Below are 222,899 nucleotides of genomic sequence, written 5' to 3' on the forward strand. Positions count from 1 at the left end.
CGCGACCCGCCGGAAGTCGAGGTCGTACAGCTCTCCTGTCGGTTCGAAGTCCAGCCCGTGGGGCGTCTTGAACTGCTCGGTGAAGGGCGGGTCGAACTCCTCGATTGGGAGCAGGTGGAAGATGCCGCCACCGTCGTTGTTGATGCAGACGATGGTGGCGTCCACGTCACAGCGCGAGAGCGCCAGCAGGCCGTTCATGTCGTGGTAGTACGCGAGGTCGCCCAAAACGACGACCAGCTCGTCGTCGGTGGCCGAGCCAGCGCCGAGGCCGGTCGAGAGGATGCCGTCGATGCCGCTCGCGCCGCGGTTCGCGAGGACCGTCAGGTCGGCCTCGCGGGGGCGGCCGAAGCGGTCGGCGTCCCGGATGGGCATGGAGTTGGAGACGAAGACGGTGGCCGGGTCGGGGGCGGCCGCGAAGACGGTTCCGAGGACCGAACCCTCCAGAGAGCCGTGGTCACGCTCGTCGGCCAGGAGCGACCAGTAGCTGGATTCCACGTCCAGTAGCCGGTCGCGGAACGCAGGAGCGCCGGGAGATTCGACCGCATCCGCGAGCGCTCGGGCCGTCTCGCCCGGGTCCGCGACCACGAGATCGGAGCAGACGAACTCCGCGTCTCGCCACTCCCCTGCAGGGTCGACCAGGACCTGTCTGGCTCCGGACTGCGCGAGGGCCTTCCGGACCGGTTTCGAGGTCATCGACGCGCCGAATCGAAGCACGAGGTCGGGGTCGAGGTCGAGCGCCGAGAGGTAGCCGTCGTACCCGCCGAGGACCGGGGTGTCCGCGACGTGCGGGCCGAACCGCAGGCCGGAGAGCGGGTCCGCCAGGACGGGGAAGTCGGTCTCGCGGGCGAGGGTTGCGATGGCTTCGGGTCTCGCGTCGTCGGCAGCGGCCGAGTCTGCCGGTCCGGCGAGGATGAGCCCGGTTTCGGCCGCGTCGACTGCGGATGCGAGGGTCGCGAGGTCAGAGTCGGCGAGGGTGGGACGGCCCTGCAACCGGTCGACGTAGGGTCCGTCCGGGCGGCCCGCCGACGCCCGAGTGTCGCCTTCGTCCCAGTCATCGGGCACGTCACCGGCCACCTCGACCGGTTCCAGCGGCTTCCGGAAGGGACAGTTGAGGTGGACCGGCCCCATGGGCGTTCCCGCTGCCTCCGCGATGGCCCGGGCCGCGTCGGTCCGGAGCCGCCGGAGCTTCCGGGGCGTCGCCTCGGGCTCGGGCAGGTCGCGGTACCACCGGACAGCGTTCCCATAGAGCTTCTCCTGGTCGATGGTCTGGTTCGCGCCGGAATCACGGAGTTCCGGCGGGCGGTCGGCCGTCAGAACGAGGAGCGGAACCCGGGCCTGGCTGGCCTCGATGACCGCCGGATGGAAGTTCGCGGCGGCGGTGCCGGAGGTACAGACGAGCGCGGTCGGTTCGCCGGTTCGCCGCCCGCGGCCGAGCGCGAAGAAGGCCGCCGACCGCTCGTCGAGGTGGGAGAACACCTGCACGTCATCGTGGGTCGCGAAGGCGACCGTCAGTGGGGTCGACCGACTCCCGGGCGCGATGCAGACCGCAGAAAGGCCCCCGGCGACGAGTTCATCGACGAGCGTCTCGGCCCAGAGCGTGTTGCGGTTCGGGTACTCGGACGGGTCTTCGCGGGTCATTCGAGTTCGTCGAGCAGCGGACGGTACTTCAGCTGGATCTCGTCCCACTCCTCCTGTGGGTCCGAGTCGGCGACGATGCCGTTACCAGCGAACAGGGTCGCGTTCCGCCCACCGGCGACGCCCGAGCGGATGCCGACGAGGAACTCGCCGTCGCCGTCGCCGTCGAACCAGCCGATGGGGGCGGCGTACCAGCCGCGGTCGAACGTCTCGACGTCGCGGATGGTCTCGGCGGCGGTTTCGGGCGGGAGGCCGCCGACCGCCGGGGTCGGGTGCAGCGCCTCGACGATGTCGAGCACGTGTCCGTCGGTGTCGAGGTCGGCCGTGATGGGTGTCTGAAGGTGCTGGATGTTGTTCAGCTTGCGGACGGTCTGTTCGCCCTCGGTCACGTCACCCAGGGGTGCGAGTTGCTCGCAAATCGTGTCCACGACGAGGCGCTGCTCGTGCTGGATCTTCTCGGAATCGACGAGCGACTGGGCGAGGGTCTCGTCGGCCTCGGGGGTGCCGCCCCGGCCGACCGACCCGGCGAGTGCTTCCGTCAGGACCCGCCGTCCCGATTTCTTCACGAGGCGTTCCGGGGGTGCACCGAGGAACCCGGCCTCGTCCGTCGGTTGAACGAGGAACCGGTAGCAGTTCGGGTAGGTGCGCCGAAGGCGTTCGAGCACGTCCGGAAGGTCCACCTCGCCCGCGAGGCCGACCTCCAGCGCGCAGCCGAGGACGACCTTCCGGAGGTCGCCTGCTCGGATACGGCCGACGGCGTCCTCGACTTGTTCGGTCCAGACCTCCTTCGGTGTGGTCCGACGGGTCGACAGCACACCCGGACTTCCGCCCCGCGGGCGCATCGCGGGCAGGTCCGCGACGGCGTCGGCAGCCCGGTCGAGCTGGGCCTCGACGCTCGTCGTGTCGACGTGGTTCCCGTACCGGTTGACCGTGAGCCACGTCCCATCCTCGGTGCGGGTGAGCTGGACCTCGGGGAGGAGGAACTCGGCCGCGCCGAACCCGGCCCAGGTGTCTGTCGGCTCGTGGTCGTCGCTGAAGGCGAATCCGCCGACCAGCCTGGGCCGCGGCGCGTCCGTGTTCGTGCAGTCCGCGTCGTCGAAGAGCGTCTCGGCGCTCGCGCGGATGCTCGCGAAGCGGTCCGGCCCGCTCGCGGTCAGGCGGGCGGCAGCGCCCGCACCGGCGAGTTCGAGGCCCTCGAAGTTGGCCCAGTGGAGCCGTGGCGGTTTGCGTGACGCGAGGAACGCCCGGTAAGAGACGTCGTCGATGGGGCGACTCCGGCTGACGAGAACACCGTCGGTTCCCACCGGCGGTGCCGTCACCGTGCCCTCGCTACGCGCTCGTTCCATTGGCGTAGACTCAGGAACACGTCTGCTAAAAGGTGTCCATCCGATTCAGCAACTGAACTTAACTGTAGCGCTCCTCGTTCCAGGGGTTCGCGCTGTCGGAGTAGCCGCGAAGCTCCCAGTAGCCGCGCTCGGGCTCGGTGAGGAACTCGACGCCGTCGACCCACTTCGCGCCCTTGTAGGCGTAGCGATGCGGCGTGACGACCCGGAGCGGCCCACCGTGGTCGCGGGGCAGGGGCTCGCCGTCGAAGTCCCACGCGAACAGTACCTCCTCGCGCATGCACTGGTCGAGGGGCAGGTCGGTCGTGTAGTCGTCGAGTCCGGAGAACATGACGTGACAGGCGTCGTCGTCCACGCCCGCCAGCTCGGCGAGGGTGGTGAACGTGACGCCCGTGAACTCGCAGTCGAACTTCGACCAACCGGTGACGCAGTGGAAGTCCTGTTTCTGGGTGACGCTCGGGAGGTCCTGGAACTCCTCCCAGGTGAACGAGAGTGGCTCGTCGACCGCGCCGGTCACGGTGAACTCCCACGTCTCGGGGTCGAACGGGGGGGTCCCGCTCTTCGAGAGCACCGGGAACTTCGAGGTCTCGCGCTGGCCCGGGGGGAGCCGGTCCGACCCGAACTCCTCGTAGAGGTCGGTCACGTCCTGCGTTGTCATGGTCGTTCATGCGGTCTCCGGGATTGTAGGCGTGACGGAACGGGTCGGTCGGACGCAGTCGGGCGGATACGGCTCCATCTTGACGACTGTGCACCTCCCCGTCAGGCTTAAATACCACATCACCGAAGCCCCAATCAGCATGCCGAAAGTCGAGATCAACATCCCGGAACACCTCGAGATGCAGATCACCCAGATGGTCGAGCGTGGCGAGTTCGTGAACCGTGAGGAAGCTATCGAGGACCTGCTGTCGACCGGCCTGAAGGCGTACAAGACGAGTGGCCCCATCGAGGACGACGAACCCGGCGGGTTCGAGGACGACGGAATGATGGGTCACGAAGACGAGTACGTCTTCTGAACGCGGGTTCCGGGCCCTCCTCTCGCACTCTCCGCCGCCGAGTTACGGCGCTCTGGTCCCCGAGTGCGGTGGCGGGAGCAACACGTCGGTCTCCGGCTGTTCCCGTCGCCAGGTCCCCCAGTCCGTTATCGTCGACGGCACGATGTCGAGCCGTCGCCCTTCTAGCGGGCCACAGATGGCCTGCCCGAGCAACTGACTCCAGTAGCTGCCGGTGGCGTCGTCGGCCATGACGAGGTTCCCCGAGACGCGAATCCGCTGGTCGGGCGAACTGTCGTTCACCGCGGCGGCCCACGCCCGTCCTGCGTCCTCGGCCGCCCCGGCCTGCACCCCGGGTGGTCGCCAGAGCAACCCGGTGGCCTGGAAGTTGGTCGCCCCGTCCTGCCCGTTGATGCGCCGGTCCGCGACGAGGCCGGACTTGCAGATGGGGCAGTACGTGACCAGGACGGGCAGGTCGCCGAGCCAGTCGTCGACGACCTCGTGGTACCAGAGGATCGAGAGGGGGTAGGCACGCGCCTGCCCGTCGTGTTCGAGCCCGACGACCGTCCGCGACTCGCCGATTCGGCCGTCGGGGCCGTACCGGTCGCGCACCTCGTGATTCGACCAGTCCGGCGCGTATGCGGGGTCGTCTATCTCGGCGAGGGCGGCCGGGACCACGTCTTCGGAGCAGACGGTTTTCGGGAAGCCCTGCTCGGCGAGCGAGAGCTCGGTGTAGGGACCCGGCCCGGTCGTTCCGTGGTTCGTCGTCGTGCCGGTTGTCGACCCGTCGCTGCCACCGAACCCGGCACAGCCTGCGAGACTTCCGCCGATGCCGGTCGCGACGGCTGTGAGTAGTCGGCGGCGCGACGTTCGCTCTCCAGTTTCGAACCCGCGCGTCATCCGTACACCCCCGTCTCGGGCGCGAACGACGCCCACGCGAACCAGAACATCGGTGGGTACGGGGTCGACGGTTCGAGGGTCTGGCCCTCGTAGGGACCGTCGACGGCACGACCGGACGCGACCCGCCAGTTGGACCCGCCGGCCTGGAGGTCGCCGGTCGGGCCAGGTCTGAACCGGAGGGTCTCGCCGCCGACCCGGCGGTCGTAGGCGACGAGCGTCCCGTCTTCCGTCGCCGCGACGACGACCGGGAGCCCGCCCACCGTGTCCTGGACCAGCCCCTGTCGCTTCACCCGGGAGAACGGGTATGCCCTGGTCACATCCCCAGCGACGACGCCGATGACGAGCGCCTTGGGATGCAACCGGTCGTCGTCGAAATCGGTGTTCTCCAGGCCGATGACGGCCGAGTACTCGTAGCCGGCGTACGGGTCGCGGTTCACGTCCCGCGTGACCTCCCCCTTCACCGTGAGTGATTCCGGCGCGGGCAGGAGCACCTCGGTGTCGGGGTGTTCGGTTCGCCACTGCTCCCAGGTGGTCCGGGTCGCCGGTCGCAGAGCGAGCTCGTCGCCAGTTCGCGGCCCCCGGATGGCGGTCGCGATGACCTGACTCCAGAGGCTCTCGGTCACGTCGTCGTACATCACGAGGTCGGAGTGCCAGAGCCAGCCTGAAACCCCGAAGGTCGCGGTCTCTCCCGCGACCTCGCGCTCGGCGACCACGCTCGACCCACAGAGCGGGCAGAAGGTGACGGCGAGTGGGTCGCCCGCGACCACGTCGTTGACTATCTCGTGCCAGCGCATGACCCGGAGGGGGTACGCCCGAACGACGCCGTCGATGGCCAGCCCGATGACCTCGTCCTTCGGATGCAGCCGCGGTTCGATGGGCAGAATCTCGCCGAACTCGGTTCGCGCCTCGAACCGGATTCCCGCCCAGTCCGCGCCGAAAGCTGGCTCCGTGATGGCCGGGATGGCGTCCTGTAGCGCGCCGCGGACCAGCTCGGACTCGGGGACCGGCAGGTCGGTCGCAGTCGGTCGTCCAGGACCCGTCGGTGAGCGTCCAGTCGAGCCGCCTGCCTCCTGCGCGCCCAGCTGAATGCATCCCGCGAGGCCGACGCTCCCCGACAGCCCCGCGCCAGCCAGGCCGGTCGCTGCCAGCCGTTCGAGGTAGCGTCGTCGCTCCATGCGGGGAGTCACGGGAGCAGGGGCAAAGACCTCTCGCGGTCGTGCGTCACGGACTCACACGACCAGAGAGACGATGATGGGGTCCAGCGTATCAGTGGGTATGCGACCCTCCAGACGCCGACTACTCGCCGCGAGTGCGAGCAGCATCGCCGGACTGGCGGGCTGTCTCGGGCGCATCGGCGGCGGTCCCGCCGCGCCCGGCCCAGGGGAACTCCACGCCCTCGACGTCGGCGGCTCTCCCGGCGGTATCGTCCCCGTCCACCCCGCCGACTCGGTCGTCGTGCTGGACTTCTTCGCGACGTGGTGTGCGCCGTGCAAGCCCCAGATGGCGGAGCTCCGGACCGTCCGCGAGGAGTTCGGCGACGAGGTCTCCATCGTCTCCATCACGGGCGAGACCGACCGAGGGACGGTCGCGGACTTCTGGACCGAGTATCAGGGTACCTGGCCGGTTGCCATCGATTCGAGTGGTGAAACCGCCCGTGAACACGACGTTCGCGGCCTACCCACGATGCTCGTGTTCCCACCCGGTGGAGGGGCCGGCGACGAGGTCTGGCGACACACCGGCCTCGCCGCGGCCGGAGACGTGATTTCGGCTATCGAAGACGCCTCTGCGAACTGAACTCGGCGGCTTTTAGTGCTCACGCCCGGGACTCCGTGGCGATGACCGAGGACCACCCGCTCGCGACCGTCGAGACGCTCGCCCTCGTCGCGCTGGGTGGCTTCGCCGGGGCGAACGCCCGGTTCGTCGTGGACCAGGGGCTGTCTGGCCTCCCGACCGGACTTGCTGGGACTCTCGCCGCCAACATCTGTGGCTGCGTCTTGCTCGGGTTCGTCCTCTACGAGGAGGTCCACGTCGGCGTGTTCTCCCGGCAACTCCGAGTCGCGCTGGGCACCGGCTTCCTGTCGTCCTTCACGACGTACAGCACATTCGCCGTCGAGACCGCGACGAGCGCGCCGATGCTCGCGCTCGCAAACGTCGGCGCGAACTACGCCCTCGGATTTGCCGGGGTGCTGCTCGGCCGCTGGCTCGCACTTTCCTTTGCTGCGGAGGTGGATGCCTGATGGCGATTGCGCCGGCGTATCTGGTGGGCCTGGGCGGGGCGCTCGGGGCTGTGTTACGGCACTGGGTGTACGCCCACCTGAAGCGCGAGGGCGACCCGGTCCCCAGGGCGACCCTGACGGTGAACGTGCTGGGGAGCATCGTGCTGGGGTTCGTGACGTTCTCCGGAGCTGGTGGTGACGTGGCGCTGTTCGTCGGAACCGGGGCATGTGGGGCCTTTACGACCTTCTCGAGCTTCGGCTTCGAGACCGTTGATAGGTGGTCCTCGGGCGAGAAGCGGGCGGCGGTGCTGAACGCGGGTGGGAATCTGGTGTTGTCGCTTGGTGGGGTTGCGGTCGGGTGGCTGGTGGCTGGCTTCGTGGTCTGAGACCTGCAATTCTGGGTTACTGGAACCGCTTCGTTTTCGAGATATCTCTGAGAGTGTCTGGTGGACGTGTTCTTCGACTACAATCACTGGTGTCCATGACCGCCCCGCACCACACCCTCCCCAGCCGATTTCGAGGCTCGTTCCGCTCCGCTCCACTGCGCTTCTCATCCCTCGCGCGAGTCGATGGGCAGCCTCACTCACGCTCGGCCTGCCCGCCAGCACGCGCCACCCGGAAACCTCGAAGAATACCATCTGACCCGGTCCCCCACAATCGACCAGTATCGACTGTAACGGTAGAACTTTCATGGACGCTTGCTACGCCACAGATATGACCTCGCTCGGACTGGTGGTCGCGGAGTTCAACGCGCCCGTCACGGAGCAGATGGAGGAGGCCGCCCGCGAGGCGGCCGAGTCGGCCGGTGCTGACATCGTCGAGACGGTCCAGGTGCCCGGCGCGTACGATTCGCCCCTCGCGGCGGACCGCCTTGCGCGTCGCGACGACGTGGACGCGGTCGCGGTCCTCGGGTCCATCATCACCGGGGACACCGACCACGACCAGGTCATCGGGCACGCGACCGCCCAGAAGCTGACCGACGTGAGCCTCGAACGGGACAAACCCGTCACGCTCGGCGTCACCGGTCCGGGGATGAGCGCGGCCGAAGCCTACGAACGCGTCGAGAACGCGGCGTCGGCCGTCGAGGGTGCTGTCAAACTGGTAGAACGACTATGAGTATGGAATTCGCAGACCGCGTAACGAGAGTCGAACCGTCCGCAACCCTGGCAATCTCGAACAAGGCGTCGGCCCTGGAGGCCGACGGCGTGGACGTGGTTGACCTGAGCGTCGGCGCGCCGGACTTCCCGACGCCGGAGAACATCGTGCAGGCCGCCGAGGACGCCATGGAAGCCGGCCACACCGGCTACACGTCCTCGAACGGCATCCCGCAGCTGAAAGACGCCATCGTGGAGAAGCTCCGCGGTGACGGCCTCGAGCAGTACGAGGCGGAGAACATCATCGTGACCCCGGGCGCGAAGCAGGCGCTGTACGAGGTCATCCAGGCCCTCATCGACGACGGCGACGAGGTCGTCCTCCTCGACCCGGCGTGGGTGTCCTACGAGGCGATGGTGAAGATGGCCGGCGGGTCGCTGAACCGCGTCGACCTCTCCGAGTCGGACTTCCAGCTCGAACCCGCACTCGACGACCTCGCCGCTGCCGTCAGCGACGAAACCGAGTTGCTCGTCGTGAACTCGCCGTCGAACCCGACCGGCGCGGTGTACTCCGACGCCGCACTCGAGGGTGTTCGCGACCTCGCCGTCGAGCACGACTTCGCGGTCATCTCCGACGAGATCTACAAGGAGATCACCTACGGCGTCGAGATGACGAGTCTGGGCACGCTCGAGGGCATGGAGGACCGCACCATCACGGTCAACGGCTTCTCGAAGGCCTACTCGATGACCGGCTGGCGGCTGGGCTACTTCGCCGCGCCGGAGGAACTCGTCAGCGAGGCGGGCAAGCTCCACAGCCACTCGGTCTCGTGTGCGACGAACTTCGTCCAGCACGCGGGCGTCGAGGCACTCCAGAACACCGACGAGGCTGTCGCCGAGATGGCCGACGCCTTCGAGGACCGCCGCGACCTGCTCGTCGACCTGTTCGCCGAGCACGGCGTCGACGTGGCCGTCCCGGACGGCGCGTTCTACATGATGCTTCCCGTCGACGATGACGATACGGCATGGTGTGAGGGCGCTATCGAGGACGCCCACGTCGCGACGGTTCCCGGCAGCGCCTTCGGCACGCCGGGCTACGCGCGGCTCTCATATGCGGCCAGCGAGGAACGCCTGCGCGAGGGCGTCGAGCGCCTCGCGGACGCCGGCTACCTGTAGCGTCGCTTCCAGGCACTGATACCGCGAGGAGACACGCCTTTTCTGGTGTCTCTCAGCTTCTTGCTGTTCTCGATTCCACCAGTGGCCACGCCACGGGTGTCCTGTCTGCCCGATGTTGTTTTATCGTCTGGGTCGGTCTGTCGACGAGATGGGTGACTCAGTCTGGGGCGCAGTGGAGGTGAACGTCGAACCGGACGGGACCGCGGACCCGTGGTTCCTCGCCGCGTCGCTCCGCCCCTTCGTCGGTTCGTGGTGGTACGCCTGGCAGTGCCTGTTCGGGTGGGAGGACGACGATGTCTTCGACCCAGTCTCGCCGGACGGTCGCGGGCTCCCGGACGACCTGTCGTCGGACGTGGAGCGCCACTACCACGAGGTCGACAGCTGGGGCGAGAACCACGTGACGCTGGCCGAGCTCCGGGCGGTCGACTGGCAGGAGGTCTCCCCACACGAGACCATACTGTGGCAGCGCCGTGAGGCGGAGGGCCTGGAGTGTCCCCTCTCGGGTCGTGACGAGGACGCCCTCTCGACGGACCAACTCGAAACGCTCGACGCCGGCGGGCAGGTCACGACGACGACCGACGTCGGCCACACCGTGACGGTGACGCGGGAACGACTCACCCGGGAGTTCGTCTGCCGAGCGGCCGGCTGGTGGTGGGTGATCCACGAGCTGATGGAGCACCTGACCGATCGAATCTACCGGGCCGAGGGGGTCCGGCTGGTCGTCTGGCGGTGGTGACAGGCGCGACGAGCAGGCCTCCGCTGTGCCGAGGTCCCGTTGCCCACGGGGGCTAGGCGAACGTCACACCACTGATTTCGAAACACGCTCCGCCCATCGATTCGGGCGGGTCGACCACGGCTATCTGCCAGCCGTGGGCTTCCGCGATGTCCTCGACGATGGCGAGGCCGAAGCCGGTCCCGGACTCCGCGGTGGTGTAGCCGTGCTCGAACACCTGTTCGCGGTCGTCCGGGGGGATACCGGGCCCGTCGTCGATGACGCGAAAACCGGACTCGGTCGTCTCGACCCGGACGGTCACCCCGTCCCCGGTAGGGTCGGGCTCCGCCCGGCTGTTCGTGGAAGCATGTTCCACGCTATTCCGGTACAGGTTCTCGAAGAGCTGGCGGAGCCGGCCGTCGTCCGCGAGGATGGGCGTGTCGGCGGTCTCGACCTCGAGGGTCGCGTCCGGGGCGTCGACCGTCACCCACGCCTGTTTCGCCACCGTCTCGGGGTCCACTGGCCTGGGGTCCTCGACGTCCTGGCCGTTCCGGGCGAGCGTGAGCAGGTCGTCGACGAGTTCCGCCATCCGGTCGAGCGACGCCTCGATGCCGTCCAGTCGATCCAGGTCGTCCGTCAGCCGGACGAGGTCGAGGTTGCCCCGGGCGACGTTGAGCGGATTCCGGAGGTCGTGGCTGACCACCTGGGCGAACTGCTCCAGGCGCTCGTTCTGGCGCTCCAGTTCGGTCTCGTACGCCTTGCGTTCGGTAACCTCGCGGGCGACGAAGACGACGTACTCCTCGTCTACCCCTTCGAGTGGGCGGGTTCGCGCCTCGAACCAGAACGTCTCGTCCTGGAACGTCACGTCGTATTCCATCTCCTGCTCCTCGCCGGTCCCCAGCGTCTCGTCGATGATGTCCTGTATCTCCGCGGCGGCCTCCGGGGGCAGCACTTCGTCGACGGACATCCCGATGACGTCCTCGGGAACGTCGAAGTCGAGCACCTGCTGGTTCGTCTTTATCTCGACGTAGCGACCGTCGGCGTCGTAGACGATGATGAGGTCTGGGACGGCCTCCGTGATGGCGAGCAGCCCGGCCCGGTTCGTCTGGAGGGTCTTCCCGGAGTCCGGCCCGAGCACCTCGTCGACCTGTCTTTTCGCGGCCCGCCAGCGACGGCGGACCGTCCGCTCGACGGTCTGGACGAGCGCGATGTCGAAGTCCTGCCCGGTCGCACAGGTAAGCGTCGCACCGGCGGCGAGCGCGTCTCCCCGCTCCGCCGCCGGGACGGCCGCGACGATGGGTGTCCCCGGTTGCAGGTCGTACACGTCGGAGACTCCATCGAACGCGGCGACGGTGGTCGCGACGACGCAGTCGACCGTGGTGTCGACGTATCCCGGCCGGCCACGGACGACCTCGAACCGCTCCTCGACGAGACTCGGGACTCTGCTGTCGTCGCTGTCGAGTGCGAGTACGCGAATCTCTGTCGGGTCGTCTCCCATCCTCACGCTGGTCTGAGACAGAGTTACACAAGCAGTGTCATGATTCTAACGGGCACGCGACACACGGGCGACAGGGAGCCGATTCCCGCCTGGGTGACCAGCAGGTCCCTCAGGCGCGCTGGTCGAGGATGCGGTCGATGATACGGCCGGTCGACAGGAGCTCGCCCTCGTACCGCGGGTCGCGGGCCGAGGCTCGCCGCACCTCGCAGTCGATGCCCCGGTTCGCGAGGGCGTCGGCGATGGCGGCCTCGTCGTGGTGCTGGTCGTGGCCCAGCACGATGTAATCGGGGTCGATGCGCTCGATGGGGACGAAGATGTCCTCGGTGTCGCCGAGGTGAGCCTCGGTGACCATCTCGAACGCATCGACCATGTCGCGGCGCTGCCGGTCGGGGAGGATGGGTTTCTCCTTGTGCGTGACGTTCTCACGGCGGGCGATGATGACGTAGAGTTCGTCACCCATCGCCGCCGCCTCGGAGAGGTAGTGGACGTGGCCGGGGTGCAGGATGTCGAAGGTACCCTGTGCGATGACGGTCGTGGATTTCCCTGTCATATCAATCTCGCAGTTCCGCATCGATGTCCGCTTGCGTGAAGTCGAAGAACGATTCCGGGTCGGGCAGGTCCACGTCCAGCACCGGGAGGTCGCGCGGCTCTCCCTGCTGGTCGAACGCCCGCCAGTCGCCCGAGCGGTAGGGCGCACCCATGATGATGTGGGCGGTCCCCTGCCCGAACGTCGCGATGTCGGCGTCGCTCGGTCTGAGGACGCCGTTGGGATGCGAGTGGATGCTGCCGAGTGCCCGCATGTCGTTCGGAATCATGTTCGAGTCCAGGGTCGCACTCACCGGGTTCGACGTGGTCCCCGGGATGACGAGCACGTCGGTGACGACGTACCCGTCCCTGTCGAGGCCGAGCGAGGTTGCGTCGGTCCCCCGGAGCATCCCCATGTACTCGTTCGGGTGTGTGTCCTCCGCGGCCTCCAGCGCGAACTCGATGGTGTCGCGAGCGATGCCCACGACTGCCTTGCGCTTGAAGAACCGGTCGAACAGTCCCATGCCCGACCCTCGCGCCTCGTCGGTGCTAAACGTTCCGAAAGCCTCGTTCGTCTTGACAAGCGTTATACCCGGTCGTTCCAAACGAACCCGTAACGATGACATCCGACTCTGTCGGCGACGCCGCCGACGACGACGGGGGCGACACCGTCGTGTACGACCTCGCTCCCGATTGTACCGTCGATGACGTCGAGGAGGACACGCCCTACCTCGCGACCGTCAACGGTATCGTCGAATACGGCGTCTTCGTCGATCTCTCCGATTCAGTCTCCGGACTCGTCCACGAGTCCAAACTCAGCGGCACCTTCGCGGTCGGCGACGAGCTCGTCGTCGAACTCGAGAACGTACGAGAGGACGGTGACATGTCCTTCGAGACCGTGGATGTTGGCGAGTACACCATCCAGCAGGTCGCTCACGAGTACCGTCCGACCGCGACGACCGCGCTCGACGCGAGCCTCGGCGAACAGGTACACGTCGAAGGCGTCGTCACACAGATCAAACAGACCGGCGGCCCGACCATCTTCCAGGTCCGCGACGAACACGGCGTCGTGCCCGCCGCGGCCTTCGAATCGGCAGGCGTCCGCGCCTACCCCGATGTCGAGGTCGACGACGTGGTCCGCGTCACCGGTATCGCGGAGACCCGCGAGGATGCGACCCAGCTCGAGGTCGGCGACCTGACCCGCCTCGACGGCGACGCGGCCGACCGCGTCCAGTCCCGGCTCGACGACGCACTCGAGACGTGGGCCGAACCCCACGAGGTCGAGCCGCTCGTCGAGTGGGACGCCTTCGAGAAGCTCCGCGACGACCTCCGCGACGTGGCCCGCCTGCTCCGCAAGACCGTCATCGAGGGACGCCCCATCCGCGTGCGCCACCACGCCGACGGCGACGGGATGTGCGCCTCCGTGCCGGTCCAGAAGGCCATCGAACAGTTCATCGGCGAGGTCCACGAGGACCCCGAGGCTCCGCGCCACCTGTTCAAGCGCCTCCCCTCGAAGGCGCCCTTCTACGAGATGGAGGACGCCACCCGCGACCTGAACTACGCGCTCGAAGACCGCGCGAAGCACGGCCAGAAGCTCCCACTCGTCCTCATGCTCGACAACGGCTCGACCGAGGAGGACGTGCCGGCGTACCAGACGCTCGCGCACTACGACATCCCCATCGTCGCGGTCGACCACCACCACCCCGACCCGGAGGCGGTCGAACCGCTCCTCGCCGAGCACGTCAACCCGTACACCTACGGCGAGGACTACCGCATCACGACCGGTATGATGTGCGTGGAGCTCGCGCGGATGATCTACCCCGACATGACCGACGAACTCCGTCACGTGCCCGCCGTCGCGGGCCTCGCGGACCGCTCGAAGGCCGAGGTCATGGACGACTACCTCACCCTCGCCGCCGAAGAGGGCTACGAGGAGGACGACCTGCGCGACATCAGCGAGGCGCTCGACTACGTCGCCCACTGGCTGCGCTACGACTCCGGTCGCCACCTCATCAACGACGTGCTCAACGTCGGCTGTGACGACCGCGAGCGACACGAGGAACTCGTCGACTTCCTCGCCGACCGCGCCCGTGGCGAGGTCGACGCCCAGCTCGACGCCGCGATGTCCCACCTCGAACACGAGGACCTCGAGAACGGGGCCCACCTCTACCGCATCGACGTGGAGAACTACGCCCACCGGTTCACCTACCCCGCGCCGGGGAAGACCACGGGCGAGATCCACGACCGGAAGGTGAAGGAGACGGGCGACCCCGTCATCACCATCGGGTACGGCCCGGACTTCGCGGTCCTGCGCTCGGACGGCGTCCGCCTGGACATCCCGCGGATGGTCACCGAACTCGACGAGGAGATCGTCGGCGGTGGCGTCTCCGGCGGTGGCCACCTCGTCGTCGGCTCCATCAAGTTCGTGAAGGGCCGCCGCGAGGAGGTCATCGACGCGCTGGTCGAGAAGATGGCCGAGGCCGACATCGACGAGGACATCTCCTCCATGTCGGCGCTCTCAGACGACTGAGTCGGCAGCTCCTTCGTTTTTCGTTCTTCCTGACCCCGTCGTCGAGAGTGGCACGCAGGGCTGGCTACTCGACGATGTCCTGGTCGGGGTCGTCGTCGGCCGCCTCGACGACAGCTTCGTCCGAGAGAGGGGCGTTCGGGCGAGGCCCGTCACCGAGCTGGTCCGCCCCCGAGTCATCCAGCCCGGCCATCGAATGCTCGTCGGCGACCTGGGCCGCGGCCCGACCGCGCGCTTCCCGTTCTGCTCGCTCTATCCGTGCGACCAGTCCCAACAGCTTCGCGACCGCGCCGACGAGGTGGATGGAGGTTCGGTTCCGTTCGCGCCCGTCACGCCGGAAGAAGACGAGGATCGCGACGGTGTTCTCGCCGTCGGTTACCGGCGCGGCGATACCGGCACGCAGCCCGGCGTCCCGTGCTACGGCGGCCCGGCGGAAGTAGCCCGGTTCCGATTTCGAGGCGTCCCGGACCCATTCGATGTCGCCGGTCTCCCAGGCGCGGCCGACCAGTCCGACGCCGCGGGGGAACGAGAAGTGTCTCGAGACGGCACGGAACGTCCGGAGGTCCCCGGTCGTCCCGTACCAGACCGGTCCGGGTTCGGCGACCAGGTCGCCATCGTCGGTCTCGACCGGAACCCACGTCTCGGCGTACTGCCAGACCGTCCGGTCACAGACGAGTGTGATCGCGGCGCTGACCGCATCCTCGAACGAGTCGGCACGTTCCACCGCGTCGGCGACGTCGTACAGGAGGGAATACCGTGATGGTCTCTGGGTTCCGTCGCTCATGGACAGAGAGAGGACGCCCGCAGATTTCACTTGCTCGTCTGTCAGCACGTCCCCCGGCGGGTCGGGTTACCTGACCCGGACTTCGAACCGGATGCCGCCGATGGTGCTGTCGGTGCCGCGTATCTCCCAGTCGTGGGCGTTGACGATCTCGCGGACGATGGCGAGGCCGAACCCGGTGCCGGAGTCGCCCGTCGTGTAGCCCATCTCGAACACCTGCTCGCGCTCGTTCGTCGGAATCCCCGGACCGTCGTCCTCGACGAAGAACCCGCCGTCCATGCGACCGGTCCGGACCGTCACGGTCGGCCCACCGTGTTCGATACTGTTCCGGAACATGTTCTCCAGCAGTCGCTGGAGCCGTTCCTGGTCGGCCTGTATCGTCATGTCGCCGACGACCTCCAGCGTGGCGTCCGGGGGGCTGATGGACTCCCAGGCCTGTCCCGCGACCGACGCCAACGACACGGAATCGGTCGCGATGACCTTCCTGCCCTCGCGTGCGAGCTGGAGGACGTCGTCGATGATGGTCTCCATGCGTAACAGGGCGGACTCCACCCTGTCGAAGTTCTCCTTCGAGGGGTCCTCCCGTGCGAGCGCGAGCGCGGCCCCGGCGGTCGAGAGTGGTGTCCGGAGGTCGTGCGAGACCGCGTTCGCGAACTGCGAGAGCCGTTCGTTCTGGCGGGCGATCTCCTGTTCCCAGCTGTATCGACTGGTCATGTCCTCGACGACGACGACGACCTCCTGGACGGTCCCCGAGTCGTCGCTGACCGGGGCGGCGTTCAACAGCACCCAGCGCTCTCCCTTCGGGGTGCTGACGCCGAGTTGAACCCCCCGAACGGGTGACCCGCTCTCGAAGACGCGGGCGACCGGCAGGTCCTCGGTCGGGATGCGCTCACCGTCGATGTCGAAGAACTCGAACGTCTGCTCGTCGTGGCGTTCGGACAGCAGGTCGTCGACGTCCGAACCCAGGATATCTGCACCCTGTGGGTTCACGTCCACGATCTGGCCGGAGGCGTCGTACACGAGCACGCCGATCGGACTCGCTTCGATGCGCTCTTCGAGATCCTCTCGCTCCGCTTCGAGTTCGACGACGTGTTCCTTGCGGGCGTACAGTCCGCCGAGGATGCCGATGGTCGAGACGAGGCTGACCCAGCGCTCGTCGGTCGGCTTCGGCTCACCCATGAAGAACGCGAGCACCGCGATGACCTCGTTCATGTCGATGATGGGGACGCCGACGGCGGTTCTGAGGCCGGCGGCCTTCGCCGGTGCGCTCCGGACGAAGTACGACGGCGGCCCGGCGCTGACGTCGTGAAGCCACTCGACCTCACCGGTGTCCCACACGCGACCGGGAAGCCCGACCTTGCGCGGGAACGAGGTCTTCTCGGTCACCCGTCGGAAGGTCTCTAACGCCTCTCCGGACCCGTACCACGAGTCGCTCGGAACGAGTTCGGTTCCGTTCGGGGCGACCGTCCACACCTCGCCGTACACCCACTCCGTCGACCGGCACACCAGTTCGATGGTCTCGCTCAGTGCGGCCTCGAACGAGTCGGCATTCGCGACCGCCTGTGCCACTTCGTGAAGGAGTTCGTAGTCGCGTACCTTCTTTGCGCCGGTGCTCATACCTCAGTAGAGGACCTCGATGGCTTTGGCGTGTTCGGCGATTGATGAATCCTCAACACGTCAGGGATTCCGGGCTGAACAGCGCGAATCGGCCCATTCTCGGGCGATCACACGGTGGACCAATCGGGAAGAGACTGCAACCGGAGACGGCCTCAGTTGACGTCGAACTCGAATCGTGCCCCACCCATGTCCCCATCGACGACGGAGACGGTCCAGTCGTGGGCACGGGCGATCTCCTGGACGATCGCGAGCCCGAAGCCAGTCCCGGTCGTCCCCGTCGTGTACCCGGCTTCGAACACGTCCTCGCGCTCGGCCTCGGGGATGCCGGGGCCGTCGTCCTCGATGAAGAAGCCGTGGTCGGTCGCGCCGACGCGGACGCTCACCGTCTTTCCACCGTGTTCGACCGCGTTGCGGAACATGTTCTCCATGAGTCGCTGGAGCCGTTGCTCGTCGGCCAGCAGCGACCTGTCGGTCTCGACGGTCAGCGACGCGTCGGTGGCGTTCACGGCGGACTCCCAGGCGGCTTCCGCGACCGATTCGAGGGAGACAGACGAGGGATCGACGACGGTCTTCCCGCCGCGCGCGAGCGAGAGGACGTCCTCGATGATGGCCTCCATGCGGTCGAGTGCGCCGTCGATTCGGTCCAGATGTTCGCTCTCACACTCCTGTTTCGCGAGGATGAGCGAGGTGCTCGCGGTCGAGAGTGGCGTCCGGAGGTCGTGTGAGACCGCGCTCGCGAACCGCGAGAGCCGCTCGTTCTGGCGGGCGATCTCTTGTTCCCAGACGTGCTGGCTCGTGAGGTCCTCGACGGCGACGACGACCTGCTCGACCGCGCCGGACTCGTCGTGAACGGGGGCCGCGTTGGCGATGACCCATCGTTCCCCGGCCGGCGTGGTGATGCCGCACTCCAACCCGTGGATGCGACTGTTCTGCTTGATGGCCTCTCGGACCGGGAGTGCCGACCGCTCGATCGGGTTCCCCTCCTCGTCGACCGGGTCGAGGTCGAGCGCCTTGCAGTTGGTTCCCACCAGTGACTCCTTCGACCGCCCGAGGATCGAGGCCGCCTGCTCGTTCAGGTCGACGAGCGTCCCGTCGGTGTCGAAGATGACGATACCGATGGGGCTCGCATGGAAGCACCGGGCGATCGTCTGGCGGTGTCGCGCTTCCCTCTCGAACCGGTCCTTCTGGGCGTACATCCCACCGAGGATGGCGACCGTCCCGACGAGGGCGACCATCCGGTCGATCCTGGCGCGGGCCTCGTCGAGCATGAACACGAGGACTGCGACGACCGAGTCGTGGTCGACGATGGGGACACCGACCGTGGCGTGGAACCCTGCCTTCATGGCGGCGTCCTTGCGCAGGAACTCCTCGGTCGACACCTCGGTCACGTCTTTGAGCCACTCGCACTCCTGGGCCTCCCAGACGCGACCGGGGAGTCCACTCCCACGCTTGTACGTGAAGCCTCTAGAGGCCTCGTGAAACCGCTCTATCTGCGGATCGTGCTTGTACCAGACTGGCCCGAGTTCGAGGTGGTCTCCCGTCGGTCGCCACACCTCGGCGTACCGCCAGTCGGTGTGGCGGCAGACGATATCTATCGTCGCCTCGAGGGCTGAATCCAACGAATCGGCGGCCGAGACAGCCTGTGCGACCTCGTGAACGACGGCGTAATCTCGGGCGGCCGTGGTGCTCATACTGTCTCAGAGGGTATCAACCGGCTTTACGCACTCGTCACCTGTAGTGAATCTGACCTTCCGGGAGAGGAGCACAGCGACGCCCCCGGCCGCGACGGGTGCGGCAATCAACAGTATGAGGGGAATCTCTCGGGTTCCGTCCCAGTCCGAATCGAAGGCGTCGGCGTAGTAGCGCCCGATCTCGTCGCCGGTGAGGACGACCGCGACCTCCCGGTTCTCCCGGAGCGAGTGGCGGTTCCAGTTGACGCTCCCGACGACGACGTGTCGGCGGTCGACGACGACGCCCTTCGCGTGGATCTTCTCGAACCGGCCGTCGGGGTCGACGAGTTTGGCGTCGAGGTCGAGTCCCTCGCGGGCAGCGAGTCGGTCAAGCTGGGCGGCGACCCGGGCGTTCTCCTCCTCGGCGTACCAGGCACTGCTCAGGAGGATTCGAACCCGCGTCCCGTTCCGGGCAGCCGCGATGGCGGCCCGGACCAGGGGCGTCTCGACGCTCGAGACCGCCATCTGCTCGACCCTGACGGAGTGATTCGCCTGCCGGACGAGGCGAGTGAGGCGTGCCTCCGCGTTGTCGGGTGCGACGAGGACCGTGACCCGGTCGACGGCGAAGGTCTCGGCGTCGATCCGAGCGGGGTACTCGCCCGTTGCCGGGTCGGCCAGGACCGGCTCCACCCCATCGCGGAACGACTCCCAGGGAACCGTGTCGTGGGCCGTCCAGTCGGCTGTGAACACCGCGGCGAGCGAGGCGCTCGATGGCCCCCGGAGCTCGACGCCCCATCCGCGGTTTGCCCGGCCACCACTGCCCGACGGTTTCCAGTTCTCGGTGAGCACGAGCGCCCGGTCGTCCGCGACGGCGTACTTCGCGTGGTGGAAGTCGTATCTGGCGGCGGGTCCACCGAGGACCCGGACCGAGACGCCGGCACGGACGAGTCGGTCCAGGCGAGCGACCTGGCGCTCGCTGGTCCCGCCGACCGGGCCACCGTCGACGAGGACGCGGACGGTCACGCCACGCTCTGCGGCCGCGACCAGTGCGTCGGTCACCCGCGCCGAGGTGAACGTGTATCCGGCGAGGAGCACGCGCTCGTCGGCGGCTCGAATCGTGTCGAGTGGCACCCTGGTGTCCGGGGTGAGGAACGCGCGGACGGAGGTCGAGCCGGTCGTCCGCGGTGCGAAGTCGGTCGCACCGTACGGGACCCAGCGGTCGCCGGTCCAGGTCTCGGCGGACGGCGCACGTCCGTAGGAGAACCGGTGGACGACACGCCCACCCTCGGCGAGGACGACGGTCTCGCCGCTGTTGGCGAGCGCGGGGAAGTCCGAGACCGAGAGCACCCGGTCTGCGACACCCTCGCGGAGCGAATCCGGGTCGGCGGTGAACGCGACCCGGCCCGAGACGGTCCGGTCCGGAAGCGATGCGGTTCCCTCGTCGTCGCCCAGCGTCCAGTTCCCGAGGGCCGTCGGGCGCGGGAACGCCACGACGACGTACTCTCCCCGGTCGCCCGAGGCCTCGGGATTGGGGGCGACCGCGACGATTCGAGGCGCGGTCTCGTTCTCGGGGTCACCTGCCAGTGTGGGCTGCGCCAGTGTGGGCCGCGCCACATCGCCTGGCGTACCCTGCGGACTTGCGTCGGTGTCGGCCGCGACCAGCGCTGTCGCTCCCAGCGACAGACAGACGAGGACGGCCAGTGCAAGGGTCCGAGACACGGCGATGCTGGCCGCTCGATGGTACTTAAAAAGTCGTGGAGAAACGGCGACGGCTTACGCCGCGGTTTCGGGTTCGTCCTCGACGACGGCGGCCTTCTCGGCCTCGTCCTGCACGAGGAAGGACCGGTCGTCGCCGTAGGCGGCGACGGCGTCGAGCGCGCGCTCGGTTCCGATCTGGTTCAGCGCCCAGGCGGCGCTGGCGCGGACCGTGTCGTCCTCGTCGTCTTCGAGGACGTCCGCGAGCGGTTCGACGGCGCGGGTGTCGCCGATGAGACCCAGGGCGCGGGCGGCCCGCGACCGGATGATCTCGTTCTCGACGGCGAGCTTGTTCGCGAGCGGCTGGACCGCCTCTTCGGAGCCGATCTCGCCGAGCGCCTTGAACGTCACCTTCTGGAGCGCCGGGTCGGAGTCGGCGTCGACGTAGTCCAGCAGCATCTCGACGGGCTCCTCGGAGCCGATCTTGCCGAGGACGGAGATGGCCTGCTTGTCGCGGCGCTGGGCGAGGTTCATCATCGGCTCGATAGCCTCCTCCGGCCCGAGGCGTTCGAGCGATTCCATGCAGTGCTCCTGCATGAAGTCCGACTCGAACATGTCCAGGCCGATGAGGATCTTGTCGGCCTGCATCTCGCGCTCGAACACCTTGATGGCGTGCCACTCCGGCGGGTAGTCCTTGCGGTGGTCGAGCACGTCGTAGAAGCCGTGGAAGTCGAGCTGCTCGCGCACGGAGAGGTCGTCCCACTCCTCGGCCTCGTCGAGGGCCGAGAGTAGCGTCTTGCTGGCCTCCAGCAGGGCTTCGATGGTCGCTGCGTCCTCGTCGGGGTCGAGCGCGAGTGCCTCGACCGCGTCGATGGCGTCGTCCAGTGCGTCGCCCGCATCGTCGATGTCGGCGACCGTCGCGTCCACGTCGAGTTCGTCGGTCGCGAGGAACGCCTCGACCGCGTCGACGACCTCGGGCTCGCCGGTCTCGGTCCAGCGCGTGTCGGCGACCGTCGACTTCGCCTCCTCGATGTTCTCGACGACCTCATCGGCGTACGGGCCGCGCGCGTCTTCGAGGTCGTCGCGCAGGTCCGAGACGCGGGACTCGAGTTCCGCGGCCGGGTCCTCCTCGTCGTCGTCCTCCGGTTCGGGGAGGTCGGCGTCTTCGAGGTCGGAAGCGACCGCGTCGAGGTCACTCTCGACATCGTCGAGGTCGGCTTCTGTCTCGGCGGTTTCGAGGTCCTCGGCGATCGCGTCCAGGCGCTCGGAGAGCGACTCGACACTCACGTCCTCGGACTCGGACTGGGCGTCGGCATCGGCATCGGACTCGTTCTCACTCATGATTGGCCCCCGTTGCCGTCACGTTCATGCGGGCAACTCGGGCCAGCGTGTTCCTAAGCGTTTCCATACCATTTCGCCAGCACCCGCCCCCCGCGCCAGTAGAACCAGGGCCCCGCCAGCAGGTACGCGAGCGCCAGCGAGAGGATGGCCCAGGGGAAGGTTCGACCGTAGAAGTACGGGAAGAGGACGGCGAGCCCGTGCACGACGCCCATCAGGAGGGCGTCACGCGCGAGCAGGTCCGGGTAGCGGATGGTCGAGACCATCAGGTAGACGAACATGGCCGTGCCCGCGAGCAAAAGCGCGGCGTCGGTGATGCCACAGAGCACCGCTGCCGCCAGGATGGTCGCCGCGAGCGTGGTCGGCACGCCCTCGGTGTACTTGTCGGCCGTGTCGTAGGCGGTGTACATCCCGAGGCGGATGACGCCCATCGCGACGAACAGCGCCGGCAGGACGAGCGCCGCGACCGCCCGCGCGGTGAGGTCGCCGACTGCGACGGGCCACGTCATCGTGGCTGTCGCGTACACCAGCACCGCGGGCGCGACCGAGAACGAGGCCACGTCCGCGAGCGAGTCGAGGTACGGGCCGACCTTCGACCCGCCCGAGTACCGGGCGACGACGCCGTCGAGCCCGTCGGCGATGCCCGCGAGCAGGACGAGTCTCGCCGCCAACTCCACGTCCTGGAACGCGACGACGACCGCCACGAATCCCAGCGAGGCGTTCGCGGTCGTCACCAGATCCGCGAGACTCAGTCGGCCGACGAACCGGGGCAACATATCACCCCGGTTGGCTTCCCCCGTTTTACGCTCTTTCGGTCTCCGGCCGCTCCGGTTGGACCGGTTCTCGGTCCGTCACCGACGCTTCTCACCTGCCGGGCATCGACCGCGGTGCATATATTAGAGAGTTCCCAACGCCCGCGTATGAAGCGCCGCACGTTCCTCGCCGCGGTGAGCGGCTCGACACTCGCCGGGCTGACCGGCTGTCTCGCCGTCGGGTCGACCTCGCGCCTCAACTGCGCCGACGGCTGCGACATCGGCATGGCCGCGAGCGCGTTCCGCCCCGCCGAGTACACCGTCAGCGTCGGTGACACCGTCGTCTGGAAGAACACCTCCAGCAAGGCTCACACCGTCACCGCCTACGAGAACGCCATCCCCGAGGAGGCCGACTTCTTCGCCTCCGGCGACTACGACTCCGAACAGGCCGCCCGCGACGGCTGGTTCGGCCAGCGCGGCGGGGCAATCCCCTCCGGCGAGTCGTTCTCGCACACGTTCGAGGTGCCCGGCACGTACAACTACGTCTGCATCCCGCACGAACGCGGCGGTATGACTGGGCAGGTTATCGTCGAAAAATAAGCTGTCCACGGCTGCGACTCGCTGTCGCGAGTTACTCTTCGTCGTCTTCGTCGGCGTCGGCTTCCGCCTCGGCCTCCTCGTCGACGTCGACCGCGACGTCCTCCTCGTCGACGTCCACGGCGGTCTCCTCCTCGGCGGCGACCTCTTCCGGGCTCGCCTCGAGGGTGGTCTTCTGGATCTCCACGCGGCGGAGCGGGTAGATGGTCTTGGCCTCGCCGTAGATGGCGGAGCTGAGACGCCCCTCGACGATGGAGTCGATGAGGTCCTCGAAGGTGTGCTCGCGTGCGTTCTCACGGACGAGCTTGATCATCTGCTTGCGGATGGCGCGCTCCTGGCTGTGGTCGGCCTTCTTCGTGGTGAACGCGACGGGCTGGATCTGGACGCGGTAGTCGTCCTTCGTCAGCACGGTGATGTGGGCGTCGATCTTGGACGCGCCACGGCGGACGAGACTACGGAGGTAGTCACGCGTCAGCTCGTGCTGGACGAACTCGGTGTACGCGGCGTCGCTGCCGACGTCGGTCACCTTGAACTTGAGCTTCGTGTTGTTCTCGCTCGCGTTGTTGGTGAGGTCACCGAGGGTGGTTTCGATGGTGCGGTCGAGCACCTTTTCCGGTTCATCTGCGGGTGTGGTACCGAGCTCCTCCCGGTCGAACTGCTCCGGGGCGTGCAGCGTGTACCACCGCTTCTCTTGTTTCTTTCGGGAAACGGATCGTTCGCTCATGATTTGTGTGTAGTCTGTTGCTCTGCGTGCTGTACCACTCGTGACGCGACGTCGACGTTCACGACGTAATCGTCCACGGTCGAGTGCAGACCGCCGGTCGTCTCCCGCTCGATGTGGGTGACGACCGCGCCGTCTTCGACCTTCGTCTGCATCTCGTCGGTGTTGTCCGGGCGAATCGCGGCCGCCACCAACTCGGGGCGGTCGTGCTCGGTCCGGATGGTCGCGCGTCGTGTCATAGTGCCTCCCTGAACGCCGTGATGAACTGTTTCGTCTCGCACTCGAAGGTCGCGTATGCGGTGCGTGGCGTGCCGTCGGCCGAGCCACCGGTCTGGGTCACCGTGCGCGCCGCGACGCCCGCGAGGTCGCGGTCGTCCACGGCTGCGGCGGCAGCTTCGTCGTCACCGACCACCAGCGCCACGGGCTCGGGCGACCGGAAGTCACGGACCAGTCGGGCCGCGACCTGTACCGGTGCCTCGTCCACACGAGCGACGAACACACCGTCGTACCGGTGCGTCGTCGCCTCGCGGACCGCCTCGTGGGCTTCGTGGGCCGTCTCGCGCCACGCGTCCAGTGCGCCCTCGCGAACGTCGTGCCCGAGCGCCAGCGCCACGCCCGTGCCGGGCGCGCCCACTGCCGCACAGTCGAGCACGTCTGCGAGGCCGCCGACCGTGGCGAACCGACCGTCAGGCGTGGTGTAAGGCCGGAGCGCCCGTTCGAGGACGTCCCCGGCACGCGTCGTGGCATCGTCCGCACCGACCGTCTCGACCGCGACCAGCGACGCCAGCGTGCGCCGCGCATCGTCGTCTAACTGCGTCTCGGCATCTCCCTGCGTCTCATCCGGGGTGTCGAGGTCGAGGTCGGCTACAAGCTCGTCTGCGACTGCACGCTCGCCCGAGAAGGGCGCGTGCACTAACGTCGAGGCTGCAAGTCCGTCTGCCACGTCTTCGGTCGGAATCGCCAGGCCGGGACGGCGGACCAGTCGTCCGCTCGTCTCGGCCGCATCCACGAGTCGCTCGGTCGCGCCCGCGCCGGGCGTCACGCCCGCCGCGACGGCACCGGCCAGCGCCAGCACCGAATCCGGCGCGCCACCGAGCTCGCCTGCAAGCCGCCACGCGGCCACGCTGGCCGGCTCGTCGTCCGGGTCGAGGTGATACGCCTCGCTCTCGGACGACCCGACGACCAGCGCGGTCGTCTCGGGGTCTCGCTCGTTCCGCACCACCCGCTCCGTGCGGGCATCGACCGTCCGGCCGACGCTCACCTGGAACGGCGTCCCCACGTCACCCAGCGCTCTCGCGACTAACCCTGCGGCAGCGACTGCGTCTCCGTCTGCGCGGGCGACGACGTGGACGAACGAGGCCCGCTCCAGCGCTCCAGCGATATCACTGGCGGCGTCGGCGGGCCCGTCGGCGGTGCGACTCGAGTGCGACATTCAGTTCAGTTACTTTGTTCGAGGATCTCTTCGGCGTCTTCGTAGGAGTACTCGAAGTCGGCCGGCAGCTCGTCACCGCGATAGTACGAGACGAGACGGCGGACCTTCGACTCCGTGTTCTGGAGTGCGCGCTTGTTCTGGAAGTCCTGCTGGTTCTCCTCCATGTGTGCGCGGAGGCGAACAGCACGCTCCATCAGGTTGCGCAGGTCTTCGGGCAGGTCAGGGGTGGCGTCGTTCTCTTCGAGGATCTCGGTGACCTTCTTGCCCGTCGCCAGCTTGACGTTGGGGACGGGTGTGCCGGTCACGCCCTCGTCGCGCAGCTTCATACCGATCTGCGACGGGTCGTAGCCCTGCTCTGCCAGTTCGACGACGCGCTCTTCGATTTTGTCGGCGTCGACGTCACTCCACTCCGGGGGTTCCTCCGTCACGGGTCGGTCCGAACCGGACTTGCCGCGACGGCGAGTGTGCATTCTGGCCATTGGTAGATGATAGGAACAACAGACCGCGAAAGACGTGTGAATCCGACAGAGACAGCTGTCCCTGCCGGGAGCACCTCCGTAATCCCAAGCCAGCGGAAGCCCGCTGGCGAGTCAGATTTACGGCCGTGCTGTTCCCGTGAGAGGCTTTCTCCGTGCGCCTCTAAAGGGTTTCTACTCGCCCGCGAGAGACACCGCCGTTTCGTGTGAAGATGCGACACGGGAGGCGGTGCCGTCGCCGACTCGATTCGAGGGGTTTATCAATACCCCCCGACCAACTATTGAATGCGTTCGAGGGCTCGTAGATCAGAGGTAGATCACTCCCTTGGCATGGGAGAGGCCCCGGGTTCAAATCCCGGCGAGTCCACTTCCTTCCCTCGTTTCACTCGGTCAGTCAGTGGACTCGCCTGAGTCCCTTTCACTCACTTCGTTCGCTCAAGGGACTCCCGGCGAGTCCTGTTTTGTGTTTGGTTCAACTCGCGACGAGCTGGTGGACATCCTCTGGGGCCGCGCCGAGGTCGGCTTCCAGGTGGGCGCGGTGAACAGAATCTCCAGCGCTCACTCAAACACCAACAACAGCCCTCTCAGCAGGCGCTAACCGCACTTCCTCGGCAATCCCCTTCTCGAAGTCGAGCACCATCGCGAGCTCGTTCCCTTCGCGCTTGGCCGTCTCGAACCCGAGCCGGCGGTACACCGTCACGGCGGCCTCGTTGTCGTCGCGGACGTGCAGCGACAGTCCCTCGTAGCCAGAGTCAGCAGCAAACGCGATGGCGTGCTTGGTCAGTTCCGTCCCGATGCCGCGACCGTGGGCGTCCTGGTGGACGTAGACGAGGAACTCCGGCGGGCCGTCGTCGCCGGCGACGAAGCCGGCGTGGCCGATGACGCGGTCGCCGTCGAGGGCGACGACGTTCTGGCCCTTCGCGTGGAGTCGGTCGATCCACCGGCGTATCTCGCTGTCGCCGATGGGTGGCAGTCCCATCGAGCGGTGTTCCGAGGCGTAGTCGCGGTACATCTCGACCAGCGGGTCGACGAACTCGTCGGTCAGGGGGACGACGAGCAGCGAGTGGCCGTGTTTGTCCACGAACCGCGGGCAGCGCGGCGGACAGAACGGGGTTCCCTCGCACTCGCCGTGGTTCCAGGCACAGGCGGTGGTGGTGTCAGGCTCCATGCGGGCTCTCATCCTGTACCTTTGCATGGAGTGGGTGTATCGATATTGCAGTCTATGTACGGGATTCATATACTCGACGGAGCAACCGGCCACCTCGGCGCTCGCGAGAGCCAGCAAACGGGACCGACCGCCAACAGTTATCACACCGCGGCCCACACTGAAAACCATGGACGACGAGACATACGACGAGCTCGTACAGTCGGTGACTCCCCGGGAGACCGTCGCCGGTGTCAAGACCTACCAGAACACGGTGGCGATGGCGTGTCCAGCCTGCGAGGAGCCGTTCGACGACCTGGTCGTCTGCGAGAACGAGTACAACAGCCTCGAGCTGAGCAAGATGCTGGACCTCTGCGTGACGACACACGAGGGCGACGTACTGCTGTTCACGCACAAGCCCTGACGACCACCTCCGACCCTTCTGCTGCGACCGCTGCGCTGAAGACAGTGACACACACAGGGGACAGTATGCCAGGCGAGAGCCACGACCCGACGGACATCCGGTCCATCGCAGTCCACGCGGACGACGTGGTCACCGCGCTCGAGGCCAGCCAGCAGGGTCGCGACGCCGTCCTCCGTATCACGGCCCCCTTCGCGGGGCGGGTCCGGGCACGTATCCACCTCGTCCAGCCCGCGGAACCGGCCGATGACGGCGGTGGCGGGCCGGGACCGATTCGCATCCCACCGGGGAAACTGGTCGCGGAGGACGCGCCCGCGTACCCCCACGCACACGAGACGGAACCCGAGCAAGAGGAGTACGACGTGGAGGCACACCACGAGCGACACGCCGAGGAACTGGCTGCGTGGCGCGCGGCCGTCCGCGAGCACTTCGTCGACAGCATCGTGCTCGACCTGCCCACGGGGGCGCACCAGGTGGACGTGAAGGTACTCGGCTGAGAACCCACCGCGAGACTGCGACACCGCGACACCGCGATACCACCTCGACACCCGGAACCGGGACCGTTTTTATCGCTCCCCGTGCAGGGGAGGTACATGGAACCCGATTTCGCCGCCCTCGACGAGTTCCTCGACGACGAGGGGCTCGACGGGTACGCGTTCCTCGACGACGAGTCGAACTCCAACCTCTACTACACGACCGGCTTCGGAGCCCCCGACCCGTTCTTCGCGGTCTACACGCCCGACAGTATCGGGGTGCTCGTCTCCTCGCTGGAGTACGGCCGCGCGAAGAAGGAGAGCCGGGCCGACGTGGTGAAGCGCCATGGCGACTACGACATCCAGGCCAAGCGGGAGGAACACGGCGACGACGCCTTCCTCAAGGTTGTCGGCGAGTTCCTCGAAGACCTCGGGGTCTCCTCACTGGCGGTCGAAAGCGGCTTCGGCGTGGCCGCAGCCGACAAGCTCCGCGAGGACGGGTTCACCGTCACGCCCGACGAGGACGGTGTCGTCGGCGACATCCGCGCCGTGAAGACCGACGAGGAGGTCGACCACGTCCGCGAGGCCCAGCACGCCAACGAGGCGGCGATGGCCCGCGCCGAGGAGCTCATCCGCGAGGCCAGTGTCGAAGACGGCGTCCTCTACCACCCGGAGGCCGACGAGCCGCTCACCAGCGAGTTCGTCAAGCAGGAGATCGAGATAACCCTGCTCCGGCACGACTGCTCGCTTGACGAGACCATCGTCGCCTGCGGGCAGGACGCCGCCGACCCGCACGACCGCGGCTCCGGCCCCCTCGAGGCCGAGGAGTTCGTCATCGTGGACATCTTCCCGCGCAACAAGGCCTCGCGCTACCACTCGGACATGACCCGCACCTTCCTCAAGGGCGAGCCCACCGAGACCCAGCGCGAGTGGTACGAGGTGACCGACGAGGCCCGGAAGGCCGCCCTCGATGCCGTCGAACCCGGCGCGACCGGCGAAGAGGTCAACCAGGCCGTCGTCGACGTGTACCAGGAGGCGGGCTACCCGACCATCTTCACCGACCCGCAGACCGAGACTGGCTTCATCCACTCGACCGGCCACGGCGTCGGGCTGGACGTCCACGAGGGGCCGTCCATCAGCATCCGCGGCGAGGAGCTGAAACCGGGACACGTCATCACCATCGAGCCCGGCCTGTACGACCCCGAGGTCGGTGGCGTCCGCATCGAGGACATCGTCGTCGTCACCGAGGACGGCTACGAGAACCTCACCGACTACCCCATCGAGCTCGTCGTCGACTGACTGGCTCCCCACGATTCTCCACCGGGACCAGACGACGGGGGTACCGGAGACCCCGGTATTTTTGTAGGAACCCGAAGAGTGCCAGCTATGGGCAGGGATGGCACACCCGAGCTGACCGGTGGACCCACGGACGAGACAGCTGACGACCGCGAGCCGGCCCGACACCCGGCGAGCGAGACAGGCAGGCTGACCCGCCGCAGGGTACTGGCCGGGACGACCGGTGCGGGAATCACGCTGCTGGCGGGCTGTGGCGGCGGTGCCGACGGCCCGGCGGGAAGCGCGACCGGCCCGGGAGCCGGCGACGCAGGAGACCCAGCCGGGTACGGCGAAGGGGGCTACGGGAACGGGGGATTCGGAGTCTGAACCATGACGAAGGAGACACCCAACCACGCGTACGAACAGCCCGAGAAGGGCGACGAGAACTGGCACGAACCGCTGAACAACAACTTCGACAGGCTCGACGCCGACGTCATCCTCAAGGGGGCACACGGCGACCGGCCCGGGAGTCCCCCCGAAGGGACCTGGTTCCTCGCGACCGACCGGAACCAGCTCTCGTACTACGACGGGAGCTCGTGGAAGGTCATCGGCGGCGTCGGGACCCCGGACGAACCGGTTCCCCAGGCCCACTACGGCGAACTCTCGGCCGAGGTGGCGAGCGTTCGCGGGTCGCGCGTCCAGACCTGGCTTTCGCAAGACAGCGTCGACATCGAGGGCGAGGGGACCGAGGAGGTGACCGTCAGTTTCTCGCTCAACGACCTGTTCACCACGTACCTCCGCAAGTCCAAGAAACGGGCCTGGCTCGACGTTCGCATCAGTGCCATCGGTGGCGACGGGCAGCCGCTGTACGCCCGCTGGCGGCTGTTCGTCATGCGGACCGACGCACGGCAGCATTACGTCGACACGTTCGAGCGCACCGAACAGGGCCCGCGCCCGTTCGACTTCACCGTCAACAACGACGGCACCGTCGTCGTGACTCTGCGAGCGAAAGGCCCCATCGAGGAGATCGACGTCGAGGTCCCGCGCGGGTACAACCCCCGAGAGTTCTCGACGTAGCGGCGGTCCTCGCCGTTTCAGGTAGGGCCCACTTATCGAACACCGTCCTCACGGCCATTATCAAGGCTTAAAACCTCCCTCACGGAAGACGTAGGTAACGATGGACCTTCGTGTATTCACCCCTGGCGGCGCGTTCAACTGGCTGATCATCGTCATCATGGCTCTCGCCCTGATGACGACGATTCTGTTCATGTACGCTGGCTGGATCTGAGCCCGACCGAACTCCTTTTCAGAACCCGTGAGCTACCCGAATTCGATGACGACACTCGTCGTCGGCGCGGGCGCGATGGGTCGCTGGGTCGCGGAGACGGTCCCTGGCGAGGTCGCGTTCACCGACACCGACCCGGCAGCCGCCGAGGCAGCAGCCACGGCCGTCGACGGCCGGGCGGTCGCGCTCGACAGCGAGGAGACGTTCGAGGCGGTCTGTCTGGCCGTGCCGATGACGGTCGCCGCCGATGCCATCGCCGCCCACGCCGCGAAGGCAGAGACGGCGATCTACGACGTGACCGGCGAGATGGCGACCCCGGTCGAGGCGATGCGTGCACACGCACCCGCTCTGGAACGGACGAGCTTTCACCCCCTGTTCGCACCGGAGAACGCGCCCGGGAACGTCGCCGTGGTCGCTGATGCCGCCGGGCCCGTGACCGACGGCGTCCGCGACGCCATGGCCGCGGCAGGAAACGACGTGTTCGAGACGACGGTCACCGAACACGACGAGGCGATGCGGTCGGTGCAGGCCAAGGCGCATGCCGCGGTGCTGGCCTACGGCCTCGCCGCCGAGGACGTCGACGACCGGTTCCACACCCCGGTCTCGTCCGCACTGGACGACCTCGTCGCGCAGGTGACCGGCGGTGAGGACCACGTCTACGCGAGCATCCAGCGCGTGTTCGACGGGGCGACCGACGTGGCCGACGCCGCGAGAAGACTCGCGGACGCGGCGGGGGAGGACGCAGCCGAGGACGCCTTCGCCGACCTCTACCGGGAGGCCGGCCGGCACCACCACGAGCAGCGAGCGCAGCGAGACGACACGGACACCGACAACGAGGACCCACAGGAATGACACAGCGAGACGACATCGTCGCGAACGCGAAGTACCTCCGGAACGTCAGACCCATCGACCCCGAGGAGGTGTGCGAGTACGTCGAGGGACACCCCCACCCCGCCATCGTGCGCCAGACCCTCCGCGAGGAGGCGCTGTCCCTGGAACTCGTCGAACGACCCGACGGGACGTTCGCTCCCGTGCCGGACGACCCGGTCACGACGACGGTCGACACCGTCGAGGCGCTCCCGAACGTGTACGACGAGGTGATTCGAGACATGCTCGTCGAGCGCTTCGGCCTCGACTGGGCGGAGGGCGAGTCGGGCGAGACGCTTCGGACGACCATCCGCCGGCTCAAGGACGACTACTACCGCCGCCGGGACGTCGAGTACGACGAGGTCGCGTCGCTCGGCTACGCCATCTACCACCTGCCGGACTTCTACGCGGCCATCCAGTACGTACTCGACGACCTCGTCGCGAAGCGGCTCTTGCCCCGGAAGCTCCGCGTGCTCGACATCGGCGCCGGCGTCGGTGGGCCCGCCCTGGGCCTCCACGACTTCCTGCCGGAGGAGACGCTGGTCGACTACCACGCCGTCGAACCGTCGGCCGCCACCGGGGTCCTCGACCGGGTGCTCGAATGCACCGCGCCGAGTTTCCACACCCGCATCACGCAGACCACCGCCGAGGCGTTCGAACCCGAGGGCGAGTACGACCTCGTCCTGTTCGGGAACGTGCTCAACGAGCTCGACGACCCCGAAGCCGTGGTCCGGAAGTACCTCCCGCACCTCGCCGAAGACGGGTCGGTGCTCGCGCTCGCCCCCGCCGACAAGAACACCAGCATCGGCCTCCGGCAGGTCGAGCGCGCCGTCACCGACGAGGCGACCGTCTACTCCCCCACGGTTCGGCTCTGGCCCGGCCACGAGCCCAGCGACCGCGGCTGGTCGTTCGACGTTCGCCCCGACCTTGCGACGCCCGAGAGCCAGCGGCGACTCGACGAGGCCACCCCTGAGAGCGACGAGGCGCACGAACCGGGCGAGTTCGTCAACGTCGACGTGCAGTTCTCCTACAGCATCCTCCGCACAGACGGCGCGCGCATCCTGGACGTGACCCCGAGCGCGGACCGGTACGCCAAGATGGCCGCCATGGACGACCACGTCTCGAACCGTATCGACCTGCTCGCCGTCAAGCTGTCGCACAACCTCGCCGACGACGAGTCGAACCCGCTGTTCAAGATTGGAGACGGCTCCCAGGCCGACGACCACTACGCCGTCGCGGTGCAGCAGACGAGCCTGAACCACGACCTCCACGACGCGGCCTACGGCGACCTACTCGCGTTCGAGTCGGTCCTCGCGCTGTGGAACGACGACGAGGAGGCGTTCAACCTCGTTGTCGACGAGGAGACCATCGTCGAGCGGATTCCGAAACCGGTCTGAGCGGGCGACTCCCGAACATACTCACCCGCGTTCTCACCCGATGAAAATCTGCGAGCGTGCCTTTTGTATCGATTGCCAAGCGCCAGGTATGCCAGCCGAGGAGCGACAACGCATCAGCGACGCACCGCGAGCCACGGACGGTTCCGAATGGGAAGTCTTCGTGCGTGAGACGACCACCGGCCCGCTCCAGCACGTCGGCAGTGTCACCGCGGAGACGTGGGACATCGCGTACGAGCAGGCCTCCTCGCTGTTCTCGTTCACCGCGACCGACCTGTGGCTCTGCCCCGCCGACGCGGTGCACCGTTTCACCCCGTCCACGCTCGACGAGGCGGCCACGCCCGCGGACGACTGACAGAGCCATGATATCCGTCTCGAAGCTACTGTGTGGGCTCGACGCCGAAGGCGACGGCCTCCGGTACGACGCCGCCGACGAATCCGAGAAAGAACAGATCTCCGAGGAGAAACAGCGGAAACCAGTCGTCGTCTGGAACACGACCCGCGGGTGCAACCTCTACTGCGACCACTGCTACGCGAGTGCCTGCGACAGTGGTGCCGATGGCGAGTTCTCCACGACCGAGGGGAAGCGACTGCTCGACGACCTCGCGGACTACGGCGTCCCCGTCGTCCTGTTCTCGGGCGGCGAACCGCTCGTCAGGCCCGACCTGGTCGAACTCGTCGACTACGCGGCCGACGTTGGCCTCCGTCCAGTGCTCTCGACGAATGGCACGCTCATCACCGAGGAGCGCGCCCAGCAGCTCGCCGACGCGGGACTCGCCTACGCCGGCATCTCGGTCGACGGGATGGCCGAGACGAACGACCACTTCCGGGGACAGGACGGCGCGTTCGACGCCGCCATCCGGGGCATCGAACACTGCCTCGACGCCGGCCTCAAGACCGGGCTCCGGTACACCATCACCCAGCACAACCGCGACGACCTCCGGGACATCGTCGACCTGCTCGCCGACACCGGCCTCGACCGCTTCTGCTTCTACCACCTCGCCTACGGTGGCCGCGGGGCGGACATCTCGGACACCGACCTCTCGACCGAGGCTCGCCGCGAGGCCGTCCGCGAGGTGTGCGACCTCACCCGCGCCTACCACGACGAGGGCCACGAGATAGAGACGCTGCTCGTCGGCAACTACGCCGACGCCGGTTTCATCACGGAGTACGCCCGTCGCGAGATGGGCGAGGACCGTGCCCGGACCGTCCGCCGGTATCTGGAGACCAACGGCGGAGACCCCGCGGGGGAACGCGTCGCCGACATCGACTACCAGGGGAACGTCCACCTCAACCAGTTCTGGCAGTCCTACAGCCTCGGCAACGTCCGCGACCGCTCCTTCGGTGCCATCTGGGACGACGATTCGAACCCGCTCGTGAACGCGCTCCGGACCCGCGACGAGCGACTGCAGGGCCGCTGCACCGACTGCCAGTACGCCGACATCTGCAAGGGCGGCTCGCCGCTCCGGTCGCTCGCGGTCCACGACGACCCGTTCGCACCCGACCCGCAGTGCTACCTCACCCCGGAGGAGCGAGCGCCCGACACGGGCGGGGTCCAGCCGACGAGCGCCGACTGACCGGCCGACCAGCCCGCGGAAAGAACCACTGCCCCGAACGGTGGCCTTTTGCCGACCCCCTCCGTCGATTGCCGCATGAGCGGTTCGCTCGAGATCCTCCTGACCAACGACGACGGTATCGACAGTCCCGGCTTCCACGCGCTCTACGAAGCCCTCGCGGACGTCGGGAACGTCACCGCCGTCGCCCCGGCCGACGACCAGAGCGCTGTCGGACGCTCGATGTCCAGCCACGTCGACGTCGACGAACACGAACTCGGCTACGCGGTCCACGGAACACCCGCCGACTGCGTCGTCGCCGGCCTCCAGTCGCTCGGCCCCGACCCCGACATCGTCGTCTCCGGCGCGAACAAGGGTGCCAACCTCGGCCACTACGTCCTCGGCCGTTCCGGTACCGTCAGCGCCGCCGTCGAGGCCGCCTTCTTCGACATCCCAGCCATCGCCGTCTCCCTGTACGTCCCCATCGACCCCGACGAAGACCGCGCCTGGTCCGAGGTCGAGGTCCCGAAAGGAGACTACGCCGAAGCGACCCGCGCCGCAACCTACCTCACCAGACACGCCCTCGGTGCCGGCGTCTTCGAGCAGGTCGACTACCTCAACGTCAACGCCCCCCTCCCCGGCGACGAACCCGCCCCGCTGGAGGTCACCAACCCCTCCCACATGTACGAGATGGACGCCTCTATCTCCGATGGCACCGTCTCCCTCCACGACCGCGTCTGGGAGCGCATGGCCTCCGGCGACATCCCTGACCCCGAAGGAACGGACCGCCGCGCCGTCGTCGACGGCCGCATCAGCGTCTCCCCGCTCACCGCCCCCCACACCACCGAACACCACGAATCCCTCGACGCGCTCGCCCAGACCTACCTCTCGGACTGACGTACGACTGCAGGCACCCAAGTGACTATGACCCTAGCGCTACCACGGGCAGATATGACGCTAGTCGAGATAGAGTACTGCGTTCCCTGTGGCTTCCTGAACCGCGCCGAAGACCTCCAGCACGTCCTCCTCCAGACGTTCGGCGAACAACTCGAGGCCGTCACCCTCCGCACCGGCGACCACGGCATCTTCGAGGTCCGCGTCGACGGCGAGACCGTGTTCGACAAATCCGAGGACGAGTTCGACGTCGACGAGATAACGAGAAGCGTCAAAGAGAAGCTCTGACCTAGGACCGCACCCGCGACAGGACCGAGACGAGCACCACGAACCCTGCCAACATCGCGGCGGCGACACCCGCGATCGGGGTCAGGCGCTCGCGCCAGATCGCATCGTTCTGCTGTTTCACCGTCTCGTTCTCGTACTGGTAGACCTCGCTCTCGTCCACGTTCGCGTAGTAGGTCATCACCGGCTCGTACTCCCGGTCCCAGACATCGGTCTCGCCGTCGACCGTGCCCACGAACTCGACCTGGTCCTCGATGTCAGAGTGGTTGTGGATCCAGCCCGTGTAGAGCCGAACCTCACCAGCGACCTTCATCTCCGGGTCCTCGTTCAGCGGGATGACGACCGTTCGTCGACTCCCTTCCATCGGCACCCGTGCCTCGCGACCCGAAGAGTGCGTCTGCAGCGAGGTCACCGTCACCTTGGTCAGGTACTGCACCTGCCCCTCGTTGGTGACCGTGACTCGTGCGACGGTCGTCTCCTCCCCGTCTATCGTTGCGGTGTCTATTTCGACGTTCTCGATTTCGGGGAGTTCGACGCCGTTGGGGTTCTGAGAGCTGATGTTGAGGGTGTAGTTGAACATTGCGCTATCATCTATGGTTGAAACACCAAATTGATGGGTATCAACGTCGCCAGCTAGAGACCCATTCAGTTGATAGCTCTCTTGTAAAGTTTCCCCGGGGGATAGATTATATCTGGAATTGACAAGTGTGGTTCTATCCACGTCAATATAGAGACCCGTTTTGACCTTTTTCTCGTTGGGATTTCTGACGTTAGTTTCAATAGTCATATTGTTTCTATAGAGATTTATTTCAAACTCAACCCCGCTTAGGGACGTCAGATGGACACTTCTTACTGGTTCGTCTTCTGGGATTCCGCGATTTCCAGCGTTCTGAGTAACTCCCACGCAGGACTCTACTGGGACTAATAAGATTAGTAGCAGTATTATTAGGTGTCTTTTCATTTGTTGCACTCCTCCTCTCGGTAGCATTTGCGCTTATTTTCAATTAGTTGGCCAATTGCTTCTTCCACAGTGATAACACCATCTTTCCGGACCTCGTTTCGGAAGTCATAGGAATCCACTACCTTCATCTCGCCAAGAGCTGGAGTAAATTCTTTCTCTTGTGCTCTACCAGAAACTACTACAATTGTCTCTACGACATTCTCAACCTGCTCGTAGTTATCAACCGTTCTCACAGCTGAACCTCGTTTGGAAACCGTCCACCTCGTCTCCTTGATCGTACCGTTGATTCGAACGTCGCTCTGTCTAGCTGCCTTAGCTGCTCGTCGAGCATCTTCCACTGATCGAGCTGGAATCCATGCCTCTACCGTTACGACATGTTCTTTCGAAGCAACATATGTCACATTTTGAACAGTCTGTTTTTCAGTGATTTTAAATTGATATAACGTATTGTTGTACGATTCTTGGACGACAACCTCCTTCGTCTCACCAGTGCGGCTATGAGAAGGGCTATGAGACGAACGGTCCCAGTACGACTTCGTCGCCATGTACGATTCTTTCCGATCCACTACGACAGGCCGGGTTTCAGTCACCGTCTTTTCGACGTCTTTGGTGACCGTGTCGGTGTAGCATCCGACCATCGGGTTGCATCGCTCGACCTTGACTTCCTTTTCGACCGTCTTTTTGACCTTTACCTTCTTATCGACCTCTTTTTCGACGGTTCGCGATTCCTTCACCTGATATTTGTACTCGTTAAGAGTACGCTTCTGTGCTGGCACTGTCTCGTTCTTCGTCTCACCGGTGTGCGTGCCGTTGCCTTTCTTCGAATCGCGCCACTCGTAACGAGTAGTCGTCTTGTTTCTCGTTTCGTTAGTACTGCCGGCTGCCACCCAACCGGAAGAGATTCGTAGGAAATCACGGCGGTTGGCTTTGGAAGTGAAACTCTTTTGTTCGGTTTCGGAAGTTCGAACCTCTTCAAGTCGTTCGAGCGAGAACCCGGTGACTACCCGATTGGTTTCCGTTATCTCGTATCCCTCCTCGAGGTGACGCTGTAACTCCTCTCTGTCGTCGACGGATTCGTTCAGAGTCGCGTTATCGAGCTTTTCACGGTAGGCGATGCTTTCGACAGACAGGTTGTGGTATTCCGTGACGTTCGTCACGTTCAACTCGATATCCATCGTCGGTAACTTCGCCTCCGTCCTAATTCTACCGGGGTTGTCTTGGTTCACTAAGGATATCTGTGCCGGTGTGCGGCCACCTGCCAGTGCCGCTGCTGGTACTTCCAGTACAGCAACTTGTCGCTGAAGTCGGTCCGATGTGGAATCCTGAGGAACTTCAGTTTGAGGGACCTCAATCTGGCCTTGGGAGACCACTTTCACATGTGAGGAATCCGTAACGAATTCGAGGTCGACTCCATACTCTTCTCGGGTTTTTGTGAAGGCCCACGGCTCCGACTCAACGTGGAACCGAACAGTATCCGTCGAGTTGAACGGCCCTTCATTTGTCCTTGTTACCTCTTCAATATCTGGGACGAAGAACTGCAGAAAGCCCCAACTTCTGCTATTGTTCCCACCGTTCTGGTCGGATACGTACAGATTACCATCTCTTCTGGACTCAAATCGACCGACTCCTGGTTGCCCGTTCAAGGCACCTGCTCCCCCAGTCCAGTCGTATTCTAAGGTTGTGTGGTCCGGGTCGAAGGAACGGCTTGCATCAACGGTAATACCCCACTCACGACCGATAGGCTCGGTTCCGTGGGTTTCGGTGGTCAAGATAAGTTCGGGATCGCTGGGATTTACGACAAACCTACTTTCAGATTTCTGCCTACCCAAACCCCCAGAGTCCTTTTGAACAATATAATATACAGCATACTCGTTCGGTTTGCGACCAGACCAATATGAATCAAATATGACTTTGTCACTGCCTGAATTGGATTCGAGAACTTGTCGACTGGTTCTTAATTGATTAACTCTGAATGAGTCTTTTGCATACTGAATAGAAACATCATCCGCATCATTTCCATTCAAGTCCACCTCGACGACGTGGTGTGCGGTGTACCGTGACGGGTCCAGTCGCCGGTGATGAGAGTCGACGGGCCCATTGACGAACCCTGCACTGACGATCTCGACCTTACCGACTGGTGTCACCTCCCGGGTCGTCATCGACTTCTGTCCACGTCCATCGACTACTGTGAGTTCGACGGTGTAGGTCTGGTTGGGTTCTATCTGGTCGAACACGAACTCGGACGTCCGGAACCGACCGAGTGTCGGATCGGTGCCTCGGCGGGTTCCCTCCTCGTGGAAGACGGTTCGATTATCGACGGTGATGGAGACCGACATCAGGTTCCCGTAGTCGTCGGATGCGACGAAGTCGCCGCTGACCTCGTTCTGGTCGTCGATGTTGAACAGGCCCACTTTCGGAGCCGGGTCCGCGATGACAGCCGTCGTTCCGTCGTCGAACGTCGCGATATCGGTCGAGCCATCGGTGTAGGTAACGACCGCGAAGAGGTCGTGGTCTCCCGGGTTCCACGAGACGCTGGTCTGGGTGCCGGTCCCGCGGTTGCGAGCTGCGTCCCGCCAGGCGATATTTTGAATCACGCTCGCGGGCGGTTGGTTCGAGATGGTGTAGTCCGCCTGGAGTGGCTGGGTACCGGTAACGACCTGTTCGCCCACCACTCCGGGGTCGTACTGCGAGGCGAGGGGTGGAGTCGAGTCGTCTCCACCACCAGTGGTTCCGTTGGCACCTGGAGACCCTCCAGTACTCCCGTTCACGACTGGTGGTTGCGGCGGTGGTGTCACCTGAACCTGTGTCGAGTCGGCGACAGAACGCCCTTGGTCGTCGTAGAGGACAGCACGAACTGTGTGGCGGCCAGTGTCTGGGAACACGGGGGTAATCTGGTCGGTCGTTTGAGAACCGAGGGACCGATTGACAGCCAGAGACCCGTCGACGAACCATTCGACCCGGTCCAGCGGAGCGGATCCCGGTGTGAGTGTCACGGTGAACGTGGTGGTCTCCCCGCGCTGGGCCGAACTGGGCCCGTCAAGCGAGATAGCGGGGGCTCGCCCGCTGGAGACAGTCACGTACAGCGTGTCATTGCTCGTCGCGCCGTCGTCGTCGGTCACGGTCAGTGTGATCGCGAACCGTCCGGTCTCGTTAGCGTCGAACGCCGTGGTGGGGCATGTAGGGCAGTCGGGCGTGAACACCGAATCATCTGGGCCTCGTATCGACCATTCGTACGAAGTCACTGTCCCGTCCGGGTCGCGCGAGGCTCTCGCGTCCAGTTCGACGGTTCGACCGAGAGAGACGGTCTGGTCGAGGCCTGCATCAGCCAACGGGGCCTCGTTGTCGTCCAGGTGTGTCGCCACGGCGGTCGAGTCTTGTCCGGGTATCGAGACCGCTGCGGTCAGCTGTGATGTGACGAATATCGTCACCAGCAAGTATTTTTTCATCAAGTTCTAGCAGAAATTAGATTCGGCATCACGTATAAACCATTAGAATTTTCCTCGCCGAACAGGCCGGAAACTAACTGGGTGGATCTGACCGAGATACCTGCTGCCTGCCAGACTTACGAATCGGACATGAACTCCGCGATGGCACGCGGGCGCGCGGCCACATACGGCAGACGAGATGTAACCTCGTAGAGGCTCTTCCTGGCGGCCCCGATGGCGTACTGTTGTGTACTCTGGAGGATGGGTGTCCGAATCCCGTGGACACGGGTCTGCCCCGACCGAAGCGCGTCGACAATCTGGTCCGAACTGACTTCGGCTGCTCGGTCGACCGGCTCCTCGAGTTCGAACACGGTGTAGGCGCGACCGACGTTCATCAGGTAGTGGGCGTCGCTGCCACCGACCTGCCCGTAGTTGAGTTTGTCCGCGAACTTGCGGGCGCGCCGGTTCTGGTACCCGGTGAACACCATCGAGTTGTAGACCTCGATGGCGTCGCAGTCTGTGAGACGGGACTTTCGAACGCCGTGGCGGGTCCGCTGGAAGGGATGGGGAACGACGGCAGCGCCACCGTGCTCGCGAACGATTTCGACGGTTTCGGCGAGGGGTTCGCCACGTGGCGGGCGTTCGTCCACACCGATCGCGAGGAGGTGCCCGTCGGCGGTCGACACTTCGACCCCTGGAACACCGACGAGGCCGAACTCGCGGGCGATATCTGCCGCGTGTCGCGAGGCCTCGATTCGGTCGTGGTCGGTGATGACGACGCCATCGAGGCCGATGTCAGCGGCGTGTTCGAGGATGAGTTCGACGGGTTCGTGGCCATCGTACGACGCGTCGCTGTGGACATGTAGGTCCAGTGCAAGCAACGTCCCGTCTCTCCCCGGCATGCACATACCTCCGTCTTGCTGGATAGAATATCTTGTGTTCGAGAGAGTCGAGGCAGCTGCCCCAACGTCTCCCCACCCAACCGGTCAGTCTGACAGGAGCTTCACCGCACGGAAGGTTTCCTTATCGCCTCAGAGACCGTAGCACGAGCATGGCTAAAGCCACATTCGAGCTGTTCACGGACAAGAAAGGCGAGTTCCGCTGGCGGCTTCGCCACGACAACGGGAACATCATCGCGACCGGTGGCGAGAGCTACACGACCAAGGCCAGCGCGAAGAAGAACATCGAGAGCGTGAAGAAGAACGCGAGCGGTGCCGAGGTCGTCGAAGTCGCCAAGCCCGCGAAGTGATGGTTCAGACCCGCGAATCTGGTTTTTGCACGTGACACAGCCCGTCGAGCGATCGGCTACTCGTGTTCGAGCGTGACGACGACGCCTGCATGGTCGGACGGATAGATTGGGGACGGCACGGCCGGCTCCAGCCCGGAGAGGTCAACTGTCTGCGTGAGTCCTGTTCGATAGCCACTCACTGCACTGAACCCACTTCGAGGGGACCGACCGCGGTGGAACACGACGTCGATCTGTCGGTCCAGCGTCCCCGATGTGAGGTCCTCCGAGAAGGTGCACGTGGGGTCGTGTGCATCGGTTGCATCGAAATAGGCGTCGTCGAATCGATCCGCGCGCAGTATCTCGTACGCGTTGAACCCGGCATCGCTCGGATCACTGTTGATATCACCGATCAGGATGGTATCGTTCCGCCCCATCACGTCGAGGAGTTCCAGCGCCTGCAGCTCCCGAACGCCTGCCGTCACGTCGAGGTGCGTGTTGAACACGTCGACGCCGTCGTATCTGACCTTGACCCATCCGAAGTTGGCGTAGAATATCTGCAGTCGGCCGTCGATGAAGATGGGGATCGGGACCTGTGCATCGTACGTCCCGGATTCGGTGTGCTTGGCCTTGATGCGCCTGGCAACGTCTGCCCGGACGAGAATCGCGTCGCGGTCCCTGAAACGCAAGGTTCCAGCCACGCCCTGGTACTCGACCGGAATGGTCACGTCCGCGTTCCAGTTGACCGCGGCAACCTGGTAGGGCACGCCGTCTGCAGCGAGCGCGTCCGTGAGTAACGTGAGGTGGTCGATGACGAACGACTCCGAACCATCCGACGGTGTGAACTCGAAGAGGCTGACCTCCTGCAGTCCGACGAGCTGCGGCGATTCGGGGTCGGCCATCACGAGCTCCTCGGCGATGGCCTTCGCCCGCTCGGAGAACGGTCGCACGTCTGCAATCTCGGCCAGGAGGGTACTCGCCGCGGTTTCCGGATTCAGGGACGTGATTACGTCCAACAGATTGCCACCGAGGTAGAGGTTCCGGGTTGCGATAGTGAGCGACGAGTTCCGTCTCGCAGTCGCCGTGCCCGCAAACGCGGTGGCCCCGAGGAGGCCACCTGCCGTGAGCGCACCGCGTTTCAACGCGCCACGTCGTGTGACCCCAGTTGCACTCTCGATTCGGTCCGTTTCCGAGGACATCTGCACTGAACGGATGGCTCCAGTCATATGGCAGAAATCGCGTCTGGAGCGCAAAGCTAAGTTCACGTTTGCAGAATATCCAGGTTACTGAGTGGTCTGTCCCTATCCGCAGAATCACGTGTGACCACTCACCGGACGAGAAGACAACGGGTCGAGTCCCGAACGAAATGCGTTACTCGGATAGAACAAACAGTATTTTGATAGAGTATTGGACGGCGAGGGGCGTCGTCTCGTGGGAAGACGGGTTGGACTGTCCAACAGACGGATAACGATAGGGTCCCATCCCAGCCGGAGCCTCCAATTATCCACACGCACCCACGAATCATCCATTCCATCCCCATGCGGTCCCCCTCCGCCCGGCAAACTGCTCCACCCGGGAATGTCACCGCAACCGGGAGGACTTTGCCACGACCGGTCGTCGGCCCTCGCATGGACGTCTCTCTCTCGCAGTCGACGGTCCGGGGCACGGCACGCGCCCCGCCCTCGAAGAGCTACACGCACCGAGCGATACTCGCCGCGGGGTTCTCGAGCGAAGCGGTGGTTCGCGACCCGCTCCTGAGCGCCGACACCCGCGCGACCATGCGCGCGGTCGAAGGTTTCGGTGGCACCGTCGAACCCGCCGGTGATGACCTGGACGTCGCAGGATTCGACGGCCAGCCCGAGGTCCCGGCCGACGTGCTCGACTGTGCGAACAGCGGGACGACGATGCGGCTCGTGACCGCCGCGGCTGGGCTCGCCGACGGTATCACCGTCCTGACCGGCGACGAATCACTCCGCTCCAGACCGCAGGGTCCCCTGCTCGACGCGCTCGAACAGCTCGGCGGACGGGCTGAGAGCACCCGCGGGAACGGGCAGGCACCGCTCGTCGTGAAGGGCCCCATCTCGGGAGCGACCGTCGCCATCCCGGGCGACGTCTCCTCGCAGTACATCACGGCACTTCTCATGGCCGGCGCCGTCACCGAGGACGGTATCGACATCGACCTCGAAACCGAACTCAAATCGGCTCCCTACGTCCAGATTACGCTGGACGTGCTGGAGTCGTTCGGCGTCGAGGCCACACAGACCGAAGACGGATTCAGTGTCCCCGGCGGACAGACGTACGACCCCGACGGCGAGTACGCGGTCCCCGGTGACTTCTCCTCCATCTCGTACCTGCTTGGCGCGGGCGCGGTCGCGGCCGATGGCGAGCTGGTCGTCGAGGGTGCCCAGCCCAGTGCCCAGGGCGACACCGCCATCGTCGACATCGTCGAGCGGATGGGCGCCAGCGTGGACTGGGACCGCGAGGCCGGGACGATCTCGGTCGAGCAGTCCGACCTCTCTGGTGTGACGGTCGACGTGGGCGACACGCCGGACCTCCTGCCGACCATCGCCGCGCTCGGTGCCATCGCCGACGGGGAAACCCGCATCACCAACGCCGAGCACGTCCGGTACAAGGAGACCGATCGGGTCGCCGCGATGGCCGAGGAACTGACCAAACTCGGTGCGAGCGTCACCGAACACGAGGACGAACTCGTCGTCCACGGGAAGGACTCGGAACTGGTCGGGGCCACCGTCGACGGTCGCGGTGACCACCGCATCGTGATGGCCCTGTCGCTCGTCGGACTCGTGGCCGACGGCGAGACGACCATCCAGGGCGGAGAGCACGTTGACGTGTCGTTCCCCGACTTCTTCGACGTGCTGTACGAGCTGGGCGCGGACGTGCGTCGGTAATCGCGCCGCTGGAGCCGATTCAGATCGAATCGACCGGTAGCATCTTTTCTTCGGCGATTGAACCGACACGATATGCTTCGGACGGCTGTCGCGGACGAGCTCCGGGACGAGTTCCTCCAGGACGGGTATCTCTTCCCGGACTACGACGGATACTGTTTCGGGAACCTCCCGCACAGTATCGCGTCACTGTTCGGCGTCGACACTGGTCGGACCCTGCCAGGGGACGTGTTCGAGGGCGTAGAGGCCGGTTTCGAGAACGTCCTCGTGGTGCTCGTCGATGGCTTCGGCTGGACCCAGTGGCAGCGCGAGCACGAGCGACACGACTTTCTCGGGAGATTGAGCGACCAGGCGCGAGTAACACCACTCACGTCCATCTATCCGAGCGAGACGGCTGCGGCTATCACGACCTTCCACACCGGTTCCCTGCCTGCCGAACACGGTGTCGTCGGCTGGAACGTGTACGACCCCGTGGCGAAGCGGCCCTTTACCGCGCTCCCGTTTGAGCACAGGGACGGCTCGCCGCCAGCGATACCGCGCGAGTCGGTCGCAGCTGCGGAGTCCATCTACCCGAATCTCGCGGCTGCCGGGGTCAACTGTCACCATATCGTGCCATTCCCGTCGATTCCTGACGGTGTGACGAGGCACCAGTACGACGGACTCGAAGATGTGCCAGAAACGCTGCGGGCCGCGTTCGAAGCCGCCGTCAGCCCGGCGTACCACTACCTCTACCTGCCGCAGGTCGACCACGAGGCCCACCACACCGGAACGCGGTCTGAGGCGTACAGGGAGACGGTCAGCGACGTGTTCGAGACGGTCGAAACGGCGCTCTCGACGATAGACGACGAGACGGCAGCAGAGACATTGCTGTTGCTGACGGCGGACCACGGGCACGTCGACACCGACCCGGGGCGGAACGTGAATCTCGACCGCCTCGACTGGCTCGTCGACTCACTCGACCGGGATGTGACCGGCGAACCGATACGCTTCGCTGGCAGTCCACGGAACCGCCACCTTCACCTCGAGGAGGGGTCGGTCGACGCTGTCGCGTCCCGCTTCCGAGACGAGTTCGACGTACGCGTATTCGACAGGGCCGCGGTGCTGGAGCGCGAACTGTTCGGCGACGTGAGTCCCTCGGAGACGTTCCGGCGACGACTCGGCGACCTGGTCGTCACACATCGCGACCGTGGTCTCGGATGGGGCGACCACGAACCGACCGAGATAGAGTTCGTCGGGATGCACGGGGGCCTCCACCCCGACGAGATGCTGACGCAGGTGGCAGCGGCACGGCTCTCCGACGTGCTGGTCTGACCGGTGGTGGTGCGGAGGACGGCTGTTGCTCACCAGTCCTGGGGTCGCGAACAGGCGACACGGTAGCCCCGGATGGAGCAGGTTCCCGGCACGGTGTGTCGCACAACCGCTGCACGTGTCGGGGTGGCTCAGGCGCGGATACCACTGCTGGCCGCGGCTTCCGTCTTGAACCCTCGTGCTGACCGGCCGATGAACAGTCGCTTCTTGCACATTGTACAACACCTAAATCCCCGGGAACCGGAAACGGGGGTATGAACGGGAATCGGTTCGGTCGCCTCTTCCAGGTGACCACCTTCGGCGAGAGCCACGGCGAGGCGATGGGCGTGACGGTCTCGGGCTGTCCCGCCGGCCTCGAACTCGACGAGGAGGACATCCAGCGAGAGCTCGACCGACGCAAACCAGGACAGTCGATGATAACCACGAGCCGGGGCGAACCCGACGCGGTCTCCATCAAGTCCGGCGTGCAGGACGGCTACACGACGGGGACGCCCATCGGGATGGTCATCGAGAACAAGGACGCACAGTCGGGCAAGTACGAGCCCTTCATCACCGCGCCGCGGCCGAGCCACGGCGACTTCACCTACTCGGCGAAGTTCGGCACGCGAAACTGGGGCGGCGGCGGTCGCTCCTCCGCGCGCGAGACCGTGAATTGGGTCGCGGCGGGGGCCATCGCACAGAAGATTCTGGCAGCTGAGGGCGTCGAGATCAAGGCGCACGTGAACCAGATCGGCGACATCGAGGCTCCCGAGGTGACGTGGGAGGAGATGCTCGAACACACCGAGGAGAACGAGGTCCGGTGTGCGCACCCCGAGACGGCCGAGCAGATGCGCGACCGCATCAACGAGTACCAGCAGGAGGGCGACTCCATCGGCGGGAGCATCTACTTCGAGGTCCGCGGTGCGCCTCGCGGGCTGGGCGCGCCCCGGTTCGACTCGCTCTCGGCGCGCCTCGGCCAGGCGATGATGGCGGTCCCGGCGACGACCGCCTTCGAGTTCGGGCTGGGTCGGGAGGCCCGGCGCTACACGGGGAGCGAACGCAACGACGACTGGGAGTTCGGCGAGGACGGCGACCCGAAACCGGTCGAGAACGACCACGGCGGCATCCAGGGCGGCATCAGCACCGGCGAACCCATCTACGGCGAGGTGACGCTGCACGCGCCGACCTCCATCCCGAAGAAGCAGAAGACGGTCGACTGGGAGACCGGCGAGGAGGTCGAGGCGCAGGTCATCGGTCGCCACGACCCGGTGCTTCCGCCGCGGGGCGTCCCGGTCGTCGAGGCGATGCTGGCGCTGACGCTGGTCGACTTCATGCTGCTCGGCGGGCGCATCAACCCGGACCGCATGGACGGCCAGGTAGGCGAGTACCGGACCGACTACCACCCGTCGAAGCCCGAGTGACGCCGGGGAACGGCTCGGTCAGTCGCGGTCGAGCAACGTGACGCGGAGCAACACCGTGTCGTGGACCGCCGGAACGAGTTCTTCGACGGTCGGGAGCCGGTGTCCCTCGATTCTGAGCCCGAGCAGTCGGGCGTTGACAGGGTTCTCGACGAGCCGTGCGCGGGCGAAGGCGGCGACCGCCTCGTCGTCGGGGACCGCCGTCGCGATGCCGAGGACGGTGGTCCCCCGCAGGCGGAGGCGGACCTCGCGCCCGCCTTCGAAGTTCTTCCACCAGCCGGACCGGGTGATGATGGCTACGTCGTAGCCCTCGTCGACCTCCCAGTAGGTCACCGGAATCGAGTACTCGCGTCCGGTCTTGCGGCCCGTAAACCGGATGAGACAGAAACAGTGGCTCAGGAACACGTGGAGTGGCGAGGCCAGCAGCAGCCGAACGAGTGGATTGACGAGTCTGACGAGCGGGCGTGGCGCGGGCTCGACGCGCTCGACTCGTATCGGTGCCGCAGCCGCTGACGTGCCCATGTCGGAGCTAGGGGTCGTGTGGCAATAACGCGGGCCTCATCCATCACACCGCTGGGTGGTTTTCGGGCAGCGGAGGCTCACTCCTGCGTGCTCGTGGTCATGAACGGGCCACCGAACTCGCGGTCCGTCGTGTCCCCGCCGCCATCGTTGTCCAGGTCGATTGTCAGCAGGGCCGTGTCCTCCAGCGCCCGCAGGAAGTGGGCCCGGATAGGCTCTCCGTCGCCTTCGACGAGGACGCCGATCTTCTTCCCGGCGTCCCGGCCGTATGCAACGACGTAGTCGCGTGCGAACCGTGCGACCGACCGTCGCCGGTCCGAGATCGTGGTCGCGACGGTGTGCCACTCGTCATCGAGGAGGAGCGACAGCGTCGCGCCCTCGGCGAGTGGTTTCCACCAGTCTCCGCGGCCGATGATGTACAGTCGGTTCTCGTTGTGCGGGAGGTGATGGACGCCGATCCGGGTCGTTCGCGCCTGCCCAGTCGTGGGGTCCACGACCCGCGCAAGTGTCAGCGCGTCGTCGAACCGGTCCCGAAGCGACGTACGCAACAGCAGGTTGGTGAACGGCCCGAGCAGCGCGTACCGGAACCGGCGCTCCAGCGGGCGCGTCTTGGTCACTCGGACCGGGAGGCCACCACCCTTGGCTTCGAATGGGTGTCTCGTCTCCGAACTCATGGGTGAGATAACGCGGTTCGGAAGGATTAGTGAACGCTAACCGAGGCGTGAGTACCGCTAGCACGCACCGCAAAATTTGCAACAAGTTCCAGCGTTTATCACAATTAATCCGTGCTAATGTATAGCAAAGGCTTTAGTCGCACTCGGTCGAACTTTAGGACACTAAGGTCTCAGCGAGGGGCCGTGATTACCGAGCATGACTGATGATGAACTCATCTGGCGAATCGCAGGGGGTTCCGGTGACGGGATCGACTCGACGAGTCAGAATTTCGCGAAAGCCCTGATGCGTGCCGGGCTGCACATTTTCACACACCGACACTATCCGTCGCGCATTCGCGGCGGCCACACGTATGTGGAGATCCGCGCATCTGGGGATGACGTACAGTCTCGGGGAGACGGGTACAACTGCTTGCTCGCCCTTGGCGACTCGTTCGCCCGTAACCCGAAAGAAGAAGCCGTCTACGGCGACGAGGAGATCAAGCCGCTCTCGGAGAACCTCGACGAGCTCCGCGAAGGTGGAATCATCGTCTACGACAGTGGCCTGTTCGACGAGGAGGACATCGAGGAGCTGAACCTCGAAGAACGCGCCGAGGAGAACGGCTGGCACCTCTACCCGTTCGACCTTCGCGGTCTCGCGAAGGAGCACGGCCGCGAGGTCATGCGTAACACCGCCGGTGTCGGTGTCACTGCCGCACTGCTGGGCATGGACCTCCAGCACATCGAGGACCTCATGCAGGACGCGATGTCCGGCGACATCCTCGAGAACAACCTCTCCATCCTCGAGGAGGCGTACGAGATGGCAGAGGAGCAGTTCGACTTCGAGCACGACCTGCGCGTCCCGACCGGCGACCACGACGAGGACCAGGTCCTCGTCTCCGGGTCGAACGCCATCGCCTACGGTGCCATCGACGCTGGCTGTCGCTTCATCGCCGGCTACCCGATGACCCCGTGGACCGACGTGTTCACCATCATGTCCCAGAACCTGCCCGAGATGGGCGGCATCTCCGAGCAGGTCGAGGACGAGATCGCCGCGGCCGCACTGGCCGTCGGTGCCAGCCACGCGGGCGTCAAGGCCATGTCCGGGTCGTCCGGCGGTGGCTTCGCGCTCATGTCCGAGCCGCTCGGTCTCGCCGAGATGACCGAGACGCCGCTCGTCCTCATCGAGTCCATGCGTGCCGGTCCCTCGACCGGGATGCCGACCAAGCCCGAGCAGGGTGACCTCGAACACGTCCTGTACACGAGCCAGGGCGACTCCCAGCGCGTCGTCTTCGCGCCGGGGAACATCGAGGAAGCGTACGAGCAGACCCGGATGGCGTTCCACGTCGCCTACGAGTACCAGATTCCGGTGATGCTCATCTACGACCAGAAGCTCTCCGGCGAGAACCAGAACCTCGACGAGAGCTTCTTCGACCGCGAGCCCGACCCGACCCTCGGCTCGACGCTCACGGAGGAGGAACTGACGGAGGCGGCCCACGACGTCGCCGGGAAGTACCACCGCTACGAGACCGACCCCGACGCGACCGAGAACGGCGTCAGCCCCCGCTCCCTGCCGGGGCAGAAGGGCGGTCGCTACCTCGCCTCGGGTAACGAGCACTGGCCGTCGGGCCACATCGCCGAGGACCCCGACAACCGCGTCATGCAGATGGACCGCCGCAAGCGCAAGCTCGAGTCCATCCGCCAGGAGCTGGACGAGGAGCACGAGACCCAGCAGACCTACTTCGGTCCGGAGGACGCCGACTACGGTATCATCACCTGGGGCTCCTCCCAGGGCAGCGTCGAGGAGGCCATCGACCGCCTCAACGACGACGGCCACTCCGTGAAGGGCCTCAGCGTCTCCGACATGATGCCGTTCCCGGAGACCGAGGTCAGCGAGTTCATCGAGAGCGTCGACGAGGCGATGGTCGTCGAGATGAACGCCACGGCACAGTTCCGCGGGCTCCTGCAGAAGGAACTCGGCCGCTACGGCGAGAAACTCTCCTCGCTGCTCAAGTACAACGGCAACCCGTTCGAGCCCGCCGAGATCGTCGAGGGCTACCAGATCAACCTCGAGGGTGGCTCGGAGGAACCGGCCGCACAGGTTCGAATCGAGCCGGCAGCAGGTGATTAGACAATGAGTGCATTCAACGCAATCGGAGAAGAACGCGACATCGAACGTGACGAGTACACACCGAAGAACGAACCCCAGCCGACGTGGTGTCCGGGATGCGGTGACTTCGGTGTCCTCAAGGCGCTGAAGCAGGCGCTTCCGGAAGTCGGTCTGAACCCGGAGGAGGTCCTGACCGTCACCGGTATCGGCTGTTCCGGGAAGCTGAACAGCTACCTCGACAGCTACGGGTTCCACACCATCCACGGCCGCTCGCTGCCGGTCGCCCGTGCCGCCAAGCTCGCCAACGATGGCCTCGAAGTCATCGCGGCTGGCGGTGACGGTGACGGCTACGGTATCGGTGGGAACCACTTCATGCACACCGCCCGGGAGAACCACGACATGACCTACATCGTGTTCAACAACGAGGTCTTCGGCCTGACGAAGGGCCAGACCTCGCCCACCTCTCCCAAGGGCCACAAGTCGAAGACGACGCCGCACGGCAACACGAAGACGCCGATTCGGCCGCTCTCGCTGGCCCTGACCTCCGGTGCGACGTACATCGCGCGCACCGCCGCGGTCAACCCGAACCAGGCCAAGGAGATCATCAAGGAGGCCATCGAGCACGACGGCTTCGCGCACGTCGACTTCCTCACCCAGTGCCCGACCTGGAACAAGGACGCACGGCAGTACGTCCCCTACATCGACATCCAGGACTCCGACGACTACGACCACGACATCAACGACCGCGAGGAGGCCTCGCGCATGATGTACGAGACCGAGACCCAGCTCTACGAGGGGACGGTCCTCACCGGTCGCTACTACGTCGACGACGAGGCAGAGTCCTACCAGGCCCAGAAGAAGGAGATCGGCGAGATGCCCAAGGAGCCGCTCGCGGAGCGGTACTTCGACGACGACTACGAGTGGGAGCGGAGCTACGACCTGCTCGAGCGCCACAAGTAATCGCGGCCGCGACCGGACCCCTCGCCGTGCGAGGACCGGTTCACGGATTCAAAAGATATTTTTCTGCGTGGGAAAATCTGTTCACTATGAGCACGCAGTCGACGGCCGACCGTATCCTCTCCGTTCTCGAAGAGGATGCCCAGGCCTCCTACGCCGAGATCGCGGAGCGGGCGGACGTGTCGAAACCGACGGTGAGAAAGTACATCCGACAGCTCGAAGACGACGGAGTCATCGTCGGCTATTCGGCAGACGTGGACCCGAAGAAGCTCTCCAGCCAGTCCATCGCGCTGGTCGGCATAGATGTCGACAGCGGGACCTACGTCGAGTCGACGCGCACCCTCAAAGAGCTGGATTCGGTGGAGTCCCTCTACACGTCCAGCGGTGACCACATGCTGATGGCCGAGGTGCGCGCGGCGGACGGCGACGCCCTCGGTGACATCATCCACGACGAGATACTCGCCATCGAGGGCGTGACCGCGGCCCACCCCTCGTTCCTGCAGGAGCGCCTGAAGTAACGCCGACTGCGTTCGACCGCGACCCCGCTTCCGCATCCCGCGCCCTTTTGGCTGCGTCGGCCCAACGTTTTCACATGCCCGTCTACCAGCGCGAGACCGTCGTCCGCGCGCCCTTCGAGACGGTCTGGGACTTCCACTCGCAGGTCTCCGGCCTCGAAGCGCTCACCCCTGGCTGGATGAACCTGCGCATCGAGTCCGTCACCGACGCCGACGGCGAGCCGGACCCCGACGTGCTGGACGTCGGGGCCGAGATATCGATGTCGATGCGCCCGCTGAACGTCGGGCCGCGCCAGCGCTGGACCTCCGTCATCACCGACCGGGAGGAGGACGACGGTGCGGCGTACTTCCGCGACGAGATGCGCGGTGGGCCCTTCCGGAAGTGGGTCCACACGCACAGCTTCTATGCGACCGACGGGGGCACGAAGATCGAGGACCGCGTCGAGTACCGGCTCCCCCTGAACGGCCTCGGTGACGCGGTCGGCCCGCTCGCCTGGGTCGGCTTCGAGCCGATGTTCCGGGCGCGTCACAAGGCGACGAAACGACTGCTGGAATCCTGACCGAGCGACGAATCCGGCAAGGCAGAGATGTAGGCACGAGCCTTTTGCAGCGCCGAGTGCTATCACGAGACATGGCTCACGTAATCGTCGTTGGCGGCGGACCGGCAGGACTGTCCGCGGCCCTGTTCACCGCGAAGAACGGCCTCGAAACCACCGTCTTCGACACCGACGGGACGTGGATGCACAAGGCCCACCTGTTCAACTACCTGGGTATCGAGTCCGAGGACGGCTCCGCGTTCATGGAGGACTCGCGCGAGCAGGTCGACGACTTCGGCGTCGACCGCCACCAGGGCGAGGAGGTCACCGGCGTCGAGGCCACCGGGGGCGGCTTCACCGTCACCACCGAGGACGACGAGTACGAGGCGGACTACGTCGTGCTCGCGACCGGCGCGAACCGCGACCTCGCCGAGGGCCTCGGGTGTGCCTTCGACGGGGACGTGGTCGACGTGGGCGTCTCCATGGAGACCAGCGTCGAGAACGCCTACGCGACCGGCGCGATGGTCCGCGACCAGGAGTGGCAGGCCGTCATCTCCGCGGGTGACGGCGCGGCCGCCGCGCTGAACATCCTCTCGAAGGAAGAGGGAGAACACTTCCACGACTTCGACACGCCGGCAGACGCGGAGTAGGAACTCGACACCGATTTTTCAGGACTGCGCCAGCACCACACCCGCGAGCACCAGCACCCCACCCACGACCGTCGTCGCGGTCACCGGCTCGGAGAGATACACCGCACCAAGCACGACTGTCACGGCCGGTTCGACCGTGCTCAACACGCTGGCTCGACTCGCGCCGACGCGCTGGATGCCAGCGAAGAAGGCGAAGATGGGGACGATGGTGGCGACCAGCGCGATGCCGACGACGACCGACCACTGGCTCGGACTCGACGGGACCGATAGGGTTCCGGTCAGGCTCCCGACCGCGATGAACGCCCCCGCCGCGGCCGGGAGGACGTGGGCGGTCAGGGTGCGGGGCCGAACCGAGTCGAGGGCCATCCCGCTGGCCGTGATGTAGCCTGCGTAGACCACCGCGGCGACGAGCACGATGGTCACGCCGAGCGGGTCCGCCCCGGCCGGGTCGACGCCGAGGACGAGTGCCACACCGGCGAGGCAGAGGATAAGCGCCGCAACGAGGCGAGGGGTGATGGTCTCGCGGCCACTCAGGAGTGCGAGACAGACCACGAAGGCGGGGTAGGTGTAGAGCACGATGCCCGCGAGCCCCGCGGTCAGGTAGCCCAGGCCGACGAAGTAGAGGCCGCTCATCAGGGCGTACCCGAGGGTCCCGAGCCCGAGCGCGACCGCGAGGCCGCGACCCGTGAGGAGTTGGGCGTTCCCGCGCAGGCCGAGCACCGCCCAGACGAGCAGGCTGGCGATGACGAACCGGGACGCCAGCAGCGTCGGGACCGTCAGCCCGGCCGCGTCGGCGAGCTTCCCGAAGATGCCGAGCGTGCCGAAGCCGACGGCTGAGACGATGACGAGCAGCGCCCCGGTTGTCTCGTCGTTCACGACCGGTCGAACTCGGTGTGCCCTGAAACCTCTCGCGATTCTCGCTGGGAGTGCCGATTCCGCAAGCAGTAAAGCCCCATCTCACATCGGTGGCGCTGTGTTCGCTGGACTCGCCGCCAGGACCGACGACGTGCCGCCGTGGGTGGCCCTCGTCGTGGCCGTGCTCGCCGTCAGTACGAGTGCCCCGCTCGTCCGCCTCTCGGAGGCCCCGAGCACCGTGAAGGCGCTCTACCGCGTCGCGTTCATGACGGCCATCGTCGCCCCGCTGGCCCTGCGACGGGGCTCCGGCGACTTCCAGCGCATCGGTCGGAAGGACCTCGGTGTGGCGATGGTCGCGGGTATCGCGCTCGCGGGCCACTTCGCGCTCTGGTTCGTGAGCCTCGATTTGACGACCATCGCCGCCAGCGCGACGCTCGTCCAGACGCAACCCCTGTTCGTCGCGCTTGGTGGTTGGGCACTGCTCGACGAGCGCGTGACGACGAAGACGGTCGTCGGCATCCTCGTCGCGGTGCTCGGGGCGTCGCTGATGGGCCTCGACGCAGCGTCGAGTACGACCGCCAGCGCGCCCTTGCTCGGCAACGTGTTGGCGGTGCTGGCGGCCGCGATGGCCTCCGGCTACGTGCTCGCAGGCCGGTCGCTCCGCCAGCGGATTCGCGTCTTTCCCTACGTCACCGTCGTCTACGCGGCCTGTACCGTCGTCCTTCTCGGAGTGGTGCTGGTGCAGGGACATCCCCTGCTTGGGTACGAACTCAGAGAGTGGGTCCTGTTCGCCGCGATGGCGGTGGGGCCGGGTATCTTCGGGCACACCGTCGTGAACTGGGTGCTCGAACGTGTCGAGTCGTGGGTCGTGAGCGTCTCCCTCTTGGGCGAGCCGGTCGGGAGCGCACTGCTCGCGCTGGCGCTCTTCTCGGAGATACCGGGACTGCTCACACTCGCTGGCGGGGCCGTCGTGCTCGCCGGTATCGGGGTGACGGTGTGGTCGCGGGACGCCGAGGCGGCGGAAGACGGGAAAACAGAGGGCGCTCAGTCGTCCGACTCGGCGTAGTTCGGGCGTTCTGCGTACTCGATGGGGTCCCGCACCCCGACGTTCTGGAACGCCTCCAGTCTGAAGGCACAGGAGTCACAGGTGCCGCAGGCGGGCTCGTTCGCCCGGTAGCAGCTCCAGGTGTGCTCGTAGGGCACGTCGAGTTCGACGCCGCGGGCCGCGATGTCGGTCTTCGACCACTCCACGAACGGGGCCTCGATGCTGATCTTGGTCTCCGGCTTCGTCCCCACGTCGACCAGCTTCTCGAACGCCTCGAAGAACGCGGGCCGGCAGTCCGGGTAGCCTGCGAAGTCCTCGGAGTGCGCGCCGATGAAGACGGCCTCACAGTCGTTGGCTTCGGCGTACGAGACGGCCATCGAGAGCAGGTTCGCGTTGCGGAACGGGACGTACGAGGACGGAATCTCGTCGCTGTCGGGGTCGGCGTCCTCGACGTCGATGTCGTCGTCGGTCAGCGAGGACGCGCCGATCTTCGCGAGGTGGCTCGTCTCGATGTGGAGGAAGTCGGCGGCGTGGACCTCCTCGGCGAGCCGGCGGGCGCACTCGTACTCGCGGGCCTCGGTGTTCTGGCCGTACGAGGTGTGGAGCAAGTAGAGCTCGTAACCCCGTGACTTCGCCTCGTAGGCGGCGGTCGCTGAGTCCATCCCGCCGGAGGCGAGGACGACGGCGCGCTTCTCGGTGGTTTCGGTGGACGATTCGTCGGTCGGAGTGGTGTCGGATGCCATGGGTGGGTTCTGGTGTGTCTGTGGTCAGGTACTGTCGATGCGTTGGAACAGCGAATGGACGCGGCCGGCGACCGCCGACGTGACGGCGGCCGGGTCGACCGGACTCTCGTGGTGGGTGATGCGGCCGTACTCGGCGCGGAAGACCCGGTCGACGGCGCGCTGGTGGATGGCTTCGGGCCGCGGCGGGCTGCCACCCGCGCGGTCGGTCAGGTCGCGGACGATACGGCGGACCATCCCCTCGGTGACGACGCGCTCGGCGAACTCCTCGGCGCTGGCGTCGACCGGGGTCGGGCCCTCCTGCAGGTCGACGCGGTCCGATTCGATGGCGGCCCGGAGGCCGCGCTTGTTCTTCACGACGACGCCCGCGGCGGGGCCGTCGTACCACGCGGAATCGGGGACCTCGTAGCCCTCGGGGTCGAAGTGCTTCGCCGGGACCTCTCGGTCGAAGGTGTTCACGGATGCGAGCCCGATGCCCTCGACGACCTTCTCCGCGATGTCCGGGGGCAGGAAGGCGTCGCGGTCGGCCCGCCAGACGTCGAACCCGACGAAGCTCGGGACACGGTCCCAGTCGTAGTCGATGGTCTGGCGGTGCATCGCCACGCCGTAGACGACGAGGTCGCCGGCGCTGTCGACGGCGTCCTGCAGGGCCGCGCGGTCGACCGTCTCGCGGACGTGTCGAACCGCGTGGCGATACTCCTCGGGGACCTGGTCGTCGGGCCAGTCACGGTTCCGGTCCCCGAAGGCGAGGACGCCCGTGTCACGCAGGGTTAACCGGAGGTGCGCCCCGTCGAGCTTCTCCGTCAGCCAGAGGTGGCCCTGGTCGAACAGCTCGTCGGGAGCGTCCGCGGCATCGGGGATGGGTGGGTAGGGGTGCATCGGTCCTGGTGACTCAGGTCTCGGGCGCGTCGTTCCAGAGGTCCACGTGCAAGCGTGGTGTGTACCGGTAGCCGTACTCCATCGCGAGTTCGGCGACGGGCTGGCGGGTCTCGGCGAGTCGGTCCCGGGTCGCACCCTCCGGCATGAGTAGAATCTCGTCGTCGCGGATGGGGTCCTCGGCCGCGTCCCGAACCGACTCGACGAGCGACTCGATTTCGGGCATGTCCTCGGGGCCGGTGACGACGAACTTCAGCTGGCGGTCGTACGCGTCGACCAGTCGGGCGAGCGTCTCCACGTCGATGCGCTCGCGCTCGTGGCGCTCGGCCCAGTCGTCGCTCTCGACCGGTTCGCCGTCGTCGCGCAACGTCTCGGGCGTCGGCGTGCTGTTCGCGAGTTTCGGCGAGATAGAGGCCAGGTCGATGGGAGCGTCGCGGTAGATGGTCCCGTTCGTCTCGACGGTGGTGTGGTAGCCCCGCTCGTCGAGTTCGTGGAGGAGGTCGACGACGCCCTCGTGGATGAGCGGTTCGCCGCCGGTGACGACGACGTGGTCGGCCTGCTTGTGGGACTCGACCTCGCTCACGATGTGCTCGATGTCCATCCAGGCGTGGGTCGGCTCCCACGACGTGTGGTAGGAGTCACAGAACCAGCACCGGAGGTTGCAGCCACTGGTCCGGACGAACACGCTGGGGACGCCCGCGAGGACGCCCTCGCCCTGCACCGAGTAGAACAATTCGTTGATGGGGAGGTCACCATCGGTTCCTGCTTCCTCATGCGGTGCCTCGCTCGTGACGGGCATCTCAGAACTCGCTCCCGCCGCAGAGTTCGGCCGTCTCGGCCACCTGGACGGAGACGTCGGTGACGTTGTCGGGGAGGCGCTCCATGAACTTCTCCTCGAGGAGCAGAGACATCACTTCGGCCGTCGGCGGGTGGTCGAGGACGACCAGCCCGTCTGCGTCGCCGGCGGCGTCGAAGGCATCGACGAGGGGGTCGCCGTCCTCGACGAGGAACCGGTGGTCCCACTCGTCGATTATCGAGGTAATATCGCCCTTGTCGACAACCCACCCCTCCTCGCTGAGGGTGCCGGTGATGCTGACGGCTATCTCGTAGTTGTGGCCGTGCGGGCGCGAGCACTTACCGTCGTGGTGGAGGATGCGGTGTCCCGCGCTGATTCGGATTGGCCGGTCGCGGCCGACGTGGAGCGTCCGTTCGTGTCCTGTGAGGTCACGGACGCCCGACTCGGTCTCTTCGAGTGCGCCTGGAGTCATACCTGGATATTATCCGAGTAACACTTGAATCTGCTGATGCGCAGACTCGTCGCTTCCGGTGCGGCGGTGCCTCGACGAGGGCCTCGGACGAAACAGCCTCACCAGTGGGGGTGAAGCCTGCAGGAGAACGCGGCGTGGTCAGTCGTCCATCTTGTCCTGGAGGCGGTTCTTCGCCTCCGAGCGCTCCTTGCGGGAGAACGATGGACCGGGGTCGGAGAAGTCGACGGCGATCTCGTCGAGCGTGCGTCGGTAGACGTTGGTTCGTCGGCCTTCGTCGGAGAGCTGACGGCCCTCGCACTGGAGGAGGCCGGTCTCGACGAGCTCTTCGATCCGTCGGTAGCAGGTCGCGATCGGGATACCGACCTCGTCGCTGAGTTCCTGCGCCGACGTCGGCGTCTGTGCTGCACACAGTATCTCCGCGCTGTACTTGTTGCCGAGCGTCGAGAGGACGTCCATCGCGGGGTCGTCACCCTCGCCCTGCCAGCTTGTCGAAGCCATCCGATGACCCATTCTCGATTATGAGAATTGAATCTTTTGGCGGGCTGATGAAGTAAGACGAGTGACACGTAGGGGTGTTTAGGTGGGTGGAACCACTAGCTACGGCCATGACTCGGGCCGGGACACGCCAGTTGTCTGCACTCTGGGGGATGTCCCGACCGTCCCAGCTTGCACTCATCCTCGTGGTGTATGCCCTCGGTGTCGCGATGGCGGCGGCCCGGGGGTGGACAGTCGACTCGATGGCCGTGCTCGTCGGCGGTGGTGCCCTGCTGCCGACCGCGGCCAGCATCCACTACGTCAACGAGTACGCCGACCACGAGACCGATGCACTGACCGAACGGACACGCTTCTCCGGCGGGAGTGGTGCCCTGGCGCGCACCGGCCTGTCGCCGCGACTCGCACTCCACGCCGCGGTCGCGAGTCTCACCGTCGGAACGGCCGTGACCGTCGCCGGGTTCGCGACGGGGCTGTTGCCACCGGTTCCACTCGTGCTCCTCATGGCCATCGCGGTAATCGGGTGGGCCTACTCGGTCGGCCCCGCACTCGCCTGGAACGGCCTCGGCGAGGTGACGAACGCGGTCCTCGGTGGCCTCGTCTTGCCGCTCTACGGGTTCGCGGTCGTCGGGGCTGACGTGGATGCGAGGGCGGTCCTCGCGGTGCTCCCGTTCGCCATCTACGTGTTCACGAATCTGCTGGCGACCCAGTGGCCGGACAGGGACGCGGACGCCACCGTCGGGAAGCGGACGCTACCGACGCGCTGGTCTCCCCACCGACTCCGGCGGGCGTACCTCGCGAGCGCGACGCTCTCGCTGGGGTCGCTGGCGGTGCTCCCGTTCCTCGGCCTCCTGCCGCCGACCGTCGGCTGGTCGAGTCTGGTCCTCGTTCCCGTCGCCGTCCTCGCGGCCCAGCGGTTCACCGTCGTCCGGTCGCCGTTCCCGACCGTGGCAGTGATGGTCGCCATGGCTGTTATCCAGTTGCTCGCGTGGCTGCGACTGGCGTTCTGGTGACCGAGCGCCCCCGTTCGGGGGTCAACGTTTTTACTGACCGGGGCAGATACCCCAACAGGATGTCAACGGACCTGCCAGACGAGTTGCTGGATATCGACGTCGAGAACCCGGAGGACGAGCCCGAACGCGAGATCCAGAGCGACCGCTCCCCCGAGAACGAACCGGACGAAGTCGAACGGTTCGTCGTGTTTCGAATCGGCGAGCAGCGCCTCGCGGTCAGCGTGGACGCCGTAAAGAGTATCGTGAAGGTGAAAGAGTGGACGCGGGTCCCGCGGACCTCGCCAGCCATCGACGGCATCATGGACCTCCGCGGGGAGATCACCGCGGTCATCGAACCGCGTGTCCACTTCACCGTCGAGCAGGAACCGTCGGGACTGAACCGCCAGCGTATCATCGTGTTCGACCGTGCCTCGGACAAACAGGGCGTCGGTATCCGTGTCGACGACGTCATGGGGGTCGAACTGGTTCCCCTCCGCTCCATCGTCCCGAGCGAGCACGCCGAGGACGAGGCTGGCGAGCACCCACTCGTGACCGCGGTCATCTACCACGAGGAGGATGGTCAGGTCGTCGACACGATGGGGTTGCTGGACATCAAAGGACTCATACAGGCGTCCGGGCAAGGAGCCCAGTGAATCGTACGGGCCTATTCCGCCGGTAACCGAGTCGTCACCGGTCCGTTCTACTGATTATCGCCGCTGATAACGGGGCAACAGCATTTATGTCTACGCTTCGTCTACCGTGGCTTGGTGTATTAACTGAATGTCGACAGGGGTGCTCATCGTGGACGACTCTCATTTTATGCGGAACCTCCTCAGGCAGATTCTGGAGGACGAGTACGATATCGTAGGAGAGGCGTCCAACGGGGCCGAAGCGGTCAAACTGTACAAAGAAGAGAATCCGGACATCGTGATGATGGACATCGTGATGCCGAAATGTAACGGTATCAAGGCGACAGCCGCCATCAAGAAGCTGGACCCGAGTTCACGTGTCATCATGTGCACATCGGTCGGCCAGCGCGAGAAGATGAAGCTCGCGGTCAAAGCCGGTGCCGATGGCTACGTGACCAAACCATTCGAAGAACCCAGCGTTCGCAAAGCGCTGAAAGACGTCGTCCCTGCATGACGAGCGTGCTGGTTGTCGACGATTCGCAGTTCATGCGAACGGTCATCGGCAACATCCTCGCGGACAACGGGTACGAGGTCTACAGCGCCAGCAACGGCAAGAAAGCAGTAGCAGCGGTCGCCGAACACGACCCCGACATCGTCACGATGGACGTCCAGATGCCCGGCATGAACGGCATCGACGCCGTCACCGAGATCATGGCGACGAACCCCACCCCTATCCTCATGCTCAGCGCACACACGAGCAAGGGTGCAGACGAGACGTTCGAGGCACTCGATAAGGGCGCGGTCGACTTCCTCGCCAAACCGAGCGGCGAGGTGTCGCCGAACATCGCGAGCCTCGCGGATCGGCTCGTGGAGAAGGTCCGGGCGGTCGAAGGTGTCGACGCGACCTCGATGACCGAGCCCCGCGCCACAGCCACCGCGGCGGCCGGGTCCACGGACGAGGGCGCGTGGCCCACCCACGACACGGGTGGCGACAGCGAGACGACGGCCAGCGGGCCGTACGTCAAGCATCCGACCATCGTCATCGGCGCATCGACGGGCGGTCCGAAGATCGTCGAACAGATCGTCACGAGCCTCCCGGTCGCCCTCGGCGCGAAGGTGCTGGTCGTCCAGCACATGCCCGCGTCGTTCACCGACCGCCTCGCCGCCCGCCTCGACAGCCTGTCGAACTACGACGTCTACGAAGCGACCGACGGGCTCCGTCTGCGTGACGGCGACATCGCCATCGCACGTGGGGACTACCACATGGAGGTGGTCTCGAACGTGGCCGGGAACGTTCGCATCCGGCTCACGCAGGAGGAGCGCCGCCACGGCGTCCGTCCCGCCATCGACGTGACCATGGAGACGGCAGCCGAGCGCGTCTCGGACCCACTCTGTGGCGTCACGCTCACCGGGATGGGCAAGGACGGCGCGGCCGGCATCGCGGCCATCAAGGAAGCTGGCGGCGCGACCATCGCACAGGACGAAGCATCGAGCCCCGTCTTCGGTATCCCGAAGCAGGCTATCGAGACCGGGTGTGTCGACCAGGTGCTCTCGGCGACGGACATCCCCGAGGGCATCTGTTCCGTATTCAGCCAGGAGGCACAGAGCCATGGATGAGTACCTCAGGGACTTCGTTCAGGAGTCCGAAGAGAACATCACGGAACTGAACAACGCGCTCCTCGAGCTCGAGCGCTCCCCCGACGACGACGAGGCGATGGGCCGCATCTTCCGGATGGCTCACACCCTCAAAGGAAACGCGGGTGCCATGGGGTTCGAGGATGCATCGAACCTCGCACACGCGATAGAGGACCTCCTCGAAGCTGTCCGGTCCGGACAGATCGAGGTCACGCCGGAGCTCATGGACGTGATATTCGGCGGCGTCGACGAACTCGAGACGATGCTGGACGACGTCCGCGCCTACGGTGAGATCCGGACGGATGCGTCCGAGACCATCGAAACCCTCCGGGAGGTCAAGGAGGCCGAGACGGGTATCCCGACGATCACGGACCCGGACGATGCGGCACTCGACGAGGCGGTCGAGGCCGCGAGAGACCTCACGGACGAGAACCACGACGTCTACCACGTCAGACTCGCCATCGAGGAGAACGACGAGCGACAGAACGGCCGACTGGTCGTGAAGGCGCTCGCAGACGCGTTCGACCTCCTCGGCACCGTCCCCGAGGAGGACACGCTCGCCGCGGGCGAGTACGACGGTACCCTCGACGCGGTGTTCGGCAGCGCCGTCGGCGAGGCGGCCATCTCTGCCGCACTCGAACCCGTCGACGCGGTCGCGGACGACCGCATCACGGAGGTGACCGAGCGCTACGAGGCGTCACGCGTCGAGGAAGGCGTCATCGAGGACGAGTTCGACGACCTCTTCGAGGAGGACCCGGGCTCGGACATCGACTCCTCGGCCGCACAGGACATGTCCGTCGACGACCTCCTCTCGGAGTTCGACGAGTACGACGACCTCGACGCCATGGTCGAGGAGATGGACGACGTCTCCGGGTTCGACGACCTGGGCGACGCCGGCTCCTTCGACGACATCGACTTCGGCGACGACCTCGCCGACGACGGTGACAGCGTCGCGGAACCCGCTGGCGAAGCGGGCGGCGACGTCGAGGAACCCGACGAGCCCGAGACCGCCGCCGAACCCGACCCAGCGCCATCCGAAGACCCCGACGAGGAGGTCGACGATGCGGCTGCGACCTTCGCGGAACTCAAACAGGAGGTCGACCCGGTCGGTTTCGACGAACTGCAGGACGAACTCGCCGAACTGGAGTTCGACGAGTACTCCGACGAGGAGGAGGTCGGCTTCGACGAACTCCTCGGAGACGACTTCGAGGAGCGAGACGACGACTTCTTCTCGCAGGGCGAGTCCGCGGTCAGCAGTGGCCAGGACGAGGTCAGCATGGCGGACCTCGTCGGCGACGACGAGGTCTCCGGGTTCGAGGATGCCGAAGACGAGTCCGACGAGGACCTCGACCTTGGTGAGGACCTGGACCTCGACGAGGAGTTCGGCGAAGCGGTGGACGATTCGGCGGACGAAGCGGTCGATGCGGCCGACAGCATCGACGCAGACGCCGATGAGTCCAGCGACTCCCCGGCCGAGGCGGACGCGGACGAGCCGGCTGTCGAAGCCGACGCGCCCGCAGATGTCGAGGTCGACCTCGGGTTCGAGGAGTCGGACGACGACCTCGGGTTCGAGGACGCAGGTACCGACTCAGAATTCGACGAGGTCGAGGCTGCGCCCGAGTCCGAGGACGTCGACACCGAGTTCGACGACGTCGACACCGAATCCGGATTCGACGAGGTCGATACCACGACCGAGCCCGAGGACGCGACTGTCGGCTTCGATGACGCGGCATCGAGCGACGAGTTCGACGACGATATCGAGACCGACTTCGATACGGACGAATCCACCGAGACCGCCGACGAGGCCGCAACGGTGAACACGGCTGAAGCGTCCGCCACCGAGGCAGACGTGGACGCCGAGGTTGCGGCGGACGCTGACGTTGCGGCGGACGACGACGTGGACGCGGTCGACGATTCCGCGGCCACCGACGAGTTCGCCGACGCCGACGACTCGGCCGAGGTGGCGGACTCCGCCGAGGAGCCCAAACCCGCAACCACTGCAGACACCGACGACGAGACGGACGACTTCGGCAGCTTCGACGGTGCTGACGACTTCGGTTCCGGCTCGGTCGGCGGCGCCGCCTTCGACGACGACCTCGGCGACGACTTCGAACTCGACACTGCGGACCCCTCGGAGACCGCCGCCGCAGCCGCCGAGGCCGAATCGGTCGACGAGCCCGAGGACGACGACCTGACGGACGAGGAATCCGACCTCGACGAGGGCGTCGCGCTCGGTGACGAGTACGTGGACCTTGACCCGGCGACCCCGGCGGATGGGGACACCGAAGCCGAGGCCTCGGCGGAATCCGACGAGGCGGACACCGCGACACCGACCGACGACGAGGACCTTTCGCCCCTCGAGCGCGCCCGTGCCCGTTCGGACCTCGACCTCGACGACGTCGAGGTCGGCGAGTTCGAACTCGACGAAGCGGAGGCACAGGCGAGCACCGAGACGACGGTCGAGACCGGTGATTTCGACGCGATTGGAAGCAGCGATTTCGACTCGGGTACCGACAGTGTCGCCGACTCCGGTAGCTTCGGTGGGCTGGACGACTCGGGTCTCGACTACGGCGACTTCGACGAACCCCCAGCCGACTCGACGGCAGACGAAGACGGCGGGGACGAGCCCGACGACACCGCGCCGAGCGGCCCGGTCGTCGACGGCTCGGAGTACGAGGTCGATATCCAGACCCTCGGCGACGAGGACGACGAAGCCGACTCGGAGGGCGAGATACAGTCCATCCGCGTCGACGTCGAGCAGGTCGACCGCCTGCTGAACCTCGTCGAGGGGCTGGTCACCAGCCGCGTTCGCCTGCGCCGCACCGTCGAGGAGGGGGCCGACCCCGCCGAACTCGACGACGAACTGGACGAGCTGGAGGACCTCACCGGTGAACTTCAGGACACCGTGATGGACGTCCGGCTCGTGCCGGTGAAGATGGTCGTGAACACGCTCCCGCGCGTGGTCCGCGACATCTCCCGCGAACAGGACAAGCAGGTCGCGTTCGAGATGGAGGGTGAGTCGGTCGAGGTCGACCGCTCCATCCTCGACCAGATCTCGGACCCGCTGGTCCACATCGTTCGCAACGCGGTCGACCACGGTATCGAATCGCCCGACGAGCGCGAGGAACTCGACAAGCCCACCGAAGGGCAGGTCACCTTGCGAGTCGAACGCGCCCGCGACCAGGTCGTCATCGAAGTCGAAGACGACGGTCGCGGGCTCGACCCTGACCGCCTCCGCGAGGAGGCCGTCGAGGAGGGCATCCTCACCGAGGCGGAAGCAGCGGAGCTCCCCGACTCGGAGGCGTACGACCTCATCTTCCACCCCGGGCTGTCGACGGCGTCGGAGGTTACCGACGTCTCCGGCCGCGGTGTGGGGATGGACGTCGTCAAGAGCACCGTCAACGACCTCGACGGCACGGTGACCGTCGAGTCGGAGCAGGGCGAAGGAACCACCATCCGGATGCTGCTCCCCGTCACCGTCGCTATCGCGGACGTCCTGTTCGTGGAGTCCGGTGACGAGGAGTTCGGCGTGCCGGTCAAGGTCGTGCGCGACATCGGCCCTGCGGTCGACGTGCGTGAGGAGGACGGACAGGAGGTCATCGTCGACGGCGACGAGACGCTCCCGCTTGTCCGCCTGAACGAAGCCCTCGGGACGCCCGGGACCCCCCGTAACGGCACGGGGATGTACCTGCGCATCCGGAGCGGCGTCAGACCGCTCGCGATCCACTGCGACGAGGTTCGCGGGCAACAGGAGGTCGTCGTCAAGCCCTTCGAGGGCGTACTCGGCGGCATCCCCGGCCTGAGCGGGGCGACGGTGCTCGGCGAAGGTGAAGTCGTGAACATCCTGGATGTGAAGACACTATGAACGGACGAAACCACAGGAGGCAATCATGAGTTTGATGGTCGACATTCGGAAGCTGAGTTTCATCAACGAGATGGCGAAGGTCGGGACCAACGGGGTCGCCGACAACATGAGTAAACTGACAGGCGAGGATGCCCGGATGGAGGTGACGAAGACGAACTTCATCGACATCCAGGACATCAAGAAGCAACTGGACGCCGGCAAACGTGTCGGCGTCAGGGTGCGCCTGATGGAGCCCCCGCACGGGCACATCCTCATCCTGTTCCCCGAGTCGAGCGCGAAGAAGATCACCGCGCTCATGCTCTCGGACATGGTCGACGACATGTCCCAGGTATCGGGCGAGATGGCTCGCTCGGCCGTCGAAGAGCTCGGCAACATGATGGCGTCGGGCTTCATCGACGGCTGGGCGGACGTGCTCGGCCGCACCATCGACATCGCGACACCGCAACTGGTGTACGCACCGGCCGGTGAGATCGTCGAACGGACCGCAGGCCTCGGCGGCGAGGACCTCGCGCTGTTCTTCGACTCCAACCTGACGGTGCCGAGTTACGACATCAACGCCGAGATCTACGCCTTCCCGAACCTCGAAGAGTTCGTGGAGATGGTCAACAATATCGAAGCCAGGCCGACATGAAACTGGACATCACCGCACTCGGGACCTTCTACGACATGGCTCGGGAAGGTGCCGGCCTCGCCGCGGGTCGCCTGACGCGCATGACCGACGTGGACACCCGCGTCGGCGTCACGAAGCTGAACTTCATGCGCGGCTCGGAGATCCGGACGGAGTTTGAGGACGACGTGCCCAAGGTGGGCATCCGCGTCGAACTCTCCGGCGGGCTGGACGGGCACTCGATAATCATCTTCGAGCGCGACGCGGCCCTCAGCATCGTCAAGACGCTGGTCGGTGAATCCGACGCCGACGAGTTCAACGACATGAACCGCTCGGCGATGACCGAGGTCGGCCAGATCATGAACGCCGGGTTCATCGACGGCTGGGCGGACGTGCTCGGGACCGTCATCGACGTGTCGACGCCGGAGTTCGTCGAGGGGACGACCGCGGAGCCGTTCCTCGGCGACCTCGAGGCAGCACCCGACGAGGGCGACCTCGCGCTGTTGTTCCAGAGCCAGATCGAGGCGGTCGACACGGAGATCGGGTTCAAGCACTACCTGTTCCCCGAGCGGGAGTCGATGGCGGACATCCTCGAACAGCACGGCGACCCCGACAGCCGGGGTATCGAGTACGACAAGCTCGCCGGCTTCGACGAGATGGCCCAGCAAGGGGCGAAAGAGGTCGCCTCGAACATCACGACGCTCACCGGCATCGAGACGAGCGTGAAGATCCGCCGCCTGAAGTTCGCCTCGCTGGAGGCGATTCCCCAGGAGATCGACGACGAGATGCTCGTCGGCGTGGCGCACGAACTCGACGGCACCCCCTCCGGGTACCTGCTGTTCCTGTTCGACGAGCGCTCGGCCCGCGAGGTCGTCGAGGCGACCGTGCCGAACCCGCCGGACGACGAGTTCGGTGACCTCGGCAAGAGCGCCATCAAGGAGCTCGGGAACATCATGGCCTCGGGCTTCATCGACGGCTGGGCGAACGTGCTGGACACGACCATCGACCACTCGCCGCCGCAGTACATCCACGACTTCGGGGCGGCGGTCATCGACCCGGTCATCATCCAGCTCGGCGAGAACCAGGACTTCGCGTTCGTCTTCGACACGGTCATCAAGGCCGACGACCGCGAGTTCGACTGTTCCATCTACGCCATCCCGGACGAGGAGGACCTCGAACGGGCGCTCAACAACCTCGACATCGAGCGTATCGCCGACGCCGAGACGAAAGCAGACTTCCCGATAGATGAAGTGGAGAACGCATGAAGACGTACGGAAGTGAACCAGGCGCGCCGGAGCCGGTCCAGGTCGGTATCTCGGAGTTCGTCGTCAGGGGCAAGGAGTCTGAGGACACGCTCAAGTCTTACGGACTCGGCTCCTGTCTGGCAATCGCCCTCTACGACCCTGACACCCGAATCGGCGGACTGGCACACGTCATGCTCCCCGACGGTGACGCCGCCGACGGGGCCGACACGCAGCCCGGCAAGTACGCCGATACGGCCATCCGCGCGATGCTCCGCCGGATGGTCGAGAAGGGTGCGGCGTACACCTCGGTCGAAGCGAAGATAGCGGGCGGGAGCGACATGTTCCAGTTCGAGTCCTTCGGTGAGGGCGTCGGCAAGCGGAACGTCGCCGCGGCCAAGGAGGAACTCGAGAAGCTCGGCGTCCCCATCATCGCGGAGGACGTCGGCGGCCAGCGCGGCCGCACCGTCGAGTTCGACGTGCAGACCGGGACGCTCCGGATCCGGACTGCAGACAGCGAGCACGCGGTGGAGGAACTGTGACGGAGGAGGAGTCTTTCCTCCGAGTCGCCACCTACGTCGAAGACCAGATCGGGTTCGCGACCAGTCATTACAACGACAGCTACCTGAAGCGGCGGCTCTCCTCGCGGATGCGCCGGACCGGCGCGGCCGACTACGACGAATACCTCGACATCCTCAAGGATGACGGGGATGAGCCCAAGGAACTGCTCGACGCGCTCTCGATCAACGTCACGGGGTTCTTCCGGAACCCGGACGTCTGGGAGGGAATCCGGTCGGTGTTGCGTGACCTCTCCGCCGAGCAAGACCGGGTCCACGTCTGGTCCGCCGCCTGTGCCGACGGTCGCGAACCGTACTCGCTGGCGATGCTCGCCCTCGACGACCCGCGGGTCGATGCCGAGAAGTTCCACATCTACGGGACCGACATCAACGACGAGGCCCTCCGGACGGCACAGGAGGGCGTCTACCGCAGCACCCGGACCGTCGATATCGAGGACCAGCTCGGCTTCCTCTCGAACTTCCACGCCTACGTGGACAAACAGGAGAACCGCTTCGAGGTGACCGACCGGGTGAAGCGCAAGGTCACCTTCGCCAAGCACGACCTCATCAACGACCGCGCGAAGTCCGGCTTCGACCTGGTCATCTGCCGGAACCTGTTCATCTACATCGACAACGAGTACAAACAGCCCATCCTCGAGACCATCGCGCGGTCACTGCGCCCCGACGGCTATCTCGTCATCGGGAAGGCAGAGACCATCCCGCCACAGCTCAAGTCGGCGTTCTCCGTCCTCGACGGTCGCCTCCGAATCTACCAGCGGGAGTAACTCCCGTCCCTGTCCGTTCTTCGGTCGCCTCGTCTCACCAGCGATGCGGCCGCTCTCACATTCAAACTCGTTGCCAGGCGCTCGCGACGCTCAGCGGGTAGACCGTACAAGAACCAAAGTGACCGAGAGAAGACGGCGTTACTCGTCGTCGTTCGGCTCGGACTGGGCAAACGAGAACATGTCGTCCTCGTTGACGTCCTCCTCGTCGACGTCCAGGTCTTCCTCGTCGGACTCGTCACCGAAGTCGATGTCCTCCATGCCGGGGACCTCCTTCGTCTCAGCATCGTCCGGTTCGTCCTCACCGGACTGTTCGACCGCCTCGTCTTCGAAGTCGAGCGCTTCGTCGAGCTCGCGGTCTATCTCTTCGGTGTCCTGCGCGTCGGCCGCTTCGGCGTCCGCACCGAAGGAGAGGCCGGTCGTCGGCTCGGCATCGGACTCGTCGTCGGCCTCGGCGGACTCTGCAGCAGCGTCCGCCGGGTCGTCCTCGGCCAGATCGTCATCGACCGGGTCGGCCACGACTGGGTCGTCCTCGACGGCCGAGTCGTCGGTCTCCCAGCCGGCTGGGGCCTCTTCGGTGTCCCAGCTCGCACCGGTCGGCTCGTCGGGCTCCCACTCGGGGTCGCCCGAGTGGTCCCCCTCCGCCGGCTCGTCTGCATCCCAGTCGGCGTCAGCCGTGTCGTCGTCGAAGCCGTCGTCGGCTGCCCAGGAGCCACTCGTGTCGGTGGTCGTGTCCCAGGCATCGCCGGTGGTGGACTCATCGAGGTCCGCGTCGGTCTCGACCGCATCGGCGTCGACGGTCTCCCAGTCATCGCCCGACTCCTCGAGTTCGGTGTCGGCGACTGGCTCGGTGTCGGCTTCCAGCTCCGCTTCGGGAGCCGGTTCGGCCTCGATGGCCTCGTCTGGTCCGTCCAGTTCGGTGGCCGGTTCCGCATCGTCCTCGACGGCCGGTTCTGAGTCGACGCTCGATTCATCATCGTCGGCCGGTTCGTTGTCGACAGCCGGCTCGGTTTCGGTGGCCAGTTCGTCGTCGACAGCCGGCTCGGTTTCGGTGGCCAGTTCCTCCTCGACAGCCGGCTCGGAATCGACTGCCGGCTCGGCAGCGTCGGTCTCGTCGCCACCCTCGAACGGCTCGAATCCTTCGAACTCGTCGTCGGCATCTGAACCGAGGTCGATGTCTGCTTCGTAGTCCACCGGCTCGTCAGTGTCTTCCAGGTCCGGCTCGTCGGGCTCGTCCGAAACGACCGGTTCCCCGGCGACGACCGCGTCGTCTTCCGAATCGTCGTCCACGGGGGGTGCCGGCTCGGCTTCAGGGGCTGGCTCGGCTTCGAGTGCCGATTCAGCGTCCGCGTCCACGTCCTCGGCGATGTCGCCACCGAGTTCGATGTCGGTGTCGAGGTCGTCCTCGGTCTCCGCGGCGTCCGCTTCTTCGGGCTCTTCCTCGCCGAACGCGATGCCCGGCGAGTCGTCTTCCTCCTCGTCGCTCGACTCGAGCGATTCCGTGTCGGGTGCACCCAGCGGTTCTGGGTCTGCCTCGTCCGCCGGAATCGGGTCCGACTCGACCGGTTCCGCCTCGCCGGCGGCGTCGGCCGGTCCGTCGAGCGTCGGTGCTGCATCAGCGTCCTCGGTCGGCTCGTCCGCCGGCGTCGCGGCCGCATCGAGGCTGTACTCGTCCGGGTCGACGTCGTCGACGTCGTCGAGGTCGCCGAGTGCGTCGCCGTCACCCTCCTGCTCGATGGGCGAGAAGGTCCCGTCGTCGAGCGGCGCGAACTCCTCGTCCTCGGAGGCCGACCCTGCACCCGCGTCCGTGGTCGGCGTGGTCTCCTCGCCGAACGTCGCCGGCGAGCCGAGACCACCCTGGGAGTCGGACGGGGCTTCCATCGGTTCCTCGAGTTGCCGGTCGTCGTCGACGGCGTCGGTGTCGGTCTCGGTTTCGGGCTCCGGTTCGGCGGTGAAGTCCGAGTCGTCGAGGTCGAGGTCCGTATCACCGGTGGTCAGTTCGCCGACTGCCTCCGCCGCGGCCTCGATGTCCTCGGGGTCACGCGTCTCCACGTCCTCGAAGAGCTCCTCGCCGGTACCGAACTCGTACTCGTCGTCCACATCCGTCTCGAAGCGGTCGAGTGCCTCGCTCAGGCGGGACGCCTGGTTCGCGAGGTCGCTCGCGGACTTGCTGACCTCGGTGAGCGCCGTGGTCTGTTCCTCTGCTGCTGCGGCGACGTTCTCTGCCTCCGCGGTCGTCTCCTCGGAGATGGTCGCTGCGTCGTCGACCATCGCGACGACCTCTTCGGTCGAGGCCGCCTGTTCCTCGGTCGCGGCCGAGATCTCCTGAACACCGGTGTTCGTCTCGGTCGCGTAGCCCGCAATCTCGTCGAGTGCGGTGACGGTCTCCTCGACGGCGTCGGTCGTCGCGGATATCTGTTCGCTCGCGCCCTCGACCGAGCGGACGGACTGGCGGGTCTTCGACTGGATGGTCTCGAGGCGCTTCTCGATGTCCTCGGCTGCGTCCTTCGTCTCCTCTGCCAGGTCCTTGACCTCCTGTGCGACGACGGAGAACCCTTCGCCGGAACTGCCCGAGCGTGCCGCCTCGATGTTGGCGTTCAGCGCGAGCATGTTCGTCTGCTCTGCGATCTCTGAGATGAAGTCGATCAGCTCGTCGATCTGCTCCATCTCGTTCTCGAGGTCACCCATCTGGTCGGTGACGACCTCACGGTTGTCCTCGAGTTCCTGCATCCGGTCGATTGCCTCCTGGGCCGCGTCACGACCACTGCGGCCGGTCTCTGCGGTCCGTTCTGCCAGGTCCGCCACCTCGTTCGAGGAGGATGCGATCTCCTCGATGGTGGTCGAGAGTCCGGACATCTCCTGACTGACCCGCTGGAGGCTGTCGTTCTGGCGGTCCGCACCGTCGGAAATCTCCTGGATGGATTCGGTCACCTGCTCGGAGGCGGAGCGGACCTCTTCGCTGGAGGCCGTAACCTCCTCGGAGGAGGTCGCGACCTCGTTCGCGAAGTTCTTGAGCTGGGCGGTGGTCTCCTCGATCTCGCCGATCATGTGGTTGAACTCGCGAGCGATGTCGGCCATCGCCTCGGACTCGGACTCGGCGTTCATCCGCTGGGTCATGTCCCCATCGGAGACGTGCTGCATCACGTCGCGGTACTCGTCGGCCTTGCGCTCGAGGTGGCGGTTCATCTGCTCCGCCTCGGCCCGTGCGAGCTCTGCTTGCTCACGGGCGTCCCGTGCCTCCTGGATCTGTTCCCGGAGGGCGTCGCGCATCGAACCGAACCCGTTGTAGAGTCGGCCGATGTTGTCGATGCGGTGCGTCTCGAAGTCGACGTTGAGGTTGCCCTCCTCCATCTGGGTCGTCTTGGAGGTGAGGCGGTCGATGGCCGACGCAGTGTTGCGTCCGATGACCGTTCCGACGAGGACGATGAGCGTCATGCCGGCGAGCGTCGCGTAGAGGCCCCACTGACTCACGTCGTTAACGAAGCCGTAGACGTTCGAGGTGGGCGCACTCACGGTGACGACCATGTCGCGGCCTTCGACGTTGGCGTAACTCGTCACGTACTCGTCGTCGGCGTACTGGTCACCGACGGTGCTCGCGACCGGGCCGGGGGCCGAGCCGAACTGCTCGACGCCGGGACCCGTCTGGGAGAGCTGGTAGAAGTTGGCACCGGGGTACGCGTCGCCGGTGATGTTCGCGTTGTTCGAGAACACGATGTCGTTGTCGGACCCGAGAATCATCGTGGTCTCGCCGTCGTCGACGGCCATCGTCTGGCCGTAGTTCGTCACGTCGACGGTGGTGACGATGACCTCACTGCCACTGCTCGCTTTGACCGGGTAGGCGTACGCCACGACGGTGGTTCCCTCGTGGTCCGTGTAGGAGCTGTAGACGACACCGGAATCGCCGTCGACCGCGGTCTTGCTCGCGAGTTCACTCGCCCAGGGCGTCTGGAGCTGGCCGAGGGCTGCGTCTTCCATCTGGTTCGCCGTGGTGGCGGTGACCGTGTTGGATTGCAGCTTCACGTAGTACATGTCCCGGACGCCACGTTCGAACTGTAACACCTGCGTCCGGCCCTCGAGAAGGGCGTCGATCTCGGATTCGTTTCCGGATTCTACGTCGCTACTCCAGGCGACGTTCTGTGTGATGACGATGTTCCGTTCGTCCCATTGGCGCAAGTTCCGTGCTTCTTGCACTGCACGGTCTTCGAGTCTATCGTTGACGCTGTTCTCTACTTCCTCTGTGATCTGGCCAGTCGCGACGAACCCTACCGCCCCGACCGCCAGGCCCATTATGAGGAGCGCGATACCGAATTTCAGCGCATAACTTCTCCGAATAAAGTTTGGTATGAGTCGACGAAGCGGGCCCAGCATATGCTCGAAACGGTGGGTACCAGAATATAAAACAACACCGGAGATTATCACGAATGAAAACCGGGTAAACCGGCGACTTTACCCGTGCCTCTTTAAGTTGACGGCCGTTTTCGCTTTCGGCAATTCTGTCTGGCTCGCTTCGAGTGTGATAAAGTACAAGCGGGTCACCGACGAACGAGGTGACGATGGGTCCCGCGGAACTCACCGAGTACGTCGAACACGCGAGCGAGGTGGTCGCGGCCTCGTCGGAACTGGGGATGCGAAACACCCAGCTCAGACTGGTCGAGCCGTTCCTGGAGACGCTCGGTTGGAACGTCAGAGCACCAGAGGTCGAAGCCGCCTACGAGGTCCCCGCGGCCGACGTCAGGGTCGACTACGCGCTGCTCGCGGACGGCCGACCCGCCGTGTTCGTCCTCACAGAGCCCTGCGAGGACACTCTCGAGGCCGAAGCCCGGACGTCCCTCTTCGACGCCATGCGCGAAACAGATGTGGGCTGGGGCGTCCTCACGAACGGCCGGCAGTTCGCGTTCGTCGGCCGACGAGATGGGCGTGACGAATGGGTCGAGAGTTCGCTGGCGGAACTCCCCGAGACCACGACCGTACTCGAACGGTTCACCCGTGCCAGCGCACTCGAGCGTGCCCGGTCCCGGTCGCGAGCCGAACGGGCGCTGGCGGCCGAGCGGCTGGCGGGCGCTGGCGAGGAGCTTGTCGACGACCTCGTGGCGGAGCTGCTGGAGACGACCGACGGGGCGGCGGCCGCGGATATCGAGACGGCGACACGGGAGTTCGTCAGGCGACTGACCCGGTCGTTCCAGCCCGACGACGAGGAGGGTGCGGGACAGTCGTCGACGGCGACGACTGATGTGGAACGGGATACGTCGACGACCGACGATGACGGCGACGATTCGGAGCCAGACGAGCGCGAGGCATCAGCCGACAGGTTCGACGACGAATCCGACGACGAATCCGACGACGAGTCCAGCCAGACTGCCGAGGGCGTCCAGACCGTCGCCACCGCATCGGCTGGCAGTGATGGGGAGTACGTTGCCCGGTTCTTCAGGGACCGAACCTCGGTCGGGGCGGTCGGGAGTTCGACGGTCGCAGGGACGATGGCACAGGTCGTCGACTATCTCATCGAGCACCACCATCTCTCGCGATCGGTGTCGCTCCCGTACTGTCCGGAAGACGACGGCGTGGCTGTGCTCCACCGCGAGCCCAGGCATCCGACTGGGGAGCCGATGCGACCAGCGGTCGAACTCGACACGGGGCCGTACCTCTGGACCGGTGGCGACGTCGAGGCACAGCGGACGCGCCTGGAAGACCTCGCCTCACGGGCAGGGCTTCGGGTGATGTTCCAGGGCGACTGGAGCCCCCGGTAACCGGCGCAGCCGACTGTTCTGAGCGAGCGGTTCAGATGGCGAGGACGATGAATCCCACCATCGGCACGATGAGCATGAGGACACCGATGAGTGTTCTGAGTACAGCCATGTTCGAATAGTTCTTTGTGTTCACTGCACATAATAATTTCTACTATAGTATTGGAATTTAATGTGTTCCGGGCCGGTATCATCGATACCGGAAGTCGACTGGGGCCTGCGGCAGTCGTTAATGCCCCCGGGCCGATAGGGACCGCATGAACATGCTCGTCGACGGCGAGTGGCGCGAGGGCGCGTACGAGACGACCAACGACGACGGTGAGTTCGACCGACAGGAGACCAGCTTCCGGGACTGGATAGCCACCGACGACGATGCCCGGTTCCAGCCCGAGCCGGGCCGGTACCACCTGTACGTCTCCCGGGCGTGCCCCTGGGCACACCGTGCGATGATTGTCCGGCGGCTGCTCGGACTGGAGGACGCGGTCTCCATGGACATCGTGGACCCCTACCGCGATACCGACGGCTGGCAGTTCACCCCCGAGAAGGGCGACTGCACCACGGACTCTGTCATGGGTGCTGACTACCTCCGGGAGCTCTACACCGCAGCCGACGACTCCTTCACCGGTCGCGTGACCGTCCCCGTGCTCTGGGACCGCGAGGAGGAGACCATCGTGAACAACGAATCCGAGGAGATAATCAAGATGTTCGCGGATGCGATGGTCGGCGTCGGGACCACCGGGGTCGACCTCTATCCGGCGGAACTCCGTTCGGAGATCGACGCGGTCATCGAAGACATCTACGACCCCATCAACAACGGTGTCTACCGGGCCGGGTTCGCAGCGAGCCAGTCCGCCCACGAGAACGCCGTGACCGAACTGTTCGACGCCCTCGACCACTGGAACGAGGTGCTGGCCGACCAGCGCTATCTCGTCGGCGACCGGTTGACGCTCGCGGATGTCTGCCTGTTCACGACGCTGGTCCGGTTCGACGAGGTGTACCACACCCACTTCAAGTGCAACGTCCGCCACATCACCGACTACGAACACCTCTGGGGGCACACCCGCGAACTGTACCAGTTGCCGGGCGTCGCCGAGTCGGTCAACATGGCCCACATCAAGGAGCACTACTACACGACCCACGACGACGTCAACCCCAAGCGGCTCGTCCCCGTCGGCCCGGACCCAGCGTTCACGGAGCCACACGGTCGCGGTGACCTCCCCGGTGGCCCGCCGGCAGGCCTCTCGGACTGACGACGACCCGTGCTGCTCTGAGAGGGTCGATCTACGCGCCGGGTACCGCTTTTCGGGAGCTCGATTCAAGAGCCGTCGCAGTCGGCCGTTACAGGACTTGCGTTTTCGAAGTCGCCAGTCAATTTCACACCATTTGCAGTTCGTTCAATGCCCATTAGAATTATATACACAATATTCGTGTGTAAATATAGTTAGGTTGGGACCATGCAATCGCCATCACAGACCACTACCACACGCGACCGACGAGGCGTGTCACCTATCGTCGGACTCGTCGTCCTGATGGGCCTCGTCGCCGTCGCGTCGGGGTTCATCCTCCTGAACGCGGTGTCGGTCACCGAGTCGGTGCAGCAACAGAACGAGATTCGAAGCGCGGAACTCACCCTCGAAGAGGCCAGTGCCCGGTTACGCACGCTCTCGTTCAGGGACGTCGGCGACGTGAGTTCCATCGACCTCACGGGAAAGAACGCGGAGGACGCGACCATCCGTGACGACGGGACGGTGACGTTCCAGATAAACGGCCACGCGAACTGCCAGGCGTCGATGGCACTGGGCTCCGTCGTCTACGAGAACGACGACGGTGACACCGTCGCCTACCAGGCCGGTGGCGTCTGGAAGAACACCAGTTCGGGGTCGGTGATGGTCTCTTCGCCCGGCCTCGACTACCGCGTCTCCGACGACCCCCGACCGATTCGGACCCTCGACTTCCCGGTGGTGAACGTCGAGGGTGCCATCGACGGCGACGGGGAAGTCACCGCCCAGAAGGTGACGAACGCCAGCGAGCGAGCCGCACTGGAGCAACGACTCTGTCTGCCGGTCTCGACCAACGCCAGCATCGACCGCGTGCGGACCATCACGATAACCATCGAGAACTCGTCCTACATCGAGGCGTGGAACCGGTACATGCAGGACGAGTTCGAGGGCAACGTCATCGACAGCGAGTACGACCAGGCGAACAGCAGTCTCTCGTACACGGTGCCCCTCGGACAGGCAGTCTCCCCGGGCGAGTTCGTCGTCGAGGACGCCGAGGTCAAGGCCGGTATCTGGGGGACCGGCACGACCGACGTCGTCTTCGAGAGTTCCCCCGCCCCGGTCGGCACCGAGACGCTGGTCGACAGCTACGACTCGGCGGTGGCACCACACGCGGTCCAGAGCGGCTCGGCGGCGCTCGTGGTGAACAACGGGTCGATAACCGTCCGCCAGGGCGTCGAGATTCGCGGTGACGTGGCCGTCGATGGCGACGTGACCATCCAGGGGAACGCGGCCGACCCGACCCGCATCGACGGGAACGTCTCGTACAACGGGAGCAATACCACGCCGCCGGACCACCAGTACGACGTGACCGGGTCGTGGCACGACGGCTTCGCGTACACCGGGAACGCGATTCCGCGCGCCGACGACGACGTCGAGTTCGCCGTGGACTCGGCGCTGCTCTCGAACCACAACGACGAGACGCCCGTGTTCGACGCGAGTCACCTCGACTCGGTTCGCCAGTCGGGCACCGTCGACGGCGGCGTCTACCTCGCCGAGAACTTCGACGTCGATTCGGGTGAGACCGTCACCTTCGACACCAGCAGCGGCGACGTGGTCGTCGCGGTGAACCGGTCCGTGGACGTCCAGGGGCGCATCGAGGTCGAGGGCGATGGGCAGGTCCGCCTGTTCGTGATGAACGACGTGACCGTCGGCGGGGCCGTCACCGCGCTCGGACCGGGGGGCTCACCGACGAACAACTCGACCCGGTTCTGGACCTACGCGCGCAGCGGCGCGGACGTGACCTTCGAGCCGGGGTCGCGCTACACCGGCGTCACCTACGCACCAGGGTCTTCCGGGACGACGACGCTCGAAGCGAACTGGCCGGGCGACCACGCGGAGGTGTTCGGTGCCGTCGTCGGTGGGGAGACCGTCGTCGAGAAGGGAGCACAGCTCCACTTCGACGAGAACGTCCGGACCGGGAACCTCGACTCCGACGGCGACGGCATCCCCGACTCGGCCGACCCCGACGACACGGTCGCAGACGGGGACCTGGACGGCGTTCCGGACAGCTACGACGACTGTCCGGCAGCCGCCCAGAGCCACACCGGTGAAAACGGTTGTGCCGGCGTGGACGAAGACGAGAGCAAGAACGCGCTCGTCGTGAACCAGTCGAAAGCGCGCGTCAGCGTCGCCGGGACGGTCGTCGCGGACGTCGTCGAGACGACGAAGACGGTCGGCGAACGCGAACCCCTCGACGTGGTGTTCGTCATCGACGACTCCGGCTCGATGGGGACGGAGCAGGTCCAGACCTACGATGACCCGAGCCAGTGGACGAGTGTCCGTGGAGGCTGTGAGAACGTCTACATCCCACGCGGCGACACCGACCTGATATACGACGGCCGCTACTACCAGGGCGTGAGTGGGCCGGGCTATCTGAATCTGTGCAACGGCGATAGCTATCGCGTCCAGGAAGCGACCGTCCAGGACGGCTTCAGATGGCACATCACGTACGACGACGGGTCGACGGTGAGCAAGGTGGGCGGTGCGACCGTCGACACCGACGACATCGACGCGGTCACGGTTGTCAACGTCGGCAACGACCCGACCGACGAACGCGAGAAGGCGATGCAGACCTTCATCGGGCTGTTGAACGCGTCCCGAGGTGACCAGGTCGGTGTCGTCTCGTTCAGCACCGCCAACAATCCGGACGCGGTGGTTCGACACGACATCAAGACCCGCGGGCTCGACTTCGACGGCGCGAACACCAGCCTGAACCTCCAGTCCACGGGTGGCACGCCGATGGAAGACGCCATCGAACGGGCCGAGAAGGAACTCGAGCAGGGCGACAACGACAAGAAGGTCATGGTGTTCCTCACCGACGGTCGCCCCGACGGTGACGAGGACGACGTCCTCCAGGCCGCCGCCGACCTGCCGGACAACATCCAGATACAGACGGTCGGTCTCGGCGGGAACACCGACGAGGACCTCCTGAAGGACATGGCGAGCACCACCGACGGGAACTTCTCGCAAGTGGGTGACTCCGAGGACCTCGAAGAGACCTTCCGGAAGATCGCCGGCGACGTGACCGAGGAGACCGTCACGGTCATCCAGCACAAGAACACCAGCCTCTCCCTGAACTTCGGCGGGCAATCCGTCGAACTCGACGACGTCAGCGTCGAGCCCGATGGTACCGACACCGTCGAATCGGTCGATATCGACGCCATCGACGTCGGCGACTACTTCTCGGTCGCGGCGACCTCGCACAACTGCGAGAACATGACCGCGGCCTGGGACACTGTCGAGCACAACGGCGAGGAGTACGACTACGTCACCTGCGACGGCATCAACCAGACGACCCCGACCTACCAGTCGCAGTCGAACGCCTCCGACACGCACCACGAGACGTTCGTCGACGGCGACGCGGTCCCGCCGTCCTCGGCGTTCACCGCCGGCTGGTACAAGGACAGCTCGACGCCGTTCCGCGACGTCATCTCGAACTACGAGAGCCGGACCGGGCTGGACCTCATCGACGAGTCCAGCGGGGAGTTCGACCTCGGCGAGAACGACGCCATCATCGTCGTCAGGCTCAACCACGACGCCGAGGACACCGACTTCGTCGTGTTGCACTTCGATGCGTACGACACCACGGTCAGCTATCCGGACCCGCCCGGTTCGCCCGACGAGACGGACGACGACTCGGGGAGCAACCGGAGCAGCGACAACAGCTACGTCGTCGACATCGACCGGGACACCATCGAGGTCGGCGACAACGAGTCGAATCGAATCGCAGTCCTCCCGGGTGTCTCCCACGCGCCGGTCGACGCCGCAGTCGCGGCCAGTCAGCCGGCCGGTCCATCGCTGACGCAGACCGCGGCCCTCCGTGCTCGGCCAGTTGCCTGAGGCACGGCCCGACGCCAATCACGCCTTTTTTGCTGTATCACCAGACAGTGAAGCGTATGAGTGTCACAGACCGGGTCACGGGACTGGTCGAACTGACCCGGCCGGTGAACGCCGTCGCCGCCGGGTTCCTCACGTTCATCGGGGCGTTCGTCGCCGTCGGTGCGGACGTGACGGCCGTCTCCGGCGGCATCGAGTCTCCGGCGATTCGGACGCTGGCAGCCGGCGTCACCACGGTCCTCGCGACCGGCGGGGGCAACGCCATCAACGACTACTTCGACCGGGACATCGACCGCATCAACGCGCCGGACCGGCCGATTCCCCGCGGCGCGGTGAGTGCCCGTGGCACGCTGGCGTTCAGCGTGCTCCTGTTCGCGCTGGCGGCCGCGTTCGCACTGGTGTTACCTGCGCTCGCCATCGGTATCGCGGTGTTCAACCTGCTGGCGCTGGTCGCGTACACCGAGTGGTTCAAGGGAACTCCCGGGTTCGGGAACCTTCTGGTGGCGTACCTCGGTGGCAGCACGTTCCTGTTCGGTGGGGCCGCGGTGGGAGATGCAGCCGCCTCCGCAACGTTGTTCCTACTCGCCGCGCTCTCGACGGTCAGTCGAGAGGTCATCAAGGACGTCGAGGACATCGCTGGCGACCGGGAGGAGGGATTGCGGACGCTGCCTATCGCGGTCGGTGAGCGGCGGGCGCTTCTCCTCGCGTCGACCGCCCTCGTCGCGGCCGTCCTTGCCAGTCCCGTCCCCTTCCTCCGGGAGACGCTCGGTATCGCCTACCTCGTCGCTGTCCTGCCGGCGGACGCCCTGATGCTGTACGCGGCCTACGAGGGCTTCAGCGACCCGACCGCGAGCCAGACCCACCTCAAGTACGGGATGTTCCTCGCGGCCGCGGCGTTCATCGTCGGTCGGGTCGCCGTACTGGTCGCGTAACCCCCGAGAATCACCGACGGCGATGAGTTGTGATGCCGTAGTGATGATTTTAATCAAAAGTACTATAAGCCGGATACTGTATTCTCATACCATACGAGGGAACCGGTCTCGACACCAACCGGACGGCACTGGTCCCGAGTGATGTAGAAACGCCATGTATGACCTGGCCGACGTTCTACCGGATGCGGAACTCTCTCCCGGCACGAACCTGCTGGTTGCCGGTCCACCGCTGACGGGGAAACGACAGATCGCGCTGGACATCCTCGCTAGTGGCTCCAAGCAGGGCGAGGGCACCATCGTAGTTACCACCAAGGACAGCGCCCAGAAGATCTTCGACCAGTACGAGGGTCGCGTCGACGACATCGACGCGGTCGACATCGGCATCGTCGACTGCGTGACGAAGCAACGAGGCGTCAACAACGTCACCGACGACGCCCGGATCAAGTACGCGTCGTCGCCGGTCGACATGACGGGCATCGGTATCAAGCTCTCCGAGTTCCTCGAGGAGTTCTACGAGGTACGAGGCCACCGCAAGAACCGTATCCTGCTGCACTCCGTCTCGACGCTCCTGATGTACTCGGACCTCCAGACCGTCTTCCGCTTCCTCCACGTGTTCACCGGCCGCGTCCAGTCCGCCGACGCGCTCGGCGTCTACATCATCGACTCGACGGCCCACGACGACCAGACGATGAACACGCTGAAACAGCTGTTCGACGCGGTCATCGAGGTCGAGGAGAACGACGACGGCGAACCGACGCTCCACACCGCCGGTATCCCGTCGCAGTAACCGGACCGCCCGGCACGCTTTTCGGTCCCGCAGCCGTCTCTTCAAGTATGCCAGTCCAGAGTGACACCAACCTTCGCGAGGTTCTCGAGTACGACACGGTCGCCGTCGTCGGCTGCTCGAACTCGCCCGGCAAGGCCGCCCACGACATCCCGAAGTACCTGCAGTCACACGGCTATCGAATCGTTCCTGTGAACCCCTTCGCCGACGAGATTCTCGGCGAGCCAACCTACGACTCGCTCGCGGACGTCGAGGAGGAGATCGACGTCGTCGACGTGTTCCGTCCCTCCGAGGAGGTCGCGGGCATCGTCGACGAAGCACTGGCCCGTGACGACGTGAAGGTTATCTGGACCCAGCTCGGAATCCGTGACGACGATGCCGCGAAGAAGGCGGAAGATGCGGGCATCCAGGTGGTTCAGGACAAGTGCATGAAGGTCGAGCACTCCCGACTCGTCTGACGGCTCAGCCTTCCCACTCCTCGTACGGCCGGTAGATACCCTTCGAGAGGTATCGCTCGGAGGAGTCGGGGAAGACGGTGACGACCGAGTCGTAGGGAGCGTCTATCTCGCCGCTCGCGATGCGCTCGGCGACGCCGATGGCGGCGACGCTCGCGGCACCAGCCGAGGACGCGACCAGGTGGCCTTCCTCGCTGGCGAGGCGCTGGACCTCGGCGTGGGCGGCCTGGTCGGCGACCTGGATGATGTCGTCGACGAGGTCGGGCTCGAACAGCTTGTTGGTGGTCGTGTCGTGGGTGCCGATACCCTCAATCTTGTAGGCGTCGGCGTCCGGGTGGTCGCCCTTGAACTCGCTGTAGAGCGAGCCCTCGGGTTCGACCGCGCCGACGTAGGTCTCGGGGTTCTGCTCGCGGTGGTACCTCGCGATGCCCATGAGGGTCCCGGCGGTGCCACAGCCGGCGACGACTGCGCCGACTTTCCCGTCGAGGGCGTCGTATATCTCGGGGGCGGTGGTGGCGTAGTGCGCCTCGGTGTTCAGCGGGTTCTCGAACTGCTGGGGGACGACGGCGTTGTCGAGTTCCGAAGCGAGTTCGTGGGCGCGGTCGATGGCCCCGCCCATGTCGTCCTCGGTCGGGGTGTTGATGACCTCGGCACCGAGCGCTCGCATGAGCTGTTGCTTCTCGAGCGAGAAGCGTTCGGGGACGACGAAGATGGCGTCGAGGCCGAGCTGGCCGGCGGCGACCGCCAGCCCGATGCCGGTGTTGCCCGCGGTCGGCTCGATGACGGTCCCGCCCGGTTCGAGCTGGCCGTCTTCGAGCATCCGTTCGAGCATGTACTTCCCGATGCGGTCTTTCACGCTGGCACCAGGGTTGAACGATTCCAGCTTCGCGTAGACGGGAACGTCGTCGGGGGCGGCGTGAACCCGCACGAGCGGCGTCTCACCGACCGTCTCCAGCACCGAGTCCAGCGGTTCCTCGTGGGTCGTCATACTGGGGCAATAGTTGCCGCCGCCCGATAGGTGTTTTTACTCGCTCGTGCTGGCAGAACTGGTCGTCCCCTCGTCCGGTGCGGTGCCTTCCTCTTCGACGGGGATGTCCTCGGCCGTGGAGTCGGCATCGGCGACCGCCTCGGCTGGGGATTCCGCCTCGGTGATGAGCTCGTCCGCGAGGAGTTCACCCACGTCGATACCCTCCTTCTCTGCGAGTGCCTCGAGGATCACGCGGTGCTCGGTGAGCTCCGTCTCGAGTTCACCGACCGTCTTCGTGGTCGCGTCCACGTCGTTCTCGATCTGTGTGAGGCGCTCCCTGACGTCCTTGAGCTGTGCGTAGAGCTGTTCTGCGCGCTCTGAAACCGTCTGGAGGGTCTGTAGCATCTTGCCTGCCGAACCAAGTCCCATACTGATATTATCGCCCCCGGGGATGTTGTGCGTTCCGCCTCGCGATGGAGTGACACGCCTGCGCTCCGGCGGGCGCTCAGTCGGCCGCTTCCACCGTCTGAAGGTCGTCGGCGAGCGCTGTCATCGCGGCACCCGGAGTCGAGTCACCCGAAAGGGCGGCGTGGACCCGCTCGACGACCCGTTGCGATTCCTGGGGCCAGACCTCAGTCACCGGTCGCGGTATCGTGTTCTCGACGGCGTAGGCCAACTGCGGGAGGTACGGCCCGAGGGGGTTCGCGTCGGCCGGGAGCGAACTGAAGAGTCCCGTCTCCGGGGGCAAGAGCGCCAGCTTCTCGAAGAGGAACCGTCTGACCCTGTCGGTGGTGACGGCTTCGAGGACGGAGACGGCCTGTTTCTGGAGATCCGACGGGGCATACGGGTTCACCAGGAAGTGCCAGCCGCCGAGCGCCGCCACCGAGCCGCCGGTTTCCGGGTAGTCGGTCCGGGACCGCGGGACGCCCGTCGGCAGGGGCATCACACCGAGGTCCGACCCGAACTGCTCCTCCCGGGCGTTGATCTCGATGGCGTACGGCCAGTTCTTGTGCATCACGACCCGCCCCTCGGTGAACGGGTTCCGGGACGGCTCCTCGGTGTACTCCAGGACCTCGGCGGGCGCGATGTCGCCCGCGACCCGGTCGAGCGTGTCCGGTGCGTCGGTCCCGTGGATGAACGAGCGCAGCAGCCGGAGGGCGTCGAGCACCGGGTCTTCCTCGACCGTCACGGGGCGCTCGCCGACCGGGCCGAACAGGTACTTCTCGGGCGAGCCGAAGTACGCGCCCCCGAGCGAGGACATGACCTCGTTGAAGGTGCAACACGAGAGGCCGATGTACCTGTTCGCCTGGAAGGTGTAGCCCTGCGTGTCGGTCTGTTCCATCGTGTCCTTCGTGACCTGCGAGAAGAGTTCCCAGTCAGGCGGGTCCGTCGCCCAGTTCGCCCCTTCGGGGTCGTAGCCCGCCGTCTCGAGCAGGTCCTTCCGGTACTGGATGGTCGGGGCCTGGACGAACACCGGGAGCCCGTAGAGTGCCCCGTCTCGGTCACTCGCTGTCTCGACCAGCGGTTCGACGTACTCGTTCTCGACGCGCGAGGCGACCGGGGCGGAGAAGCGCTCCGAGAGGTTCGGGAACGGGAAATTCCGGAGGAACGGCATCGCCCACCCGGAGTCCATCATCATGATGGTCGGCTCGGGCTGTTCAGCCTCGAGCAACTGCTGGTACCGGTTCTGGCGCGTGATGGTCGTGTGTGGGCCCTCCAGGAACTCGACCTCGACGTCACCGCCCAGCCCAGCACCGTGTAGTTCGTCGACGACCTCGTCGCCGATCTCCGCGAACCGGCTGTCCGCGTGGATGGTGACCGTCGTCGGCCGGTCGTCGTCGCGACTGGTCGTCGAGCGTGCCGTGGTCGTCTCCGTCACGTCGAACGACGACCGCTGCCCGTCGTCGCCGTCGTCGTCGTCATTCGCGACCTCGACCCCGACGAGTGTCCCGAGCCCGAATCCGACACCGGTCCCTGCCGCGACCTGGAGGACGCTGCGTCTGTCGACGAGTCCCCGAGATTGCAGGGACCCGGTACGGGGAGAATCGTCTCGCATCCCTTGGTTCGTGTACGCACAGCGCACACTTCAAACCCCAGACCGGCGGCCGATACCCGGCGCGGCGGGTGCCTGCTGCCTTCGCGGCGTTTATGTCCCGTCCGCGACGAGTCTCGCCTATGAACCGGTTCCGGACCCCCCCGACAGTCGGTATCGTCGCCGCTGTCGCGTTCGTCGTCGCCGTCTTCGTCCCGTACGTCACGCTCTCCGAGACCGCCATCTCGGGGCTGTCGACGTACTACGGCGTGGGCATCGTCTCCCCGGCGTATCTCTCCCTGTTCGCGCTCGTCGCGGCCATCGTCTTCGCGGCCGGGCGCGAGGGTCGCACCGAGCCGGACCTCGCCGCCGGGGTCACCCTCGTCTTCGGCCTGGTGATGGCGTTCCTGACGCTGTCCTGGGCGCTCGACGCCGGCAGCATCGTCAGCAGCCTCGGTACCGAGGACTGGATGGAGTACCACCCGTGGGCCGTCCTGCTCTGTAGCGTCGCTGTCGCCGCCTGTAGTGCCTGGTACGCCCGCGTCCTCGGCCTGTTGTCGGTCTGAGCCCCCAGACCTGCCGAGCGAAACCGGCCGCCGTCGAACGGTTCGAGTCGAAAGGTCCTTAAGAGGCAAGCGGCTACGATGGAGTGGACTAGGTCGGGCAGTTAGGCCCTGCTCCCAACCCGCGATATGGTCTTTAGCGGGGACCGAATCCTGAGGGCGTCCGGTCAGACCCGGTCGGGCCTCGGGAGTCGACGTAGAAGCCTCGTCCGTCGGGGACGGCGGTCGACGGGGTCCATCCGCAGGGATGGCACTCCGTCGTTGGTCGGCGGTAATGAGTCAGGCACGGAAGTGAGCAGCTCACCGTCGGACACCCGTCGCTCGATGGGTCGCGGGGTGGAGGAGACGACCGAGATTCCCCGTCCGGGAACGCCGGGCAATCCCAGGCGTCCACCATTCATATCGCATTCATCCCTTCCAGCCGCGGCTATCCCCCGTTCGTCCGGACTCTCACGCCTACTGAGGAGTGATTCGGTATTTGGGTCAGCATCTCGTCACTAGAGGTAGTATGGTCTTGGTATCGCCGAACCGGGCACCGGAGGGAGACGCGTGAGTACCGAGACGGGCACTCGTGAGACAGCCGGCAGCCATCACGAGCCACAGGCGCGTTTCGACCTGCTGTCACCGACGGACGGGCCGGTCGCGGCCGGACTCTGGCTGGTCCTGTTCTACTTCGTGGTCGACCGGCTGTCCGGCCCGGCAGTCGTCGCCATCCAGCGCTGGGAGCCCGCGGTCGCGGCGGACTCGGTGACGACGTGGCTCGCGGTGCTACTGTGGCTGGTGGTCGGTGCGGTCGTCGTGAAACAGCTCGTCCGACAGGTGACCGCCAACCCGCGGTCGTTCGACTCCCCGACGGAGCGACTGGCGTTCCTCGACCGCGACCGACCGACCCAGACCGCCTACGTGTTCTACACTGCGACGGTGCTGGTCGGGCTGGTCGTCGCTGCGGCGGTCTGGCCGGCCGTCGGCACGTTGCTGGACCGGCTGTTCGCGATGGTGCTCGAACGACAGGACGGCGCGACGTTCGACGTGCAGTCGGCCGCACTGCTCGGCGCGTTCTTCGTCGGGTTCGCCGTCGCGGCCCGCGCTGCCGACCGGCTGGTCGTCGGCGGGTGCCGCGACCTGCTCTACCGGTCGCTCCAGCCGACCGACGTGGCGGCGTCGGCGACCGCCCGGGCCGACGCGATGCGACTCGCCGGCTGGGCCGCCATCGCCGTCGCCGTCGTCCTCGTGGGGTACTGGCTCGTGTTACTCGGCAGTGGTCAGGTACCGGCCGTCCAGGACGAGCCGCTCCCGCTGACGCCCAGGCTCGTGGGACAGGTCGGCACCGGCATCGCGCTCCTCGTCGCCGGCACGGCACTCGTGACCGAGCGGTCGTACGCGATTCGAGCCTTCCTGGTCGCGGCGGGCCTGCTCGCCTACGCCTTCGTCGACGCCGTCGGCTACTTCGTCCAGCAGGGTGACACGGTTGGCGTCGGCCTCTTCGTCGCGCTGACCGTGGTCGCCGTCGGCGTCGCCCGGCCGGTGATCGCGCGGAGCTGGTTCGACGCGCGACGGACCGAACAGGTCAGCACCGCCGAGGGCCCCACTGTCGAGGAGTTCTCCGACGACGACTGACGAACGAGCGGACTGACGAACGAACGGACCGGCGAGGAAAGAACCGCAGTCAGTCGTCTGCGGTGACGACTTCCGAGAGCTGTGCCACGTCGAGGGAACCGCCGATGGTGCGGTTCGGGTAGGGGATGTCGATGCCCTCCTCGTCGAAGCGCTCCTTGACGGCCTGGACGTACTCACCGCGGGTCCGGACGAAGTCGGCGCGCGACGGGTTGTCGATCCAGATGCGGGACTTCAGCCCGACGGAGGAGTCGCCCAACTCGGTGAGTCGGACCGTCGGCTCGGGGTCGTCCATGATACCGTCGTGTTGCTCTGCTTCCTCGACGATTATCTCGGTCGCCTTGTCGATGTCGTCGTCGTACCCGATGCCGAACAGGAACTGCAGACGGAGCTGGTCCTTCGCGACCGGGTTCTTGATGACGCCGTTGGTCAGCTGCGAGTTCGGCACCGTCAGGAGCTCGTTGTCGAACGTCCGGACACGGGTGACGCGCAGGCTGATGTCCTCGACGATTCCCGAATACCCGTCCCACTCGATCCAGTCGCCGATGCGGAAGGGCTTGTCCGTGAAGATAAACACGCCCGCGACGAAGTTCGCGATGACGTCCTGCATCGCGAAACCGATGGCGAGCGTGGCCGCCGCACCGATGGTGGCGAGGGCGGTCAGGATGTTTCCGAAGCCGGCGAACGCGAACGCGAAGCCGATCGCGGCGAAGATTATCGCGAAGTTGGTTATCTTCCGGAGGGGAATCCGGGCGTGTTTGTCCAGTCCCCGGCGGTCCATGAGCGTCCCGACGAGCGGGAGGACGACGATCCGCCCGATTGTGTAGACCCCGAGGAAGCCGACGAGGAACAGGATGGCCGAGGCCACATCGGCTGCGTACGCTTCCGGGACGCCGGCGTCGAACAGGGCCCTGGCGAGCCCGTCGAGGCCCGCGCCGTTCCCCTGCAGGAGTACGCCCCCGAACATCAGTTGTAGACGGCAGTGTTCCCGCGAACGTCGAACAGCTCGGCGTTCACGAGGGCTTCCAGTTCTTCGGCGAGCTCCTCGGTCGAGGTGCCCCCCCGGGCCGCCCGGAGGAACTTCACCTTCACCATCTGGTTTCCTTGTAGCTGGTCGTTCAACTCGTCGACGACCGCGTCGATACCGCCTTTGCCGACCCACACTGTCACATCGAGTTCGTGGGCCTCTCGGCGAAGCTCTTCGTTACTCATACCCCCCGCTTTTGCGGCCAGCGCTTTCAATGTTTCACCAAACGTGCGAGGTCCAGGGGTGGACGAAAGAGCGGGTAGCGACGGCCGACAGGACCGATATCGGGGGGTTAGCGGTACGGGTACCGCGTGTGGTGCCCGCAGTCGCAGGTCACGACGACGTGGCCGTCCTGCAGTCGCGTCCGGGCGTTCACACCCGGGAGGAGGTAGGCGTCACAGTCGTCACAGGTGAAGCGTCTGAACCGGTACGGGAGCCGGACCCGGTTCCGCTCGGCGATGCGTCTGGCGAGCCGGACGTACTCTCGGGCACGGTCGAACTCGCCGTTGCGCGTCGCCTCGCGGGCGAGGGCGTCCAGCCGGTCGATTCGCTCCTCCGCGATGGTCATCTGTCCGTGGGTTCCGCCCCGACGACAAAAGGGGTACCGTCTTGCTGGTGTCGTGCGGCGAACCCGCGACGAGTCGCAAGCTATTTTTCTGTCGTCCGAGGACCGACACGACAGTGCGCGTCCTGAACCACCTCGAACTCGAATCCCAGTTGGAGCGAAGCGGCATCGGCACCGCCGCCGACCAGCAGCGCGAGTCCCTGGCGCGGGCCGCCCCCGACATCGACGTCGTCGACTCGCCCTGGACCGACGGCTCCATCCCGGACGCCGCGTTCGCCAAACTCGCGTTCGACGAGGACCTCTTCGCCGACTACGACCTCGCTCACTGCAACATGATCGGCCCGGAGTCGCTGGCCGTGGCCCGCCACGCCAAGCGCAACGACATCCCGCTGGTTCTCCACGCCCACGTGACCAAGGAGGACTTCCGGGGGTCGTTCCGGTTCTCGAACGCGGTCGCGCCAGCCCTCGGCCAGTATCTCAAGCGGTTCTACTCGCAGGCCGACCTCGTGCTCTGTCCCTCTGAGTACACCAAGGGCGTCCTCGACGACTACCCGCTCTCTGCGCCCATCAAACCCATCTCGAACGGTATCGACCTCGACTCGATGGCCGGCCACGAACCCTTCCGCGAGGAGACCCGCGAGGAGTACGACCTGGAGGGCATGGTCGTCTTCGCCGTCGGGAGCGTCTTCGAGCGCAAGGGCCTGACCACCTTCTGCGAACTCGCACAGGCGACCGACTACGACTTCGCGTGGTTCGGGACGTACGACGAGGGGCCACACGCCTCGAAGACCGTCCGGAAGTGGACCCAGAACCCACCCGAGAACCTCACCTTCACCGGCTGGGTGGACGACAAGCGCGCCGCGTTCGCCGCCGGTGACGTGTTCTGCTTCCCGTCGAAGGTGGAGAACCAGGGCCTCGTCGTGCTGGAGGCGATGGCCTGCGAGAAGGCAGTCGTCCTGCGTGACATCCCCGTCTTCCGGGAGTACTTCGAGGACGGCCACGACTGCCTGCTCTGTGAGACCAACGCGGAGTTCGAGGCCGCCCTGGACCGCCTCGACGAGAACCCCGACCTCCGCCGCCGGCTGGGCGAGAACGCCCGCGAGACCGCCGAAGAACACAGTCTGGAGACCATCGGCGCGGAACTGGCGGACACCTACCGCGACCTCCTCTCGGCCGACTGAAGTCACGCCTTTTAAGTGTTCGTCGCCTGATTACGGCGATAATGACGCAACAGGTTGCGGCCTTTACCGACACCTATCTCCCGACGGTAAACGGCGTGACCTACACCATCAAGTCCTGGCGGGAGCGATGGAACCGCCAGGACGGCTGGATGGACGTGGTGTACCCCGATTCCGACGGGCACTCGCCCGACGCAGGCGAGTACCCGGTCCGGTCGGTCCCCTTCCCGTTCTACGAGGGCTTCCGCGTCGGTGCCCCACAGATCCCCGACGCCGTCGAGAACGCGGACGTCATCCACGCACACACCGCGTTCGCGCTCGGCCTCGCCAGCCTGCGACTCGCGCGCTCGGAGGACAAACCGCTCGTCGCCTCCTACCACACGCCGACCGCGGAGTACGCGGAGTACATCTCGCCGTCGCAGACGCTGGCCGGCGGCCTCCAGCGTCTCAGCAAGCGGTACGAGCGCTGGTTCTACGACCGCGCCGACCTCGTCATCACGCCGTCGGGGCCGACGCGCCGCCACCTCACCGAGGTCGTCGGCGTCGATACGCCGGTGCGGGTCGTCTCGAACGGCATCGACACCGAGCAGTTCCAGCCGGTCGACGCAACCGGGTTCCGCGAGAAGTACGACCTCTCGGGCACCCTCGTCGGCTACACCGGCCGCCACGGCTACGAGAAGGAACTCGACCAGATACTCGCGGCCACGGAGGGGCTCGACGCGACCGTCGTCTTCGGCGGCGACGGGCCCGCCCGCGAGGACCTCGAGGCCGAGGCACGGAAACGAGACGTGGACGCACGGTTCCTCGGGTTCCTCGACCGCGAGGAGATGCCCGCGTTCTACTCCGCCCTCGACGTGTTCACCTTCCCCTCGCCTGTCGAGACGCAGGGACTCGTCGCCCTCGAGGCCAACGCCTGCGGGACGCCGGTCGTCGGTGTGAACGCCGGCGCACTCGCCGAGACGGTCGACGACGGCGTGACCGGGTATCACTTCGAGCGCGGCGACCGGGACGGGTTCCGAGCGGGCATCGAGCGCGCCCTCGAGGACCGCGACCGCCTCTCCGAGAACTGTCTCGCTCGTCGAGACGAGGTGAGCATCTCCAACGCGGTCGACCGACTCGCCTCGCTCTACGACAGCGTGTCGTAATCACGCTCGAACAGCGATTTCTCGCGTCTGAGTCCGTCCAGTACCGTCCCCAGCAAGAACAACCCCGCCAGCAGCGCCAGCGCCAGACCGAGTCTGTCACTCACGCCACCGGTGGACAGTACCCGTAGCGCCGTCCCGAGCAACGCGAGTGGGAGCAGCGACAGGGCGATTCGCGTGTGCGGCTCCGGCAGCTCGTCGAGAACCGCGTAGAGAAGCACTGCCGAGAGCGACATCTCGGCACACAAGTTGTGAGAGTCTCCGACAAAAAAGTGACGGAGCGGTTATCGGTCTTCGAGCGCGTCCGCGATGCGCTTGAGCGCGCGGGTCTGGTCGCGGAGTTCGTCACGCATCTGGCGGACCTCACGGACCAGTTCCTCGTTGTCGGCACCGCCTTCCTCGCCACGACCGCCGGGGCCGCCGGGACCGCCACCCATCATGCCGCCCATCATCTGGGCGAACGGGTTGCCGCCACCCATACCGCCGGGACCGCCGGGGCCGCCGCCCATACCGGGGCCGCCACCGCCGCCGCCCATCATCTCTTCCATGCGCTCGCGTCGGTCCTCGTCGGACTCCTCCTCGCGTCGCTGTCGAATCTCCTCGACACGCTCTCGGAACGACTTGGACTCTCCGTCCTCCTCGCCTGCTTCTTCGCCCGGGGCCTCTTCGCTGTGGTCTTCGTCGTTTGCCATACCGTCGCGTTCCATCTCCGTACCGAAAAGGGTTTTTCTCGCGGGCAGGTGGGTCGGTCGCCACCTGTCGGCCGTTCAGGAGAAGACGGCGAGACTCGACTGCAGGTCGCGCTCGGGTGCCCGCTCCTCGACGCCGTAGCCGACCAGGTCGCGGAGGTCGACGGCGTAGGTCGTGCCGGCGTTGTCCAGCACCAGCACCCGCCCTTTCACGCCGACGACCTCGCCGGCCAGGACGGTCTCGGCGACCGGCTGGACCGACAGGTCGAGGCCGTAGTCGAAGGTGAACGTCTCGATGGGGTCGAACCTCGCGAGGAGGTCGGTCCAGGCCGGTTCGTCGACCGTGGTTCCGAACCCGGCGAGTTTCGTGGGGACGCGGACCCGGTCCCGCAGGGGCACCTCCCGGGCGTGTTCGGCCTCCAGTTGCCGGGCGATGCGGCCGTCGGAGACGGTGTGGATGTGGGCGGCCCGGTCGGCCCCCTGCTCGCGGAGGCGCGTCTCCAGCCGCCACGAGCGGGTGACGCCGACCTTGAACGTGTCCGGGGCGAACGCGGCCAGATAGACCGCGTGTTCCTCCTCGCAGCTGTCGAGCGGTTTGTCGCAGTCGCCCGTACAGATTGCACACTGCCAGGTGCGCTGGTGCTGGTAGCAGTAGGGCGTCTCGTCGCGGTCGCACGGGCGGTGTTCCTCGTCGGAGAGGGCACCCGCACACCAGCGGTCGCCCAGGGTGTACGCGAACTCGGCCCCCGGGTCGAGGCGCTGGCGGGTCGTCGTCCCGTCCTCGGCGAACACCAGGGCCGGCGCGCGCGACTCGCGCTCGGTCTCGTAGCCGACGATCTGCACACGCCGAGGTAGCGCTGTTCGGGGTAAAGTCGTGTCGTTCGACGAGTTATAATCTGAAAACGATTATACCCTAACTCGTTTATCATAACGGTTTTCTATCGGACCGTCGAAGCGCGGAATATGACGACACATCAGTTCTCTCGGGTATCGCCCAGCGAGGTGGGCCCGACGTGAACGCGGACCGCATCGCCGAGGCCATCGTCGAACACAGCAAGCTAGTCATCGTCCTCCTGTTCATCGCCACGCTCGTCGTCGGGAGCGGTGCCTCGCAGGTCGACCAGTCGGCCTCGATGGACAGCTTCCAGACCGAGACCGAGGCCGCGGACAAGCTGGAGTACATCGAGCAGAACTTCCGGACCGAGGGCCAGAACCGGACCACCGTCCAGGTCGTGGTCCGTGGCGACAACGTCCTGTCGAAGGAGTCGTTGCTCTCGACGTTGCGCTTCCAGCAGGCACTGTACGAGAACGAGACCGTCGACGGGACGCTCGCCGACACACCCGCGGTCGTCGACGTGTCCAACGCGGTCGCCATCGCGGCCATCCAGCGCGAGCGTGCCCAGGGTGGGCAAGCGGGGGACGGTTCCGGTGGCGCTGGCGAGGGTGGACAGGCACCGCCCGCAGCGCCCTCGCTCGACGAACAGATATCGGCCGTCGAGTCCCTGAACGAGTCCGAGGTCGACAGCCTCGTCAGTGCAATCCTCGGCGACAGTTCGCAGGGCGGGGACGGCGGTGCCGCCCCCGGCGGTGACGCGCTCGCGCTCATGCCCATCGACTACGACCCCGGCTCGACCACCGCCGACGCCCGCGTGATGCTCGTCTTCCAGTCGGTCCCCGCGGAGTCTGGCGGGACCGACCTCCCCGAGGACGTGGCCGCGGGGCAACTCGCCGTGCAGGACATGGCCGAGGACGACCTCGGCAGCGACTCGTTCGTCTTCGGCATCGGTATCGTGAACGACGAGACGGGGCGGTCCATCGGTGACAGCTTCACCATCATCGGGCCGCTGGCACTGATCCTCGTCATCGTCACGCTGGTCATCGCCTACCGGGACCTCGTCGACATCGTCCTGAGTACCCTGGGCATCGGCCTCGTGCTCGTCTGGATGCAGGGGTTCATGGGCTGGGCCGGCATCGACTTCTCGACGACGCTCATCGCGGTGCCCATCCTGCTCATCGGGCTGGCTATCGACTACGCCATCCACGTGTTCATGCGCCACCGCGAGGCGCGCGAGGAGGACCCGGACGCCTCGGTCGGCGTGACGATGAAGCGGGCCCTCGCGGGCGTCGGCGTCGCCCTGGTCTGGGTGACGGTCACCACGTCCATCGGGTTCCTCTCGAACCTCTCCAGCCCGCTGCCACCGCTCCAGAACTTCGGGCTGACGAGTGCGGCCGGCATCGTCGCCGCGCTCTTCGTCTTCGGGGCGCTGATTCCCGCGCTCAAGGTCGAGGTCGACGGCCTGCTCGAACGGTTCGGGTTCGACCGGCGCAAGAAACCCTTCGGCGGGGAGGGCCGCGGGGTTGGCCGCCTGCTCGCCATCGGGAGCATCGGCGCGAAGCGCGCCCCCATCGCAGTCCTGCTCGTCGCTCTCCTGCTCAGCGCGGGCGGGGCCTACGGCGCGACCCAGGTCGACACCAGCTTCGACCGGAGCGACTTCCTTACCGAGGAGCCGCCGGGCTGGATGAAGGAGTTACCGGAGCCGTTCTCGCCCGGCGAGTACAACATCAGACAGAACGCGGAGTACATCAACGGGAAGTTCCTCCAGCAGGACTCGTCCTCGAAGGCCGAGTTGCTCATCCAGGAATCGGGCGGGTCGATAACCGACCCGGACACCCTGGAACGTGTCCAGCAGGTGCGCGACCGGGTGCGCGACAGCGAGACCGTCATCACGCTCGCCGACGGGGAGCCCCGAATCGTCGGGCCGCTCTCGACCATCCAGCAGGTCGCCGCCCGGAACGACTCCTTCGCCGAGACGGTCGCAGACGCGGACACAGACGGTGACGGCGTCCCCGACCGGAACCTGCAGGCGGTCTACGACCAGCTCTATCAGGTGTCGCCCGACGATGCTCGGCGCGTCATCGCCCGGGACGACGGCGAGTACGTCGCACTGCGCATGCAGGTCGCCATCCAGGGTGGCTCGCCGGTCCCGCAGGTCAGAGACGAGATGCAGGCCGCGGTCGAACCGGTCCAGGGCAACGGCCTCACCGCCACCGCGACCGGCCAGCCCGTCCTCACCGCCATCATCCAGGACGGACTGCTCGAGACGGTCGTCGTCACCCTCGTCGTCACGGTGCTGGCCGTGCTGGCGGTCCTCGTCATCGGGTACCGGCTCTTCACCGGGTACGGGTCGCTCGGGGCCGTCACCCTCCTCCCCGTCGTCCTCTCCCTGGCGTGGGTGCTGGGGGCGATGTGGCTCCTGAAGATCCCGTTCAACGCCCAGACCGCGCTCATCACCAGTTTGGGAATCGGCCTCGGCGTCGACTACAGCATCCACATGTCCGAGCGCTTCACCGACGAACTCGAGCGACTGGGAAGCGTCGACGACGCGGTCTCGGCCACCGTCGGCGGGACCGGCGGCGCGCTCCTCGGGAGTGCCGTGACGACGGCGTCCGGGTTCTCGGTGCTCGCGCTCGCCATCGTCCCGTCGCTCCAGCGCTTCGGTATCGTCATCGGCCTCGCCATCGTATTCGCGTTCGTGGCGGCGGTCCTCGTCTTCCCGAGCCTGCTGGTGCTCTGGGGTCGCGCCGTCCCCGAGTGAGGCCGCCTACTTCGCGACCGGAATCCTGACCAGGTCGTCGTCCAGCCACTCCGGGTCGCTCCCGAGGAACGCCCCGACGCGCTGGACGTACTCTTCGTCGTCCATCCCCAGAGTCCCCTTCGACATGTCCAGCGTCACGGCGTCGAGATGGTCGAGGACCTCGTCGTCGCCGGCCATCACGGACATGAACTCGTCGGGGGCGACCGGTTCACCGGCCTTCAGACGGGCGGCGACCGAGTCCAGTTCCTCCCGGCGCTCGACCTGCACGTCGAGGGAGACGGTCACGTCGACCGTCGTTCCGAAGCCTTCGGCGGCGTAGGCCTCCTCTGCCCGCGTGATGGCCGGGGCGAGCACGTGCTCGAAGTCCATGCCGGTCTCTTTCAGCCCCATGTAGCTGAACGCCAGCATCCCGACAAGGCCGTACTCGAAGGCGGGGTCGTCCAGGCCCTTCTCGAATATCTGGCGACGGTCCTTGCGCTCTAAGTTCCGGATCAGCAGGTAGAAGTCCACGATGCCGTTCGTCACCCGGTTGCGGATGCGCGCCTCGGCGTTGCGCTTCGACTGCTCGTGTGTCATCTCGGTCAACCCGAGCAGGTACTCGCGGTCCGCCGGGGACAGGAAGCCGCGGGGTCGGTCGGGCTCGAACTCCATCTCCATAGATAGCTTCCGGTTATGCCGACGGCGGATATAGATGTGCCGGGTTCACGGACAAAACCTATGTCGCCCCCGACAGTACCCCGCCGTATGTCACTCTCGGGCACACTCGAGGCGGCGTCGACAGCCGACGGTGTTACGTTCACGTTCACCGTCGAGAACACCGGTAGCGACCCCGTCGAACTCCAGTTCTCCGATGGCCAGACCCACGACGTGCTCGTCATCGAAGACGAGGACACCCAGGTCTGGTGCTGGAGCGAGGGCCAGATGTTCATGCAGATGCTCCAGCAAGAGACCATCCCACCGGGCGACCACGTCACCTACGAGTGCGTCTGGGAGGACCCCGAGCCCGGGGAGTACGTCGCCGAGGCGTTCCTGTCGGCGTCGAATTCGGACTGCGAGGCGTCGGCGGAGTTCTCTGTCTAGGCGGTCACGCCGGCGCTGTCGCGCGCCGGATCTCGAACCCACAGCGCGGTCGATTTTCCGGTGATTCTATCTGGTTCGTCTCCGGAGCAGCCACGCAGACGTGGAATGTTTCTGGCAAGTATTGCGATTTATTTTCTAAATTAGCTAGTCGAATATGAATCAATAGCGAGTAGAATTAGCGATTAGAAGTATTATTGTTAAATCTAGTGGCCGTTCGAGGCAGAACCCAAACTATATGTACCCGATGGTGATTACCGTTGGCTGGATGTCTGACAAAGACTCACAACCGTCACGGCGTACCATCCTGCAAGCGACCACCGGCGCTCTCGCGAGCGCGGGCATCGTCGGCCTCAGTTCGGCCAAGCCGGCCGACAAGGTCGAGGTGAACGTCGGGTTCGACGGCCCGAGCGGACGCAACGCCACGCTCAGCGCGGCTGACGACGTCGTCCGCGAGTTCAACTTCGACGCCGCCACGATCCAGCTGCCGAAGAAGGGGGCGGAGGCGCTCGCACGGAACCCCAACATCCGTTACGTCGAAGAGAACGGGACCATGCACGCCCTCGCCGAGACGGAGGGCTGGGGCATCGACCGCGTCGACGCCGACGTGGCACACGCCAACGGCGAGACAGGGTCGGGCGCCGACATCGCCATCCTCGACACGGGTATCGACTCGGACCACCCCGACCTGCAGGCCAACATCGGCTCGGGCAAATCCTTCGTCTCCTGTAGCACGAAAGGTGGCTGTCGTTTCGGTGCGAAGCCCGCCGACAACACCTGCTACCAGTCCTGGGACGACGACAACAACCACGGGACCCACTGTGCCGGCATCGCGAACGCGGTCGACAACACCGAGGGCGTCATCGGCGTCTCCACGGAGGCGACCCTGCACGCCGTGAAGGTCCTCGACAAGTGTGGCTCCGGCTCGTTCTCCGACATCGCCGCCGGTGTCGAGTACGTCGCCGACCAGGGCTGGGACGTCGGGAGCATGAGCCTCGGTGCCTCCTCGGGCTCCTCGGCGCTCCGTGACGCCTGCCAGTACGCCGTGAACGCGGGCGTGTTGCTCGTCGGTGCGGCGGGTAACTCCGGCCCGTGTACCGACTGTGTCGGCTACCCGGCCGCCTACCCCGAGGTCATGGCCGTCTCTTCCACCGCCTCCGACGACACCCTCTCGGACTTCTCCTCGACGGGACCGGAGGTCGAGATCGCCGCACCCGGGACGGACATCTACTCCTCCGTCGCGTCCAACGGCGGCTACGACACCTACTCGGGCACCTCGATGGCGACGCCGCACGTCGCCGGCGCTGCCGGCCTGCTGATGGCCAACGGCTACACGGCTTCCGAGGCGCGCGACCAGCTGACGAGCACGGCCGAGGACATCGGCCTCTCCTCGAACGAGTCCGGTGCCGGCCTGCTCGACGCTGCTGCCTCGCTCGGCCTCGACTCCTCGGACAACTGAACTTTCACTGGTCCCCTCTTCTGCGGTCGTGTTGGTGTTCTAACCAGTAGCTGGCGGTGTACTCTCCAGGAATCCAAAATATTAATTACCAACGGTGTGTGGTACATGTTGTCATGTCACGAAAGGAGGGGCGTGTCACGAGGCGCAGATTGCTCAAGACGACAGGGGGGACCCTGACCGCGGCGTCGCTCACAGGGCTGTCACAGGCAGCCGCCGGCGACACCGTCGAGGTCAACGTCGGGTTCGACGGCCCGAGTGGCCAGCGCGCCGTCGAACGGGCCGCATCCTCGGTCACACGTCGGTTCGCGTTCGATGCGATGACCGTGGAACTGCCAGCGAAGGCGGTCAGTGCGCTCGACCGCAATCCGAACATCCGCTACGTCGAGAAGAACGGGCTGATGCACGCCATCCCGAACCGACCGGGAACCCGCGCGCCACCAGGCGCGTGCTCGCCCTGGCCGAGCTGCGATGACGATGGCGGCGGCGGTGACACCAGCCAGACCCTGCCGTGGGGGATCGACCGGGTGGATGCCGAGGTCGCGCACGCGAACGGGGACACGGGCGCTGGTGCCGACATCGCAATCATCGACAGCGGTATCGATGCCGACCACCCCGACCTGGAGGCCAACCTCGGGACGGGGAAGGCGTTCGTCAGTTGCCGCGGCGGCAGCTGCACCACGAGCTGGGACGACGACAACGACCACGGCACGCACTGTGCCGGCATCGCGGGCGCGGACGACAACTCCCAGGGTGTGGTCGGGGTCTCGACGGAGGCCACCCTCCACGCGGTCAAGGTCCTCGACAAGCGCGGGTCGGGGAGCTTCTCCGACGTGGCTGCCGGTATCGAGTACGTCGCCGACCAGGGCTGGGACGTCGGGAGCATGAGTCTCGGTGCCTCCTCCGGTTCGCAGGCCGTGAAGGATGCGTGTACCTACGCCGACAGCAAGGGCGTCCTGCTCATCGCGGCGGCTGGCAACTCCGGGCCGTGCTCCGACTGTGTGGGGTACCCGGCGGCCTACTCCGAGGTCGTCGCCGTGTCCTCGACGAACGACTCGGACGGGCTATCGTCGTTCTCCTCGACGGGGCCGGAGGTCGAGATCGCCGCGCCCGGCTCGTCCATCTACTCGACGGTGCCCGGCGGCTACGACACCTTCTCCGGGACCTCGATGGCGTGCCCGCACGTCTCCGGGGCGGCCGGACAGCTCATGGCGACCGGCAGCTCGAACGACAACGCGCGCTCGACCCTGAAGAGCGCGGCAGAGGACATCGGGCTCGCCAGCAACGAGTCCGGGGCCGGCCTCCTCGACGTCGCCGCCGCACTGAATCTCGACTCGTCGGACAACTGAGACCGGCACGAGCCAGCGACCAGACCGACACGGTCGCACCAGCCGCCTCGGCTGCTGGTTCGCCTGGCAAGGTTTTTTCCAGAGGTTTATTTTTGGAAGAACTAGTTTTCGGGCCGAAGAGACGATGACGATAGTATTCCAACACTCCTTATTACAAAATTATCTAAATTGTATGGCTAATTTCACGGTTAGAACAAAAGTTTTAATTGTAGGTGGGGTCTCGTCAACGATGGACATGGCAGACAACAACAGTCAGATGTCGCGGCGGCGGCTGCTGAAAACCACGGGTGGGGCACTCACGGCGACGGGAATCGTCGGCATGACACAGGCGAAGGCCGGAGCAGGTGGCGACTTCGTCGAGGTAAACGTCGGGTTCGACGGTGCACGGGGTCGTGCACGGGCCGAGAAGGCGGCCAAGAGCGTCAACCGACGCTTCAACTTCGATGCGATGACCATCGAGGTCCCGGAGAAGGCAGTGAAAGGGCTGCAGAAGAACCCGAACATCCGCTACGTCGAACCGAACGGCCGGATGTTCGCCATCCCGCACCAGCCGAGCACGTACAAGCCCCCGGGCAAGTGTAGCCCGTGGCCGGACTGCAAGGACTCCGACGGCGGTGGCGGCGGCGACACGAGTCAGACCCTGCCGTGGGGCATCGACCGCGTCGACGCCGAGGTCGCACACGCCAACGGGAACACGGGCGCCGGTGCCGACATCGCCATCCTCGACACGGGGATCGACTCGGACCACCCCGACCTCCAGGCCAACCTCGGCTCTGGTACCGCGTTCGCGAAGTGCAAGGGCAAGAGCTGCAACTACGACTGGGACGACGACAACGAGCACGGCACGCACTGTGCCGGTATCGCGGGTGCGGACGACAACTCCCAGGGTGTGGTGGGTGTCTCCACCGAGGCGACCCTGCACGCCGTCAAGGTCCTCGACAGCCGCGGGTCCGGGTCGTTCTCCGACATCGCCGCCGGTGTCGAGTACGTCGCCGACCAGGGCTGGGACGTCGCCAGCATGAGCCTGGGCGGTTCCTCGGGCTCCTCGGCGCTCCGTGACGCGGTCCAGTACGCCGACAGCAAGGGCGTCCTGCTCATCGCGGCGGCTGGCAACTCCGGTCCGTGTACCGACTGTGTCGGCTACCCGGCCGCCTACCCCGAGGTCGTCGCCGTGGGCTCGACGAACTCCTCGGACGACCTCTCGTCGTTCTCCTCGACCGGTTCCGAGGTCGAGATCGCTGCGCCCGGTTCGGACATCTTCTCGACCGTCCCCGGCGGCAGCTACGACACGTTCTCGGGCACCTCGATGGCCTGCCCGACGGTCTCCGGTGCCGCGGGCCAGCTGATGGCCGATGGCGCGTCCGCCTCGCAGGCACGCGACACGCTCACCAGCTCGGCCGAGGACATCGGCCTCGCCTCGAACGAGTCCGGTGCCGGCCTCCTCGACGTCGCCGCCGCACTGAACCTCGACTCGTCGAACAACTGAACGACTCGACGGTTCGGCGACCCTTCGACACTCCCCGGCCTTTCTGCCGTTTCGCTGTTCGCCGAGCGGTACTCACCAGTACGGACGAGTTCATCGACAGCCTGGAGCACGAATCCGGAACTGGCCGCCTCGACGCGGCTGCTGCGCTCGACAGCGACCCGAGGGACCACCAGAAGGAGACGGGACGTTCCTACTCGTACTCGGCGCGCAGTTCCGTCAGCAGCTGCCGGGTCGCCTCGCGGACCGCTTCGTCGCTGGACTGGCTCGGCTCCCAGCCGAGCGCGGAGAGCTTCTCGATGGAGAGACGCATCTTCGGCACGTCACCGGTCCAGCCCCGGTCGCCGCCGGTGTACTCGTACTCGGGGTCGAGGCCCATCTCGTCGGCGACGATGTCGGCGATGGTGTTGACCGAGGTCGTGGTGCGAGTACCCAGGTTGTAGACGTTGTAGTCCTTCTCGGCGTGCTCGACCACGTGGCACATCGCGTCGATGCACTCCTCGACGTGGAGGTAGGACTTCTCCTGCAGGCCGTTCCCCAGGATGGTCAGTTCGTCCGGGTTCTCCAGCAACTTCTCGATGAAGTCGGGGACGACGTTCCCGCGCTGGTTCGGCCCGACGATGTTGGCGAAGCGGTACACCCACGCCTGGACGCCGTAGGAGTGCGCGTACGTCGAGATGATGGCCTCGTCTGCGAGCTTCGAGGAGCCGTAGATGGAGATGGGTTCGAGGGGCGCGAAGTCCTCCGGGGTCGGCATGGGGGCCTCGCCGTACACCGTCGAGGACGAGGTGAAGGCGAGCTTGTCACAGCCGACCTCCTCCATGCGTTCGAGGACGTTGTACGTCATCGCGCCGTTCTCCTCGAACAGCTTGCGGTCGTCGTCGAAGTTGGTGTCGGTGTAGGCCGCGAAGTGGAACACGATGTCGGTGTCTTCGGTGATCACCGAGGCCACGTCCTCGGGGTCACACATGTCGGCTTTCTCGAACTCGACCGTGTCGGGGACCTGGTCGCGTGTCCCCTTCGAGAGGTCGTCTGCGACGAGGACGTCGTTGTCCTCGGCGAGGTGTGCCGCGAGGTGCGAGCCGACGAGTCCCGCGCCGCCGGTGACGAGGACCCGCTTGTCGGTCAGCTTCATGACAGACGCTGGACCGCCGGTGAGTAAGTGCGTTCTGGTCCCGTCCTACTTAGGCAGCGTCCCGGTGACCAGCGTCACGCCCGGCGCCCGCCGGAGGTCGACCCGCTCCACGTCGGTGAACCCTGCCTCTCGCAACCACGCCTCAACCTGCTCGAACCGGTAGACCCGTCCGCCGAGGAGTACTCTGTACGTGAACCCGATGAAGTCGTTCATCGCCCGGGCGGTCGCGATGGGTCCCGCACCCTCGAACTGGTCCATGACAACCACGCTCCCGCCCGGGTCCAGCGCGTCGGCCGTGCGCTCGAACAGCCGCCGGTTCTCGGCCGGCGTGAACCCATGGACGACGTTGAACGCGAACGCGAGGTCGTAGCCGGACCCGATGTCGTCGGCCAGCAGGTCTCCGCCGATGGTGTGGATTCTCTCCGCGAGCCCGGCGTCGGCCGCGTTCGCCCGGGCCACGTCGAGCGCGACCGGTGAGTCAACGACGGTCGCCTCGAGGCCGGGGGTCACCCGACACGCGCCGATGCTGTACCGGCCGTGGCCGCCGCCGAGGTCGACCAACCGCCGCTTCCCCCTCACGTCGACGTTGTCGAGCACCGGATCGAGCGCGAGCTTCGCGACCGCCTCGAACCCCCGCTGGGCGGTCGGCCACCGGTCGGGGTGGTCGTCCAGCCACTCGTACACCGACTGCTCGGGCTCGCCGGTCCGCAGGACCGCGGTCGCGTTGTCGTCCCAGAACGGGTAGACCACGCTATCCCAGAAAGTGAACCAGTCCACGAGGCCAGGGTCGCCGACCATCCAGCGCTCGCTGAGGTCCGAAAGGGCGTAGGTATCCCCATCGGAATCGAGGTACCCGGCGCGGCCCAGGAACCGACAGAGCATGTCGAGGGTCTCCTCGTGGGCGGCGAGTCGGGTCGCGAGGTCGTCGGCTGTCGCCGGGCCGTCGGCGAGCGCGTCGAACACGCCGAACTCGGCCGCAAGCGCGACCGACTTCACGGTCCCGCCGCCGAGCAAGTCGTAGATGGCGCCCGGCGCACGGTTGGCCCGGAGGATGTAGAGGCGTTCGAAGAGGTTCGGGACGTGGGGCATCGGTCGTGGTTCGACTGCTTCCAGGAAGAAACTGCTGCCGGTCCTCGGCGTCTGACCCGAAACGAAACCCCCTAACGGGTGCCGCCAGTACCGACGGCCATGCAAGGAGAACCCGAGGTCGCCGTGGTCCGGCTGGCACACCGCCCGGGCCGTGACGACCGGATGACGACGCACGTCGGGTTGACGGCGCGCGCGCTCGGTGCGGACCGGGTCATCTACCCGGACAACGCCGACCAGTCCCGCCAGACCGTCGAGGACATCACGGGCCGGTTCGGCGGCCCCTTCGAGGTCGAACTGGTCGAGTCGACGAAATCCGTGGTCAGGAACTGGGACGGAAACGTCGCCCACCTCACGATGTACGGCGAGCGCGTCCAGGACGTCGAGGACGAGATTCGTGCCTCGCGAGACGAGGACGACGAGCCGCTACTGGTCGTCGTCGGCTCGGAGAAGGTCCCGTTCGACATCTACGAGGCCGCCGACTGGAACGTCGCGGTGACGAACCAGCCCCACTCCGAGGTGGCGGGTCTCGCGGTGTTCCTCGACCACGTGTTCGACGGTCGGGAACTCGACCGCGAGTGGGAGGACGCCGAGAGCACGGTCGTCCCGAAGGCCACCGGAAAGAAGGTCGTACCAGCGGACGGAGAAGACGGCAATCCCACGGACGAGTAACAAGATTTAACCCGCTTACGGCCCCCATTTCGACATAATGGCTTTTGAGGGACTGCTCGAAGACCCCGTCATCCAAAAATATCTCCACGAACTGGTGGGCCCGAAGGGCATGCCAGTGGCCGCGGCCCCGCCGGACGGCGAGGTCACGGACGAGGAGCTCGCCGAGGAGCTCGACCTGGAGCTGAACGACGTCCGCCGGGCGCTGTTCATCCTCTACGAGAACGACCTCGCGACGTACCGCCGCGTCCGCGACGAGGACTCCGGCTGGCTCACCTACCTGTGGACGTTCCAGTACGAGAACATCCCGGAGAACCTGGAAGAAGAGATGTACCGCCTGCTCGACGCACTCGACGAACGGAACGACTACGAACGCGACCACGAGTTCTACCTCTGTGAGGTCTGTTCCATCCGGTTCGAGTTCGGCGAAGCGATGGACTTCGGCTTCGAGTGCCCCGAATGTGGGTCGCCGCTCGAGTCGATGGACAATGCCCGCCTCGTCGAGGCGATGGAATCACGCATCGCGAACCTTCGCGACGAACTGAACGTGGAAAGCAACGCATAATGGTCGTACTCGCGACCAAAGTGTACGTCGAGGGCGACGCCCGAGAGCGTGCCATGGACGGCCTCCGGTCGCTCGTGGACAACGCAGTTGGCGACCTCGACGTGACCTACGACATCGGTTTACGTAACGACGAGTTCCCGTCGGTGACACTGGACGGCGACGACGCGGTCGCCGCCCGGAACGTCCTCCGCGAGGAGTGGGGCGAGATCGTCCCCGACCTCCAGGAGGGTGAAACCTACGTCGGGACCCTCGAACACTGGGACGACGACGGGTTCATCCTCGACGCGGGTCAGAACGTCCGCATCCCCGCCGACCAGCTCGAACTCGGTATCGGGCGACCGGAACAGATCCGAAACCGCTTCGGACTGGTCCAGCACCTCCCCATGGAGTTCGTCTACGGCGGCGACGAGCCCTCGCGGCTCTCCGACGGCGAGCGCGACCGCCTGTTCGACTGGACGCGTGGCACCGGCCGCGTGAACGTCAACAGCGCGACCCGCGGCGAGACGCGCGCGACGGTCAACCGCGCCGGTCACGCCCAGGACATCGTCACGGTCGAACGGCTCGGCCTGCTCGAACAGTCCATCATCTGCCGAGAGGAGACCGACGCGCCCGGCCTGCTCGCGAGCATCGGGAGCTACCTGCCTGCCGAACTCAAGTGCGTCGTCCCGTAGGACCATGAACCGACGACTGCTGCTCGGCGCTGGCCTGCTGGTGCTCCTCGTCGCGAGCGCCGGCTGTACCAGCATCTTCGGCGGCGGTATCTCCGACGAACAGCTCGACAGCAACGCGACCTACGCCTGGGACGAGGTCCCCGACTGGGACACCACGGGCGACGTGCCGAAACCGGTCGAGACCGCCGAGACGACCGACGTGTACGTCAACGTCACGGGTGGCTCCTACCACGCGGTGTACCACCTGAACAACACCTCCCAGAAGGATTTCGAGGTCTACACCCGCGGCCTGAGCAACGAGGACCCTGTCGAGATATCGGCGGTCCGGTTCCGCTACCCCAACGGGACGACGGTCAAGGGCTCCGAACTGGAGGTGTACCAGACCAACTACAAGACCCACGTCGTGCTGCCGAAGAACGCCCAGGGGACCACGAACGGGACCCTCGCGTTCACCGCCCCGGCCGAGCCGAAGAACTTCCGCCTGCTGAACTACATGGAGGGCTCCTACGAGGTCGTCCTCCCGGCGGGGATGCGAACCAAGTTCTTCCTGTTCGGACAGGTCGTCCCCTCTGCCAACGAGTACTCGGTCCAGGACAACCGCGTCCACCTCGAGTGGGAGGAGGTCTCCGGCGCGATCACGGTGAAGTACTACCTCGAGCGTGACTTCTACATCTTCACCGGCGCGGTCGGCATCCTCGGGCTGGTCACCATCGGCGGGATGGCCTACTACTGGTACCGCATCAAGGCACTCGCCGCGTTGCGCGAGCAACTCGGCATGAACGTCGAGCTGGGCGACGACGGCGACGGCCCGCCGCCCGGGATGCGGTAGCCTCGGTCGGGCACCGTCGTCCGGTCTCCAGTGCGCAACCCGAGAGTCCAGCCGAGAGGAACGCCGTTTTTACCATCCACACCGAACCACGAGCCATGCAGGCAGCCGTCGTGACCGTCGGAGACGAACTCCTCAGTGGCGACACCGAGAACACCAATGCCACGTGGCTCTGTCGCGAGTTGACCGAGCGTGGTGTCAGCGTCGAACGGGTGTTCACCATCCCGGACGACATCGGGGACATCGCCCAGATAGTCAACGAGAGCTACGCCGCCTACGACGCCGTGCTCGTGACGGGTGGGCTCGGGCCGACCCACGACGACGTGACGATGGAGGGGGTCGCGGCCGCGTTCGGGCGCGACGTCGAGAAGAACGAGGAGGCCGCCGCCTGGCTCACCGAGCACGGCGGCTACGCCGCGGGCGACCTCGTCGACGGGACGACCCACCTCCCGGTCGGGTGCCGGGTCCTCCACAACGAGGAGGGCGTCGCGCCCGGGTGCGTGGTCGAGAGCGTGTACGTCTTCCCGGGCGTCCCGGCGGAGATGAAGGCCATGTTCGCCGAGGTGGCCGACGAGTTCGCCGGGGAGGTCCAGCACGTCGAACTGGTCCACGCGGGCGAACCGGAGTCCCAGCTCGTCGACCGCTTCGCCGAACTCCGCGAGCGCTTCGAGGACGTGCAGGTCGGGAGCTATCCCGGTGACCACGTTCGCGTGAAGCTCTCGGGACCGGACGCGTCGGTCGTCGCCGAGGCGGCGGCGTGGCTCGACGAGCGCGTCGACCCGCCGGAAGAACAGCCAGAGTAAGAGCCGACCCCGTGTCTGGGGTCAGTCGCCGCTACGCAGGAACCCCTCTCGGATGGTCTTGGCGAGCGACTTCACCAGGTCACGCGGCCCGCGACGGTCGAGACCCAGCTGGTCGCCCACGCCGAGGGCGTCCTCCAGTCGCCATATCTCGGCGATCTGGTCGTCGTCGAAGCGGAACCGGAAGACGGTGGGCACCTGGAAGATACGACCGGTGGGGGCGAACGGGCCACGCCCCGGCACGGGCAACATCCCGGTGTGGCGGCCCCGCATCGTACAGTAGGCCATCGCCTCGTCACCGTCGATGACCAGCGACTGGACCGTCACGTCGCAGTCGGAGAATATCTCGTGCTGTCGGGTCACGTGTCGCTGCAGTGCGCGCCGCCCGGTGACGCCGGTCCCCCAGCAGTCGAGATGCAAGGTGGCATCGGGCGTGAACAGGTCGTCGACGCGGTCGAGGTTCCCCGCCACGAACACGTCCTGGATGGCCTGTCGTGCCAGGATCTTCTTCGCGACGTGCTCCGACCGCTCCCCCACGCGTAGCTCTGTTGCCATGCGGTCGATACGCGACCGACAGGAATAGCGGTGTCGTCAGTTCAGTTCGTGTAGATGTGGTAGAGCCAGCCGACCGTGATGAGCAGGCTCGCAACCAGTACCACCCAGCCGATTCCTTCGAAGGGGACGTGTTCCGCCAGTAGGACGTTCATATCGGGGGCGTACCGACTGCGGTGGCTTAAGCGTTCACATCCGTCGCAGGGCGAGCCGTCTCACGCTCCGTCTCTCGACCACTCACAGAAGCGGGTCCTTTTTCCACCCCAGGGCGTAAGCCCGAGTATGCGAATCGGGGTCGTCGTCAACCCTATCGCCGGCATGGGTGGCCGTGTCGGCCTGAAGGGGACCGACGGGAAAGTCGACGAGGCACGGGCGAGAGGAGCCAGAGAGCGCGCACCGGGCCGAGCAGTCGAGGCACTGTCCGCACTCCGGGCAGCCGCGACCGACGACCTGACCGTCTTCACCGCGGCTGGCGACCTGGGCGAAGCGGAGTGCGCCGAGGCCGGCCTCGATGCCGCCGTGGTGTACCGCCCCAACGACGACGCCGACAGTCCCGGGGACACGACGGCAGCGGACACCAGGGCTGCCGTCCGGGCGTTCCTCGACGAGGGGGTCGACCTCGTGTTCTTCGTGGGTGGCGACGGGACCGCGGTGGACGTGGCCGAGACCATCAACGACGCCGGGAGCGACGTGCCGATGCTGGGCGTGCCCGCGGGCGTGAAGATCTACTCCTCCGTGTTCGGCGTGACGCCGAAGGACGCGGGCCGCATCGCGGCCACGTTCGACCGGGTCGCCGACCGCGAAGTCAACGACATCGACGAGGACGCCTACCGCGGTGGCGAGGTCCACACCGAACTGAAGGCCGTCGTCCGGGTGCCGGTCGCCGACGCGGTCCAGTCCTCGAAGCAGGTCGGCGGCGGGACCGTCGAATCGCTCGCGGGCGGGTTCGCCAGCGAGGCCGACCCCGACGTGACGTACGTTCTCGGTCCGGGCAGTACCGTCGGTGCCATCAAGCGCCAACTCGGCTTCGAGCCGTCACCGCTCGGGGTGGACGTGTGGCGCGACGGCGAGGTGCTGGTCCGCGATGGCACCGAAGCCGAGATACTCGCCGCGCTGGGGGACCGGAACGAGGTCGTCGTCTCACCCATCGGCGGGCAGGGGTTCATCTTCGGCCGTGGCAACCACCAGATCTCACCCGACGTCATCCGCCAGTCGACGGTCACGGTCGTGGCCTCCCGCGAGAAGCTGGACGGGGTCGGCGTGCTGCGCGTCGACACCGACGACGAGGCGGTCGACGAGTCGCTCCGTGGCTGGCAGAAGGTCCGGGTCGGCCGCTACGAGCACCGATTGCTCAAGGTCGTCTGAGAACCGGAACCGTTCGAATCGTCAGATCCGGTGGCCGTCTCGAGATGTTCGTACAGTATCTGCCCCCTGGCTGGCCCGGAGAATGATAAGATGCCGGAGTATTATCTCATGGGGCGAAATATAATGACTGGGTAGTCAGATATAAGGTCATCCTCTGGCTATGGGTCTCCATGGAAACACGGAAGGTGCAACGGCTCGGGCCGTCCACGCTCGCGATGACGCTGCCCGCGGAGTGGGCGAAGGAACACGGCGTCGAGAAAGGTGACGAGGTCTCCCTCCGCATGGGTGGGAAGGGGACCCTCACCGTCATGCCGGAGTCGGCGAACACTGAGGAGTCGGAAGCCATCATCCACGCGGACAACCTGGACGCGGACGCGGTCGAGCGCGCCATCGTGGCACAGTACGTGCTGGGCCGACGCGTCATCCGCGTCGAGTACGCCGACGGGACGCTTCCCTCCGACCACATCAACGCGGTCTACCGCGCCGAGACACAGCTGATGGGCCTCGGCGTCATCGAGGAGACGCCCGAGAGCATCTCCATTCGCTGCTCCGTCGACCCCGAGGACTTCACGCTCGACAACCTGCTGGGTCGACTCGAATCGACCGGGAGCACCATGCGTGGTGAGGCCATCAAGGCGCTCGCCCACGGCAACCCCGACCTCGCCCAGCGCGCGCTCAACCGGGAGCGCCAGGCGAACAAGATCTTCGTCCTGATGCTGCGGCTCATCTTCACGGCGTACCAGAACCCGAACCTCGCACGCGCGGTCGGTCTCGACTCCGGGTTCCCCCTCATCGGCTACCGCTCCATCGCGAAGAACCTCGAACTCACGGCCGACAACGCCGAGGACATCGCGGAGATCGTCCTCGAGGCCGAGGGCCACACCCTCGACGTGGACTCGGGCACGATGCGGCGCATCCGGGAGTTCACCGAACAGGTCGACGAGATAACCCAGCTCGCCGTCGAGTCCGCTGTCGAGCGCGACTACATGAAGACCATCGAGGTCCGCAAGCTGTTCCACGAGATCGGCGACCGGGAGAAGGAGATCTTGAACGACCTCCCCGAGATGGACAACGACGACCTCCTGCAGGTCCGCGAGGTGCTCGTCAGCCTCCAGCAGACCGCCCAGTACGCGATGCGGAACGCGGAGATCGCGGCCAACCTCGCGCTCAACGAGGAATCAGAGCACACGACCATCAACTGAGGCAGCGGGCCTCGGGGCGATTTCTTTCGAGACTGTTCGACGTGTCAGACAGCCAGCGACGCCGCCGTCAGTCCGCGGACACCTCCTCGAACTCGCCGGTTGCCGCGGTGGCCTCCGCCGCCTGGGCGGACTGGTCCACCTTCGTTGCGGTCAACGGCCGCCGACACGTTATCTCGCAGTCGAAGCCGGGATGCTCCGCGAGGTGTCTGACGAGCAGGTGGCGGCGCGAGCCGGTGATACCGGTCCGGCCGACCGCCTCCGCGCCGAACTCGTCGGGCAACCGTTCGTACAGGCGTTCGAGGGCGGCGAAGCTCTCGAACACTTTCGTGTTCCCCGCCGAATCGGCGGCGCGGCGCGTCACCTCGTAGGAGCCATCGGCGCGGTGGACGGACGCGGTCCGGAAGAACTCGCGATGCTCGACCATCGCGTCGCCGATGCGCTCTTGCAGTGCAGCGGCTTCCGCCCGGGTCAGTTCGCGTCGCTGGTCACCCAGCTCGACGACGACCGAGCCACGCTCGGCAGTCACTGAAATCTCATTACCGTCGGAAAACTCGACCAGGAGAGTGGGTACTCCGGTTCATACCTGTCCGGTACTCGTCTCCACTGATAAAGGTACCGCCCTGACAGGTCCGCACGGTCCGGTCGGCCGGCGCGGGACCGACAGTTGCAGTCTCAGTCGGCCGACGCCGGCACCTCCCGTTCCACGTCGGCCGCGGGCGTGGTCTTCTGGACCGTCAACGGGCTCCGACTCGTGATCTCACAGTCGAAGTTCGGGTGTTCGGCGAAGTGCCGGACCATCATGTGCCGGCGCGAGCCGGTGATGCCGGTCCGACCGACGGCCTCCGCGCCGAACTCGTCCGGCAGGCGGTCGTAGAGTCGCTTGACCTCCGTGAAGTTCTCGAACACCTTCGCGTTGCCCGAGGAGTCCGCACCGCGTCGGGTCACTTCGTACGAGCCGTCCTCGCGATGAACGCCCGCGGTTCGGAAGAACTCGCGGCGCTCGACGAGCGCGTCGCCGATCTGCGATTGCAGCGCTACCGCTTCGCGTCTGGACAGCGTCTGTTCTGTACCACCGATAGAAACGACGATCGATTCACAGTCCGAGGTTACTGCGATATCTTCACCGTCGGAGAACTCGACCAGGAGAGTGGGTACTCCGGTTCATGTATGCATACGTGAGACAGCATTCGCATTAAGGCTGTCGCCGGTGACACCTATCGCCAGTATCCCTCCGTCGTCGGTCGTGGTGGTGCCGGAGTCGTCATCGGTCGTGGTGCCGGAACCGCCATCCGACGTGGTGGTGGTCGTGGTCCCGTCGGTCGTCGTGGTGGTCCCATCACTCGTCGTGGTGTCGTCCCCATCGTCGGTGGTCGTCGCCGTTCCGTCCGAGGTTCCAGAGCCGTCCCCGCTACCGCCGTCGTCGGTGCTCTCGTTCCCGGTCGTGCTCCCCTCCTTGTTCCCGAAGAGGTCGGTCTCGATGGTCTCCCGGTGCGTGAACTTGTCCAGGGGGACGGTGATCTCGGAGCCACTGACCTCGAAGGTTGCGTCGAACTCGATGCGAAGCTTCGTCACCTGGTCGTTCTCGATGTGGCTCACCCACCACTCGTCGAGCCGGTCGTTCTGGATGTGGGTCACCGTCCGGACCTTCGTGACCTCACCGGGCTGGAGCACGTACTCCTGCGTGTTCGTCCCGTTCCCGACCGTGATGTTGTTCATGTAGATGTCGTAGTCGATCTCGGAGACGGGAATCGGGTAGGACTTCGGGTTGTATATGTAGAAACCCAGCACGATGGGTGTCGTCTCGTTGGTCACGTTGCCCCACTGCCCGGCCGTCTCGTTGACGTACAGGACGGGGTCGGAGACCAGCGGTCGGTTCGCGTTTATCTCCCGGGTCTCCGTCGAGTTGAACGACGACAGCATGTCGGTCTGGATGGATTGCTGCTGGGAGACCGGGAACGAGCGACCGACCAGCCCGGAATCCAGGCTAGCAGCGATGTCGACCTGCGTCTGCTCGCCGTTCCTGATGTGGCTGGCCCACCACGAGGGGATCTTCTCGTTGTCGAGCTTCGTCCGGAGCTCGAGCGAGGAGTTCCCCGGGGGCGTCTCGATGTTCTGCTTGCTCCCTGTCGCCATCGAGATACCGTTCATCGAGATCTCGTAGTCGGCGCTCACGTCGAGGAAGCTACTACCGACCGGGTTGGGATTGTTCACACCGAGGTCGGAGACGATGACCGTCGTGGACTCGTTCACGCCGCCGAACTCGTTATCGACACCCGTCACGGAGGGGACGCCGACACCCACGACGGCGACCAGTACCCCGACGAGAACGACGAGCGAGAGTAGCACCGACCCGGCGATACGGAGCTTGCTCCCGAACAGGAGCCCCGTCACCGTGCCTCCACCGTCGGAACTCGATTCGTCTATCACAGCACCACCATCTTCCATGTCGATATCGTGAACGTCCTCGCTATGTAAACCTCTTCAATCTACGTGTGTAGGTTCATCGGCCGGGACAGTGAGAACTAAGGCCCTCCCCCCGAAAGCGACGGACATGACTGCGACATCGACCGACTCCTCGGACCGGGGCATCGGCTTCGGGGCCATCTTCGGCGCTATCACCGCACTGAGTGCCGCCGGACTGGTCACGTTCGGCATCACCTACCTCCAGACGGGCGAGCACGGCGCACAGGAACTCGGTGCGTTCGCGTTCGCCGCCGCCGTCATCTTCGCCATGCTGGCCGTGTTCACGATGCAGTGGTACGAGGCCTGACTGGGTGCGTGTCCGAGCGATAATCGTTATGTGTGTCAATAACGTATCTCCGTGTAGACGATGAGCGACTACTCCGAAGAGGAGCAGCGGATTCTCGCCTACCTGCGCGACAGCGTGTCCAGGGGCGAACAGTACTTCCGCGCGAAGAACATTGCCGAGGCTATCGGCCTCTCCTCGAAACAGGTCGGGACGAGACTCCCGCGCCTCGCAGAGAAGACGGACGATGTAGAGATCGAGAAGTGGGGCCGCTCACGCTCGACGACCTGGAAGGTAACACTCGGCTAAGCCGATTCCACGACGTTTTTACCGATATAGCCACCAGATGGCATATGACAGTCCGGGTAGAGCGGACGTTCGAGTTTCCGGTACACCCCGAACGCGTCTGGGAGTTCATCGCCGACCCCGAGCTCCGGGCGCGCCCCATCAGCGTCGTCGACGACTTCCGGCTCGACGACGAGGCGGGACAGGAAGCGACGTGGTTCGTCAAACTCCCGATTCCCCTGCTCGATAAGACAGCCGCCGTCAGGACACGCGACGTCGAGCGACGCGAACCCGAGTTCGTGAAGTTCGTCGGTCGCTCCAAGGTGATGCGCGTGACCGGCGAGCACGAGATAACCCCCACCGAGGACGGGTGTACGCTCTCGAATCGCTTCGTGGTCGACGGGAAGCTCCCGGGCGTCGAGCGCTACTTCAAATCCCATCTGGACGGTGAGCTGGACAACCTCGAAGCCGCGATGCGCGAATATCTGGAACTCCCAGCATGAAACTCGCACTGGCACAACTCCAGGTCGAGCCCGCTGACGTGGCGGGCAACGTCGCCCGCGCCGAGGCCGCCATCGAGACCGCGGCCGCCCGCGGTGTCGACCTCGTTGCGCTCCCCGAACTCTTCAACGTGGGCTACTTCTCGTTCGACCTGTACGCCCGGAACGCGGAGGGGCTCCACGGCGAGACCCTCTCCAGACTCTCCGATGCCGCACTGGAGAACGACGTGGCCGTCCTGGCCGGGAGTATCGTCGAGGACCTCGGGCAGACCAGGGAACAGACCGACGTGCACACGCCCGCGGACGACGGGCTCGCCAACACGGCGGTCCTGTTCGACGCCGAGGGCGAACGCCAGCTCGTCTACCGGAAACACCACCTGTTCGGCTACGAATCGGCCGAGACCGGCCTGCTGACGCCCGGTGACCGCGTCCCGGTGGCCGACCTCGGCGGGTTCACCATCGGCGTGACCACCTGCTACGACCTGCGGTTCCCGGAACTGTATCGCGGCCTCGTGGACGACGGGGCGGACATGCTCCTCGTCCCCTCTGCGTGGCCGTACCCCCGCGTCGAGCACTGGCAGACGCTCCCCCGCGCTCGCGCCATCGAGAACCTCTCGTACGTCGCGACCATCAACGCCAGCGCGGACTTCGAGGATGCGACGCTCGTCGGACGGTCGACCGTGTTCGACCCATGGGGCACGCCGGTCGCGACGACCGACGACCGCCCGGACATCGTCTACGCCGACGCAGACCCCGACGAGGTCGCGCGAGTTCGCGACGAGTTCCCCGCGCTCGACGACCGCCGGTGACTCGTGCCGAAGCCACGGTATTTATACGTAAGGCCGACCAAGCATCGGTTGCCGGTTAGACGCTTTTCACGTCGATCCCGGCACAACGCCCGTCGCACCTACGCCCGCGCCCACCGTCTGTTCCGCGGGGCTACCTAGGAGCCTAGCGCGGAACGGACATCTCGCCTCTCGTCCTCACTTTCCACAGTAACAGGTTCGACCGCTTCGCTCACCGCCAGAGCAGTCACGGTCCATCCGGCAGCGACCGCCTCGAGTCGTCGTCAGTTCAGTGCCGTCGTCGATACAGCTCGCGTTCGGTATCTATCGCGCGTCGTTGGACGCTATCGAGTGCCTTCTCCCGGTCGTCCATGGGCATCTCGGTTCGCCTGGGGTCACGACGAAGCACACGCGACAATCGCGACCGAACGCGACTAAGCATGACAGTGTTTAACACAGTCATGGTATTAAGTGTTGGGAGTCCGGCCGGTTTCACCCCCTTGCCCAGTCACGTCCGGTCGAGACGGGAGTTCTCGGCCCGTCCGGACCAGCGACACGAAGTACTTCGATACCACAGCTATTGGCCCAGTGATACATCGTCTGAGCGATGCCGACACGAAACCCGGGTGTGACGGACGACCCTGCGAGGGACGGCCGGCCCGATGGGCTGTGGAATCTCGACCGACGTGACTTACTGCGGACGGTGCCCGCGACGGCGCTCGCCGGACTGGCCGGGTGTGCGAGCATAGAACAGTTCGTGGGCGACGGCGATACCGACGACGCCACCACCACCACGACGTACGGCTACGGCGGGACCTCGACGCCGGCCGGAACCGCGGCGTCGACGACCGCGACTGCTGTCGTGACGGCGACATCGACGGCGGAAGGGGACTTCGGAGCACAGGGCTATGGACAGTACGGCTACGGGGGAACCCGCTGAGACGATGACCGACAATCACTCCTACAACACACCCACGAAGGGGGCGACCGACTGGCACATCCCGCTGAACGACAACTTCGAGCGACTCGACGCCGACGTGGAGGTCCGCGACCGAGAGGCCAACCGCAGCGACTACGTCGCCAAGGCCGGCGCGAAGTTCTTCGCGACGGATACCGGCGCTGCGTACATCGGTGACGGCTCCAGCTGGAACAAGCTCGCGGCCTCTGGTGACAGTCCGGAGTTCACCTCGGCGACCGTCTCCAGTGCCCCGACAGCCAACACGGACGTGGCTCGCAAGGCAGAACTCGACGCGAAAGCGGACACGGGCCACGCGCACTCTGGCGATGACCTGACACCGAATACGGTTCGGGCGTCCCGCATCGAGGCGGATACAGTCGTCACCGGCGACGTCGGAACCGTCGTCTGGAACGCCTACGACCAGTCGATTCCGTCGGGGAGCCGCACGACGGTCGAGTTCCAGACCGTCGAGACGGACCAGCGTAGTCAATGGGACAGCTCCACCTACGAGCTAACCGTCACCGAGGATGGGAACTACCTCGTGTCCGCGGGAATCTTCTGGCGCGACGAGCCGTCCAGCGGCACGAACCACTGGTTCACGGTCCGCAGGAACGGGAACGTCGGCGTCCTCCAGTCGTTCTCCGAGGGCGGCGACGAGCAACTCCAGGCGACGCGCCCGGTCCTCGGGGTGAACGAAGGAGACACCTTCCTCATGGAGGTCGAGCAGTACGAGGGCAGCAACCTCCGCCTCGGCGGGAGCCGTATCTCGACGTACCTGTCGGTCGTACAGCTCTGAACTGGCGTCGAAAAAACGGCGACGGGGAACTCAGCTTGCGGTGATTCCGCCCGATCAGTCGTCGTCGCATTCCGATGAGACTGCAGTTCGAACACGCCTTCCGGCGGTTCTCAACGATCAGTCGTCGTCGGAAGTCGTCTTGATGTCCGCGGACAGCCCCTGGGCCATCTCGATGTCCTTCGAGTTGTTGAGCGTCCAGGCGGTGCGCTCGGTGACGGCCTCGATGACCTCACGAGCGGACGGGTAGCCGTTGCCGGACTTCTTGACGCCACCGAACGGCAGGTGGACCTCGGCACCGATGCACGGCAGGTTACCGTAGGCGAGGCCGATCTCGGCGTTGTCGCGGAAGTAGTTGATCTGGCGGTAGTCCTCGGAGATGATGGCACCGGCGAGGCCGTACGGGGTGTCGTTGTGGATCTCGACGGCGTCCTCGATGTCACCCGAGTACTTCATCAGGGCGACGTGCGGGCCGAAACACTCCTCCTTGATGCAGCGCAGGTCCGGGTCGTAGTCGATCTCGTAGACGAACGGGCCGACCCAGTTGCCGTCTTCGTGACCCTCCGGAATCTCGCTGTCCTCGAGGTCGAAGCGGTCGACGAGGACGTTCGCGCCCTCCTTCTCGGCCATCTCGTTGTGGCGGCCGATCTTCTCGACGTGCTGGGGCTCGATGGCCGGGCCCATGAACGTGTCCTCCGAGAGCGGGTCGCCGACGGAGACGTTCTTCGCGATCTCGACGTAGCGCTCTTTGAACTCGTCGTAGACGTCCTCGTGGACGATGAGGCGCTCGGAGGAGACACAGCGCTGGCCGGTCGTCTTGAAGCTCGACATCACGGCGGAGTGGACGGCGACGTCGAGGTCCGCTTCCTCGGTGATGACGATGCCGTTCTTGCCACCCATCTCACAGGCGGCGAGCTTGCCGGGCATGCCGCCAACCTTCGAGGCGACCTCGTTGCCGACCTCGGCGGAGCCGGTGAACAGGACGGTGTCGGTGCGGTCGTCGTCGACGATCTGGGCACCGGCGTCACCGAAGCCCTGCACCATGTTGAACACGCCGTCGGGGATGCCGGCGTCCTCGAACATCTCCGCGATGATCTGGGCGCACCACGGCGTCTGCTCGGCGGGCTTGAACACGACGGTGTTACCCTCGACGAGCGCGACGGCCATGTGCCAGAACGGGATGGCGACCGGGAAGTTCCACGGCGTGATACAGCCAACGACGCCCCGGGGCTTGCGGCGCATGTAGGCGTCCTTGCTCGGAATCTCGGAAGGAATCACGTCGCCCTTCGGGTGGCGGGCGTCACCGGCGGCCCACTCGACCATGTGGTACGCTTCGATGACGTCGGCGCGACCCTCGGAGATCTCCTTCCCACACTCTTTCGTGACGACCTCGGCCAGCTCCTCGGTTCGCTCGCGGAGCTCGTGGTAGATCTCCCAGAGGTACTCCGCGCGGTCGATGTGCGAGAGTTCGCGCCACTCCTCGAACGCGTCGTCGGCCGCCTGGAGGGCCGTCTCTACGTCTTCCGGTGTGCCGCGGGCGAACTCGCCGAGCGTCTCGCCCGTCGCCGGGTTCTTGCTCTCGAACGTCTCCTCACTGGTACCGTCGGTCCACTCACCGCCGATGTAGTGCTGATAGGTCTCCGTAGCCTGCTGGCTCATATCTGGCAAAATTTTCGCTGGGGCGTGCTAAAAACCCTGCTATGTGACCATCCGTGATGTTGGCGGTCAGTTCGCGACCTTCTCTATCTCGCCCTTGACGAGCGCGGCGTCGAAATCGTGGTCCGGGCGGAGCTTCACGAAGTCGAGGAACTCACGGGCGGCGAGCAGGTCCGTGGTCGGGTAGACCGAAGCCGCGATTCGGACGGTATCACGAGCGTGAAGCATCGGGGCGAGGACCGCCATCGCACAGGCGAGGTCGTACGCGCGGGCACCGGCGAGCCCCTCCTGGCGAACGCTCGTCGCGTCGATGAAGTAGACCTCACCGTCAACGACGAGAACGTTCTCGGCGCGAAGGTCCCCGTGGGCCAGCCCGTGGTCGTGGAGTTCCCGGAGCACCTGGAACAACGACTCCGCGAGGGCGGTGGCCTCGCTCGGCCCCACGTCGTCGAGTGTCCGGAACGACGGCAGGTACTCCAGAACGAGGACGCCCAGGTCGTCGACGCCGAACGACTCGACGGGCTCGGGCGCGTTCAGGCCGATGTCTCGCATCCGCCGGGTCGCCTCCAGCTCGTGTTCGGCCATCTGGAGGGGGCCGTCGAACCGGTCGAAGAAGCCCTCGGTCCCGGAGGAGAACACGCCGAGGTTCCGGCCCGTGGTGAACAGGGCGTGGACCAGCGCGTTCTGGGGCGTGATGACCTTCACGAACCAGCGGTTGTCGACGACCAGTGGGGTCGAGAGCCAGTTGTCGGCCTCGAGGAACTCGATGCGGACCTCGTCGTCGGGCGACCGGCGGGCAAGCTCTCGACCGACCTTCTCCAGATCGTCCCACGGGACGGTCCCACGAACCCAGTTCCGCAACGGCACGTCGGAAGCAAACGCGATGGGCGGTAAAAACAGTTCGGCCGGGGGATTGGAGTGTCGGTTAGCGACCGCTCAGTGCTTCTTGCCCTTCGAACCCTTGCCGGGCTTGTTGCCCTGCGGGCCGTTCGGTCCCTTGCCGGGTTCGTCCGCGTTCTCGCCCCACGTCTCGGGGGTGACGGCGTCGGTCACGTCGACCGCCGGGTTGAACGACCCCGTGACCGGGAGGGTCGGGTCGTCGTTCACGTTCGCGCTGGCGTCGGTGACGGCATCGCCGGAGAGCCGGAGCTTGGAGCCGAGGGCGGCGGCCAACGTGTTCAGGTTCTCGCGTGCGTCCGCGGGTGCGGCCGCGTCGCCCAGCAGGACGACCGCGCCGCCGCGGGCCCGGAAGCGGGCGAGCGAGTCGAGTTCGGCGTCCGAGAGTGCCGCGGTCGGGGTGGTGACGAGCAGCGCCCGGGCCTCTGCGAGGCGGTCCGAGGTCAGGTCGTTCACCTGCTCGAAGCCGATGCCGACGCCTTCGAGGAAGCGCTGGTAGTACGCCGCGTCCTCGCTGGAGAGCGCGTAGTCGGCGGCGAACTGGCCGTGGCCGCCGTCGATGAGCACGTCACCGTCGCGCGCCGAGAGGGAGTCGAGCAGGTTCGTCAGGAAGACGAAGTTCTCGTAGTTCGCCGTGGAGACCGCGAAGTCCTCCTCGGGCTCGTATGACTCGTCGACGAGCAAGCCGCCGACCATCGCGACGCGCTTGCCGCGGTCGACGGCCGCAAGCGGTGCGCCCGGCGTGGAGGCGGAGTCGCCCGCGAAGGCTGCGACGTGGCCGCGACCGAGCGTCCCGCGGGAGACGGTGACGCGGGTCGCGTTCGGCACGAAGATGGACTCGACGCTGCGGTTGCGGATGGCGGGCGAGTTCTCGGGGTCGCTCTGGGCCCAGAGGCCGCGGTCCGAGTCGCGGGCGTCGGCCTCGGCGCTCCAGAAGGACTCGTGGCGGGAGAGGCCCGAGCCGTAGACGCGGGCGTAGCCCTCCGAGATGAGCCGGCGGTTGAACAGCGCGTCGCGCGAGCCGGAGCCGTCGGCGTCGTAGCCGATGTAGCCGAGCAGGCGACCGAATGGGTCTGTGACGCCCTCGTTCGGGTCGAACCAGAGGTCGACCGTCTGGCCGGCGAGCTGCGAGCGGGCGAAGTCGGTCGCCTCGTCGGCCCAGTACGCGAGGTACGGGTAGGTGTTCTCGTCGCCGGCACCCGGGCGGTCGGTGAAGTACGGCAGCGACTCGTCGAAGTTGACCGTGGTCGGGCGGAACGGCGCGCCGGAGTTGGACTCGTAGTCCATCACCTGCGAGTCGTCGAACCCGAAGCCGAGGTCGAGCCCGGCCGCGAGCTCGTTCAGGGCGTCGGTCGCGTCGAAGTCGTTGTAGTCGGACTGGTCGTGGAGGAACACCGCGCCGCCCTCACTGACGAACGAAGCGAGCGCGTCGATCTCGGACTGGTCGAAGCCGTAGCCCGGGCTGGTGACGACGACGGCGTCCGCGTCGTCGAGGTCCGCGGTGAGGTCGTCGGTCGCGCGCACGTCGTAGCCGTACTCCTCGGCGTAGTCGCTGAAGCCATCGAACTGGGAGAGCCCGTAGTACTGGCCGTGGGACTCGTCCCAGAGGACGGTCCCGCCGCCGACGAGGTCGTCCCACACGTTCAGGAGGAACTCCTCGTTGCCGTACTCGAAGGGGGTCCCGTCGTTGACGAGCATCGCGCCGAAGCCGGCGACGCGGCCGTCGACCGCCGCGAGCGGAATCGGGTCGTCGCCGTAGGTCGTCGCGTCGCCGTTGCCGTCAGCGTCGCTGACGAAGGCGGAGTCCTCGGCCCACACCGCGACGAGGTCCTCGTCGGTGAGTTTGGTCCCGTCACCAGCGAGCAGGGCGCTGGTGGAGCCGAACTGGAGCGACGGGAGCGGTGCGGACTCGGAGCCGTCACCGAGGCCCTCCCACTCCTCGGGACGCTCGAACTCGGCGTTGAAGCCCTTCTCGGGCGTGTCGACGCCGAGCACGCGGATGGATTCGACGGTGCCGCCGGGGAAGCGCACGTCGACGGTGTCGCCGTCGGTGACGCTCACGACCTCGACTTCGTAGGTCTGGCCCACCCCGAGGTCCGGGCCGCTGGCACCGATGCCGGCGCGGTTCTCGAAGAAGTCGAACGCGTCGTTGAACGCGGTCGTCGTCGGGACGTAGTCGACGCCCGTGTTGTTGGTCGAGTCGAACACCTGGTCGTCGTTGAAGCGGAACGCGAGGTCCAGAGACTCGGCGACGGCGTTCAGGTTGTCCGTCTGGTCGTAGTTCGAGAAGTCGGACTGGTCGTGGAGCAGGAGTGCGCCGCCGTTCGCCACGAAGTCGACGAGGGCGCTCTTCTCGGCGTCGGAGAAGGCGTCGGCGGGCGTGGTGACGACGAGCGCGTCGGCGCTGCCCAGGTCGGCCGTGAGGTCGCCGGTCGCCTGCACGTCGTAGCCGTTGGCCTCGGCGTAGGACTCGAACGTCTGGAAGGAGTCGAGGTCGTAGAACTGCCCGTGGGACTCGTCCCAGAGGACGGTCCCGCCGCCGACGAGGTCGTCCCACACGTTGAGGACGAACTCGTCGTTGCCGGTCGTGAAGTCCGCGTCGTCGGGGACGAGCATCGTCCCGAAGCCGGCGACCGCACCGGCGTTCGACTCGTCGACCGCCACGAGCGGGATGCGACCCGAGTACTCGACGGCGTCGTCGTCGTCATCGGCGTCGCCGTTCGTCGCGGTGTCTGCTGCCCACACCGCCACGAGCGAGTCGTCCGAAAGGGTGGAGCCGTCGGCCGCGAGGAGACTGCTCGTCGAATCGAACGCGAGCGCGGGGATGGTGTCGGCGGCTGCTGTCAGTCCTGTCAGTCCAGTGCCGATCGCAGCACTGGTGGCGAGCCCGGAGAGGAATGTACGTCGTTGCACAGGGATGAAACCGAAGCACCGATTCATAAAATTTCTGCTTTACTAATCTAAAAACATACGTGTTCTCCTGAGTGATATTGTGGGAACCATCGACACGGGGGACGGGACTGGCGGCACAATCCGCCGATGGTTGTGCCCTCGGCTGCATGCATATCGAGGCACGGGAGCGAGCGGCGCACAGAAGGCTTTATTTCGCGGGCTGGCAAGTTTTGCACATGGACTTCACGCTGCCCGACGAGCACCGGATGATTCAGGAGGAGGTTCGTCGCTTCTGTGACGAGGAGATCGAACCCATCGCACAGGAGATAGAGAACGAACACCGGTTCCCCCAGGAGATATTCGACCAGCTCGGTCAGCTCGACGTGATGGGCGTGCCCATCTCCGAGGAGTACGGCGGCCTCGGCGGGGACACACTCATGTACGCGGTCGTCGCGGAGGAACTCGGTCGCGTCTCCGGTTCCGTCGCTCTCTCGTACGTCGCCCACACCTCCCTCGCCTCGAAGCCCCTCGAACTGTTCGGGACCGACGAGCAGAAAGAGCGCTGGCTCACCCCGCTCGCCTCCGGCGAATACATGGGTGCGTGGGCACTCACCGAACCGGGCAGCGGGTCGGACGCCTCCGACATGGACACCACCGCCGTCAAGGAGGGCGACGAGTGGGTCATCAACGGCACCAAGCAGTTCATCACGAACGCCTCCGAAGCGGGGAGCGTCCTCGTCAAGGCCGTCACCGACCCCGGCGCGGGCTACGACGGCATCTCGACGTTCATCGTCGACCCCGAGGAGGACGACGGCTTCGAGGTCACGACCATCTGGGACAAGATGGGCCTGAACGCCTCACCCACCTGCGAGATCAAATTCGACGACGTGCGCGTCCCCGAGGACCGCCTGCTCGGCGAGGAGGGTGAAGGCTGGAAGCAGACGATGAAGACGCTCGACGGCGGCCGCATCTCCATCGCCGCCATCTCGACCGGCCTCGCACAGGGCGCGTACGAGGCTGCAAAGGAGTACTCCAAAGAGCGCGAGCAGTTCGGCCAGCCCATCTCGAAGTTCGACGCCATCCGCGACAAGGTCGTCGACATGGAGCGCAAGGTCGAACGCGCCCGCCTGCTCACCCACAAGTCCGCCTGGCAGTACGACCAGGGGAAGAACGTCACCAAGTCCTCCGCGCTGGCCAAGCTCGACGCCTCAGAGGCGGCCCGCAAGGTCGCAGAGGACGCCGTGCAGGTGCTCGGCGGCTACGGCTACACCGAGGACTTCTCCCCGCAGCGGTTCTACCGCGACGCGAAGCTGATGGAGATCGGCGAGGGGACCAGCGAGATTCAGCACCTCGTCATCGGGCGCGAACTCGGGCTGTAACGGCGCGAAAGAACTCGTTTTCAGGTCACGGCGTCTCAGAACCCGCGGTGCTCGTCGTCGTCGTCTTTCAGCTTGTCCATCGCGCGCTCGAAGTTCGCCCGTGTCGCGACGAACATCAGTGCGAGAAAGAGGATACCGATGACGGAGCCGAGCGTCTGGTAGCCGTTGACGTTCAGGTACGGGAACACGATGAGGCCGTAGGCGAACAGTGCCACGAGGAACAGCCGGTTGTGTTCCTTGAGGAGGTCGACCAGTCGCCGGTAGAGTCCCGGGTCCGAGCCACGCATGCTTTCGCGTGAGTTAGGCGCGAAGCAAGGTCAATCCTCCGGACGACCCGGACCGACTGCCGTGGCTAGGCGGTGGAAAACGGGGAAGAATTCGATGTCGGGTCGTCGGCTCAGGGCCAGTTGCCAGCGTCCGTGTAGGCGTCGACGACGCGCTGGATGGCGTTGACGTAACACGCCGTCCGGAGGTTCGGCGTGTCGAAGGACTCGTAGGCCTCGGTCATGCGGTCGAAGGCGTCGACGATGATGGTCTCCAGCTCGTCGTTGACGCGCTCTTCGGACCAGTGGAACCGCTGGCGGTTCTGGACCCATTCGAAGTACGAGACGGTGACACCGCCCGCGTTCGCGAGGATGTCCGGGACGACGTAGACGTCACGCTCGGTGAGCACGTCGTCGGCGTCGGGCGTGAGCGGCCCGTTCGCGGCCTCGACGATGATGTCGGCCTGGACCTTCTTCGCGAGGTCGCCGTCGATGGCGTTCTCGAGTGCAGCAGGGACCAGCAGGTCGACGTCCATCGTCAGCAGGTCCTCGTTAGTGAACTCCTCGGTGGCACCCTCGTAGCCCGAGACGGAGCCGGTCTCGCGCTTGAAGTCCTTGACCGCGACGGGATCGAAGCCGTCGGGGTTGTGGATCGCGCCGGAGGAGTCGGAGACGGCGACGATGTTCGCGCCGAGTTCCTCGATGAGCTTCGCGGCGATCCAGCCGGCGTTCCCGTAGCCCTGCACGGCCACGTCGGCTTGGCTGATGTCGCGGTCGAGGTAGTCGAAGACCTCGCGGGCGGCGAGCATGGTGGAGCGGCCGGTCGCTTCGACGCGGCCCTCGCTCCCGCCGGATTCGATGGCCTTGCCCGTGACGACGCCGGGTTCGGTCTTGTTCTCCAGCGTCTCGTAGGTGTGCTTGATCCAGTTCATCTCGCGCTGGCCCGTGTTCACGTCCGGCGCGGGGATGTCCTTGTCCTCGCCGATGAGCGGGCGCAGCTCTTTCGCGAACGCGCGGGTGACGCGTTCGAGTTCTCCTTCCGAGTGCTCGGAGGGGTCGATGACGATGCCACCCTTGCCGCCACCGTACGGGATACCGACGGTGGCGCACTTGTACACCATCCAGCCCGAGAGGGCCTTGACCTCGTCGCGGCTGACGCCCGGGTGGTAGCGGATACCGCCCTTGTACGGGCCGCGGTCACCGTTGAACTGAGAGCGGAAGGCCTTGAAGCGGCCGATGGAGCCGTCGTCCATGTCGACGGTCAGGTTCGTTTCCAGCACTCGCTCGGGGTGCTTGAGGCGTTCGAGTACGTCGGTCCCGACGTCGAGGTAGGCGGCGGCGTCGTCGATCTGCTCCTGGAGACTCTCGAATGGATTGGCCTCGTCTGTCATCATCGACTACGACTCAGTGACGCGGGTTAAGCATGGCGAAATTATAATCATAGTCTAGAATTAAAGCCAATCTAAGGTCCTTATATTTTCCCGGCGGCCCGCGCCCGCTCCAGCACGCGTTCAGCCTGCGCGATGAGCGGCGCGTCTATCATCTCGCCGTCGACCTGGAACACGCCGCGACCCTCGGCGTCGGCCTCAGCCTTCGCGTCGAGGACGGCCTGGGCCCACTCGATGCGGTCGTCGGCCGGCGTGAACGCGTCGTTGATGACCGGCACCTGCGAGGGGTGGATGGCCATCTTCCCGTCGTAGCCGAGCTGGATGGCGAACTCGGTCTCGTCGGCCAGTCCCTCGGCATCGGAGAAGTCGGTGTAGACGGTGTCGATGGCGTCGATGTCGTGGGCGGCGGCGGCGACGACGACCTTCTCGCGCGCGTAGAGAACCTCGGTCCCCTCGCTGGTCCGCGTCGCCCCGATGTCCGCCGAGAGGTCCTCCGCCCCGAAGACCAGTGCGTCGGTCGCGTCGGCTCCGGCGATGTCAGCGGCGGCGAGCACACCCGCCGCGGATTCGACCAGTGCGAGCACCGGTGGGGTTGGGCCCTCGAGGGCGTCGTCGAGGCGGTCCACGTCGGCGGCTTGTGTCGCCTTCGGCAGCATCAGGGCGTCCAGGCGGAGGTCGCCCGCGAGTGCGGCCACGTCCGCGTCCATGCCTTCGCCCGCAGGATTCACCCGGACACACACCTCGCAGTCGGGGTCGAACTCGGGGTCCGAGAGTACCTCGCGGACGGCCTCACGCGCCTCGTCCTTGCGCTGTGGGGCGACCGCATCCTCGAGGTCGAAGATGATGGTGTCGGCACCGGTTCCGGGGGCTTTCCGCATCAGCTCCGGGCGGTCGCCCGGCGAGAACATGACGCTGCGTCTGACCATACCGGCCCTGCGCACCGGCAATATTTGAAAGGTGCCGGTTCGGGTGACCGGGCACCGACCTCCATCGCGTCGTTCCACGACATCAGGTGTGTGTCGCGTGCCAGCCGCCCGGCGCACACAGCCGGAGTAACCGCCCGAATAGGCAGTCAGTATCGCCGGTTCTGCCACCGCCGATGGACCACACGGGCACCGAACCCGGAATGTGCCTAACGTGATAGGCCACCAAGCTATGTACTTCTGTATTTGGGGAGAAAGGATTTTGTAGGGGCTTCCTGAGCGACGGACACGAATGATGGGAGACACCGGCGAGAGACGGGCGATGGAGTCGTGTGGCGCAGGCATCCGAACTGGTTGGGGGACTGTCTGACCATGCACGGTATCATCCTCAAGACGCTCCAGGACTACGTCATCGGCGAGTACGGCCGTGAGGCCTGGGAGGAGGTCCAGCGACGCGCGGACGTGGCGGAGAAGGTGTACGTCCCGGTGACGGTGTACCCCGACCGTGACGTCTACGAGCTGGCGACGGCCGCGGGCGAGGTCACCGGCAAGGGGGCGCGGCAGATACTCTGTGACTACGGGACGTACGTCGTCCCGCACCTCGTCTCGATGTACGACATCCACATCGACGACGACTGGGGCGCGCTGGCGCTCATCGCCAACATCGAGCAGTACCACACCTCGCTCCGGACCCGCGACATGGTCGAGGTCACGACGCCCCGGGTGCGCTCGGAGTGGCTGGACGATACGGAGGGGATGGTCCAGATCACCTACGACTCGGACCGCATGCTCTGTGACGTGGCTCGCGGGGCCATCATGGGTGTCTCGAAGCACTTCGGCGACCGGCTCGCGTTCGAGGAGCAGACCTGTATGCTGGAGGGTGACGACGCCTGCCGGTTCGTCATCAGCCGGGACGAACAGCAGGTCACCGCGCACGTCCACGGGGACGCAGGTTCCGAGCCCGACACGACGGGGGAGAGTGACGACCGCGTCGCCCGGGGTGACTGAGATGGCTGGCATCTTCGACGGCGTGTTCGGCAAGAACGACGTCCACATCGACGAACTGACCGAAGCCGTTCGGCGCGTCCGGGCCGGTGAAACCCTCGACGTCCCGGCGGACCAGGCCGACGCGATGGCCGAGTTCTTCGACGAACTCGACGGCCTCGCCGGCGACCTCCAGCGCGCCCGGAACGACGCGACGACCGCGACGCGTGAACGCGAATCGGTCGAACGCGTCGCCGGGGAGTACGGCGAGACCATGGCTGCGATGGCCGATGGCGACCTGACTCGCCGCCTCGACGACTCCGTCGAGAACGACGGGCTGGTGGCCCTGGCGACGGAGTTCAACGCGCTGATGGACGAGTTCGAGCGCGCCGTCGTCTCGCTGAAGAAGTTCGCGGGCGAGGTCGCGACCTACAGCAACGAGGTCAGCGCCAGTACCGATACAGTCCAGACGGGTGGCGAGCACGTCAGCGAGTCGCTCTCCGACATCGCCGGCATCACCGAGTCCCAGAGCGGGAGTCTGCAGTCGGTCGCCGCCGAGATGAACAGCCTCTCGACGACCATCGAGGAGATAACCGCGACCGCGAACGAGGTCAGCGAGACGGCCCAACAGACCGCAGAGAGCGGGAAGCAGGGCCGTGCTGCAGCAGCCAACGCCACCGAGAGCATGCGAAATATCGAGGCGGAGACCGAGGAGACCGTCAGCGCGATGGAGTCCCTCGAATCGGAGGTCGAAGCCGTCGACGACCTCGTCGACACCATCACCGAGGTCGCCCAGCGGACCAACGTCCTCGCGCTCAACGCCAACATCGAAGCCTCGCGAAACGGTGATTCGGAGGGCTTCGGGGCGGTCGCGACCGAGATCAAGGAGCTCTCCGAGAAGACGCAGGCGGCCGCGGAGAACGTCGAGGAACGCCTCGACCGCATCGCCGCGGAGACCGACCGGTCGGTCGCCCAGATGGAACAGACCCAGGCCGTGGTCTCCGAGGACGTGGCCGAGGTCGAACGCGCAATCGAGGCGCTCGATTCGGTGGCGGACTACGCCCAGCGCACCAACGAGGGCGTCCAGGAGATAACCACAGCCACGGAACAGCAGGCCGACTCGACCCAGGAGGTCGTCACGCTGGTCGAACGCGTCACCGAGTCCGCGTCCGGCGCGACGAAAGAATCGGACCAGGCCTCGTTCCGGGCGTCGGCGAACGCGAACGCGCTGGGCCACGTCTCCGAGAGCGCGGGTCGGTTGACCGACCAGTCGCGACAGCTGCTCTCACGGCTCCAGCAGTTCGACACGAGCGGGGGGTACGACCTGCCGGAGGCGAGGGTGAGCGAACCGAACACGGCAGAGCAGATTTCGGCTGGGCAGGCCGACCCACGAGCCTCGGACTGACGGGCTCACGAACACAGGGATAGCACTATCTGTTCTACCGGCAATCTCCCACGCATGAACGATACTTCGGGGCTTCCGGTCGGGCTGGGCGTCGCATTCGGTGCCGCCATCGGGAGCGCGATCGGTGTGGCGACAGGCGACCTGGCACTCTGGCTCAGTATCGGCATCGCTCTCGGGACGGCGATCGGCGCAGGCGTCTACGCCCAGCAAGAAGAGACCGATTCAGAGAACCCGAACTAGGGCCACAGCCCGCGGGCCTCGTGGGCCTCGGCGACACGGGAGAGTGCGACGATGTAGGTCGCCTCGCGCCAGCTCACGTCGCGGGCCTCGACCTCGGCCTTCACCGCGGTCCACGCCTTCAGCATCTCCTGGTGGAGCTCCTCGTTGACGCGTTCGAGCGACCACTGGCGGCGGTTGATGTCCTGTAGCCACTCGAAGTACGAGACGGTGACACCGCCCGCGTTCGCGAGGATGTCCGGCACGACCGGGATGTTGCGCTCCGCGAATATCTCGTCGGCGCGGGTGGTGGTCGGGCCGTTCGCCCCCTCGACGACGAGGTCGGCCTGCACGTCGTGGGCGTTCTCGGCGGTCAGGACGTTCCCGATGGCGGCCGGGATGAGCACGTCCACGTCGAGTTCCAGCAGTTCCTCGTTCGTCAGCTTCTCCGGGGCGTCGTAGCCCGACACCATACCGGGGCGGGCGTCGTGGTCCTCGACGTCCTGCGTGTCGAGTCCGTCGGGGTCGAAGATGGCCCCGTTCACGTCCGAGACGGCGACGACCTTCGCACCCTTCTCGTCGAGGTAGCGGGCGGCGTACGCGCCGACCGACCCGAAGCCCTGCACGGCGACCGTCGTGTCCGAGATGTCCCAGTCGTAGTACTCGATGGCCTGCTCGGCGATGATACCGACGGAGCGACCCGGGGACTCCTCGCGGCCGTAGGAACCGCCGATGACCGGCGGCTTGCCGGTGACGACGCCGGGGATGGTCTCGCCCTCCTGCATCGAGTAGGCGTCCATGAACCACGCCATCTCCTGCGGGCCGGTGCCCATGTCAGGGGCGGGGATGTCGTGTTTCGGGCCGATGAGGTCGCGCAGTTCCTCGGCGAAGCGGCGGGTGAGCCGCTCCTTCTCGTCCTTCGAGAGTTCCTTCGGGTCGACGACGATGCCACCCTTGCCGCCCCCGAAGGGGAGGTCCATCACGGCGCACTTCCAGGTCATCCACATCGAGAGCCCGATGCACTCTTCCTCGGTGACGCCGGGGTGGAAGCGCAGCCCACCCTTGAACGGGCCACGGACGCTGTCGTGCTGGGCGCGGTAGCCGGTGAAGACCTCGGTCGAGCCGTCGTCACGCTTCAGCGGGATGGAGACGCGCTGGACGCGGTCGGGGTGGTTGAGGCGTTCGATGGTTCCCTCGTCGACGTCGAGGTACTCGGCCGCCCGGGCGAGCTGGCGTCGGGCTGTCTCCAGGGCGCTCTCTTCGTGCTGTTCCGCTTCTTCTTCGTCGGTGGCTGTTGCTGTTGCCATGGTTCTATGGAGTCGCCGCCGTCTGCCACCGTGGACGTGCGAGTCGTGGCTGTGGGTCACAGTGACACGACGACGGGCGAAACGGGACCGACAGACGCTGTTCCCACGCGTTGGCGGGCTGCCGGGGCATTTGCCAGACCTTCCGTGGACTCATTGATAAATAAAACGGTTTGGGTTCGTGCAGATGTTGCGTGACTCTCTCTCACGGTCAGTGCACACGTCTCACAACCGACCGTGAGGAACCACACGACATTTCACACGTGGGTGCGACGACTCGGCCATGTCAGGGCTCTACTACGAGGAGTTCGAGGTCGGCCAGACCATCGAACACGAGCGACGCCGGACCATCTCCGAGAGCGACAACCAGCGCTTCTGTGATATGACGATGAACCAGCAGCCGCTCCACCTCGACGAGTCGTTCGCCGCCGACACCCAGTTCGGCGAGCGGTTGGTCAACGGCATCTACACCATGGCGCTGGCGGTCGGTATCTCCATCCCGGAGACCACGGACGGGACAATCGTCGCGAACCTCTCGTACGACGAGGTCTCCCACCCCAATCCGGTGTTCCACGGCGACACCATCCGCGTGCAATCGACCGTGACGGACAAGCGCGAGACGAGCGACGGCGAGCGTGGCATCGTGACGATGCACGTCGAGGTGTTCAAACTGCCAGATACGACGGATGGCGAGCCGCGAGACGACGAAACGCTGGTCTGTGAGTTCGAGCGGACCGTTCTCTCGCTGAAGCGCGAGAACGCCGAATAGGGACGAACGGCTCGCCCGACGCTACAGCCAGCTCTCCTCCCGGAAGTACAGTAGCATGATGGCGGCGATACCCACCATCCCCAGCATCACGGCGTGGTAGGCGTACTCCCAGCCCAGTTCGGGCATCACGGAGAAGTTCATCCCGTAGATGCCGACGACGAACGTCAGGGGCAGGATGATGGTGGCGACGACGGTCAGGGTCTTCATCACCTCGTTCATGTTCATCGAGATAGAGTTGAGGTAGATGTCCCGCGCGCCCGTCACCAGGTCGCGGTACGTCTCGATGAGTTCGACCAGCTGGACGAGCTGGTCGTACACGTCACGGAAGTACTTCTCGTGGCGTTCTTCGATGACGTTGTCGTCACCCCGCGCGAGGACGCCGACCGCGTCCCGGCTCGGCCAGAGCACCCGTCTGACCGAGAGCAGTTCGCGGCGCAGGCTGTTGATGTCTTCGAGCGTCTCGATGCCGGTCGCGCCGACGACCTCCTCCTCGACGGCCTCGATGTCGTCTTCCACCTCGTCGATGAGGTCGAAGTAGTCGTTGGTGACGTTGTCGAGGATGCGGTAGGCGGTGAAATCCGGCCCGCGAGAGAGGATGCGCTGGTCCTCGCGGGTGACCGCGTTCCACACCTTCCCGACCGCCCGCAGGGTCGTCAACGAGAGTGTCACGACCCAGTCCTCGCCGATGAATATGCCGACCGTCTCGGACCTGACCTCCTCCTCGAACGTGGTATCGCCGGCCCGGAGGACCGCCGTCTTCACCAGCGTGAACACGTGCTCCGGGAATATTTCGGTCTTCGGACGCACGTCGTTGCGCACGTCGTCGAGTTCGAGTTCGTGGATGCCGAACGTCCCCGCGACCTGCTGGAGTTCCTCGTCGGTCGCATCGCTAACACGAATCCAGGTCGTCCCGTTCGCCTCCTTGGCCTCGGTGAGGTCCTCGTGGTCGTTCACACCGCTGCTGTCGAACACGTGCGACTGGATGGTCACTCGGGCTCACCCCGCCCGAAGTCGGTCCCGACGGCGGCCAGGGTGAGGCCGATCATCACGCCGGTCACGGAGAAGGCCCGTCCCGGATAGGGCGCGACCACCCCGATACCATAGCCCACCAGTCCCAGCACCGTGAGTGCGCCCCCGGCCACGAACGTCCGGTTCATGGTCGGCAGTGTCGTGCCGACGACAAAAACGTTGCCTGCCGACCGACCTGTGGTCGCGGAGCCCGTGAGAAACCGGGAGAGGGATAGTACTCCGGTCCACAGGGTCGGTCATGAGCACAGCCCAGCGTCTGTTCGGCCTCGACGCCCGGCCATTGTCGGCCGTCTGGAAGCTCGCGGGGGCGGACCTCGTCGTCCTCGTCGCGCTCATCACGGCCGGCGAACTTCGCCACGGCGTGAACCCGATTACGGCACCCGTCGCCGTCGCAGAGACCATGTTCCCCTTCCTGGTCGGCTGGTTCCTCGTCGCGACGCTCGTCGGCGCGTACGGGGACCGGGCCTTCGCGGGCGGCGTGGAATCGGCACGGCTGGCCGCCGGTGCCTGGATCGGTGGCGCGAACATCGGTCTCATGCTCCGCGCCTCGCCGTACTTCTCTGGGAACTCCCCGTGGACGTTCATGCTCGTGATGACCGGTCTCGGCGCGGTCACCTTCGGAATCGCACGCCCGCTCGTCGTGCGCTGGCTGGTCGAATAATCGAACGCATCGTTTTCAGCGGCGACTCAACACCAGACTGGCCAGTCCGCCGAACAGGCCGATACCCGCGAGCGCCAGGAACAGTGCACCGGTGTCCGCGAAGGTGAGCAGTCCGCCCGCGAGGACGCCACCGAGTGCGCCGACACCGAACACGCCGAGGTAGGTGTATCCGTAGGAGAGTCCCCGCGTGCCGGCGGGCGTGTGTTCGGCGACGGCGGCCTGGTAGAGCGGCTGGACGAGGAACAGGAAGAAGCCGAGCACGGCACACAACGCTAGGAAGGCGTAGATACCGAGATCGGCGACCGGCAGGAAGACGAGCGCGATGACCGCCAGCGCGGGGAACGCGATTCTGAGCGCCTTCGCGGGCTCCGTCCGGTCGGTCAGCCGTCCGCCGACATACTGCCCGGCGATACCGACCATCAGGAGCCCGGCGTAGACGTACCGGGCGGGTTCGAGCTCCTGCCCGGCGAGCTCGATGGGGTCGAACGAGGGGAAGCCACCGAGGATCTCGGGCAGGAACGTCAGGACCCCGCGATAGTACAGCCCCGAGGCCATGACGATGGCGAAGATGACGAGGAAGCCGCCCGCGAACAGCGCGCGACTCCCCGCCAGGAACTCCGAGAGCGAGGAGACGCTGTCGGCCTTCGAGTCGCCGCCGTCTGCCACTGCGGCGCGTTCGTCCACGTCGATGCGGGTCGCGACGGTCGCGGCGAGGAGCGCGGGGACCGCCAGGGCGAGGGCGACCTGCCGCCAGTCGAGGACGAGCAGGAGCGTCGCCGTCAGCAACGGGCCGAGCGCGATGCCGAGGTTCCCAGCCATCCCGTGGTAGGCGAACGCCGAGCCGCGTGCTTCGGTCCCGCGGCTGATGAGCGAGAGCCCGGAAGGATGGTAGACGCTGGCGGCCGCCCCCCAGAGCAGCAGTGCCAGGGCGACGACGGGGATGCCCGGCGCGACAGAGAGGAGCGCGAACGCCCCACTCATCCCGACCAGACAGCCGACGATGAGGCGCTTCGACCCGACGACGTCCGCGAGCACGCCACCCGGGAGCGCGCCGAGACCGAACAGGCCGTAGCCGACCGCGGTGACGAGTCCCAGGGTCGCCTCGGTCGCTCCGAAGCTGCCCGGCGCGAGCCAGACGCTCACGAAGATGGGGATGGAGAGTTCGTAGGTGTGGACCATCCCGTGCCCGACCATCACGAGCGCGACGATTGCGCGGTCGTTCCGATTCACGGACGTGTGGTCGTGAGTCGGTCGGTAAAACGCATCGGTTCCGGCACTGAGCGAAAGCAGAAAACATATATTGGGTGTCCTGCACCAGAGGTAAATTCTGAGAAAACGCAAGAGGGCGTCGAGTTATGCAACCTGAATCGAGCTCATAAGTTATGGATAACACATGCGCTATTTATGAATCAGCCATAGATGTCCTATCTCGCTCCTATAGGCGAAAGCTTTATATTCTCCTTTCCCATAATTTCTAATACGTTATGACTGGGTATTACGACATCGTTCTAGGGCTGATTCCGCTCGCACTCCTCGGTGGCACCGGCGCGCTCACCACACTCACGACCCTCCAGCTGGAGGCCGCCGTTCCCATCGCCGCACTCACGGCTGCGCTGCTCATCGGACACGCCATGTTCGTCCGAGGACCGGTCGACACCATCACCGCGAAGACGGACACCACCAACACGCCGTCCGCGCCCGCGCCCAACGCCGACTGACCAACCTACCCAGCATACGCCTTTTTACCGCTGGCTATCGATTCGCTGACCATGACGAACGCGCTGTTCCTGACCAGTGACGACGTCGCCGGACTCGCCGAACCAGCCGAGTACGTCGATGCCGTCCGAGACGCCTACCGCCAGCGCGGCGAGGGCGCACCCGCGAAACCACGGACCACACTTCGGAACGACGACCCGCCGGGGATGCTGTTCAGCTACTCCGCGGTGCTTCCCGAGACGGGTGCCATGGGCGGCTACATGTACTCCGCCGGCTTCGGCCAGGTCGACGCGTGGTTCATGACGCCCCTGTTCGACGCGGAGTCGGGAGCGCCCCTGGCGCTCATCGACGGCGCGAGCATGAACCCGTACAAGACCGGCGCCGCGGGCGGGGTCGCGGTCGACGCACTCGCCCGCGACGACGCCACGAAGCTCGCGGTCATCGGGACCGGCGCGCAGGCCCGGGGCCAGCTCAAGGCCACGATGACGGTCCGAGACTTCGAGACCGTGAACGTGTTCTCCCCGACGAAGGAGAACCGCGAGGGCTTCGCGGCCGAGATGAACGAACGCTACGACGCCTCGGTCGCTGCGGTCGCTTCCTCGGCCGCGGCGGTCGAGGATGCCGACGTGGTCATCACGGCGACGACCGCCTCGGAACCCGTCTTCGACGGTGACCTGCTCGAACCGGGCACCCACGTCACCGCGATGGGCCAGTACCACCCGGAGAAGCGCGAACTCGACCACACGACCATCGAGCGCGCCACGTACGTCCCCGACCTCCGCGAGCGCGTCACGCAGGACGCCGGCTCGTTCATCAGCGCGATGGAGGCCGGCGTGGTCGACGAGGACGACATCCACGCGGAACTCGGCGAGGTCGTCGCCGGCGAGGCACCCGGCAGAGAAGGGGAGGAGGACATCACCGTGTTCGACTCCGGTGGGACCGGCATCGAGACGACCGCCGCAGCCTACATGCTCTACGAGAAGGCCGTCGCCCAGGACCTCGGCCAGGAGATCAGCATCTCGCCGGCGAGCGAAGCCCTGACCGGCGAGTGAGCGGTCACCCCGGCACGAACGCGGTCACGAGGTTGTGCTCGATCCGCTGCAGGTGCTCGCTGACGGTCCCAGGTGCGAGGTCCAGCGCGGCCGCGAGTTCCCGGTGGGTCGTCCCCCGCGGCACGTCGTAGTAGCCGGCCGCGACGGCCGCCTCGAGAATCTCTCGCTGTCGCTCGGTCAGCACCGTCGAGAGCGATGGCGTCGAACGCCGGTATCGGCCGGTCCGTTCGAGCGTCACCGTAATCGCCGACGGGATGGCTGCGACCGCCTCGGCCAGTGCGTGACTCGTCCCGACGAACGTCACCCGCGCCTCGGGAACCCCATCGGCCGCGACGAACTCGACCGGCCACTCGAGCACGACGGCGTGGTCGAAGAGGACGCCCAGGAGGTCGTCCATGAGCGGCGACGCCTCGTAGTGGACGTACGCGATACCCGACTCCGAAACCTCGAACTCGTCGACGGCCGACGACTGCTGTAACACCTCGCGAGCGAGTTCGAGGTCGCCGCGCAACTGTATCAACTCGGCATAGCCGTCGTCACCGACCGGGTTGATGTAATGGAGCGCCTCGACGGCCACGTCCGGCGTGGTCGCGAGGGCGTCGTACAGCGGATGGAGACCGGTGTCTTCCCAGGTGAGCGCCACGGTCGTGCTGCGCATCTCGCTGCGTGTTCGACTAGGATATATAAATACAGCTAGCATGCTCGGAGTAATCCCCACCGCAGGTGGACTCCAACGACTGGTGTATGTCACACACGTCGTTCCGACGCCTCGCACTGCTGTTGCTCCTCGTCACCGGCTTGCTCGTGTCGCTCGCGCCCTGGGGCCCCATCGAGACCCGGTCGTTCGCACACCTCTCGCCCGCTGTCTACTGGGGATTCAACGGCTTCCTGACCGCGCTCGGCCTCGCGAGCCTGGCGACGGCCTCCCGGCTCTGGCAGGGGCGGCGGGTCGCTGTGCCGGCCGCGATAGGACTCGCCGTCCTCTACGTCCTCGTCTACCTGCTTGACCTGCTCGGCGTCTTCCCCACGTCGCCGGACGCGATGCCCCCGCTGTTGCTGGCTATCGAGGTCGTCGATACCGTGCTGGCGGTTGCAGTTGTCGTCTACGGGTACAGTCTGTGGCGGACCTCCCCCTCGTCGAGCACCGGGGCAGTTCGGGCGGAGTGAGCGGACTCGGCGCGCCGCCGGTCAGCCGATACTTTCATATCGTACAGTGGATACCTGATGAACGACATGTCCCGCGAGACCACCTGGAACGACGTGTACGCGGTCGGCGATCGCTTTCGCACGTTCGACCAGCCGTGGGCTATCGCGGGTGGGTGGGCACTCGATTGCTTCCTCGGCGAGCAGACCCGGTCCCACGGGGACGTCGAGGTCGCGGTGTTCCGCGAGGACCAGCACGCCCTGCGCGAGCACCTCTCGGACTGGACGTTCGAGGTGGCAGTCCCCGGAGAGGAGCGGACGGAACCGTGGCCAACCGGGGAGTGGCTGGAACTCCCCCGGCACGAACTCCACGCCCGCAACGAGGCGTTCGAACTCCCACAGCTGGAGTGTCTGCTCAACGAGCACGATGGCGAACAGTGGAACTTCCGCCGTGATTCTCGTGTGACCCGCGACATCGAGAAGGTGATTCGCGTCTCCGAGACCGGCATCCCGTATCTCGCCCCCGAAATCGTTCTCTGCTACAAGCTCCCGATATTCGGCGAGCACGACGAAGCCGACTTCGACCGCGTGCTCCCACAGCTCGCCCCCGAGCCACGCGGCTGGCTCCGGGAGGCGATTCTCACCGTCGACCCGGACCACCACTGGCTGCGGGCGTTCGAGTGAGATTGATTCTTCCTTCGGAACTCAGACGCTCTCGGTCAGGCCGCCGTCGACACGGATGTTCTGGCCGGTGACGTAGCTCGCCGCGTCCGAGGCCAGGAACCCGACGACGTCGGCTATCTCGTCAGTTCGCGCCGACCTGCCCATCGGAATCTCGTCTCGGGTCGCCTCGTCAATCTCGTAGCTGTCGGTGTACCCCGGAAGCACGCTGTTCATCCGGATGTTCTCGCTGGCGTAGCGGTCGGCGTAGAGCTTGGTGAACCCACCGAGCCCGGCCCGGAGCACCGACGAGACCGGGAAATCGAGCGACGGTTCGTACGCAGAGAAGGTCGAGACGTTGACGATGCTGCCGCCACCCTGTTCCTCGAACACTGGCGTGACGAGGCGAGCCATCCGGACCACGTTGAGCAACACGAGGTCGAGTCCGTCGTGCCAGTCCTCGTCGGCGATATCGAGCAGGTCGCCCGTCGCGGGGTGGCCGGTGTTGTTGACGACCACGTCGATTCTTCCATATCGGTCGGTCGCGGCCTCGACGAGAGCTTCTAGGTCTGCCGGGTCGGTGACCGACCCCTCGAAGCCGACGCCGCCGAGGTCGTCGGCCACGTCCCGCGCTGCGCCCGACTTCGAGAGCAGTACGGGCGTGTACCCGTCGTCCGCCAGTCTGCGTGCACAGGCTGCGCCGATACCACGTCCTGCCGCGGTCACGACCGCGATTTCGTCGTCCATGGGTGGGGTTCGTCGGTGCGGTAGATGTCACTTTGGGCAGTGGCGTCGATACCCGCGAAAGACCGCAACAACAGGGAGCGGTTACAGTCCGAGCGCCGCCATCAGCGGGACGCCGGCGGCGAGCGCACCGACGAGGTAGCCACCGATCGCGCCGCCGTTCAGGAGTGGAAGGCCAGCGTGTGCCTTCCCCTTCAGGACCATCCAGAGGAGGATGAGCAGACCGACGATGGTCCCGACCATCGCGGTGAGCGCGGGCAGGTTCAGGAGGATTGGGTCCGTGATGAGTGGGGTGACGGTGTCCGTCGCGCCGCTGTGGAAGTACGCCGCGCTGGCGACGATGATGGTCGGCATGACGGCGTCGCCGAGTCCGATGAAGAGGGCGTCACGGTCGAGGGCACCCTCCGACTCCAGGCTGGGGTCGGATTCGGGGTCGTCTGCTCCCTCGGGAGTGCCGTTCCCGTCGGCCGCCACGGTCTCCCCGTCGGCGGAATCGTCGCCCTCCTCGTCGCCCCCGGCCGACAGTTCGAGGAACGAGAAGGACAGGGTGGTCGGGATGACGAGGATGACGGGGACCTTCATGTCCATGACGCCCTCCGCGAGCGTGAGCATGTGCTCGGTTCCATAGACGGAGATGGCGTCGTACACTGCCAGAATCGTCAGCAAGACGATGGCGGGGAACAGCCCGAAGCTGATGCCGAACAGGCCGGCCGCGGCCGACCCCATCACGACGCCGGCGGTGTCGATGACGTACCACTCGGGGTAGACGAGTAGGCCGAGGGCGACGACCCCACCGGCCGCCACCGCGACGGTCGTCGGCATGAACGTCTCGAAGACGTAGTAGGAGAGCATGCCGCTGGTGAGGATGATGAACCCGCGGATGAGCCACTGGAGGTCGAACTTGAACGCGGCCAGCATCCCCGCGGTCGCCACCAGGATGGCACCGATGTAGACGATGCTGTTGGTCGCGTCCTGCGGGTTCTCGACGACCTGTCGACCACCCTCTTTGAACGGCTCGACGAGCGAGAGCGCGCCGAGTTGCACCAGCACGAAGATGGTGACGGCGAGGCCGACGGCCCCGAAAATCCGATAACGGTCGTTCATGCCACGACCTTTCGGCCCGCGCTATTTCGGCCTTGCGTTCGCGTATCCTCCCTTCAGTCGGCCGATTACCGGGCGTAGAGCGTCTGCCCGAGCAACAGTGCCGGGTCGGTGTCGCCGGAGACGGCGACGTAGGGGCGCGAGACCGGCCCGAACACGTCGACGACGCGGCCGACCGTGTCCAGGGACTCGTCGATGACCGTCTCGCCCATGCGGGGGTGGTCCTCGCCGTCCGTGCGGGCGATGGCGAGGCCCTGGGCGGACCGGACGACCGTCCCGACGCGCTTCATTCGCGGAGGGCGTTGACGTAGGCCGCCACGGCCTGTACGATGTCGTTCTTCGAGTCGTCCGTCGGGTTCTTCACGAGGACGCGACCGCGCCCCTCGTATCCCTCGCGTGGATACGCCACGTCGCGTTCGATGCGGGCGTCGTACCCGACCTGCTGGACGGCCTTCGCGATCTCTTCGACGGTCGGTTCGGAGACGGCGAGGTCTGCAGGGACGCGCCGTCCACCGGACCGGGAGAGTTCCGCGTCGAGGTACGCGGGCCAGATGACGTTCTCGACCATGTGCGGTCGGACGGGGTCACCCGGTATCGGCCTTTCGGACTCTCCGCGTCGAGTGCGGGAAAAAGAGACCCGTCAGTCGCGCCGGGCGAGCGCGCCGAGGGCGGTCAGTGCGGCGACGGCACCGACGGCGGTGAAGCCGGGCGAGCCGTTGGATGCGGGCTCCGCCGTGGTCTCGGTGCTGGCGGTCGTACTCATCGCCGTCGTCGCCTCGGTGGTCGCCGTGGTTCCGGTCGACACCTCCGCCTCACCGCGGACGCTCGCGTTGGCCTCCGCGTAGGCGTCGGGGTACCAGGTCTTCGAGAGCTGCCGCATCACGAGGAAGCTGCGCGGTGCGGGCTGGCTCACGCGGTTCTCGTCCATCACGATGGTCTGGTTCTGCTGGACCGCCATCGTGTTCTGGTAGGCCTCGGAGTCGGGGATGCGTGGTTCGGGCTGGCCGCTGTTGAGGAGCAGCCACTCGACGCTCATGTTGGCGACGACCTCGGGGTTGAGGCGGGCGTAGCCGGCACTGGAGTACTCCAGGTCAGCGTCCGCCGCGAGGTTGGTCGCACCCGCAGTGGTCATGAGGTCGGAGATGTACGTGTTCGGCCCGGGGGTCGAACCGTAGAAGACGTACAGGGCCTGCTTGGGCTCCTTGCCCTCGGCCGCCTGCTCGACGACCTTGCGCTCGGTCTCCATCCAGTCGACCGTCTCGGCGGCCCCATCACAGGCACCGACGAGCTTGCCGGTCAGTTCCGTCTTCGCGATGACGTCGTCCAGCGAGCTGGCCGACTCGTACTTGTAGACCGTGATGTCGGCCTGGCGGAGCTTCTCGACCTTCTCGTCGGGGACGATGCTCGCCGCGAGGACGAGGTCGGGCTGCTGGGCGATGACCTTCTCGACCGAGATGAAGGCGTATCCCGAGCCGGAGATGTTCGCGGTCGTCTCGGCACCGTCGAGGTACTTCGCGTACTGGGTCGTGCCGACGACCTTCGCCTGTGCGCCGATCTCCCACATCGTCTGGGCCGAGGCGGGGCCGGCCGTGACGACGCGTTCGGGCGCTTCCTCGAGTGTGACTTCGGTTCCCGTCGCGTCGGTCGCGGTGAACGGGAACGAGCAACCTGCCGTGGTGCTGTCGTTGGCTGGTGTCGCGGCGGCCGGCGTCGCGACGACGCCGAACGACGAGATGACCAGCAGTGCTGCGACGAGCAGCGTCCGTGTTCCTGTCATCACACCCAACTCGCCACGTATGCAATAAGTATTTACCTAAAGCAAGTGCATTTGCGAAGTAGACACGACAGTATGGAGACGCGGACGAAGACGGTCGGCTGGTCGGCGGGGCTGACGGCGCTGTTAGCCCTCACGACGGTCGTCTGTGCCGCGGTCGGCCCCGTCTCCATCGACTACCTCACCGTCGCGAAGGTCCTCCTGAACCAGCTCGCCCTCCCCAGCGGCGTCACCCTCGCAGGCGGTCTCTCCCTCCAGACGACGACGGTGTTCCAGTTCCAGGTGCCCAAGACTGCGAGCGTCATCGTCGCGAGCGTCCGGCTCCCGCGCATCGCGCTGGCCGCCACGGTCGGCTTCTCGCTCGCGGCCGCCGGGACGGTCATGCAGGGCTTCTTCCGGAACCCCATGGCCGACCCCTCTATCGTGGGTGTCTCCTCCGGCGCGGCCGTCGGCGCGGTCAGTGCCATCGTCCTCCCGCTTTCGGTACCCTTCGGCATCGAGGGGGCGGCCTTCGTCGGTGCCATCCTCACCGCGTTCCTCGTCTACGCCCTCGCGACCGAGCGCGGCCGGACCCCGGTTGCGACCCTCCTGCTCGCAGGGGTCGCCATCCAGACGTTCCTCGGGGCGGTCGTCTCGTTCCTGCTGGTCACCAGCGGTGAGAGTCTGCGCGAGGCCCTGTACTGGCTGATGGGCGACCTCAGCGCGGCGACCTGGGGCGACGTGACCTTCGCCGGCGGCATCGGTCTCGTCGGCTTCGTCCTCCTCCTGCCCTACACGAACGACATGAACGTCCTCTTGCTCGGCGAGGAGGACGCCCACCACCTCGGCATCGCGGTCGAGCGGACCAAACTGCTGTTGCTCACGCTCGCGAGCATCGTCACCGCGGCCGGCGTCGCCGTCGCCGGCGTCATCGGCTTCGTCGGGCTCGTCGTCCCGCACATGCTTCGCCTCGTCGTCGGACCGGACCACCGTATTCTGCTCCCGACGAGCGCGCTCGCAGGGGCCTCGTTCCTCGTCGCGACCGACACAGTCGCGCGTTCAACCGCCGAGATACTGCCCGTCGGCATCGTGACCGCGGCGCTCGGTGCGCCCTTCTTCCTGTTCCTGCTCAAGCGCCGGGAGGTGCATGCGCTGTGATATCGGTCGACGACGTGACGGTGGCCTACGGTGACGCGACCGTGCTGGAAGATGTCTCGCTGTCGGTCGATTCCGGCACCTTCGTCGGCCTCGTGGGGCCGAACGGGGCCGGAAAGACCACACTCCTGCGCGCGATGAGCGCGGCACTCACGCCCGATTCCGGGTCGGTCGAGGTGTGTGGCGAACCCATCCATTCCCTCTCGGCCCGGGCCGCGAGTCGGCAGGTCGCGGTCGTCCCGCAGGATACGACCGTCTCGTTCTCGTTCCCCGTGCGCGACCTCGTCGCCATGGGGCGCACCCCGCACCGTTCGCGGTTCACCTCAGCAACTCCCGAGGACCACCGGGCCGTCGACGAGGCCATCGAGCGCGTCGACATCGCGGACCTGGCGGACCGGCCGGTCGACGAACTGAGTGGGGGCGAACGACAGAAGGTGACCATCGCGCGGGCGCTCGCACAGGAGACACCCGTCCTCCTGCTCGACGAACCGACCGCCAGCCTCGACGTGAACCATCAGGTCGAGACACTCGAACTCGTCAGGGAACTCGTCGCGGACGGCAAGACCGCGGTCGCGGCCATCCACGACCTCTCGCTGGCGGCCCGCTACTGCGACGAACTCGTCTTGCTCGCGGGTGGAGACGTGGTCGCGTCGGGCGAACCCGACAGCGTTCTCACGCGGCCGCGTCTGCGCGAGAGCTTCGACGCCGAGACCGTCCTCACCCGGAACCCCGTCACCGAGAGCGTGACGGTGACGCCACTGGCTCACCCGGTCGAGTCGCTCGATTGTCGAGTTCACCTCGTGGGGAACGGGTCGGTCGCGGCACGGACCCTCGAACGACTTGCCAACGCGGACGCCGAGGTGTCGGTCGGCCCGGCCCCGCCAGGTGACGCCCTCGTGGAGACCGCACGCCTGCTCGGAATCGACTCCCTGCTCGCGGATCCCTATGCGGCACTCGAGGAGGGAACGGTCGCGTCGCTCCGAGCGCACATCGCCGACGCGGAGGTCGTCGTCCTCGCCGAGCCCTACCTCTCGGACGGGAACCGTGCGGTCCTCGATGCCGTCGACTCGGTCGATTCCCTCGTCGTCGTCGAGGACGGTCCCTGGCGGTCACACGTCGCGAGCGACCTGCATAGCGACTACTCCCGCGTGCGTGAGGCCGCGACCATCACCGAACCCGAGACCGTTGCGATCGCTGTCCGGGCCACGCGGAGCGCCGGGCAACTGGCAGACTTCTATCAAGACTGAAATACTCCCGGCGAGAACGTCGAGCGATGCGCTCCCTCCCCGCTCTCGCGGTCGCGCTCGCCATCGTCCTCGCTGGCTGCGGGAGCCTTGGCCCGACCCAGGAGACCCGCCAGCCCTTCTCTGTCGAGGGGACCGGGCAACCGACCGAACCCGACGACACCACAACCCCCACCACGACGGTCCCGCAGTTCGACCCCGACCCGACCGCGAACGACCTCGGGGACGTCCGCGACATGCTCTCGGCCCAGCAACGCGTTCTCGAGAACAGGAGCTATCGTACCGAGTACCTCGTCCAGGCCACCCACACCAACGGGACCGTGCTCCTCCGCCGGCACGTGAACGGAGCGTACGCAGCGAACGATTCGCGGTATCTCGTCGACAGCCAGGTGTCGGGGACGGCCGCCCTTCGGCAGAGCGCCTTCGTCGTCTTCGGCGACGGGGACCGGGCGTACGTCCGGCAGACGACCGAGAACGGCACGTCGGTGTCGGTTCCACGGCTGGGGGACAGCGGCGACCCAATTCCGCCGTCGGACCTCGGCGTATTCCGGGGTCGCGAAGGCATGTACAACTTCCTCTACCAGGGCTTCGCGGGGATGAACCTGACGAGCGTCACCGAACTCGACCGTATCCCAGCCGGGCTCGAAGGCCCCCTCTACCGGGTCCAGTCCGAGACCGTCGAGAGTCCACAGCTCCTCGCCCAGGGCCCCAACGGGACGGTCGAGAACGCCAGTCTCGAGGCCATCGTCGACCATCGCGGCTTCGTCTACGAGTACCGGCTGACGTTCGAGACGGAGACGGAAGCCGGCGACCCGGTGTTCATCGAGCGCCGACTGGTCTACCGTGACCTCGGACAGACGACGCTCACGCGGCCGGACTGGGTGGACGAGTACACCTCGGACAACGCGACGACGACCACGGCACCCGCCAGCACAACCTTGATGCACGTCCCTTGCTAACCCGAGACAATGCGAGTCCGACAGGTCGCCGTCCTCGCGCTCCTCGTGGCGCTGGCTGGCTGTGGCGGCCTTGCGGACGACGGGACCACGCGAGCACCGTTCTCTGTCGAGCAGACTGCCGAGCCGACAGCGACCCCCACCGAGTCCACCACTCGAGCCGTCTTCGACCCGGATCCAAGCCGCGACAAGGTCGGGGACGTCGGTGTGTTGCTCGACACCCACGAGCGTGCCCTCGACGGGACGGGGTATCGCGTCACCGCGGTCTACCGGGAGACGTCCTGGAACGGAACGGTGCGCCGCGAACTGGTCCGCGACGGCTCCTACCCCGCGAACCGGTCGCGGTACCGGTACTACGAGCGAGCCGAAGGCACGAGTGTCGGGCCGACCCAGGAGACGCAGTTGTTCGCCGACGGCCACACCGTCTACAGCCGCCGGACCATCGGTGACCAGACCGACGTGACCGTGCTCCGCGACTCCGACGGGACCCCGTTCTCACCGACAGACCTGGGTATCTTCCGGGGCCAGCAGACCGACATCCTCGCGGTCGCGTTCGAGGCGGTCGCCATCGAGAGCGTGGACCGACTCGGCCATGCGCCCCGCGGTGTCGACGACCCGCTGTTCCGGCTCCGCGGAGACACGGTCAGGGACCGGGCCCAGCTCAGCATCGATGCGGACGCCTCCATCCGCGACGCCAGCCTCGACGTCATCGTCGACGAGGACGGGCTGGTCCGCGAGTTCACGTTCAAGTACATCACGACCCGGGACGGGCAAACGGTCACCGTCATGCATCGACTGGTCTACCGTAACGTGGGGACGACGAGCATCGAGCGCCCCGCGTGGACAGAGAACGCGACAGCCCGACGGTACCCATAGAAGCCGAAACCGGGCGAGACCCCGACGGGCTGAACCACCTGCCACGAGAGCGGAAGCTATTACACGGCCTTCTCTGAATATTTGGCTGTCATCTTCAGGGCCTTAGCTGCGGGACTGTCCCGGAGCGGGCCGGTCGCCGGCCGAGACCCGGCGTTCGCATGACCATCGACGCCACGACCATCCGGACCGCAGTCGCATCGATCTCGGACGACTACGAACTTCACGAGGAGGTACGACGGACGCACCGTCACCTTGTCTACGAGGTCACAATCGACGGTCGCCGCGCCGTCTGCAAGCACGTCCTCGAGGACGCCGACCGGGAACCACTCGCCCGGGAGACGATGATACTGAAGGGTGTCGAGCGCTCGACCGATCTTTCACTCCCGACCGTCCTCGGTGCTGGGGATGGCTTCGCCGTCTTCTCCTGGGTCGCCGGCGAGCCATTCCACGATGACGTTCCTCAGTCCCGACAGGAGACTCGGCTTCGAACGCTCGGTCGCGCACTCGCCCACCTACACAACTCGACAGCGGACTGGTTCGATGGGTTCGGCTCCCTCACGACCGACAGTGACGACCGACTTCAGGTCGAGAACCCTTCGCCCTGGGGCGAGTGCTGGGAGGCCCTCGTCGACGACTGGCTCGACAGACTCGCCGGGACGCCCCACGAGGACCTTCGGGACGCCATCTGCGAAGCCACTCGTCGCGCGACCGACCGCGGGTGGTTCGACGATGTAGAGCCGGTCCTCACCCACGCCGACGCCGGTCCCGCTAACGTCCAGTTCACCGACACCGACGAAGCGCTGCTCGTCGACTGGGAAGGAGCCATGGCATTCCCCGGGGAGTACGACATAGCGAGGGCCTGTACCGACTTCTTCGACTTGCCTCACGCCGTCGCTTCGGGAACGCTCCGGGAAGCCCTGTTCGATGGGTACCGGGACATCGCGTCGCTTCCGCCGCGCTCTCACCGACGACGATGCCTGTACAGGGCGACGCTGACGGCGAAGTTCCTCCCCGGTGGCGTTCGCGCTGCCGATGCGGGCCACATCGACGAGGACCCAGCCGAGTTCCGCGAAGCGCTCAGAACCTACGCCTGGCGGCAGCTGGAGGCCGTGAACGCGGAATTCTGACTCGGCCGATTCTGGATTCGGGCACCCCAATTCTGTATAGCGAGATTTGGTTTACGAGACTGGTGTCGAACACCGAACAGTGGCGAGATTCGATGAAGCAGAATCGAGTGTATCCGAAAGATCGACTCAGAGCAGGGAGTAGACGTTCGCCTCGTACACTTTGCGGACTCGGTCGCCCCAGTTGTGGGTGTACGTGTCGATGATGTCGCTCGCCACGTCGCCCCGGAGGTACTTGACGATGCCACGGTCGCCGGTTCGGTCCCGCAGATGCGTGGTGAAGAAGTGCCGGAAGTAGTGCGGGGTCACGTTCTCGGCGGCCCCACCCCCCGTTCGGTACCAGCCGTGCTCCCTGGCGTGGGTCTCGACGATGTGGCGCACGCCCTGGGGGGTGATTCGTTCGCCCCAGTCGCTCGACGTCGAGCAGAACAGCGGCTCTGCGGGCGATACCGCGTCAGGGCGGATCGCCAGCCACGCCACGAGCACCCGCTTCAGTTCGTCGTCGACCGGAACGACGGTCGAGCGCTTTCGCTTGTTGGCCGCGGTCCGCTCTTCCCCGTGGTACTCCTCGCCGTGGGCCGGTTCTGCCGGGACGAAGATGGAGTCCGGGCGGCCCTCCAGCTGGACACGCCCACCGAGGTCGTACTCGGATTCGATAGCCGGAACCGCCAGCGAGATGTCTCGCAGGTCCAGATTACAGAGTTCGCCGACACGCATCCCGGTCTTGAGGAGGCTCACGACCAGCGCACGCTCCAGCGGATGGCCGATATCGGCGACGAAGCCCCGCATCTGGTCGACGGTGAGCTCCCGTCTCGTCGGGTCCTTGTCGATGGATTCGTTCATCTCCTCGACGACCAGCGCCATGGGGTTCGACTCGAACTCACCGACCTGGGTCATGTAGGCGTAGAACCGGTGGACGTAGGAGGCGTAGGAGGCGACCGTGCTCGGTGCGTGCTCGCCTCGCAGGGAGTGGACCCACGCCATGCACTGTCGTCTATCCGCGTCTGCTGGCGTCATCGACCCGCCGCTGGGCCCTGATTCGGGGTCGGCCAGGAACGCCTCGAACCGCCGCAGGACCCGTTCGTAGGCCTCCTGCGTCCGTTTCGCCTTCCCGTGGTAGGTCTGGTCCTCGAGGAAGTACGCGACGGAATCGGCCATCTCAGGCATCCTCTGCCGGCACGTAGCCGCCGTCTCGACCGCTGTACCTGACGCGTCCAGCGGCCTGAAGGTCCTGGAGCGCGCTGTCGAGGCGGTCCTCGATGTCATCACTCACCGCGGCCAGCAGTTCGTCCCAGGTACAGGGGCCCTCGGCAGAGTGGAGGATATCGACGACGCGTTCGTCGAGATCGCCGCCTTCTGAGTCACCCGATACGGGGTCACTCTGGTCCCCTTCGGCCCCACTATCGGGTGAGTCGGGCAGGTCGAACTTGCGTCGGCCCGCCTGGACCATCGCCCGGACGAACTCGCTCTGGCTCATGTCGAGCTCGTCGGCGTGGTCGGCCCACTCCGCTTTCTGGTAGCCCGGCACGTAGGTCTTCACCACCGACCGACTCGTGTCCTGTTGGCTCATCGACACCCCTCAGTAGACCCTGATATATCATGCTCAACCCACCACGTCTGGAAGGGTGTCTTCCCCGGTCGAACCCCAGGGGTTGCGTGCTTCGATTGGGGCTGTAGGCACACCCCATTTCGCAGCAACATTTGCTGCTTGTTTGTTGGTGTGGTCGGTGACCCATTCGGATGAGTATGCGACCGAGTCCGTGAGTCACTGAATCGGCTCGCTCGACGTTGCATCAGGCCCGCCGCGAGAGCAGAGCGAGACCGGCCGGAAACGATATCAGATTTCTGGTAGCTCCTCGACATGCGGCTCTGGCAAGACCGACTCACTGCCGATACTTCAATGTGTCCCACAGTTCGGGATAAGAGCCCTTATCTTCCTGTGTGGGTCTGCATTATCGACGCTAAGACATACTTATCCAGATTATTGGGTCTGTATTTTGGGCCATGTAGTACTACAATCCCACATACAATGATAGGAATCTGTTGTCCCGGTAGCGACGAATCTCGAGGTTGGTTCGGTGAATCCGTGCATGGTCGTCAGCGCACAGGCCACGGAAATATATTTGTTAACTAGTAGATTCGGGTCGGCCCTCGTGCTGACGTGTGCGCACCGAGGGCGATTTCGTTGTGTTCGTCGCGCAGACTGCCGACACCAGATCGGCCCTAGTACCTGGACCGGTGAAGGGTAGGTCTCGAAGACGTCTGGTCCCCGGTCGGCAGCCTACTCCGATGGGCGAACTCGTTGAGAGTTCGAACCGATTGGAGCCACACCACAGTTGGCCAGCCGAGTTCGTTTTCCAATCGAGCCCTAGGGGGCGTCGGAACCTCCCGACGTGCAGAACAGAATCTGGGCGTGAATAGAGCGATGCCACAGAGCGATTGCCATACCCCCGAGTTCGCCGTTGAATGGGCCCACTGCTACTCTCGACAATCACTTCTTCTCCCCATCGCCGGGGCTAGAGCGCGTTTTCTAGCTTGTTTCGCTCCTTTCTGCGCTCTCCCGAAGAAACCACATAGCGGCCAACTGAGCGGTTTCTGGGGCGTTAGCGTCGGTCCAGCGCCCAGCAAGCTCGTCGCAGTACGGACTCGTAAATTCTATGTCGCTATACAGAATGCCGCCCCGGACAGACGAAAAATCGATTCCAGAAACCGGTCAGTTCACGGCCAGTGCCGTATCGAGTTCGGCCGTTTCGAACAGCGTCTTGACGGCCTCGGACTCGGGCGTCGACTCGGCCTCGTTCTCCATCAGCACCGTTTCGCTCGGGAACAGGCGCGTCCCGAGTTCCAGCCCGTGGTCGCGGGCGGTCGACCCCGTCATCGTGAGATAGACGCCGGCACCGACATCGGCGATGGCGGCCTCCTCCTCCCGACCCTCTTCGGGGTACGTGAAGTCGACGTTCGCGATAGCGTCGGTCCCGAGGACGGCCTCGACCAGGCGCTCGTACCGCGGCGAGATACAGAGCTCGCCCTCGTAGCGGTCGATGAACTCCCGGGTCGGGTTCCCACCACCGAAGTCGTCGAGCGTGTCGGGCGTCGCCATCAGCGTGTGATACACGGTATCGCCCAGGCCCGTGACGACTCGAACGTCCGTGTCGTGCGGGTCGATGCGGGTGTTGATGTCGTCGATGGAGCCGAGCGGTTCCGGACGGAGGCCGACGACCTCCTCCAGGACGAGGTCGGCACTGTCGAACCCGAGCGCGAACGAATGGGTGCGGAGCGCCCGGAACGGCTCCTCGCGGCCGACGAGCTGGACGTCGTAGCCGTCGGCGGAGATGGTCACACTGTCGAAGACGACGCGCCGGGGCATCCCTTCGCGGTCGTCCCGGAGGAGGGTGAACTCTGGGCGATGATGGGCCGACAGGTCGCTGTATTCCGCGAGGCGCTCGTAGACGTCGCGGGCGTCGGCTTTCTTGCCCTTCGTGATCGCCTTCTCGTAGCGCAGGGTGGAGATGATCTCGTCGGCCACCTCCGTCGCACCCACGCGGTTCGCGATGCGTTCGAGGACGGCCTCGAGGGGCCGCCCCTTGCGTGGCACCGCGACAGCTATCGTGTCGGCCATTTAGCGGAGGAACGGCCCGCCGGGTGAAAACAGATTCGTTTCAGGAGAACATCTCGCCGAGCTGGTCGCGCCAGTCCTGAATGGCGGTGACCTCCTCGTCGAGTTGCTCCACGTCGTCCTCGAGCGCGTCGAGGTCCTCCCGGAGGATGTCGATGTCCTCGCGGGTCGAATCGACGGCCTCGCTGTTGTCCTCGGTCGCCTCCCGGACCGACTCGACCTCCTCGTCGAGGGCCTCGGTGCGCTCGTCGAACTCGCCACGGAGGTCGTCGACCTCGCCGTCGAGTGCAAGCAGGTCCTCGTCGACGCTGTCGACGCGCTCGTCCAGCGCGTTCAGGTCGGACTCGACGGCACCGATGGACTCCTGTGCCGAGGCGATGTCGCCAGTCACCGTCTCCAGCTCCTCGTCGTGGGACTCGACGGACTGACGGACCTCGGTGACCTCGTCACGGAGCGCGGTGACCTCTGCCTGGTAGTCGTCGAGCAGCTGCTGGGCCGTCCCCTCGTCGTCGAGGAACTCCTCGAGCGCACCCGTGTACGCGGCGAGTTCTTCGACGCGAGACTGGAGGTGTTCGACCTTGGCAACGTCGGTTCCCGCGGGTTCGAGGTCGAGTTCTTCCCGGAGTGCGTCGCGGTCGGCTTCGGAGACCGAGTCCTCGCGGAGTTCGTCCAGTAGTGCGCTCACGACGCTCTCGGGTGCGACGTGCGTGACTGCATCGTCGGTCTCGTCTTCGTCATCCGTGTCCGCCTCGACTCCGTCCTCGTCGAGTTCGGGCTCCGTCTCCTCGGACTCGATTTCTTCCTCGGTGTCGAGGTCGGCGGCTTCGTCCTCGGATTCGGATTCGCTCTCGTCGGCGTCTGCCGTGTCCTCGGCGTCCGCGGCCTCGTCGAGTTCGCCGGTCGGCGCCTCGGCTTCGAGCTCCTCTTCGGCGTCGGCTTCGAGGTCGGTTTCCGCGTCTGCGTCGTCCTCCTCGGTCGTCTCGTCAGCCTCCTCGACAGCGGACTCGGCCTCCGCGTCGACGACGATGTCCTCGTCGTCGAATGCCTCCTCCTCGGCCGGGTCGTCCACGTCGAGTTGTATCTCGGGGCCGTCCTCGGCATCGGCTTCGGCGTCGGCTTCCTCGCCGTACACCTCTTCTTCCGCCGCTTCGAGGTCGAGTTCGATACCGAGCCCGTCGCCCTCGTCGTCCGCCGGTGCCTCGGCTTCCGTGCTTTCCTCGTCGTCGAATCCGAGGTCTATATCGCCGGAGCCACCGACATCGTCGCCCGCCTCGGCCGCGGCTTCCTCGGGTTCGTCGTCCTCGTCGAGCCCGGGGATGTCGGATTCGCCCGAGAGCATGTCTTTGACGACCTGGTTGGAGTCGTCGGAGACGATTTCGTCGATGGTCTCGTCCTGTTCTACCTCCTCGTCGCCAGCGTCGCCGTCCTCGTTCTCGACGTCCCAGATGCTCGGTTCGGTCAGGAACTTCGGGACCTCGTCCTGCCCGTCGATTCGGATGCCGTAGACGGTGACGAGCTCCTCGCCGGGTTCGAGGGTCCGGTGGAACTCGACGTGGTGGTCCTGGAAGGCGGTCCAGTTGTCGGACTCGTAATCGGGGTGGAACCCCACACCGTCCATCGGGAACTCCTCGGGGATGTCCTCGTGGAGTCGAATCGTCACTTCATCGTCACGATTCGAGGTGATGACGAACCGTATCGCAGGGACGGGAAACTCGTCGGCTGCGAACGATTTCTCGACGGAGACACCGTCCGCGGCGACTTCGATTGTGGCGCTCGGATCGACCTCGCTACTCATACCGCCACGTACCCGCACCACGCCTATAAAGGAAACGGGCGAGGCACCAGTGGTCATCTCTGTTCACCGGCGTACTCATGTTGGCCAGTTAACTTATATCGAGGTCGGGCCATGTTTCAACCGCAGCCAACTGGCTGCCAGTCGTTGCCCACAGTGGCGGACCGCCAGTTCCGCCATCCTTTCCATACACGACACAGCACGCGCCAGCGGCACCGCTCGACTGGCCGAAAGTCCGACCGGCAAGACAACGCTTACGGCGATTCCTCTCGCATCCTCGCCCATGACACGAAGCGACTGGAGTGACTGGCTCCCGCGTGCGGTGGAGTCGGCCGACCCCGACGGCATCGCTATCTGGTATCTCGGCTGCAACGGATTCGTCCTCAAGGCGAGCGACGGCACGACAGTGTTCGTCGACCCCTACGTCGGGTTGGGTGACCCGCCGCGAACCGTCCGGATGATTCCGGTGCCGTTCGAGCCGACCGACGTCGAGGAGGCCGACGCGGTCCTCGCGACCCACGAGCACACCGACCACGTCCACGGCCCGAGCCAGGCACCCATCCTCGAGGGAACGGGTGCAGACTTCTACGCGCCCGACGACAGCCTCGCCGTCGCCTTCGACGACGAGGACTGGCAGGCCGACTACGACATCGCGGACGAGCAGTTCCACGAGGTCACCGAGGGCGACACCGTCGAGATCGGCGGCTTCACCGTCCACGTCGAACCCGCCTACGACCCCGACGCGACCCACCCCGTGAGCTACGTGTTCGAGCACGAGGGCCGGACCGTGTTCCACGGCGGTGACACCAAGCCAAGCGACGAGTTCGCTGGACTCGGCGAGTCCTACGACATCGACCTCGGCATCCTCGCGTTCGGGACCGTCGGCAACATCCCGGACAAGGAGACCGGCGAGCCCGTCCGGACCCGCTGGTACAACGACGAGAACCAGATCATCGAGGCCGCGAGCGACCTCCAGCTCGACCGCCTGCTCCCGAGCCACTGGGACATGTGGAAGGGTATGACGAGCGACCCGAAGGTCCTGCACCACCACGCAAAGAGCTTCGCGTCCCCCGCGAACCTCGATATCGTGGAGATCGGCGACCGCGTCGACGTCTAACCGCGGTCTGTTCGCGGTCTGTTCTTCTCGTTCCATCCGGAATCTGGGGCGCGGTCTCGAACTCGGACGCGCCTGGACCCAACTCCCCAATCCTCGAAGGAGTCGCGTCACCCCCAGAAGCACGAAACCATTTGTACGACGCGGCCTTCCCGCCGAACATGGATCTGCTGGCGCTCGGTATCGTCGTCTTCGTTCTCCTGACGCTCCTCGGCTCCCTCGGCGTCGTCGTCCTGCTGGACCGACCGGGTGGGACCTGGGGCCAGCGACTGCGGTCCCGGCTGGTGATGGGCGTGCCCTGGGGGACGTTGGTGTCGGTCGTGTTCGTCGTGGCCATCTACCTGTTCGTCCAGGACGGCTGGAACCACTGGCACAATCCCGTCACGCTCCCGTTCCGCGCGTGGTCGTACCTCTACCCGACCGGGATGCTACTGGCACCCTTCTCGCACGCCGACGCCGGTCACCTCACCGGGAACATGATCGGGACCCTCGTCCTCGCGCCCATCGCGGAGTACGCCTACGGCCACTTCCCCGAAGAGCGCGGCTCGCACTCCTTCGCCGACTGGACCTCGAACCCGTGGGTGCGCGCGCTCGTCATCTTCCCCGGCGTCGTCCTTCTGGTCGGCCTCGGGACCTCCCTGTTCGCGCTCGGGCCGGTCATCGGCTTCTCCGGCGTCGTGTTCGCGTTCGCCGGGTTCGCACTGGTCCGCTACCCGATGACGACCGTCATCGCCGTTCTCGGCGGTCAGCGCGTGCTCTCCTTGCTGTACAGTTCGTTGCAGAACCCAATCGTGACGACGACCGCGCAGGCGTCTCCCCCGTCGCCGCCGTGGTGGGCCGGCATCGCCATCCAGGGGCACGCGCTCGGGCTCTTCTTCGGCATCATGCTCGGCGTGTTCGTCTTCTTCCGGCGCAACGAGCGCCCGAGCGCCCTGAGAATCTGGCTCGCGGTGCTCTTCTTCGCGGTCGCGAAGAACCTCTGGGCGATCTACTGGTTCCTCGGGAACGAGCGGTACCGGTTGTTCCGCGGCCCCGGCCTGGCCATGGTCGTGGTGCTGGCCATCCTCGTCGCGACCGCCCTGCACCTGCGCGAGCGAGACTTCGATGTGTTCACCCCGCGAACCGGCGCGCTGGTCGTGCTGGTCGTCGTGACCGCGGTGCTGGTCGGCTCCGGTGTCCCGGTGAACCTCATGACGGTCGACGACACCACCGCACCGGGTGACCCCATCGAGGTCCGCGGCTACGAGGTGGTGTACGCCGAGGACGTCCAGAACCAGATGGTGTCGGTCATCGACGTCGAGGCGTTCGGCCAGAGCACGAACATCTCCTCGTCGGGGGTCATCGTCGTCAACGAGGACCGCAACATCTGGTACCAGGCGGTCTCGAAGGGCCAGCTCGCGTTCAGTGGCCAGCGACGGGTGAAGATCGGTGGCGTCGGCTGGCGCGAGACGGTCATCGCGAGTCGCGACGGCTGGACCGCCGTCGGCGGCGGCACCAGTTACCGGGTGTTCCTGAAGCCGCCGGACGGTGACTGGCGGGTCGCGTACACCTCCGGGAACACCACGGCAGAACCACGACTCGACGGCAAGAACGTCTCCATCGCCGCCACCGAGGACGGCTACGAGCTGTTCGTCTGGCAGAACGACTCCGAACTCGGACGGGCTGCGCTCCCCATCACGAACGACTCCGTCCAGAACGCGTCCGTGACCATCGCCGGTATCGAGTTCGTCAGGGAAGAACAGAAGAACAGCCCCGACAGAATCTATGCGGTCGTCGGCGAGACGAAGGTTCGCGTCTTCGTCAAGGAGACGTATCGCTAATTCTCGCTGGTCCAGTCGATTCGGAACGCTTCCGCATCTATCGGTTTCGTCTCCTCCTCGTGGAACGGGAACTGGCGGTCGAGGTCGAGTTCGACCGCGAACGCGTGGGTGACCTCGCCCCCGTGGTCGCCCGCGAACGACTCGACGAACTCCCGGCTCCCGGCGTTGTGAATCGAGTACGAGACAGTGGCGACCTCGCCCGCCGCGTCGAGGAACGCCCGGTCCGCGTGTTCGTTGCCGCGCTGGGCACCGAATGGCGGGTTCATCACGACCGTGACGTCATCGTTCGAGTCCGGACACAGTGGGGGACGCGTCGCGTCCCCGGCGACCCAGTGGATGTCCGTGTGTGCGCCGACCCGTCGTTCGTTCTCGCGCGCGGTGCCGAGTGCGTCCCTGTCGAGGTCGACCCCGACGACGCGCCGTGCACCCCGCAGGGCGGCCCCGAGCGCCAGCATGCCGGTGCCGGTCCCGAGGTCGACCACGGTCCGGTCGGCCACGTCGTCTTCCATATCCGCGACGTGGACGAGGGAGGCGGCGACCTCCGGGGGTGTCGGGTACTGTTCGAGTTCGACGCTGGGTGAGTCGAAACCAGCGACGACGCCGAGTTGCTGGGCGAGGGCGCGCCGTGTGCTCATCGTTGGTGTTTAGCCGTCGAGACTAATGGGTCCGTCGAGTTCGAAGGTGACGCCCTCGCGGCGGGCCCGCTCGGCACAGGCCGAGAGTGCCGGGCGGACCTTCTCCGGGTTCGCGACCGTCGTGCACTCGACGGCGACGGTGCCAGCGCCGATGAACGACGCCGCACGGACGTAGTCACGCACGCGGTCTGCCTCGCGCTGGGTGGCCAGCGAGCAGTCCTCGTCGAAGCGGACGCGAACGTCGATGACGGAGGGGACGTACCCCTCGACGGTCAACTCGTGCTTGAGGTCGCGCAGGTATTCGGGGGCGGTCGATTCGAGTGCCTGGGCGTCGACACGGACGGGCTGGACGTCTTCGGGTCGACAGTGTTCGATGGTCCGTTCGAGGTTCGGAGACGGGGTCGCGCTCATGGTATCACTGCATACATAGTAGACATACAAAAAGGTTTGTGTATGTCCTATAGTAATATATTGCTGGTTCCGAGACACACCGGAATGGATACACCAGTATCGACCGTGAGAGAATGGAACACGCTTATTATTCCGTATAAAGAGAAGCCTGTATGAAAGAGTGCCCGCGCTGTGGGTCGTCGCTGAGTCACTACGCGTTGAGCGAGGTCGAAGCGTACGGCTGCGATGGCTGTGGGTGGGTCGGCATCGACGTCGAACACCGGTCCGAACCGGTCCGTATCGAGTCCTGGCAGGACGCAATCAGTCGGTTCCACCAGCAGTTCACCGACAGCGAGCTCGACGACCACGCGCAGAACCTCAACCGGGTCGAGGCGGAACGCCGCGCCGCTATCGGCGAGGACGACGCCACCGAAGCCCCCGAGGCAGACGATAAAGCGGACCAGCCCGACGGGAGCGAGGGCGAGGCTAGCGTCGAAGACGCCGCTGCGGAGGCGGTCGAAGAAAGCGAAGAAACCGGGGAGGTCGACTCGGACGGTGCCACCGACGCACCCGACGACGACTCCGACGCCCAGCAGGAAGCCGCGGCCCCGACGAACACGCAGGCAGAGTAACTTCGGTCACGAACTCGGGCACTTTCTCGACACCACGACACTCGGCCAGTGACGACGCTGTCTCGAACGGAACTCGGCGGCTCCACGTTGACACGACGCGGCTGTTTCGCAGCCGCTATCGGCGGTGACGGCGCAAAAAACGGTGAACGATAGTGGCGAGTTACTCGTCGGCTGCCGGCGCTTCGGCTTCCTGCTCGCGCTCGTCGACGTCCTCGTCGGACCGTGCCGCGACGAGGGACCCGCGTGCGACCGAGTAGAGCGGCTCGCTGGCGTGCTGGACGCCACTGATGGAGAACGGGATGTTCGCGTCCTCGAGGTGGTCACGGAACAGTTCCTCGAACCCGTTCGGGCTGGAGGTGCCACCCGTGACGACGACCGGCACGTCGAGACCCTCCTCGACGTCCTCTTCGTCGACCTCGCGGACGACGTTCTCGATGACGTAGTCGAGCAGGTTCTCGTAGTAGATCGAGAGTGCACCCTCGACGCCACCGACGTCCGTCGTGAAGTCGAGCTCGAAGTCGTTCTCCTTGATGGAGGTGACCTTGTCGACCGGCGTGCCCGTCGCCTGGGCGGCCTGCTCGTCGATCCAGTCGCCACCGCGTGCGACGGAGAACTTCATGACCGGCACCGCGTAGTAGGCCAGGCAGACGTTCGTCATGCCCGCACCGAAGGAGATGCCGAGGCCGGTGAAGTTGTTGTCCGCGAGTTCGGAGTAGATGACCGACATCCCCTCGTTGATGGGTTCGGCGTCGTAGCCCATGTTCGAGAGGAAGGACTCGATGGTCTTCTGGTGGTAGAGCGTGCTCAGGCTGGAGTCGCTCGGGTCCGCCGGCACGGAGAAGTACAGCTTCTCGTCCGGATAGTTCGGCTCACCGACGACCTGTTCGATGATGAGCTTCATCATCGGGATGGCCGACTTCTCCTGGCTGGAGAGGATGCCGTGCTTCATCGGCCGTCGCGTGTTCTTGTTGAAGATGTTCGCGAAGTTCAGGGCGTCGTCACCGACGACGTACACCTTGTCGTCCTTCCGGATATGCAGAACTTCCGAGCGAGAGAGCATCTGCTCGGCCATATCCGAGTACTCGATTTCAACGAAGGAGTTCCGCTGCTGTACGAACACCGTGTCGTTCCCATCCTGCTGGGCAGACAAGATGTTCATCGTGCCAACGTCAAGGCCTTTAGCCATATTTGCCAATTCCAACCCACCGAAGTATAAAACTATGTGAAATTATTGCATCAGTTTTAGGCCGCGAATAAACTCCCCAGCGAACAAATGTGTTGTGGCCGCCTAACTCAGGCCTAATGCCTGCTTAACCTTCCCCCAGAGCCCGACCGAGCTCCCCCCCGTTCCACCGAGCGAAGAATCCTCTTGCTTGCGTTCTGCTTCGCGCTCCCGGCGCTCGCGAAGCTCCTTGAGTTTCTGGGTCTGGTCGTCGACGGTCGAGTTCGAGGTCGCCGTCTTCTTCTGCCCACCTCTCATCGCTTTGAGATTAGTTAGCTGGGAGTCGATTCCGCTCGACCGGGTCACCTTCGCGGTTTTCTGACTGAACGATGACGTATCCATGTCACCGTCGTCGATATTGAAGTTGAGATTCCGGTTGCTGTTCTTCTCCATCCCGCCCCACGAGAGGTCGACACCGGACATCGCGTCGTCGATGTCGGCCTGGATCTCCTCGTCGCTGTAGTGTTCTCCCTCCTCGTCCACCTCGTCTTCGACCGCCTGGATGTCGGCCGGGCCGGGCTTCTTGTAGCGTTCGAGCTGGTCGGCGACGAGTGCAGCACCGGTCGAGCCCACGACGAGCACGAGCCCCAGCGCGTACAGACTGATGACACCGAGCGTGGTGCCCGCCCCGTAATCGTTCCACTGTGCCGGGTACACCGAGACGAACCAGAGGACCGCACCCACGTCGAGCACCGAGCCGACCATCGAGGCGTACACTGCGCGCCGTTCGACCGGGAGCAAGACGACGATGCCCGTGATGGTCGCCGGGAGCGCGAGCATCCCGAGCGCGTAGGAGATACGTGTCCAGTTCCAGAACGCATCGCTTTGCGGTTCCAGCGTGCTGAAGCTCACGAGGGCCAGCAACAGCGCGACGACCCCGACCACGATACCACTGAAGAACAGGCCGAAGCCGAGATAGACGTCCGTCTCTTCCTCGGGTTCCCCGATGTACCGCTCGTACAGTTTGTAGAGGGGATTGTCCGGGTGCGACTCGGCCCCGGAATCGCCCGTCTCAGCAGTTGCCTCGTCTGACATTGTCCCTCATTACAGGGTCATCTCTCATGACTGTTTGGTTAACCGTATACTTCTTGAAAAAAGTCGCCGTGTGACCAAGGTCAGACGGCCGTCAGACGGCAGGAGCGCCCACCGCGATGTGGGCCGTTCAGTCCTTGCGTTTGACGACGTCACCCAGCGTCTGGGTGGTGCCAGCGGAGTCGCTCTTCCAGTCCTTCTCTTCCTCGCTGGAGCCGCCAGCCTTGAGACTGATACCGAGGAACTTCTCCAGTTTGGTCTGCATCCGGTCGGAGGGGAGGGTGTCCCCGCGTTCGAGTTTCCGGACGAGACTGGCCTTCTCGTTGAGTTCGCTGGCCAGGTCCGACTGACTCAGGCCCTTCTTCTCGCGGGCCCGTCGGATACGGTCGTCGTAGTCCTGTGCGATTTCGTCCATGTCGTCGAACATGTCTCTCCGACGGGACGAACCGCCACCGCCACCAGACCTGCTGGAGCCACCCGACGTGGAGCTAGAGGACGAAGAGGACCCAGACGACCCGGTAGAGTACTTCGTGGACGTGCTGGAGGACTGCTGGGTCTTGACTTCGGTCCCGAAGTCGGCGCAGTTGTCGCACACGTCCAACTCTGCGCCCTCGACCTTCACCGTCTTCGGCTGCGACGTCTCGGCGCCACACATCTCACACTGAACCATGGTCGTGTGTTGACCGCCAGCAATGATAAAAGGTACGCCGTCGCGGTGCTGGCTGTCAGTTCGAGCGATAGCGGGCTGGCGACGATGTCAGCTCAGGGCGTTCCACGCGCCCGAGAACCGCTGGAGTGCCGTGACGTGGCCCACGACCGCGAACACGACCAGCAGCCAGCCGACCACGGTCAGGCCGTAGAGGTCGGCCGTGACCACGGCCGCGACGTAGCCGACGACGCCCGACAGCGCGAGTCGGTCTGCACGCCCGAGGTAGCCCGCGTACACGCGGTCGAGGCCGACCGCCTGCGCCTGCGTGCCGAGGTAGGAGGTCATCAGGACGCCGGTGACCGCGGCGAGCCCGATGTCGTACCGACCGATTCCCGCGGCAAAGCCGGCGATGATGACCAGGTCGGCGTAGCGGTCGAGCACGTGGTCGAGCATGTCTCCGGCCTCGCTGGCGACGTTCTGTGCCCGCGCCAGTTCGCCGTCGACCACGTCGAGCCAGCCGTTGAGCGCGACGCAGGTCGCGCCGACCGCGTAGAACAGCGGGGCATCCGCGACGGCGGGCCCGGCGTAGGCGAACGCGCCGCCGGCGGCGACCGCCAGCAGGAACGCGATGGTGCTCACGCCGTTCGGAGAGAGGCCGAGGGCGTCGGCGGCGCGGACCCACGGATCGAGCAGCGACTTGACCTGGGGGCGGAGTTGGTCGAGCGTCATAGGTACTCGATGAAGTCGACGTCGCCGGCACTCGGTTCGCGCTCGCCGTGGACGACGGCCGCGATGTCGGCGGCCACGTCTTCAGGCGCGCGGTCTGTCGTGTCTATCTCGTAGACGTTCTCTAAGCCGTGCAGTTCGACGGCCTCCGAGAGGATGACGTCGAGTGCCTCGCTCTCGGCGTTCTCGCCCGCCTTGGGCGGACTCTCGCCCCTGTCGAGCAGCCGCTGTTCGAGTTCCGCTGGCTCACACCGCAACACCACGACGCGGTCGGCGTCGAGGTAGTGCGAGAGGTGCGAATCGAGCACCACGTCGTCGCGGTCACCGACCCATTCTTCGAGCGCGTCGAGGTCGACGACCACGCTGTCGCGTTCCTCGTCGACCTCCTCGTAGAGTTCCTCAGCCTCGATGACCTCGTTCAGGTGGACCATGTCGAGGGATACGTCGTAGTCCCCGGCTGCATCGTCGGCGAGCAGGTCCGTCGCGGTGGTCTTTCCCGTTCCGGGCGTCCCCGTGACGACCACCCTCACCGCGATAGCACCTCGTTGAGCGTCTCGACGGCTTCGCGGGTCTCCGCCTCGGTTCCGCAGGTGATGCGGACACAGCCGGGCAGCCCGAAGCTCGTGCAGTCGCGCACGATGACACCCTCGTGTTGCATCTCGTCGGTGACGGCGGCTGCGCCGTCCTCGCCGCGGGACTCGCTCACGTCCACGAGGACGAAGTTGCCCTCGCTCTCCCACACGGGAGCGTCGATCTCGTCGCGCATGTACGAGCGCGCCCAGCGGGCGGTCTCGACCGACTTCTCGACGTGCTCGTCGTCGCCCATCGCGGCGAGGCCGGCCCGGCAGGCCAGCTCGCTCGCGGCGAAGGGTGTGTTCACTCGCGCGTACGCGTCGGCCCAGTCCTCGGGGACCAGCGCGTAGCCGAGCCGGACGCCCGCGAGTCCGTACGCCTTCGAGAAGGTCCGCAGGATGGCGATGTCGTCGCGCTCGTCAAGCAGGCTGCGGGCGCTCTCGGTCTCGGCGTACTCGCCGTAGGCTTCGTCGACGACGACGAGGGTCTCTTCTGCAGTTTCGTCGGCGACGGTCTCGATGGCGTCGAGGGAGAACGTCCCGCCAGTGGGATTGTGCGGGCTCGTCAGGTAGACGATGCGCTCGCCGGCGTAGTCCGAGAGGACGGTCTCGGCGGTGAGTTCGAGGTCCGGGTCGTCGAGCGTGTACTGCTCGACCTCGCCGTGGTGGTAGCGCGCGCTCATCCCGTAGTAGGCGAAGCCGGGGTCCGGAACGAGCACGGCGTCGCCGGGTTCCAGCATCGCGCGAGCGAGGTAGTCGAGCGCGCCGTCGCCACCGTTGGCCAGCCAGACTTGTGCCGGGTTGCAGTCCCAGCGGTCCGCGATGGCCTCGGTGAGGTCGGCGTGAGCCGCCTTCGGGTACGAGGACATGCCCGGTGCCGCCTCCTGGATGGCCGCGATGGCCTCCGGGGACGGCCCGTGCGGGTTCTCGTTGGACGCGAGCTTTGTGAGGGCCGCCGGGTCCATGCCGAGGTCCCTGGCGACCTCCTCGATACCGCGCCCGGCCTCGTAGGCGACGTGGGCCGAGAGGTCGCGTGGTTGCATGTGCGAGCAACCGGCCCGTGGGGCCTTAAGCGTAGTCAACCAGGCCAGTCAGTCGAGCGATTCGGCACGCGACCGCGCCTGTGTGACGATAGTCGGCCGCCCCCGGATCGAGAGGGAGACCTGGTCCTCGTAGGTGACGGAGTCGACTGTCGCGTGCTCGTGACACCACGAGACGAACTGCTGGGTCTCCGGGCCGTGTGGCAGGTCGAATTCGGCGGAATCGGTCGGGAGGGCGTCGACGATACGGGCTCGAAGCTCGTCCAGACCGTCGTCTTCGGTCGCGCTCGCGACGACCGGGTTGGGTGCGAGATCTGCCAGTTCCGCCTGTCGGCGGGCGAGTTCGCCGTCGTCGAGGCAATCGGCCTTGTTGAAGACGGTGAGCACGCTCCCGCCCGTGCCAGCTATCTCGGCGTGACAGGTCTCGATGCGCTCCCTGAGCGCCGCGACCGGCTTGCTCGCGTCGACCACGAGGACGACCACGTCCGCATCGTGGACTTCCGTCAGGGTCGACCGGAACGCCTCGACGAGGTCGTGCGGGAGGTCCCGGATGAAACCCACCGTATCGGAGAGGAGGACGCGGCGGCCGTCCATCGTGGCCCGGCGCGTCGTCGTGTCGAGGGTCTTGAACAGCCGGTCCTCGACGCCGGCGGTCTCCCCGAGGTCGCTGTGGGCAGGTTCTGACGCTTCGAGGGTCAGGTCGTCCGCGAGTCGGTGCAGGAGTGTCGACTTCCCGGCGTTGGTGTAGCCGGCCAGGGCGACGAAGTCGAAGCCCTCCTCGCGTTTTCGGTTCCGACTCGCGTCGGCCTCGTCGGGGAGCGCGTTCAGTTTGTTGTGGACCCGGTCGATGCGCTGTTTCACCTCGCGGATCCACTCGCCCTCGGGGTCGTGCGTCGGGAACCAGTTGTACTCGACGTCCTCGCTCTGGACCTCCCGCCGCCGGTGGAGTTCGTGGCGCAGGCGCGCGAGTTCGACCTGCAACTGGGCGCGCTTCGTGCTCGCCCCGGCCTCGAAGATGTCGAGGATGAGGCGATAGCGGTCCCGAACTTCGGTGCCGTCGGGGAGGCGGTCGGTGAGGTTGAACAGCTGGGCGGGTGAGAGGTGGTTGTCGACGATGACGGTGCCTGCGGTGGTCTCGCGTATCTCGTCGGCTACCTCGTCGACCTTTCCCAATCCGAGGTCGTAGGTCGGGTCTTCGGGCCGGGTCTGGGTGAATACCTCCTGGATGGTGTAGCCTGCAGCCTCGGTGAGGGCCTCGATTTCGTCTGTGTTCGGTTCTTCAGTTTCGGTTCGTGCGGCGAGTACCGCGCGTGATGACTGTCGTGACATCTCTCTTGGGATTTGGTTGTTCGGAACGCAATTCGGGGGCAGCCGGCGTTATCGGCTATCGGACGATATCGACTCCATGCCGAGGCGAACTGCGCCAGCTGGCTGGAAACAGGACGGGATGGGCACGACTCGCGGGGTCGAGTTCGCTGCGGTGTGCCCGCCTCCCGTCAGAAAACGAATACGGTCTGCATGAACTACCTGTCCTGACGGTCACGTGCCCCGGTAAAAGCGGTTCGGGTGGTGTGTCAACTTCTGACAATCCGGGTCGCTTCACCCCCGGAATCGCACCTTCTGTTCGATTTTCCAACCAGTCTGTGTGGGCAAGTGGCGTCCTATCCCGAACAAATAAACTGTTTCTCGCTATATCAAATCGGGCTTGAATCTGGAAACAGCCGGGTGGTCGAAATCAGTCACGGAAACAGGGAAAACGAGAGCGAGAACGGTTCAGGCCGGTGTCGGACCACCGGGCGAGGTAGCCAGTCAGTCCTGGCTGACCGTATCCTTGTAGTGGACGTACAGCCCGAGGCCGAGGGGAGCGGCGATGGCTGCCGCGCCGAGACCGGCCGTCGCGTAGGCTCGCGTGGTCGGGACGGTCTGTGCGCCTGCGCCCACGAGGACGACCCCGCGCATCCCCTGCTCGCCGTAGTCCTCGCAGTAGTACTTGCTCACACCGTCACCGTCGAACTGGAGCGCGTACTCGGTCCCCCTGCTGGCGACCCGCTGGCTCTCGAAGCCGAGCTGGTCGTCGACGACGCTGTATCGACCGGCGGAGCCGACCCACTCCCAGACGACCGTCGTCCCGGGGTCGACGTGGATCGCCGCGGGCTCGAAGGCGAACTCGCCGCCGTTGCCATCGGCCCCGACCTCCACGCGGACCTCGTCCTTCCCTCGCATGTCGACCACGTCGGTGTAGTTCTCGACGCCTGCCAGCCAGCCGTCGAAGGTGGGCCCGGTGGGTTCGGTCGGTTCGGGGGCTGCTTCAGCCAGCGACACCTCGGCGTCGCCAACGACGAGTGCACCCTTCATGCCCATCGCCTCGTGCGGCGCACAGGCGTAGCGGAAGACACCCGACGATTCAGCAGCGTACTCGAACGTCGCGCCCGCGTCCGAGAGCATCTCGGACTCGAACGTTCCGTCCTTGGCGACGACGTTGTGCATCCCGCCCTTGCCGGACCACTCCCAGACGACCGTGGTGCCGGGGTCGACCCGGACCGCGGCTGGCGCGAAGCCGAACGCGCCGCCGTTGCCTGCTGCGCCGACCGTGATGGTCACCTCGCTCTCGCCGCGCTTGTCGGCCAACCCGGAGACGTTGTCCGCGTTGGCGAACCAGTCGGCCAGTGATTCTCCCTCGCCTGCCTGCGCACCGGCCGGGGTGGCCAGCGTGAGGCCCGCGAGACCGGCACCGGCCGCCGCCGTTAGGAACTCGCGTCGCTCCATGGCTCAGGCCTCGTATCCCGCGAGGTCCATCATCTTCGCGAAGATGTCGCTCTGCATCGCGTCCGTGTAGACGATGCCACCGAGCATCCCACCGGGGTAGGAGTCTCCGTTGCGGATGTGGTTGACCTTGTGGCAGTGGATGAGGTAGATGCCGGGGTCGGCGTCGGCCTCGAACTCGATGGTGTAGCGCTCCGCGGGCGCGACGTTGATGACGTCCTGGAGGATCTGCATCTGCTCGGGCCACGGACTGCCGTCCTTCTCGACGACCTTGAACCGGTGGTTGTGGATATGCATCGGGTGGCTGTGGAAGCCGGCGTTCACCCAGTGGATGCGGACCGTGTCGCCGGGTTCGACGATGATGGGCGAGCCGTCCTCCGGGTGCAGGGTTCGGGGGGCGGACTTCCCGTTGATGGTGAAGGCGTCGGCCATCCGGTTCGTCAGGTCGTACTGAACGTTCTCGCCCGCGTACTGGCGCGAGAGGCGGGTGTCCCACTCCTTGACGGTCATGAAGTACTCCTTGTCGGCCTCCTCGTAGCCCTCGGGGTCGACCCGCAGGATGCCGAACATCCCCATGTCCATGTGCATCGGCGTCTGGTAGTGGCAGTGGTAGAGGTGCGTGCCCGCGACGTTCGCGGGGATGGTGTAGGTGTGCTTCTCGCCGGGCATCACCGTGATACCGGTCGTCGTCGGGACGCCGTCGTTCTCCCACGTCTTGCGGACGCCGTGGAAGTGCAGCGTGTGCGGGTGCGGGGCGTCGGTGTTGTCGAGCGTGATCTTCAGCTCGGCACCCTCGGTGCACCGGAGGATGGGCGCGGGGACGCTCGGTTCGCCGTCGTCGGCTGCGAACGCCCACGTCACGGGCAGCGTGATGGGCCCGTTCATCGTCTCCAGCGGGTGGAGGTGGTGGGTCGCCTTCACCGGCTTCAGGGTGACCTCGTGCCCGCGCTCGTCCAGATCGACGACCTCGGGCTTGCTCGTCGTCGGGAGGTCACCGAGGAGCTTCGCGGTGTTCCCACCCGTTTCGACAGGGTTCACGGACGGCTGCGTGGTGGTCGTGCAGCCGGCCATCGCGAAGAGACCGGTGCCACCCGTGGCGGCCAGAAACTTTCGTCGGGAGATGCCCTTGCCGGGTGCGCCGATTGCATCGTTCATCGGCTACAGGTTCGAGAATGGGTACGATATAAACAGAAGCCGATTCTCGAAGGTCGAGAATACAGTCTTAATAATTACATGTCAATAAGTCGCATGGGTATGGTGTGAATCGCCATACCATCAGCTTCCACAGCAGACAGTACTCGGGCGCATATCCGGTGTGGAACCGCAGTCGGGAGAACCGTATCCAGACTTAGAGCTCGGAATCGAGCCGGTCGGCGACCCGCAGTGAGAGCGCCGCGATGGTGAGCGTCGGATTGAGTGCCCCACCGGTGACGAACACCGAGGAGGACGCGACCCAGCAGTTGTCGAGGTCGTGGGTGCGACAGGCCGGGTCGACCACGCTCTCTGCAGGGTCTTCACCCATCCGCGTCGTCCCCATGTGGTGGAAGGCAGGACCGGTGTTGTCCGGTCCGACGACCCATCCGACGTCGGCACCGAGTTCGTCCATGATGGCCAGCTGGCGTTCGTTCGCAGCCTCGATGGTCCGCCGGGTTCGGTCGTCGATGGACCAGTGTATCTCGGGGACAGGGTTGCCGTGGTCGTCCGTCACGTCGGGATTCAACTCGACACGGTTGGACTTCTGGGGCGTCTGGGCGCACAGGCCCGTGACTTCGAGGTAGTTCCCGTAGGACTCACGGATGTGCTCGAGCAGGCTGTCACCCCAGGGTGCTTCGGAGCCAGACGTGAGTGCTTCGCCCACTGGCGAGGGGCCGGCGTAGTTCAGGAACTCGAGTTTGAACGGCCCACGCTCCGCACCCCCGTCGTCGTAGAACTGGTGGCTCTCGGTCGTGATGAACCCGACGTGGTTCTGGCGGGTCTCCTGGTCGATGGTTCCGCCGACACGGGCCGCGACGTGGTCCATGAAGTACTTCCCCACCAGTCCGGAGGAGTTCGCGAGACCGTCGGGGTACTGCTCGGACTTCGAGAGCAGGAGGAGCCGGGGAATCTCGATGCCACCTGCCGCGAGCACGAACTGTCTGGCCTCCTGACGATGTTCCTCGCCGTCGGGGGTCGCGTACACCGCCGCCTCGATGGTGTCGCCGCTGCTGTCGTGCTCCAGTCGCTGGACCGGTGCGCGGTCGATGACCCGGGCCCCCGCTTCTTCGGCTCGCGCGACGTGGACCGTCGCGTCGTACTTCGCGCCCGATGGGCAGACGGGTTTGCAGGTGCCGTAGCCCTGGCACGGTACCCGCCCGTCGTAGGCTTCGGAGTTACGGGCGTTCGGGGACGAGTGGGTCGTGATTCCGAGTTCCTCGCACGCCCTGGCGAAGATAGAGTCGGAGTACGAGGGTTTGAACGCCGGCATCGGGTACGGCTCCTCGCGCGGGGGCGCGAATGGGTTATCGTCCGCGCCTGCCACGCCGAGTTCCGACTCGGCTTCGGCGTAATAGGTCTGGAGGTCGTCGTAGCCGATGGGCCAGTCGTCGGTCACGCCGTCGCGACTCTGGCGCTCGAAGTCGGCCTCGTGCAGCCGGTACACCATCCCCTGCCAGTGCAAGGTCGTCCCGCCGACGCCCTTCACCCGCGCCGCGTTGAGGGGGTAGTACATGTCGCCCTCGCTGGTGAAGGCGTCGCGCTCGCCGCCCATGTCCCAGACCGACAGCGGCCCGTGGGCAGGGCGAATCCGGCGCTCCATGCGTTCCATCCGGTCGGCGGGGTCGAACCTGGGCCCGGCGTCGAGCACGACGACATCGTGCCCTGCAGTGGCGAGTTCGGACGCGACGAGCGCGCCCGCCGGCCCTGCCCCGACGATACACACATCTGCCCGCGGCGAGGGGGTGCGGTCCGGGTCGGACTCCTGCCGGCTCATTCCGGCCCCCGCTGGTAGCTCTCGGTCCCACCGGGGTGACCGATGGGGTTCTCTGTGCCGGCCAGTTCGCCACCCGTCGGTGAGGTGTAGAAGGCGTAGAGCAGTTCGTTCACGACGAAGTAGCGGACCTGTGCCGCGGTCGACCCACCCGGGTCCGGGTCGATGGCGTCGACGCCCATCTCGCGGAGGAGACTGTCCCGAGTCTCCTGGTCGAGGGTCGAGTACGGGCCGTCGTACCAGCTTCTGGCCAGCTCGTCGATGGCCGACAGTGCCTCGGCGACCCCGGTTCGGTAGTCGGGACGGCCGGTCGTCCGGCCCGCGACGTAGGTCCGCACGAACGACTCGACGTTCTCGGCCTCGCTCGGATAGACGACCTCTGCGACGGCGACGAGCGTGTCCACGTCGACCTCGGTATCCACCGTCTCCTCGGCCGCCCGGAGATCGTCCTGCGAGAGTGCGGCAGCACCAGAGCCCACGACGATGCCACCGGATGCGAGCGCAGCGAGCGCGTCGCGCCGTGTCAGTTCCATTCGGGGCAGATTAGGCCAACCTAAACCTTAAGCGCTGGGAATCTCCACCGTGTGCTCGAGGTGGCCGACACCCTCGATCTCGACGACGACCTCGTCGCCGTCTTCGAGCTTCCCGACGCCTTCCGGCGTTCCGGTCGCGATGACGTCGCCGGGTTCGAGCGTCATGTACCGCGTTATCTCCGCGATGAGCTCCGGGACCGAGAATATCATCTGGTCACGGGTGCCGTCCTGGCGTCGCTCACCGTTGCAGTACGACCGGACGGAAGCGTCCTCGGGCACGTCCTCGGCGGGCGCGATAACCGGGCCGACCGGGGCGGCACCATCGAACGCCTTCCCGCGGACCCAGTTGGTCTCCTCGCGCTGGTCGTCGCGGTTCGAGAGGTCGTTCACGCAGGTGAACCCGCGGACCACGTCCATCGCGTCCGCCTCGTCGACGTGCCGGCACTGCTCGTCGATGACGACGCCGAGTTCGGCCTCGAAGTCTAACCGGTCCTTCCCCGCAGGTAGGGTGACCGTAGAACCGTGCGACGAGACCGCGTTCGGTGGTTTCAGGAACAGGAGCGGTCGGTCCGGTACGTCGTTGTCCATCTCGGCCGCGTGGTCGGCGTAGTTTCGCCCGATGCAGACTATCTTGGTCGGCTCGCAGGGCGGGAGAATCTCCACGTCGTCCTGTGCGTACTCGCGGCTGCCGAATCGGACGGTCCCGTCGTCCCACTCGCCGGTCCTGACTGCGCCTGCCGGGTCGCGAAAGCGAACCTGCTTCATGTTCGGGGCTGTCACGCCGGTCCGGGTTAAAGTTTGCAGTGGTGCCAATCCAGACCAGCAACCGGCGAAAAAGGCGCTCCCCGGCCCTGGGCTTTTCCACCCCAGGCCCCTCTCTCTACGTAGGGATGATAGAGGTCCTACTCGGGTTCCCGTTCGCGCTGGTCGGTCTCTGGCTCGCATATGCCGGTATCCAGGACTACCGTTCCCAGCGTGCGATGCTGGCCGGCCGCCGACGTGTCACGGCACAGATTACGGACACGGGCGTCGAGGAGCGTCAGCACGACGGCGGCGGCACCTACTTCGTCCCCGTCGTCAGCTACCGCTACGAACTCGACGGCGAGACCTACGAATCCGACCGTGTGCTGCCGCCCGAGGCCCGGACGGGGTACCCGTACTCGGACCCCGCTTGGGACGTCGTGAGCAGATACGAGGACGAGACGACCGTCGCAGCCTACGTCGACCCGGCCGCCCCGTCCGTGGCGTTCCTCGAACCCGACGGGATGCGACGGCCGCTCCTGTTCGCGGGATTCGGGGTCGCGCTCACCGTTCTGACCGGGTTGTACGCGATTGCGCTCGCGCTCGCATGAGAGAGATTCACCCACCAGCGCCGGAACAAAAGGACGGATTTATACTTACCCACCCCATCGTCTCGGATGCGGAGCACGCTCGGTTGGTGTAGTCCGGCCAATCATTTCGGCCTTTCGAGCCGATGACCGGGGTTCAAATCCCCGACCGAGCACTTTTGCGACGAACTACCCTCGGAGTACCGCGTAGCGTGTACTCCGTATCGTGAGTCGTGAAAATCTTCTGAGTGGGATTTGAGCAACGAGCAGCTCCGCTGCGAGTGAGTTCAAATCCCCGACCGAGCATACTTCTGTCGCGAACCGACAATGGAGCTCCGCGTAACGTGTACCCCGCATCGTGGTGCGAGGAGGGCGGTCCGAGAGGAGGGCCCATTCGTACTGGGATGAATCAGCAGAATTATCCTGACCGATATGGAGTCTCGCACGAGGGCCAACCATGACAAGTCAGGGCGCAGACGACGCTGCAACCGCCGAGGCCGATGGCGGGAGCAGTTTCGTCGAATACGGAATCGAGGACGAACCGCCGCTGTCCACGTCGGTACTGCTGGGGGTCCAGCACTACCTGACGATGGTCGGCGCGAACATCGCGGTCCCGCTGATTCTCGCAGGGGCGATGGGGATGCCTGCGGAGGTGACGGCGAAGTTCGTGGGCACCTTCTTCGTGGTCTCGGGTATCGCGACGCTGGCGCAGACGACGTTCGGGAACCGGTACCCCATCGTGCAGGGGGCACCGTTCTCGATGCTCGCGCCGGCGCTGGCCATCGTGGCGACGGCACCTGCCTTACCGGGCAGCGCGCCGTGGGAGAGCAAGCTGCTGTTCCTGCAGGGCGCGATCATCGCGGCGGCAGTGACCGAGGTGTTCATCGGGTACCTCGGCATCGTGGGACGGCTTCGCCGGCTGCTGTCGCCTGTGGTCGTCGCGCCGACCATCGCGCTCATCGGGCTGTCGCTGTTCAACGTCCCGCAGATCACGTCGGCGACCCAGAACTGGTGGCTGCTCGGGCTGACCGTTGGGCTGGTCGTCCTGTTCTCGCAGTATCTCGGTGACGGGCACCGGGTTTTCCAGCTGTTCCCGGTGCTGCTCGCCATCGTCATCGCGTGGGTCGTCGCGGCCGTCCTGAGCGTCACCGGCGTCTACGTCGACGGGACGCCGGGCTACGTCGACCTCGCGGCGGTGACCGACGTGTCGCTCGTCTTCGCCATCTACCCGCTCCAGTGGGGGATGCCGCAGTTCGAGGCCGCGTTCGCCATCGGGATGTTCGCGGGTGTGTTGGCCTCCATCATCGAGAGCTTCGGTGACTACCACGCGGTCGCCCGGCTGACCGGGACCGGTGCTCCGAGCGAGTCCCGCATCAACCACGGCATCGGGATGGAGGGTCTGATGAACGTCTTCGCCGGCATCATGGGCGCTGGCGGGTCGACCTCCTACTCCGAGAACATCGGGGCCATCGGCCTCACCGGCGTGGCCTCCCGGCGCGTCGTGCAGGCCGGGGCCGCCGTGATGCTCGTCGTCGGGTTCTTCGGGCCGTTCGGCCAGCTCGTCGCGACCATCCCGAACCCCATCGTGGGTGGCCTGTTCGTCGCGATGTTCGGGCAGATCGTCGCGGTCGGCCTCTCGAACCTGAAGTACGTCGACCTCGACTCCTCGCGTAACGTGTTCGTCATCGGCATCGCCCTGTTCACCGGACTGTCGATTCCGCGCTACATGACCAACGTCGGCGGCGTCGAGGCGTTCGCCGAGGGGCTCGCGAGCGTGCCGGTCCTCGGGGGTGCTCTCACGGCCCTCACCGACGTGCCAGTGCTCGGGCTCGTGCTTGGAATCGACACGGTCGCGAACACGCTGTTCGTCATCGGCGGTACCGGGATGGCCGTCGGTGGGCTCATCGCGCTCGTGCTGGACAACACGATTCCTGGCACGGACGAGGAACGCGGCGTCGAGGCCTGGGAAGACATCACCGAGGACGAGAGCGACTTCTCGCCGGTCTGGTCGAGCGCGGACGACTGACCACCGGGTCAGCCGCTGTTTTTCGGGTCGAGGCCGTCACGAACCGCGTCGCCGAGTATCGACGCCGCGACCACCGTCAGGGCCAGGGCGACGACCGGCCAGAGCGTGACCCAGTACACGTAGGGGAACTGGCCGCTGAAGGTGTTGATACCCTGGGCGGCGATCTCGCCCCACGAGAGTATCATGATGTCGTTCATGTCCATGTAGGAGATGGCGGCCTCGATGAGGATGATGGTCGGAATCAGCCGGGTGAGCCCGACGACGGCGGCGTTCGCCACGTTCGGGATGACGTGTTTCGCGAGGATGGTGAGGTCCGAGGTGCCGGCGCTCCTGGCGGCGAGGACGTAGGCGTCTTCGCGGCACTGGATGGCCTCCGAGCGAACCAGCCTGGCGAGTCCGCCCCACGAGAGCAGTCCGAACACCGCGACGAACAGGAACAGGGAGCGCCCCCAGTACGAGAGCACGAGGTAGGCGACGAACGCCGGGATGGTCTGCTGGACGTCGACGTAGCTCATCAGCAGGGTGTCGACCCGCCCGCCGAAGTAGCCAGCGACGGCACCGACCACGGTCGCGACGGGGACGATGATGGTGCCGGTGATGAGCGCGACCTTGACCGCGACGTGGGCACCGGAGAACAGCAGCGGAATCATGTTCTTCCCGTACGGGCTGGTCCCGAGCGGGTAGCGCAAGGTGCCGTAACAGCGGTCGGCCGTCTCGACGCCGAGACAGGGGTCCGCCAGGCGAGCCGGGCCCCAGAGGAACGCCGGCGGCTGGAACTGGTGGGGCAGGTTGATGCTCGCCTGCCAGAACAGGGGGCCGACGAAGCCGGCGACGACGACGAGCGAGAGGTACACGAGACTCGCAAGCGCGAGGGGGCGATGCCTGATGATGCGCCAGTAGCGGTTGCGGACCTGTGCCGACCGGGCGAGGGGCAGGCCCGCGAACAGCAGCACGACCCAGAGCGACAGCACGAAGAGCCAGTCGGTCTGGACGAAGTCCCAGGTGAACGGCGTCACGAGGAAGAACCCGAGGTCGACGCGCGAGCCGACGGCGTGGATCGTCGGCTTGCTCGCCGGGAGGACGAAGTAGTCGTAGAGGAACGCGGCTCCGACGAGCGCGGCCCCGGCGAGGAAGGCCAGAAGTCGGGGCGACAGGAGCGAGACGCTGCCGTCGAGCGTGTCCCAGTCGATGGTCTCGAACGTCTCGGTCTCCGTCTCCGCCTCGGTCATCGTACCGAACCTCGGTTCGAAGGCGTGGTCGGTCCCCCGGGCCGGAACATACGCTGATTCGACGCGGATGGAACCTAAATATCCATCAGAATATCAAACAGGTATTTTCGTTATCGTACAGTTTTCGGTGGTTCCCCGTGTTGGGACCTGCATGGAACCGCTGGCGTGCGCAAGGGACGAGGTGGGACCATGAGCAGGCTCGCCTTCATCGGCCGCCGACTCGGTTTCTCGATACTTGCCGCGTACGCGGTGATGACCGTCTCGTTCTTCGTCGTCGCGGTCATGCCGGACCCGAACGTCGGGCTCGCGGCGTGGACCGCGAAGGGGGACCCGGACGAAGCCGCGAACGCCGTCGTCGAGGCCAAGAACCTGAACGACCCGCTCCTCGACCGGTACCTCCAGTGGGTCGTCGACCTGACGACGTTCGACTGGGGACGCTCCATCGGGGGGTTCGGTCGCCCCGGTGAACCAGTGATAGAACTGCTTCAGTCCGTGATTCCGGTCACGCTCGCGTATCTCGTGCCGGCACTGCTCATCTCGACCACGCTGGCGCTCGCGCTCGGGTCGTACGTCGCGCTCAACCCCGAATCGCGGGTCGCCACGAGCATCTCGTCGGTCGGCTATCTCGGACTGGGCGTCCCCAGTTTCTTCGTGGCGGAACTGCTGTTGTTCGCCGCGAACGAGCAGTTCGACTGGCTGACGGTCGCGTTCCCCCGCCGAATCGACCTCGTGGACCCGGTCTCGCTGTGGCCGTACCTGATTCCGGCGACGGTGCTCGCCACCGGACTCGCGGCCGGCCAGCTGCGCTACGTCCGGGCGGAATCGAGCGAACTGCTCGGGCGTGATTTCGTCAAGCTCGTCGAGTCGAAAGGCGCTGGCGACCTCCGGGTCATCAGGCACGTGCTCGCGAACGCCGCCCTCCCGCTCCTGTCGCTGTTCTTTGCGGACATGGTCTCGACCATGGTCGTCCAGGTGTTCGTCATCGAGTTCGTCTTCGGGCTTCAGGGCATCGGGACCCTCACCCTCCAGGCCGTCAGCGACCGGAACATGCCGGTCATCATCGGCACCACGATGGCCATCGCGTACGCCGGTATCGGGGCGAACTTCCTCCAGGACGTCGCCTACGCCTGGTTCGACCCGCGTGCCGACTTCGAATGAACAGGTTTATTCGCGCCGTGACAGTCAGTTTTCCGTACTGACCATGTCGGACAAACCTGCCTCGATGTACCGGGAGATTTCCAAGCCCGCGTACACCCGACGCGAGTACATCACGGGAATCCCTGGCTCGAAGATCGCACAGCACAAGATGGGCGACACCGCCTCTGATCCCGACGACTGGCCGGTCCAGATCAGCCTCGTCCTCGAGGAGGAGTGCCAGATCCGCCACGGCTCGATGGAGGCGTCCCGTCTGTCCGCGAACCGTCACCTCATCAAGGAGCTCGGTGAGGGCAACTACTACATGATTCTGCGGAAGTTCCCGCACCACGTCCTGCGCGAGAACAAGCAGGCAACTGGTGCTGGTGCAGACCGTGTTTCTGACGGGATGCGCCAGGCGTTCGGGAAGGTCGTCGGTACGGCCGCCCGCATCCAGCGAGGCGAGCGTCTCTTCACCTGCTGGTGTACGGTCGAGCAGGCTCCCGTCGTCAAGGACGCGTTCCGCCGTGCCTACAACAAGATCTCGCCGCCGTGCCGTGTCGTCGTCGAACGCGGCGAAGAGAAGCTCATCGCGTAAGTTCGTCGTTGTCGCTGACGAACGGCCGCCGTTCACGGGCGTCGAGACGCTTTTTGCGCGACGACCACAGGTGGATGACCGCCGTGCTCGCAAGGACGAGCGTGAACAGCCCAGCGTACGCCAGGCCAGGCAGGCTGGCGAACGGAGCGATACCGGCCCACGCGAGGCCGGCCAGGAAGCCGAACACTGTAGCGAGTCCGAGGTAGAACTCGCTCCAGTGGAGTTCGTCCTCCGGGACGACCTCCAGGTAGACGTCGAACGCGGAGAGGTCGGCCGAGGGCTCGACCGTGCCGCGTGATTTGTCGTACGAGACGATCTCGTGTTTCTGCATCATCGGCAGGTGTGTCTGGACCAGCGACGTGTACACCCGTTTTCGCTGTTTGTAGTCCAGTTCGGACTCGTCGATACCGCATTCCTTGGCAGCGACGTAGCTGGTGAGTTCACGGACCGTGAGTTGCTCGCGTTCGTCGAGCGCCTGGAGGACCAGCCGGCGACGCTGATTGCTCAGCGTGTGGAACACGGTGTCCTGGGTGAGCTGGACACCGGTGTTCCCGTCATCTCCGGACTGCGCCACCGCTGTAGATGGACCCCCGTCCCCCGGCTCCGCGACGACCAGTTCCGTCGATGGAGACATGTGTTTCACTAGTAGTTAACAACGCCGTGAGTAGTCTTAATCTTTCGCTTGAGGGACTCTGGTGCCGAGAATCAGATAGTTCGCTCTCGTTCGGTTTTCCGAACTAAGTGTATCTAAACTGGTTAAAACACGGACTGCACTCCAACGAGGTGGGGCCGTGAGTGCGGGTAATGGTGTCATACCTATACTCTGTTGGAGTGTAATTATCGTGTGAGTGGTCCGTTTCGTGGCCACCGGGGAGACAGCATGCAACAATCAGGCGCATCTACAGCTGGGGGGACGATACTGAACAGTCTACGGAAGCCGGAGTACACCGGGGAGAACCGCTGCATTCCGTGTACCGCGACCAATCTGGCGATAGCGGCGGTACTGACTGCCGGGGCGTTCGTGCTCTGGGCACCGGCCGCCCTCGGCGTCGCGGCCGTCTCACTCGCGATGATCTACTTCCGTGGGTACCTGGTACCCGGGACGCCGGAGTTCACCAAACGCTACTTCCCGGACTGGCTGCTCCGGCTGTTCGACAAGGAGGCGAAGCCGCAGTTCGACGGTGGCGCGTTCGACATCGAATCGTCGCTCATGGAGGCTGGCGTCCTCGTCGAGACGCCCGACGGTGTCGACGTCGAGTTGACGCCCACGTTCGCCGCCGCGTGGGGCGAACGGATGTCCCTGGTCGCCGCCCGCGACGCCGACATCCACGAGTTAGCGGCCCTGCTCGGCGTCGAGGAGGACCGCCTCGCCATCACCGAACACGGCAAAGACTCCTTCATCGCCTGGGTCGACGGCAACTGGCTTGCACAGTGGGAGTCCCGTGCCGCGTTCGTCGCCGACATGGCCGCCGCCAAGGAACTGGAGGCGCGATACGAGAGCTGGCACGACATGCCGATGATGTTCCGCTCGGAACTCCTCGGTGGCCTCCGGCTGTTCGTCGAAGAGTGCCCGACGTGCGGTGGGCCCGTCGACTTCGGCCAGCAGGTCGTCCAGTCGTGTTGCCGGTCCTACGACGTCATCGCCGCATCCTGCCAGGAGTGCGGGGCCCGCCTGTTCGAGACCGAGTTCGACGCTGACGCGCTCGAACCGGAGCAGGCGTAGGCGAGGACCATCCAGCCGACTGTCCGCCCTCCTTCTTTTCTGTTCGTTCCATAACTGACGTGACGACAGCCCACCGAGCGATGCGAGGGGTTGGGTCGGCCCAGCTCACTGAACCGGAACCGCAATCCGGCCATCTGGGCGACGGTGGGAGGCTTGCTGTGTCTGGACTCCCGACACGATGGTGTGTTGGCGTCGACTGCTCCCTCGGAAAGCGGTAGCCAGTAGTCTGGAGCCGGGTTCCGACACTACGAGAGCAGTCCGCTGCCAGGGCTCGTCGAGGGGATTTGCTTCTGGAGTCGGTACCGGGCCAGCTGTCGCTCTCCGGCGAGAGGCTCGTGTTGCCCGCAATGGCACGGGGTGGGCGCAGGGTCGCCTGCGAGGTTCTCCTTGTCTCACCCATCAGTGGAGAGTTGACAGGCCCCGCCGCGCTGGCGCGACCGAACCAACCTGAGCAGGCCACTGCGAAGAGTATCTGTGCAGGGAGTGGCCACTGCGAAGAGTATCTGTGCAGGGAGTGACCACTGCCGAGAGCACCTACGCAGGGAATGGCTACTCTCGAGACTACCTGCGAAGGAACATTCGAACGGCCATCGGACGAGCATCGGTCGGACCGACGTGAACCAGAACCAGCGGCCCACATCTTTGGGAGCTTGAGCCCGCCGAACGGGGCGTTCGAGGGTGGTATGTTCGGTGAACCGCTGCGCTCGGGAGGGCTCGAATCGACGTGATAGAAGCAGAACGCGCTGTTACAGGGCGGTCAGCCGAAGAACTGTCGCCGGAGCGAACCCCGGAACTTCCACAGCTGGACCGCGGTCGAGGCCGCGAACATCGCGAGGAACCCGCTGGCGACCAGGCTCGGGTGGATCTGTTCGACGACGGGAACACCACTCAGCGAGGCGACGACGGCACAGAGGCCGGCGACCCCGAGGCCACGGTAGTACTCCCCCCAGGTGATGCCGTGGCCGGTCGTCACGTCCATGTACTGGGCGACTTCGCGCGCACCCTCGTCGAGCGTGATGAGCTTGCGGTTGCAGTCGTATTCGAGGACGCCGAGCTCGTCGAGTTTCGGCAGGTGCGTCTGATGGAGCGAGATGTAGACCGTCTCGCGGATGTTCCGTGGTGCGGGCGTCTCACCCGATTCGATAGCGGCGATGAGCTCTGAGAGGTCTCGTAACGTGATAGAGCCCGTCGAGCGGTTCAGAACCCGGAGCGTCTCGCGCCGGCGCGAGTTGCTGAGGATCTGGTGGATATCGCACTCCTGTAGTCGATTGCGTCGTGTCGTAACTGGAAACATACTTCCCCCACTGAGCGCTCCCGGGCCCCATGGTCCCGGCTAGCAAGTGCGCTATCTGAGTATACTATCTCTTATATACTTAGATATGGATTTGATACCGTAAATTCCTGTTAAATTGGTGATTTTGCGGCCAAAATCGAGCGACTCCGTCGACTGTAGGTTCGGGCTACGAGCTTCTAACCGGTGATATCCTCGAGGTAACCCAGTGTTCGGGAATCCGATTGGTAGCTTCGATGACCACGAAGCGAATCATAAGTAAGTTGGTACCATCCCAAGATTAGCTCGACCCGTTCCGACCGGTCCTCCGGGGGGAGGCGGGCACACGCAACAGCGATACCAACAACCAACAACCATGACAGAAAAACAATCGATGAAACTGTCCCGGCGCCAAGTTCTCGCCGGGCTCGGAACGATCGGGGTCGCGTCCGCGGGCGCAGGCCTCGGCACCACTGCATTCTACAGTGACCGCGAAGCGCTGGAAGGGTGGCTGGAGGCCGGTCGCGTGGACCTGCGTCTCGACTACCGTACAGTGTACAAGCCCTGGGACCGCTTCGAGCTGACCCGGGCCACCGGCCGCGAGGACAAGGTTCTCGAGAACGGTGCGTTCCTCGTCCCCGAAAGCGACCAGTGTTACGTCGTCGGGCAGGCGCCCGACTGGCGTCAGGACACCGAGGGCTACCCTGTCCTCGTCGGTGAGGAGTGGGCCCGCGTCACCCGAGAGTTCGACGCCTGCGCGCTCACGTACGAACAAGCACAGGACCTCCGTGGCATGGAGCCCCAGGGACTGAAGATCCCCGAGGAGCTCTCCGGCCCGACCTTCCTGCCGGGCTACGTCGACGGCCCGACCGGCATGTTCCAGCACATCGACGACATCAAGCCGCTGGACGAGTGGGAGACCACCTTCTCCGTCCACCTCTGTGGCAACCCGTCGAAGATACGGATGCGCACCGAGCTGACGGCGCCGAAGAACGATAACGGCTCCACGGCGGAGGTAAACGGCCCGTACGGCAACACCGAGAACGGCCGCTTCGAGCCCGAGCGCTCGGCCGGCGACACCACCGACGACGTCGGTGAACTCGGCGACTACATCTACTGTGAGCTGTGGTACGACCCGAACTGCAACAACGTCAAGGACGAGGTACAGCAGGTCTGCATCGAACTCGCTATCGACAACTCCGACTCGATGGCGGAGACGTTCGACAACAACATGGAGAACAAGGACGACGGCATCCGCGAGGGCGCTCTCGCTCTCATCGAGGAGCTGGCCGAGTTCGACGACTCCGACGACACCGACCTCGCGCCGTTCGAGATGAGTGTGACCCTGTTCGGTTCGGCACCCGACGACATGGGTGTCGCAACCCCGATCATCGACGTTCGCAGCGTCTCGCGCACGACCGACCGCGCCACGCTCGAGAACGTCTTCGTCGAGGACGGTGACGAATCGTTCGACACCTCGCTCGGTGACACCGAGGGCACCGTCGCACTCGGCGTCCAGTCCGCAGCAGCGGACCTGGAAGACTGCGAGGGCGCGAAGTTCCTCGTTCTCATCACGAACGGTATCGAGAACCTCGACGGCGCAGAAGAAGCAATCGAGGACGCTGTGATGGACGGCATCACGGTCAAGGCCATCCTGCTCGACCCCGAAGTCCTCGCCGTCGCCGACATCGGTGGCGCAGGCGCAGAAGTGTTCGAATCGGCCAGCACTCAGGATACGCTCGACGCGTTCACCGACCCGATGAGCGACCCGGTCGGCATCATCCCGCAGGTCATCACTGCAGTCGATTCCGACGGTGCAAGCGTCGCCGAGACCTGCATCTACAAGGGTCCGCTCAGCGGTCTCGTCGAGGGTGTCGCCAACGACGGTGGCGTCTACCTCTCGGACGACAACATGCTGTGTGACCCCGGCATCGCGACCTGCTGGGAGGGCGACGCAGTCCACTGTTTCGCACTCCGCTGTGAGCTGCCGTGCAAGCACGAGGAGTTCGAGGCGCTCGACACCTGCATGACGAACGAGGATGGCTCGACGATGAACATGTACGAGTTCCTCAAGCAGAAGTACGATATCGTCGACGTCAACGCGACGCAGACCGACGCGTACCACTACAAGATCGAGTTCGAGGCCGAACAGTGCCGCCACCAGATGGTCCCCGAGACCGTCGCAGGTGAGGGCTTCGGTAGCCTCCAGTTCAGCAACGCCGGTGAGGTCGGGTACTTCGCCCGCATCCGCAACGGTGACGTGAACACCTGGGAGCAGGGTTCCGCCGACAACGCGCCGAACGATGGCGCTGACGTCCAGGACGAGCAGCCGTGGAACGATTCCGACGCATCGGGTTCGTTCCGGCTCTACCACGACGGTGCCGGGAACTTCCAATGGCGTGTCAAGCGTGACGGCGCTATCGAGGAGACCGTCCAGAACGTGGCCGTCGCACCCAACAGCCTGGGTGACCAGCTGACCCTCGACGTCCGCAACGGTGCTGGTGGCGACACCACTGTCAGCAACGTGCGCTACAACAACATGGCGCTCGCCGTCGACACCCAGACTTCGGACTCCTCCGACGTCAACCACATCCTGTTCAACGGTGTGCACCTGTCGAGCGAGTTCGTGATCTCCGGTGACTTCGAGTGGACCGTCACTGGTGCAGGCGCCGACGAGCTGCCCTCGATCACCTTCGAGGCAGAAGCGGCCCCGTGATAGCATAGCCTCCAGACTACCATCGACCCATCGTGGTCTGACGGTATCGCCGGACACGGTGTCCTGGTGACCCGTCCGCGGACCTCGTTTTGCGGTTCGTGACGGCGGTTCGACTCCGCCAATGGGTCCTGCCTCGGGGAGAGGCAACTCCATACATATCATGCAATCAAGACGCTCACAACTCACACGCCGAAAGGTCCTGGCGGGGCTCGGGACTATCGGCGTGGCGGGTGCAGGAGCAGGGCTCGGCACGACTGCGTTCTATAGCGACAGAGAGGTCCTCGAGGGCTGGCTGGAGGCCGGCCGTGTCGACAACATCCTCGACTTCCGGTCGACCTACGAGCCCTGGGACCGCTACGAACTCCACGACGTAGCGCCCGAAGACAGACCGCCGCTCGTCCCGACGGACGACGAGCGCGAGGTGTACCTGCTCGCGGAAGGCCCCGCCTTCCTCGACGCGGAAGGGAACCCGCTCTCGGACGAGTTCTTCGCGAGCGACGTCCGGACGCTGGACGCGTGCTCGCTCGCCGATTCGACCGACCTCAGCATCGGGCTCGCGTCGGAGGACTTCGAGATTCTCAACGCCTTCGGCGTCGACACCGTCCCGGACGACCTGTTCTTACCGGGCTTCGTCGACGGCGAGACGGGTATCTTCCTCGAACTCGACGACGTGAAGCCGAAGGACCTGGGGGCACTCCAGTTCGACATCCACGTGTGTGGGAACCCGTCGCTGGCGTTCCTCTCGGTGGCCATCGACGAGTTCACCAACGAGGCCATCGCCGACAGTCAGGAGAACCAGATCATCGAAGCCGAACAGGAAGCCGGCGAGGTGTTCGGGGCGAACTTCGTGAACGCGGGCTTCGAGATAGACGGCGTCACCGAGAAGCCGGGCGAGCTCCGGGACTTCCTGTACCTGGTCCTGTTGAAGAACGCGACTGGCGTGCTCAAGCCCTTCGACGAGGTGAAAGCGAAGGTGTTCGACGCCGTCAACGGCCTCAACAACGAGGAAGACGTCCTGTTCGCGGGTTCCGCATCCGGGCTGGTCGAGACGCTCATCAACGCAGCCGATGGCCGCATCCAGCTCGAACCGTCGGGCCTCAGCGCCGACGTGGACGCCAAGGGGCTCTGCTTCGACGTGGACGTCCACGGCTACCAGCTCAGCTGGTTCCTCGCCTGTGGCGAGACCGACCCGGCAGCCGAGGGCTTCAGAGATCTGCTCCTGTTCAACTCGTTCACCGAGAACGTGTTCCAGGCCGACGTGCTGGGTGACGGGAACCTGGTCGACGTCCAGGACAACGACATGGACGGCCAGATGACGCTGAACGACGAGCTTCGCGAGCGCGGGTACTACCTCGGCATCAGTGCCCAGACGGCCGACGAGGTCACGGTCGACGTGAACGTGACCCAGACCGACGACCTGCGGCTGGGCTTCAACTTCGACCTCGAGCAGTGCCGCGCCAACAGCTGAACAGGCACACTGCCATCACGCTTTCTCGCCGGTACGGGGTTGTCAGTCTCTCTTGTGGCTGGTCTCTCGATCTCGCGCCTTCTCGGGAGCGACGAAACAGCAGCCGATAGCAATCAACCCTCTGACAATAGCTGCGCTCGGTGAGTGCCGAATCCGATATCGTCGGGAGCACGCTCGTGATCGGGGGCGCTGGTCGGTGACGAACTGTTCAGCGAGAAACCGGGTTACTGCGGCGTATCTAACCGGGGGTTCGGGGGTGAACCGTCCAGACCTATCGAACGTTCACCTGATGGGCTGGATGGGTTACCGCGCAGTAGCTTCAGCATACCTAATGTATCAACGAACATATGAACGAGTGTCAGGGGGAGTCGTGTGTCTTTCCGGCGAGACGCCGGACACCGACCGATGGCACATCGCCACACCACTGGGGAAAACAGACATGACTCGAATAGGGGACGTACGCACTCGCACGACAACCGCAGACGTCTGTGTGTCCGTCGGTCCGTCCAACGGGACGACCGGGCGCACACGCGACGACGCGACTAGCGAACTGCGTTCGACACAGAACGGTGGACGGGACGAGAATCGAGAGGTGACCGCGTGAAAGACAAACGGTCGGTCAGTCGCCGCCAGCTGCTGTACACGCTGGGTGGCGTCAGTGCCATCACTGCCGCGGTCGGGGCGACCGGGACGACTGCGCGTCTCCTCGATGCAGAGCGACTGGGCGGCGCGTTCACCACGGGTGGGCTCGACCTCGACATCTGCTGGCAGGACGGCCAGCTCCACGCCGAGAACACCGAGGCCGAAAGCGAAACCGAAGAGGACGCGAAGACGACCGAAGTCATCGAACCGGGGTTCTGTCCGGAGTTCGTGAACGGGTCGATCATCGAGGTCCAGCTGCCGAAGATCGACGCGGAGAACCGCACCGGTTCGGGCAGTGCTCGCGTACGCTTGCCCGACGACGGGCACAACAACGTGGCGTGGCTGTGGTTCCGCACCAGCTGTCCGGAGAGCCCGTGCACGCAGGTGGGGGACTACTCACTGGCCAACCTGTATCGGGCACTCGACCTTCGGGTGTTCTACGACGTCGACTGCGACGGTGAACCCGAGGAAGGCGAAACCGTCACCATCGCGGAGGGAACCCTCTGTGAGGTCCTCTCCGAACTCCACAGCGGGGTTCGCCTCGACAGTGACCTGAGCTCGGCCGACGAGATCGATTCGTTCACGCCCGGCCAGGAGGTCTGCATCGGCTTCGAATGGGAGCTGACGGCGGACATCTGCATCGAGGGCGGCTCCGAGGCCAGCTTCAGCCTGGAGTTCTACGCCGAACAGGCGCGCCACAACATGGCGATGGAATCGCCGTGGGACGACGAGTGCACCGTCCGCTGCGACGAGGTGTGCCAGGACTGCGTCCAGGGGAAGGGTATCAGCTTCGTCGCCTTCTGCGTGGAAGACGGCGAGCCCCTCCAGGACGGCGACGTCTGCTTCGGCGTCACCGGGACGAACAGCGAGGGTGAGCCGACCAGACTCGCCTGGTATCTCACCCAGGCGGCGCAGGACCGCGGGGTCGACGGTGTCGACTACACCGTCCTGAAGACCGGGAACGGGCCGATGCCCACCGACTTCGCCATCGAGAACTTCTACTCGAACAGCGGCGTCGAGGGCTACGTCACCATCCACGAGGGGACGCCCGGAACCGGCGACCAGCTCCCGCAGAGCCCCTGCAAGGACGGACACACCGGCATCAAGTACGACTACGAACCGGGGTTCGACAGTCCGAACGACCCCTGCGTGCCGGACGACTGGGAGTTCTCGGAGACCCGGGACTGAACAGCAGACAGACGGCCAACCCGCGTGGTACGAGGCCACCAGGGCGGTTCGAGACCGCCCGCGGGCGTCCCTTCGGGGAGAGTATTCCGGGGCGTCACCCGACGCTTCAGGGAAGGGAGTTCACATGACACGAAAGGATTCAAACGACCGGCGATGGCTGATTGGGGGGTCGCTACGGACGGCGATAAACGTCGTCGCACTGCTGCTACTCCTGGTAGTAGTCATCCCCTTCATCATCTATGCGGTTCCGCAGGTCGCCGGCGGCGACCAGAGTTACGTGGTACTGACGGGGAGCATGGAGCCAGCGATCAGCCCCGGTGACGTCGTCATCGTCACGCACGTCGACCCGACCACCATCGAGGTCGGCGACGTCATCATCTACGAGCGGGCGAACATGAACGTCCCGACGACCCACCGGGTCGTCGAACGGACCACGACAGAGACTGGAGACATCGCGTTCGTCACCAAGGGTGACGCCAACGAGGACACCGACAGCGGGCTCGTGACGACGGGTGCCGTCATCGGTGAGATCTCGCTGACGCTCCCCAAGGTCGGCTACGTCATCCAGTTCGTCAACTCCGAGACGGGGTTCCTGGCGCTCGTGCTGGTTCCGTTCGGCCTGCTCATCCTGACCGAGATCTGGTCGCTCATCGGCACCGGACTCCTCGGCCGGAAGGAACAGGACGGTGACGCAGAAGCGAACGAACCGGTAGTGACCGCTGCCGAGGAGAACACGTCCGGTGGTGGCTCAGCCGGCGACGTCGCGACCGCCACTGCAGGTGGTGCGACCGCAGCAGCAGCCATCGAGGACGAGGAAGAGGCCCTCACGTTCACCCGGGACGAACTGCGCATCGGGCTCGGCGTCACGGGCTTACTCGTGCTCTACTCGGGCGTCATGCTCTGGCTGGTCTACAGCCGGATGCTGGGCTTCCAGCAGTTCCTCACGGTCAGCATGATGGGCTTCGTCGCCTCCATCGGCCTGCTCGTGCTGCTCGGGAGCTTCTGGCGACAGTGGCCCGAGGCGACGGAGGAAGCACGCTCGGTCACCGACGGCGGTGTGACGATGGCGGACGAGGACGAGCGACGGGCTGTCATGACCGCACCGGTCAAGTCGCCCGAGGACTCCTCCTCCGTCGGCGGAGACAGCGATGACTGATCTGAAGCGGACGTTGGTCGTCCTGGTCGCCCTCGGTCTGCTCGGTGCGACCATCGGTGGGAGCGGCGGCGCTGCCGCGTTCTACAGCGATACCGAAGGGGCGAACCTGTCGATATTCGGTTCACAGACCGTCTCGGACGTCGAGGCGACCACGGTCGAGGTAACCGGCTTCCAGGCCGAGACCCTGCGCGGCCACGTGTACGCCGCCGACTACGAGAGCGACGTCATCTACGTCGAGATCGTCCGCGCCGCCGACGGGACCGTGACGATGACGTTCACCCGCGAGAAGTCCGACCCGGCTCGCATATACATCGAGGCCTCGCGTCTCGCCGAGGTCCTCGGCGTCTCGGTCTCCACGCTCACCGATGCCGACGTGACCCTCGACGGGGCACGTATCGAGAGCACCGTCTACGAGGCGAAGACCACCGGGCAGGCCAAGAAGTCGGGCGACAGCGGCGAGTACCTCACGTTCGTCATCGATTCGTTCTCGACCAGAACGGTCGAGATAACCGCCACGGAGCCCGAACCGGAGACCGGCGACAATGTGACCGCTGGTGACAACACCACTGTCGGTGACAACGTGACCGCCGGCGACAACGGCACTGTCGAGGATAACTCGACCGTCGGCGACAACAGCACCGTCGGCGACAACACCACTGTCGGCGACAACAGCACCGTCGATGACAACACCACTGTCGAGGATAACTCGACCGTCGGCGACAACACCACTGTCGGTGACAACAGCTCCACCGAGGACAACAGCACCGTGGTCGACGACGGCACCGGCGACAACTCGACCGCGGACAACACGACGGTCGAGGTCTCCAGCAGCGACGACAACACCACCACCAACGAAACGACCGGTACGAGTGCCGGAGACGGGTCGGTGGACGACACGGAGTCGTCCGACAGCACTGGAACCGACACGACAGCGTCGGTGAACACAGATAGCGCGATAGCCGAGGTGTCGTCAGGAACGAAGAGCGTCCTGAGTGAGGAGCCGACGAGCGATGGAGCGCCCGCCTGAACGTCGCGATCCCGGTGACCCTCGTCGCCGTCGGTCGTGGACGCCAGCAATACTCTCCCTGCTGCTGGCGGTGCCGGGTTCGATGTCGAGAGGCGGGACCGGAGCCTCGCGGCGGCGTCTCCGGAGACTCCTCGGGCTCAGAGCGAACGCCCCGAAGCGAAACGCGCTGCTCTTGCTGGTCTACCTGGTGGTCGGCCTGTACCTCGTCGGCCTGCTCGTCAGTCTCCTGTAAGAATTTCGAACCGGGCTCCCGAAGGGCGCGGTTCGACATCGACGACATCTCCGTCGATGCCACCGTCGGTACTCTCGGGTCGTGCGTTACTCCCGTTCGCTGCATCCGCGAGACGGATCTCCCAGTCGTGGGCCTCGACGATGCGCTCGACGATGGCCAGGCCGAGGCCGGTCCCGGACTGTGACCCCGTCACGCCCGGCTCGAACAGCTCGTCTCGGACCGCAGCGTCGATTCCGGGGCCGTCGTCGGCGACGGCGAAGCCGGCCTCGTCGGGAAGGTCCTCCACCACGACTGTCAGGTCCCCCTCGTCACTGTGTTCGATAGAATTGCGGAACAGGTTCTCGAAGACTCGCACCAGCAGACTCCGGTCTGCGGGAACGGTGCTGTCGGTCCGGGTCACCAGCGACGCCTGCGCCGTGTCGACGTTGCTCCAGGCGTCGCGAGCGACGTGCGTTAGTTCGACCGGGTGGCGCTCGGCGATCTCGGTTCCGTCGCGGGCCAGCGCGAGCACGTCGTCGATGATGCGCTCCATCCGGTCGTGGCTCTCCGCCACCTCGTCGACGTACTGGTCGGCCTCACCGTCGACGAGTTCGTCGAGCAGTTCGACGTAGCCCTGGGCGACGTTGAGCGGGTTGCGAAGGTCGTGGCTCACGACCGAGGCGAACTGGTCGAGTCGTTCGTTCGTCTCCGCGAGTTCCCGTTCCCGGCGCTTTCGCTCCGTGATGTCCCGGGAGTTGATGACGACGCCCTCGACCGCGGGGTCGTCCAGCAGGTTCCGGCTGAGGGCCTCGTAGGTGCGCCACTCGCCGTCGGTGTGGCGCACCCGGTACTCGGTTCTGGCGGTGTACTCGTCCTCGTTGAGGCCCGCCTCGAAGACGGCCGCGAGTTCCTCGCGGTCCGCCGGATGGACGTAGGTCAGTGCGTTCGCGCCCGTCATCGCTTCGGGGTCGTAACCGAGGAGCTGTTCAGTCGACGGGCTCTGGTACTCGATGACCCCGTCTTCGTTCACCACGGTCACGAGGTCCGAGGAGTTCTCGATGAGGGTCTTGAACCGTCGCTCGGTACTTCGACGGTCGGTGATATCGCGCAGGACCACCAGCGAACTCCCGGTCTCCGTCCCGAGTGGCGAGACCGACATGTCGACGTATCGGCGGTCGTGGTCGTCGCCGATGACGAGTTCGGTCCTGTCGTCGGCGTCGTCGGTGTCGCCGTCGCGGAGAGCCGCGAGGAGCCCCGCCGCCGCCGGGAGGACCGAGTCGATTCGGTCACCGACCAGGGACGAATCGCGCAGTAGTCGGGTCGCCGCGGGGTTCGTATCGACGATGCGGCCCTGGTCGTCGATGACGAGGTAGCCGTCGCGCATGTTCTCGATGACGGACTCGCGGGCGACCGGGACGACGTCGAGCAGCCGGTAGCGGGCGATGGCCGTCCAGAACGCGAGCCCGGAGAACACGAACAGCGGTGCCGTGAGGTTCACGTTTGCCGGACCGAACCCGACCAGGAACGCAACGTTGAACACGGTCGGGACCGCCGACCCGGTGATGAGCAACGCTGCCTGGCCCCGGTAGACCCCCTGCTTCCGACGGGCCCACTGGACGAGCACCGCTGTCCCGAACAGGATGAGGAGGTAGGAGTACATCGCGTGTACCTGAAACAACGGGCCGAGTTCGCGGGTGAGGAGGGGAAACGGCTCCTCGACGACGCCCGTGTTGTACCAGAAGAGATCGGACTGGCCGAGCGCCAGCACACCCACGACGACGAGCGGTTCGATTACCAGCAACAGGGTCGTCCACGGGCGGAGCCACCGATCCTTCCCGACGTACGAGAGCGCGAACAGCAACCACGCCCCCGGAACGATGACCGCCCCGACGTTCGAGAGCGAGAGCCAGAAGAGCTTCGTGCTTTCGTCGGTCGCGGCGAGCTGGAGCGAGTACGTCCCGGACCAGAACGCCGAACCGAACATGAAGAGCCCGAACAGGAGCAACGTCCGCCGGTGGTCCGGTCGGCCGCGGGCTGTGCGGAGCGCGTGACTCCCCAGCGCCGCTAACACGACCATTGAGAACACGAGCAAACCCACGTATGCGAGTTGCTCGAACGGCATCGATGTCAGAGCGTTCGGGATAGTCTCACCGGACAGCGTCTCTGTCGTCAGAACACTAGCAAGGCCCCGTCTTAATTCCGCCGGCCGCATCGCTTGCCCCGAACACCGGCAAGTGAACGACCGAATCGGCGGGATTTAAGCGGCCGCAGGGCGGGGTTCCGAACGCATGAAACTTCACGAGTACCAGGCGAAGCAGGTCTTCGCCGACGCCGGTATTCCGACGCCGGATTCGACGCTCGCAGACAGCGTCGAGGACGTCGTCGCGGCGGCCGAGGAGATCGGCTATCCGGTCGCTGTCAAGGCGCAGGTACAGGTGGGAGGTCGAGGTAAGGCGGGCGGCATCAAGCTCGCCGAGGACGAAGACGAAGCACGCGAAGCCGCGGAGTCCATCCTCGGGATGGACCTCAAGGGCTTCCACGTCGACAGCGTCCTGGTCGAGGAGGCCGTCGACTTCGTCAACGAACTCTACGTCGGTGTCACGATGGACCGCGGCGAGGGCAAGCCGGTCGCCATGGTCTCGACGAAAGGTGGCGTCGACATCGAGCAGGTGGCCGAGGAGGACCCCGACGCCATCGTTCGCGAACACGTCGACCCCTCCTTCGGGATGCACCCGTACCAGGCCCGCAAGGCCGTCTACGACGCGGGTGTCGAACGCGACGTCGCCATGGACGTGGCGTCCGTGCTCCGCACACTGTACACGCTCTGGGACGACAAGGACGGCGCTGACGCCGAGATCAACCCGCTCATGATCACGTCCGACCGCGAGGTCATCGCGGCCGACGCCGTCATGAACATCGACGAGGACGCGCTGTTCCGCCAGCCCGAACTCTCCGAGATGGAAGAGGAGGCCGCCGCGGGCGGCGACGAACTCGAGCGCAAGGCCGACGAGTACGGCTTCGACTACGTCCGTCTCGACGGGAACGTCGGCATCATCGGGAACGGTGCCGGTCTCGTCATGACGACGCTCGACCTCGTCGACTACTACGGTGGCTCGCCCGCCAACTTCCTGGACATCGGTGGTGGCGCGAAGGCCGAGCGCGTGACGAACGCACTCGACATGGTGTTCTCCGACGAGAACGTCGACGCCGTCGTGTTCAACATCTTCGGTGGCATCACCCGTGGTGACGAGGTCGCCAAGGGTATCAACGAGGCGCTGGAGCAGTTCGACGAGATTCCGAAGCCGGTCGTCGTCCGCCTGGCGGGTACGAACGCCGAGGAAGGTATGGAGATTCTGAACAAGGAACTCGTGACCGTCGAAGCGACGCTGGAGGACGCGGTCCAGCGTACGGTCGAGTTCGCAGACGAGGTGAGCGAATAATGAGTGTACTCGTCGACGACGACAGCAGGGTTATCGTACAGGGCATCACCGGTGGGGAAGGCAAGTTCCACACCGAGCAGATGATGGAATACGGGACGAACATCGTCGCCGGTGCCGTCCCCGGCAAGGGTGGCGAAGAGGTCAACGGCGTCCCCGTCTACGACACCGTCCAGAAGGCAGCCGAGGAGCACGACGCCGACACGTCCGTCATCTTCGTGCCGCCGGCGTTCGCCGCGGACGCCATCTTCGAGGCGCTCGACGCCCCCATCGACCTTGCGGTCGCCATCACGGAAGGCATCCCGACCCAGGACATGGCGAAGGTCAACAAGCGCCTCTCCGAGGTCGACACGCGACTCGTCGGCCCGAACTGTCCCGGCCTCATCACGCCGGGCGAGGCCAAGCTGGGCATCCTGCCAGGTAACATCTTCTCGTCGGGTAACGTCGGGCTCGTCTCCCGCTCCGGCACCCTCACCTACCAGGTCGTCTCCAACCTCACCGACCGCGGCATCGGCCAGACCACCGCCATCGGTATCGGCGGCGACCCCATCATCGGGACGGACTTCGTCGACGCCCTCGAGCTGTTCGAGAACGACCCCGACACCGAGGCCATCGTCATGTGCGGTGAGATCGGTGGCGAGGACGAGGAGGAGGCCGCGGCCTACATCGACGAGCACGTCGACACACCGGTCGCCGGCTTCATCGCGGGCCGCACCGCCCCGCCGGGCAAGCGCATGGGCCACGCTGGTGCCATCGTCTCCGGCTCTGGTACCGGCACGGCGCAGTCCAAGATCGACGCTCTCAACGACGCGGGCGTCCCGGTCGGCGACACCCCCGAGGAGGTTGCGGACCACATCGAGAGCTTCCTGTAAGCTCGCCGCTCTCGCCGTTCATTTCTTCGCGTCGCAGAACTCGAGGAGCCGTGGCTCAGAACAGCCCGCGGAGCCACGCCGAGAACCGGCCGAGGAGACCCGGGCTCGACTCGTTCGTCCCCTCGTCGCCGGGTTCCGCATCGGCCGGGGCAGAGGGCGTGTCGCCCGACCCTGTGCCCTCGTCTTCAATCGCTGGTCCGCCGAGGCTCCCCGCGAGGGGGCCGTCGGTGTTGGTCTCCTCGCTGAGGTCCGGTTCCTCGAAGTCGCCGATGTCGAGGTCCACGTCCGAGATGGACGGGCTGTCCGCCGGTTCGGAATCCGGGTCGGGAGCGTCCTCGGGGTCGCCCGGCGTATCGGTGACATCATCGACGCCAGCAGACTCGGGTGGGTTCGCAGCCGGTGCACTGGCGGGAGCGTCGGTGCTGTCACTGGAGTCGGGAGCGTCGTTGGAGGCAAGACCGTCGCTGGACTCGGTCGCCTTTGCCCCTTCAGACAGCTCGGCCGCTTCGCCAGCCTCGGCCGCCTCGCTCGACTCGGCCGCTCCGGCCGCCTCGACCACTTCGGGTTCCGCTGGTTCGTCCTCGGCGACGTCCGCCGCCGCAACCTCGTCAGTCTCGTCAGCATCGTCGTCCTCGTCCGGTTGCTTCGTCGGGCCGACCGAGGCCGCGGCCGCGGCCAGGTCGGCGACGCGTTTCTCCGCGTCCGGGTCCGGGCCCGTCTTGCTCGCTGATTCCTCGGCCGCGGGCGAGTCGTCGTCTGTCGGAGTGGCCGACGCGCCGTCGATTTCGGCGTCCGGTTCTTCCTCCGCTTCCTCGTCGAACACCTCGTCGACGCTGCCGGATACCACGGTCGTCCGGGGGTTCCCACCGACGAGCCGGTCGCCCGAACCGTCCATGCCGCCCGTGCTGCCGGCCTCGCTCCCGTCGTCCGTACTGACGGTGTGGGAGGACGGCTCTGCCGTCCCATCGTCTTCGATGGTCTCGAACACGTCGTCGACGCTCTCGCCGACGACGGTGGTCGGCTCAGCTGTCGTCTCCGACTCCTCGTTCAGCGGCCGCGAGGAACGGTGGACGCGGGGGCCAGTGCCGAACGATTCCGCGAAGGCGTCGCCCGCGAGGCCGGCGAGTTCGCCCTCGCGGTCCCCCTCGGCCACCGGTTCCGCGAAGTCCGCGGGCTGGTCAGCGGCGAGGAGCGGCCGGCGGAACACCCGGATTCGGTCGCCGTAGCGCTCGCGCAGGCTCGCCAGGTCGTCGTCCGGCAGGAGCACGAACCGCCAACGGCCGTCCTTCTCGGTCAACAGCACGAACGACAGGCCATCGAGCAGTGCCTCGACCGCATCGACCAGCGCCGGGTAGTTCCGCGGCCCGAGCGGATGGTCGGGGTAGCTGAACGTGGTGGACCGCGAGTCGCCCTCGGGGTCGGTCACCGTGAGTTCGAGCGGGTCCCCGTCCTCGACGGAGAGGCCCCAGTCGGCGCGCTCCAGCACCGCCGTGAGCGAGGTGCGGTGGTCGTCTGCCTCCCGGTCGGCGTCGATTCCCCGGTGAGACGCGGCGAGCGCGTCGTGGGTGTGGTCGTACAGGGCCTGTTCTGACGCGTCGTCCAGGGTCTCGTCGAGGCGGTCGGTGAGCTCCTCGGCCGCGGTGTCGCCGTCGAGCCCGTGACGTGTGCAGATGTCGGCGTCATCGAGGCCGAATCCACGGAGTACGTCGACGTACTCACGCAGTCGGTCACTCCGGTCGCGGTCGGTCATCGATTGGTTAGCTATCACGGGGGGTGGATATTAACTGTTGGCAGGCGGAAAGCCAGCGACGGCACCGCCGGGACAACGACTATCACGCTCGGCGGCGGCCGTGGTGGTATGAGCCGCGAAGTGACCCACACCGAGGACCGCCCGTACAAGCTCACGCCGGAGGACATCCACGACGAGAAAGGCGACGTGGCCATCTGTCAGTGCGGGCTCTCCGCGACTCGGCCGTTCTGCGACGGCTCGCACAGGGCGACCCACGACGAGGAGGACGGCGTTCGCTACAAGTACGAGAACGACGACGACGGGGGCGAGCGTCGAGCGATAGAAGAGATCGTCTTTCGCGACTAGAACAGGCCCTTGAGCGCGCCGACGAGCCTGCCGATGATGCCGGGCGACTCGGCCGACTCCTTCGAAGCCGGTTGCTCGGTGGGCTCGTCGTCGGCCTTCGGGCCGTCGGCGCTGTCTCCACCGAAGGTAACGGGTTCGGGACCCTGCGACGATTTCGAGCTTGGCCGGGGTGCCGGTTCTGGCTCCGGTTCGGGCTCTGGTTCCGGCTCCGTGGCCGGTTCGGATTCTTCGGCAGGCTCGGATTCCTGGACCGACTCGGGTTCAGCTGCCTGCATCGGCTCGGGTTCCGGTGCCGAAGCCGCCTCGTCCGCCGGTACTGCGTCAGGCTCGGGTTCCTGGGTCAGTTCGGATGCTCGAGTGGCAGCGGGCTCCGGTTCCGGTTCCGGTTCGGGGTCCCTCGCGGCCTCGTCGGCCGTCTCCGGCTCCGAATCCGTGACGGGCTCCACAGGGGTTGGGGCCGCTGCGGGCTCCGGCTCGTCGTCGACCGTCGGCTGGCTCGACGCTTCCTGCGCCGGTTCGCCGGGGTCGGGCGAGTTCGGCGTCAGGTCCGGGTCGTCCTCGACGGGCTCGGGGTCGGCCATCACGAAGCCACCGTCGTCCCTGTCCCCCGTGGGTTCGGAATCGACCGCAGTGGGCTGCCGTTCGGCCTCGGTGGCCTCCGCTTCCGCCGGGGCCTCGGCGGCCGCGACTGGTTCGCTCTCGTCCGACATCTCGATAGGCTCTGGCTCTTGCGCCGGTTCGGTCTCGGCTGCTGGTGTCTCCGAGGACACCGGCTCTGGTTCTGGTTCCGGTTCCGGCTCTGGGTCCGGTTCGGACTCGGGTACCGGCGGCTTCTCGCTGGGCGATGCCGGTTCTTCGACCTCCTCGGGCGTCGACTCGCTCCCCCCGTCGTCCGAGTCGGTGAAGAGGTCCCGAACGCTCTTCCCGGTCGACTGGACCTCGACCCCGGTCTCGCCGCTGGGGTCGGCCGCGGCCTCCATCTCGGAGAAGATTGAATCGAGCGCCGAATCGTCCGCCGTCTCCGGCTCTGCTGTCTCCTCGGTGGGCTCGTCGTCTTCGCTTTCGAGGTCGACCTCGCTCAGGTCGGCCATCCCGTCGCCGAGCCAGCCCTCCGTCGACTCGTCGACGCCGATGTCGCCGTCGCCCGAGCCCGTCGTCCCCGAACCGCTCGTGCTCGTCGAGGCGGCCTGTTTGTCCGCACTGGTGGCGGCCGACGCGGCCTGGGTGGCGAGTTCGGAGACGAATTGGGCGGGTCGCTGGTCGTGCAGGAGCGGTTCGCCGAACGCTTCGATACCGTCGCCGTAGTGTGATTCGAGGGCATCGAGGCGCTTTCCTTCGAACAGGACGAACCGCCAGCGGTCGTCGGCCCAGTTCGACAGCATCGCGAACGTGAGTGGCACGCCATCGAGCAGCCCTTCCTCGACGGCGGCGATGAGTGCCGGGTAGTTGTGCTCTCCGAGCGAGGTGTCCGGGTACGAGAACGAGGTCGCGCGACGGTTCCCGTTCGGGTCTTCGAGCGCGATTCTGAAGGGCTGTGTCGGCTCGACGCCGGTGTCTATCGGGTTGCCCTCATCGTCGAGGAAGTGGATGTGGAAGCCGTAGGCGCTGAACACCGTCTCGAGTTGCTGTGGGACGACGCGATTCGGGTACTGGCGCGGGGCGTCGATACCCCTGCTCGAGGCCGCCAGGACACGGTGCGTCTGGTCGTACAGGTTGCGCGGTGTGAACTCGTCGTCGTACCCTTTCTCGACGACAGCTTCGACGGAGATGTCATCGGGTGGGTCGCTGAGCCCGTAGACCTCACAGATCTCCGCGTCGGAGAGACCGCACCGTTTCAGGACCGTGATGTGGTGGGAGATGAGATCCTGGGAAGTAACCATACGCAATTTCACCAGTCTCCTACCCTTAGGCGTATCGGCCGTTTCGACCGCTGTCTATGCCATCGACCAGACAGGGTGCAAAATAGTGATACTCGACCAACAGGTTGTGGGCGACCCGGCCTCAGGAAGAGAGGATGGAGCGAATCTTGCTGGCGAGACCGCCCGAGTCGTCATCATCGTCCTCGTCGTCACCTGTTGCCCCGGCTTCGTCGGCGCCTGCTGCTCCGGCTTCGTCGGCGGTCGCGTCGTCGGTTTCGCCGTCATCGTCCACGGGGTCGGCGGCGACATCCGGTGCGTTACCGTCTTCGAACGTGGCATCGAGCGAGGGACCGTCGTCGAGCGTCGGGGCGGAAACGGCCTCGTCCACGTCGGCTGTCGGCTCTGGTTCTGATTCGGGTTCGGGCGCTGATTCGGGTTCGAGCTCAGATTCGGCCTCGTCCTCGGTGACTTGCTCGGCGTCCACCTGGTCGGTGTCGTCGTCCGACTCGTCGATGTCCTCGTCGGCGTCCGTCTCGACCCAGAGGAACCCGTCGGCTTTCGTTCGACCCGAGAGCAACAGGTCGTCGAGGAGGTCGTCGTCGGCAGCGATGGCCTCGTCGACCTCGTCCATCGGCTCCACCGCTTCGTCGGCACTGGCGATTATCTCCTCGGGAGATTCGTCGGACAGCTCGGCGTAGCCGTCGGGCGATTCGACGGTGGGGGCGTGGTCGGTGCTGAGCTGCTGGAACAGCTCACCTGCGGTCACGTCCTCTATGTCCTCTGTCTCGTCCTGTTCCGGTGCGTTCCGGGGGTCGGCCCGTGGTTCGCTCTCGTCTGCTGGTTCGGCGTCGGTGTCGGCGAAGAGCTCGTCAATATCGAGCGACGAACCGGTTTCCAGCGTACTGTTGGTCATCGAGGGAGTTGTACGTAAACTCGTACCACACCCAGTTAAATTTTTACTATTTTTCGACCTAATTTGTTGGTCTCTAGCAACCAAGTGCGACTGGCATTGGAACTTTAGGCATCGGGTGTGAGCGAGGTAGCATGCGATTCGGTATCCTCTCGACGGCGAACATCGGACTGAAAGCGGTCGTTCCCGCCATACAGGCCTCCGAACACGAGGTCGCGGCTATCGCGTCTCGCGACGCTGACCGTGCCGCTGCAGTCGCCCAGTCTCACGACATCCCGGCGTCGTACGGGTCCTACCAGGACCTGCTCGACGAGGCGGCAATCGATGCAGTGTACATCCCGGTCCCGAACTCGCTCCACGCGGAGTGGGTCCGGAAGGCGGCCGACGCCGGGCTGGACGTGCTCTGTGAGAAGCCGCTGGCGGTCGACGCCACAGAGGCACGCGAGCTCGGCGAGTACTGCGAGGACGCCGGTGTGACACTGATGTCCGCTTTCATGTACCGGTACCACCCGCGGACCGAACGCGCCGCCGAGATCGTCGCCGAGGAACTCGACCAGGTCCGCGGCGCGTTCGCCACGTTCCAGTTCCCGCTCCGGGACCGCCCGGACGACATCCGGCTGAACCCGGAGCTCGCCGGTGGGAGCCTGATGGACGTGGGCTGTTACTCGGTGAGCGTCCTCAGGACCCTGCTGGGAGAACCGGATTCGGTCTCGGCCCGTCGCCTCGACACCCGCGACTGCGGGGTCGACACCCACCTCACCGGGCGGTTCGACTATCCGGATGCGACCGCCCAGCTGTCGTGTAGCTTCGATACGCAGCTGGTCCAGCGCTACCGCATCGAGGCCGAGAACGGCTGGCTCGAGGTCGAGGACGCGTTCAACCCGTCGAACCCCGACGAGGTCACACTCGAGTACGCGGTCGACGGTCGCGAGGTGACGGAGTCGTTCGATGCAACCGACCAGTACCGCCTGCAGGTCGAGCACTTCGCCGACTGCGTCGAGTCGGGGGAACAGCCCCGCACCGACGCCGCCGAGGCAACCGCGAACATGCAGGTCATCGACGCGCTGTACGAGAGCGCGGACACCGGCGAGACGGTCCGGCTGGACTGAACTCATTACCGTCCAGCGCCCACTCTCTGACAATGGACCAGTTCGACGGCGCGATCCTCGACGTGGATGGGACGGTGTTGCGAGGCCCGGGTGCGCTCCCGGGCGCGGTCGATGGCGTGCAGGCGCTTCGCGACGCCGGGCTCTCGCTGGTCTTCTTCTCGAACAACCCGACGAAGTTCCCGGCAGCGTATGCGAGGCGGCTCACCGACGCGGGCGTCGAGGCGACCACCGAGGAGGTGCTGACCGCAGGGACCGTCACCGCGGAGTACCTCTCGCGCCACCACCCCCACGAGACGTTCTTCGTCATCGGCGAGGCGGGGTTGCGCGACCAGTTGCGTGACCTCGACCTGGAACTCACCGAGGACTACACGGCTGCCGATACCGTCGTCGCCTCTATCGACCGGGAGTTCACCTATGACGACCTGACGGTCGCGCTGTGGGCGCTCTCGGACGACTCGGTCGGGTTCGTCGGCACCGACCCCGACCGGGTGGTGCCCGCGGCGGACCACCTCGTTCCCGGCTCCGGAGCCATCATCAACGCGGTCGCAGACGTGGCTGGCCGCGAGCCCGAAGCGGTCCTCGGCAAGCCCCACGCCGAAGCACGGGAGGCGGCGCTTGCTCGGCTCGGTGTCGCCCCCGAGCGCTGTCTCGTCGTCGGCGACCGGCTGGACACCGACATCGCGCTGGGGGACGACGCGGGGATGACGACCGTGCTGGTGCTCTCGGGCGTGACCAGCCGCGAGCAGGTCGCGGAGAGCGAGTACACCCCGGACTTCGTCGTCGACTCGGTAGCCGACGTTGCCGGGCTCTTCTGAGGGGTTATCTGCTAGCTGATAGGCGTGAGCCTGGACTGTGCAGGGAACCGAAATCGCCAGCCGGGGCAACGGCCAAGTAGCTTGCAGGCAAATATTACGAATCTACAATGACCGGAATCGAATACGACGACTTCCTCGACCTGGACTACACCCCGACCGACACCGACCTCCTGTGCGAGTTCACCATCGCCCCCGCCGAGGGGATGTCGTGGGAGGCCGCGGCCTCCCGCGTCGCCAGCGAGTCCTCGAACGGGACGTGGGCCGCCCTCCACGTCGACGAGGCGGAACTGACCGACCTCTCCGCGGTCGCCTACGACATCGCGGAGGACGAGGGGACCATCATGGTCGCCTACCCCGCCGACCTGTTCGAACAGGGGTCGATGCCCCAGATTCTCTCGTGCATCGCGGGCAACATCATGGGGATGAAGGCGGTCGATTCCATCCGCCTCGACGACTGTGAGTGGCCCGAACAGACCGTCTCGGGCTTCCCCGGCCCGCAGTACGGGAGTTCGGTTGCCACCGAGAAACTCGACGCCGGCGACCGGCCGGTCCTCGCCACCGTCCCGAAGCCGAAGGTGGGCCTCTCCACGAAGGCCCACGTCGACATCGCCGAGCAGGCCTGGCGCGGTGGCGTCGACCTCCTCAAGGACGACGAGAACCTCACGGACCAGGCGTTCAATCCGTTCGAGGAGCGGGTCGAGAAGAGCCTTGCGAAGGCCCGCGAGCTGACGGAGGAGACCGGCGAAAAGAAGGACTACCTGGTCAACATCACCGCCGAGACCGACGAGATGATCCGGCGCGCCGAGTTCGTCGAGCAGCAGGGTGGCGGCTTCGTGATGGTCGACGTCATCACCGCGGGCTGGGCAGCGGTCCAGACGGTGCGAGAACACTGTGAGGACCTCGACCTCGCCATCCACGCGCACCGCGCCATGCACGCCGCCTTCGACCGTATGGAGCACCACGGCGTCTCGATGCGCGTCATCGCCCAGGTCGCCCGTCTCTGCGGTGTCGACCACATCCACACCGGCACCGCGGGCCTCGGCAAGCTCGCCAACGAGGACACGCCCGGCATCAACGCCTGGCTCAAATCTGACCTGTACGGCATGAACGACGTGCTGCCGGTCGCCTCGGGTGGTCTGCACCCCGGTGTCATCGACGCCCTCATCGACGCGCTCGGCACCGACATCTGTATCCAGGCGGGTGGCGGTATCCACGGCCACCCCGACGGGACCGAAGCCGGGGCTCGGGCGCTCCGGCAGTCCGTGGAGGCAACCATGCAGGGTGTGAGTCTCGAAGACTATGCGGCCGACGGCCACGCCGAACTGCAGACCGCCCTGGAGAAGTGGGGAAGCGAGACGCCCCGGTAGTCAGCGACGGACGAACAGTGCGACCGACAGGAGGGCGAGGGCGACGTCACCGGCGGTGAACCCGGGTGTCGACCCAGAAGAATTGGCAGCTGTGCCCTCGCCGTCACTGCCATCGTCGGCATCGCTAGATTCACCGTCACCGCCATCATCGCCACCGGTCGCGTCGGCGGTCGTCGCTTCACTGTCCCCGGAACCGCTCGTGGTCGCTTCGCCACCACGAAGCTGTTCCGCGATGCGCTCGGCCTCCTCCTTCGACTGTGCAGCGAGGATGAACCGCGGGTCTTCCTCGAAGTCGCCCGACTCCATCGAGGAGGCGAGCCCCGGTGCCAGCGACGCCGCGAACGTCACCTCGCCGTCGACGACGGTAAGCAGGCAGTAGCCGGCGTCGTCCCGGTTTCTCTCCCAGCGACAACTCGAGACACCCTCGCCGGTGAATCCGCGCTCGACGAGTGCCGAGGCGAACGACGCACCGGCCTCCTCGGTGAGCGTGACCGGGATTCGATACATCCCGTTTTGCTCCTCGACGGTGCCGACAGCTGCGACGTCCGTCTTGGTGACCAGCGTCTCGTTCTGGTAGCCGTCGTCGGTCGGATAGTGCGCGACGACGGTGACGTTCGGGTTCTCACCCGGTGTCGTCTCCGCGCCCACTGGAGCGCCGACGAGGGCCATGGTACAGACCAGGACGGCCAGAGACGATGCAAGCAGCAGGGACCGGTCGCGTTTGACCATGGCGGAACAACCGAGATGAGTTATAAATATTTTCCGACACCTCGGGTCGTCGCGGGCGGCCCACCACGTGCGAACCGGTCGCACGACCGGGGTGTGTCTATTACCCCCGCGCGTCTCCTGTCGGATATGCGAATCGAGACCGACCCACTGGTGTGCGAGAACTGTGGCGAGGTACGCCACGACGACATCGAGACCATCACCGACGTGCCCCAACTCGACCCGGAGACGTACGCGGTCGGTCCCGGGACGACCGACGTGTACGTCTGTGCCGGCTGCAAGAACGTCCTCGGGGTCAAGTGACCGCTGTCCTCAGACCGCGTTCCCGCGTTCGCACAGCGCCACGTGGACCGTCTCGCCCAGCCCATCCACCACGTCCCGGGCCCAGACCATCTCGAAGCCAGCGTCGTCGAGTTCGGCCATGGTCGCTTCCCGTCCTGGCGTACTCCAGAACATCTCGACGTCGGGCCGGAGCCAGCCCCGACGGGTGCCCTCGTGGGCCGACCGCGAGACGGTCAGGATGAGTCGCCCACCCGGCCGGCAGACCCGCGCGAACTCGTCGTACACGGTCTGGTGCTGGGTCCGCGGAACGTGGAAGACGGAGTAGTAGGCGACGATGCCGTCGACGCTCGCGTCGGCGAGTGGAAGCCGGGTCATGTCGGCCTGCACCGGCCTCGCAGCCGGGACAGACTCGCGGAGACCGTCGAGTTGTCCCCGCGAGAAGTCGAGGCCGAGGACCTCGAACTCGTCGGGGAGGTGGGCCGCGGTCCGGCGGCCGTCGCCACAGCCCACGTCGAGGATGCGACTCCCCAGGTCGAGTGGCTCCGCGAACTCGGTGAACAGGTCCGTCTCTGGGCCGTCCGCGTTCCTGAACTCGCCGTAGGCGTCGCCGACCCGGTCCCAGGCGCGGCGGACCGCGTTTCGTTCCATACCGAACCTGGGAGCGCGAGCAGTATCACGGTGCTGCCGACCCAGCTCAGAGGCGTTCACTTCCAGTCCGAGTTCCGAACTCGACCTGGTTCTCGCGGTCAATCTGGTTCTCGTGGTCAGTCGTCGGCCGGTGCCGACTCCAACAGCGTCTCTGGGTCGACCGATTCGTACCGGACCACCGCGTCGAAGTGCTCCAGTGCGAACCGGTCCCCGCTCGTGATGCCCCGCGAGTCGTGCTCGCGCAGGTGGCGGTCGACGAACCGCTCGGCGACCAGGGCGAGCCTCGCGTCGTCCGCCTCGTCGATTTGGCTCTGTGCCTCCGCGAGCAGGAGCGACCCCGTGAACACGTCGAAGATGTAGTCCGCGAGCTCCTTTGCCTGGAGCTGGGCGTACTCACCGTCCTCGGTCGCGAGCGTCGCCAGCGCGGCCCCGAGGTCGGCGGAGGCGGCCTGTATCGACTCCTTCGTGTCTGCCAGAACGGGATGCTCGGCCGCATCGAGGTTCGACTGGATGGCTTCGAGCAGGGGCTCGTGGGCGTCCTCGCGGTCGAGCGCCCGGAGCACGTCCAGCGCGAGGATGTTCGAGGTGCCCTCCCAGATGGGCAGCACCTGCGCGTCCCGGAGCAGCCGGTGGGTCACGAAGTCCTTGACGTAGCCGTTCCCACCCAGAATCTCCATGGCGTAGCTGGCCGTGTCGACGCTCATCCGCGCGGTCCGTGACTTCGCGATCGGGACGAGCACGCGCATGAGCCGGTAGGCGTCCTCGTCGCCGTCACGCTCGCGCCGACTCAGCACGCGGCCGGCCTCGAAGGTGTATGCGACCGCTGCCTCGTGGTCGACTGCCATGTCCACGAGGTCGCGCTTCATCAGCGGGTACTCCTGGATGGGTGAACCGAACGCCTCGCGGTTCGCGGCGTGTATCTTCGCCTCCAGCAAACAGCGGCCCATGATGGCGACCGAGGCGCTCGCGTTCGAGAGTCGTTCGAGGTTCAGCATGTCGGTCATGTACTTGAACCCACGCTGCTCCTCGCCGACGAGGTAGCCCGTCGCGCCCTGGAGTTCGACCTCGCCGGTCGGGACCGAGATGGTCCCGAGCTTGTCCTTCAGGCGTCGGTAGAGCTGGCTGTTCAACTCGCCGTCGACGGTGTGCGGGACCAGAAAGAGCGAGAGCCCTTTCGTGCCTTCGGGGGCGTCGGGCGTCCGGGCGAGTGCGAGGGTCCCCTCCGCATCGATGTTCGAACAGAACCATTTCTCGCCCGTGAGTTCGTAGCGGTCGCCCTCGACGTGTTCTGCGATGGTCTCGTTCGCGCCCACGTCGCTGCCGCCCTGCTTCTCGGTGAGGAACATCGCGCCCTCGATGTTCTCCTCGCCGTCCCTGGCGACGAGTCGCTCGTAGTACTCCTGGAGAACCTCGCCCTCGCCGTACTTGTCGAGGACGAGGGCGGTTCCCGCCGTCATCGACACCGGACAGGTGAACCCGGGGTCGGCGTAGGAGAGCAGGTACTCCATCGCGAGGTGGTGGGTCAGGGGAAGCGGGTCGTCCCGGCCGGGTGGGGCCTCGAACGAGTCGCTGACGATGCCCGCCCCGTAGGCGAGACGCTCGTTCTCGAACTGTTTCGGGTGGTACTCCACGAAGTTTCGTACCTCCCCGTCCCTGTCGTAGGTGTGGAGGATTGGGCCGTGCTCGTCGATGAGGTCCGCGTTGTCCGCGATGGTGTCCCCGACGACCTGCCCGAACGACCGCAACTGCTCGTCGGCCCAGTCGTAGTCGGTTCGCGGTGTGACGCGAGCGACCTCCCGGCGGATGGTGTAGTCCAGGTCGTAGTAGTTGACGTGTCGGCCGTCCTCGAACCGGCCGTAGTCGATGGGGTCCATACCGTCTCCGTGTCGCCGAGAGGATGAAAAACCATGTTATACATGAACTGACCTGAACTCGCGAGGAGGGTTCCCGCGGTTCGAAGGGTCAGGCGACCCGTGCGACCAGGACCGCGGTCACGATGGTCACGAACACGCCGAGGCCGAGCAACGCCCAGTTCGCAACCGTGTTGTCCGCCCGGGTGACGTAGAACGAGTACGTCCGCGACGAGAGCGGCCAGAACAGCGGGACGCCCGCCGGGGTGAGTACGTCGCCAAGCAGGTGCGCCACGATGCCGTAGGTCCCCATCGCGAGCCCGAACGCACCGAGTTGCTGGGGGTCGAGGCCGAGGCTCGGCGCGCCGTAGAAGCCGACTGCACCCACGACGGCACCGACGAGCAACGCGAACACCAGGGTATGGGTGGGCCCGCGGTGCTGGATGAAGGGAACCTGATGGTCGTAGTCGGGGACGCGTGCGAGGCCGAGCACGATCGCGCCGCCGACGAGCGCGAACGCCGGGCGGCCGGCGAGCAGCATGGCTGCGCCCACGGGCGCATAGGCGAGGAGCGAGACACCGTAGTGGCCGGTGCGGTACATCACACGAGAGGAGGGAAGCCGCCGAAATGAAACCCCGGCCTTTGCGATGGGGGCTCCGAGACACGAGGAGACGCACCGATACTTAAGCAAACGCGGGGTGTATGGGTACCATGTTCGCCGAACTCACCGAGTTCCTCGCGCGGTTCTCGTCCGTAGAACGGACGGCGCTGGTGCTCGGACTCTCTCTGCTGGCGGCCGTCGTACTGGAGGTCGGTTTCCTTCGGCTGGCGAAGCGACTCGTCAAACGGACCGAGACGGCAATGGACAACATCGTGCTGGAGGAACTCCGGTGGCCACTGGTCATCTCCGCGGCGCTCGCGGGGGTCTGGGTCCTGACGACCGGTGATTACGGCGATACCTCGGTCGTGTTCGACGAGGCCCAGCTGGAGTTCTTCTTCGCCCAGCCGGCGCTGGCCATCATCGTCCTCGTCTGGGCGCGCGCCCTGAACAACATCGTCAATCGAGCCGTCGACGAGGTCAAAGACCACGGCGGCCGGTACGACTTCGCGCCGGTGTTCTCGAACGTCTGGACGCTCGTCATGCTGGTCGGGGCGGCCGGAGCCATCCTCGCCATCTTCCGGATCGACATCACTCCCCTGTTGGGGGCTGCCGGTATCGCCGGCATCGCGGTCGGTTTCGCCGCGAAGGACACCGTCGCGAACTTCTTCGGCGGCCTCGCGCTCTACTTCGACGATACGTACAAGATCGGCGACTACATCGTCCTCGACACCGGCGATGCGGGAACCGTCGTCCGGGTCGGCATCCGGTCGACCACGCTCTTGACCCGCGACGAGGTGATGGTGACGGTGCCGAACTCGGTCCTCAACTCCGCCCGCATCATCAACGAGTCCGCGCCCCAGCGCCGAAAGCGCATCCGCATCCCCATCGGGGTCGCCTACGGGACGGACCTCGACGCCTTCGAGGAACTCGCCGTCGAGATCGCCCAGGACGAGAAGATGACGCTCGACTCACCCAAGCCACGCATGCGCTTTCGCCGGTTCGGTGACTCCGCGCTGGAGTACGAGCTCCTGTGTTGGGTCGCCAGCCCGAACCGCGAGCAGCGCACCCGCCACCACCTCAACCGGGAACTCTACGCGGCGATGAACGAGGCCGGTATCGAGATTCCGTTCCCGAAGCGGGACGTGACGGTCACGGTCGCAAAATCCCAGGACGAGAGCGGGTCGCTGGGGGAAGTCGCCGAGGCGGTCGAACAGGAGGTCGAGGTGAGCGAGTTCACGCCGGTCGCGGCAGACGACGGCGGCGACGAATAGACCGAAGTAGCACCACTACGACGGACGAGGTATGCTCTCGGTACTCGGTGACGTCTACGAGGTGTTCGGGCCGTTTCTCATCCCGGCCACCCTGTTCGCGCTGGGGGTCCTCTTCTACGCGATCATGGTGTACCTGAACCAGATTCGACTCTGACTACTCCTCGACGACGACGGTGCCGACCATCCCCACGTTCCGGTGGGGGGAGCAGTAGTACTCGTACGTGCCGGGCACCTCGAACGTGTACTCGTAGGTGTAGCCGTCGTCGTACACCTTCGTCTCGCCGCCCTCGGTGCCGGGCCAGTCGGCTTCGTCGGGCTGGCTCTCGACGACGATGTTGTGGTTGTCCGAGCCCCACTCCCAGGTGATGGTGTCGCCGGTCGAGACCGTGATCTCCTCGGGGACGAAGACGAAGTTCCCGTCAGGGCCGACGGCGACGGTGCCGGGTTCCATGGTCGCGGTTCCGCCGCCACCGTCGTCCCCGCCACCGAGACACCCGGCGAGCGCAATCGGGAGGGAAGCGACACCAGCACGGAGCAGCCCACGGCGAGAGGCGTGCATGCCTGTCATCACGCGGAACTAGCTGCGCGACCAACAAATAGGCGTCTATCGCGTCAGCCGGTGGGCTGCCGGGCGACGGTTACTCGACTGTCTCGGCCTCGTACCCTGCCATCGCTACCTTCTCGAGGACCTCGTCCGGGGAGACGTCGCCTTCGACGGTGGCGACCTGCTCCTCGCTGTCGATATCGACGGAATCGACCCCGTCAGCCATCTCGATGGCCGTCTGGACGATCTCCTCGTGCGTGTGGTAGGTCATATCGCTGACGCGGATGCGCGTCGTCATGGCTGTCACTGCGTACCGTACCTATAGAACAGTTTTGGTCGGACCGGTCAGCTCACCTGACGATCTGCTGCTCGGTCCCCTCGGGGACGTCGGCGTTGGCGTCGGTGACCTGTGGCTCCCAGCGGTCGGCCGAGAGGAGGCTCACCTCGTAGTTCTCGACACGGTCGAGGTCGACAGCACCGGCGAGCAGTTCGCGGACCTCGCCACGGGCGACGTTCGCCTTGAGGACGACGCGGGAGTCCGCCGTCAGGTAGGCGTGGTCGACGGCGGGGAGGTCGGCGAAGCGGTCGAGCACGTCGTCGTCGATGGTGGGGCAGAGGTCGACCTCGGCGAGGACGGCGACGCCGTCACTGAGCTTGTCCATGTCGATGTCGATGGTGAACCGACGGATGATACCCATCGAGCGGAGGCGGTCGATGCGGTCGGACACGGTCGGCGGGGACACGCCGACGACGTCCGCGATATCGCTGTACGTCCTGCTGGCGTCTTCGAGGAGGAGGCGGAGGATGTTCAGGTCGGTGTCGTCCAGGTCTCGCATGTCAGACGTTGGTATATTCACGGCTATACATTTTTCGACATTGTTTGAAAGAGAAAAAGGCCTGATTTAACCGAGTTTACTGTTGTCGGTTGGTGCAGGCTCTCGGTTTTCCCTTCAGGGACAACCAGCCGGTACCACCAGATGGTCTCCGGCCTGCACAGCCCCAGCAGCGTTCGAATCACGTCGGGGAACATTCAGCCCCGGTAACTGGTCGGCGGCTGGCTACCGTCCCATCGTGTGGAACTCGGCGTTGGGCCGCATGTCAGCGAGGTGGGCCATGCGGTTCGAGAGATTGAAGAACGAGGCGACGCTCCCGATGTCCCAGATAGCACGCCGAGAGAACCCGTGAGCTTCGAGCGTCTCGAAGTCGTCCTCGTCGACCTCGCCGGGGGACTCGGTGAGCTTCACCGCGAAGTCGAGCATCGCGAGGTGGGCGTCGTTCAGGTCGGCCGTGCGGTGGTTGGCGACCAGCTGGTCGGCCAGCAGCGGGTCGTCAGCGTAGATGCGCACCAGTGCGCCGTGGGCCACGTTACAGTAGTAGCAGTCGTTCACACCGCTGACGGCGACGATTATCATCTCGATCTCCTCGCGTTCGAGTTCCGTGTTCTCGACCAGCGCGTCGTAGTACTGGAAGAACGCCCGGAAGTGCGAGGGGCGGTAGGCGTATGCGAGGAAGACGTTCGGGATGAAGCCCGCTCGCTCTGCCTCCTCGTCGATGCGCGCCTGGAGATCCTCCGGAAGGTCGTCCACGTCCGGCACGGGGAATCGGGTCATGGCTGGCACGTCGTTGCTCATATCGTCGACGACGGCCGCCCGAAGTATGAATCGTATGGGGTCGAAATTGGGCGAACGCTTAGGGTGGCACTCGCGCCAGCGATTGGTATGACCCGACCCACGCGACGTGACTTGCTCACGACGACGACCAGTTCCGTGCTCACGCTGGGCCTCGCCGGCTGTCTCGGCGGAGCGGAGACCTCCGGAGGCGACGAGACGACGACCGCGACGGCGACCGCCGAACCGACGACACAGCCCCCGGACACCACCCAGCCCCCGGACACCACCCAGCCCCCGGACACCACCCAGCCCCCGGACACCACCCAGGACCCGACCACCACCACGACCGGCTCGACGGCGTCGGGAGCGACCGAGGTCGTCGCCGTCGGCCCCGCCGGCGAGTTCGTGTTCACACCGGAACGCCTGACAGTCTCGCCCGGAACCACGGTCCGGTTCGAGTGGGACTCCGCGGGGCACACCGTCAGTCCGACCAGCCAGCCCGAACGCGCCGACTGGGCAGGGGTGGACGACACGAAGGACGCCGGCTACGTCCACGAGCACACCTTCGAGGTGGCCGGGACCTACGAGTACCTCTGCAAGCCACACCAGAGCCTCGGGATGACGGGGGCAATCGTTGTCGACTAGCGAGAACGTTAAACACCGACCTGTCGATACTACTCCCGTGGAGAACGTTACCGACAGGGTTTCGAACCCGTTCGACTTCAAGCCGCCAGCCCGCTTCCTGCTCGCGGACGGCGGCCCGGAGTCGGTCCCGGGGTACGGCGACGCGAACGCGGATTTCCACGTCATCGGCGACCACGCGGGCGTCCACGGCGGACAGTCCACGGGTGTCCCGTTCACGACGTCGCTCGCGGGCCAACGCCTCCAGCGAGTCCTGCACGATGCAGGCTTCCTGAAGGACGAGTACGCGGACGCGCCGGTCCCGGACAACCTCTACCTGAACTACCTGTTCTTCCCGCGGCTTCCCGAGGGGGAGACGCCGACCGAGGAGGATTACTGGGAACTGGAGCGCTACTTCGACTCGGAGCTCCGGGCCATCAACGCCCACATCCTGCTCCCCGTCGGCGAAACCGCCATCGACCACGTCGTCCGCGAGTACACCACCCTTCGACACCGGTTCCCCGACTCGCTCGACGTGGCGGCGATGCACGCCATGGAACTCCGCGGTCGCGGCTTCATGGTCGTCCCCGTCAGGGACCCCGCGGAGTGGGAAGACGAGGAGGAGGCAGCGCTCCGGGAGCGACTGCTGGCCATCCTGGATTCGGATTACCGGCAGACGAAAGGCGTCGCGACCCTCGTCGGGTGACTCAGAACAGCGCTTTCACGCGCGGTCTGACGAACGCCGACAGCAGCAACACGAGGACCGACAAGACCGGGAACACCAGCGTGAGCAGGTCGACGTACAGGGCTGGGGCGGTGCCGGCGTAGTCCAGCGCCAGCCCGACCAGCGGCGTCGAGACGCCCAGAACGTAGAGGTACGATGGGCGGAAGTTCTTGGCCTTGTGCGTGTGCTTGATGATGACCAGGAACACGAACGGCATCACCAGCACGCCGGCCAGCAACACGCCGCCGACGGCGGCCGCCGCGATGGTCACCGCGAGCGAGATGCCGACGAGTTCGTTGATGCTGACCCACTTGTAGGGGCGCGTGGCTCGCCAGGCGCGGTTGATGCCGAACGCGATGATCGGAACCACGACCAGCGCGGCCAGTGCGCCGTACCACTGCTGGGTCGGGAGCGGTGGCTCCGGGACCAGTGCCGCATCGCCGAGGATGAACGCGACGGGCTGGGCGATGTCGTATCTGGTCGTGGCGACTGCGGCCCGGAGCGCCTCGGGGTCGGTCCCGGCCGCGGCGAGGCGGCCGGACAACCGCTGCATGCCGCCGGCGTAGGCCAGCCCGAACTGGGCGAGCCCACCGACGTACAGCAGCGTCGAGAGGAGCATCAACGGCCAGCCGAGGCTGAGGTTGTTCCACCAGTTGAACAGCGCGTTGTCCGTCCAGGACCCGGAGCCTGTGCCGGACGCCGTACCGATGTCGCTGTCGGTGGCGCTGCTCGTGCGGGAAGAGTTGCTCGACCGGGACGACCCGCTGCGCCGACTCCGGCTGGAGCCCGTGCTGGACGAACTCGACCGGTTGCGTGTCCGCGACGTCGTCGAGGAGCTCGCCGACGACCCCGACGAGGTGGAGGTGGCAGAGCTCGACGACCGCCGACTCGAACTCGACCGACTGCTGCTGGAGCGCGACCCCGTGGAGCCGCTGCTGCTCCGCGAGCGCGATCGGCTGGAGCTGGAACTCGACCGACTGCTGCTCGAGCTCGACCGGCTGGAAGACGACCGCGAACTCGTGGAGGAACCCGACCCACTTCGGGTGGATTGGGAGGAACGCGACGACCCGGAGCGCCCGCTGCTACGACTGCTCTTGCCTCGGTTCCAGATGTCGGCGGAGGGGAAGCTGACCTTGCGCTTTGCGACGTAGTCCTTGTGTCCGAGTCGGTCGTACGCGTTTCGCTCGGAGGAGTCGTTCAGCGTCTCGTAGGCCTTCTTCAGGGCGTTGAACTGCGCGGGGGCGTTCGGGTCGTCGTTGAGGTCCGGATGGTACTCGCGCACCTTCGTCCGGAACGCTTTCTTGACCTCCTCCTGGGACGCGTCCTCGTCCAGTTCGAGGAGGTCGTAGAAGTCCATCTCGTCGTCAGGCATGAGTTAGGGGACTCTCGTCAGTCACCGAAAACGAGGCGGGGGGTTATAGTTGCAATGGCATCAGTCCATCCGCCTAGAAGTCGGAGAGGGAGGTCTGACCGCGGGGGCAGTCGACGGTTTCCTCAGTGGCCCGTTCGTGGCTGCTCGCGTCGGCGGTGTTCCCTGGCTCGTCGTCGGCCTGCGCTGCCGGCCCGTCGGCGCTACCGGACGCCTCGCCCCGTTCGGCCCTGCTTCCGCCGCCGGGCCAGGAGTCGAGACTCGCCTGCTGGCGCTCCGTGAATTCGAGATTCGAGACGCGAACCCCGACCTTCCGGACCTCGACGTCTTCGAACTCGGTGAGCAGGTCGAGCGCGGTGTCGACCAGCAACGACTCGTCCTCGACTGGCCCCGGCAGCGACCACTCGCGCGTGTTCACCTCGAACGGTGGTTCGACCGCCTTGATGCCGATGGTCCGGTAGAGCGCGCCCTCGCGGCGGGCCCGGTCGGCCACCGCCTCCGCCAGGGTTCGGACCTGCTCGCGCTTTCGCTCCGGGTCGGTCACCGGGCTGCCGAACGCGGACTCCCGCGAGAAACTCTTGGGCAGGCCGCGGGGCGTCACCGGCCGGTCGTCGATGCCCCGCGCCCGGTCGTGGAGTTCCCGCCCGCGCTCGCCGAACCGGTCGCCCAGTTCGGCCCGGTCGGCCGCGGCGAGGTCGCCCGCCGTCTCGATACCGCTGTTCCTGAGTTTGCGGGCCGTCACCGGGCCGATGCCGTGGATCTCCTCGACGGGGAGTGGATCGAGGAACCCGCGGAGGTCGTCCGGTTCGACGACCACCAGCCCATCGGGCTTGTCGTGGTCGCTGGCGACCTTCGCCGCGGACATGTTGGGTGCGACCCCGACGCTCGCCACGACGCCGACCTCGCGCTCGATTCGCTGCTTGACGTGGCGGGCGAACCCCTCTGCCACCGGCCAGGCGGTGCGCTCTGTCACGTCCAGGTAGGCCTCGTCGATGCTCACCTCGCGGACCACGTCGGCGCAGTCGTGGAGGATGTCCTTCACCTCGCTCGCGACCTCCGAGTAGAAGTCCAGGTCGACTGGGCGGTAGTAGCCGGTGTCCGCGGGGTCGTCCGCGGTGGCCCGGCGAGGGAGGCGTTCGAGGGCCGTGGTGATGGCCTGGGCGCTCTCGACGCCGTACTCGCGGGCCTCGTAGCTCGCAGTGGCGACCGCCCCGCCGTCGTCACCCGCTTCGTAGCCCATCCCGACCACGACCGGTTCGCCGCGGAGTTCGGGCTCGCGCAGACGCTCGCAGGCCGCGTAGAAGCAGTCCATGTCGACGTGGAGGACGATGCGGTCCGCGTCCTCCGGTTCCGGGGCGACGCCGGGCAGGCGTTCGCCGGTCGGTGTCGGATCGTCCGGGTCGGCCATCGCGTGTTCGCTTCAGGGTAGGAACAGGAGGTGGTTGAGTGTTCCGTCCGGCGTGTTGTGCGGTCACTGCTTGCTGGTCGGTATCGTCGTGGCGTTCAGGCCGACGATTTTTGCCATCTCTCCGCCATTGTATCAGCATGGACTCCGTGCCGCAAACGCTCACCACGGCCCTCTTCGGACAGAATCGAGACGAGAGTGGGCGTGTGGTCGTCCTCGCGGTAGCACTCGCGATAGCGACCGTGCTGGTCGATGCGTTCCTGTTCGCAATCGACTTCTCGATGGCTCCCGTCTCGTACCTGTTTTTCGGCGGCTGCTTGCTCCTGGCCGCCACGGTCGGTTTCAGGCGAGACGGGTTTCTCGTCGGCGTCTTCGTCGTGTGGGTATTGGCTGCGGCAGCGGTCACAAGCGGGAGTTTCGCCGGCTTCCACGGTTCCCCGACGGTCTGGGAACAGTACGTCGTTACGGCGGTAGTTGGCGGAATCGGATTCGGCGTTCCCGTCGGTGTTACGGGCTATCTCCTCGGGAGGACGGTCGGACTGCTCGTCGAAAGAACGAGTACGGCCTGATTCAGATACCCAGCGTCGCCTTCGCGAACGCCAGCCCGTTCTTCACGGGGTCGGGCCGGGCGATGCGGTCCAGCTCGTCGCGGGTGAGCTTGAAGTCGAAGATATCGATGTTCTGCTCGATGTGTTCGCGGCTGGTCGCCTTCGGGATGGCGGCGACGTTCTTGTGCTGGGTGGCCCACCGGAGTGCGACCTGGGCGGGCGTCTTGTCGTACTGCTGGCCGATGACGCGGAGCACGTCGTCGTCGAGGATACCGCCGGTTCCCAGGGGCGAGTACGCGGTGAGCAGGATGTCCGAGTCCTGGCAGTACCGGAGCAGTTCGCGCTGGGGCTTGTACGGGTGGAACTTCACCTGGTTGGTGAAGATGGGCTCGGGCGAGACGCGCTGGGCCTTCATCAGGCGCTTCTTCGAGAAGTTCGAGACGCCGACGTGGCGCACCGACCCCTCCTCGACGAGGTCGGCCATGGCCTGCATGGTGTCGCGGAGGTCGACGATTGGGTTGGGCCAGTGGAGCAAGAGCAGGTCGACGTAGTCGGTGTCGAGCTTGCGGAGGCTGTCGTCCACCGACTGCGTGAGCTTCTCCGGGGCGAAGCGGTCCGGGCGGACCTTGGTGGTGAGGAACACGTCCTCGCGGTCGACGTCGGCGTCGTGGAGCGCGTTGCCGACGTACTGCTCGTTGTCGTACGCCTGCGCTGTGTCGATGTGCCGGTAGCCGACGGAGAGGGCCGTCTTCACCGCGCCGTAGCAGTCCTGGCCGGAGAGTTGCCACGTGCCGAGGCCGAGTCGGGGGACCCGTTCACCCTGGACGGTCGTGAATTCCATAGCAGGCAGTACGGCCCGAGAAGGGATATGTATTGACACCTCGGATGGTTGGGTGGTCTTCCGCAGGGGACCAATCGGTCTCGCAAACGGGCGAGACGAGCCGCCCCAGAATGATATATAAGGTCATTAATATGCTATTGATACTTATAATGATTGGCGAGAAAGGCTTATGTCGGTGAGCCATGCTATGAAACATCACATGAAAGCCGACAAGCGTACCATGAAAGATGTCAGCCACACGCCACCGAACGGCGAGAGCGTCACCAACGTCTGGGAGCGAGGAAACGAGCGAGCAGAGCAAGAATAGACCGACAGCAGTGGGGCGATTCTGACTGACCTGACCATTCAGGTCTGGCTATATATGTTGTCGACTAAATAGACAATAGTGCTATAATTTACCAACCACAGGAACGTTTTAGGTAGTTCACGTTGCATCTAGGGGCGTGGCTCCAACAGATTCGCACCCGACCGAAACACGCACTGCCGAACTGTGGGTCCGGTCCCATTCGCCGTTCGGTGCCGCACCAGAACGCGCGACGGTGCTCGACTCCCTCGAAACCCTAGAGGAAGCCGGCTACTTCGAGGACGTGACCGCACGCCTGTGGGGAAAGCGCGTCGGTCTGTCGACGATGGCTGCACGCACCGAAGAGGGGACCGAGATTCTCGACCGCGTCACCGACTTCCGGACGTGGGCCGAACGAAACGACGCGACGGTCGAGCAGTTCTTCCCGGAGCGGATGATGGACTCGCACCTGGTGGACGAGTCCTACCTGGTCCAGGAGCTGCCGACGCTCGCGCTCGCAGAGTACGAAGATGGAGAGGTCGTCCACGTGACGCCCTGCATCGTCGACGGAAGTCTCCAGACGGTCGAAGACCGGGTTTCGACCATCGAGGCCGAGGCGGAGGGCGAGATCGCCCAGCGCGAACTGTCACCTGCAGGTGTCCAGTAGCGATGGCGGTCTACGTAGCGTCGAACGGTCGCTACTACACCGCCTCCGAGGTCGTCGAGTACATCGAGAACGGCCGGTGGACGCCCTGCCTGTGGGAGGAAGACACCGGTCGGGAACTGATAGAGACCCGCCGGGGCGACCTGCTCCTGCTGGTCCCGACCGACACCGCCGACTTCGAATCGACGTTCGAGACCGAACCGGCCCACTGACTGACGGGTGACCCGAGTGGTGACGGGTGTTCTCACGGGGTCTTTTTACACACTCGCCGAGCGATAGCCACGCTTTTCCGGGAGACGAAGCCCCTAAGGCCTCCAGTTCCTCAGGGTCGGGTATGCAAGCGCTGGTCATCGTGGCACACGGGTCACACCTGAACCCCGAGTCCAGCACGCCCACGTACGCACACGCCGACACCATCCGCGAGGCGGGTGGCTTCGACGAGGTGCGCGAGGCGTTCTGGAAGGAGGAACCGAGCTTCCGCGAAGCGTTGCGGACCGTCGAATCGGACGAGGTGTTCGTGGTCCCGATGTTCATCTCGGAAGGCTACTTCACCGAGCAGGTCATCCCCCGCGAGCTCCGGCTCGACGACTGGGACCCCGCGAAGTGGGACTCCGACGGGACGAGCGCGTCCCAGGCGACGCTCCACGCCGAAGACGTCGACAAGACCATCCACTACTGCGGCCCGGTCGGGACGCACGACGCCATGTCCGACGTCATCGTCAAGCGCGCCGAGACGGTCACCGGCGACACGGCGGTCGGCGACGGGTTCGGCCTCGCCGTGGTGGGCCACGGGACCGAACGCAACGAGAACTCCGCGAAGGCCATCGAGTACCACGCCGACCGGATCCGCGACATGGGCCGGTTCGACGAGGTGCAGGCGCTCTACATGGACGAGGAGCCCGAGGTCGACGACGTGACCGACTACTTCGAGTCCGAGGACATCGTCGTCGTGCCGCTGTTCATCGCCGACGGCTACCACACCCAGGAGGACATCCCCGAGGACATGGGCCTGACCGACGACTACCGCACGGGCTGGGACACCCCCGCCGAGGTCGACGGGCATCGCATCTGGTACGCCGGCGCGGTCGGTACCGAGGCGCTGATGGCCGACGTGGTGCTCGAACGGGCCCAGGAGGCCGGTGCCGACGTGGAGGCCGCACTCGAGAAGGTGCGCGAAGCGACCGGGGGCGTCCCGGCGATGGGTGACTGACGATGGCCGCAACAGAGCGGGAGACGGTCGAGACCGACCAGTTCGACGCGCTCCTCGACGCGGTCCGCGAGGGTCCCATCGACTTCGACGGCCTGCAGGTCCGCTACGAGGACGACGGCTACGTGTTCGAGGTCCCCGACCTCACCCGCAAGCACCTCTCGGAGGGCGAACTCGACCAGGTCTGTGCGGCCAACGCCGAGTGGGTGACCAACTGGCACTTCTGGGAGACGGTCGTCGGCGGTCACGGCACGGCCCGCCGCGCCTTCCTTCGGAAACTGGAGGCTGCCGAGGCACACAGCGTTCCGGAGCGGTACGACGTCATGCACGGCGACGGGGAGGCTGAGTCCGACGCTGACACCGGCGACGACACCGAGCTGGTCACCGAGTGGGGCCAGGTCCACATCACGGTCGACCTCGGCGAGGTCGGGTACCGGCGCTACGAGGTCCGCCACGCGGACGACGCCGGGATGGCCCGCGAGGAACTGGACGTCCACGACGAGCCGCGAGCTGCCCGCGAACTCGCGAAGTTCGATTCGAAGGGCCGCTACCGCCCCCTGAAGACCGCCCCATCGCTCCCCGGCGGGTTCGTCTTCCCCGACCTGACGAGCACGGAACTCATGACGGTCATCGACGCGCTCTACCCCGCGACCGTCGCCAACTGGCACCGCGAACAGCAGGGCAACCTCGACGTGAGCCACTGGCACGAGACCACCGAGCGCCAGACCGGTATCTACGGCATCGTCTCGGAACTCCCCCGGGAGGCCGTCGACTGGGTCGCCGAGTCCTGCTGTGACGACTCGCAGTGTCTCAAGCGCCGGGAGTGGCAGTACGACGAAGACGACCAGCTCGACGTGCCCGGCGGCGACGGCCAGTTCCCCTGCCGCGAGCCGTGTTCGCTGGTCGTCGCGGCCTCGCGCAAGTGGACGAAGCTCGAGGACGAACACGAACACACCTATGAGTTCGACCTGACCCCGAGCGAGAAGGAGCAGGTCGAGGACATCATCGAAGCCGTCGCCGAGGGACGCGTCGACGAGATTCGCGAGGCCGACGTCTACAAGGGCGCGAACCGCTACCGGGCGCGCTACCTCCAGGCGAAACGCTTCGACGACCACGGGAACCTCTGTGGTGTCGAGACCGACGAGCAAGCAGAGTAGCTGGCACCGACACCGGTTCCGTTTTCGGCCCTACGCGAACAGTATCCAGAGTGCGACGGCCACGCCGACCACCACGACGCCGACGCCGAACAGGACTTCGAGGCTGCCGAGCGTCGCCGCCGCGCCGAGTGCGATGGCGAGGGCGATTCCCGCGAGCACCAGCACCGGGAGCGACCCGTCGAGCGGGAGCGAGTCGAGGGACGACTCCTCGCTGTCGGACTCCCCGGCGGTCTTCCGCTCCGAGGGCGGCCCGACCGGTTTCGGCTCCGTGATGGTGACCGGGATGTACTGCTCTTCGGCCCCGTAGCCCGTCACGATCTTCAGTCGGCCCGACACCGGTCGCTGGCCGGTCTGGACGTCGACCGGGAAGGTGAGCTCCGAGTCCGTCTCGACGAAGTGGTTCGTCTCCGGGAGACTCGCGACCCGGGCGAGGTCGTCGTCGAGGTTGCAGTGGACGTGGACCGCGCGCCCGTGGTTCCGGAGCGAGACGGTGAACGGCCCCGTGCTCTCGAACGAGTCGACGGCCGAGTCGATACTGTGCAGGCCGTCTTTGCTGATGTCGATTGGGAGCGGGTCACGTGCCATACGAGGAAAGAGAGTGTGTACGGGAGAGTTTCGTGTCTCAGGCCGGGACGTCGTCGCGCATGTCCGGCGGGAGGAGGTTCGGGATGCCGTCCTCGATGGGGTAGGACTCCCCGCAGTCGGCACAGACGAGTTTCCCTGCGAGAATCTCGTCGTCGTTCTGCTCGTCGATCTCCAGCTCGAGTTCGCCCTTGTCCATCGGACAGCAGAGGATGTCCATCAGGGATTCCTTCATACCGGGGCAGTTGGTGACGGAGAGCAAAAGGTTTCGGGAAGTCGACGGCCAGACGGGTGCGGGTCGGTTGGTGGTGGCAGGGTCGTTTCAGTCGGTGTCCGGGCAGGCGCGTCGTAATTCACGGGTGAGAGTGACGACACGGATGACTGTGACGACGAGCAGGTCACTCGCGCTGGTGGCAGTGGAGACCGCACCCGCCACCGCACAGCACCGCACCACACCCTCCCCAGCCGATTCCCTTCACTTCGCTCCGTTCCGGTCATCCCTCGCGCGCTTTCAACTCGCGGCCTCGTTTCACTCGACACACTCGCCAGCGCGCGCCACAGCAAGGGCTGGTCGACGGTGACGGTCGGAAAAACCGCAGATACCGAAACGCGGTCGTTCGGAGCCGGTTCAGTACGGACTGTCGAGGACGAGCGTGTCCTCGCGGTCCGGCCCCATCCCGACGCAGTAGATGTCCGCGCCGAGTTCGTCAGAGATGTACTCGAGGTAGGTCCGGCAGTTCTCGGGGAGGTCCTCCCACGACTCGACCGCGCTCCAGTCGACGGGGTCCCAGCCGTCGAAGGTGCGGAAGTTGGCCTCGCACTCGCCCCACTTCTCCGTCGTCGCCGGCATCGTCAGAAGCTCCTCACCGTCGAGCGTGTAGGAGTGGCCGACGGTGACCTCGTCGAGGCCAGCCAGCACGTCGACGTGGTTGACGGCCAGGCCGGTGAAGCCGTTCACGCGGGCGGCGTGGCGGAGCATCGGGATGTCGAGCCAGCCGACGCGTCGCGGGCGGCCGGTGACGGTGCCGTACTCGCCACCTTCGTCGCGGATGTACGTCGCCATCTGCTCCTCGTCGCTGTCGGGGTCGCCACCGGTGTAGCCGGCGGTCTGGCCCTCGACGCCGCCGAGTTCGGTCGGCATCGGGCCCGTGCCCACGCGGGAGAGGTACGCCTTCACGATACCGATGACCTCGCCCTGGCCGACCGCGGTCGGCGGGAGACCGGTCCCCGTGCAGGCACCGCCGGTCGTCGGGTTCGAAGACGTCACGTAGGGGTAGCTGCCGTGGTCGATGTCGAGGCTGGTCCCCTGTGCCCCCTCCATCATTATCTCGTCGCCGTCGTCGATGCGGTCGGCGAGGAACGAGCCACCGTTGACGGCCATGTCCTCTTCCTCGATGCGGCGGCCGTACTCGCGGTACTGCTCGTACAGCGCGTCGATGTCGAACTCCTCGCCCGTTTCGATGCCGAAGACGTCCTCTGCGAGCGCGCGCTTCTGGGGAACGACGTACTCGAGGCGGGCACGCAGGACCTCCGGGTCGAGCAGGTCGCCGATGCGGACGCCGCGGCGGCCGGCCTTGTCCTCGTAGGTCGGGCCGATGCCGCGCCCGGTCGTCCCTGCCGAGAGGTCGTCCTCCTCTTTCGCGTCCTCCTCGATACCGTCGAGAACGCGGTGGTACGGGAGGATGACGTGTGCGCGCTCGGAGACGCGAACGTCGGGGTCGAGGCCCCGCTCTTTCAGTTCGTCTATCTCGTCGAACAGCGTTGCCGGGTTCACGACGCAGCCGTTACCGAGGACGCCGATCTTACCGCGGATGACGCCGCTCGGGATAAGCGAGAGCTTGTACTCCGTGCCGCCTTCGACGACGGTGTGGCCCGCGTTGTCGCCGCCCTGGTAGCGGACGATAACGTCGGCACCGTCACCGTACAGGTCGACGACGCGACCTTTGCCCTCGTCGCCCAGCTGCGACCCGACTATGGTTACGGTCATTTACAGACACGGATTCCGAGGCTCCCGGTAAACCGATTTCGGTCCGGCGAGCGTTGTGAAGTATTGCCGGAGTTCTACATGGTCGATGTGAGACGTTCCCAGTGAACAAAAGACCTATATTCACCTTACGCTAACCATCCGATTCCCCCTTCTCGTATGCCATTGCGACAGCAAGGTTTAAAACCTCCAAAGACAAGTTAACAAATGCCATGATAGACCGACTGGAGAAGGAAGTCGATATGCTGGAACGCCATCTGCAGGTTCTGAAGATGGTCATCGAGAACGAACCTATCGGCATCGTGAAGATGTCCAACGAGACGGGGTACCCCCACCACAAGGTCCGGTACTCCCTGCGCGTCCTCGAGGAGGAGAACCTCATCGAGCCCTCCAGCCAGGGTGCCATCACGACCGAGCGTACCTCCGAGTTCGTCGACGAGCTCGACGGCAAGATCGACGAGATCGTCGAGAAGATGGACGGAATGAAGATAGAAGGCGCAGCAGAAGTCGAGAGCTAGAGCTCCGGGACGTTGATGTGGAACTCTCCGCCGCGAGTCTCCACCAAACAGAGATGATAGCCGGATTTTCGTGACAGCTTCACGAAACTCTTCTTCGAATCCCGGCTGAGGAAACTCCCGCTGGTCGCCTCTGCGGCCGTTTCTAGCGCGCCAGGGTCGAAGAAACTCGCAGTGACGAGGAACGCACCGGAGAGCTGTTCGCTCGTCTGTTTCACGCGCGAGGCGCGCTGTTCGAGGTCGACCATCATGTCCTCGGTCGCCGGGTCACGCGAGTCGTTCAGGTTCGCCACGACGAGCGGGTTGCCCATCCGGTCCCGAACGACCACGTCGAACGTCGTCTGTTCGCGGTGTTCCTCGCCGTTCTCTTCGTACCGGAGCGACACGGAGCCGTTGAGCTCGGCACGGTCGGCCTCCGGAATCGCGTCGTAGAGGTCCGACATCGCGCTGGCGTTACCCGTGTCGCGGATCTCGTACAGCAGGTCGAAGACGAACCACTCGACGAACTGGTACTCGATGCTGTCGACGAGGAAGTCCTCGTACGCCTGCCCATCGACCGCGGCGTCGCCGGCCTCGAACTGCGTGTGGTGTTCGAGGCGGAGGTTACCGTGGACCTCCTCCGGGGATGCGCTCCCCCCGTGGGCAGTCTCCAGCGTGGCGTCGCCCTTGGAGTTGTAGCGGACGAACAGGTTGGTGCCTTCGAGTGCCTCCCGTGGGGTCAACTGGACGCTCGCGGTCGCCGCCGCGCCGCGGGTGTTGGCCAGTTCGGACTCGAGGTCGGCGATCTCCGCCTCGAGGTCGGCGACCTCGTTCTCCAGCCGGTCGACCGTCTGCTGGAGTTCGTCGTTCTCGGCGGCGAGCTCGTCGCGCTCGGATTGGAGCGCCGCGTGAGCCTCCTCGGCGTTCGAGAGCCGTTGCTGGAGCCGGTCTATCTTGTCCTCGCGCTCAAGCATCTCGCGCTCGAGCGGTTCGTCGGTCCCCGACCGAGAGGGAGACGGACTGGCGGACCCGGTCGCTGCCCTGTCGCTGGCGGGGGCACTGCTCCGGTCGTTCGCCTCGCTCGTCGTTCCGGTCGAACCGGTGCGCTTCGTGTCACTGCCGCCCATCTCGCGGGGTGGCTGTGTCTTCGAGGTGTTGCGACGCTGCGTGCGAGACTGCCGCGATTCGGGCTGTGGCGAACCGGCCGTTCCCGTTTTGGCCTCGGACTCGGTCGACTTCTCCGGGTTGATGGAGGGAATCGACCGCGTCTCGCGCCACTGTGCCTCCTCCTGGAACACGGGGTCGGTGTCCTCCTCGCTCTCGGCCTCGACCGCCTCGAGGACCTCGTCGGGGAGTTCGACGGGGTCGGCGTCGACCTCGTCGGAGACCTCCTCCCAGCGTTCGTCGTCCTCCGTCCGTTGGTCCGGCGTCGGTTCGGGCGTCGCCGCGGAATCAGCTTGCGCGGCGTCGCCCCCCGTGGTCGTGTCGACGGCCGACCCGGTGCCCCGGGTCCGGTCCGTCACTGCCTCGTCCGGCTCGGGGTCCGGTTCGGCCTCGGCGACCGGTTCCGCGCTCGTCGCTGGTTCCGGCTCCGGCTCCTGATGAGTCGGTTCGGCCTCCGCGACGGGCTCTGCCTCTTCGGTCGCCCCGGCGCTCGGCATCGGTTCCGCGTCCTCGACCGGCTCCCGGCGGCCCGATGCGGGGTCTGCCGTGGCAGCCGAATCGGCCGTCGTGGTCCCGCCGTTGGGGGCGGTCCCCGTGGCCGGGTCGTCGGCCGGTTCGGGCTCCGGTTCCGGCTCCGGCTCGGTGCCGCCGGGGATGTCGACGACGTCGATGTCGACGTCCCAGACGGTGTAGATACCGACCTCGTCGTCGGCGCGGTCGAACGCGTCGTCGCCCGTGACGAGCCGTTCCTGGTTCCCGATGAAGGCACAGCTCATCGAGCGCCCGCCGTAGTAGACGACGTAGTAGTCGCCGCTCAGAACGTTCTCGGAGAGTTCGATGTATCCCGTGAACTTCCCCGAGGTGAGTGTCGAGTCGGCCTCAGAGATGGGCGTGTCGTTGGTGTAGTAGTTCGCACGCTCTTCGCCACCGTGCTCCCGCATGGCGAACAGGAGTGGTAGCGACGGGTGCGGGGCCTCGTAGGCCGTCCCCGATGCATCGTCGTAATCGTCGATAGTCCCGTCGAAGACGCCGACGACGCGGCCGTTCAGCATGAACAGCCACGTCGTCCCGGCCGTGACGGCTCCACTGAACTCCGCGTCCGCGAGACCACGAAGTTCGTCGAAACCGCCGGCGTACGGCCGAGAGTCCCAGCCCTCGACGCGCTCTACCGTGCGCGAGTCCATATACTGGCTAAAACCGTATGCGGAACAAATAGTTTCCGGGGATTTCTGCGGTTCAGCCAGCCAGTCGTGTTAGAAATTTAAATCTTCGACTCGGCGTCATCCGCGAGTTCTTCCATCCGCTTCTGGATGCGACCCGCACTGGAGAACTCGTCCTCGCTCATCGCGCTGGCCAGCGCGTTCCCGAGCACGAACACGGCGTGTTTGTGCTCGCTCTTGGACTTGTGGACGTCGGAGGGGTCGACGTCGAGGCCGTGGTACTGCTCGAAGATCTCGTCGGGAATGTCGTTCTGTTCCTCGAAATACTCCATGATGAGCACCATCTGCTCGTGGAGTTCGAGAAGCTCGTCCTTGTGCATGCATGGTCTTTGGACAGTTCCAGATTTAAGCGTTGTTGTGGGTCCCCGGCGTTAGGCGCCGTCGTGGAACTGAGCGCCCGTCTCAGGAGTCCCGTCAGACGCCTGGCGTACAATCATTTTTGTAATCCTCGTTCCTACTCGGTCATGAATGCCGACCCTCCGCCTCGACGTTCCCGAGGAAACAGTCCGCAAACTCGATATGGAGACAGACCTGCTCGGATTCGACGACGTGCAGGAGTATCTGTCGTGGATAATCGGGAACCGGGCAGCCATCGAACAGGGGACCGAACGCGACCAGTTGCTCACCGAGTACGCGGCCCGCGTCGAGGAGCTGGAAGCACAGATAGACACGTCGCACTCGCCTGAGGCGACGCAGGGCGGCGACGACGCGGCCGAAGCCGACGGGGGACGCGTGCAGCGGGGCACCGGCGAGATGATCGTCTCGGGGACGAGCGCGGGCGACACCGACCACCGCCAGCTCGGCGGGAACTTCCGGCCGGAACGGGTCGAGCGCTTCACCGACGAGGACCTCGACGCACACGCCGGGGTCCTCAGCGGTGTCGAGGGTGAGCGTCTCGACGAGTTCGCTCGGCGGGCCGTCGCACAGACCAGGGAGCGACTCGGGCGGGACCCGACGACGGGACTCAGTTACAGCTCGAACACCACCATCAGCACCACCACGAGCGACGTGTCCCTCGGGGCGGACATCGCGGACCTCGGCGACATCGAGGTGCCCGGACGCTCCACCGAGAAGACCGAGCCACGGCGCGAGGCGGTCGGTGCGGCCCTCGCGTACCTCAAGGACGTGGGGTCTGCTCGGCGCTCGGACTTCGTGGACGAACTGTACGAGGAGTTCCCGGCCGGCTACGGCTCCGAGGCCGGCTGGTGGGAGTGCATCAAGACCGGCCTGAAGCAGGTCGACGTGGTCGAGGGCGGCGACGGCCGGCGCGTCTGGCGGTTCCGCCGCACCGAGATATCCAACGAGTCGGGGACGCTGAAGGGCCGGGGGCCGAAGCGCATCGTCGACTCGGGCTGAGTGGGGTGACCCCGATACCCGGGAGGTTCGCCCTGACCGAATTCTTCTTACGCACCACCTTCCTTTGCTCGGACAACTAGATGGACGACCAGCGCCGCCGACTCCTGTTGTTCCTGCTCACACTCGGGGCTATCATCCTCGTCTACACCGTCGTGTATATGGTCGTGATGGGCCAGTTCGAGGGGAGCCCGCGGACGTTCTGGGAGGCGCTCAACGTGGTCGTGGAGTCGATGACCCTGTCCGGCTTCGGTGAGGACTCCAGTATCTGGTCGCATCCGGTGACCATCCTCTTCGTCATCGTCATGCAGTTCACGGGGGTCCTGGCGGTGTTCGCAGCGCTCCCGCTGTTCGTCGTGCCACTGTTCGAGGCGCGGCTGACCCAGCAGGCCCCGACGAGCATCGAGGAACTCACAGAGCACGTGGTGCTCGCGGGCTACACCGAACACGGCGCGACCCTCATCGAGGAGCTCGAACAACGCGACGTGGACTACGTCATCATCGAGAAGAACGAGGAGCTCGCGACCGACCTCTACGCCGACGGGCGGTCCGTGCTCCACGGCGACCCCGAGCGGACCGAGACGCTGGCGGCTGCCCACGCGGCCAGTGCCCGCGCCATCGTCGCCGACCAGACCGACGAGGAGAACGCGAGCATCATCCTCTCCGCACGCGAGTGCGCCGGCGACGTCCCGGTCGTGAGCCTGCTGGAGCGACCGGAGAACGAGCAGTACCACCGCTACGCCGGGGCCGACCGGGTCATCTCGCCGGAGCATATCCTCGGGCGAAGCCTCGCCGACAAGGTGACCCAGCGGGTGACCGCGGAGTTCGGCGACGACTCGGTCCAGTCGGCACTGCCCTCGGACCGTGACTTCGAGATCGCCGAACTGTCCGTCCAGCGCAACAGCGAGGTGTGTAACCGACCGCTCGCCGAGAGCCGCATCCGTGAGCAGACCGGTGCGAACCTCATCGGTGTCTGGGACCGGGGCGAGTTCACGTCGCCGCCCTCACCCGACACCACGCTGGACGAGGGGACCGTCCTGCTCGCGGCGGGCACCGAAGCACAGCTGATGAAGCTGGCCGAGATGACCCGGTCGTCGAAGCGCCACCACAGCCACGGCGAGGTCGTGGTCGTCGGGGCTGGCGAGGTCGGCTCGACCGTGACCGACGTGTTGACCACTCGTGACATCCCGACGACCCTCGTCGACATCGACGACAAACCCGGCGTGGACGTGGTCGGGGACGCGCTCGACGAGTGGACGCTCCAGTCGGCCGGGCTGGAGTCCGCCCGGACCGCCATCGTCACGCTCCCGGACGACACCACGGCCGTGTTCGCGTTGCTGGTCATCAGAGAGCTCAACCCCGAGATCGAACTCGTCGTGCGGGCGTCGACGACCGACAGCATCCCGAAGATGTACCGCGCTGGCGCGGACTACGTCCTCGCGCTGACGACCGTCTCCGGTCGGATGCTGGCCTCCATCGTCCTCGGCGAGGACGTCATCTCGCTGGACACGCAGATCGGCCTGGTCCGAACCCCGGTGCCCGCGCTCGCCGGGCGGACGCTGGCAGAACTGGACGTCCGGGCGAAGACGGGCGTCACGGTCGTGGCTATCGAACGCGGTGACGAGGTACTGACCGACATCGAACCGGACTTCGAGATACGGCAGGGCGACATGGCCATCGTCGCCGGAACCGACGAGGACATCAACGAGTTCCAGGCGTGGGCCGACCCGACGGCGAGTGCGGCAGAAGCGGATTGAGCGGCTCAGGCGGTCTGTTCGGTGTCCGTTTCGGCTGCGGTGGCCGTCGTCTCTTCGTGCAGATTTCGCCGCGCCGTGACGAACACGAACGCGCCGAAGACGAACGCACCGACCGCTTCGGGGACCGCGAAGTAGGTCCAGGTGTCGCCGTCGGTCGTGAACGCCATCGTCTCGAGGACGACCCAGAACACCCAGACCAGCAGGTGCCCGACACCGGCCCAGAGGATGGCCAGACCGCGGCGACTCTCTCCGGCGAGGACGGAGCCGGTGCCGTAGGCAAGCAGAGCGAACGTCCCGAACAGGAAGAACGAGACCGCGGCGAGGAAGTGCAGGCCGGCGAAGGGCCCATCCAGATAGGCGATACCGACACCACCCATGGCGACCAGTGCGACCACGAGGAAGCCGACGCCGACCTTCTCGGCCGCGTTCCTCGACCGTTGCCAGAGGCGAACACTGAACGGGAGCCCGAGCACCGCGCCCAGCAACAGCCCGCTGTTGAACAGGAGGAACGCGAGCTGGTCGGGGGTGCCGAGGGCGAACAGGGAGTGCGGGGTCGCCTCGCCCATGCTGGACAGCGACCGGGAGGCCCAGTCGAACTTCGGGTCGACAATGGTTGCGAGAAAGAGCGTCCCGAGTGCCAGCGTGGGGGCAGCGAGACCGAGGTAGTCGAGTGTGCGACGAGTGTCCGGCATTTTCATTCAGTACGTGTCGATGACCCAAATAACTATCTGCCACCCGGGAACGGGCGAATCGTTTTCTTGCCCGCCGACGCAGGCACCCACATGTCGGGAATCGTCTTCTTCCGGAGCACAGACTACGAAGCTATCGCGGAGTTCTACCGCGACGAGGTGGGGGCGACGGTGTGGCTGGAGCAGTCGGCCTGCACCATCTGCAAGTACGACAACCTGCTGTTCGGGTTCTGCGACGCCGACGAGACCGAGACCGAGGGCGTGCTCACGTTCGTCACCGAGGACCGCGCCGGGGTCGACGAGTTCTACGAGCGCTTCGCCGACCGAGCGCGCGACGAACCGTCGGTCAACGAGGCGTTCGACATCTACAACTTCTTCGCCGAGGACCCCGAGGGCCGGACGATGGAGTTCCAGACGTTCCTGCACGAGACCGACCCGGTCTGAGTCGGCCACTCAGAGCGTGTGGATGCCGGCGAACTCGAACCGGGAACCGCCCGCCTCGCTGTCGGTGAGGGTCACCTTCCAGCCGTGGGCGGTCGCTATCTGTTTGACGATGGCCAGCCCGAACCCGGAGCCGTCCTCGCTCGTCGTGAAACTCGTCTCGAAGACGTGCTCTTTCGTCTCGTCGGAGATGCCATCGCCGTCGTCTTCGACGTAGAACCCGGCGTCCATGGGGCCGATCCGAACCGTCACGTCCGGTTGGCAGTGCTTGACCGCGTTACGGAACATGTTCTCGAACAGCTGGCGGAGGCGTGCCTCGTCTGCAGCCAACACGAGGTCGCCGTCGACCTCCAGCGTCGCGTCGGGGGCGTCCGTGGTCTCCCAGGCGGCGGTGGCGACCTCGCGGAGGTCGACCGGTTCCGGCTTCCGGATGTGTTCACCCTTGCGAGCGAGTTCGAGCAGGTCGTCGATGAGCTGGCGGGTCCGGTCGAGCGCGGTGTCGACGGTCTCGAGGCTCTCCGTGTCGCCGGTCGCCATGCAGAGGTGGAGGTTCGCCTGGGCGACCATCAGCGGGTTCAACAGGTCGTGTGCGAGGGTTCCGGCGAACTCCTGGAGGAACTCGTTCTGGCGGACCAGTTCCTCCTTCTTGATCTGGTCGGTCATGTCCCGAGTGACCTTCGCGAAGCCGACCAGTTCGCCGTCCTCCTCCAGCGCCGTCAGAACGACGTCCGCCCAGAACTCGCTCCCGTCCTTCCGGACGCGCCACCCCTCGGTGTCGAGTCGTCCGTTCGCTCGTGCTTTCTCGAGGTTCCTGGCGGGAACGCCGGCTTCGATATCGGCGCTCGTGTAGAGCAGTGAGAAGTGCTCCCCGATGACCTCGGCCGCCGAGTAGCCCTTGATATGTGTCGCACCCCGGTTCCACGTCTGGATGAATCCATGTTTGTCGAGGAGGAAGATGGCGTAGTCCTCGACACTGTCGACGAGCAACTGGAACTGCGTCTCGGTCCGGCCGGTCACTCGCTCCAGTTCGACCATAGCCCGGTACTGGGCGACCACGTTGCGGATCCGGTTCGCGAGGATATCGTACTGGACGAGACCATCGTGTTTGTGGACGTACTCCGTCACACCTGCAGAGATAGCGTCCAGGATGAGCTCTTCGCGCG

General features: G+C 65.9%; 224 protein-coding genes, 2 tRNA genes, 1 other RNA gene and 1 pseudogene (2 of these 228 only partly in view). 120 read left to right on the forward strand and 108 right to left on the reverse strand.

Features of this window, described 5'->3' with window-relative positions; all coding sequences use genetic code 11:
* The 3 genes in view from menD to N6C22_RS10070 are tightly spaced (at most 58 nt apart) and all read right to left on the reverse strand, a layout consistent with a single transcriptional unit that may run on beyond the window.
* Nucleotides 1–1,638, reverse strand: partial view of a 2-succinyl-5-enolpyruvyl-6-hydroxy-3-cyclohexene-1-carboxylic-acid synthase gene (menD, locus tag N6C22_RS10060; RefSeq protein ID WP_261650971.1) — the 5' portion only. It extends 135 nt beyond the left edge of the window; only the first 1,638 of its 1,773 coding nucleotides appear in the window; it begins with the start codon at nt 1,636–1,638; its stop codon lies beyond the left edge, outside the window.
* Complete coding sequence (locus N6C22_RS10065; protein WP_261650972.1) at nt 1,635–2,981, reverse strand: isochorismate synthase MenF; 1,347 nt, start codon at nt 2,979–2,981, stop codon at nt 1,635–1,637. The genes menD and N6C22_RS10065 overlap by 4 nt, the downstream gene beginning before the upstream one ends.
* A 58-nt stretch (nt 2,982–3,039) precedes the next feature.
* A complete protein-coding gene (locus N6C22_RS10070) occupies nt 3,040–3,636 on the reverse strand; it encodes a sulfite oxidase-like oxidoreductase (RefSeq protein WP_261650973.1) in 597 nt (198 codons plus the stop codon).
* 139 nt (nt 3,637–3,775) lie between these two features.
* Between N6C22_RS10070 and N6C22_RS10075 the strand changes: the two genes are divergently transcribed.
* Complete coding sequence (locus N6C22_RS10075) at nt 3,776–3,991, forward strand: cell surface protein (protein WP_261650974.1); 216 nt, start codon at nt 3,776–3,778, stop codon at nt 3,989–3,991.
* A gap of 42 nt (nt 3,992–4,033) precedes the next feature.
* Here N6C22_RS10075 and N6C22_RS10080 read toward each other — a convergent pair whose 3' ends face one another.
* Together N6C22_RS10080 and N6C22_RS10085 are read right to left on the reverse strand one after the other, a co-directional pair.
* On the reverse strand, nt 4,034–4,867 hold the full coding sequence (locus tag N6C22_RS10080; RefSeq protein ID WP_261650975.1) for a DUF3179 domain-containing protein: 834 nt from the start codon (nt 4,865–4,867) through the stop codon (nt 4,034–4,036).
* Nucleotides 4,864–6,042: a DUF3179 domain-containing protein gene (locus N6C22_RS10085; RefSeq protein ID WP_261650976.1), complete on the reverse strand. Its 1,179-nt coding sequence runs from the start codon at nt 6,040–6,042 to the stop codon at nt 4,864–4,866. The genes N6C22_RS10080 and N6C22_RS10085 overlap by 4 nt, the downstream gene beginning before the upstream one ends.
* Before the next feature lie 100 nt (nt 6,043–6,142).
* Here N6C22_RS10085 and N6C22_RS10090 point away from each other — a divergent pair, with 100 nt between their 5' ends.
* From N6C22_RS10090 to N6C22_RS10115, 6 genes are all read left to right on the forward strand, one after another.
* The gene (locus N6C22_RS10090) at nt 6,143–6,661 is read left to right on the forward strand and encodes a TlpA disulfide reductase family protein (protein WP_261650977.1); all 519 of its coding nucleotides are present in this window, start codon (nt 6,143–6,145) and stop codon (nt 6,659–6,661) included.
* A 41-nt stretch (nt 6,662–6,702) separates the two neighbouring features.
* Nucleotides 6,703–7,104: a CrcB family protein gene (locus N6C22_RS10095; RefSeq protein WP_261650978.1), complete on the forward strand. Its 402-nt coding sequence runs from the start codon at nt 6,703–6,705 to the stop codon at nt 7,102–7,104.
* Nucleotides 7,101–7,469 carry a fluoride efflux transporter CrcB gene (gene crcB / locus N6C22_RS10100; protein ID WP_261652551.1) on the forward strand — a complete coding sequence of 123 codons (369 nt, stop codon included), beginning with the start codon at nt 7,101–7,103 and terminating at the stop codon, nt 7,467–7,469. The genes N6C22_RS10095 and crcB overlap by 4 nt, the downstream gene beginning before the upstream one ends.
* A 328-nt stretch (nt 7,470–7,797) precedes the next feature.
* Nucleotides 7,798–8,199 (forward strand): 6,7-dimethyl-8-ribityllumazine synthase, encoded by a 402-nt coding sequence (ribH, locus tag N6C22_RS10105; protein ID WP_261650979.1) that lies wholly within the window; start codon nt 7,798–7,800, stop codon nt 8,197–8,199.
* On the forward strand, nt 8,196–9,347 hold the full coding sequence (locus tag N6C22_RS10110; RefSeq protein ID WP_369684407.1) for a pyridoxal phosphate-dependent aminotransferase: 1,152 nt from the start codon (nt 8,196–8,198) through the stop codon (nt 9,345–9,347). Before ribH ends, N6C22_RS10110 begins: the two co-directional genes overlap by 4 nt.
* Nucleotides 9,348–9,495: 148 nt before the next feature.
* Complete coding sequence (locus tag N6C22_RS10115; RefSeq protein ID WP_261650981.1) at nt 9,496–10,083, forward strand: hypothetical protein; 588 nt, start codon at nt 9,496–9,498, stop codon at nt 10,081–10,083.
* 52 nt (nt 10,084–10,135) lie between these two features.
* Here N6C22_RS10115 and N6C22_RS10120 read toward each other — a convergent pair whose 3' ends face one another.
* The 3 genes from N6C22_RS10120 to N6C22_RS10130 form a co-directional block, all read right to left on the reverse strand.
* The gene (locus N6C22_RS10120) at nt 10,136–11,557 is read right to left on the reverse strand and encodes a PAS domain-containing sensor histidine kinase (RefSeq protein WP_261650982.1); all 1,422 of its coding nucleotides are present in this window, start codon (nt 11,555–11,557) and stop codon (nt 10,136–10,138) included.
* Nucleotides 11,558–11,666: 109 nt separating this feature from the next.
* Nucleotides 11,667–12,107, reverse strand: coding sequence for an FAD synthase (locus N6C22_RS10125; protein WP_261650983.1), 441 nt, complete (start codon nt 12,105–12,107; stop codon nt 11,667–11,669).
* 1 nt (nt 12,108) lies between these two features.
* Nucleotides 12,109–12,606: a Mov34/MPN/PAD-1 family protein gene (locus tag N6C22_RS10130; protein WP_261650984.1), complete on the reverse strand. Its 498-nt coding sequence runs from the start codon at nt 12,604–12,606 to the stop codon at nt 12,109–12,111.
* Nucleotides 12,607–12,701: 95 nt separating this feature from the next.
* Here N6C22_RS10130 and N6C22_RS10135 point away from each other — a divergent pair, with 95 nt between their 5' ends.
* Nucleotides 12,702–14,612 (forward strand): DHH family phosphoesterase, encoded by a 1,911-nt coding sequence (locus N6C22_RS10135; RefSeq protein ID WP_261650985.1) that lies wholly within the window; start codon nt 12,702–12,704, stop codon nt 14,610–14,612.
* A gap of 64 nt (nt 14,613–14,676) precedes the next feature.
* On the opposite strand, the gene N6C22_RS10140 is transcribed toward N6C22_RS10135, so the two are convergent.
* The 6 genes from N6C22_RS10140 to N6C22_RS10165 all read right to left on the reverse strand — a co-directional run bounded on the left by N6C22_RS10140 (nt 14,677) and on the right by N6C22_RS10165 (nt 22,486).
* Nucleotides 14,677–15,393 carry a GAF domain-containing protein gene (locus N6C22_RS10140; protein ID WP_261650986.1) on the reverse strand — a complete coding sequence of 239 codons (717 nt, stop codon included), beginning with the start codon at nt 15,391–15,393 and terminating at the stop codon, nt 14,677–14,679.
* A gap of 66 nt (nt 15,394–15,459) precedes the next feature.
* Entirely contained in the window at nt 15,460–17,007 is a 1,548-nt protein-coding gene (locus N6C22_RS10145) for an ATP-binding protein (RefSeq protein ID WP_261650987.1), read from the reverse strand.
* 152 nt (nt 17,008–17,159) lie between these two features.
* Nucleotides 17,160–18,698: an ATP-binding protein gene (locus N6C22_RS10150; protein ID WP_261650988.1), complete on the reverse strand. Its 1,539-nt coding sequence runs from the start codon at nt 18,696–18,698 to the stop codon at nt 17,160–17,162.
* Nucleotides 18,699–18,704: 6 nt separating this feature from the next.
* A complete protein-coding gene (locus tag N6C22_RS10155; RefSeq protein WP_261650989.1) occupies nt 18,705–20,396 on the reverse strand; it encodes a phospholipase D-like domain-containing protein in 1,692 nt (563 codons plus the stop codon).
* 54 nt (nt 20,397–20,450) lie between these two features.
* Nucleotides 20,451–21,713 carry a HEAT repeat domain-containing protein gene (locus tag N6C22_RS10160; RefSeq protein ID WP_261650990.1) on the reverse strand — a complete coding sequence of 421 codons (1,263 nt, stop codon included), beginning with the start codon at nt 21,711–21,713 and terminating at the stop codon, nt 20,451–20,453.
* A 53-nt stretch (nt 21,714–21,766) separates the two neighbouring features.
* Entirely contained in the window at nt 21,767–22,486 is a 720-nt protein-coding gene (locus tag N6C22_RS10165; RefSeq protein ID WP_261650991.1) for a protein sorting system archaetidylserine synthase, read from the reverse strand.
* Between the two features lie 144 nt (nt 22,487–22,630).
* Between N6C22_RS10165 and N6C22_RS10170 the strand changes: the two genes are divergently transcribed.
* On the forward strand, nt 22,631–23,062 hold the full coding sequence (locus tag N6C22_RS10170) for a plastocyanin/azurin family copper-binding protein (RefSeq protein WP_261650992.1): 432 nt from the start codon (nt 22,631–22,633) through the stop codon (nt 23,060–23,062).
* 31 nt (nt 23,063–23,093) lie between these two features.
* Here N6C22_RS10170 and N6C22_RS10175 read toward each other — a convergent pair whose 3' ends face one another.
* The 4 genes from N6C22_RS10175 to N6C22_RS10190 are packed head-to-tail and all read right to left on the reverse strand — an operon-like array spanning nt 23,094 to nt 25,691.
* Nucleotides 23,094–23,783 carry a 30S ribosomal protein S3ae gene (locus tag N6C22_RS10175; RefSeq protein WP_261650993.1) on the reverse strand — a complete coding sequence of 230 codons (690 nt, stop codon included), beginning with the start codon at nt 23,781–23,783 and terminating at the stop codon, nt 23,094–23,096.
* Nucleotides 23,780–24,019, reverse strand: coding sequence for a KEOPS complex subunit Pcc1 (locus N6C22_RS10180; protein WP_261650994.1), 240 nt, complete (start codon nt 24,017–24,019; stop codon nt 23,780–23,782). The genes N6C22_RS10175 and N6C22_RS10180 overlap by 4 nt, the downstream gene beginning before the upstream one ends.
* Complete coding sequence (locus N6C22_RS10185) at nt 24,016–25,212, reverse strand: exonuclease RecJ (RefSeq protein ID WP_261650995.1); 1,197 nt, start codon at nt 25,210–25,212, stop codon at nt 24,016–24,018. The genes N6C22_RS10180 and N6C22_RS10185 overlap by 4 nt, the downstream gene beginning before the upstream one ends.
* Before the next feature lie 5 nt (nt 25,213–25,217).
* Complete coding sequence (locus N6C22_RS10190; RefSeq protein ID WP_261650996.1) at nt 25,218–25,691, reverse strand: 30S ribosomal protein S15; 474 nt, start codon at nt 25,689–25,691, stop codon at nt 25,218–25,220.
* A 292-nt stretch (nt 25,692–25,983) separates the two neighbouring features.
* On the opposite strand from N6C22_RS10190, the gene N6C22_RS10195 reads away from it, so the two are divergent.
* A tRNA-Ala gene (locus tag N6C22_RS10195) sits at nt 25,984–26,055 on the forward strand.
* A 195-nt stretch (nt 26,056–26,250) separates the two neighbouring features.
* Here N6C22_RS10195 and N6C22_RS10200 read toward each other — a convergent pair.
* Entirely contained in the window at nt 26,251–26,868 is a 618-nt protein-coding gene (locus N6C22_RS10200; RefSeq protein WP_261650997.1) for a GNAT family N-acetyltransferase, read from the reverse strand.
* 154 nt (nt 26,869–27,022) lie between these two features.
* Between N6C22_RS10200 and N6C22_RS10205 the strand changes: the two genes are divergently transcribed.
* From N6C22_RS10205 to N6C22_RS10255, 11 genes are all read left to right on the forward strand, one after another.
* A complete protein-coding gene (locus N6C22_RS10205; RefSeq protein ID WP_261650998.1) occupies nt 27,023–27,256 on the forward strand; it encodes a hypothetical protein in 234 nt (77 codons plus the stop codon).
* A gap of 65 nt (nt 27,257–27,321) precedes the next feature.
* Nucleotides 27,322–27,750 carry a hypothetical protein gene (locus tag N6C22_RS10210; RefSeq protein ID WP_261650999.1) on the forward strand — a complete coding sequence of 143 codons (429 nt, stop codon included), beginning with the start codon at nt 27,322–27,324 and terminating at the stop codon, nt 27,748–27,750.
* A 96-nt stretch (nt 27,751–27,846) separates the two neighbouring features.
* Nucleotides 27,847–29,025 (forward strand): Xaa-Pro peptidase family protein, encoded by a 1,179-nt coding sequence (locus tag N6C22_RS10215; RefSeq protein ID WP_261651000.1) that lies wholly within the window; start codon nt 27,847–27,849, stop codon nt 29,023–29,025.
* An 87-nt stretch (nt 29,026–29,112) separates the two neighbouring features.
* The gene (locus N6C22_RS10220) at nt 29,113–29,388 is read left to right on the forward strand and encodes a hypothetical protein (RefSeq protein ID WP_261651001.1); all 276 of its coding nucleotides are present in this window, start codon (nt 29,113–29,115) and stop codon (nt 29,386–29,388) included.
* Between the two features lie 3 nt (nt 29,389–29,391).
* Nucleotides 29,392–30,078, forward strand: a complete 687-nt coding sequence (locus tag N6C22_RS10225) for a hypothetical protein (protein ID WP_261651002.1) — start codon at nt 29,392–29,394, stop codon at nt 30,076–30,078.
* Between the two features lie 256 nt (nt 30,079–30,334).
* Nucleotides 30,335–31,138 (forward strand): prephenate dehydrogenase, encoded by an 804-nt coding sequence (locus tag N6C22_RS10230; RefSeq protein WP_261651003.1) that lies wholly within the window; start codon nt 30,335–30,337, stop codon nt 31,136–31,138.
* The gene (locus tag N6C22_RS10235; RefSeq protein WP_261651004.1) at nt 31,135–32,550 is read left to right on the forward strand and encodes a small ribosomal subunit Rsm22 family protein; all 1,416 of its coding nucleotides are present in this window, start codon (nt 31,135–31,137) and stop codon (nt 32,548–32,550) included. Before N6C22_RS10230 ends, N6C22_RS10235 begins: the two co-directional genes overlap by 4 nt.
* A gap of 88 nt (nt 32,551–32,638) precedes the next feature.
* Nucleotides 32,639–32,902: an Htur_1727 family rSAM-partnered candidate RiPP gene (locus N6C22_RS10240; RefSeq protein WP_261651005.1), complete on the forward strand. Its 264-nt coding sequence runs from the start codon at nt 32,639–32,641 to the stop codon at nt 32,900–32,902.
* A 7-nt stretch (nt 32,903–32,909) separates the two neighbouring features.
* A complete protein-coding gene (locus tag N6C22_RS10245) occupies nt 32,910–34,124 on the forward strand; it encodes a TIGR04347 family pseudo-SAM/SPASM protein (protein WP_261651006.1) in 1,215 nt (404 codons plus the stop codon).
* A 75-nt stretch (nt 34,125–34,199) separates the two neighbouring features.
* The gene (gene surE / locus N6C22_RS10250; protein ID WP_261651007.1) at nt 34,200–34,997 is read left to right on the forward strand and encodes a 5'/3'-nucleotidase SurE; all 798 of its coding nucleotides are present in this window, start codon (nt 34,200–34,202) and stop codon (nt 34,995–34,997) included.
* Between the two features lie 54 nt (nt 34,998–35,051).
* On the forward strand, nt 35,052–35,282 hold the full coding sequence (locus tag N6C22_RS10255; protein ID WP_261651008.1) for a SelT/SelW/SelH family protein: 231 nt from the start codon (nt 35,052–35,054) through the stop codon (nt 35,280–35,282).
* Between the two features lies 1 nt (nt 35,283).
* Here N6C22_RS10255 and N6C22_RS10260 read toward each other — a convergent pair whose 3' ends face one another.
* From N6C22_RS10260 to N6C22_RS10270, 3 genes are all read right to left on the reverse strand, one after another.
* Nucleotides 35,284–35,859 carry a hypothetical protein gene (locus tag N6C22_RS10260; RefSeq protein WP_261651009.1) on the reverse strand — a complete coding sequence of 192 codons (576 nt, stop codon included), beginning with the start codon at nt 35,857–35,859 and terminating at the stop codon, nt 35,284–35,286.
* A gap of 377 nt (nt 35,860–36,236) precedes the next feature.
* The gene (locus N6C22_RS10265; protein ID WP_261651010.1) at nt 36,237–39,686 is read right to left on the reverse strand and encodes a PKD domain-containing protein; all 3,450 of its coding nucleotides are present in this window, start codon (nt 39,684–39,686) and stop codon (nt 36,237–36,239) included.
* A 116-nt stretch (nt 39,687–39,802) separates the two neighbouring features.
* Nucleotides 39,803–40,567, reverse strand: coding sequence for a PHP domain-containing protein (locus N6C22_RS10270; RefSeq protein ID WP_261651011.1), 765 nt, complete (start codon nt 40,565–40,567; stop codon nt 39,803–39,805).
* 149 nt (nt 40,568–40,716) lie between these two features.
* Here N6C22_RS10270 and N6C22_RS10275 point away from each other — a divergent pair, with 149 nt between their 5' ends.
* On the forward strand, nt 40,717–40,914 hold the full coding sequence (locus tag N6C22_RS10275) for an HVO_2922 family protein (RefSeq protein WP_261651012.1): 198 nt from the start codon (nt 40,717–40,719) through the stop codon (nt 40,912–40,914).
* 56 nt (nt 40,915–40,970) lie between these two features.
* Here N6C22_RS10275 and N6C22_RS10280 read toward each other — a convergent pair whose 3' ends face one another.
* Nucleotides 40,971–42,089: a hypothetical protein gene (locus N6C22_RS10280; protein ID WP_261651013.1), complete on the reverse strand. Its 1,119-nt coding sequence runs from the start codon at nt 42,087–42,089 to the stop codon at nt 40,971–40,973.
* 429 nt (nt 42,090–42,518) lie between these two features.
* Between N6C22_RS10280 and aroA the strand changes: the two genes are divergently transcribed.
* The 3 genes from aroA to aroC all read left to right on the forward strand — a co-directional run bounded on the left by aroA (nt 42,519) and on the right by aroC (nt 46,504).
* Nucleotides 42,519–43,799 carry a 3-phosphoshikimate 1-carboxyvinyltransferase gene (aroA, locus tag N6C22_RS10285; protein WP_261651014.1) on the forward strand — a complete coding sequence of 427 codons (1,281 nt, stop codon included), beginning with the start codon at nt 42,519–42,521 and terminating at the stop codon, nt 43,797–43,799.
* Between the two features lie 72 nt (nt 43,800–43,871).
* A complete protein-coding gene (locus N6C22_RS10290; protein ID WP_261651015.1) occupies nt 43,872–45,107 on the forward strand; it encodes an alkaline phosphatase family protein in 1,236 nt (411 codons plus the stop codon).
* A 251-nt stretch (nt 45,108–45,358) separates the two neighbouring features.
* A complete protein-coding gene (aroC, locus tag N6C22_RS10295; protein ID WP_261651016.1) occupies nt 45,359–46,504 on the forward strand; it encodes a chorismate synthase in 1,146 nt (381 codons plus the stop codon).
* Between the two features lie 18 nt (nt 46,505–46,522).
* On the opposite strand, the gene N6C22_RS10300 is transcribed toward aroC, so the two are convergent.
* The gene (locus N6C22_RS10300) at nt 46,523–47,023 is read right to left on the reverse strand and encodes a nitroreductase/quinone reductase family protein (RefSeq protein WP_261651017.1); all 501 of its coding nucleotides are present in this window, start codon (nt 47,021–47,023) and stop codon (nt 46,523–46,525) included.
* 77 nt (nt 47,024–47,100) lie between these two features.
* Complete coding sequence (locus tag N6C22_RS10305; protein WP_261651018.1) at nt 47,101–47,694, reverse strand: hypothetical protein; 594 nt, start codon at nt 47,692–47,694, stop codon at nt 47,101–47,103.
* Nucleotides 47,695–47,890: 196 nt separating this feature from the next.
* Between N6C22_RS10305 and N6C22_RS10310 the strand changes: the two genes are divergently transcribed.
* The 5 genes from N6C22_RS10310 (at nt 47,891) to N6C22_RS10330 (ending at nt 52,438) form a co-directional block, all read left to right on the forward strand.
* Complete coding sequence (locus tag N6C22_RS10310) at nt 47,891–49,801, forward strand: 2-oxoacid:acceptor oxidoreductase subunit alpha (RefSeq protein WP_261651019.1); 1,911 nt, start codon at nt 47,891–47,893, stop codon at nt 49,799–49,801.
* A gap of 3 nt (nt 49,802–49,804) precedes the next feature.
* Nucleotides 49,805–50,740, forward strand: coding sequence for a thiamine pyrophosphate-dependent enzyme (locus N6C22_RS10315; RefSeq protein WP_261651020.1), 936 nt, complete (start codon nt 49,805–49,807; stop codon nt 50,738–50,740).
* Between the two features lie 86 nt (nt 50,741–50,826).
* Nucleotides 50,827–51,255 carry an HTH-type transcriptional regulator LrpA1 gene (gene lrpA1 / locus N6C22_RS10320; protein ID WP_261651021.1) on the forward strand — a complete coding sequence of 143 codons (429 nt, stop codon included), beginning with the start codon at nt 50,827–50,829 and terminating at the stop codon, nt 51,253–51,255.
* Nucleotides 51,256–51,329: 74 nt separating this feature from the next.
* The gene (locus N6C22_RS10325; RefSeq protein ID WP_261651022.1) at nt 51,330–51,812 is read left to right on the forward strand and encodes an SRPBCC family protein; all 483 of its coding nucleotides are present in this window, start codon (nt 51,330–51,332) and stop codon (nt 51,810–51,812) included.
* 71 nt (nt 51,813–51,883) lie between these two features.
* On the forward strand, nt 51,884–52,438 hold the full coding sequence (locus N6C22_RS10330) for an NAD(P)/FAD-dependent oxidoreductase (protein ID WP_261651023.1): 555 nt from the start codon (nt 51,884–51,886) through the stop codon (nt 52,436–52,438).
* 18 nt (nt 52,439–52,456) lie between these two features.
* Here the strand turns inward: N6C22_RS10330 and N6C22_RS10335 are convergent, their stop codons facing one another.
* Entirely contained in the window at nt 52,457–53,314 is an 858-nt protein-coding gene (locus tag N6C22_RS10335; protein ID WP_261651024.1) for a DMT family transporter, read from the reverse strand.
* A 97-nt stretch (nt 53,315–53,411) separates the two neighbouring features.
* Here N6C22_RS10335 and N6C22_RS10340 point away from each other — a divergent pair, with 97 nt between their 5' ends.
* Nucleotides 53,412–54,359: a DMT family transporter gene (locus N6C22_RS10340; protein WP_261651025.1), complete on the forward strand. Its 948-nt coding sequence runs from the start codon at nt 53,412–53,414 to the stop codon at nt 54,357–54,359.
* On the opposite strand, the gene queC is transcribed toward N6C22_RS10340, so the two are convergent.
* The 5 genes from queC to N6C22_RS10365 all read right to left on the reverse strand — a co-directional run bounded on the left by queC (nt 54,338) and on the right by N6C22_RS10365 (nt 57,720).
* Nucleotides 54,338–55,081 carry a 7-cyano-7-deazaguanine synthase QueC gene (gene queC, locus N6C22_RS10345; protein ID WP_261651026.1) on the reverse strand — a complete coding sequence of 248 codons (744 nt, stop codon included), beginning with the start codon at nt 55,079–55,081 and terminating at the stop codon, nt 54,338–54,340. The genes N6C22_RS10340 and queC overlap by 22 nt on opposite strands.
* A 24-nt stretch (nt 55,082–55,105) precedes the next feature.
* Nucleotides 55,106–55,957 carry an RNA ligase family protein gene (locus tag N6C22_RS10350; protein ID WP_261651027.1) on the reverse strand — a complete coding sequence of 284 codons (852 nt, stop codon included), beginning with the start codon at nt 55,955–55,957 and terminating at the stop codon, nt 55,106–55,108.
* A 13-nt stretch (nt 55,958–55,970) separates the two neighbouring features.
* The gene (locus tag N6C22_RS10355) at nt 55,971–56,753 is read right to left on the reverse strand and encodes a 7-carboxy-7-deazaguanine synthase QueE (protein WP_261651028.1); all 783 of its coding nucleotides are present in this window, start codon (nt 56,751–56,753) and stop codon (nt 55,971–55,973) included.
* 1 nt (nt 56,754) lies between these two features.
* Complete coding sequence (locus N6C22_RS10360) at nt 56,755–57,222, reverse strand: 6-pyruvoyl tetrahydropterin synthase family protein (RefSeq protein WP_261651029.1); 468 nt, start codon at nt 57,220–57,222, stop codon at nt 56,755–56,757.
* A 138-nt stretch (nt 57,223–57,360) separates the two neighbouring features.
* Nucleotides 57,361–57,720, reverse strand: a complete 360-nt coding sequence (locus tag N6C22_RS10365) for a helix-turn-helix domain-containing protein (protein WP_369684408.1) — start codon at nt 57,718–57,720, stop codon at nt 57,361–57,363.
* 107 nt (nt 57,721–57,827) lie between these two features.
* Between N6C22_RS10365 and N6C22_RS10370 the strand changes: the two genes are divergently transcribed.
* From N6C22_RS10370 to N6C22_RS10410, 9 genes are all read left to right on the forward strand, one after another.
* Complete coding sequence (locus tag N6C22_RS10370; protein WP_261651030.1) at nt 57,828–58,727, forward strand: prenyltransferase; 900 nt, start codon at nt 57,828–57,830, stop codon at nt 58,725–58,727.
* Nucleotides 58,728–58,786: 59 nt separating this feature from the next.
* Nucleotides 58,787–59,359 (forward strand): chemotaxis protein CheW, encoded by a 573-nt coding sequence (locus N6C22_RS10375; protein WP_261651031.1) that lies wholly within the window; start codon nt 58,787–58,789, stop codon nt 59,357–59,359.
* A 127-nt stretch (nt 59,360–59,486) separates the two neighbouring features.
* A complete protein-coding gene (gene cheY / locus N6C22_RS10380) occupies nt 59,487–59,849 on the forward strand; it encodes a chemotaxis protein CheY (protein ID WP_089733104.1) in 363 nt (120 codons plus the stop codon).
* A complete protein-coding gene (cheB, locus tag N6C22_RS10385; RefSeq protein WP_261651033.1) occupies nt 59,846–60,952 on the forward strand; it encodes a chemotaxis-specific protein-glutamate methyltransferase CheB in 1,107 nt (368 codons plus the stop codon). The genes cheY and cheB overlap by 4 nt, the downstream gene beginning before the upstream one ends.
* On the forward strand, nt 60,945–64,835 hold the full coding sequence (locus tag N6C22_RS10390) for an Hpt domain-containing protein (protein ID WP_261651034.1): 3,891 nt from the start codon (nt 60,945–60,947) through the stop codon (nt 64,833–64,835). Before cheB ends, N6C22_RS10390 begins: the two co-directional genes overlap by 8 nt.
* Nucleotides 64,836–64,860: 25 nt before the next feature.
* Nucleotides 64,861–65,466, forward strand: a complete 606-nt coding sequence (locus N6C22_RS10395; RefSeq protein ID WP_368408714.1) for a chemotaxis protein CheC — start codon at nt 64,861–64,863, stop codon at nt 65,464–65,466.
* Nucleotides 65,463–66,707, forward strand: a complete 1,245-nt coding sequence (locus tag N6C22_RS10400; RefSeq protein WP_261651036.1) for a chemotaxis protein CheC — start codon at nt 65,463–65,465, stop codon at nt 66,705–66,707. Before N6C22_RS10395 ends, N6C22_RS10400 begins: the two co-directional genes overlap by 4 nt.
* Nucleotides 66,704–67,225: a chemotaxis protein CheD gene (locus N6C22_RS10405; protein WP_261651037.1), complete on the forward strand. Its 522-nt coding sequence runs from the start codon at nt 66,704–66,706 to the stop codon at nt 67,223–67,225. The genes N6C22_RS10400 and N6C22_RS10405 overlap by 4 nt, the downstream gene beginning before the upstream one ends.
* Nucleotides 67,222–68,025 carry a protein-glutamate O-methyltransferase CheR gene (locus N6C22_RS10410; protein ID WP_261651038.1) on the forward strand — a complete coding sequence of 268 codons (804 nt, stop codon included), beginning with the start codon at nt 67,222–67,224 and terminating at the stop codon, nt 68,023–68,025. Before N6C22_RS10405 ends, N6C22_RS10410 begins: the two co-directional genes overlap by 4 nt.
* A 138-nt stretch (nt 68,026–68,163) precedes the next feature.
* Here N6C22_RS10410 and N6C22_RS10415 read toward each other — a convergent pair whose 3' ends face one another.
* The gene (locus N6C22_RS10415; RefSeq protein WP_261651039.1) at nt 68,164–72,309 is read right to left on the reverse strand and encodes a methyl-accepting chemotaxis protein; all 4,146 of its coding nucleotides are present in this window, start codon (nt 72,307–72,309) and stop codon (nt 68,164–68,166) included.
* 266 nt (nt 72,310–72,575) lie between these two features.
* Here N6C22_RS10415 and N6C22_RS10420 point away from each other — a divergent pair, with 266 nt between their 5' ends.
* The 6 genes from N6C22_RS10420 to N6C22_RS10445 all read left to right on the forward strand — a co-directional run bounded on the left by N6C22_RS10420 (nt 72,576) and on the right by N6C22_RS10445 (nt 81,057).
* Entirely contained in the window at nt 72,576–73,769 is a 1,194-nt protein-coding gene (locus N6C22_RS10420) for a hypothetical protein (RefSeq protein WP_261651040.1), read from the forward strand.
* 254 nt (nt 73,770–74,023) lie between these two features.
* A complete protein-coding gene (locus N6C22_RS10425) occupies nt 74,024–75,016 on the forward strand; it encodes a glutathione S-transferase family protein (protein WP_261651041.1) in 993 nt (330 codons plus the stop codon).
* A 204-nt stretch (nt 75,017–75,220) separates the two neighbouring features.
* Nucleotides 75,221–78,886, forward strand: coding sequence for a VWA domain-containing protein (locus tag N6C22_RS10430; protein ID WP_261651042.1), 3,666 nt, complete (start codon nt 75,221–75,223; stop codon nt 78,884–78,886).
* Nucleotides 78,887–78,942: 56 nt separating this feature from the next.
* A complete protein-coding gene (locus tag N6C22_RS10435; protein WP_261651043.1) occupies nt 78,943–79,815 on the forward strand; it encodes a geranylgeranylglycerol-phosphate geranylgeranyltransferase in 873 nt (290 codons plus the stop codon).
* 154 nt (nt 79,816–79,969) lie between these two features.
* The gene (locus N6C22_RS10440) at nt 79,970–80,602 is read left to right on the forward strand and encodes a recombinase RecA (protein WP_261651044.1); all 633 of its coding nucleotides are present in this window, start codon (nt 79,970–79,972) and stop codon (nt 80,600–80,602) included.
* Nucleotides 80,603–80,649: 47 nt separating this feature from the next.
* Entirely contained in the window at nt 80,650–81,057 is a 408-nt protein-coding gene (locus N6C22_RS10445; RefSeq protein WP_261651045.1) for a CoA-binding protein, read from the forward strand.
* Between the two features lie 4 nt (nt 81,058–81,061).
* Here N6C22_RS10445 and N6C22_RS10450 read toward each other — a convergent pair whose 3' ends face one another.
* The 3 genes from N6C22_RS10450 to N6C22_RS10460 form a co-directional block, all read right to left on the reverse strand.
* The gene (locus N6C22_RS10450; RefSeq protein WP_261651046.1) at nt 81,062–82,042 is read right to left on the reverse strand and encodes a PLP-dependent cysteine synthase family protein; all 981 of its coding nucleotides are present in this window, start codon (nt 82,040–82,042) and stop codon (nt 81,062–81,064) included.
* A 36-nt stretch (nt 82,043–82,078) separates the two neighbouring features.
* Nucleotides 82,079–82,450: a DUF5798 family protein gene (locus N6C22_RS10455; RefSeq protein ID WP_261651047.1), complete on the reverse strand. Its 372-nt coding sequence runs from the start codon at nt 82,448–82,450 to the stop codon at nt 82,079–82,081.
* Between the two features lie 76 nt (nt 82,451–82,526).
* Complete coding sequence (locus tag N6C22_RS10460; RefSeq protein ID WP_261651048.1) at nt 82,527–84,077, reverse strand: extracellular solute-binding protein; 1,551 nt, start codon at nt 84,075–84,077, stop codon at nt 82,527–82,529.
* Between the two features lie 119 nt (nt 84,078–84,196).
* On the opposite strand from N6C22_RS10460, the gene N6C22_RS10465 reads away from it, so the two are divergent.
* From N6C22_RS10465 to N6C22_RS10475, 3 genes are all read left to right on the forward strand, one after another.
* Entirely contained in the window at nt 84,197–84,619 is a 423-nt protein-coding gene (locus N6C22_RS10465; RefSeq protein WP_261651049.1) for a hypothetical protein, read from the forward strand.
* Nucleotides 84,620–84,700: 81 nt separating this feature from the next.
* Nucleotides 84,701–85,012: signal recognition particle sRNA (gene ffs, locus N6C22_RS10470), an RNA gene on the forward strand.
* A gap of 153 nt (nt 85,013–85,165) precedes the next feature.
* Complete coding sequence (locus N6C22_RS10475; protein WP_261651050.1) at nt 85,166–86,233, forward strand: hypothetical protein; 1,068 nt, start codon at nt 85,166–85,168, stop codon at nt 86,231–86,233.
* Between the two features lie 49 nt (nt 86,234–86,282).
* On the opposite strand, the gene N6C22_RS10480 is transcribed toward N6C22_RS10475, so the two are convergent.
* The 3 genes from N6C22_RS10480 to N6C22_RS10490 all read right to left on the reverse strand — a co-directional run bounded on the left by N6C22_RS10480 (nt 86,283) and on the right by N6C22_RS10490 (nt 87,825).
* Nucleotides 86,283–87,197 carry a mechanosensitive ion channel family protein gene (locus N6C22_RS10480; RefSeq protein WP_261651051.1) on the reverse strand — a complete coding sequence of 305 codons (915 nt, stop codon included), beginning with the start codon at nt 87,195–87,197 and terminating at the stop codon, nt 86,283–86,285.
* Nucleotides 87,197–87,442 carry a YhbY family RNA-binding protein gene (locus N6C22_RS10485; protein ID WP_261651052.1) on the reverse strand — a complete coding sequence of 82 codons (246 nt, stop codon included), beginning with the start codon at nt 87,440–87,442 and terminating at the stop codon, nt 87,197–87,199. The genes N6C22_RS10480 and N6C22_RS10485 overlap by 1 nt, the downstream gene beginning before the upstream one ends.
* Before the next feature lie 107 nt (nt 87,443–87,549).
* A complete protein-coding gene (locus tag N6C22_RS10490; protein ID WP_261651053.1) occupies nt 87,550–87,825 on the reverse strand; it encodes a ribonuclease P protein component 4 in 276 nt (91 codons plus the stop codon).
* Nucleotides 87,826–87,938: 113 nt separating this feature from the next.
* Between N6C22_RS10490 and N6C22_RS10495 the strand changes: the two genes are divergently transcribed.
* On the forward strand, nt 87,939–89,003 hold the full coding sequence (locus N6C22_RS10495; RefSeq protein ID WP_261651054.1) for a glycosyltransferase family 4 protein: 1,065 nt from the start codon (nt 87,939–87,941) through the stop codon (nt 89,001–89,003).
* Nucleotides 89,004–89,044: 41 nt separating this feature from the next.
* The gene (locus tag N6C22_RS10500) at nt 89,045–90,145 is read left to right on the forward strand and encodes a glycosyltransferase (protein ID WP_261651055.1); all 1,101 of its coding nucleotides are present in this window, start codon (nt 89,045–89,047) and stop codon (nt 90,143–90,145) included.
* Here N6C22_RS10500 and N6C22_RS10505 read toward each other — a convergent pair.
* The 3 genes from N6C22_RS10505 to N6C22_RS10515 all read right to left on the reverse strand — a co-directional run bounded on the left by N6C22_RS10505 (nt 90,127) and on the right by N6C22_RS10515 (nt 91,674).
* Nucleotides 90,127–90,378, reverse strand: coding sequence for a hypothetical protein (locus tag N6C22_RS10505; protein WP_261651056.1), 252 nt, complete (start codon nt 90,376–90,378; stop codon nt 90,127–90,129). The genes N6C22_RS10500 and N6C22_RS10505 overlap by 19 nt on opposite strands.
* Before the next feature lie 48 nt (nt 90,379–90,426).
* Nucleotides 90,427–90,834 (reverse strand): hypothetical protein, encoded by a 408-nt coding sequence (locus N6C22_RS10510; RefSeq protein WP_261651057.1) that lies wholly within the window; start codon nt 90,832–90,834, stop codon nt 90,427–90,429.
* 75 nt (nt 90,835–90,909) lie between these two features.
* Complete coding sequence (locus tag N6C22_RS10515; RefSeq protein ID WP_261651058.1) at nt 90,910–91,674, reverse strand: DUF2797 domain-containing protein; 765 nt, start codon at nt 91,672–91,674, stop codon at nt 90,910–90,912.
* 170 nt (nt 91,675–91,844) lie between these two features.
* On the opposite strand from N6C22_RS10515, the gene N6C22_RS10520 reads away from it, so the two are divergent.
* Entirely contained in the window at nt 91,845–94,427 is a 2,583-nt protein-coding gene (locus tag N6C22_RS10520; RefSeq protein ID WP_261651059.1) for an MMPL family transporter, read from the forward strand.
* 6 nt (nt 94,428–94,433) lie between these two features.
* Here N6C22_RS10520 and N6C22_RS10525 read toward each other — a convergent pair whose 3' ends face one another.
* Nucleotides 94,434–95,084: a hypothetical protein gene (locus tag N6C22_RS10525; RefSeq protein WP_261651060.1), complete on the reverse strand. Its 651-nt coding sequence runs from the start codon at nt 95,082–95,084 to the stop codon at nt 94,434–94,436.
* 87 nt (nt 95,085–95,171) lie between these two features.
* On the opposite strand from N6C22_RS10525, the gene N6C22_RS10530 reads away from it, so the two are divergent.
* The 4 genes from N6C22_RS10530 to N6C22_RS10545 all read left to right on the forward strand — a co-directional run bounded on the left by N6C22_RS10530 (nt 95,172) and on the right by N6C22_RS10545 (nt 99,795).
* On the forward strand, nt 95,172–95,507 hold the full coding sequence (locus N6C22_RS10530) for a BsuPI-related putative proteinase inhibitor (protein WP_261651061.1): 336 nt from the start codon (nt 95,172–95,174) through the stop codon (nt 95,505–95,507).
* A gap of 265 nt (nt 95,508–95,772) precedes the next feature.
* Entirely contained in the window at nt 95,773–96,963 is a 1,191-nt protein-coding gene (locus tag N6C22_RS10535) for a S8 family peptidase (RefSeq protein ID WP_261651062.1), read from the forward strand.
* A 113-nt stretch (nt 96,964–97,076) separates the two neighbouring features.
* Complete coding sequence (locus tag N6C22_RS10540) at nt 97,077–98,309, forward strand: S8 family peptidase (protein WP_261651063.1); 1,233 nt, start codon at nt 97,077–97,079, stop codon at nt 98,307–98,309.
* Between the two features lie 235 nt (nt 98,310–98,544).
* Nucleotides 98,545–99,795, forward strand: a complete 1,251-nt coding sequence (locus N6C22_RS10545; protein WP_369684436.1) for a S8 family peptidase — start codon at nt 98,545–98,547, stop codon at nt 99,793–99,795.
* Nucleotides 99,796–99,985: 190 nt separating this feature from the next.
* On the opposite strand, the gene N6C22_RS10550 is transcribed toward N6C22_RS10545, so the two are convergent.
* Both N6C22_RS10550 and N6C22_RS10555 read right to left on the reverse strand, forming a co-directional pair.
* A complete protein-coding gene (locus N6C22_RS10550) occupies nt 99,986–100,927 on the reverse strand; it encodes an NAD-dependent epimerase/dehydratase family protein (protein ID WP_261651065.1) in 942 nt (313 codons plus the stop codon).
* A gap of 45 nt (nt 100,928–100,972) precedes the next feature.
* A complete protein-coding gene (locus tag N6C22_RS10555) occupies nt 100,973–102,016 on the reverse strand; it encodes an acetylserotonin O-methyltransferase (RefSeq protein WP_261651066.1) in 1,044 nt (347 codons plus the stop codon).
* Between the two features lie 99 nt (nt 102,017–102,115).
* Here N6C22_RS10555 and N6C22_RS10560 point away from each other — a divergent pair, with 99 nt between their 5' ends.
* The 5 genes from N6C22_RS10560 (at nt 102,116) to N6C22_RS10580 (ending at nt 105,547) form a co-directional block, all read left to right on the forward strand.
* Complete coding sequence (locus N6C22_RS10560) at nt 102,116–102,685, forward strand: tRNA (cytidine(56)-2'-O)-methyltransferase (protein ID WP_261651067.1); 570 nt, start codon at nt 102,116–102,118, stop codon at nt 102,683–102,685.
* A gap of 37 nt (nt 102,686–102,722) precedes the next feature.
* Nucleotides 102,723–103,247, forward strand: a complete 525-nt coding sequence (locus N6C22_RS10565; RefSeq protein WP_261651068.1) for a transcription factor — start codon at nt 102,723–102,725, stop codon at nt 103,245–103,247.
* Nucleotides 103,247–103,918, forward strand: a complete 672-nt coding sequence (locus N6C22_RS10570; protein ID WP_261651069.1) for a DUF2110 family protein — start codon at nt 103,247–103,249, stop codon at nt 103,916–103,918. Before N6C22_RS10565 ends, N6C22_RS10570 begins: the two co-directional genes overlap by 1 nt.
* A gap of 4 nt (nt 103,919–103,922) precedes the next feature.
* Nucleotides 103,923–104,747 (forward strand): DUF5803 family protein, encoded by an 825-nt coding sequence (locus tag N6C22_RS10575; RefSeq protein WP_261651070.1) that lies wholly within the window; start codon nt 103,923–103,925, stop codon nt 104,745–104,747.
* Between the two features lie 95 nt (nt 104,748–104,842).
* Nucleotides 104,843–105,547 (forward strand): molybdopterin-binding protein, encoded by a 705-nt coding sequence (locus N6C22_RS10580; protein ID WP_261651071.1) that lies wholly within the window; start codon nt 104,843–104,845, stop codon nt 105,545–105,547.
* Between the two features lie 21 nt (nt 105,548–105,568).
* Here the strand turns inward: N6C22_RS10580 and N6C22_RS10585 are convergent, their stop codons facing one another.
* Nucleotides 105,569–106,099: an ester cyclase gene (locus N6C22_RS10585; protein ID WP_261651072.1), complete on the reverse strand. Its 531-nt coding sequence runs from the start codon at nt 106,097–106,099 to the stop codon at nt 105,569–105,571.
* A 279-nt stretch (nt 106,100–106,378) separates the two neighbouring features.
* On the opposite strand from N6C22_RS10585, the gene N6C22_RS10590 reads away from it, so the two are divergent.
* Nucleotides 106,379–107,461 (forward strand): ATP-NAD kinase family protein, encoded by a 1,083-nt coding sequence (locus tag N6C22_RS10590; RefSeq protein WP_261651073.1) that lies wholly within the window; start codon nt 106,379–106,381, stop codon nt 107,459–107,461.
* Nucleotides 107,462–107,631: 170 nt separating this feature from the next.
* A complete protein-coding gene (locus N6C22_RS10595; protein WP_261651074.1) occupies nt 107,632–108,663 on the forward strand; it encodes a phosphate uptake regulator PhoU in 1,032 nt (343 codons plus the stop codon).
* A gap of 67 nt (nt 108,664–108,730) precedes the next feature.
* Here the strand turns inward: N6C22_RS10595 and N6C22_RS10600 are convergent, their stop codons facing one another.
* The 3 genes from N6C22_RS10600 to N6C22_RS10610 form a co-directional block, all read right to left on the reverse strand.
* Complete coding sequence (locus tag N6C22_RS10600) at nt 108,731–109,195, reverse strand: hypothetical protein (protein ID WP_369684437.1); 465 nt, start codon at nt 109,193–109,195, stop codon at nt 108,731–108,733.
* Nucleotides 109,196–109,335: 140 nt separating this feature from the next.
* Nucleotides 109,336–109,779, reverse strand: a complete 444-nt coding sequence (locus N6C22_RS21175) for a hypothetical protein (RefSeq protein WP_369684438.1) — start codon at nt 109,777–109,779, stop codon at nt 109,336–109,338.
* 45 nt (nt 109,780–109,824) lie between these two features.
* Nucleotides 109,825–111,108, reverse strand: coding sequence for an LEA type 2 family protein (locus tag N6C22_RS10610; RefSeq protein ID WP_261651077.1), 1,284 nt, complete (start codon nt 111,106–111,108; stop codon nt 109,825–109,827).
* 106 nt (nt 111,109–111,214) lie between these two features.
* Here N6C22_RS10610 and N6C22_RS10615 point away from each other — a divergent pair, with 106 nt between their 5' ends.
* The 6 genes from N6C22_RS10615 to N6C22_RS10640 all read left to right on the forward strand — a co-directional run bounded on the left by N6C22_RS10615 (nt 111,215) and on the right by N6C22_RS10640 (nt 114,733).
* Nucleotides 111,215–111,433, forward strand: coding sequence for a hypothetical protein (locus N6C22_RS10615; protein ID WP_261651078.1), 219 nt, complete (start codon nt 111,215–111,217; stop codon nt 111,431–111,433).
* Nucleotides 111,434–111,493: 60 nt separating this feature from the next.
* A complete protein-coding gene (locus N6C22_RS10620) occupies nt 111,494–111,718 on the forward strand; it encodes a hypothetical protein (protein WP_261651079.1) in 225 nt (74 codons plus the stop codon).
* Between the two features lie 44 nt (nt 111,719–111,762).
* Nucleotides 111,763–112,197: an SRPBCC family protein gene (locus tag N6C22_RS10625; protein WP_261651080.1), complete on the forward strand. Its 435-nt coding sequence runs from the start codon at nt 111,763–111,765 to the stop codon at nt 112,195–112,197.
* Nucleotides 112,194–113,003 (forward strand): nitrilase-related carbon-nitrogen hydrolase, encoded by an 810-nt coding sequence (locus N6C22_RS10630; RefSeq protein WP_261651081.1) that lies wholly within the window; start codon nt 112,194–112,196, stop codon nt 113,001–113,003. Before N6C22_RS10625 ends, N6C22_RS10630 begins: the two co-directional genes overlap by 4 nt.
* Nucleotides 113,004–113,586: 583 nt before the next feature.
* A complete protein-coding gene (locus N6C22_RS10635; RefSeq protein WP_261651082.1) occupies nt 113,587–113,919 on the forward strand; it encodes a hypothetical protein in 333 nt (110 codons plus the stop codon).
* Nucleotides 113,888–114,733, forward strand: coding sequence for a hypothetical protein (locus tag N6C22_RS10640; protein WP_261651083.1), 846 nt, complete (start codon nt 113,888–113,890; stop codon nt 114,731–114,733). The genes N6C22_RS10635 and N6C22_RS10640 overlap by 32 nt, the downstream gene beginning before the upstream one ends.
* A gap of 117 nt (nt 114,734–114,850) precedes the next feature.
* Here the strand turns inward: N6C22_RS10640 and N6C22_RS10645 are convergent, their stop codons facing one another.
* The 3 genes from N6C22_RS10645 to N6C22_RS21180 all read right to left on the reverse strand — a co-directional run bounded on the left by N6C22_RS10645 (nt 114,851) and on the right by N6C22_RS21180 (nt 120,196).
* The gene (locus tag N6C22_RS10645) at nt 114,851–116,389 is read right to left on the reverse strand and encodes an aldehyde dehydrogenase family protein (RefSeq protein WP_261651084.1); all 1,539 of its coding nucleotides are present in this window, start codon (nt 116,387–116,389) and stop codon (nt 114,851–114,853) included.
* A 66-nt stretch (nt 116,390–116,455) separates the two neighbouring features.
* Nucleotides 116,456–117,253 (reverse strand): RIO1 family regulatory kinase/ATPase, encoded by a 798-nt coding sequence (locus N6C22_RS10650; protein ID WP_261651085.1) that lies wholly within the window; start codon nt 117,251–117,253, stop codon nt 116,456–116,458.
* A 69-nt stretch (nt 117,254–117,322) separates the two neighbouring features.
* Complete coding sequence (locus N6C22_RS21180; protein ID WP_261651086.1) at nt 117,323–120,196, reverse strand: DUF4350 domain-containing protein; 2,874 nt, start codon at nt 120,194–120,196, stop codon at nt 117,323–117,325.
* Between the two features lie 215 nt (nt 120,197–120,411).
* Here N6C22_RS21180 and N6C22_RS10660 point away from each other — a divergent pair, with 215 nt between their 5' ends.
* A complete protein-coding gene (locus N6C22_RS10660) occupies nt 120,412–121,554 on the forward strand; it encodes an acyl-CoA dehydrogenase family protein (protein WP_261651087.1) in 1,143 nt (380 codons plus the stop codon).
* Between the two features lie 35 nt (nt 121,555–121,589).
* Here N6C22_RS10660 and N6C22_RS10665 read toward each other — a convergent pair whose 3' ends face one another.
* The 3 genes from N6C22_RS10665 to N6C22_RS10675 all read right to left on the reverse strand — a co-directional run bounded on the left by N6C22_RS10665 (nt 121,590) and on the right by N6C22_RS10675 (nt 124,131).
* On the reverse strand, nt 121,590–121,841 hold the full coding sequence (locus N6C22_RS10665; protein ID WP_261651088.1) for a hypothetical protein: 252 nt from the start codon (nt 121,839–121,841) through the stop codon (nt 121,590–121,592).
* Between the two features lie 110 nt (nt 121,842–121,951).
* On the reverse strand, nt 121,952–123,208 hold the full coding sequence (locus N6C22_RS10670) for a Glu/Leu/Phe/Val dehydrogenase (protein WP_261651089.1): 1,257 nt from the start codon (nt 123,206–123,208) through the stop codon (nt 121,952–121,954).
* An 80-nt stretch (nt 123,209–123,288) separates the two neighbouring features.
* Complete coding sequence (locus N6C22_RS10675) at nt 123,289–124,131, reverse strand: CoA ester lyase (protein ID WP_261651090.1); 843 nt, start codon at nt 124,129–124,131, stop codon at nt 123,289–123,291.
* 369 nt (nt 124,132–124,500) lie between these two features.
* On the opposite strand from N6C22_RS10675, the gene N6C22_RS10680 reads away from it, so the two are divergent.
* From N6C22_RS10680 to N6C22_RS10690, 3 genes are read left to right on the forward strand one after another with little or no spacing between them, the layout of a single operon-like run.
* Nucleotides 124,501–125,136 carry a heme NO-binding domain-containing protein gene (locus N6C22_RS10680; RefSeq protein WP_261651091.1) on the forward strand — a complete coding sequence of 212 codons (636 nt, stop codon included), beginning with the start codon at nt 124,501–124,503 and terminating at the stop codon, nt 125,134–125,136.
* A gap of 1 nt (nt 125,137) precedes the next feature.
* Nucleotides 125,138–126,517: a methyl-accepting chemotaxis protein gene (locus N6C22_RS10685; RefSeq protein ID WP_261651092.1), complete on the forward strand. Its 1,380-nt coding sequence runs from the start codon at nt 125,138–125,140 to the stop codon at nt 126,515–126,517.
* 54 nt (nt 126,518–126,571) lie between these two features.
* Nucleotides 126,572–126,757: a hypothetical protein gene (locus tag N6C22_RS10690; RefSeq protein ID WP_261651093.1), complete on the forward strand. Its 186-nt coding sequence runs from the start codon at nt 126,572–126,574 to the stop codon at nt 126,755–126,757.
* On the opposite strand, the gene gdhB is transcribed toward N6C22_RS10690, so the two are convergent.
* Entirely contained in the window at nt 126,754–128,040 is a 1,287-nt protein-coding gene (gene gdhB, locus N6C22_RS10695; RefSeq protein WP_261651094.1) for a glutamate dehydrogenase GdhB, read from the reverse strand. The two genes, N6C22_RS10690 and gdhB, sit on opposite strands and share 4 nt — an antisense overlap.
* A 280-nt stretch (nt 128,041–128,320) precedes the next feature.
* Between gdhB and N6C22_RS10700 the strand changes: the two genes are divergently transcribed.
* The gene (locus N6C22_RS10700; RefSeq protein ID WP_261651095.1) at nt 128,321–128,806 is read left to right on the forward strand and encodes a MaoC family dehydratase; all 486 of its coding nucleotides are present in this window, start codon (nt 128,321–128,323) and stop codon (nt 128,804–128,806) included.
* A gap of 21 nt (nt 128,807–128,827) precedes the next feature.
* Here N6C22_RS10700 and corA read toward each other — a convergent pair whose 3' ends face one another.
* On the reverse strand, nt 128,828–129,790 hold the full coding sequence (gene corA / locus N6C22_RS10705) for a magnesium/cobalt transporter CorA (protein WP_261652553.1): 963 nt from the start codon (nt 129,788–129,790) through the stop codon (nt 128,828–128,830).
* A 2-nt stretch (nt 129,791–129,792) separates the two neighbouring features.
* Complete coding sequence (locus tag N6C22_RS10710; protein WP_261651096.1) at nt 129,793–129,963, reverse strand: hypothetical protein; 171 nt, start codon at nt 129,961–129,963, stop codon at nt 129,793–129,795.
* A 110-nt stretch (nt 129,964–130,073) separates the two neighbouring features.
* On the opposite strand from N6C22_RS10710, the gene N6C22_RS10715 reads away from it, so the two are divergent.
* Nucleotides 130,074–130,496, forward strand: a complete 423-nt coding sequence (locus N6C22_RS10715) for a DUF3054 domain-containing protein (protein ID WP_261651097.1) — start codon at nt 130,074–130,076, stop codon at nt 130,494–130,496.
* A gap of 15 nt (nt 130,497–130,511) precedes the next feature.
* On the opposite strand, the gene N6C22_RS10720 is transcribed toward N6C22_RS10715, so the two are convergent.
* Nucleotides 130,512–131,690, reverse strand: a complete 1,179-nt coding sequence (locus N6C22_RS10720) for an MFS transporter (protein WP_303647723.1) — start codon at nt 131,688–131,690, stop codon at nt 130,512–130,514.
* A 290-nt stretch (nt 131,691–131,980) separates the two neighbouring features.
* Between N6C22_RS10720 and N6C22_RS10725 the strand changes: the two genes are divergently transcribed.
* Both N6C22_RS10725 and N6C22_RS10730 read left to right on the forward strand, forming a co-directional pair.
* Nucleotides 131,981–132,214 carry a hypothetical protein gene (locus tag N6C22_RS10725; RefSeq protein ID WP_261651099.1) on the forward strand — a complete coding sequence of 78 codons (234 nt, stop codon included), beginning with the start codon at nt 131,981–131,983 and terminating at the stop codon, nt 132,212–132,214.
* A gap of 51 nt (nt 132,215–132,265) precedes the next feature.
* On the forward strand, nt 132,266–133,264 hold the full coding sequence (locus N6C22_RS10730; RefSeq protein WP_261651100.1) for an ornithine cyclodeaminase family protein: 999 nt from the start codon (nt 132,266–132,268) through the stop codon (nt 133,262–133,264).
* A 4-nt stretch (nt 133,265–133,268) separates the two neighbouring features.
* Here the strand turns inward: N6C22_RS10730 and N6C22_RS10735 are convergent, their stop codons facing one another.
* A complete protein-coding gene (locus tag N6C22_RS10735) occupies nt 133,269–133,922 on the reverse strand; it encodes a helix-turn-helix domain-containing protein (protein ID WP_261651101.1) in 654 nt (217 codons plus the stop codon).
* An 86-nt stretch (nt 133,923–134,008) separates the two neighbouring features.
* Here N6C22_RS10735 and N6C22_RS10740 point away from each other — a divergent pair, with 86 nt between their 5' ends.
* Together N6C22_RS10740 and N6C22_RS10745 are read left to right on the forward strand one after the other, a co-directional pair.
* Nucleotides 134,009–134,431: a hypothetical protein gene (locus tag N6C22_RS10740; RefSeq protein ID WP_261651102.1), complete on the forward strand. Its 423-nt coding sequence runs from the start codon at nt 134,009–134,011 to the stop codon at nt 134,429–134,431.
* Between the two features lie 57 nt (nt 134,432–134,488).
* The gene (locus tag N6C22_RS10745) at nt 134,489–135,091 is read left to right on the forward strand and encodes a hypothetical protein (RefSeq protein WP_261651103.1); all 603 of its coding nucleotides are present in this window, start codon (nt 134,489–134,491) and stop codon (nt 135,089–135,091) included.
* Between the two features lie 21 nt (nt 135,092–135,112).
* On the opposite strand, the gene N6C22_RS10750 is transcribed toward N6C22_RS10745, so the two are convergent.
* The 5 genes from N6C22_RS10750 to N6C22_RS10770 all read right to left on the reverse strand — a co-directional run bounded on the left by N6C22_RS10750 (nt 135,113) and on the right by N6C22_RS10770 (nt 138,689).
* Entirely contained in the window at nt 135,113–135,814 is a 702-nt protein-coding gene (locus tag N6C22_RS10750) for an SDR family oxidoreductase (RefSeq protein WP_261651104.1), read from the reverse strand.
* Between the two features lie 81 nt (nt 135,815–135,895).
* Nucleotides 135,896–136,915 (reverse strand): presenilin family intramembrane aspartyl protease PSH, encoded by a 1,020-nt coding sequence (locus N6C22_RS10755; RefSeq protein ID WP_261651105.1) that lies wholly within the window; start codon nt 136,913–136,915, stop codon nt 135,896–135,898.
* Nucleotides 136,916–136,980: 65 nt separating this feature from the next.
* Nucleotides 136,981–137,202, reverse strand: a complete 222-nt coding sequence (locus tag N6C22_RS10760) for an H/ACA ribonucleoprotein complex subunit GAR1 (protein WP_261651106.1) — start codon at nt 137,200–137,202, stop codon at nt 136,981–136,983.
* Nucleotides 137,199–137,480: a signal recognition particle subunit SRP19 gene (srp19, locus tag N6C22_RS10765; protein ID WP_261651107.1), complete on the reverse strand. Its 282-nt coding sequence runs from the start codon at nt 137,478–137,480 to the stop codon at nt 137,199–137,201. The genes N6C22_RS10760 and srp19 overlap by 4 nt, the downstream gene beginning before the upstream one ends.
* A 72-nt stretch (nt 137,481–137,552) precedes the next feature.
* On the reverse strand, nt 137,553–138,689 hold the full coding sequence (locus tag N6C22_RS10770) for a PGF-CTERM-anchored ABC transporter substrate-binding protein (RefSeq protein WP_261651108.1): 1,137 nt from the start codon (nt 138,687–138,689) through the stop codon (nt 137,553–137,555).
* Between the two features lie 72 nt (nt 138,690–138,761).
* Here N6C22_RS10770 and btuC point away from each other — a divergent pair, with 72 nt between their 5' ends.
* The 5 genes from btuC to N6C22_RS10795 all read left to right on the forward strand — a co-directional run bounded on the left by btuC (nt 138,762) and on the right by N6C22_RS10795 (nt 144,023).
* Nucleotides 138,762–139,823, forward strand: a complete 1,062-nt coding sequence (gene btuC / locus N6C22_RS10775; protein ID WP_261651109.1) for a vitamin B12 ABC transporter permease BtuC — start codon at nt 138,762–138,764, stop codon at nt 139,821–139,823.
* Nucleotides 139,820–141,067: a heme ABC transporter ATP-binding protein gene (locus tag N6C22_RS10780; RefSeq protein WP_261651110.1), complete on the forward strand. Its 1,248-nt coding sequence runs from the start codon at nt 139,820–139,822 to the stop codon at nt 141,065–141,067. Before btuC ends, N6C22_RS10780 begins: the two co-directional genes overlap by 4 nt.
* A gap of 26 nt (nt 141,068–141,093) precedes the next feature.
* Complete coding sequence (locus N6C22_RS10785) at nt 141,094–142,023, forward strand: hypothetical protein (protein WP_261651111.1); 930 nt, start codon at nt 141,094–141,096, stop codon at nt 142,021–142,023.
* Nucleotides 142,024–142,032: 9 nt separating this feature from the next.
* Entirely contained in the window at nt 142,033–142,896 is an 864-nt protein-coding gene (locus N6C22_RS10790; RefSeq protein ID WP_261651112.1) for a hypothetical protein, read from the forward strand.
* 158 nt (nt 142,897–143,054) lie between these two features.
* Nucleotides 143,055–144,023, forward strand: coding sequence for a phosphotransferase family protein (locus tag N6C22_RS10795; RefSeq protein ID WP_261651113.1), 969 nt, complete (start codon nt 143,055–143,057; stop codon nt 144,021–144,023).
* Nucleotides 144,024–144,149: 126 nt separating this feature from the next.
* On the opposite strand, the gene N6C22_RS10800 is transcribed toward N6C22_RS10795, so the two are convergent.
* The 4 genes from N6C22_RS10800 to N6C22_RS10815 all read right to left on the reverse strand — a co-directional run bounded on the left by N6C22_RS10800 (nt 144,150) and on the right by N6C22_RS10815 (nt 149,431).
* On the reverse strand, nt 144,150–145,187 hold the full coding sequence (locus N6C22_RS10800; RefSeq protein WP_261651114.1) for a tyrosine-type recombinase/integrase: 1,038 nt from the start codon (nt 145,185–145,187) through the stop codon (nt 144,150–144,152).
* Nucleotides 145,180–145,590, reverse strand: a complete 411-nt coding sequence (locus N6C22_RS10805; RefSeq protein ID WP_261651115.1) for a DUF5805 domain-containing protein — start codon at nt 145,588–145,590, stop codon at nt 145,180–145,182. Before N6C22_RS10805 ends, N6C22_RS10800 begins: the two co-directional genes overlap by 8 nt.
* 1,143 nt (nt 145,591–146,733) lie before the next feature.
* Nucleotides 146,734–147,639 (reverse strand): hypothetical protein, encoded by a 906-nt coding sequence (locus tag N6C22_RS10810; protein WP_261651116.1) that lies wholly within the window; start codon nt 147,637–147,639, stop codon nt 146,734–146,736.
* Nucleotides 147,640–147,679: 40 nt separating this feature from the next.
* Nucleotides 147,680–149,431 carry a hypothetical protein gene (locus N6C22_RS10815; protein WP_261651117.1) on the reverse strand — a complete coding sequence of 584 codons (1,752 nt, stop codon included), beginning with the start codon at nt 149,429–149,431 and terminating at the stop codon, nt 147,680–147,682.
* Nucleotides 149,432–149,711: 280 nt separating this feature from the next.
* Here N6C22_RS10815 and N6C22_RS10820 point away from each other — a divergent pair, with 280 nt between their 5' ends.
* Entirely contained in the window at nt 149,712–150,545 is an 834-nt protein-coding gene (locus N6C22_RS10820; protein WP_261651118.1) for an MBL fold metallo-hydrolase, read from the forward strand.
* 158 nt (nt 150,546–150,703) lie between these two features.
* Entirely contained in the window at nt 150,704–152,362 is a 1,659-nt protein-coding gene (locus N6C22_RS10825) for a rhomboid family intramembrane serine protease (protein ID WP_261651119.1), read from the forward strand.
* Here N6C22_RS10825 and N6C22_RS10830 read toward each other — a convergent pair.
* Both N6C22_RS10830 and N6C22_RS10835 read right to left on the reverse strand, forming a co-directional pair.
* Nucleotides 152,359–152,997, reverse strand: coding sequence for an METTL5 family protein (locus N6C22_RS10830; protein WP_261651120.1), 639 nt, complete (start codon nt 152,995–152,997; stop codon nt 152,359–152,361). The genes N6C22_RS10825 and N6C22_RS10830 overlap by 4 nt on opposite strands.
* Before the next feature lie 9 nt (nt 152,998–153,006).
* Nucleotides 153,007–153,408 (reverse strand): hypothetical protein, encoded by a 402-nt coding sequence (locus N6C22_RS10835; RefSeq protein WP_261651121.1) that lies wholly within the window; start codon nt 153,406–153,408, stop codon nt 153,007–153,009.
* A 152-nt stretch (nt 153,409–153,560) separates the two neighbouring features.
* On the opposite strand from N6C22_RS10835, the gene N6C22_RS10840 reads away from it, so the two are divergent.
* On the forward strand, nt 153,561–154,019 hold the full coding sequence (locus N6C22_RS10840; protein WP_261651122.1) for a zf-TFIIB domain-containing protein: 459 nt from the start codon (nt 153,561–153,563) through the stop codon (nt 154,017–154,019).
* Between the two features lie 160 nt (nt 154,020–154,179).
* On the opposite strand, the gene N6C22_RS10845 is transcribed toward N6C22_RS10840, so the two are convergent.
* The 12 genes from N6C22_RS10845 to N6C22_RS10900 form a co-directional block, all read right to left on the reverse strand.
* A complete protein-coding gene (locus N6C22_RS10845; RefSeq protein WP_261651123.1) occupies nt 154,180–155,205 on the reverse strand; it encodes a hypothetical protein in 1,026 nt (341 codons plus the stop codon).
* Nucleotides 155,206–155,307: 102 nt separating this feature from the next.
* The gene (locus N6C22_RS10850; protein WP_261651124.1) at nt 155,308–156,276 is read right to left on the reverse strand and encodes a hypothetical protein; all 969 of its coding nucleotides are present in this window, start codon (nt 156,274–156,276) and stop codon (nt 155,308–155,310) included.
* 127 nt (nt 156,277–156,403) lie between these two features.
* Complete coding sequence (locus N6C22_RS10855; RefSeq protein ID WP_261651125.1) at nt 156,404–156,943, reverse strand: multiprotein bridging factor aMBF1; 540 nt, start codon at nt 156,941–156,943, stop codon at nt 156,404–156,406.
* Nucleotides 156,944–157,030: 87 nt separating this feature from the next.
* Nucleotides 157,031–157,651: a CDP-alcohol phosphatidyltransferase family protein gene (locus N6C22_RS10860; RefSeq protein ID WP_261651126.1), complete on the reverse strand. Its 621-nt coding sequence runs from the start codon at nt 157,649–157,651 to the stop codon at nt 157,031–157,033.
* On the reverse strand, nt 157,648–158,178 hold the full coding sequence (locus N6C22_RS10865) for an adenylate kinase family protein (RefSeq protein ID WP_261651127.1): 531 nt from the start codon (nt 158,176–158,178) through the stop codon (nt 157,648–157,650). The genes N6C22_RS10860 and N6C22_RS10865 overlap by 4 nt, the downstream gene beginning before the upstream one ends.
* Nucleotides 158,175–159,263 (reverse strand): histidinol-phosphate transaminase, encoded by a 1,089-nt coding sequence (gene hisC / locus N6C22_RS10870; protein ID WP_261651128.1) that lies wholly within the window; start codon nt 159,261–159,263, stop codon nt 158,175–158,177. Before hisC ends, N6C22_RS10865 begins: the two co-directional genes overlap by 4 nt.
* A 48-nt stretch (nt 159,264–159,311) precedes the next feature.
* Complete coding sequence (gene hflX, locus N6C22_RS10875; protein WP_261651129.1) at nt 159,312–160,589, reverse strand: GTPase HflX; 1,278 nt, start codon at nt 160,587–160,589, stop codon at nt 159,312–159,314.
* A gap of 480 nt (nt 160,590–161,069) precedes the next feature.
* Complete coding sequence (locus N6C22_RS10880; protein WP_261651130.1) at nt 161,070–162,026, reverse strand: halocyanin domain-containing protein; 957 nt, start codon at nt 162,024–162,026, stop codon at nt 161,070–161,072.
* Between the two features lie 3 nt (nt 162,027–162,029).
* Nucleotides 162,030–163,178, reverse strand: coding sequence for a multicopper oxidase domain-containing protein (locus N6C22_RS10885; RefSeq protein ID WP_261651131.1), 1,149 nt, complete (start codon nt 163,176–163,178; stop codon nt 162,030–162,032).
* A gap of 193 nt (nt 163,179–163,371) precedes the next feature.
* Nucleotides 163,372–164,991 (reverse strand): GMC family oxidoreductase, encoded by a 1,620-nt coding sequence (locus N6C22_RS10890; RefSeq protein WP_261651132.1) that lies wholly within the window; start codon nt 164,989–164,991, stop codon nt 163,372–163,374.
* Nucleotides 164,988–165,521: a gluconate 2-dehydrogenase subunit 3 family protein gene (locus N6C22_RS10895; RefSeq protein ID WP_261651133.1), complete on the reverse strand. Its 534-nt coding sequence runs from the start codon at nt 165,519–165,521 to the stop codon at nt 164,988–164,990. Before N6C22_RS10895 ends, N6C22_RS10890 begins: the two co-directional genes overlap by 4 nt.
* Before the next feature lie 27 nt (nt 165,522–165,548).
* Nucleotides 165,549–166,286, reverse strand: coding sequence for a fumarylacetoacetate hydrolase family protein (locus N6C22_RS10900; RefSeq protein ID WP_261651134.1), 738 nt, complete (start codon nt 166,284–166,286; stop codon nt 165,549–165,551).
* Between the two features lie 125 nt (nt 166,287–166,411).
* On the opposite strand from N6C22_RS10900, the gene N6C22_RS10905 reads away from it, so the two are divergent.
* From N6C22_RS10905 to N6C22_RS10915, 3 genes are all read left to right on the forward strand, one after another.
* Entirely contained in the window at nt 166,412–166,873 is a 462-nt protein-coding gene (locus N6C22_RS10905) for a DUF3592 domain-containing protein (RefSeq protein WP_261651135.1), read from the forward strand.
* Between the two features lie 77 nt (nt 166,874–166,950).
* Nucleotides 166,951–167,025, forward strand: a tRNA-Glu gene (locus N6C22_RS10910).
* Nucleotides 167,026–167,306: 281 nt separating this feature from the next.
* Nucleotides 167,307–168,875: a uracil-xanthine permease family protein gene (locus tag N6C22_RS10915; protein ID WP_261651136.1), complete on the forward strand. Its 1,569-nt coding sequence runs from the start codon at nt 167,307–167,309 to the stop codon at nt 168,873–168,875.
* A gap of 8 nt (nt 168,876–168,883) precedes the next feature.
* On the opposite strand, the gene N6C22_RS10920 is transcribed toward N6C22_RS10915, so the two are convergent.
* Nucleotides 168,884–170,104, reverse strand: a complete 1,221-nt coding sequence (locus tag N6C22_RS10920) for an ABC transporter permease (RefSeq protein WP_261651137.1) — start codon at nt 170,102–170,104, stop codon at nt 168,884–168,886.
* 189 nt (nt 170,105–170,293) lie between these two features.
* Between N6C22_RS10920 and N6C22_RS10925 the strand changes: the two genes are divergently transcribed.
* A complete protein-coding gene (locus N6C22_RS10925) occupies nt 170,294–171,262 on the forward strand; it encodes an ABC transporter permease (protein ID WP_261651138.1) in 969 nt (322 codons plus the stop codon).
* A gap of 43 nt (nt 171,263–171,305) precedes the next feature.
* On the forward strand, nt 171,306–171,836 hold the full coding sequence (locus N6C22_RS10930; RefSeq protein ID WP_261651139.1) for a 50S ribosomal protein L16: 531 nt from the start codon (nt 171,306–171,308) through the stop codon (nt 171,834–171,836).
* Here the strand turns inward: N6C22_RS10930 and N6C22_RS10935 are convergent.
* Entirely contained in the window at nt 171,826–172,470 is a 645-nt protein-coding gene (locus N6C22_RS10935; protein ID WP_261651140.1) for a hypothetical protein, read from the reverse strand. The genes N6C22_RS10930 and N6C22_RS10935 overlap by 11 nt on opposite strands.
* A gap of 246 nt (nt 172,471–172,716) precedes the next feature.
* Here N6C22_RS10935 and N6C22_RS10940 point away from each other — a divergent pair, with 246 nt between their 5' ends.
* Nucleotides 172,717–173,559, forward strand: coding sequence for a hypothetical protein (locus N6C22_RS10940; RefSeq protein ID WP_261651141.1), 843 nt, complete (start codon nt 172,717–172,719; stop codon nt 173,557–173,559).
* Between the two features lie 757 nt (nt 173,560–174,316).
* Here N6C22_RS10940 and N6C22_RS10945 read toward each other — a convergent pair.
* The gene (locus N6C22_RS10945) at nt 174,317–174,853 is read right to left on the reverse strand and encodes a hypothetical protein (protein WP_261651142.1); all 537 of its coding nucleotides are present in this window, start codon (nt 174,851–174,853) and stop codon (nt 174,317–174,319) included.
* A 370-nt stretch (nt 174,854–175,223) separates the two neighbouring features.
* Between N6C22_RS10945 and N6C22_RS10950 the strand changes: the two genes are divergently transcribed.
* The 6 genes from N6C22_RS10950 to N6C22_RS10975 all read left to right on the forward strand — a co-directional run bounded on the left by N6C22_RS10950 (nt 175,224) and on the right by N6C22_RS10975 (nt 183,258).
* Nucleotides 175,224–177,545: a hypothetical protein gene (locus N6C22_RS10950; RefSeq protein ID WP_261651143.1), complete on the forward strand. Its 2,322-nt coding sequence runs from the start codon at nt 175,224–175,226 to the stop codon at nt 177,543–177,545.
* A gap of 160 nt (nt 177,546–177,705) precedes the next feature.
* Nucleotides 177,706–179,013, forward strand: coding sequence for a hypothetical protein (locus N6C22_RS10955; RefSeq protein ID WP_261651144.1), 1,308 nt, complete (start codon nt 177,706–177,708; stop codon nt 179,011–179,013).
* 600 nt (nt 179,014–179,613) lie between these two features.
* Entirely contained in the window at nt 179,614–180,843 is a 1,230-nt protein-coding gene (locus tag N6C22_RS10960; RefSeq protein WP_261651145.1) for a hypothetical protein, read from the forward strand.
* A gap of 124 nt (nt 180,844–180,967) precedes the next feature.
* Entirely contained in the window at nt 180,968–181,999 is a 1,032-nt protein-coding gene (locus tag N6C22_RS10965) for a signal peptidase I (RefSeq protein ID WP_261651146.1), read from the forward strand.
* A complete protein-coding gene (locus N6C22_RS10970; RefSeq protein ID WP_261651147.1) occupies nt 181,992–183,026 on the forward strand; it encodes a hypothetical protein in 1,035 nt (344 codons plus the stop codon). Before N6C22_RS10965 ends, N6C22_RS10970 begins: the two co-directional genes overlap by 8 nt.
* 82 nt (nt 183,027–183,108) lie before the next feature.
* Nucleotides 183,109–183,258, forward strand: coding sequence for a hypothetical protein (locus N6C22_RS10975; protein WP_261651148.1), 150 nt, complete (start codon nt 183,109–183,111; stop codon nt 183,256–183,258).
* On the opposite strand, the gene N6C22_RS10980 is transcribed toward N6C22_RS10975, so the two are convergent.
* Complete coding sequence (locus N6C22_RS10980) at nt 183,245–185,449, reverse strand: histidine kinase N-terminal 7TM domain-containing protein (protein ID WP_369684409.1); 2,205 nt, start codon at nt 185,447–185,449, stop codon at nt 183,245–183,247. The genes N6C22_RS10975 and N6C22_RS10980 overlap by 14 nt on opposite strands.
* Before the next feature lie 76 nt (nt 185,450–185,525).
* On the opposite strand from N6C22_RS10980, the gene sucC reads away from it, so the two are divergent.
* Both sucC and sucD read left to right on the forward strand, forming a co-directional pair.
* Nucleotides 185,526–186,677 carry an ADP-forming succinate--CoA ligase subunit beta gene (gene sucC / locus N6C22_RS10985; protein WP_261651151.1) on the forward strand — a complete coding sequence of 384 codons (1,152 nt, stop codon included), beginning with the start codon at nt 185,526–185,528 and terminating at the stop codon, nt 186,675–186,677.
* A complete protein-coding gene (gene sucD / locus N6C22_RS10990; protein ID WP_261651152.1) occupies nt 186,677–187,546 on the forward strand; it encodes a succinate--CoA ligase subunit alpha in 870 nt (289 codons plus the stop codon). The genes sucC and sucD overlap by 1 nt, the downstream gene beginning before the upstream one ends.
* A 55-nt stretch (nt 187,547–187,601) precedes the next feature.
* Here sucD and N6C22_RS10995 read toward each other — a convergent pair whose 3' ends face one another.
* Nucleotides 187,602–189,296: a hypothetical protein gene (locus N6C22_RS10995; RefSeq protein ID WP_261651153.1), complete on the reverse strand. Its 1,695-nt coding sequence runs from the start codon at nt 189,294–189,296 to the stop codon at nt 187,602–187,604.
* A 108-nt stretch (nt 189,297–189,404) separates the two neighbouring features.
* Here N6C22_RS10995 and N6C22_RS11000 point away from each other — a divergent pair, with 108 nt between their 5' ends.
* Nucleotides 189,405–189,641 (forward strand): CDGSH iron-sulfur domain-containing protein, encoded by a 237-nt coding sequence (locus N6C22_RS11000; protein ID WP_261651154.1) that lies wholly within the window; start codon nt 189,405–189,407, stop codon nt 189,639–189,641.
* Here the strand turns inward: N6C22_RS11000 and N6C22_RS11005 are convergent.
* Nucleotides 189,638–191,521 (reverse strand): hypothetical protein, encoded by a 1,884-nt coding sequence (locus tag N6C22_RS11005; protein ID WP_261651155.1) that lies wholly within the window; start codon nt 191,519–191,521, stop codon nt 189,638–189,640. The genes N6C22_RS11000 and N6C22_RS11005 overlap by 4 nt on opposite strands.
* Nucleotides 191,522–191,642: 121 nt before the next feature.
* Nucleotides 191,643–192,413: a hypothetical protein gene (locus tag N6C22_RS11010; RefSeq protein ID WP_261651156.1), complete on the reverse strand. Its 771-nt coding sequence runs from the start codon at nt 192,411–192,413 to the stop codon at nt 191,643–191,645.
* A gap of 131 nt (nt 192,414–192,544) precedes the next feature.
* Here N6C22_RS11010 and N6C22_RS11015 point away from each other — a divergent pair, with 131 nt between their 5' ends.
* The 3 genes from N6C22_RS11015 (at nt 192,545) to rbcL (ending at nt 195,701) form a co-directional block, all read left to right on the forward strand.
* Complete coding sequence (locus tag N6C22_RS11015; protein WP_261651157.1) at nt 192,545–193,519, forward strand: Gfo/Idh/MocA family protein; 975 nt, start codon at nt 192,545–192,547, stop codon at nt 193,517–193,519.
* Between the two features lie 32 nt (nt 193,520–193,551).
* Nucleotides 193,552–194,334 (forward strand): HAD-IIA family hydrolase, encoded by a 783-nt coding sequence (locus N6C22_RS11020; protein ID WP_261651158.1) that lies wholly within the window; start codon nt 193,552–193,554, stop codon nt 194,332–194,334.
* Nucleotides 194,335–194,441: 107 nt separating this feature from the next.
* Nucleotides 194,442–195,701, forward strand: a complete 1,260-nt coding sequence (gene rbcL / locus N6C22_RS11025) for a type III ribulose-bisphosphate carboxylase (RefSeq protein WP_261651159.1) — start codon at nt 194,442–194,444, stop codon at nt 195,699–195,701.
* On the opposite strand, the gene N6C22_RS11030 is transcribed toward rbcL, so the two are convergent.
* Nucleotides 195,702–196,430: a hypothetical protein gene (locus N6C22_RS11030; protein WP_261651160.1), complete on the reverse strand. Its 729-nt coding sequence runs from the start codon at nt 196,428–196,430 to the stop codon at nt 195,702–195,704. It lies immediately after the preceding gene.
* A gap of 126 nt (nt 196,431–196,556) precedes the next feature.
* Between N6C22_RS11030 and N6C22_RS11035 the strand changes: the two genes are divergently transcribed.
* Complete coding sequence (locus tag N6C22_RS11035) at nt 196,557–196,730, forward strand: hypothetical protein (RefSeq protein WP_261651161.1); 174 nt, start codon at nt 196,557–196,559, stop codon at nt 196,728–196,730.
* A gap of 9 nt (nt 196,731–196,739) precedes the next feature.
* On the opposite strand, the gene N6C22_RS11040 is transcribed toward N6C22_RS11035, so the two are convergent.
* The 3 genes from N6C22_RS11040 to N6C22_RS11050 all read right to left on the reverse strand — a co-directional run bounded on the left by N6C22_RS11040 (nt 196,740) and on the right by N6C22_RS11050 (nt 199,808).
* On the reverse strand, nt 196,740–197,357 hold the full coding sequence (locus N6C22_RS11040) for a class I SAM-dependent methyltransferase (protein WP_261651162.1): 618 nt from the start codon (nt 197,355–197,357) through the stop codon (nt 196,740–196,742).
* A gap of 116 nt (nt 197,358–197,473) precedes the next feature.
* Nucleotides 197,474–199,231, reverse strand: coding sequence for an acyl-CoA dehydrogenase family protein (locus N6C22_RS11045; RefSeq protein ID WP_261651163.1), 1,758 nt, complete (start codon nt 199,229–199,231; stop codon nt 197,474–197,476).
* A gap of 88 nt (nt 199,232–199,319) precedes the next feature.
* Nucleotides 199,320–199,808 carry a metal-dependent hydrolase gene (locus tag N6C22_RS11050; RefSeq protein ID WP_261651164.1) on the reverse strand — a complete coding sequence of 163 codons (489 nt, stop codon included), beginning with the start codon at nt 199,806–199,808 and terminating at the stop codon, nt 199,320–199,322.
* A 110-nt stretch (nt 199,809–199,918) separates the two neighbouring features.
* On the opposite strand from N6C22_RS11050, the gene N6C22_RS11055 reads away from it, so the two are divergent.
* Nucleotides 199,919–201,079, forward strand: a complete 1,161-nt coding sequence (locus N6C22_RS11055) for a mechanosensitive ion channel family protein (RefSeq protein ID WP_369684439.1) — start codon at nt 199,919–199,921, stop codon at nt 201,077–201,079.
* A gap of 31 nt (nt 201,080–201,110) precedes the next feature.
* Nucleotides 201,111–201,233: a hypothetical protein gene (locus N6C22_RS11060; protein WP_261651166.1), complete on the forward strand. Its 123-nt coding sequence runs from the start codon at nt 201,111–201,113 to the stop codon at nt 201,231–201,233.
* Here N6C22_RS11060 and N6C22_RS11065 read toward each other — a convergent pair whose 3' ends face one another.
* The 4 genes from N6C22_RS11065 to N6C22_RS11080 form a co-directional block, all read right to left on the reverse strand.
* Entirely contained in the window at nt 201,234–201,647 is a 414-nt protein-coding gene (locus N6C22_RS11065; RefSeq protein WP_261651167.1) for a plastocyanin/azurin family copper-binding protein, read from the reverse strand.
* A gap of 70 nt (nt 201,648–201,717) precedes the next feature.
* Nucleotides 201,718–201,921, reverse strand: coding sequence for a heavy-metal-associated domain-containing protein (locus N6C22_RS11070; protein WP_261651168.1), 204 nt, complete (start codon nt 201,919–201,921; stop codon nt 201,718–201,720).
* A 52-nt stretch (nt 201,922–201,973) separates the two neighbouring features.
* Nucleotides 201,974–202,459 carry an Lrp/AsnC family transcriptional regulator gene (locus tag N6C22_RS11075; RefSeq protein ID WP_261651169.1) on the reverse strand — a complete coding sequence of 162 codons (486 nt, stop codon included), beginning with the start codon at nt 202,457–202,459 and terminating at the stop codon, nt 201,974–201,976.
* A 222-nt stretch (nt 202,460–202,681) separates the two neighbouring features.
* Complete coding sequence (locus N6C22_RS11080; protein ID WP_261651170.1) at nt 202,682–203,254, reverse strand: peroxidase-related enzyme; 573 nt, start codon at nt 203,252–203,254, stop codon at nt 202,682–202,684.
* An 87-nt stretch (nt 203,255–203,341) separates the two neighbouring features.
* On the opposite strand from N6C22_RS11080, the gene N6C22_RS11085 reads away from it, so the two are divergent.
* The gene (locus N6C22_RS11085; protein ID WP_261651171.1) at nt 203,342–203,878 is read left to right on the forward strand and encodes a plastocyanin/azurin family copper-binding protein; all 537 of its coding nucleotides are present in this window, start codon (nt 203,342–203,344) and stop codon (nt 203,876–203,878) included.
* 37 nt (nt 203,879–203,915) lie between these two features.
* Nucleotides 203,916–204,560 (forward strand): uracil-DNA glycosylase family protein, encoded by a 645-nt coding sequence (locus N6C22_RS11090; protein ID WP_261651172.1) that lies wholly within the window; start codon nt 203,916–203,918, stop codon nt 204,558–204,560.
* A 1-nt stretch (nt 204,561) separates the two neighbouring features.
* Here N6C22_RS11090 and N6C22_RS11095 read toward each other — a convergent pair whose 3' ends face one another.
* Nucleotides 204,562–205,197, reverse strand: coding sequence for a hypothetical protein (locus N6C22_RS11095; RefSeq protein WP_261651173.1), 636 nt, complete (start codon nt 205,195–205,197; stop codon nt 204,562–204,564).
* An 88-nt stretch (nt 205,198–205,285) separates the two neighbouring features.
* Between N6C22_RS11095 and N6C22_RS11100 the strand changes: the two genes are divergently transcribed.
* Complete coding sequence (locus N6C22_RS11100; protein WP_261651174.1) at nt 205,286–205,729, forward strand: hypothetical protein; 444 nt, start codon at nt 205,286–205,288, stop codon at nt 205,727–205,729.
* 29 nt (nt 205,730–205,758) lie between these two features.
* Here the strand turns inward: N6C22_RS11100 and N6C22_RS21185 are convergent.
* Nucleotides 205,759–205,950, reverse strand: a pseudogene (locus N6C22_RS21185) (DnaJ domain-containing protein); the annotation flags it as partial.
* A gap of 73 nt (nt 205,951–206,023) precedes the next feature.
* A complete protein-coding gene (dinB, locus tag N6C22_RS11105) occupies nt 206,024–207,355 on the reverse strand; it encodes a DNA polymerase IV (protein ID WP_261651175.1) in 1,332 nt (443 codons plus the stop codon).
* Between the two features lie 137 nt (nt 207,356–207,492).
* Here dinB and N6C22_RS11110 point away from each other — a divergent pair, with 137 nt between their 5' ends.
* Nucleotides 207,493–207,921, forward strand: a complete 429-nt coding sequence (locus N6C22_RS11110) for a hypothetical protein (protein ID WP_261651176.1) — start codon at nt 207,493–207,495, stop codon at nt 207,919–207,921.
* A gap of 1 nt (nt 207,922) precedes the next feature.
* Here N6C22_RS11110 and N6C22_RS11115 read toward each other — a convergent pair whose 3' ends face one another.
* On the reverse strand, nt 207,923–208,741 hold the full coding sequence (locus N6C22_RS11115) for an aldo/keto reductase (protein ID WP_261651177.1): 819 nt from the start codon (nt 208,739–208,741) through the stop codon (nt 207,923–207,925).
* A gap of 443 nt (nt 208,742–209,184) precedes the next feature.
* Here N6C22_RS11115 and N6C22_RS11120 point away from each other — a divergent pair, with 443 nt between their 5' ends.
* The 4 genes from N6C22_RS11120 to N6C22_RS11135 all read left to right on the forward strand — a co-directional run bounded on the left by N6C22_RS11120 (nt 209,185) and on the right by N6C22_RS11135 (nt 212,052).
* The gene (locus tag N6C22_RS11120; protein WP_261651178.1) at nt 209,185–209,691 is read left to right on the forward strand and encodes an HTH domain-containing protein; all 507 of its coding nucleotides are present in this window, start codon (nt 209,185–209,187) and stop codon (nt 209,689–209,691) included.
* Between the two features lie 2 nt (nt 209,692–209,693).
* A complete protein-coding gene (locus N6C22_RS11125; RefSeq protein ID WP_261651179.1) occupies nt 209,694–209,900 on the forward strand; it encodes a hypothetical protein in 207 nt (68 codons plus the stop codon).
* A gap of 122 nt (nt 209,901–210,022) precedes the next feature.
* Nucleotides 210,023–210,898, forward strand: coding sequence for a CbiX/SirB N-terminal domain-containing protein (locus N6C22_RS11130; RefSeq protein WP_261651180.1), 876 nt, complete (start codon nt 210,023–210,025; stop codon nt 210,896–210,898).
* A gap of 2 nt (nt 210,899–210,900) precedes the next feature.
* Nucleotides 210,901–212,052 (forward strand): DR2241 family protein, encoded by a 1,152-nt coding sequence (locus tag N6C22_RS11135; RefSeq protein WP_261651181.1) that lies wholly within the window; start codon nt 210,901–210,903, stop codon nt 212,050–212,052.
* Between the two features lie 30 nt (nt 212,053–212,082).
* Here the strand turns inward: N6C22_RS11135 and N6C22_RS11140 are convergent, their stop codons facing one another.
* The 3 genes from N6C22_RS11140 to N6C22_RS11150 all read right to left on the reverse strand — a co-directional run bounded on the left by N6C22_RS11140 (nt 212,083) and on the right by N6C22_RS11150 (nt 214,621).
* Nucleotides 212,083–212,637, reverse strand: coding sequence for a hypothetical protein (locus tag N6C22_RS11140; RefSeq protein WP_261651182.1), 555 nt, complete (start codon nt 212,635–212,637; stop codon nt 212,083–212,085).
* 37 nt (nt 212,638–212,674) lie between these two features.
* Nucleotides 212,675–212,869, reverse strand: coding sequence for a methytransferase partner Trm112 (locus N6C22_RS11145; RefSeq protein WP_261651183.1), 195 nt, complete (start codon nt 212,867–212,869; stop codon nt 212,675–212,677).
* Between the two features lie 393 nt (nt 212,870–213,262).
* Nucleotides 213,263–214,621: an adenylosuccinate synthase gene (locus N6C22_RS11150; protein ID WP_261651184.1), complete on the reverse strand. Its 1,359-nt coding sequence runs from the start codon at nt 214,619–214,621 to the stop codon at nt 213,263–213,265.
* Between the two features lie 209 nt (nt 214,622–214,830).
* Here N6C22_RS11150 and N6C22_RS11155 point away from each other — a divergent pair, with 209 nt between their 5' ends.
* Nucleotides 214,831–215,136, forward strand: coding sequence for a hypothetical protein (locus tag N6C22_RS11155; RefSeq protein WP_261651185.1), 306 nt, complete (start codon nt 214,831–214,833; stop codon nt 215,134–215,136).
* Here the strand turns inward: N6C22_RS11155 and N6C22_RS11160 are convergent.
* The gene (locus tag N6C22_RS11160) at nt 215,133–217,460 is read right to left on the reverse strand and encodes a hypothetical protein (RefSeq protein WP_261651186.1); all 2,328 of its coding nucleotides are present in this window, start codon (nt 217,458–217,460) and stop codon (nt 215,133–215,135) included. The two genes, N6C22_RS11155 and N6C22_RS11160, sit on opposite strands and share 4 nt — an antisense overlap.
* 77 nt (nt 217,461–217,537) lie before the next feature.
* On the reverse strand, nt 217,538–217,816 hold the full coding sequence (locus N6C22_RS11165; RefSeq protein ID WP_261651187.1) for a UPF0058 family protein: 279 nt from the start codon (nt 217,814–217,816) through the stop codon (nt 217,538–217,540).
* Between the two features lie 148 nt (nt 217,817–217,964).
* Here N6C22_RS11165 and N6C22_RS11170 point away from each other — a divergent pair, with 148 nt between their 5' ends.
* Both N6C22_RS11170 and N6C22_RS11175 read left to right on the forward strand, forming a co-directional pair.
* Nucleotides 217,965–218,852, forward strand: coding sequence for a hypothetical protein (locus N6C22_RS11170; RefSeq protein WP_261651188.1), 888 nt, complete (start codon nt 217,965–217,967; stop codon nt 218,850–218,852).
* Nucleotides 218,853–218,932: 80 nt separating this feature from the next.
* A complete protein-coding gene (locus tag N6C22_RS11175) occupies nt 218,933–220,606 on the forward strand; it encodes a TrkA family potassium uptake protein (protein WP_261651189.1) in 1,674 nt (557 codons plus the stop codon).
* Nucleotides 220,607–220,611: 5 nt separating this feature from the next.
* Here N6C22_RS11175 and N6C22_RS11180 read toward each other — a convergent pair whose 3' ends face one another.
* Nucleotides 220,612–221,298: a DUF998 domain-containing protein gene (locus N6C22_RS11180; RefSeq protein ID WP_261651190.1), complete on the reverse strand. Its 687-nt coding sequence runs from the start codon at nt 221,296–221,298 to the stop codon at nt 220,612–220,614.
* Nucleotides 221,299–221,388: 90 nt separating this feature from the next.
* Here N6C22_RS11180 and N6C22_RS11185 point away from each other — a divergent pair, with 90 nt between their 5' ends.
* Nucleotides 221,389–221,739: a VOC family protein gene (locus N6C22_RS11185; protein WP_261651191.1), complete on the forward strand. Its 351-nt coding sequence runs from the start codon at nt 221,389–221,391 to the stop codon at nt 221,737–221,739.
* A gap of 9 nt (nt 221,740–221,748) precedes the next feature.
* Here the strand turns inward: N6C22_RS11185 and N6C22_RS11190 are convergent, their stop codons facing one another.
* A protein-coding gene (locus N6C22_RS11190) for an ATP-binding protein (RefSeq protein WP_261651192.1) crosses the window boundary here: on the reverse strand, nt 221,749–222,899 show its 3' portion. 307 nt of this gene lie beyond the right edge of the window; the window shows 1,151 of its 1,458 coding nt (coding positions 308–1,458); its start codon lies beyond the right edge, outside the window; the stop codon is at nt 221,749–221,751.

The sequence above is a fragment of the Haloarchaeobius sp. HME9146 genome, from assembly GCF_025399835.1.
GTDB lineage: Archaea > Halobacteriota > Halobacteria > Halobacteriales > Natrialbaceae > Haloarchaeobius.

Coding starts and splice junctions, on each gene's coding strand:
- N6C22_RS10395 (WP_368408714.1), top strand. CDS start 64,861: ATGAGTTTGATGGTCGACATTCGGAAGCTGAGTTTCATCAACGAGATG.
- N6C22_RS11045 (WP_261651163.1), bottom strand. CDS start 199,231: ATGGACCCCATCGACTACGGCCGGTTCGAGGACGGCCGACACGTCAAC.
- N6C22_RS10405 (WP_261651037.1), top strand. CDS start 66,704: ATGAAGACGTACGGAAGTGAACCAGGCGCGCCGGAGCCGGTCCAGGTC.
- N6C22_RS11010 (WP_261651156.1), bottom strand. CDS start 192,413: ATGACCAACAGTACGCTGGAAACCGGTTCGTCGCTCGATATTGACGAG.
- N6C22_RS11160 (WP_261651186.1), bottom strand. CDS start 217,460: ATGGACTCGCGCACGGTAGAGCGCGTCGAGGGCTGGGACTCTCGGCCG.
- queC (WP_261651026.1), bottom strand. CDS start 55,081: ATGGCATCCGACACCACTCCGACCGACGAATCGTCCACCGAAACCACC.
- hisC (WP_261651128.1), bottom strand. CDS start 159,263: ATGCAACCACGCGACCTCTCGGCCCACGTCGCCTACGAGGCCGGGCGC.
- N6C22_RS10595 (WP_261651074.1), top strand. CDS start 107,632: ATGGAAACACGGAAGGTGCAACGGCTCGGGCCGTCCACGCTCGCGATG.
- N6C22_RS10465 (WP_261651049.1), top strand. CDS start 84,197: ATGAACCGGTTCCGGACCCCCCCGACAGTCGGTATCGTCGCCGCTGTC.
- N6C22_RS10185 (WP_261650995.1), bottom strand. CDS start 25,212: ATGTCGCACTCGAGTCGCACCGCCGACGGGCCCGCCGACGCCGCCAGT.
- N6C22_RS10890 (WP_261651132.1), bottom strand. CDS start 164,991: ATGAGCCGGCAGGAGTCCGACCCGGACCGCACCCCCTCGCCGCGGGCA.
- N6C22_RS10360 (WP_261651029.1), bottom strand. CDS start 57,222: ATGACTCCAGGCGCACTCGAAGAGACCGAGTCGGGCGTCCGTGACCTC.
- N6C22_RS11115 (WP_261651177.1), bottom strand. CDS start 208,741: ATGGAATTCACGACCGTCCAGGGTGAACGGGTCCCCCGACTCGGCCTC.
- N6C22_RS10755 (WP_261651105.1), bottom strand. CDS start 136,915: ATGAACGACCGTTATCGGATTTTCGGGGCCGTCGGCCTCGCCGTCACC.
- N6C22_RS10825 (WP_261651119.1), top strand. CDS start 150,704: ATGGATCTGCTGGCGCTCGGTATCGTCGTCTTCGTTCTCCTGACGCTC.
- sucC (WP_261651151.1), top strand. CDS start 185,526: ATGAAACTTCACGAGTACCAGGCGAAGCAGGTCTTCGCCGACGCCGGT.
- N6C22_RS10440 (WP_261651044.1), top strand. CDS start 79,970: ATGTATGACCTGGCCGACGTTCTACCGGATGCGGAACTCTCTCCCGGC.
- N6C22_RS10165 (WP_261650991.1), bottom strand. CDS start 22,486: ATGTTGCCCCGGTTCGTCGGCCGACTGAGTCTCGCGGATCTGGTGACG.
- N6C22_RS11170 (WP_261651188.1), top strand. CDS start 217,965: ATGCCGACCCTCCGCCTCGACGTTCCCGAGGAAACAGTCCGCAAACTC.
- N6C22_RS10365 (WP_369684408.1), bottom strand. CDS start 57,720: ATGGCTTCGACAAGCTGGCAGGGCGAGGGTGACGACCCCGCGATGGAC.
- N6C22_RS10390 (WP_261651034.1), top strand. CDS start 60,945: ATGGATGAGTACCTCAGGGACTTCGTTCAGGAGTCCGAAGAGAACATC.
- N6C22_RS10140 (WP_261650986.1), bottom strand. CDS start 15,393: ATGAGCGACGGAACCCAGAGACCATCACGGTATTCCCTCCTGTACGAC.
- N6C22_RS10220 (WP_261651001.1), top strand. CDS start 29,113: ATGGGCAGGGATGGCACACCCGAGCTGACCGGTGGACCCACGGACGAG.
- N6C22_RS10355 (WP_261651028.1), bottom strand. CDS start 56,753: ATGCCCGTCACGAGCGAGGCACCGCATGAGGAAGCAGGAACCGATGGT.
- N6C22_RS10905 (WP_261651135.1), top strand. CDS start 166,412: ATGATAGAGGTCCTACTCGGGTTCCCGTTCGCGCTGGTCGGTCTCTGG.
- N6C22_RS10970 (WP_261651147.1), top strand. CDS start 181,992: ATGACTGATCTGAAGCGGACGTTGGTCGTCCTGGTCGCCCTCGGTCTG.
- N6C22_RS10895 (WP_261651133.1), bottom strand. CDS start 165,521: ATGGAACTGACACGGCGCGACGCGCTCGCTGCGCTCGCATCCGGTGGC.
- N6C22_RS10820 (WP_261651118.1), top strand. CDS start 149,712: ATGACACGAAGCGACTGGAGTGACTGGCTCCCGCGTGCGGTGGAGTCG.
- N6C22_RS10615 (WP_261651078.1), top strand. CDS start 111,215: ATGACTGCGACATCGACCGACTCCTCGGACCGGGGCATCGGCTTCGGG.
- N6C22_RS10565 (WP_261651068.1), top strand. CDS start 102,723: ATGGCTTTTGAGGGACTGCTCGAAGACCCCGTCATCCAAAAATATCTC.
- N6C22_RS11130 (WP_261651180.1), top strand. CDS start 210,023: ATGCAAGCGCTGGTCATCGTGGCACACGGGTCACACCTGAACCCCGAG.
- N6C22_RS10225 (WP_261651002.1), top strand. CDS start 29,392: ATGACGAAGGAGACACCCAACCACGCGTACGAACAGCCCGAGAAGGGC.
- N6C22_RS10665 (WP_261651088.1), bottom strand. CDS start 121,841: ATGCGTGGCTCGGACCCGGGACTCTACCGGCGACTGGTCGACCTCCTC.
- surE (WP_261651007.1), top strand. CDS start 34,200: ATGAGCGGTTCGCTCGAGATCCTCCTGACCAACGACGACGGTATCGAC.
- N6C22_RS10880 (WP_261651130.1), bottom strand. CDS start 162,026: ATGGAGCGACGCGAGTTCCTAACGGCGGCGGCCGGTGCCGGTCTCGCG.
- N6C22_RS10920 (WP_261651137.1), bottom strand. CDS start 170,104: ATGACCGAGGCGGAGACGGAGACCGAGACGTTCGAGACCATCGACTGG.
- N6C22_RS10635 (WP_261651082.1), top strand. CDS start 113,587: ATGCCGACACGAAACCCGGGTGTGACGGACGACCCTGCGAGGGACGGC.
- N6C22_RS10260 (WP_261651009.1), bottom strand. CDS start 35,859: ATGTTCAACTACACCCTCAACATCAGCTCTCAGAACCCCAACGGCGTC.
- N6C22_RS10200 (WP_261650997.1), bottom strand. CDS start 26,868: ATGAGAGCCCGCATGGAGCCTGACACCACCACCGCCTGTGCCTGGAAC.
- N6C22_RS11050 (WP_261651164.1), bottom strand. CDS start 199,808: ATGTACCGCACCGGCCACTACGGTGTCTCGCTCCTCGCCTATGCGCCC.
- N6C22_RS10620 (WP_261651079.1), top strand. CDS start 111,494: ATGAGCGACTACTCCGAAGAGGAGCAGCGGATTCTCGCCTACCTGCGC.
- N6C22_RS10135 (WP_261650985.1), top strand. CDS start 12,702: ATGACATCCGACTCTGTCGGCGACGCCGCCGACGACGACGGGGGCGAC.
- N6C22_RS10830 (WP_261651120.1), bottom strand. CDS start 152,997: ATGAGCACACGGCGCGCCCTCGCCCAGCAACTCGGCGTCGTCGCTGGT.
- N6C22_RS10330 (WP_261651023.1), top strand. CDS start 51,884: ATGGCTCACGTAATCGTCGTTGGCGGCGGACCGGCAGGACTGTCCGCG.
- N6C22_RS10300 (WP_261651017.1), bottom strand. CDS start 47,023: ATGGGCACGTCAGCGGCTGCGGCACCGATACGAGTCGAGCGCGTCGAG.
- N6C22_RS11095 (WP_261651173.1), bottom strand. CDS start 205,197: ATGCTCCTCTCGACGCTGCTGTACGTCGGTGGGCTCGCCCAGTTCGGG.
- aroC (WP_261651016.1), top strand. CDS start 45,359: ATGAACGGGAATCGGTTCGGTCGCCTCTTCCAGGTGACCACCTTCGGC.
- N6C22_RS10370 (WP_261651030.1), top strand. CDS start 57,828: ATGACTCGGGCCGGGACACGCCAGTTGTCTGCACTCTGGGGGATGTCC.
- N6C22_RS10715 (WP_261651097.1), top strand. CDS start 130,074: ATGAGCACAGCCCAGCGTCTGTTCGGCCTCGACGCCCGGCCATTGTCG.
- N6C22_RS10550 (WP_261651065.1), bottom strand. CDS start 100,927: ATGAAGCTGACCGACAAGCGGGTCCTCGTCACCGGCGGCGCGGGACTC.
- N6C22_RS10275 (WP_261651012.1), top strand. CDS start 40,717: ATGGCTAAAGCCACATTCGAGCTGTTCACGGACAAGAAAGGCGAGTTC.
- N6C22_RS11185 (WP_261651191.1), top strand. CDS start 221,389: ATGTCGGGAATCGTCTTCTTCCGGAGCACAGACTACGAAGCTATCGCG.
- N6C22_RS10810 (WP_261651116.1), bottom strand. CDS start 147,639: ATGGCCGACACGATAGCTGTCGCGGTGCCACGCAAGGGGCGGCCCCTC.
- N6C22_RS10750 (WP_261651104.1), bottom strand. CDS start 135,814: ATGGACGACGAAATCGCGGTCGTGACCGCGGCAGGACGTGGTATCGGC.
- ribH (WP_261650979.1), top strand. CDS start 7,798: ATGACCTCGCTCGGACTGGTGGTCGCGGAGTTCAACGCGCCCGTCACG.
- N6C22_RS11165 (WP_261651187.1), bottom strand. CDS start 217,816: ATGCACAAGGACGAGCTTCTCGAACTCCACGAGCAGATGGTGCTCATC.
- N6C22_RS10640 (WP_261651083.1), top strand. CDS start 113,888: ATGGACAGTACGGCTACGGGGGAACCCGCTGAGACGATGACCGACAAT.
- N6C22_RS10760 (WP_261651106.1), bottom strand. CDS start 137,202: ATGAAGCGCGTCGGGACGGTCGTCCGGTCCGCCCAGGGCCTCGCCATC.
- N6C22_RS10950 (WP_261651143.1), top strand. CDS start 175,224: ATGAAACTGTCCCGGCGCCAAGTTCTCGCCGGGCTCGGAACGATCGGG.
- N6C22_RS10525 (WP_261651060.1), bottom strand. CDS start 95,084: ATGGAGATGGAGTTCGAGCCCGACCGACCCCGCGGCTTCCTGTCCCCG.
- N6C22_RS10430 (WP_261651042.1), top strand. CDS start 75,221: ATGCAATCGCCATCACAGACCACTACCACACGCGACCGACGAGGCGTG.
- N6C22_RS11140 (WP_261651182.1), bottom strand. CDS start 212,637: ATGGCACGTGACCCGCTCCCAATCGACATCAGCAAAGACGGCCTGCAC.
- N6C22_RS10955 (WP_261651144.1), top strand. CDS start 177,706: ATGCAATCAAGACGCTCACAACTCACACGCCGAAAGGTCCTGGCGGGG.
- N6C22_RS10145 (WP_261650987.1), bottom strand. CDS start 17,007: ATGAGCACCGGCGCAAAGAAGGTACGCGACTACGAACTCCTTCACGAA.
- N6C22_RS10730 (WP_261651100.1), top strand. CDS start 132,266: ATGACGAACGCGCTGTTCCTGACCAGTGACGACGTCGCCGGACTCGCC.
- N6C22_RS10065 (WP_261650972.1), bottom strand. CDS start 2,981: ATGGAACGAGCGCGTAGCGAGGGCACGGTGACGGCACCGCCGGTGGGA.
- lrpA1 (WP_261651021.1), top strand. CDS start 50,827: ATGAGCACGCAGTCGACGGCCGACCGTATCCTCTCCGTTCTCGAAGAG.
- N6C22_RS11175 (WP_261651189.1), top strand. CDS start 218,933: ATGGACGACCAGCGCCGCCGACTCCTGTTGTTCCTGCTCACACTCGGG.
- N6C22_RS11070 (WP_261651168.1), bottom strand. CDS start 201,921: ATGACGACGCGCATCCGCGTCAGCGATATGACCTACCACACGCACGAG.
- N6C22_RS10660 (WP_261651087.1), top strand. CDS start 120,412: ATGGACTTCACGCTGCCCGACGAGCACCGGATGATTCAGGAGGAGGTT.
- N6C22_RS10900 (WP_261651134.1), bottom strand. CDS start 166,286: ATGAAGCAGGTTCGCTTTCGCGACCCGGCAGGCGCAGTCAGGACCGGC.
- N6C22_RS10175 (WP_261650993.1), bottom strand. CDS start 23,783: ATGAGCGAACGATCCGTTTCCCGAAAGAAACAAGAGAAGCGGTGGTAC.
- N6C22_RS11180 (WP_261651190.1), bottom strand. CDS start 221,298: ATGCCGGACACTCGTCGCACACTCGACTACCTCGGTCTCGCTGCCCCC.
- N6C22_RS10425 (WP_261651041.1), top strand. CDS start 74,024: ATGAACATGCTCGTCGACGGCGAGTGGCGCGAGGGCGCGTACGAGACG.
- N6C22_RS10685 (WP_261651092.1), top strand. CDS start 125,138: ATGGCTGGCATCTTCGACGGCGTGTTCGGCAAGAACGACGTCCACATC.
- N6C22_RS10915 (WP_261651136.1), top strand. CDS start 167,307: ATGACAAGTCAGGGCGCAGACGACGCTGCAACCGCCGAGGCCGATGGC.
- N6C22_RS10710 (WP_261651096.1), bottom strand. CDS start 129,963: ATGAACCGGACGTTCGTGGCCGGGGGCGCACTCACGGTGCTGGGACTG.
- N6C22_RS11065 (WP_261651167.1), bottom strand. CDS start 201,647: ATGACAGGCATGCACGCCTCTCGCCGTGGGCTGCTCCGTGCTGGTGTC.
- N6C22_RS10885 (WP_261651131.1), bottom strand. CDS start 163,178: ATGAACGATGCAATCGGCGCACCCGGCAAGGGCATCTCCCGACGAAAG.
- N6C22_RS10675 (WP_261651090.1), bottom strand. CDS start 124,131: ATGGTCAGACGCAGCGTCATGTTCTCGCCGGGCGACCGCCCGGAGCTG.
- N6C22_RS10700 (WP_261651095.1), top strand. CDS start 128,321: ATGTCAGGGCTCTACTACGAGGAGTTCGAGGTCGGCCAGACCATCGAA.
- N6C22_RS10075 (WP_261650974.1), top strand. CDS start 3,776: ATGCCGAAAGTCGAGATCAACATCCCGGAACACCTCGAGATGCAGATC.
- N6C22_RS10375 (WP_261651031.1), top strand. CDS start 58,787: ATGTCAACGGACCTGCCAGACGAGTTGCTGGATATCGACGTCGAGAAC.
- N6C22_RS10305 (WP_261651018.1), bottom strand. CDS start 47,694: ATGAGTTCGGAGACGAGACACCCATTCGAAGCCAAGGGTGGTGGCCTC.
- N6C22_RS10530 (WP_261651061.1), top strand. CDS start 95,172: ATGTCACTCTCGGGCACACTCGAGGCGGCGTCGACAGCCGACGGTGTT.
- N6C22_RS10720 (WP_303647723.1), bottom strand. CDS start 131,690: ATGGTCGGGCACGGGATGGTCCACACCTACGAACTCTCCATCCCCATC.
- N6C22_RS10400 (WP_261651036.1), top strand. CDS start 65,463: ATGAAACTGGACATCACCGCACTCGGGACCTTCTACGACATGGCTCGG.
- N6C22_RS10610 (WP_261651077.1), bottom strand. CDS start 111,108: ATGGAAGATGGTGGTGCTGTGATAGACGAATCGAGTTCCGACGGTGGA.
- N6C22_RS10935 (WP_261651140.1), bottom strand. CDS start 172,470: ATGTCTCCATCGACGGAACTGGTCGTCGCGGAGCCGGGGGACGGGGGT.
- N6C22_RS10115 (WP_261650981.1), top strand. CDS start 9,496: ATGGGTGACTCAGTCTGGGGCGCAGTGGAGGTGAACGTCGAACCGGAC.
- dinB (WP_261651175.1), bottom strand. CDS start 207,355: ATGGCCGACCCGGACGATCCGACACCGACCGGCGAACGCCTGCCCGGC.
- N6C22_RS11110 (WP_261651176.1), top strand. CDS start 207,493: ATGGACTCCGTGCCGCAAACGCTCACCACGGCCCTCTTCGGACAGAAT.
- N6C22_RS11055 (WP_369684439.1), top strand. CDS start 199,919: ATGTTCGCCGAACTCACCGAGTTCCTCGCGCGGTTCTCGTCCGTAGAA.
- N6C22_RS11100 (WP_261651174.1), top strand. CDS start 205,286: ATGTCGCTGTCGGTGGCGCTGCTCGTGCGGGAAGAGTTGCTCGACCGG.
- N6C22_RS10945 (WP_261651142.1), bottom strand. CDS start 174,853: ATGTTTCCAGTTACGACACGACGCAATCGACTACAGGAGTGCGATATC.
- N6C22_RS10575 (WP_261651070.1), top strand. CDS start 103,923: ATGAACCGACGACTGCTGCTCGGCGCTGGCCTGCTGGTGCTCCTCGTC.
- N6C22_RS10450 (WP_261651046.1), bottom strand. CDS start 82,042: ATGACGACCCACGAGGAACCGCTGGACTCGGTGCTGGAGACGGTCGGT.
- N6C22_RS10070 (WP_261650973.1), bottom strand. CDS start 3,636: ATGACAACGCAGGACGTGACCGACCTCTACGAGGAGTTCGGGTCGGAC.
- N6C22_RS10965 (WP_261651146.1), top strand. CDS start 180,968: ATGACACGAAAGGATTCAAACGACCGGCGATGGCTGATTGGGGGGTCG.
- N6C22_RS10325 (WP_261651022.1), top strand. CDS start 51,330: ATGCCCGTCTACCAGCGCGAGACCGTCGTCCGCGCGCCCTTCGAGACG.
- N6C22_RS10150 (WP_261650988.1), bottom strand. CDS start 18,698: ATGAGCACCACGGCCGCCCGAGATTACGCCGTCGTTCACGAGGTCGCA.
- N6C22_RS10510 (WP_261651057.1), bottom strand. CDS start 90,834: ATGGCAAACGACGAAGACCACAGCGAAGAGGCCCCGGGCGAAGAAGCA.
- N6C22_RS10460 (WP_261651048.1), bottom strand. CDS start 84,077: ATGCGAGACGATTCTCCCCGTACCGGGTCCCTGCAATCTCGGGGACTC.
- N6C22_RS11030 (WP_261651160.1), bottom strand. CDS start 196,430: ATGGTCAAACGCGACCGGTCCCTGCTGCTTGCATCGTCTCTGGCCGTC.
- N6C22_RS10180 (WP_261650994.1), bottom strand. CDS start 24,019: ATGACACGACGCGCGACCATCCGGACCGAGCACGACCGCCCCGAGTTG.
- N6C22_RS10160 (WP_261650990.1), bottom strand. CDS start 21,713: ATGAGTGAGAACGAGTCCGATGCCGATGCCGACGCCCAGTCCGAGTCC.
- cheB (WP_261651033.1), top strand. CDS start 59,846: ATGACGAGCGTGCTGGTTGTCGACGATTCGCAGTTCATGCGAACGGTC.
- N6C22_RS10770 (WP_261651108.1), bottom strand. CDS start 138,689: ATGACAGGAACACGGACGCTGCTCGTCGCAGCACTGCTGGTCATCTCG.
- N6C22_RS10815 (WP_261651117.1), bottom strand. CDS start 149,431: ATGAGTAGCGAGGTCGATCCGAGCGCCACAATCGAAGTCGCCGCGGAC.
- N6C22_RS11125 (WP_261651179.1), top strand. CDS start 209,694: ATGGCGGTCTACGTAGCGTCGAACGGTCGCTACTACACCGCCTCCGAG.
- btuC (WP_261651109.1), top strand. CDS start 138,762: ATGGAGACGCGGACGAAGACGGTCGGCTGGTCGGCGGGGCTGACGGCG.
- N6C22_RS11155 (WP_261651185.1), top strand. CDS start 214,831: ATGATAGACCGACTGGAGAAGGAAGTCGATATGCTGGAACGCCATCTG.
- N6C22_RS10585 (WP_261651072.1), bottom strand. CDS start 106,099: ATGGCAACAGAGCTACGCGTGGGGGAGCGGTCGGAGCACGTCGCGAAG.
- N6C22_RS10095 (WP_261650978.1), top strand. CDS start 6,703: ATGACCGAGGACCACCCGCTCGCGACCGTCGAGACGCTCGCCCTCGTC.
- N6C22_RS10435 (WP_261651043.1), top strand. CDS start 78,943: ATGAGTGTCACAGACCGGGTCACGGGACTGGTCGAACTGACCCGGCCG.
- N6C22_RS10840 (WP_261651122.1), top strand. CDS start 153,561: ATGAAAGAGTGCCCGCGCTGTGGGTCGTCGCTGAGTCACTACGCGTTG.
- N6C22_RS10090 (WP_261650977.1), top strand. CDS start 6,143: ATGCGACCCTCCAGACGCCGACTACTCGCCGCGAGTGCGAGCAGCATC.
- N6C22_RS10785 (WP_261651111.1), top strand. CDS start 141,094: ATGCGCTCCCTCCCCGCTCTCGCGGTCGCGCTCGCCATCGTCCTCGCT.
- N6C22_RS10245 (WP_261651006.1), top strand. CDS start 32,910: ATGATATCCGTCTCGAAGCTACTGTGTGGGCTCGACGCCGAAGGCGAC.
- N6C22_RS10130 (WP_261650984.1), bottom strand. CDS start 12,606: ATGGGACTGTTCGACCGGTTCTTCAAGCGCAAGGCAGTCGTGGGCATC.
- N6C22_RS10315 (WP_261651020.1), top strand. CDS start 49,805: ATGAGTGCATTCAACGCAATCGGAGAAGAACGCGACATCGAACGTGAC.
- N6C22_RS10580 (WP_261651071.1), top strand. CDS start 104,843: ATGCAGGCAGCCGTCGTGACCGTCGGAGACGAACTCCTCAGTGGCGAC.
- N6C22_RS10085 (WP_261650976.1), bottom strand. CDS start 6,042: ATGGAGCGACGACGCTACCTCGAACGGCTGGCAGCGACCGGCCTGGCT.
- N6C22_RS10255 (WP_261651008.1), top strand. CDS start 35,052: ATGACGCTAGTCGAGATAGAGTACTGCGTTCCCTGTGGCTTCCTGAAC.
- N6C22_RS10230 (WP_261651003.1), top strand. CDS start 30,335: ATGACGACACTCGTCGTCGGCGCGGGCGCGATGGGTCGCTGGGTCGCG.
- N6C22_RS10455 (WP_261651047.1), bottom strand. CDS start 82,450: ATGGGACTTGGTTCGGCAGGCAAGATGCTACAGACCCTCCAGACGGTT.
- N6C22_RS10270 (WP_261651011.1), bottom strand. CDS start 40,567: ATGCCGGGGAGAGACGGGACGTTGCTTGCACTGGACCTACATGTCCAC.
- N6C22_RS10500 (WP_261651055.1), top strand. CDS start 89,045: ATGACGCAACAGGTTGCGGCCTTTACCGACACCTATCTCCCGACGGTA.
- N6C22_RS11000 (WP_261651154.1), top strand. CDS start 189,405: ATGAGCCGCGAAGTGACCCACACCGAGGACCGCCCGTACAAGCTCACG.
- cheY (WP_089733104.1), top strand. CDS start 59,487: ATGTCGACAGGGGTGCTCATCGTGGACGACTCTCATTTTATGCGGAAC.
- N6C22_RS11040 (WP_261651162.1), bottom strand. CDS start 197,357: ATGGAACGAAACGCGGTCCGCCGCGCCTGGGACCGGGTCGGCGACGCC.
- aroA (WP_261651014.1), top strand. CDS start 42,519: ATGGACGTCTCTCTCTCGCAGTCGACGGTCCGGGGCACGGCACGCGCC.
- N6C22_RS10535 (WP_261651062.1), top strand. CDS start 95,773: ATGTCTGACAAAGACTCACAACCGTCACGGCGTACCATCCTGCAAGCG.
- N6C22_RS11035 (WP_261651161.1), top strand. CDS start 196,557: ATGCGAATCGAGACCGACCCACTGGTGTGCGAGAACTGTGGCGAGGTA.
- N6C22_RS10725 (WP_261651099.1), top strand. CDS start 131,981: ATGACTGGGTATTACGACATCGTTCTAGGGCTGATTCCGCTCGCACTC.
- N6C22_RS11005 (WP_261651155.1), bottom strand. CDS start 191,521: ATGGTTACTTCCCAGGATCTCATCTCCCACCACATCACGGTCCTGAAA.
- N6C22_RS10835 (WP_261651121.1), bottom strand. CDS start 153,408: ATGAGCGCGACCCCGTCTCCGAACCTCGAACGGACCATCGAACACTGT.
- N6C22_RS10855 (WP_261651125.1), bottom strand. CDS start 156,943: ATGGTTCAGTGTGAGATGTGTGGCGCCGAGACGTCGCAGCCGAAGACG.
- N6C22_RS10205 (WP_261650998.1), top strand. CDS start 27,023: ATGGACGACGAGACATACGACGAGCTCGTACAGTCGGTGACTCCCCGG.
- N6C22_RS11060 (WP_261651166.1), top strand. CDS start 201,111: ATGCTCTCGGTACTCGGTGACGTCTACGAGGTGTTCGGGCCGTTTCTC.
- N6C22_RS10930 (WP_261651139.1), top strand. CDS start 171,306: ATGTCGGACAAACCTGCCTCGATGTACCGGGAGATTTCCAAGCCCGCG.
- N6C22_RS10570 (WP_261651069.1), top strand. CDS start 103,247: ATGGTCGTACTCGCGACCAAAGTGTACGTCGAGGGCGACGCCCGAGAG.
- N6C22_RS11080 (WP_261651170.1), bottom strand. CDS start 203,254: ATGAGCAACGACGTGCCAGCCATGACCCGATTCCCCGTGCCGGACGTG.
- N6C22_RS10415 (WP_261651039.1), bottom strand. CDS start 72,309: ATGGGCCTGGCGGTCGGGGCGGTAGGGTTCGTCGCGACTGGCCAGATC.
- N6C22_RS10805 (WP_261651115.1), bottom strand. CDS start 145,590: ATGAGCCAACAGGACACGAGTCGGTCGGTGGTGAAGACCTACGTGCCG.
- N6C22_RS10995 (WP_261651153.1), bottom strand. CDS start 189,296: ATGACCGACCGCGACCGGAGTGACCGACTGCGTGAGTACGTCGACGTA.
- N6C22_RS10490 (WP_261651053.1), bottom strand. CDS start 87,825: ATGACCATCGCGGAGGAGCGAATCGACCGGCTGGACGCCCTCGCCCGC.
- N6C22_RS10790 (WP_261651112.1), top strand. CDS start 142,033: ATGCGAGTCCGACAGGTCGCCGTCCTCGCGCTCCTCGTGGCGCTGGCT.
- N6C22_RS10110 (WP_369684407.1), top strand. CDS start 8,196: ATGAGTATGGAATTCGCAGACCGCGTAACGAGAGTCGAACCGTCCGCA.
- N6C22_RS10555 (WP_261651066.1), bottom strand. CDS start 102,016: ATGCCCCACGTCCCGAACCTCTTCGAACGCCTCTACATCCTCCGGGCC.
- N6C22_RS10630 (WP_261651081.1), top strand. CDS start 112,194: ATGAAACTCGCACTGGCACAACTCCAGGTCGAGCCCGCTGACGTGGCG.
- N6C22_RS11075 (WP_261651169.1), bottom strand. CDS start 202,459: ATGCGAGACCTGGACGACACCGACCTGAACATCCTCCGCCTCCTCCTC.
- N6C22_RS10645 (WP_261651084.1), bottom strand. CDS start 116,389: ATGAGCCAGCAGGCTACGGAGACCTATCAGCACTACATCGGCGGTGAG.
- N6C22_RS10210 (WP_261650999.1), top strand. CDS start 27,322: ATGCCAGGCGAGAGCCACGACCCGACGGACATCCGGTCCATCGCAGTC.
- hflX (WP_261651129.1), bottom strand. CDS start 160,589: ATGTCACGACAGTCATCACGCGCGGTACTCGCCGCACGAACCGAAACT.
- N6C22_RS10545 (WP_369684436.1), top strand. CDS start 98,545: ATGGCAGACAACAACAGTCAGATGTCGCGGCGGCGGCTGCTGAAAACC.
- N6C22_RS10670 (WP_261651089.1), bottom strand. CDS start 123,208: ATGACAGACGAGGCCAATCCATTCGAGAGTCTCCAGGAGCAGATCGAC.
- gdhB (WP_261651094.1), bottom strand. CDS start 128,040: ATGGCAACAGCAACAGCCACCGACGAAGAAGAAGCGGAACAGCACGAA.
- N6C22_RS10280 (WP_261651013.1), bottom strand. CDS start 42,089: ATGTCCTCGGAAACGGACCGAATCGAGAGTGCAACTGGGGTCACACGA.
- N6C22_RS10080 (WP_261650975.1), bottom strand. CDS start 4,867: ATGACGCGCGGGTTCGAAACTGGAGAGCGAACGTCGCGCCGCCGACTA.
- N6C22_RS10975 (WP_261651148.1), top strand. CDS start 183,109: ATGTCGAGAGGCGGGACCGGAGCCTCGCGGCGGCGTCTCCGGAGACTC.
- N6C22_RS10925 (WP_261651138.1), top strand. CDS start 170,294: ATGAGCAGGCTCGCCTTCATCGGCCGCCGACTCGGTTTCTCGATACTT.
- N6C22_RS10800 (WP_261651114.1), bottom strand. CDS start 145,187: ATGCCTGAGATGGCCGATTCCGTCGCGTACTTCCTCGAGGACCAGACC.
- N6C22_RS10625 (WP_261651080.1), top strand. CDS start 111,763: ATGACAGTCCGGGTAGAGCGGACGTTCGAGTTTCCGGTACACCCCGAA.
- N6C22_RS10740 (WP_261651102.1), top strand. CDS start 134,009: ATGTCACACACGTCGTTCCGACGCCTCGCACTGCTGTTGCTCCTCGTC.
- srp19 (WP_261651107.1), bottom strand. CDS start 137,480: ATGGTCGAGAACGTCATCTGGCCCGCGTACCTCGACGCGGAACTCTCC.
- N6C22_RS10290 (WP_261651015.1), top strand. CDS start 43,872: ATGCTTCGGACGGCTGTCGCGGACGAGCTCCGGGACGAGTTCCTCCAG.
- rbcL (WP_261651159.1), top strand. CDS start 194,442: ATGACCGGAATCGAATACGACGACTTCCTCGACCTGGACTACACCCCG.
- N6C22_RS10850 (WP_261651124.1), bottom strand. CDS start 156,276: ATGTCAGACGAGGCAACTGCTGAGACGGGCGATTCCGGGGCCGAGTCG.
- N6C22_RS11145 (WP_261651183.1), bottom strand. CDS start 212,869: ATGAAGGAATCCCTGATGGACATCCTCTGCTGTCCGATGGACAAGGGC.
- N6C22_RS10480 (WP_261651051.1), bottom strand. CDS start 87,197: ATGTTCGGGGGCGTACTCCTGCAGGGGAACGGCGCGGGCCTCGACGGG.
- N6C22_RS10690 (WP_261651093.1), top strand. CDS start 126,572: ATGAACGATACTTCGGGGCTTCCGGTCGGGCTGGGCGTCGCATTCGGT.
- N6C22_RS10940 (WP_261651141.1), top strand. CDS start 172,717: ATGCAACAATCAGGCGCATCTACAGCTGGGGGGACGATACTGAACAGT.
- N6C22_RS10170 (WP_261650992.1), top strand. CDS start 22,631: ATGAAGCGCCGCACGTTCCTCGCCGCGGTGAGCGGCTCGACACTCGCC.
- N6C22_RS10980 (WP_369684409.1), bottom strand. CDS start 185,449: ATGCGGCCGGCGGAATTAAGACGGGGCCTTGCTAGTGTTCTGACGACA.
- N6C22_RS10215 (WP_261651000.1), top strand. CDS start 27,847: ATGGAACCCGATTTCGCCGCCCTCGACGAGTTCCTCGACGACGAGGGG.
- N6C22_RS10795 (WP_261651113.1), top strand. CDS start 143,055: ATGACCATCGACGCCACGACCATCCGGACCGCAGTCGCATCGATCTCG.
- N6C22_RS10845 (WP_261651123.1), bottom strand. CDS start 155,205: ATGGCTAAAGGCCTTGACGTTGGCACGATGAACATCTTGTCTGCCCAG.
- N6C22_RS10590 (WP_261651073.1), top strand. CDS start 106,379: ATGCGAATCGGGGTCGTCGTCAACCCTATCGCCGGCATGGGTGGCCGT.
- N6C22_RS10445 (WP_261651045.1), top strand. CDS start 80,650: ATGCCAGTCCAGAGTGACACCAACCTTCGCGAGGTTCTCGAGTACGAC.
- sucD (WP_261651152.1), top strand. CDS start 186,677: ATGAGTGTACTCGTCGACGACGACAGCAGGGTTATCGTACAGGGCATC.
- N6C22_RS10735 (WP_261651101.1), bottom strand. CDS start 133,922: ATGCGCAGCACGACCGTGGCGCTCACCTGGGAAGACACCGGTCTCCAT.
- N6C22_RS11135 (WP_261651181.1), top strand. CDS start 210,901: ATGGCCGCAACAGAGCGGGAGACGGTCGAGACCGACCAGTTCGACGCG.
- N6C22_RS10265 (WP_261651010.1), bottom strand. CDS start 39,686: ATGAAAAAATACTTGCTGGTGACGATATTCGTCACATCACAGCTGACC.
- N6C22_RS10190 (WP_261650996.1), bottom strand. CDS start 25,691: ATGGCCAGAATGCACACTCGCCGTCGCGGCAAGTCCGGTTCGGACCGA.
- N6C22_RS10235 (WP_261651004.1), top strand. CDS start 31,135: ATGACACAGCGAGACGACATCGTCGCGAACGCGAAGTACCTCCGGAAC.
- N6C22_RS10240 (WP_261651005.1), top strand. CDS start 32,639: ATGCCAGCCGAGGAGCGACAACGCATCAGCGACGCACCGCGAGCCACG.
- N6C22_RS10350 (WP_261651027.1), bottom strand. CDS start 55,957: ATGCACCCCTACCCACCCATCCCCGATGCCGCGGACGCTCCCGACGAG.
- N6C22_RS10125 (WP_261650983.1), bottom strand. CDS start 12,107: ATGACAGGGAAATCCACGACCGTCATCGCACAGGGTACCTTCGACATC.
- N6C22_RS10560 (WP_261651067.1), top strand. CDS start 102,116: ATGCAAGGAGAACCCGAGGTCGCCGTGGTCCGGCTGGCACACCGCCCG.
- N6C22_RS10680 (WP_261651091.1), top strand. CDS start 124,501: ATGCACGGTATCATCCTCAAGACGCTCCAGGACTACGTCATCGGCGAG.
- N6C22_RS11085 (WP_261651171.1), top strand. CDS start 203,342: ATGACCCGACCCACGCGACGTGACTTGCTCACGACGACGACCAGTTCC.
- N6C22_RS10485 (WP_261651052.1), bottom strand. CDS start 87,442: ATGAGTAACGAAGAGCTTCGCCGAGAGGCCCACGAACTCGATGTGACA.
- N6C22_RS10310 (WP_261651019.1), top strand. CDS start 47,891: ATGACTGATGATGAACTCATCTGGCGAATCGCAGGGGGTTCCGGTGAC.
- N6C22_RS11020 (WP_261651158.1), top strand. CDS start 193,552: ATGGACCAGTTCGACGGCGCGATCCTCGACGTGGATGGGACGGTGTTG.
- N6C22_RS10120 (WP_261650982.1), bottom strand. CDS start 11,557: ATGGGAGACGACCCGACAGAGATTCGCGTACTCGCACTCGACAGCGAC.
- N6C22_RS10540 (WP_261651063.1), top strand. CDS start 97,077: ATGTCACGAAAGGAGGGGCGTGTCACGAGGCGCAGATTGCTCAAGACG.
- N6C22_RS10745 (WP_261651103.1), top strand. CDS start 134,489: ATGAACGACATGTCCCGCGAGACCACCTGGAACGACGTGTACGCGGTC.
- N6C22_RS10860 (WP_261651126.1), bottom strand. CDS start 157,651: ATGACGCTCGACCAACTCCGCCCCCAGGTCAAGTCGCTGCTCGATCCG.
- N6C22_RS10420 (WP_261651040.1), top strand. CDS start 72,576: ATGGGTCCCGCGGAACTCACCGAGTACGTCGAACACGCGAGCGAGGTG.
- N6C22_RS10505 (WP_261651056.1), bottom strand. CDS start 90,378: ATGTCGCTCTCGGCAGTGCTTCTCTACGCGGTTCTCGACGAGCTGCCG.
- N6C22_RS11015 (WP_261651157.1), top strand. CDS start 192,545: ATGCGATTCGGTATCCTCTCGACGGCGAACATCGGACTGAAAGCGGTC.
- N6C22_RS11150 (WP_261651184.1), bottom strand. CDS start 214,621: ATGACCGTAACCATAGTCGGGTCGCAGCTGGGCGACGAGGGCAAAGGT.